The sequence below is a fragment of the Ruegeria sp. YTSA144 genome, from assembly GCF_059610125.1.
This window is the reverse complement of record NZ_JBXWNA010000001.1, coordinates 222,880-445,604: the sequence shown is the minus strand read 5'-3', so window position 1 is coordinate 445,604 and position 222,725 is coordinate 222,880. Positions and strand designations below refer to the sequence as shown.

The following is a 222,725-nucleotide window of genomic DNA, read 5'->3' as shown; positions in this document are numbered from 1 at the left end:
GAACGGTGTCAGTGTGCCGATGCGATCATACAGTTTCCGAGCGGTGTGGTTGAACTCCTGGGTCAGCCAATAGACCGATGGCGCGCCCTGACGATCGGCCTCATCATAGACCGCCTGGATCAAGGCCCGGCCAACGCCTGCCCCCCGTGCCTCGGGTCGCGCGAACAGGTCTTGCAGGTAGCAGACCTTTTCCACCTTCCAGGCGTGGCGATGAAACAGATAATGTGTCAGTCCGACCAGGGCGCCATTCTGCTCGGCAACGAAACAGGAAAAATCCTGTGGGTCGTCGCCCAACAATCTGGAAAAGGTTGTTTCGTATACATCCTCGGGCAGGGCGGTTTCATAAAATGCCAGATAGTCCCGCCACATGTCGGCCCATTGGCTTTTGTCCTCGGCACGCAGGGTGCGGATTGTCAGTGCGTTCGCCACGCGATTCATCCAATTCTGTGGGCGGCGAAGCTCTGTTTCGCCAGATGGGCCGATGCTGGCATTCGGGCCGTCCCAAGGCAAGCCATGATCACCGTCCGGCCACCCTCTGGCTATCGTTTGCCGCGTGCCATGAAGGCCAGACGTTCGAACAAATGCACATCCTGTTCATTCTTCAGCAACGCGCCATGCAGTTTCGGAAGGGCATCTGCGCCGCCGCGCTTGAGGTCTTCGGCACTCAGGTCCTCGGCCAGCAGCAGTTTCAGCCAATCCAGCACTTCTGACGTTGACGGCTTTTTCTTGAGCCCCTGCGTCTCGCGGATTTCATAGAACTGGGTCAGGGCGGTGGTCAGCAGCGCATCCTTGATGCCGGGGTGATGTACTTCGACGATGCGGCGCATAGTGGCCTCATCCGGGAAGCGGATGTAGTGAAAGAAACAGCGGCGCAGGAACGCGTCCGGCAGTTCCTTTTCATTGTTCGAAGTGATGATGACGATCGGGCGGTTCTTGGCCCGGATCGTCTCGCCTGTCTCGTAGACATGGAACTCCATCTTGTCGAGTTCCTGCAAAAGGTCGTTGGGAAACTCGATATCCGCCTTGTCGATCTCATCGATCAGCAGAACGACCTTTTCGTCGGCCTCGAAGGCCTGCCACAGCTTGCCCTTGCGGATATAGTTCGACACGTCATGCACACGTTCCTCACCCAACTGGCTGTCCCGCAGGCGGCTGACCGCATCATATTCATACAGGCCCTGCTGCGCGCGGGTGGTGGATTTCACGTTCCACTCAATCATCCTCAGCCCCAGCGCGCCGGCCACCTGTTTGGCCAGTTCTGTCTTGCCGGTGCCGGGTTCGCCCTTGACCAGCAATGGGCGTTCAAGTGTGACGGCGGCGTTCACGGCAATCGTCAGATCGTCAGTGGCGACATATTCGGCTGTACCTTGAAAGCGTGCGGTCATGGGCCTCTCGTGTGGTTTTTCGTGATCCGTGGGCAGGTTGTGTTGTCCGGGTTACAGACGGTCAATGATTTTGACAACCCGCGTCCCTGCGTCGGTTGAGGCGATTTTTGCAGGAACTCCAAGCCCTTTTGGTTGATTCGTGCGCGCGATTGTGCCCTGCCAATTGACACCTGCCTCAAAAAGGCCCGCTAAATTTCATAGAAAAACAGGGTTTTGTTGTTGTTTGTCTCATGTTTAGACAAAACAGCACGAGGGCGTGCTGAAGCAACGTTTGTGTAGTGACAATCCCACGCCCGTCGGCTAAACGCTGCGCAGAAGGGGGTGCCAAATGTCAGGTGAAACATCAGCGACCGACGTTTCTGGCCATACCGAGGGAGCAAATATGAAACAGGAAGTTTTTCTGCCGGAGGATTACCGCCCGGCCGAAGATGAACCTTTCATGAATGACCGTCAGCTTGAATATTTCCGCCGCAAGCTGTTGGATTGGAAGAACGAGCTTTTGGCGGGCAGCCGCGATACGATCGAAGGGCTACAGGACAACACCCGAAACATTCCGGATGTCGCAGACCGCGCGAGCGAGGAGACCGATCGCGCTCTGGAACTGCGAACACGTGATCGTCAGCGCAAGCTGGTTGCCAAAATCGACGCAGCCCTGCGCAGGATCGAAGAAGGTGAATACGGGTATTGCGAAAAGACCGGCGATCCGATTTCGCTGAAACGTCTGGATGCACGTCCGATTGCAACCATGACGCTGGAGGCGCAAGAGCGCCACGAGCGCCGCGAAAAGGTCCACCGCGACGATTGATCGCCGGGTGAAACTGGAAAATTTCGAACGCCGGGGCCTGTGGCTCCGGCGTTTTTGCGTTATGCGGGGGGCATGAAGATCAATCGGTTGAATTTCTGTGTAATTGGCGGCGGCATCGGCGGTTTGGCGGCTGCGTTGGCGCTGCGGCAACACGGGGCGCAGGTCACCCTGCTGGAGCAAGCCCCGGCATTGACCGAGGTTGGCGCAGGTCTTCAGATCAGTGAAAACGGGATGTGCGTGTTGCGTGCGCTTGGGGTGGCGGATCTGTCTGCGGGCCAGAAATCGCATGGTACGATCTTGCGCGATTACCGCAAAGGGCGCGTTGTCAGCCGGCTGCCAGGGCCTTCGGCTGGCCCGACATATTTTTTTCACCGTGCCGATTTGTTGAATCTGCTGCATTCTGCGGCCCGCAAGGCCGGTGTGGATGTTCGTCTGGGGGCCAAGGTTTCCAACGTGCAAAAACACCCCAACGAAGCCGAAATTCTGTTGGCGGGCGGCGAACGGCTGCGCGCCGAATGCGTCATCGCCGCCGACGGTGGCCGCAGCACGATTCGCCCGGCTCTGAACGGGCCCGAGACACCCGATTTCACGCACCAGGTCGCCTGGCGCGCCACCATTCCCTGGCGACCGGATTCAGACGTGGTGACGGCATCCCTGACCATGGGGCCGGGTCGGCATGTCGTAACCTATCCATTGCGCGATCAAAGCATGATGAACATCGTTGCGGTCGAGGAACGCTCGGACTGGCGGGAAGAGGGATGGAAGCTGAACGGTGACCCGGACGAGCTGCGCGCACGTTTTTCAGGGTTCGGCGGTCCGGTAGGTGAGATTCTGTCAAAGGTCTCGGATGTGAATCTGTGGGCCCTGTTCCTGCGCCCGGTTGCAGAAAAATGGCAGAACGGTCGTCTGGCATTGCTGGGGGACGCGGCGCATCCGACCTTGCCGTTCATGGCGCAAGGCGCTTGCCTGGCGCTGGAAGATGCCTGGACGCTTGCACGATCTTTCGACGAACACTCGGGTGTCACCAGCGCGCTTGCCGCCTACGAGAAAACGCGTCGGCCAAGGGCAGAAAGCGTGGTTGCCGCTGCCGGGTCGAACGCACGAAATTTCCACCTGTCAGGCCCCGCACGTCTGGCGGCCCAATGTGCGCTTATGGCCATCGGAGGGAAACTGTCGCGCCGTTACGAATGGATCTACAGCTACGACGTCACGGCCTGAAACGCTAGATATCCAGATCGACCCAGACAGGCACGTGATCCGAAGGTTTTTCATGCCCGCGCACGGCTGCATCAATCTGGCAATCCCGCATTAGATCCGCCGCTTGTGGGGTCAGCAGAAAGTGATCGATCCGAATTCCGTCGTTCCGGTTCCAGGCCCCGGCCTGGTAGTCCCAGAATGAATAGTGCCCCGCGCTTTGGGTGGTGGCCCGGAACGCTTCGGTGAAGCCCAGATTCAGGATCTTGCGAAATGCGGCGCGGCTTTCGGGGCGGAACAATGCATCGTCGCGCCATGCTTCGGGGCGTTTGGCATCCTCCGCCTGCGGGATGATGTTGTAGTCCCCCGCCATCAACGCGGGTTCTTCGGTTGCCAGCAAATCACGGGCACGGTCATATAGCCGTTCCATCCATGCCAGTTTGTAATCGTATTTCGGACCGGGTGCGGGATTGCCATTGGGCAGGTACAATCCACAGATCCGAAGAGCCTTTTTGCCAACGACGGTGGCTTCTATCCAGCGGGCCTGTTCATCCGCGTCATCGCCGGGAAGGCCGCGGGATACATCCTCGAGGGGAAGCTTGGACAAGATTGCAACGCCGTTGAAGCTTTTTTGCCCGTGAGTTTCCACGTTGAATCCACGCTCTTCGAATATCTCGCGCGGGAAGTTTTCATCGACCGACTTGATCTCTTGCAACAGCACAACGTCCGGCTGCGCTTCGTCCAGCCATCGGGGCAGGGCTTCGGCCCGCGCCTTGATGCCGTTGATGTTGAACGTGGCGATTTTCATGCGCGATCCTCCGAAGGCTTGGTGCAACCTATCGCGCAGAACGGGCCCAACGGCAAGGCGGAGATCGGATTTGCGAGGCTCTGCCTCGCGCTCCGGGATATTTTTGGCCAGATGAAGAAACGGATTATTAACCGAATTTCTTCAAGCTGAAGTGGCGGTACAGGCGGGGACGCCGATGACCGCGCCAGGTGAAGCCCTCTGGTCTTACGGTCAGAGGGCGGACTCCTGCTTCATCTGGCTGAAAATATCCTGGGGGTGTGGGGGCAAAGCCCCCACGGTTACATCGAAAAAGATGTGCCACAACCGCAGGAAGAGGTGGCGTTGGGGTTGTCGATCACAAATCGCGCACCGATCAGTTCCTGGGTGAAGTCGATGACCGCGTTTTCCAGGAAGGGCAGCGAAATCGCGTCAACAATGACTTTTTGCCCTTTACCTTCAAGGACCAGATCATCTTCTTTTGGCGTGTCCAAAGCGATTTCGTATTGAAACCCCGAGCAACCGCCGCCTTCCACTGCGACGCGCAATGCCTGACCCTGATCCGCCGCGCCGATTTCAGCAAGGCGTTCGAAAGCGCGTTCCGTGACTGTTGGGGGCAGATTCATGCCGGTCTCCAATGGTTTCCTTCCATTACGCCATACAATATAGAAAGCGCAAGGACAGGCGACAAGGACAGGCCATTTGGACAGAGCTAGATTTGCCTCGGACCCGGACCGCACCAGGGGGCGGCATGTGCCCGAGGAGGAAAGCAGTTTCCGATCATGCTTTCAACGCGACCGGGACAGGATCATTCATGCCAGTGCCTTTCGGCGCCTCAAGCACAAGACGCAAGTGTTCGTTGAACATGAGGGCGATAGCTACCGCACCCGCCTGACCCACTCCATCGAGGTGGCGCAGGTGGCCCGGACCATTGCCGGTGCCTTGGGCCTGAACCCAGAGCTGACCGAAGCCGTGGCCCTGGCGCATGATCTGGGGCACACGCCCTTTGGACATACCGGCGAAGACGCGTTGCACGCGTTGATGAAGCCCTTTGGTGGTTTTGATCACAACGCACAGGCCATTCGGATCGTCACAAAGCTGGAGCGCCACTATGCGGAATTCGACGGGTGCAACCTGACTTGGGAATGCCTGGAAGGGATTGCCAAGCACAACGGGCCGGTTGAGGGGGATCTGCCCTGGGCATTGGCCGAGTGCAATCAGGATTTCGATCTTGAACTGCACACCCACGCCAGCGCGGAAGCCCAGGTTGCGGCCCTTTCCGATGACATAGCATATAACAATCACGATCTTCTGGACGGGTTGCGCGCGGGGTTGTTCTCGGATGACGATTTGCAGGACCTGCCGATTGTCGGGGTCTGTTACGCCGAGGTGGATGCCAGATACCCCGGGCTGGATTCCTATCGCCGGCGTCACGAAGCGCTCAGGCGGGTTTTCGGGGTCATGGTGGCGGATGTCATCAACACCTCGCGCGATCTCATTGCCGTGTCTGGCGCGCAGTCCGTCGAAGAAATCCGACATCTTGGGTATCCTGTCATCCAGTTCTCGGATGAGGTTTGGGCGCAACTGCGCGAAATCCGGGCGTTTCTGTTCACCCGGATGTATCGCGCGCCCAGGGTGATGTCAGTGCGGGCAGAGGTGGCAAAGATCGTGGAAGATCTGTTTCCGATTTACATGAACGATCCCAGGCAAATGCCTGTGCGCTGGCACGATGACATTGAAGCTGCCAGGGACGACACCGCGTTGGCCCGCATCGTTTCCGATTACATCGCGGGCATGACCGACCGATTTGCCTTGCAGGACCACGCGCGGCTGACCGGCTGATCACTCCACGGCGATATAGGCGATGGCCCAGACTTGCTGAGCCGCTTGTTTTGCCGACTGACCGGCGTTCTCTGTCGGTGGGAACACGATCATCGTCGGGCCATAACCTCCGATCCCCATCGGTGCGCCATCAGCATGCGTTGCAACGATCGGTCTGTGCGTGACGATGCTGTCCCACTCGATTTCGGCCTGATACCCATCCAGCGCCATGGGAAGAGCGGTTTTCCCCTCGGCCCCTGCCAATGTCATGACCTCTGCCAAAAGCGGGCCTGAAAACCTGTAATCCCGCTCATTGCCCGGAGGACCATAGGGGATAGTGATCTCGAACTGCTCCAGCCCGTCCAGCATGGCAGCATCAAACCCAGCCGCGCCGCCATGCGTGACCTCCAGATAGCCCAGCAGACCGCCGTCATTCTCCCCGCGCGCGGGCAGGTTTGTTTCGCTGACCGCGCCACCCAGCGTCAGCAGCACATGGCCTTGCGGCTGTGGCAGGTCGGCCAGCGCAGGCAGGGCGGCGGACAAAAGCAAGGCAAAAGACAAGGTGCGGTGCATCAACGGTCTCCGGTGGCTGTGTACAGGCCCGAGATTAGCGAGATGTTTCGCCAAACCAAGCTTAAACATTAGGCGTCCATTGACCTTGCCGCATTGCGTGGTAAACCCCGCGACAAGCAAAAGGACATCCGAAATGAACCTGTTTTCCGAGATCCGCGGCCTTGTACTGGACGCGCTGGCGCAGATGCAGTCCGAAGGCGCATTGCCCGAAGGGCTGAGCTTTGACAACGTTGCGGTCGAACCTCCGCGTGATGCGGCGCATGGGGACATGGCGACCAACGCCGCGATGGTGCTTGCGAAACCGGCCGGGATGAAGCCGCGCGACATTGCGGATGTGCTGGCCGGGAAACTGGCGGCGGATGACCGGATCACAAGCGCCGAAGTGGCGGGGCCCGGTTTCCTGAACCTGCGTCTTGCGCCGTCCGTCTGGCAAGGCGTGTTGGCGGCGGTGCTGGAAAAAGGCACCGATTTCGGGCGCTCGACCATGGGGCAGGGGCAGAAGGTCAATGTCGAGTATGTCTCGGCCAACCCGACCGGTCCGCTGCATGTGGGCCATACGCGGGGCGCGGTGTTCGGGGACGCATTGGCAAGCCTGCTGGCCTATTCCGGCCATGATGTGACCCGCGAGTATTATATCAACGACGGTGGCGCGCAGGTGGATGTGCTGGCGCGTTCGGCCTATGAGCGCTATCGCGAGGCCAACGGCCTCAGCCCCGAGATTGCCGAGGGGCTGTATCCCGGTGACTATCTGATCCCGATTGGCGAGGCGCTGAAAGAGAAGTATGGCGACAGCCTCATCGACAAACCGGAAAGCGAATGGCTGGAAGAGCTGCGCGAGTTTTCGACCGATGCGATGATGGACCTGATCCGCGCCGACCTGAAGGCGCTGGGCGTCGAGATGGATGTGTTCTTCTCGGAGAAATCGCTCTATGGCACGGGCCGGATCGAGGCCGCGCTGCAATCGCTGACCGAAAAGGGCCTGATCTATGAAGGCGTGCTGGAGCCGCCCAAGGGCAAAAAGCCAGAAGATTGGGAGCCGCGCGAACAGACCTTGTTCAAATCCACCGAACATGGCGATGACGTCGACCGCCCGGTCAAGAAGTCGGACGGCAGCTGGACCTATTTTGCCCCCGATATCGCCTATCACTATGACAAGGTGAGCCGTGGCTTTGACGCGTTGATCGACGTGTTTGGTGCCGATCATGGCGGCTATGTCAAGCGGATGAAGGCGGCCGTGTCGGCCCTGTCCGATGGCAAGGTGCCGCTGGATATCAAGCTGACGCAGTTGGTGAAGCTTTGGAAAAACGGCGAGCCGTTCAAGATGTCGAAACGGGCCGGGAACTTTGTCACCCTGCGCGATGTGGTCGATCAGGTTGGTCCCGACGTGACCCGTTTCGTGATGCTGACCCGCAAAAACGATGCGCCACTGGATTTCGATTTCGACAAGGTACTGGAACAGAGCCGCGAGAACCCCGTGTTCTACGTTCAATACGCCCATGCCCGGGTGATGAGCGTGCTGCGCCGTGCCGCCGAGGCGGGGATCGACGTCTCCGACGAAACCCTGCGCGGGGCCGATCTGGCGTCGCTGGACCACCCCGCCGAACTGACGGTTGCCAAGAAGCTGGCCGAATGGCCACGCCTGGTCGAGATCGCTGCGCGGACCAACGAACCGCACCGCGTCGCCTTCTATCTATATGAACTTGCAGGGGATTTTCATGCGCTCTGGAACAGGGGCAATGACGAAACCCAGTTGCGTTTCATTCAGGATGGCGATGTTGCCACAAGCCAGTCGAAAATCGCATTGGCCCGTGCCGTTTCTGTTGTGATTTCAGCGGGCTTGGGTATTCTTGGCGTTACCCCGGCGCAGGAGATGCGGTAACAAATATCGCCCGAACCGCCGGTACGAGGTAGGCAAGAAATGACCCGCGCGCCTTGTTTTCGGGCGCGAAACGGGCAGTGAGGCGGACATGGCGAGTTACGATTACTCGGGGCACCAAAGCCCCGAGCAGATTCATTACCCGAATCAAACGCATTCCGAGGATGCGTATAACTATCCCGACGATATGCAGGATTACGACGCGCCGCGCGGCGCGTTCGGACTGGGGCGGGCCGTCAATTTCCTGGGGGCTGCCGCATCGCTGGCACTGGTCGCCGGCGTCGCTGTCTGGGGATACAAGCTTGTCATGCGCGATGTCAGCGGCGTGCCGGTCGTGCGTGCTGCCGAAGGGCCGATGCGGGTGCAGCCCGAAAACCCGGGCGGAACACCCGCCGATCATCAGGGCTTGGCCGTCAATGCAGTGGCCGCCAAAGGCAGTGCTGCCGCTCCGGCGGATCGCCTGATCCTTGCGCCGCGGCCGGTCTCGTTGACGGATGAAGACGTCCCCGCCGCCGATCTGAAGCCGACACCGGCGCTGCATGTGGTGGAAAAGCCGATCTCAACCCGGGAAGCCGCTCGATTGCGGCAGAACGCAGTGGACGCGCTGGTTGCGGAACTGGCGGGTGAGGCGACCAAAACGCAGCAAAACTCTGAGGATGGCGTACAGGTGGCATCGCTGACCACCCCCGAGGAAGAACCCGCAATTGACCCGGCCGATTTCGCAGCCGCCTTGCCGGACCCGGCCATTGCCGAATTGCCGGGCGTGCGCCGGTCCTTGCGCCCGTTGACCCGCCCGGCGCGTGCCTCTCGCAGCCAGATGTCGCCGAGCGAGAATTCCGAAGACGCGATCAATGCCGCGGTGAAGGCTGCGGTTGGGTTGGATGTTGATCCTGATACGCTGGCGAAAGGCACGCGTCTGGCGCAGCTTGGGGCTTATGACAGTGTTCAGGTGGCGCAAACGGAATGGGATCGCCTGAACGGAAAGTTCGGCGAATATATGGCAGGAAAACAGCGTGTTATTCAGAAAACTTCAAGCGGCGGGCGCACCTTTTACCGCCTGCGTGTACTGGGCTTTGAAGACCTGAGCGACTCGCGTCAATTCTGTGCCGCGCTTGTCGCTCAGGGGGCTGATTGTATCCCGGTGGCCGTTCGGTGAAGTACGGTGCCACGATCACCGATGCTCAGGGCCTGCGCCTGACGCAACAGGAAAAAGACTTGTTTCGCCAGATGAACCCGTTCGGGTTCATTCTGTTCGCCCGCAACATCGAAAACGCGGATCAGGTGCGCGCCTTGTGTGATGATTTCCGCGAGGCCGTCGGGCGCAATTGCCTGATCACAATCGATCAGGAAGGCGGGCGCGTGCAGCGCCTGCGGGCGCCATTGGCCCGCGAATGGCTGCCTCCGTTGGATCATGTGGCCAATGCCGGAGAACAGGTCGAGCGCGCCATGTATCTGAGGTACCGCCTGATTGCCGATGAATTGTTTGGTCTGGGCATCGACAGCAACTGTGCGCCCATGGTCGATGTCGCGCGCCCCGAGACGCACAAGTTCCTGAAAAACCGGTGCTATGACACTGATCCTGAACGCGTTTCCAGAATTGGCAAGGCCGTGGCGCAGGGCCATTTGGATGGCGGTGTGCTGCCGGTGCTCAAACATATTCCGGGCCATGGACGTGCCACGTTGGACAGCCACCATGACTTGCCGCATGTGGATCTGCCCTTGGAGGAGCTTGAGCGCAGCGATTTCGGGCCGTTCCGGGCCTTGAACGATCTGCCGATGGGGATGACCGCGCATTTGGTCTATGACCGGATTGACCCGCGGCCTGCCACCATCTCGGCAACCATGATGGATGTGATCCGCGACAGGATTGGCTTTGAGGGGCTGATCATGACCGATGACATCGGAATGAAAGCGCTCAGCGGAATGCCCGCTGACGTGTCGCGGCAAGCCATAAGTGCGGGCTGTGACGTCGTTCTGCACTGCAACGGAACCTTTGCCGAGCGCGCCCAGGTGATGGAAGCGGCCGGAGAAATGTCGGATGTGGCACAGGCCCGCGCAGAACGGGCGCTGGCGATGCGCAAACGCCCGCTGGAACTTGACATCCCTGCCGTCGAAGCGGAACTATCTGCCCTAATGGGCGGGCAGGTATATGAACGATAATCTTTTCAGCGAAGACCCTGTCTCGGTCGCGGATCGTCTTGCGGCCGAAGCGCTGATTGTTGATGTCGATGGGTTCGAAGGCCCGCTGGACGTTCTGCTGACCCTGTCGCGCACGCAAAAAGTTGATCTGAGGAAAATTTCCGTACTCGCGCTGGCGCAGCAATACCTGGCCTTTGTGGAAAAGGCGCGTGCGTTGCGCATTGAACTGGCCGCCGACTATCTGGTGATGGCGGCCTGGCTGGCGTTTCTCAAGTCCCGCTTGCTGCTGCCGCCAGACCCGGATGACGAGGGCCCCTCGGGCGAGGAACTGGCCGCACATCTGGCGTTTCAGTTGGAACGCTTGCAGGCGATGCGCGACGCCGCCGCACGGTTGATGGCGCGCGATCAGCTGGGGCGCGATTTCTTCAAACGCGGGCAGGGCGAAGATATCACCCGCATCCGCACCGTGACCTATTCCGCCACGCTGCTGGATCTGATGCAGGGCTATGCCCGCATCCGCACCCGTGATGAATTCCGCCCGTTTGTGATGGACCGCGATTCGGTATTCACCATGGAACAGGCGCTGGAACGGATGCGCCCGCTGATCGGGTTTGCCGGGACATGGACCGATATGGAAACTTACCTGCCCGATGGCTGGGATTCCGACCCGGTACGGCGCAGGTCAGCGACGGCGGCGACCTTTGCGGCCTCGCTGGAGCTGGTGAAAGAGGGACATATGGAAATCAAGCAGAGCGAGACATTCGCTCCGATCCATTTGCGCAAGAGGACCGAGACACGTGACTGATGCCCCTGAAGAGACCGGTACGCTGTTCGAGGCCCCTCCACTGGCTGAACAGGAACGCATGGTCGAAGCCGTTCTGTTCGCCAGCGCCGAGCCGGTGACGATTGCGGATCTTGAGGCGCGGATGCCCCATGGTAGCGACGCGGCGCAAGCGGTTGAATTGCTTCAGAAACGCTACGAGGGGCGTGGCGTTCGCGTGGTGCGCGTGGGGGATGCCTGGGCCATCCGCACGGCCCCTGATCTGGGTTTTCTGATGCAGAAGGAAACGGTCGAGACCCGCAAGCTCAGCCGCGCCGCGATCGAAACTCTGGCCATCGTGGCCTATCATCAGCCCTGTACGCGGGCCGAGATCGAGGAAATCCGGGGTGTGTCGGTTTCACGCGGGACCATCGATCAGTTGCTTGAGATGGAGTGGATCAAGCTGGGCCGCCGCCGCATGACGCCGGGTCGTCCGGTGACGTTTGTGGTGACGCCTGAGTTTCTGGATCATTTTGGGCTGGAAAACGCGCGCGACCTGCCGGGCCTGAAAGAACTGCGCGCGGCGGGATTGTTGGAGAATCGTCCTCCTCCGGGTGCCATCCCCTTGGGAGAGGGGCGCGAGGACGAAGTTGACGAAGACCAGACCGAACTGTTCGAGGAAGAGTGATCGAACAGCCCTTTTGTTGCCGCATAAAGCGTCTATCTTTGTGCGTGAGGACACGGAGTTCAGCGATGAATGCAAACCGGATCATCGATATGATTGTGCGTCAGGTCATGCGCCGTCTGGTCAACAAGGGTGTGAACAAAGGCATCGATCTGGCCAGCCGAAAAGGCAGCGGACCCGGCACGTCGAATGGGCCCGGAAAAGCCAGCGCACCGCGACATGCGCAGAACCTGCGGCAGGCACAACGCCTGACCCGCCAGATGCGCCGGTTCATGAAATTCTAGGGGTCAGCTTACGGCTTTGAAGTGCTTTGACAGTTTCAGGCCCTGTCCCTGATAGTTCGAGGCAATGCCTGCACCATATAGTTGCGTCGGCATTTCAGCCATTTTCTCATAAACCAGACGTCCGACGACCTGTCCGTGCTCCAGCACGAAGGGCGCTTCGTGGCAGCGCACCTCAAGCACGCCACGCGAACCGGCACCCCCTGCGGCGGCATGGCCAAAACCGGGGTCGAAGAACCCGGCGTAGTGGACCCGAAATTCACCGACCATCGCCAGATAGGGCGCCATTTCAGCGGCGTACATCGGCGGAATATGCACCGCCTCGCGGCTGACCAGGATATAGAACGCGCCGGGGTCCAGGATGATGCAACCATCTTTGGTCCGCACCTCTTCCCAATAGTCCTGCGGGTCGTATTCACCGATTCGATCCAGATCGATCACCCCGGTATGCGGTTTGGCGCGATAGCCGACAAGATCGGTATCAGGCACTTGCAGGTCGACCGAAAAGCCCAGACCGTCCTGAATAACCGCAGGTCCATCCACCAGCGGAGATTCGGCATGCAAGGACCTCAGTTCAGCATCTGACAACACGGCCTGACCCTGGCGAAAACGAATTTGATTCAGGCGCATCCCGGGACGAACCAGCACCGAGAACGAGCGCGGGCAGATTTCGGCATAAAGCGGCCCTGTGTAACCTGCGGGCACCCGGTCGAACTCGGTACCGCCATCGGTAATGGCCCGCGTCAGAAGATCCAGCCGCCCGGTCGAGCTTTTGGCGTTGGCCACGGCGCTCATGCTGTCGGGCAGGGCAAGCGATTCCATCAGGGGCACCAGATAGACGCAGCCCTTTTCCAGAACCGCGCCATCCGAGATATCGATGCGGTGCATCTCAAACTCTGCCAACCGGTCCGTGACAGTCCGGCCTTCCCCCGCAAGGAACGAGGCACGTACACGGTAAGCCACTGTTCCCAGACGTAAATCAAGGCTGGCAGGTTGAATCTGCGCCGGCAGAACCTCGGGGTCGGCGGTGATTTCACCGCGCGCGATCATCGCCTCAAGCTGTTGGTTCGGGCAAACACCTGTCATCTCGATCCCCCCTGGTGCCAGAGCGGGATCTGGCCTTTGTGCCATAAACGTCGCTGTAATTTGGTCGGGCTAGCAGGACTCGAACCTGCGACCTTCCGTCCCCCAGACGGACGCGCTACCAGGCTGCGCCATAGCCCGACGTTGGGGTGTTCATAAAGATTTTCCCGGCAGGGGCAAGAGGAAATCAATGCCTTTTGTCCTAACCCGTCGCCTGTGTTTCGACACGGTCCAGCCAGCGGCGCAGATCTTTTGCAATCGGAGCGATGCGCCGCAACAGGTCGTCATCAAAATCTGTCTGATTCCACGCAAGCGACGCTATTCCCCCCATCAAGGGCGCGGCATCCAGTTCGGGCTCTGGCTCCGGCTCTGACGCAGAAGATGTACGCGCGTTAGCCAGCGCGCCTTCCTTGACGGATTGCTTTGACGGTTCGCCCAGATCCATTCGAATCTGTTCCGTTGCGGTTGCAGGCTTAGGTTCAAACGGTACTACGGTGTCCTGAACGGCCTCAATCGGGGCGGGGCCAGGGTCATCCAGGGAAGGGGACAGCGCCGCGACATGTGCGACGCCCTGTTCGCGCAGGATACGCTGGACACCTTTTATCGTGATACCGTCTTCGTGGAGCAGTTTCTTGATTCCTCCCAACAGACGCATGTCGTTGGGCCGATAATACCTGCGTCCACCTGCGCGTTTGACGGGTTTTACCTGAGTGAATCGACTTTCCCAGAATCGCAGAACATGAGCCTGAACACCGAGCCAGTCCGCAACTTCGCTTATGGTGCGAAAGGCATCGGGGGACTTACTCATAACCTGGACGTCCTGAACTTACTTGCGGTTCCCTGCGGCGACGCGATCTTTCATCAGATGCGACGGGCGGAAAGTCAGTACACGGCGCGGCTGAATCGGGACTTCTTCGCCGGTTTTGGGGTTGCGACCGACACGGGCGGTCTTGTCGCGAACACTGAATGTACCGAAAGACGAGATCTTCACCTGTTCACCACGCACCAAGGCGTCGGACATGTGGTTCAGAACGCTTTCAACCAGCTGCGCACTTTCGTTTCGTGACAGACCTACCTCACGAAAGACAGCTTCGCTCAGGTCCATTCGAGTCAGTGTTTTGTCGCCCATGCTAATTCCCCTGTTGCTGTTGAAGCATATGGGTATGGCAAATTCGCTGTCAATATCAATGAATTGCGGGCGGCTGTGTAAGCCGGTTTGCGCCGGTCACCAGCGCAGAACGACTGCGCCCCAGGCCAGACCGCCGCCAATGGCTTCGGTCACGATCAGATCACCCGGTTTGATCTGTCCGCGTTGCTTGCCCACGGACAGGGCCAGTGGAATGGATGCGGCCGACGTGTTTCCGTGATCCTGAACGGTCACAACCACGTTTTCCATTGGCAAGTTCATTTTCTTGGCGGTGCCCTGAATGATCCGGATGTTGGCCTGGTGCGGCACGATCCAATCCACGTCCGAGCTGCTCAGCCCCGCTCGTTCCAAGGCTGTTTCTGCTGTTTTCGTAAGCTTTTCAACGGCATGTCGGAAAACCTGATTGCCCTGCATGCGCAGATGCCCGGTGGATTGGGTCGAAACGCCGCCATCGACATAGAGCAGGTCCTTGTAGCGCCCGTCCGAATTCAGGTCGGTTGCCAGAATACCGCGGTCCTCGGCGGTGCCCGTGCCCTCTTGGGCCTCCAGCACAACCGCACCGGCGCCATCGCCGAAAAGAACGCAGGTGGACCGATCGGTCCAGTCCATGATCCGTGAGAAAGTCTCGGCCCCGATCACCAGCACACGCCTGGCCTGACCGGAAACAATCAGCGCATTTGCGTTGGACAGTGCAAAAACGAATCCGGCGCAAACAGCTTGAACATCGAAAGCAAAGCCTTTGGTCATGCCCAACCGAGCCTGAACCATGGTGGCGGCCGAAGGAAAAGTCAGATCCGCCGTTGAAGTCGCCAGAACGATTGCATCAATGTCATCCGCCGTCAGACCTGCGTCGGCCAGCGCGGCTTCGGCGGCCTTGGTGGCCAGATCGGATGTCGTCTCGTCTTCGGCAGCAAAGTGGCGGCGTTCGATCCCCGAGCGGGTCTTGATCCATTCGTCGGTCGTGTCCAGGGTTTTCTCAAACTCGGAATTGGGAACAACGCGTTCGGGCAAATAATGCCCGACACCTGCTACAACTGAACGGCCTGCCATTTTCCGGTACTGCCTTTTTTGTTATTTATCTGTCTGCGGCACTGATTGCGCGGCATCTTGTGCAAGCTGGGCAGTGGATGCAACCCGCGCAGCCAATTTTTCGGAAAAGCCGGACTGCGCCAGGGTGAAGGCCAGTTTGATTGCAGCTGACACGCCTGTCGCGTCAGCGCCGCCGTGGGATTTCACCACGGTGCCGTTCAGCCCCAGAAACACGCCACCATTCACGCGCCGCGGGTCGATCCGCTTCTTCAAACGGTTCAGCGACGTGATGGCCAGAATCGAGGCCAATCGGGATAGCGGAGAGTATTTGAAGGCCTGCCGCAGCAGGTCGCCGATCAGGCTTGCCGTTCCTTCGCCGGTTTTGATCGCGACGTTGCCGGTAAAGCCATCGGTTACAATGACATCCGCCTTGTCACCCGGGATGTCACTGCCTTCGACGAAGCCCACGAAATCGAAATTCGCCTGCTCTGCGAATCCCGCGATCATCGAGTGCGCTTCTTTCAGTTCGGCACGCCCTTTGTGTTCTTCGGTGCCGACATTCAGCAGTCCGATCCGGGGGCGGCTCAGGGCCAAACCGTTGCGCGCGTAAGAGGCGCCCATCAGCGCGTATTGCAGCAAGTCCTTGGCGTCGGCGCGCACATCGGCGCCGACATCCAGCATCACGTTGAACCCCTGAGGGTTGCGCGAGGGCCACAGTATCGCGATGGCCGGCCGGTTCACGCCCGGCAGTTTGCGCAGGCGCATCATCGACAGGGCCATCAGCGCACCGGTATTGCCGCAGGAAACCGCGCCATGGGCTTCGCCCTGGCGTACCGCTTCCAGCGTGGACCACATCGAGGTCTCTTTGCCGTTGCGCACAACCTGACTGGGTTTGTCTTCCATCGTGACCACACCGGGGCAATCACGAAAAACGACGCGCCCCTCAAGGACACGCCGTTTGGCGACAAGCTTGCGCAATACCTGTTCGGGCCCGTGTAACAAGAACCTGATATCCGGGTTCTTGTCGGCCGATTTCGCAAGACCGGCAACAACGACCGAGGGACCCGCGTCCCCACCCATAGCGTCGACCGAGATGGTGATCCGTCCGGCGTGCGTGGGCTGTTCAGTCATGCCTTGGTCTGCACTCGATCAGGCTTAGGCTGCGTCTTCGTCCAGATCGATTTCGTCGGCCTGTGCGACGACTTCGCGATCATCATAGTGGCCGCAGGATGCGCAAACGTGGTGCGGGCGCTTCAGCTCGCCGCAGTTCGGGCATTCGTTCGGGTTTGCAGCAACCAGAGCGTCGTGTGCGCGGCGGTTGTTGCGACGCGACTTGGAAACTTTGTTCTGTTGGACGGCCATGGTCTCAACCTTTGTCTGACTAGGGGTCGCAGATTCGCTGCCGACCCGGGTTTCGTAGTTCGTTTATCGTGGTTTGACGCGCGTTTAGGCGACGGGCCCCGCAATGTCCAACCCAAAATCCGATGAGCGCGCGAAAATACTGCGATTCTCGGTATGTTCAAGCGATTTTTCTGACCGCCTGCTATGACAGGAAATCTGCGCTCTGTCACTCGTCTTTTTTGAGCGCATCGCGCAATCCCGCCAATCCGGCAAAAGGTTTGGTGTCTTCGTCGGTCATCGCCTGTTTTCCGGGTTCGGTATAGTCTGCCTGACCCAGTTCCGCACCCTCTTTGCGCGGGTATTGCGGCAGGGCCAGCGACAGCGCCTCGATCATCACCGGTGCGGGGTCGATTTCCGGGCCCAAAGGTTCGGATTCGTCATCCTGGGGAATTTCGAACTCGGGTTCATCCGGGTCGGTCCAATCGGCCAGAAAGGTGCGATGCACAGGGATGTCGATCCGTGTCGTGACCGGCTCGAGCGTCACGATGCAGGGTTGGATCACGGTTGCGCCGAGTTTGCCGTTTAGAACCCAGTCACGCTTGCCCTGTGCGCGAAGCTCGCCGGAAAAGCTGAGTTTGCGCAGCCCCAGCAGCCCCAGATCCTGCCTGATCTCATCCAATGCGGCGCTTGCGGGGCGCAGTTCAAAGGGTGTCGGGGCGTTCTGGGGCAGGTCAGCCACCCGAAATGATGTAACGTTGCCCATTCGTGAGCCTTTCTATGTGTTGAACCGTGGCAGCGGTTTCTGTAATCGGATAGAAGCCGCAAGAGGCCAAGGCAAGAGGGTGTGCATGTTGAAGGTACTGAACCGGTTGAAACCAGCGACGAAATCGCTTGTGTTTGTTGCCTGTCTGGCTGCGGCCGGGGCCTGTACGCCGATCTACAAGAATCACGGCTATGTGCCTCCGGCCGAGGAACTGGCCGAAATCAAAGTGGGCGTGGATACGCGTGACAGTGTGGAAGAGGCCATCGGCGCACCGGGTGCGTCCGGTGTCGTGCGGGATTCGGGCTATTACTATGTCCGCTCGCGGGTGCGCCATTACGGCCCGAAACGGCCCGAGGTGGTGGCGCGCGAACTGGTCGCCATAAGCTTTGATCAGCGTGGAGTCGTCAGAAACATCGAGCGTTTTGGCTTGGAAGACGGCATCGTGATTCCGCTGGAACGCCGCGTGACCGACTCCAACGTTCAGGACAAAGGCTTCCTGCGGCAGCTGTTGGGCAATATCGGCAACTTCAACCCGGCCAATATTCCTGGCGCCAACTGATCGCGCCGGAACCTTGCGATGGTCACAAGGCAGTCACATGTCTTGTGCTAAAGGTGTCGTGCCGACGCCCGTGGGTCGGCACCCGTGGAGGACGCGACCGTGGCGACGGCAGTTTTGTTGAGCAAAGGGCGCTATAAAGCCCGTCTGGCGGATTCGGCCGAGGATGTCAGGGCCGCGCAAAACCTGCGGACATTGGCATTTGGCACCCGGAAACCGGACATTGACACTTTTGACGGGCAATGCAGTCATGTCCTGGTTGAAGATATGCGATCCGCCGGGCGGCTGGTCTGCTGCTTTCGGATGCTGACAATGGAGCACGGCGGTGAAATCGGACGCAGCTATTCAGCGCAGTTCTACGACCTGAGCTCGTTGGCGGGGTTCAGTGGCCGCATGGTCGAGATGGGCAGGTTTTGCGTTCATCCGGAACTGAACGATCCCGACATTCTGCGCGTCGCCTGGGGGGCAATGACGTCCTATGTCGATCAACACAATGTCGAGATGCTGTTTGGATGTTCGTCCTTTGCCGGGACCGAAACCGGGCGATACCTTGATGCCTTTGCAATGCTCAAGCATCGCCACCTGGCCCCGAAACGATGGTTGCCGCGGGTCAAGGCTCCGGACGTGTTCCGCTTTGCCGCGCGTCTGCGGCGCCGACCGGACGCGAAAAAGGCAATGTCGCGCATGCCGCCCCTGTTGCGAACCTATCTGATGATGGGTGGTTGGGTGAGTGATCACGCCGTTGTGGATCGCCACATGAACACGTTGCATGTGTTCACCGGGCTTGAAATCGGGGCGATTCCTCCGGCCCGAAAACGCCTGCTGCGGGCATTGGCCGGTTAAGATGAGTATTTCCGAAAAGGTGAAGACAGGGCGTTGACGCAGTGTGGCCGTCGGTTTAGCTGGCGGGCATGGCGAGAATTCCTTTGTTGCAGATGTCCGGCATATCCCTGACTTTCGGGGGCGAACCGGTGTTTTCCGAACTGGATCTGGTGGTGCAGCCCGGTGACCGCGTGGCGCTGGTTGGGCGCAACGGGTCGGGCAAATCCACGCTGATGAAAGTGATGGCTGGCCTGGTCGAGGCCGACCGCGGCGAAATTGTCGTGCCGCCCGGAAAATCCGTGGGCTATATGGAGCAGGACCCGACGATGGAGGGCTTTGCCACCCTGGGCGACTATGCGTCCAGCGGGTTGGAGCCCGGCGAACTCTACAAGGTTGAACGGGCAGGCGAGGGGCTGAAATTCGACCCTTCACGCGCAGTTGATACGGCTTCGGGTGGAGAGCGGCGGCGCGCGGCATTGGCCAAGCTGATGGCCGAGGCGCCGGACCTGATGCTGCTGGACGAACCCACCAACCATCTGGATATCGAAGCCATCGCGTGGCTGGAGCGCGAGCTTGGGTCGACACGGGCGGCTTTTGTGCTGATCTCGCACGACCGGGCCTTCTTGCGCGCACTGACGCGGGCGACTCTGTGGATTGATCGGGGAATGGTCCGAAGGCAGGAACAGGGTTTTGGCGCGTTCGAAGCCTGGCGGGACAAGATCTGGGAAGAAGAAGATCAGCAGCGCCACAAGCTGAACCGTCTGATCAAGTCCGAGGCCAAATGGGCGGTCGAGGGTATCAGCGCACGGCGCAAACGCAATCAGGGCCGGGTGCGGGCCCTACAGGCGCTGCGGGCCGAAAAGGCGGCACAGATCAAGCGTCAGGGTTCCGCTGCGATGACGCTGGAGGCGGGGCCAAAATCAGGCCGCAAGGTGATCGAGGCCAAAGGGCTGGCCAAAGGGTTCGGTGACAAGCAGATCGTTCGGAATTTTGATCTGCTGGTGCAGCGCGGTGATCGTGTGGCCTTTGTCGGGCCGAACGGGGTCGGCAAGACGACCTTGCTGAAGATGCTTCTGGGGCAGGTGGAGCCGGACGAAGGTTCGGTGTCGCTGGGTACCAATCTTGAGGTCGCGGTGTTCGATCAGACCCGTGCGCAACTGGACCCCGAGATGAGCTTGTGGGACAGCCTGACCGGCGACCCGGATATGCGGGTTTCCGGCAAGGCCGATCAGGTGATGGTTGGCGGGCAGCCCAAACATGTCGTGGGATATCTCAAGGAATTCCTGTTCGACGAGCGGCAGGCAAGAGCGGCTGTCAAATCCTTGTCGGGTGGCGAAAAGGCCCGGTTGCTGCTGGCCAAGTTGATGGCGAAACCTTCGAACCTTCTGGTGTTGGACGAACCGACCAACGATCTGGATGTCGAAACGCTGGACCTGTTGCAGGAGCTGCTTGACGACTACGACGGTACGGTTCTGCTGGTCAGCCACGACCGGGATTTTCTGGACCGTGTTGCAACGACGACCATCGCGATGGAAGGCAACGGGCGGGCGACCGTCTATGCCGGCGGCTGGTCGGATTATATTGCGCAGCGTGGGGAAGTGGTCGCTAAAAAAGAAGAAAAAGCAAAAGCTTCAAAGCCAAAAGCAAAGCAGGAGACGCAGCAGAAACCCGGTCTGTCATTCTCGGAAAAACACCGGCTTGAAAAGCTGCCAGCCGAGATCGCGCGCCTCGAGGCCGAGATCGCAAAGCTGGAAGAGCTGATGTCGGATCCCGAATTGTTCACTCGCGAACCGGTCAAGTTCCAGAAAGCGACCGAGGCGCTGGTGGAACGGCAGGAGAAACTGTCGGCGGTTGAAGAGGAGTGGCTGACCCTGGAAGAAAAGGCCGAAGCAGGGTAAACGCAAACTGCGCGGCCCCAAATGGACGGCATTGTATGAGTTGCACAAAACCGGAGCCCTGTAACTGCCCCGGTTTTGAAAAACCTTGATCAGCCGATCCGTGTCATTTCGTTCAGCGTAAATTCAGCCACAGCACCGTCGGTTGCCTCCATGTAAGCCGCGAGATGAGGCGCGTTCATATGCGTCTGCCACTGTTCGCGACTTTCCCAGTTTTCATAGAACGCGAAAACACCGGGGTTGGTTGTGTCCACATGCAGGTCGTATTGGATGCAACCTTGTTCGGCACGGGTGATGGGGATGAGCTTTTCCAGCTCGGCGCGGACAAGATCTTCCTTGCCCGGATGGGCGGTGATTTGGGCGAGAATGGTCAAGGCCATGGTGTCTCCTCAAAGGGTTCAGTTGCGATGAACCGGGATATGTGACACACTAGCAAAACTCGCAAGTACGCACTATTCATGCATATAGGCTCCATTTACGCAGATAGATACCATTTGTATACTGTAAGACGCAGGAGGTCGGGGTGGATCGGTTTGAAAGATATGATTGCAGCGGAGGCTGCCCGGTTGAGGCCGGTCTGGAGCAGATATCGGGCAAGTGGAAGGGGCTCGTGATTTATCATCTCCTTGGGGGCACGATGCGATTCAACGAGTTGTCCCGGGCGTTGGGTACAGTTACTCAGCGCAGCCTGACCAAGCAACTGCGCGAACTTGAGGCAGATGGAATCGTGAACCGCAAAGTCTATGCCGAGGTGCCGCCCAGGGTAGAGTACTGTCTGACCGAAAAGGGGCTGGCGCTGCGCCCGGTGATTGAGGCCCTGGCGGACTGGGGACAGAACAGGGTTATGGGCGGGGCCGGATAGGCCGGGCGGGGTTTCCGACGACTGTCTCGCCGGGCGGAACGTCTTTTGTCACCACACTACCGGCTCCGATGATGGCGTTGTCGCCGATCGCAACGCCCGGCATGATGATCGCGGCCCCGCCGATCCAGACGTTTTCGCCGATCCTGACAGGGTGGGCGGTTTCAAGGCCCCGAGCGCGCAAGGCCGGGTCTTTCGCGTGTTCGGCGCAATAGATCTGCACCGCAGGTCCAAGCATCGTGTCGTTGCCAATTGTCACCGGCGCGGTGTCGAGCACGACGCAGCCTGCGTTGAAAAACACGCGATCCCCCAAAGACAGGTTTATTCCGTAGGCACAGTGAAATGGGGCCTCAAGAAAGCAATCCTCACCAACACCTGCAAACAGCGCTGCCAGTTCAGGCGCGATGGCCCCACGTTCATCCGGCGGGCATGTGTTATGGGCATGAACGGCACGGCGCGCTTCGGCGCGAAGCGCATCCAGTTCCGGGTCAAGGCAGCAATACCACTCGCCCGCTTCCATTTTCTGTCGCTCGGTCATGAGCCCCGGTCTAGCGCATCCGCAGGGCACCGTCGATGCGGATGACCTCACCGTTCAGATAGCCCATCTCGACGATGAAGCCGGCCAGTCGTCCGTATTCATGCGGATCGCCAAGGCGGGCAGGGTTCGGGACGTCGGCGGCAAGCTGTTGTTGCACTTCTTCGGGCAGGCCCGCCAGCATCGGGGTCATGAAAATGCCCGGCGCGATGGTCATGACCCGAATGCCGGTCGAGGCCAGGTCGCGGGCCATCGGCAGCGTCATGCCCACGACGCCGCCTTTCGAGGCCGCATAGGCCGCCTGACCCTTTTGCCCGTCAAACGCAGCGATCGAAGCGGTGTTGATGATCACCCCACGTGCCCCATCTGGTTCGGGGTCATTCTTTGCCATCTCGGCAGCGGCCAGCCGGGACACGTTGAAGGTGCCAACCAGATTGATGTCGATCGTGCGCTGGAACGCATCCAAAGGGTGGGGGCCATCCTTGCCGACAGTCTTGATACCATAGGCGATACCTGCGCAATTCACCGTGGCCGTGATCTTGCCCATCTTGTTCATGCCGTGGCGCACAGCAGCTGCCACCGACTCTTCGTCGGTCACATCCGTCTGCGCGAAATGACCGCCAATCTCGGCGGCGACCTGCGCGCCGCGATCCGCATCGCGATCCAGAATGGTGACCTGTGCGCCTTCCGAGGCGAAGTGGCGTGCCGTGGCTTCGCCCAGACCGGACGCGCCGCCGGTGATGAGGGCGGTAGTGGTGGACAGGTGCATGGTGATCTCCTCCCATGGATATGAACAGTTGTTCAATAACTGCATTTTGGGGCCAGTGTCCATATATTAGAGAAAGAGGGATCTTGGTCGGCGGACCAGATCATTCGCCCCGATGCGCTGGCAGATCCTCAAGACATCTTAATCCCAACTTCACGAAAACGCGCCTGTTCGTGAACGAAGAACTCTGAGCCGTCGTGTGTTTTTTCACCAGGAGGATCTGTTATGGTAAAGAGTACGAAACACGTGCTGGGCGCAGTTATTGCTGTCCCTGTTTTTGGAATGGTGATGATCGGCAGTGCTGCGGCCGCACCGGAAACCTGCAACTGGAAAACGGCCCGAAATCTTGCCAGCGCGGGGGACTATGCCGGGTTGTGCGACTGTGTGCAGGTAACCCCGAGTTTTCTGGACAGGCTTCAAAAGCGGTCCGACTTTGAAACAGCATTGACTGTGACCGGGGCGCAATGCCCGGGACTGGCCGCGTTGCTGACGGATTTGCCGACGGCAAGCCTGTCTGGTTCGGCGGAAAATCGTGGTGAAAGCCGTGGCTCAGAGCCCGGTGGGTCTGGATTTGCCGATGCTGGTAGCGCACCCGGTGGCGGAGGTGAATCCGGCGGTGGCGGTGGCGAATCCGGCGGTGGCGGCGGTGAATCCGGTGGCGGCGGCGGTGCGTCCGGCGGCGGCGGCGGCGGTGAATCCGGCGGTGGCGGTGCGTCCGGCGGTGGCGGAGGTGAGTCCGGTGGCGGCGGCGGTGAGTCCGGCGGTGGTGAAGGCAAAGGCGGAAAAGGCAAAGGCGAAGGCAAGGGCGGCAAAGGTAAAGGCGGTGGCAAGGGCAACAACGGCCATGGCAATGGCGGTGAAGGCAGCAGCCCGGGCCGCGGAAACAACGCCAACGATGATGAAAGAGGCGACCGGCCCGGTCGCGGCGGTGGAAAAAAACGCTGACAAGCGTTCCTTTTCGAAAACAAAACGGCCACCCCATCCGGTGGCCGTTTCGATTCCGTGTCTTTCAGCCTTGCCGGGTCAGCCCAGTTGAACCAGCGCGTGGCGCTTTTTGCCGGCGCTCAGCTTGATGGGCGAGGACAATGCACCTGCGTCGATCATCAGCCCGGCATCGGTCAGCGGCGCGTCGTCCAGCTTGGCACCGTTTTCGGCGATCAGGCGCTTGGCCTCTTTGCCTGATTTGGCCAGTCCCGATTTCACGATGATCTGCACGATGGACATGCCGTCACCCAGTTCGGCCTCGCTGAGGGTCAGAGTCGGAAGATCCCCGCCCACGCCCCCCTTTTCGAACACTTCGCGCGCGGTGGCTTCGGCGTTCGCCGCGGCCTGCGCACCATGGGCCAGAGTTGTCACCTCGTTGGCAAGACGGATCTTGGCCTCGTTGATCTCGGACCCTTGCAGCGCGCCCAGACGATCGCATTCATCCACCGGCATTTCGGTGTAAAGCTTCAGGAACCGCCCGACATCAGCGTCGGTCGTGTTGCGCCAGAACTGCCAGAACTCGTAGGGCGAGCGCATGTCTGCGTTCAGCCAAACCGCGCCGTCCTGAGATTTCCCCATTTTCTTGCCGTCGCTGGTGGTCAGCAGGGGCGAGGTCAGGCCGTATATCTCGTGATCCAGCACGCGGCGGGTCAGGTCGATCCCGTTGACGATATTGCCCCACTGGTCGCTGCCGCCCATCTGAAGCAAGCAGCCATAGCGGCGGTTCAGCTCCAGGAAGTCATAGGCCTGAAGGATCATGTAGTTGAATTCGAGAAAGGACAGGGATTGTTCACGGTCCAGTCGGGATTTCACCGATTCAAAGCTCAGCATCCGGTTGACCGAGAAATGACGCCCGATGTCGCGCAGGAAATCGAGGTAGTTCAGGTCGTCCAGCCACTCGGCATTGTTCAGCATCAACGCTTTGTTCTCGGCCTCTGTGTCATAGTCGATATAGGCTGAGAACACCTTTTTGATGCCCGCGATGTTTTCGTCGATCTGTTCGGGACCAAGCAGCGGGCGTTCATCCGAGCGGAATGACGGGTCGCCGACCTTGGTGGTTCCGCCGCCCATCAGGGTGATCGGCTGGTGGCCGGTTTTCTGGAACCAGCGCAGCATCATGATCTGGATCAGGCTGCCCACATGCAACGACTTGGCCGTGGCATCAAAGCCGATATAGGCCGGTTTGCACCCACTGATCAGCGCGTCGTCAAGGCCCTGATAATCGGTGCAGTCGGCGAGAAAGCCGCGCTCGATCATCGTGGCGATGAAATCCGATTTGGGGTGGTAGGTCATATCGTGCCCTTTGGGTTAATGTTGCGGGGCACTGTATAGGCGGCAGCGCGTGGGAGGAAAAGCCACCTTTTCACCTCGGGGGCGGGGTGTGGTCTAGGGTGTCGATCCAGACACGCGCCCTGAGAAAAAAAATGCCGGGCCGGTCCGGAACGCTTGCCTTTGCGCCCCAACAGAAGGCACGTTGACCGGGCTGCAACCCAAAGGTGAAATCCCGGACCCGGACGCGGCGAAAGACACAGCCAATTCAGGAGGCAGGCTTGGGCCAGACCATCGCGAAACACGGAAAGCTCCGGGCTTTGGGCGCAATGTCCGGCACATCGATGGACGGGGTTGATGCCGCGGTGGTGGAAACCGACGGGCATTCGATTTACGGGTTTGGGGAAAGCGGATACCGCGCCTATTCGGATGCCGAACGCGACGTGTTGCGGGCAGCACTGGGGCAGTGGCACGGACCCCAGGTCGATGCGGCGGCCGAGATGGTGACAATTGCCCATGCCGAAGCTCTGTCCGAGTTCGAGGATGTGGATCTGATCGGCTTTCACGGACAGACGCTGGCGCATGAGCCGCGCGGGCGCGGTACGTTTCAGGTCGGTGACGGGCTGGGGCTGGCGCAGGCCCTTGGGCGTCCGGTGGTCTGGGATTTCCGCAGCGATGATGTGGCGATGGGGGGCGAGGGGGCTCCGCTTGCGCCATTCTTTCACTTTGCCTGTGCCAAATGGTTCGGTGCGGACCGGCCATTGTGTTTCCTGAACCTGGGTGGGGTCGGCAACCTGACCTATGTGGACCCGACGTTCGAAGGCCCCGAAGCGCCCGGTGCGCTGCTGGCCTTTGATACAGGCCCGGCCAATGCGCCGGTCGATGATCTGATGCAGGCCCGTTTGGGGCTTCCAATGGACCGGGACGGGGCATTAGCCCGCGATGGCACAGTCGAGATGGGCGCGCTGGAGCTGTTTCTGGCCGAGCCGTATTTTTCCCGCATGCCTCCGAAGTCTTTGGACCGGAACGATTTTTCTGAAATGATCGGTCTGGTCAAGGAACTCAATGACGCTGACGCGGTGGCCACTCTGACCGGTATGTGCGCCGCAGCTGTGGTGCAGGGGATGGAGCACTGTCCGAAACCCCCGTCCTGTGTGTTGGTCACAGGGGGCGGCAGGCGCAACCCGGTGCTGATGGAGATGTTGCGCGTGTCGCTGGATTGCCCGGTCGAAACGGTTGAGGCGGTGGGGCTGGACGGCGACATGCTTGAGGCGCAGGCGTTTGCCTATCTGGCGGTGCGCGTTGCGCGGGGGTTGCCGACCTCTTGCCCCGGAACCACGGGCGTTCAGGCGCTTGTCGGTGGCGGGGTCGTCAGTACGGTGTCGATGGACCCGGTCGGATAGCGCGATCCGGAAAACAGTTCAAAAAAACAACTCTTTGTGCGACGATTGCCCGGACCGATGGATCAGGGGCATGGCAGTATGGCGACCAAGGCAGAGCTCGAGGCCGAGTTGGAGAAGTTGCGAAAGCGGAATGCGACCTTGGAGGCGCAGGCCGAAAAGGAAGCGGGTTCCGAAGATCCGCCTGAGGGCACCAAATCGTCGGATGAAATCCGGCAGCTGCTGGAAGACCACGGAATCGACCTGAGCCAGGTTCAGTCCTTGGGACATGACGTTGTCGAGGAGTTCGGCCGGCTTCAGAAAGACTATCCGATCACGGCGTTGCTGATTGCGTTTTCGCTGGGGTACGTCGTCGGGCGCGCGCAGGGTTAGGAGGCGGCTTATGAGCAGACTGAGCAGGAACCTGGTTACGATCTATCGGACCGAACGTCTGATTGCACGCCGCCGCCTTGGAGTGGTTCAGCAGCAGACCATACTGATGGGCATTGCGGGCATCGCGGCATTGTCGGCGGTGGTGCTTTTGAATGTTTCCTTGTTCTTGGCACTTCAAAGCTCGATGTCACCAGCCTCGGCGGCGGCGCTGTTGGCCTTTGGAAACCTTCTATTCGCAGGGCTTATGGTGCTGATTGCAAGGCGCCGCAATATCGACGACGAAGTCGCCCCGGCCGTCGAGGTGCGCGATATGGCCATAGCGGATATTGAAGACGAATTGGAGGAGATGACCGCAGAGGCCAAAGAGGTCGTGCAGGCGGTCAAGAGCATTGGATCGAACCCTTTGGGATCGGCCGCGACGCTGCTGGTGCCTCTGATCAATGTGTTGATCAAAAGCCGAAGCGACAAATAGAGGCGCAACCCGAAGGTTCATCGACACACCGGAGCGCCCTTGCGGCGGGCCGTGTCAAAATGGAAATGCCCGACGTGATAACGGTCGGCGTCCGGGCCCAGCACGGTTCCGAACACGCCGCAGGCGCCATCGTGCAACTTTCGCAATACAGCGCCTTGCGCGTTGTTCCACCCGTCCCGGACCGTGATCTGTGTTCCGTCCTTTAAAACGAAGGTCGATATGTCGATCGCCTTTCCGCGCGCATGTTCCGAGATGCGTGCACGCGGCTGGTTGTTCTGGGTCTTGCAGGCATAGTGGCCAACGATCCGCATCCCCTTCAGCCCGCCGCCCATATCGGCAAAGGCTGGCTTGGCCGTGTTTTCGATCCACGTTTTCAGCGTGACCGCTGTCTGGCAATCCATCAATGAGAATTGGCTGAGTGCGATGTCAGAGATCCTGTAAACCCGAACCGGGTTCGTGATCCCGCATCCGCGGGCCTTTCCGGCGACGGGCTTGCGTGTTTCGCCCAGAATGGTCCAGTCACCACACACGGCGCCCCGCGCCTGCATTCGTTCACGGCCGACTTCGAATTGCCGAAACTTGCAGGGCCGCAGGGCGGGGCGCTTGGAAACCAGCACCGCGGGTTCGACTGTCACGGTCGCGTCAGCATCTTCAACCGTTTCTTCCCCGATCAGCTCTGGCGCAGTCAGATCGGATGCAAGACGGGCCTCGGCGCAAGCGGGCTCTGCGCTGGCAAATGCTGCGCTTTGACACAAGAACAAGACAGTCAGCAGGACCTGCTTCATTCTCACTCGTTACTCCGTCGCCTGTGGCTGTGTGTACAGAATGATCAATGGGAAACTGTCTGTAAACTCACCTTTTCAGAGATCGTTATGTGAGCGGTCATGCCTTGGGGATATCGAAGCCCGGCGCGGCCAGTTCGAACCCTTCGAACTGGAAACCGGGTGAGACGGTGCAACTGACCAGCGTGTAATCGACCGTGCTGCGGGCGGCTTGCCAATGGCCTTCCGGGACGATCAACTGCGGGGCACCCTGCGACAGATCGGGTGTCAGCACATGATCTGTGGCGGGGCCTTCATCCGTCGCGCTCAGTGACAGGATCAGTGGCGCGCCTGCGTGGTACAGCCAGATCTCGGTCGCATCGACGCGGTGCCAGTGGCTGCTTTCGCCTGCCTGCAACAGGAAGTAGATGCAGGTGCCGGTGGGGCGGCCTTCGTTTTCAGCGCGCCATGTCTCGGCGTACCAACCCCCTTCGGGATGCCGTTGCAGGTTCAGGCGGTCGATAACCTCTTGTGCAGTCATGTGGTCCCTCGTGTTTGGGTGCGATTATGCACGGGCAGGCGTGATCCGCTATGGTATTCATGCGTCCGAGGGATATGTTTACGACATGACCCTGAAAATCCCCTTCGATAACTCTTATGCCCGTCTGCCGGATGCGTTCTTTGCGCGGCAGTCACCGGTTCCCGTGCGCGCGCCAAGGATGATTGCGTTCAACGATGATCTGGCCAAGTTGCTGCGGATTTCGCCCGGAGACGTTGAGGACATGACCGAAGCCTTTGCGGGAAACAGTATTCCCGAAGGTGCCGAACCCATCGCACAGCTTTATTCCGGGCATCAGTTCGGGCAGTACAACCCGCAGCTGGGCGATGGGCGTGCGGTGCTGCTGGGCGAGACTGTCGGAACGGACGGGATACGCCGGGATATTCAACTGAAAGGCTCGGGTCCCACACCGTTTTCCCGCCGGGGCGATGGCCGGGCCTGGCTGGGGCCGGTGCTGCGGGAATATGTGGTGTCCGAGGCGATGCATGCGCTGGGCATTCCGACCACACGTGCCTTGGCAGCCGTGGAAACGGGCGAGACCGTCTTTCGCGAAGGTCCGATGCCCGGAGCGGTCCTGACCCGGGTTGCATCCAGCCATCTGCGGGTGGGGACCTTTCAGGTTTTTGCAGCGCGTGGGCAGATGGACAGCCTGAAGCGCCTGACGGACTATGCCATCGCGCGGCATTATCCCAAGGCAGAAGGTCCCATGGGCCTGTTGCGTTCGGTGCGGGATGCTCAGGCCAGTTTGATTCCGAAATGGATGAGCGTGGGGTTCATCCATGGGGTGATGAATACCGACAACTGCTCGATCGCGGGCGAGACAATTGATTACGGCCCATGTGCGTTCATGGATACGTATCACCCCAACACCGTCTACAGCTCGATCGACCGGATGGGTCGTTATGCCTATTCGAACCAGCCCGATATCGCGGTGTGGAACCTCGCGCAGTTGGCAACGTCCTTGATCCAGCAGATGGACGACAAAGAGGCTGCCGTGGAAGAGGCGACCGAGATCGTCCACGCGATGCCGGACCTGCTGCAACAGAATTGGTTGTGTCGGTTCCGGGCGAAGATCGGACTGGCAACCGCGGACGAGGGCGATCAGGAACTGATCACCGACCTTCTGAAGCGTATGGCCGAGGGGCAGGCGGATTTCACCAATACCTTCCGGGCGCTGGGCGGTGGCATGGCGCGGGATCAGTTCCTTGCCCCGGAAGCGTTTGACACTTGGGAAGCGGGTTGGCGCGCACGTTTGGCGCGCGAAGCAGCGCCGCTGGATGTGATGACCGCTGCAAACCCTGCATTCATTCCGCGCAATCACCGGGTCGAACAGATGATCCAGGCAGCCGTACAAGGAGATTACGCACCGTTCGACCGGTTGAACGCCGTCCTGGCGCGGCCTTACGAGGATCAGGGTGATGCGGAAGACCTGAGGCGTCCTCCGGCCGAAAATGAGGTGGTCCATGCGACGTTTTGCGGGACGTGACGCGTAGACCGCGTCTATTTCCGCAGGATTTCCAACACCGCGGCGCTGACGATCAGGGTGGCGCCCAGAAACTCCCGCAGGCCAAATGGTTCGCCGGACAGCGCCGCGGCCGAGGCGATGCCGACGACAACCTCGCTCATCAACAGCAGGCCGACCTTTGCGGGGGACAGCTTGGTTGCCGGCCAGATGGTCATGTAGATCATGGGCAGGACATAAAAGGCCGACAGCAATGCATATCCCGCGATGCGGATCGCGTTTTCGCTTGTGACGTTCGGCAGCGCCTGGCCCCCAAGCGCCGACAGGCTGACAAGCGACAGCAAAAGCGCACCAAGGACAAAGGCAAAGACCTGACCCGAGATGGTCATGCTGCCAGTCTTGTATAGGCCCAGTGTGCCCAGTGCCCAGCATATGCCCGACGCCAGCGCCAGCCAGTCGCCCAGGTTTTGCGGCCATGGCACAAACCCGGCGCCTCCAAGCACGACAAACAGTCCGCCAAGCCCGCAGATCAGGCCCGCAAGGCGCATCAGGCTCAGGCGTTCTCCAAGAAACAGGACGCCCAGAAGCGTGCCCCAGATCGGAGTGAGATAGAACAGCAGGATCGAGCGGACGACGTCGGTGTAGACAAGACTGATTGAATACAGGCTGAATGCAGCCCCTGTGAACATACCGCTGAGCATCAGATCACGCCACCGCCGGGCCAGCATGTGCCTGTCGGCCCAGATAAAGGGGATCAACGCAATCAGGGCCGCGCAGTACATGACGATCCCGGACCATGGGCCTGTCAGGCCCTGATCGAAGAAAAACCGCACCGGAATCCAGTAAAGGCCCCACAGCGCGCCGCCCATCACCAGTATGATACTGGCCCGGGTGCTGTTGTCGGGTTGACTCAGGCTCATCTTGGCCTCGCTTTCGCTGCGCTTCGATGTCGTCACCGGATCGGGATAGAGGGTTGCGGGGCCGGGGATCAAGCGGAACCTTTGCTTTGACGCGAAGCAGGGTTCATTCGACGAAACAACAGGCAGATTGCCGGGGGCGGGTGTCGTATTGGAATTGCCGCAGCAGGAAACCGAGCTGAGGGGTTGCGCCTCGCGTCAGGCATGGCACTTTAGGGCCAATTCACTTGGTCATGGCCTCATGCAAACTTCGTCCACGCTGCGTATCGCAAGCTACAACATTCAGAAATGCGTCGGGCTGGATTTCCGGCGTCAGCCGCAACGCATTTTGCAGGTCATCGAAAACACGAAAGCGGATATCGTTGTGTTGCAGGAGGCCGACAAACGCCTGCCGCCCCGCCCGGCGGCATTGCCGCATTTCATGTTGGACGAGGCGGGGTGGAAGATCGTCGATCTGGGCGGTGCAGGCAGTCTGGGCTGGCACGGCAACGCGGTGATCTGGCGGGGCGAGGGCATCTCGGTGCGCCGAAAAGGGCATCACGAACTGCCGGGGCTGGAGCCGCGCGGGGCGGTTCGGGTCGAGTTCGACACCCATATCGGGCCACTGCGCGTGATGGGTATGCATCTGGGGCTTTTGCCAGCGTCACGGCGGCAACAGATTTTGCACATTCGGCGGAATGATTGGGATATGGACCAGATGCCGACAGTTTGGGCCGGTGACTTCAACGAATGGTCACGCCAGCCCGTTCTGGATCACCTGGCGCCCGAAATGCGGTTTCTGCCCGCCAGACCCAGTTTTCCCGCCGCGCAGCCTTTGGGTGCGCTGGATCGGATCGCGCTGGGCAGCGGAATACAGGCCGTGGCGCACGGTGTTCACGACACCCGTCCGGCACATATCGCATCCGATCACCTGCCGGTCTGGGCCGATCTGACGCGCGCTAGATCAGAAGGTCGCAAAAGGTGAAATCTCTGTAGCGAAACGCGCGCAGACATATTAAGACAGACATCCGAGCAAGTCTGAGGGGCATCATGTCGGAAACGATTGTTGGGCGTTGTGAAGCCAAGGGGCTGCGCATGACCGGTCAACGAAGGGTCATTGCGCAGGTACTGGAACAGAGCGACGACCACCCGGATGTCGAGGAGCTCTATGCGCGGGCTTCCGCCGTGGACAAAGGCATTTCCATTGCAACGGTCTATCGCACGGTCAAACTGTTCGAAGAGGCAGGCATTCTGGAACGTCTCGAGTTCGGGGACGGACGGGCCCGGTACGAGGACGCCGAGCGCGATCACCACGACCACCTGATCGACATGCAGTCAGGAGAGGTTATCGAATTCGTCGACCCCGAGATCGAAGCCTTGCAGGAAAGAATCGCCGCCAAGCTTGGATACAAGCTCAAGGGGCACCGGTTGGAGCTGTATGGCGTCCCGCTGGAAAAGGACTGACCCATCACGAAACGCGATTGATCCCCTCACTTTAATTCATCAGGCGTGACGGGAATTGTCTTGCCAGATGCCGTTGGTTGAGGTTGTTGTGCATGTACAGGCACCTGACATGCCCTTTTCCTGTGGACGCGCATATGAACAACGTAAACGGCATCCTGCTGCTCATCGGGTCGATGGCGGCCTTTGCACTTGAGGACATGTTCATCAAGCTCCTGTCCGGCTCTGTGCCGACAGGGCAGATCATGGTGCTTCTGGGCGTGTTCTGCGGGCTTGTGTTTGCCACGATGTCAGTGGTCACGCGCAAACGGATCCTTGACCCCGTGGCATGGAAAACCCTGCCATTGATCCGCGCCGCGACCGAAGGCTTTGGTGCAGTAGCGTTCGTGACGGCGTTGTCGCTGATCGACCTGTCCACCGTGGCGGCCGTGTTTCAGGCCATGCCGCTGGTCGTCACCATGGGGGCGGCCCTGTTTCTTGGAGAGCAGGTCGGGTGGCGCCGCTGGAGCGCGATCGGCGTCGGCTTTGTCGGTGTTCTGATGATCATCCGCCCGGGGATGGAGGGCTTTCGGCCGGAATCCCTGTTTGTGGTGTTGTCCGTGGTCGCAATTGCCGCGCGCGATCTGATCACCCGCAAGCTGGACCCACGCGTGCCCTCATCCGTTGTTGCGATGCAGGCCTATATTGCGGTTGCTGTCGCCGGCCTGGTTCTGATGGTCATGTCCGGGGCATCCTTCGTGCCGGTTCAAGCCGGTCAAACGGGCCCTTATGCGGGGGCGATCGGATTTGGCGTTCTGGGGTATTACGGCATTGTCACTGCGATGAGAGTGGGCGAAGCCTCGGCCCTGATGCCGTTCCGGTACACGCGTCTGGTGTTTTCGATCCTCGCTGGAATGCTGGTTTTCGGTGAACGTCCTGATGTACTGACACTGGCGGGGGCGACCCTGATCATCGGTTCGGGCCTTTATACCTTTGTCCGCGAACGGCGTCTGGCGCGCGAATTGGCCCCTGCCTGACCCTGTTGGCGCAAACAGCGGACTGTTAGCCCTAAATGTCCGGCAATATGCGTGTTAGCGTTAACGGAACCGGTTTACTTTTGGCCGGTTGCTGTTATGACGCGTGCAACCGACCGCAGTCACAGGAACAGGCTTCATGAGCACCATCATCGACATCCACGCACGCGAAATTCTGGACAGCCGGGGCAACCCGACGGTCGAAGTTGACGTGATTCTGGAAGACGGCACCATGGGCCGCGCGGCCGTGCCCTCGGGCGCGTCCACCGGTGCCTATGAGGCGGTGGAAAAGCGCGATGGCGACAAGGCACGCTATATGGGCAAGGGCGTTCTGGAAGCCGTCGCCGCCGTGAACGGCGAGATTGCCGAAGAACTGGTGGGCTTTGACGCGACCGAGCAGGTGGCCATTGACCAGGCCATGATCGAGTTGGACGGCACCGAGAACAAAGGCCGTCTGGGCGCAAACGCGATTCTGGGTGTCTCGCTGGCCACGGCGAAGGCAGCGGCGGATTTCACCACCCAGCCGCTTTATCGTTATGTGGGCGGCACCTCGGCGCGGGTTCTGCCGGTTCCGATGATGAACATCATCAACGGCGGCGAGCATGCCGACAACCCGATCGACATTCAGGAATTCATGATCATGCCGACCGCCGCCGCGAACATTCGCGAAGCGGTGCGCATGGGGTCCGAGGTGTTCCACACGCTGAAAAAGGAACTGTCAGGCGCGGGTTTGGCGACCGGTGTGGGTGACGAGGGCGGTTTCGCCCCCAACATCGCCTCGACCCGCGAAGCATTGGATTTCATTCTGAAATCCATCGAAAAAGCAGGTTACAAGCCGGGTGAGGAAATCCACCTGGCGCTGGATTGCGCGGCAACCGAGTATTACAAAGACGGCAAATACGTTCTTTCGGGTGAGGGCACGAGCCTGACCTCGGACGAGAACGCGGCTTATCTGGCGGCGCTGGTCAATGACTATCCGATCATCTCGATCGAAGACGGTATGTCCGAAGATGACTGGGAGGGTTGGAAGGCGCTGACCGACGCCATCGGTGACAAGGTGCAACTGGTGGGTGATGACCTGTTCGTGACCAACCCTGTGCGTCTGGCCGAAGGGATCGAGCGCGGCTGTGCGAACTCGATGCTGGTCAAGGTGAACCAGATCGGCTCGCTGACGGAAACCCTGCGCGCCGTCGATATGGCGCATCGCGCGCGCTACACCAACGTGATGTCGCACCGTTCGGGCGAGACCGAGGACGCCACCATTGCCGATCTGGCGGTCGCCACCAATTGTGGTCAGATCAAAACCGGCTCGCTTGCGCGATCGGACCGGTTGGCGAAATACAACCAGCTGATCCGGATCGAGGAGTCGCTGGGGGAAGTGGCCGAATACGCCGGCGCGTCGATCCTGAAATAAGCATGGAATGGGGGCCAACGGCCCCCTTTTTTCAAAGTGCGGGTCTCTGATCCGTCAAGCGGTCGTTCCGCTGCCCGTGCCGCAATCCGCGTGACGGATCAATTGGTGCTGTTGACCCTTCGGAACTCTTGGATCCAAGCGTTTCTTGGACCCTGAACCGGCGTCTTCCGGACGATCGCGGTAAAGGTTGCGGCGGGAAACACGGCTTCAGGTGATATCCACCCTTGATTGAACCTTTCTGGTTCGATCCTTCTCTGGGTGTACGATTGCCGTACCTGCCTGCACTTGAAGTTGAAAACTTTTGAAAAATCTTCGCACTTTTCGCAAGAGAGGCGAGATCCGGATTACGCAATCATTTCAGTGGTCTCTGCTTCGCAGGCGTATTGAATCAGCCTTTTTGTATCTAAAAAGAATGCAAAAATCTCATTATGTGTGAACTTGTTACTAAGTAAAGCACGGCCACGTGATCTAATCTGAATGCATTGCAGAAAGGAGACCACGATGTCTGTATCCAAATTCCTTCTGATAGTCGCAGCAACGTCCATCACAGTTCTTTCCGCCTGCGCGGGTCCGGGAACCTACCCAATTACCGGAGACCAGGTCTCGGCGAGTGACCCGGTACAGGACATGAACCCGGCCAATATCTTCCGTGGCGAGTCTCGTTAAAGTAACTTGCTCATCAGCATATATCTGTCGCGTGGTTTGAACCCGGTGCGCAGATAGATTTTCTGAGCGGCCTCATTGTTTCGGTCGACTTCCAGATGAAGGGCAGTCAGCCCCGCTTCGGACAAAGCTTTGGGAAGTGCCAGCAGAACTTCGGTCGCAATGCCACGACCGCGAACAGCGGGTCGGATATAGATTTCGTCCACGAAACCGTCCATGCCGCCGAATTCGACGGACCAGCCGAAGGTCAGGATGATGTAGCCCAACGGCGCCCGTCCGGGGCCGATCAGATAGACACAGCCATGGGGAATACCCTCGAGCAGGGGTGTCAGAGCATTTCGGGTCTGGTCCGGGTCTTGCGTCAATCCGGCCTCGGTATGGAAGGCGGTGACCAGCGCCATCAGGCGGTCCAGGTCTTCGGGGCGCGCAAGGCGCATTGCGGCGCTCATAATCTGGCCAGCCTTTCTGTCAGCAGGTCAAAGAAGCCGTCAGCGTCGATGTCCCCCATGAACAGCGCATTGGGCGCGCGGTCGGTCACGCCCCACCAATCTGCGACGGTCATGCCCATGGTCAGTTCGGACCCGGTTTCAATTTCGACATTCACATGACGGCCTGAAAACAGCTCGGGCCGGATCAGATAGGCGGTCACGCAGGGGTCGTGCAAAGGCGCACCCGCGCTGCCGTATTTTTCCTTGTCAAACCTCTCAAAGAAATCGGTCATCTCGGCCACAGCGAGTCCAACTTTGTTTCCCAGAGCACGGAACGCATCGTTGCGGGGTTTGGTGACCAGCGCCTTATGCGTGACATCCAACGGCATGACCACAATCGGCCTTCCTGATTTGAATACGATATCAGCTGCTTCCGGGTCGACATGAATGTTGAACTCTGCTGTTGGAGTGATGTTCCCAACCTCGAAATACGCCCCGCCCATCAGAACGATTTCCTGCACCCGATCAACAATATCAGGGGCTTTGTTGAATGCGGTCGCGATATTCGTCAGAGGCCCCAGCGGACAAAGGGTCACGGTGCCCGGTTCTTCGGCGCGCAGGGTGTCGATGATGAAATCCACCGCGTGGCCCTCGGTCAGCGGCACCTGCGGATCGGGCAGGTCCGGGCCATCCAGCCCTGTCTTGCCATGCACATGCTCGGCCGTGACCAACGCGCGGTTCAACGGTCTGTCGCAGCCCGCGTAAACGGGTATGTCAGTCCGCCCCGCCAGTTCGCACACGATCCGAGCGTTCTTGGCGGTCAATTCCAGGGGCACGTTGCCTGCGACCGCCGTGATGCCAAGAACCTCGATGTCCTCCGGGCTGGCCAGCGCCAGCAGGATGGCGACGGCATCGTCCTGTCCGGGATCGGTGTCGATGATGATCTTGCGAGGGGGCATGGGCGTCTCCGGTGGTCTTGAAGGTGGGACACTCGCAAGTGTCGGATGGCTTGTCTACCCGTTTCTGGGGGCTGCCATGGCGTCCACCGGCGGGAGTTTGCCGTTGGCGCGGTGCTCTTCGGTTTTGACCTCGTCCCAGAGCGCGTCCATCTCGGCCAGATCGCTTTGCGAGGGGGTCTTTCCCCGCTCGGCCAGCCGGGCTTCGACCTGTTCAAAGCGACGGGTGAACTTGGCATTGGTGCGGCGCAGGGCGGCTTCGGGTTCGATACCCAGGTGGCGGCCCAGATTGACCATCACGAACAGCAGATCACCGAATTCATCCTCAAGCGCATCCGCGTCCATCTTGTCACGCGCCTCTTCCAACTCGGCGGCTTCTTCGGTGATCTTGGCCAGCACGTGGCTTGCATCGGGCCAGTCGAACCCCACGCGTGCGGCCCGTTTTTGCAACTTATGGGCCCGCAGCAGGGCAGGCAGGTTGGCGGCCACCCCGTCCAGCGCGCCTTTCTGTTCCTTGCCCGCACGTTCGGCCGCCTTGATCGTTTCCCAATCCCGGGTCTGCTGATCGGCGGACTTGTCGCGGGATTCGTCGCCAAAAACATGCGGGTGGCGGTTGACCATCTTGTCTGACATGGTGCGCACCACGTCCTGAAAGGTGAAATGCCCGGCCTCTTCAGCCATTTGTGCGTGAAAGACCGACTGGAACAGCAGATCGCCCAGCTCTCCCTTCAGCTCGTCCCAGGCCTCGCGCTCGATCGCGTCGGCGACCTCATAAGCCTCTTCTATCGTATAGGGAGCGATGGTTGCGAAATCCTGTTCGATATCCCACGGGCAGCCGGTTTGCGGATCACGCAGGCGGCGCATGATTTCCAGCAGACGCTCGACACCAGCGTCGCTGTCATGGATCAGAGGATTTTCGGCCATTGCGAACCCTTTCATTCCGGTGTCAGATGCATCCATCCCGCAGTCCCGATCAGGAGTCCAGCCCAGATGCCCGTCGTCAACCGAATTGCCGATTTCTCTGCCGATATGACCAGATGGCGTCAGTATCTGCATACGATACCCGAGTTGGAATTCGAGTGCTTTGAGACTGCCGCGTTTGTGGCCGAGCGTCTGCGTGAATTCGGGGTCGATGAATTGCATGAAGGGATCGCAAAGACCGGGATGGTCGCGATCATCAACGGGCAGGGTGACGGGCCGACGATCGGGCTGCGTGCCGATATGGATGCGCTGCCGATTACCGAGGAAACAGGCGTCGGGTATTCATCGAAGAACCCCGGAAAGATGCATGCCTGCGGGCATGACGGGCACACCACAATGCTGCTGGGTGCGGCGCGGTATCTGGCCGAAACGCGAAATTTCCGCGGCCGTGTGGCCCTGATCTTTCAACCGGCCGAGGAAGAAGGCGGTGGCGCGGGCGTGATGGTCGAAGAAGGCATCATGGAGCGGTTCGATATCTCTGAGGTCTATGGAATACACAATGATCCGGGAAACCCGGAAGGTACGTTCCATACCACGCCGGGACCGATCATGGCGGCGGTGGATACGTTCGAGATTCATATTCAAGGGGTCGGCGGCCATGGCGCCATGCCGCATCAGACCCGCGACCCGGTCATGGCGGCCTGCGGCATTGCGCAGGCAATCCAGACCATTGTCAGCCGCAACCACTATGCGGTGGAAGACCTGGTTGTTTCGGTCACTCAGATCCATGCCGGAACGGTGAACAACGTGATCCCTGATACTGCCTATTTGAACGGAACCGTGCGGACCTTTGATCCCGCTGTACAGAAGATGGTGATGGAGCGGATGGAGCAGATCGTTCAGGGGCAGGCCGCGTCTTACGGTGTCGAGGCACGGCTGGAATATCAGGAGGGATACCCGGCCACGATCAACGATGCTGAAAAGGCAGCCTTTGCCGCCACCGTCGCGCGCGAAGTGTCGGGGCCTGAGCGGGTGGTCGACACAATGGGGCGCGACATGGGGGCCGAGGATTTTTCATACATGTTGCAGTCGCGACCAGGGGCCTATCTGTTTCTGGGGCAGGGGGATGGTGCCGGGCTGCATCATCCGAAATACAACTTCAATGATGATATCGCGCCTGTGGGGGCATCGTTCTTCGCACGGATCGTGGAAAAGGCGCAGCCCTTGGGCTGATGGGGTAATGAAATGGCACTGGAAGACGCAAAAAACCAGGTGGATGAGGCATTCACCAACCCGGACCTCAAAGGCCTGTCCTATGAAAACACCTTTGGCGGGGCGACCTCGTTTCTGCGGCGTCTCTACACCAAGGATCTGACGGGCGCCGACATCGCCGTGACCGGTGTGCCGTTCGATCAGGCGGTGACCAACCGCCCGGGCACCCGTCTGGGCCCACGTGCGATCCGCGAGGCGAGCGCCCTGCAATCGCCCGATGCGCCCTATGGCTGGCCCTTCGATGCGCTCAGCGAGCTGGCAATCATCGATTACGGCGACATGGCCTATGACTATGCCAACATCCCCGCCTTTCCCGATACGCTGACCGACCATATCCGCACCATTCTGGCGGCGGATGTGGCCTCGGTCACGCTGGGGGGCGACCACTATATCAGCTTTCCGATCCTCAAGGCCTATGCCGAGAAATACGGGCCGATGTCGCTGTTGCAGTTCGATGCCCATACCGACACCTGGGCCGATGACGACATGAGCCGGGTGGACCACGGCACCATGTTCTACAAGGCGGTGAAGTCGGGGATCGTGGATCCGAAACGCTCGGTTCAGGTGGGGATCCGTACCACCAACGAGGACACGCTGGGCGTCAACATCATCGACGCCCGCGAGGTCTATGAATCCGGCCCCGCTGCCGTGGCGCAGAAGATCAAGGGTATTCTGGGCGACAGCCCGGTCTATCTGAGTTTCGACATCGACGGTCTGGACCCGGCCTTTGCCCCCGGCACCGGCACGCCGGTTTGGGGTGGTTTGAGTTCCATTCAGGCGCAGATCATCCTGCGCGACATCGCCGGGATCAACATCAAGGGCGGCGACGTGGTCGAGGTGTCTCCGCCGTTCGATACATCCGGCGCCACGGCGATTGCGGGTGCCCATGTGGCAACGCAGATCGTCTGCCTGTTGGGTTGGAACAAGCTGGCAAAAACATAACCGTTTGGATGCGTATTAACCATTGGTTAGCCATACTTCCGGTATGTGCTGGGTAAAGAAAGTTGAAGGGATGGGGATAAAACGCGCATGAATGAATTCAATCAACCGGTCAGCGGCAATGATCTGGCGCGGTTCTCGGGGCCGAATACGTTTATGCGCCTGCCGCAGGCGGCCTCGCTGGCGGGGCTGGATGTGGCGGTTCTGGGAATTCCGATGGATATCGGCACGTCGTGGCGGTCGGGCACCCGGTTCGGACCAAAACAGATCCGCAGCGAAAGCGCGATGATAAGGCCCTACAACATGGCCACCTCGGCGGCTCCGTTCGACAGCTTGCAAATCGCCGACATCGGGGATCTGGCGATCAACACCTTCTCGCTTGCGGACAGCCTGAGGATCATCAGGGAAAGCTATGATGCGATCCTGGCAAAGAACGTGACCCCGGTGGCGATGGGGGGCGATCATTCGATCACCCTCCCGATCCTGCGGGCCATTGCGGCAAAACATGGGCCGGTGGCCCTGGTGCATGTGGATGCCCATGCAGATGTGAATGACGAGATGTTCGGCGAGAAAGAGACCCACGGAACCGTCTTCCGCCGCGCCTATGAAGAGGGGCTGATCGTCCCCGACAAGACCTTTCAGATCGGCATTCGCGGATCGGGTTATGCGGCTTCGGATTTCACCGAGGCCAGGGATTGGGGCTTCCGCCAGTTCCCGGCCTGGGAGTTGTGGCAGCAGAACCTGACGCAGATCGGCTCTCAGATCCGCAAGATCATCGGGGATCATCCGGTTTACGTCACCTATGACATCGACAGCCTGGATCCGGCCTTTGCACCGGGCACGGGTACGCCAGAAATTGCCGGGCTGACCACGCCGCAGGCGCTGCAACTGATCCACGCATTGCAGGGCGTGAATATGGTGGGGTGTGACCTGGTCGAGGTTTCACCTCCGTATGACCCATCCGGCAACACGGCCCTGACGGCAGCCAACCTGATCTATGAAATGCTGTGCATCCTGCCGGGTGTGACGTCACGGTAAACCGGCCCGGAACGGCTTGCCCCGGCGCCTGATCCGCTTACAGTTTCTGCGAAAGGGTAACGCGGGATGAGAAATATGGTTCTGTGGGCAGTGATCGCGCTGGTGCTCGGGCTGGGCGCATATATCCGGCTGGCCCCGTCTGCTCCGGCCCAATGGCATATCGCGCCTGTGGCCGCGGATGATCAGGACTTGCCAGATGGTGTTCTGCGCGTTGTCGAAACCGGCCCGGACGGGTTGCAACGCCTTGACCAGATCGCCCGCGCCACGCCGCGTACCTCGGTACTGGCGGGTTCAGTCGATGAGGGGATGATCACCTATGTCACCCGCACGAAATGGTTCGGCTTTCCCGACTATACTACTGTTCATCAGGACGGCGACACGCTGCGCATCCATGGCCGTTTGCGGTTCGGTCGCAGGGATTTCGGGGTGAACAAGGCACGGGTTGATGGGTGGTTGGAGCAGATGTAACCGTTCTGCCGGCGCTCAGGACGCCTCATCCTGGTCAAAGTGGTCAACAGGATCGCTCTGCAACCCGGACGATAAACACCCTTCCTGCACCTCGCGCCACATGGGCACGTTCAGGGACATCTGACATTGCGCCGTGAACATTCGGCCGTCGACTTGCAGGCAGATCATCTCACCCAATTCGATGCGGGACCCGGACGTGTCGGTGCAATAGCAATCGCGGGTCTTGCCGTCGGGGCCGATGTAATCGGCGAAAACCGGCGTGGACGTCAGCAAAAGGGCAAGCAAAATCCGTTTCATGACAGCAAGCTTAGCATGACGTGGCCCTTGACCAAAGCCCCCGGATGATAGACACCGCCGGGATGATCCCCGAAGAACGACTTGAACAGATCACCCAGCGTTTCCAATACCTCGAAGCAGCCATGGCGGATGGCGCATCGGGCGGCGATATTGCAGCGTTGGCCAAGGAGTATTCCGACCTCAAACCCGTGGTCGATCAGATCATGGCCTGGCGCCAGCTGGTGGCAGATCTGGCTGAGGCCGAGGCGATGCTGGCCGACCCGGATATGAAAGAGTTGGCCGAAGAGGAAATTCCGGACCTGCAATCACGCATCCCCGAAGCGGAACACGCGCTGCAACTGGCGCTGCTGCCAAAGGATGCGGCAGATGCGCGGCCGGCGATGCTGGAAATTCGCCCCGGTACCGGCGGGGACGAGGCCGCTTTGTTCGCGGGCGATCTGTTGCGTATGTATCAACGCTATGCCGAGGCCCACGGGTGGCAGTTCGAGATCATCGAAGAACAGGCTTCTGATCTGGGCGGGATCAAAGAGGTGGTGGCCCATATCAAGGGCGACAACGTCTTTGCCCGGCTGAAATACGAATCCGGTGTGCACCGTGTGCAGCGCGTACCCGAAACCGAAAGCGGCGGGCGGATTCATACCTCGGCGGCGACCGTGGCGGTTTTGCCCGAGGCCGAGGATGTCGACATCCAGATAGACGCCAATGACATCCGTATCGACACGATGCGCAGTTCCGGCGCAGGCGGGCAGCACGTGAACACCACCGACTCGGCGGTGCGGATCACGCATATTCCGACGGGCTTGGTGGTAACAAGCTCCGAGAAGTCCCAGCATCGCAACCGCGAGATCGCCATGCAGGTGCTGAAAACGCGGCTTTATGACCTCGAGCGGCAGCGGATCGACAGCGAACGCTCAGCGGATCGCGCCAGCCAGGTGGGATCGGGGGATCGTTCGGAACGCATTCGCACCTACAATTTCCCACAGGGGCGGATGACGGATCACCGGATCAACCTGACGCTTTATAAACTGGATCAGGTGATGCAGGGGGATCTGGACGAAGTGATTGACGCCCTGACGGCGGATGATCAGGCCCGGTTGCTGGCCGAGATGGCGCAATGACGGGGGTGCAGACGGCTGCGCAGGCCATGGTGGCCGCTACAGCGCGCTTGAGGGCCGCGGGCGTGGATGACCCGGCGCGGGACGCGCGCCTGTTGTTGGCCCATGCCGCACGGATAGAAGCCAGCCGGGTGACACTGATAGCCCCGGAAGAATTGCAGCCCGAAATCGCGGAACGCTATGACCAGTTGGTTTCCCTGCGCGCCATTCGGGTGCCGGTGTCTCATCTGCTGGGCGAGCGCGAGTTCTATGGGCGCAGGTTTCGCGTCAGTTCGGATGTTCTGGATCCGCGCCCCGAGACGGAAACCCTGATCGAGGCCGCACTGAGCGAACCCTTTGACCATGTTTTGGACCTCGGCGTCGGGTCGGGCTGCATTCTGGTTACACTGCTTGCGGAACGCACCAGCGCTTCGGGCCTTGGGGCCGACCTGAGCGAAGCCGCCTGTCTTCAGGCCAGCGCCAATGCTGTGCTCCACCAGGTACAGGGGCGGGTAGAGATCGTGCAGTCAAACTGGTTTGAAAACATTGAAGGTCAGTTTGACCTGATTGTTTCCAATCCGCCGTATATTTCCGTAACCGAAATGGAGAATCTTTCGCCCGAAGTGCGGGAGCACGAGCCGCGCATGGCGCTGACCGATGAAGGGGACGGGCTGGGCGCGTACCGGCAGATCGCGGCCTCGGCCCCGGATTTCATGCTGCCGGGCGGGCGAATACTTGTGGAAATCGGCCCGACACAGGCAAATCTGGTGTCTGCCTTGTTTGATGCGGCGGGATTGGCGGATATTTGCGTAATCCCCGATCTGGACGGGCGTGACCGCGTTGTCGGCGCAAGGTTGCCGGGTTGATACTGTTGTCTGAGGCCAAAAAACGCTGCCCCGAGTAAAAAAGCGTGTGAAAATTCGAGATTCCTCTTGTCTGCACGGTCAGGACATGTTTACTCAGGATTAGTCGGCGAGGTTGACGCTGTTGCAGCGCACCCCTGACGCCAAGCCCAAAAAGTCGACGTCCCGTCACAGCAAACGCCTCAGAGCAGTGCAAAAAGCGGGTTGAGCGACAGCGCATTGATAAGGCTGACGTAAAGTAAGATGAGATCTTCCAAATCCCGCTCGCGGGCCAAGAACAACCGCAATCGTCCTTCCGGCGGTAACGTCGTAAACCGGGTTTTTGACAGCTCGGGTCCTGAAGGCAAAGTGCGTGGCACGCCACAGCAGATCATTGATAAATATAATCAGCTGGCGCGTGACGCTCAGTTGGCAAACGACCGCGTCGCTGCGGAAAACTTCCAGCAGCATGCGGAACATTATCTGCGCATGCTGAGTGAGGCGCAGCGCGAGATTGAAGCGCGCCGCGAAGAGCAGGAGCGCCAGAACCGCGAACGCCAGGCCGAGCGTGATCGTGAGCGCGCTGAACGACAGGAACGCGAAGCGGCCCGACAGGCCGATCCCGCCGAAGCGCCTCAGCCGGACGTGATGGATTTCGCCGCACCGGATGCTGCTCCGGAAAGCGGGCTGGTCGAGACACCGGAAAGCAAGGGCGCCGAAGCTCCTGCGCCGGAAAAGAAGGAAAAGCCTGCGCGCAAACCACGGGCGCGCAAGCCCAAACCGGCGCCCGCGGCCGAAGACGCACCCAAAACGGATGGTGACGCACCGGAAGCAGCTGAATAAAGCCGGCATCAGAAATTGCAAAGCCCCGAGGTCAAGCCTCGGGGCTTTTTTTGTGATCAGGGGTTCTGGACTTCGCGCGCCAGGGCACAGAACGCTTCAAGCGGAACCTGCTCGGCCCGTTCAGTGGGCTGGATACCTGCGGCCCGCAAGCGATCCTCGATATCAGGGGCGATGCCTTTCAGAGACGCTCGCAGCATTTTGCGGCGTTGATTGAAGGCAGAGGCCACCACACGCGACAGGGTCGCGGCGTCAGCAGGGTAGCGCGGTTCGGGCAGGGCGGTCAGGTGGACCACCGCGCTGGAGACTTTGGGCGGCGGGGTGAAGGCGCCGGGGGGCAGGGACATGGCGATGCGCGCCTCGGCCCGCCATTGGGCAAGGATGGCGAGGCGGCCATACGCCTTGCTGCCCGGCTGGGCCACGATGCGTTCGGCCACTTCGCGTTGGAACATCAGCGTCAGGCTCTGCCAGAAAGGGGGCCATTCCGGGGGCGTCAGCCAGCGCACCAGCAGTTCGGTGCCGACGTTGTATGGAAGGTTGGCCGCGATGCGGATTGGCGGGGTCAGATGTTCGAGCGGGTTGATCTCGAGCGCGTCACCGTTGATGACCTCCAGCCTTCCGGGATAGGCGGCGGCGATATCGTTCAGGGCGGCGATGCAACGGGTATCTTTTTCGACTGCCACGACCTTGCGCGCGCCTTCGGACAGAAGCCCTCGGGTGAGGCCGCCAGGACCAGGGCCGATTTCCAGTACGTCGCAGTTTGCAAGATCGCCGGCCTGACGGGCGATTTTGGCGGTCAGGTTGAGGTCCAGAAGGAAGTTCTGACCCAAGGATTTGCGCGCCGAGAGTTGATGTGTGGCGATGACCTCGCGCAGAGGGGGAAGATTGTCGATTGCACTCATGATCCGATTACCGTGACGCAGGCCGTAGGGGCAGTGCCAGAAATTTTTTGCCTCCGGCGGGGATATTTTCAGCCAGGTGAAGGATCAAGAGCCTTGTACCATGCGTTGGGCAAGCTTCAGAGCTTCGATCAGGCTGGTTGGATTGGCGATGCCTTTCCCGGCGATATCCAGTGCAGTGCCGTGATCTGGCGACGTGCGGATGAAGGGCAGGCCAAGGGTGACGTTCACGCCCCGGTCGAAATCCAGTGTCTTGATCGGGATCAGGGCCTGATCATGATACATTGCGATTGCCGCGTCATAGCGGGCACGTGCAGCAGCATGAAACAACGTATCCGCAGGGTGCGGGCCTGTCAGGGTCGCATCTTTCAGTTTCAGATCGGCCAGCATTGGGGCGATCCAGTCAAGCTCTTCGCGGCCCATTTTGCCGCCTTCGCCGGCATGGGGGTTCAGGCCGGCTATGGCGATGCGGGGGTGCTGTATGCCAAACTGGTCGCGCAGGCCGCGCGCGGTGATTTCGATCGTCTCGCGCAGCAGGTCCGGCGTCAGTGCGGCGGGAACCTGCGCCAGGGGAATGTGGATTGTTGCCGGGACAACCCGCAACTGGTCGCTGGCCAGCATCATGACAACCCGGCGGGTGCCCGACAGCGCAGCCAGAAACTCGGTATGGCCGGGATAGGTAAACCCGGCGCCGTCTATCAGCGCCTTTTTGTGAATGGGTGCGGTGCACAGAGCGGCCGCTGCCCCCCCTTTTACAAGGTCTACGCCGGTTTCGATGGCATCGATCACCGATGGGGCATTGGCTGGGTCCGGCTGGCCGGGCATGTTTGCGGCAGGGAAGTTCAGGTGCAGCACGGGCAAGGCCTGATCACAGACTGCAACAGCATCCGAAGGGGTTTCGATTATCGCAACGGGGGTGCCAGCAGGCAGGTGGCTGGCATCGCCGATAAAGAAAAACGGGCAGGTTTGGCGCAGCTCGGCCCACGCTTTGGCCGCGATTTCAGGGCCGATCCCGGCCGGTTCACCGCAACTGAGCGCAATCGGGCGAGTCATTCCTGAACAATGGTGGCGTCAGCCCGCAGTTGCTCTACCAGGCTGGCCGCAAAGGCTTGTAGCCGCTGTTGCGCCAGTGCGTTCGCTACGTCTGCCCGCGAGGTGTTTTCGCCCAGATCGCGGGTGCGGTTGCACAGCATCAAGAACACCAGCGTCTGTCCGTTGTTGCGGGTCAGGTTTGTTGACACCTCGTTGCGATCCAGCTTTGCCAGCTCTACGGCGATGTCACGCGGTACTTCAGACGGGCTGGCTTCGATACGGTCCAGAACTTCGACGGGTTGATCCTTGGCGATGCCATACAAGTCATCGCAGGTGTCGATCTCTTCCCGCAGGGCGGCAGCCCGCGACAGGGTGTTGGCGCTGCGGCCGCCCGGCAGGTAATAGGCCGCATAGTCAAGTTTGGAGATAGGCGGCGCAGCGGTCGCCACCTCGCGCAGCCCGCGCAGCTGAAACAGGGCAACGGCGTTTGGCAGGCTGATGGGATCGGTGATTTCACCGTTCTGGAGCCCAAGAATAACCGGCTGCAATGCAGGAGGCAGGTTGGAGATATTCAGCCAGTCCAGTCGCCCGCCTTCGTTGCGGGTTGCCGCTCCGGAATATTGCGCCGCTGCGGCTGAAAACGCTTCGATAGTTTCAAGTCGCGAGATTTCTTCCGCAAGCAATTCGGTCTGTGCCACGGTTTGCGGGTTCACCGGGATGATGATCTCGGACAGCAAGACCTGAAGGCCGCCGCCACCGGTCTGTCCCAGTGCGCGATCAATCTCGTCTTCGGTCGGGCGGGCCTGTGACAGGTAGCGCGAGCTTATGTAATCGCGCCAGGCCAGCTGATCCGCAACATAATCACGGACAGTTTCCGGGTCGACGCCCGCCTCACCCAAAAGTTGCAGGAACTGTTCGGTGGACAATTGCCCGCGCGAGGCGAACTCGTCGATACCCAGTTGAACAGCTTCCGGTGCTGCTTCGACGCCTGCTTCGCGCATGGCCTGTTTGCGCAGTTTTTCTTCGATCAGGGCTTCCCTGACGTCAGCTTCACTGCCGCCGGGCAGACCCAGAACATTCAGGAATTGCAGGCGTTGTTCCAGCTCGTACCAGGTGACGATGTCCTGATTCACGCGGATCGCTGGCGAGAACAAACTCTGGGCGCTGACCTGCGGCGCTGAAAAAGCGAGGAAAACGGCGGCCAGCGCCGGCGCGACCGGTTTGTGCCAACCGGAACGAAGAAACCTGGAGAAACCTGATATCAACTGCATTTTCTCTTGTATGTGTTACCACCGCCTTCAAGGGCGTATCCTGTCAGCGATAGGGTAAAGCCGAATTCTGTCGAAGGCTCAATAGTGGATGTTGAAGTAAAGCGTCTGCTTACGGACATGTTAACCTGAACACATTCATTCTGGTAGGTTACGCCAAGACCCAGCCGGATTGGTTCTGATTGGTTCAGATCATAGCGTGCCTCGGCATTCGTAAGCCAGTTCTGGTCGACCTGGTAGCGGCCCAGAAGCCAGATTTCCGAGATTTCATCCGCAATGTTTTCCGCCGGATCCGGTTCCTGCCAGATATAGCTTCCGGACAGGCCGGCAAATTCCGAGGCCCAGGCCCCGCGCAACTCAGCTTTGACGAAGCTGAAATCGCTGTCGATCAGACCGCGCCCGCCAAGCGACCAACCGTTGGCCGTGGTGACTTGTCCCGCCACCAGCAAGTCGGACGTGGTGCCCTGCAAGCCGGATGTCAGGGTGAAATTCGGGTCGGCATCCGCCCGAAACACCTGACCCACTGTCACCAGCGCCTGCTGTCCGCCTGTACCATAACGTGCCCAGTTCAAGCCGATGACCCCGGTGGCACCGTCTTCGCGCTGATCTTCGGCAGGGAATCGGGACAGGGCCAGCAGATTGCCCTGATCGAATTCCTGAAACGTGCTTTCATCATCTGGCACATTGGTGTCCGAGACATGGGTCCATCCGATCTGCGCGATCGGTTCCAGAAGCTGAACGGCGCCGGTCTTTTCGCGACGGGTCATCGGATAGCGAAGCGTCAATGCCGCGCGCGGGGTCGAGCGGGTCACATTGCTGGGAAAGTTGCTGTCATGACGGATGTTGAATGTATCCACCGATGCGCCCAGCGTCGCGTCGGCACGCAGGCCCGATGCAAACGTCCAGCTTCGAAGCCATTCGGCGTCAAAAGTGGCCCGTGCCAGGTCGCGGCCGACGATATCAGCGTCGCTGGTGCGCTCATGAGCGTGGCCGACAAAGGCCAGCCGCACCTCGCCACCAAGTGCGCCGGGAAAGAACCGCTTTTCATAGTTCAGATCGAAGACGCGGGATGGGATTTCGTCCTGATTTTCACTGTCACGCAGAGTTTTGTAGTGGATCAGGCTTGTTTTGAACGCGGTGTCGCGTTTGATCCGTTCCAGCGCGACTTCACTGCGCAAACGGTCCAGGTCCGGTAGCCCATAGTCGGCCAGATAGGCGTCGTCCGAGGTGGTTTGCAGATCGAATGTCAGCCGGAAATCGTTCTTCAGGTTGAACCAACCGCCGGCGAACAGATAGCCGCGATCCTGGTCGGGCTGGACGTCATCACGGGTATAGGCGCCTTCAAGCTGAATGCGCCCATTCACGAACGCCTGACGATACCGATATCCCAGCGTTGTGGTCTTGGCCGACAGATACGGCGTCAAGGTCAGATCCTTGTGGTCCCCCAGCTTGAAGAAATAGGGAACCTGGACCCCCGTTCCCAGTTGCGAGGTGCTGCGGATCGACGGCACCAGAAAGCCGGTCGCGCGATCCAAAGTCGGGTCCGGCAAGCGCAGATAGGGGAAATAGAATACCGGATAATCTAGCACCCGAAGCTGCGCGCCCTCAAAGTACAATTGCCGTTCCAACTGGTCATGAGTGACCTTGCGGGCGCGGATCTGCCAGAGCGGTGGCTTACCATTGGTGCAGACATGGCAGGAAGTGGCCGAGACCTTGCTGAATTGCGTATAGCGGCCCGCGGCCCGTTTCGCCTGAACCGAGGCAATCTGGATTTGCTGATCGAAAACCATCCGAGCACCGATCAGCAGGCCGTTCTGGATGCCGCTGTCCAGCTGGCCGGAATCGGCCAGAAGGGTCGACTGGCCCCCCTGATCAATACGAATGGGGCCCACCAGTGTCAGCTCGCCCGTTTCCCGGTCATAGGTGATGCGTTGGGCCGACAGCTTGGTATCGCCCTGAAAGGCTTCGACATGACCTTCGGCCACCAGTTTCCTGTCGGGTGTGATAAAGACCTTGTCGGCAACCAAAAGGGCGGGTTCGGCCTGTGACTGCGCCGCTTGCGGGTCAGGCTCAGCCGACGTGGTTTGCGCCGCCAGAACCGTCGGTGCCGACAACGCGATCGCGCTGGTCAGCAGCAGGGGAATCATGCTCCGCATCAGCCGTCCTCCGCGTGTAGAAGCAGGCCAAGGGACAGCAGGATGGCGGCGAAGGGTGGCGCCCAGGCAGCGATATAGGTGGGCAATTGTCCGTTTTCCCCGAGGATTTGCGCAAAATTGCGGACGAAGTAGATGGCAAAGCCAAGCAGAACGGCAGTCAGCACGGCAATTCCGGTGCCGCCGAACCGAACGTGGCGCATGGTGAAAGCGGCCCCGATCAGGACCATCGAGACCAGAAAGAAGGGCCGGGCCAGTTGCACCTGCAACCACACTTCATACTGCTTGGTTGAAAACCCGGCTTCGCGCAGGTCTTTGATCAGTTGCGGCAGATCATAAACAGATACCGAATCCTGTTGCCCCAGCGTGTCCAGAATCCGCTGCCGGGTCAGCGAGGTCGGCAACTCCAGCCGTTCATGCTCCACCGAACTGGTTTCGGGGTTCTGCCCATCCCGCAAATTCCAGATCTTGGCCTGCGACAGGACCCAGTTTCCGTCCTCCAGCACGGCCCTGTCGGCGACGATCTGCTGGGTGGGTTTGCCGTCGCGCGCAAAGGTGATGATGGTTACGTCGTCCAGGCCAAGCGTATCCCCGTTCGAGGTGCCCCGGGCGTGGATGACGGCCTGACCGTTTTCCGCGGATTGACGTAGCCAAAGGCCTTCGCTGCTGATCGAAAGCGCTGAACTGCCGTTGTTGCGATAGGAATTAGACAGGCGTTGGAATTCCTGGGACGTGGCCGCGGCGATGGGGTTCAGCAATGCCACTGCAAGCGCGCCGATGATCAGGGCCAGCGCCGCCGGCGCAACCAGCGCGCGGATACCCGAGCGACCCGTGGCGCGGGTCACCACGAGTTCAGACGTCCGTGCCAGCCCGACGAACAGGGCAATGGTGGACAGAATTACCAGCAGAGGCAGCATTTCACTGATGGCGGCCGGCGTGTTCAGAAGCGTCAGGTGCAGCAATTGGCCGAAGGACAGGTCGACTTCGTCAAATCGGCGGATCTGTTCGATCAGATCGATGAGAATCATCAAGGTCAGAAAAATACCGCCGATGACAAGAAAGCTCTGCACAAAGCGGCGGGCGAAATAGCGGTCGAGGATCACAAGAGTGCCCCCGCCAAGCCTTTTGCGCCGGAAAACGGGCCGAAATCGCGCATGCATGTCCTCCTGCGCGACGGCGTATGCCTGCCCTCTCGTGTCACGTCTTTCTCCCCCGAGCCTGCCGGTTATTTTTGCGGGACCTTACTGCAATTGAAACGCGGGGAAAACTGCTATCTGGTCAAGTCGGGCGGCGCGGGCTAGGTCTTGGGGAACAGAATTCGAGGAGTTTGCAATGAGCAGTCTGATACCGGTCCGTTTTCAGGAGTTTGATCTGGATGCGATGGCGCAGGCCGAAGGGCGGGTGGCCATCATCATTCCGCCGGACGGGAAAATGAACCCTGCGGCGCGCCGGGCCAATCGCCTGACGAAAGGCGCCGTGGCGCGGCTTGTCGAAAGTGAGAAATTCGGAAAGTCCAAGACTGGCGATGTCATCTCGATGGCCTGGCCGGCCGGGATGGCGGCCGAGGCGCTGGACGTCGTGGTGCTGCCGCGCCGCCCGGAAGCCGATGAGGCCCGCAAAGCCGGTGCCGCTTTGGCCAAATGCGCGGGTGGCCAGGACATGCTGGTGTTGGTCGGCAATCAGGCGCAGACCGAAAACCTGGCCCTTGGCTTGGTGCTGCGCAGTTATGATTTCAACGCGCACAAAACCAAGGACAGCGAAGGCAGCGGATCGATTACGATTGGCCATTCGAAACCCAAGGAAGCCGAAGCAGAGTTTGCACCGCTATATGCGATTGCCGACGGCGTGCGGATGACGCGTGATCTGACCAATGAACCTGCAAATGTTCTGACGACCTCGGAATTTGCCGATCGTCTTGTCGAGATGCAGGAGCTGGGCCTTGAGGTCGAAGTTCTGGAAGAGGACAAGCTGGCAGAACTGGGCATGCGTACATTGCTGAGCGTCGGGCAGGGCTCTGCCAGCCCGTCCAAAGTCGTCGTGATGCACTGGAATGGCGGCGACAAGGACGATGCGCCCTTGGCCCTGGTGGGCAAGGGTGTGGTTTTCGACACAGGTGGCATTTCGCTGAAACCGGCCGGTGGCATGGAAGACATGACCATGGACATGGGCGGTGCCGGTGTTGTTGCTGGCACGATGCGCGCGTTGGCCAAGCGCAAGGCCAAGGCCAATGTGGTGGGCCTTGTCGGTCTGGTCGAGAACATGCCTTCGGGCAATGCCACCCGTCCGGGCGATGTGGTCAAGTCGATGAAAGGCGATACGGTCGAGATCATCAACACCGATGCCGAAGGCCGTTTGGTTCTGTGCGACGTGATGTGGTACGCGCAGGAGCGGCTCAAACCGGTGGGCATGATCGATCTGGCAACGCTGACCGGTGCGGTCATCATCGGGCTGGGGCATGAGAATGCGGGTGTGTTCTCGAACAATGACACATTCTGTGACGCCTTCCTGAAATCGGCGAAGGCCGAGGACGAAGGCGCGTGGCGGCTGCCTTTGGGCGATGGCTATGACAAGCTGCTCAAATCGCGCATCGCCGACATGAAGAACGTCGGTGGCCGTCCGGCGGGCTCGATCACGGCGGCGCAGTTTCTGCAACGTTTCGTGAAAGAGGATACGCCGTGGATTCATCTGGATATCGCGGGTGTGGCCTCGGTGTCGTCCGAGACATCCTATGCGCCCAAAGGTGCCACGGGCTGGGGTGTGCGCGCGCTGAGCCGGTTCGTGCAGGACAATTTCGAGTAAGCATATGGGTGCTGTCTATTTCTACCATCTGACCCGCCAGCCGCTGGAGCACACCTTGCCTGTGCTGCTGGACAAGGCGCGGCAGGCTGGGTGGAAGATTGCCGTGCGGGGCACCGATCCCGCGCGGATGGACTGGCTGGATGAAAAGCTGTGGCTGGGCCCCGAGGACGGGTTCCTGCCGCACGGTCGCGAAGGTGGGCCGCATGACGCCGAGCAGCCGATCCTGCTGACCACCAGCGCCGAGGCCACAAACGGCGCGGTGTGTGTCATGGCGGTGGACGGCGCGCCGATCGAACCCGAAGAGGTGTCGGCGCTGGAACGGGTTTGCATTCTGTTCGACGGCAATGACGACATGGCCGTACAGCACGCACGCGGGCAGTGGAAGACGCTGACCGGCGCCGGATGCGCCGCGCAATACTGGTCGGAAGAATCCGGGCGGTGGGAAAAGAAGGCCGAAGCCTGACGGGCCGTGCCATTTATCAGGAGATTTGAGGATGCAGATGAAGCCTCTGGGCCGCACCGGGATTGTCGTGAGCGATCTTTGCCTCGGGACGATGACGTTCGGATCGCAGACCTCGGAACCGGATGCGCACCGGCAGATGGACATGGCGCTGGATGCGGGGATCAACTTTGTGGATGCCGCCGAGATGTATCCGGTGAATCCTGTCGCCAAAGAGACAATTGGTCGGACCGAAGAAATTCTTGGAAACTGGAATGCTGCCAACAGGGCACGCCGGGCGGATTTCGTACTGGCAACCAAGCATTCGGGTGAGGGATTGTCATATGTTCGCGACGGTGCGCCGATCACGGGAAAAACCATTCCCGAGGCCATCGAAGGGTCCTTGCGGCGGTTGCAGACGGATTACATCGATCTCTACCAGTTCCACTGGCCCAATCGCGGCAGCTATATGTTCCGTCAAAACTGGGATTATGCGCCTTCGGGGCACAATACCGCGGACGTTCTGGATAACATGCAGGAGTGTCTGGAGGCCTTGCAGGTTCAGGTGGACAAAGGCAACATCTGTGCTTTTGGTCTGTCGAATGAAAGCGCGTGGGGTACGGCGCAGTGGCTGAGACTGGCCGAACAGACGGGCACACCGCGTGTGGCGTCCGTGCAAAACGAATATTCGTTGCTGTGTCGCCTGTTCGATACCGACATGGCCGAGCTGAGCGTACATGAAGATGTCGGCCTGATGGCGTTCTCACCCCTGGGGACCGGGTTGCTGACCGGAAAATACCAGGGTGGGGCCGTGCCGGGCGGCTCGCGTATGTCGCTTTCGCCAGAATTGGGCGGGCGCAAGTCTGACCGGGTGTTTGATGCGGTCGCGGCCTATCTGGATGTTGCCGCGCGGCATGACCTGGATCCGACCCATATGGCGCTGGCCTGGTGCCGCTCGCGGCCGTTCATGATGTCGGCGATTTTTGGCGCGACCACGGTCGCGCAGCTTGAACACGTTTTGGCCGGTGCGGATTTGACGTTGTCACAGGACGTGCTGGCCCAGCTGGACGCTGTCCACAAGGCGCACCCGATGCCGTACTGAGGCGAGGGGGCTCTGCCCCCGGCACGCTGCGCGTGCCTCCCCCGGGATATTTCTGGCCAGATGAAGTTGGATCGGGTCAGTGATGGGTGGGGTGCGCGCGCTCTTGCCGGAGGTCGCGGGCAGATTGACCATGCGCGGTGCGGAAAGCGCGGGCGAAGCTGGATTGCGAGGCAAAACCGGTGGCCAGCGCGACATCCATCAGTGGAAGGTCGGTGTCGGTGACCAGACGGCGGGCCTCGGCCAGGCGCAGTTGCAGATAGTGATCCTGCGGCGTGGTGTTCAGGCGCAGGCGGAACTGTTGTTGCAGAGTGCGCGGGCTGGTGCCCAGCTGGTCTGCGATATGGGCCAGTGGCAGGGGATCATCCAGGGATGCCTGCATCAACGAATTCGCCTTTGCCGTCAGCGCAGTGTGGCGATGTGGAACGCCGGTGCGGCTTTGCGGTGTGCCGGGGTCCGGCGCGCCATCATACAGAAACAGGCCCGAGACACGGGAGGCGAAACCCGCGCCATGACGGGCGGCGATGATGTGCAGCATCATCTCGACAGCGGGAATCGCGCCGCCCGAGGTCAGGCGACCGTCCGACACAGTAAAGCGGTCAGGGCGCACGTCGACGTTGGGGAAGCGGGTGGCGAAGTTTTCCAGGTCTTCCCAGTGGGTCGTCGCGGGGTGACCGTCCAGCAGCCCGGCCTCGGCCAGCAGCCAGGGGCCGCCGTCAATCCCGGCCATCGTCGCCCCGGTACCGGCAATGCGGCGCAGCCCGGCCAGCAGGCTTGGTGTGGCGTGGCGGGCCAGTTGGAAGCCCGCGACAACAATCATCAGGTCGCAGCCTTGCAGGCGAGCAAGCGGGATGCCGGGCACTTGCAACGCGCTGGTCAGCATCGCGGGGTTCGCCGTGGCGGTCACATAATCCCAGTCAAAGGCGGGCCGGTCCGCCAGGCGGTTGGCAGCGCGCATCGGATCGACCGCCGAGGCGAAGCTGAGCGTGTTGCATTCGTCCAGCACCAGCACAGCCGTTTTCAGGGCCCGATGTTCGGGTTGCAGTATGTTTTTTGCGGATTGCATCAAGTTCGATTCGCATTCTGCCAAGTGGTTTTCCCAAGGCTGCGCCAGAGTCGGGTCAGAACGCAAATCGGAATCCGGGGAGAAGCCTGGGGAAAACCCAAGGTAAAACCGGGTATAACTTGGGGAAAACGCCATGCCTCTGGAAATGAACCGCGAAGTCTTTATCACCTGCGCCGTGACCGGCTCGGGCGGGACGCAGGATCGCAGCCCTCATGTGCCACGTTCGCCGAAGCAAATTGCCGACAGTGCGATTGCCGCCGCAAAGGCGGGCGCGGCCGTGGTGCACTGCCATGTGCGCGACCCTGAAACAGGTGCGCCGTCGCGCGATCTGGCGCTGTATCGTGAAGTGACCGATCGCATTCGGGATGCCGAGGTTGACGCGGTGCTGAACCTTACGGCCGGCATGGGTGGAGACATGGTGTTCGGCGGTATCGAAAACCCGCTGCCATTGGCCGAGGCCGGAACCGATCTGGTTGGTGCGACCGAACGTGTGGCCCATGTGGCCGAGTGCCTTCCCGAGATCTGCACACTGGACTGCGGCACGATGAACTTTGCCGAGGCCGATTACGTCATGACCAACACGCCCGGCGCGTTGCGCGCGATGGGGCAGATGATGACCGATCTCGGCGTTAAGCCCGAGATCGAGGCCTTTGACACCGGCCATCTGTGGTTTGCCAAGCAGCTGGTGAAAGAGGGAATTCTGGAACCCAACGCCCTGGTTCAACTGTGCATGGGTGTGCCGTGGGGCGCTCCGGATGATCTGAACACCTTCATGGCGATGGTGAACAACGTGCCCGATGACTGGACGTTCAGCGCGTTTTCGCTGGGGCGGAATGAGATGGCGTATGTGGCGGCCTCGGTTTTGGCAGGCGGCAATGTGCGGGTCGGGCTGGAGGACAATCTGTGGCTGGAGAAAGGCGTTCTGGCCGAGAACTGGCAACTGGTGGAACGTGCAGGCACCATCATCGAGAACATGGGCGCGCGGGTGATCGGCCCGGCCGAGGTGCGCGAAAAGCTGGGCCTGGTCAAACGGGCGCCCAAAGGTTGACCTGCTTGCGCCCCTTGCCATGACCGGAAAGCGCAGGTGTGCCAGCAAAAGGAAGAGAGCAATGCGATCGGCGGTTGTAATCTGCGCGACGGTTCTGGCTGTATGTCTGCCCCGGGTCGGGGTGGCACAGACCGCGGAAGACCCTTTGGCCCGCAAGGACTGCGAAGCCAAAGGGGGAAGCTATGAGATGGGCGGGCGGATACGGCAGTTTATCTGCTTTGAACCTTTGCCCGACGCTGGAAACTCCTGCGAAAAAGCCTCTGACTGCGCAGGGTTCTGCCTGTCGGAAACCAAACAATGCAGCGCGGTGACACCGCAATTCGGGTGCATTCCGCATCTGGATGAGGCGGGGCGCGCGCAGGTAATCTGTATCGATTAGAGGACAGCATGACAAAGACGGCAGCAATCATCGGGGGCGGTGTCATCGGCGGCGGATGGGCCGCACGGTTCCTGCTCAATGGCTGGGACGTTCGGGTGTTCGACCCGGACCCCGAAGCAGAACGCAAAATAGGCGAAGTGCTGGATAACGCCCGGCGATCCCTGCCGGGGTTGAGCGATGTGCCTCTGCCGGCCGAGGGCGCGCTGAGCTTTCATGACGACATGGCCGATGCCGTACAGGGTGCCATCTGGATTCAGGAAAGCGTGCCAGAGCGGCTGGACCTGAAGCTGAAGGTTTACAAGGGCTTGCAGGAGACTTGTGATCCAGACGCGATCATCGGATCCTCGACCAGCGGGTTCAAACCATCGGAACTTCAGGACGGTGCGTCGCGCCCCGAACAGATCGTGGTGACGCACCCATTCAATCCGGTCTATCTGCTGCCTCTGATCGAGCTGGTGCCGACCGACAAAAACCCACCGGAGATGATTGAACGGGCCAAGGAACTGTTGACCTCGGTTGGTTTCTTCCCGCTGCATGTCAGGAAAGAGATCGACGCGCATATCGCCGACCGGTTCCTTGAGGCGGTCTGGCGCGAGGCGCTGTGGCTGGTCAAGGATGGCATCGCCACGACCGAAGAGATCGACGAGGCGATCCGGATGGGCTTTGGCATCCGCTGGGCGCAGATGGGATTGTTCGAAACCTATCGCGTGGCCGGAGGTGAAGCGGGAATGCGACATTTCATGGCTCAGTTCGGGCCAGCCTTGAAATGGCCCTGGACCAAGCTGATGGACGTGCCGGAATTCACCGATGAACTGGTCGACCTGATCGCCGATCAGTCAGACGCGCAATCAGGGATGCATTCGATCCGTGAACTGGAGCGCATTCGCGACAACAACCTTGTTGGCATGATGCGTGCCCTCAAGGCGCAGAACTATGGTGCGGGGGCGGTGCTGAACCAGCATGATGCGCTGTTGAAACCGGGCGCCCTGCCGACGCTGGACCAGGCGGATCTGAGCCAGCCGATTCTGACCCTGTCCCGCGCCGTGCCGCTGGACTGGACGGATTACAACGGCCATATGAACGAGGCCAAGTATCTGGAAGCTTTTGCCGCCGCCACGGACCGCTTCATGGAGATCATCGGCTGCGATATGGAATACATCGCGTCGGGTGGCAGTTATTTCACCGCTGAAAACCACATCCGTTACATCGACGAGGTCCATGCAGGTGCGAAGATCGATGTGCGCACGCAGATGCTGCTGGGGCAGGGCAAGAAGCTGCATGTCTTTCACAGCATGTATGATGGCGACAAGCTGTTGGCCACGGGCGAGAGTTTCCTGCTGCATGTCAGTCTTGAAACCCGCCGCCCCAGCCCGCCGTCGCCCAGGATTGAAGCAGCGATGGCGCGGATTGCCGAGGCACAGGCCGGTTTGCCTTACCCTGAAGGGGCGGGTGCTGGCATTCGCAAGCCCTCATGACCCGGCGCGTTTTGGTAACAGCCGGGGCATCTGGCGTCGGTCGGGCCATGGCCGCGGCGTTTGGCGCCGCCGGTTATGATGTCTGGGTGACGGATATCGACCCGTCAGCTCTGGATACATTGCCCGACCATTGGGAGACGCACAGGGCTGATGTGACCAATGAGGCCGACATGAGCGCGGTGTTTCAGGCCGTCGAGTCAGCCGGCGGGCTGGATGTGCTGTGCGCAAATGCCGGAATCGCCGGGCCGACCAACGCGATCGAGGATATCGATCTTGATGCATGGCGCGCCTGTGTCGCGGTCAATCTGGACGGGGCCTTTCTGGCCGCCAAATACGCGGCGCCGATGATGAAGTCGGCGCGGGCGGGCAGCATCATTCTGACCTCTTCGACCGCCGGTCAGTACGGCTATCCGTTCCGAGCGCCTTACGCCTCGGCCAAATGGGCGGTCATAGGGTTGATGAAAACGCTGGCGATGGAACTGGGGCCGCTGGGCATTCGCGCAAACGCCATTTGCCCGGGTGCCGTGGAAGGCCCGCGCATGGAAGGTGTCTTGGCCCGAGAGGCAGCCGCGAAAGGCATGACCCGCGATGAGGTCTATCAGGGCTATGCCTCGGGCACTTCAATGGGGCGCTTTGTGGAAGCGCAGGATATCGCCCATATGGCCGTCTTTCTTGCTTCAGACGCAGCGCGGCTGGTGTCTGGGCAGGTGATCGCGGTGGATGGGCACACCGTCAATCCCGACCCGAAACTGTAACTCAGCCCTGATTTGGTCCCCGGATCTGGCGGATGGTCTGACGGACCGCCTGCCAATCCTGCGCCTCTTTCTGGTTTCCGGCAGCTTCGCATTCGCGCATCTTTTGCGCGGCTTCCGCCTCGGCCCGGTCTCCGTGCGCAGCATACAGGGCGCGTGCGTATTGAGCGGTTTGAATTGCGTCCATTCCTGTGGTCCTCCGTTTGTGGTCGGAATGCCCGATGGTTCGCGCCAAGGGACGATAGCACAGGTTTTGCGCCGCTGCATCAACTCTTGCCGGATACATCCGCTCTGAGTTGTCGCAAGTGGTCCGGAAAATCGCGGGCGGCCACATCGGCCTCGCGCACCAGAGTGTCGAAATGGCGTGAAAATGTCTTGATCCGATCCCGGTCGCGAAACGCCAAATAGTGACTTCCGGCGTAAAAAACGCAAAGAAGCGGCCCGAAAATCGTTACCGGGGCGGAATACAGCCTTTTGGCATCAAACAGATAGATCCGCATCCGGGGATAGAGTTGTTCACACAAGGCCAGCAAGTGATCGATCTGTTCCAGCCGAATTTCCGGGCAAAGGCCATGGTAGTACCCCGTGCCGCTTGCAAAGCTCTCGATCTCGTACAACGGCATGGAAATTTCGTAATCTGACTGCGCACTGCGCATCCAGGTCAGCCTGTCTTCGGACGCTCCGATGGCCTGATCCGCCGTGCGCCCCAGATGGGGGGCATATTCCCATTCCAGTACCGCACGCGTCTTGAGCATGTCGGGCAGGGCGGCCGGGACATGACGGATCTTGTACCCGGCGGCTTCTTTGTGCCAGTCGAAAATCCGCTCATCGACCAAGGCGCGGGGCGCTTCGGTAATGGACAGGGTACTGGCCAGTAATTCTGCCGCGCTTTCCGGTCTGTCGGACAGGCTCAGCAACCAGTCGGCCGAAACGCCCAGTGCCGCGGCACAACCACCCACAACATGCGCGTTGGGAAGACGCGCACCATGATCGGTCAACAACTGAGATACGGTTGATCGGTCCACGCCGATATGGCGCGCAAGCGCGCTTTGGCTGACGTGGCGGTCCTCCATCGCGCGGGCAAGGCGAAGGCGGAATTGAGCGGCGCGGTCGCGCTTGTCGATATTTTCCTGCATAAGTTCAAAAATATCACAGTTGTTGAGTTTTGTTAATCATATTCAGAATTTTCAGCGTGAGAAATGAAATGTAAACCCTTTGTAAAAGCAAAAAGAATGGGGTTTGGAATGGAAACACGGCGAAGATCTGTCGTGAAAGCAATCGTGTGGAATGCCATGGGTCTGGCCACCATGACGCTGGTGGGTCTGATCGCCACGGGTTCGGCTGCTGTCGGCGGGGCATTGGCGCTGGTGAATACCGCCATCGGCCTGACGCTATACATTGTCTATGAAAGAATTTGGGCCGGAATTTCGTGGGGGCGCAATGGCTGAACCCTCGACGCCCAAATCGCCCGAATGGGGTACATTTGCCCTGATCCTCGGCTGTTATGCCGCATGGCTGGTCGGGCTGTTCTGGCTGGCGGATGATTCGGTGTGGTTGGCGGTGCCGGTATTGGGCTTTGTTGCAGCCCTGCATTCGTCTTTGACGCACGAAGCCCTGCATGGGCACCCGTTCCGAGCCAAATGGCTGAATGAGGCGCTGATGGCGTTGCCGCTGACCCTGGCCATTCCGTACAACCGTTTTCGCGATCTGCATTTGGCGCATCATCAGGATGCCACCTTGACCGACCCGTATGACGACCCCGAGTCCAACTATATGGATCCCAAGGTTTGGGCGGATCTGCCGCGTGGCGTGCAGGCTGTGCTGGCCCTGAACAACACGCTTCTGGGGCGGATGGTTCTGGGTCCGGCTGTAGGGCAGGTTCTGTTTCTGAGCGACGAATGGCGGGGGCTGCGGCGCGGCGACAGGGCGATCCTGCTGGCATGGGCTTTGCATATCCCCGGCGCGGTTGCGGTGCTGTGGATCGTTGCACAATCGGCCATGCCGATCTGGGCTTATCTGATTTCAGCCTATGTCGGGCTGGCGTTGCTGAAAATCCGTACCTTTCTGGAACACCGCGCGCACGAGAAATCCCGCGCGCGGACCGTGATTATCGAAGACAACGGGCCGCTGGCATTTCTGTTTCTGAACAACAACCTGCATGTTGTACATCACATGAATCCCGCCGCGCCATGGTATCGGCTGCCGTCGTTGTATCGGGATGGCAAAGACAGGTATCTGGCCTGCAATGAGGCGTATGTTTACCGCTCCTATGCACAGATTTTCCGGCAGTATCTGCTGCGCGCCAAGGACCCGGTTCCGCATCCGCTCTGGCCAAAGCACTGATTTGGCGACACAACGGGTGACATGAGTCTCTGGATCCCTGTCACCATCGCCGCCGCCAGCTTCCAGACCGTACGGTTCATGCTGCAAAAATCCTTGAGCCGCGTGAAGCTGTCTGCCGCGGGCGCGACCTTTGCGCGGTTTGCGTATTCCATGCCGCTGGCCGTTGCCGGGTTGTTTGTGGCGTTACAGATAACCGGGGCCAGTCTGCCACCACTTAACGAAGTATTCTGGCTTTACGCTGTCATCGGAGGTACGGCTCAAATCCTGGCTACGATCTGTGTTGTGGCGTTGTTCAAACAAAGAAATTTTGCGGTTGGAATCACCTTCAAGAAAACAGAAGTCATTCAGACCGCGATTGTCGGATTTCTGGTTTTGGGCGACAGCGTTTCCGGCGGCGCTCTGGTTGCGATCCTGTTGGGGTTGATGGCGGTGCTGTTGCTGTCGAAAACCCCCGGTGGAGGCGGTGCCTGGTGGCGGCATCTGACCAACCGCGCGTCCCAATTGGGGCTTGGATCAGGGGTTTTGTTTGCGTTTTCCGCGGTCAGCTATCGCGGGGCGTCGTTGCAATTGGGTGATGCCGACGCCTGGTTCCGCGCACTGATCACCCTGGCCGCCGTCGTGACGTTCCAGTTTGTCAGCATGGGGCTGTGGCTGTTGTGGCGCGACCGGGCCGAGCTGCGTGCGGTGTGGCAGACCCGATCCACCGGTGTCTTTGTCGGCCTGACCAGTCTGGGCGGGTCGTTTTGTTGGTTCTGGGCCTTCACCTTGCAAAACGCAGCCTATGTCAAAGCGTTGGGGCAGGTAGAGCTGATTTTCAGCCTGATGGCGTCGATCCTGTTTTTCCGCGAGACGATCACCCGGCGAGAAATCGCCGGGATGTTGCTGTTGGGTGTTTCGATACTGGCGCTGGTGTTGGCGATTTAGCCGGCGCGACGTTCGTCAAAGCTCAGGGCAATGAAGCTGGGCAGGTGATCGCCCATACCCACCACGGGCCGGCCATTGTCTTCCTTGCGCCCGCGGCCACGCGCTTTGGGCTCTCGCTCTTTCCGGGCGTCTTTCTTGACTTCGGAGTCCCGGGCTTTTTTCTCGAGCTTCGGCTTTTCAGGCCTGGGCTCTTCCTTGACCGGATTGTCGAGGCGCGGGATGTCTTTCTGGATCAGCTTTTCGATCGCAGCCAGGGCTTTTTCATCGCGGGCTGAGCAGATCGTGATGGCCTTGCCTTCGCGCCCGGCGCGACCGGTGCGGCCGATCCGGTGTACGTAATCTTCGGGGTGGCCGGGGACGTCGAAATTGAACACGTGGCTGACGGCCGGAACGTCCAGACCGCGCGCTGCGACGTCCGATGCAACCAGAAGACGCAATGATCCGTCGCGGAACCCGTCCAGTGTCTTCATCCGCTGCGATTGGTCCAGATCGCCATGGATCGCGGCAGCGTCATAGCCGTATTTCTTCAGCGATTTCGCGCAGATATCGACATCCGTCTTGCGATTGCAGAAGATGATTGCGTTGGTGCACTTTTCACCTTCGGCGTCGATCAAAGCACGCAGCACGTTGCGTTTCTGGCTTGCTTCACGGTCCCGACGGCCGCCTTTGAACATGACAACGCCCTGTTCGATCGTCTCGGATGCGGTCGCTTGGCGGGCGACTTCAACCCGGGCAGGGGCCGACAGGAATGTATCCGTGATTCGTTCGATCTCGGATGCCATGGTCGCCGAGAAGAACAGCGTTTGCCGTGTGAAAGGCGTCAGCGAGAAGATGCGCTCGATGTCAGGAATAAAGCCCATATCCAGCATCCGGTCGGCTTCGTCCACCACCATGATCTGCACGCCGGTCAGCAGCAGCTTGCCACGTTCGAAATGGTCCAGCAGGCGGCCCGGAGTGGCGATCAGAACGTCGACGCCACGGTCGATCAGGGCCTCTTGCTCTTTGAAGCTGACGCCGCCGATCAACAGCGCCTTGGTCAGTTTCAGGTGTTTGGTATAGGTGTCGAAATTCTCGGCCACCTGGGCGGCCAGTTCCCGCGTCGGACACAGGACCAGCGAGCGCGGCATGCGCGCACGGGCGCGGCCACGGGCCAGCAAGGTGATCATCGGCAGTGTAAAGCTGGCGGTTTTGCCGGTGCCGGTCTGGGCGATTCCCAAGACATCGCGACCTTCCAGAGCGGGAGGAATCGCGCCTTCCTGAATTGGGGTCGGGGTTTCGTATCCGGCTTCCTCAATGGCTTTGAGGACCTTCGGGTTCAGGTTCAGTTCGTTGAATTTTGTCATGTAAGTCCGGTTTTTGCGGACACTTGACCTGGCCCGCGCGTCAAAGATGTGCCGGGCCCGGATGGCCATACGCGTGATGCGACATTTCGGCTTGTACGCGGACATAACAAAAACGTTGGCCGGGGTCAAATGAAGAGAATTTCACCTGTGCCTGCCTGTCGCCTGCGGTGAATTTCAGCAACAATTCAGCAACTTCCGGGAAAGTGTTTCTCCAGCTTTTCGTCCAGGTTCAAAGGGCGGTGGCGCAGCAGGCCGTGGCGTTCCAGGTTGGCGCGCACCTGTGCGTCCGCGCCGCTCATTTCATTGTAGAACGCACGCAGCCCGTCCATGCCGTGTTCGGCCTCGATCCAGTTGAGCAGTTCATTCTTGCTCAGCCCTCCCTGTTCGCGCGGAACATTCGGAGCCATGCCGGCCTGATACGAGCCACGATCCATGCGGAACTGGTAATGCGCTATCCAGTGATTCCAGTCCGGGGCATGACGATGGCACAGATCGATCTGGGGAAGCTCGTATTTGCACGGCAGCAGCGCCTTGTTCTGAAACAGGTTGTGGATGCGGATGCTCAGGTTTTTCAAGCCGGTGCGCACGAACAGCTTTCCCTGCACGTGACTCAGGAAACCGCCCATGACGAAGGCGCCGTAATTCGGGTAAATGGTCTCGACCAGCGCTTCGCGGTTCGGGCCATGCGGGATATGAGCTTTGTACAGGTCATCGCCCCCGGCCAAGGCTTCTAACGGGCGGACACGCACCGCGGGAACCGTGTCTGGAACATCGCGCAGAATATCGGAAATGGGGGCCGCCGGCCAAAGAAACTCATCCACATCGATATGTGTCAACCAATCCAGCCGAGTGTTTCGATAGGCAAAAGTGGCATGAACCGACTGGCGCACCTGATGCTTTTCCGGTCGTGCGCGTCCGCGTTTTTCCCAAAAGGCGTCATCACAGTTACGAACCCGAACCTTGGGGTGCATTCTCAGTGCTCTGAACGTGCGGCGGTTGGGTTCGTCCATGTAGATATACATGGAATCCGCCCCCAGTTCGAGGTGATGGGCCACGAACCGAAGGACGTCTTCGGTTGGCCCCCGGACCATGGAGACAATGCCCCAGGTGGTCATTTGCGCGGTGCGCGGGCGTCGCGCATGCGTTTCAGGCGTCGAAAAATTCCGCCTGGGTCCTTGTTCAATTGGATCATCAGGTGATCCACCAGCGGCGCAATCGTGGGATCATTCATCGCCCTGGTCCAGATCGGAGCGATGAGATTGACGTCAAGCCCGCCCTTTTCGAAGGAAAAGCCTTTCATCTGATAGGGCAGCGGCACGTGGTTCCTGTCCTTGAACTGAAACGGCGTTTCCGGGGCCAGCCCCGAGAAGAGCCGCTCGAACTCATACAGCTTCATCATGCTGAAGAACACGCGCAAAGCATGTCCGACCTCGCGCTGTGTCGGGGTCTGACCGTGATCTGCAAAGGTCTGAACAGAAGACACCAGCCAACGAAGGTCGAGGACGGAAAGAAGATGGTCGGATTGTTCGTCCCACAACCGGCAGAACAGCGCAGGGGCCTGACGCGGAAAGGAGCGTTTTCTGAGGTTCGAGATCAGCTGGGCGTTCAGGAAGGCAAGCTCTGATTTCCCGACGAATTCCCGCGCGATCTGAACGTGTTTGCGATCCCAGGTGGTGTTGCGCCCGGGCGGCAATTCGGTGGCGCTGTCGGGCACGATGCGTTTGGCCAGATCATCCAGATCGACGTCAGGCCCGGGCAGGGTCAGGGTGCCGAACTGAAACGGGCTGCGCCGGTTCTCATAGCTGTCCAGCATGTCGGGCAGGCCACCGGGATAGGTCAGTTCGTCGTCACTCATGCGGGCAGGATTGCACAGCCAAACCTGCCTGTGCAATCAGACAGTTGCCTCAGGTCATCATCTCTTTTGTCGCAGTCAGGTTCAGCGCGGGATAGTCACGGATCACCCGGTCGATATCCCATTGCAGGCGGGTCAGATAGACAATGTCGCCGTCATGGTCATGGGCGATGTGCTGTTTGTTGGCATTCACGAATTTTTCGACTTCTGCCTTGTCACCGCTGACCCAACGCGCCGAGGTGAACTGCGAGGCCTCGAACCGCACCGGCAGGCCATATTCCATCTCGATCCGGCTGGCGAGCACTTCGAACTGCAACGCGCCCACGACCCCCACGATAAAGCCCGAACCGATCGAAGGCTTGAACACCTTGGCCGCACCTTCTTCGGCGAACTGCATCAGGGCTTTTTCCAGATGCTTGGCCTTCATCGGATCGCCGGCGCGGACGCCTTGCAGCAGTTCCGGCGCAAACGACGGGATGCCGGTCACCCGCAGCGCTTCGCCTTCGGTCAGCGTGTCGCCGATGCGCAGTTGCCCGTGGTTGGGAATGCCGATGATATCTCCGGCCCAGGCCTCTTCCGCCAGTTCGCGGTCAGAGGCCAGGAACAGAACCGGGTTCGAGATCGCCATCGGTTTCTTGCTGCGCACATGAGTCAGCTTCATGCCACGCTTGAAGTGACCGCTGGCCATGCGGACAAACGCCACCCGGTCGCGGTGCTTGGGGTCCATGTTGGCCTGAACCTTGAAAACAAACCCTGCGACTTTCTTTTCATCCGGGGATATCTGGCGCGGTTCGGCGGATTGAACCTGTGGCTGCGGGCCATAGGCGCCGATGCCTTCCATCAATTCCTTGACGCCGAACGAGTTGATGGCCGAACCGAACCAGATCGGTGTCATGTGGCCTTCCAGCACCGCCTGCGGGTCAAGTGCGGGCAGCAGCTCGCGGGCCATCTCGACCTCTTCCAGCAGTTTGTCCAGCAAATGCTCGGGCACGTGTTCCGCCAGTTTGGGGTCGTCCAGCCCGTTGATTTCGATGCTTTCGGCCACCTTGTTGCGGTCGGCGCGATCCATCAGTTCAAGCCGGTCGCGCAGCATGTCATAGCAGCCGATGAAATCGCGCCCCACGCCGATGGGCCAGGCGGCGGGCGTGACGTCGATGGCCAGCATTTCCTGGATTTCGTCGATGATCTCGAACGTGTCGCGGCTTTCGCGGTCCATTTTGTTGCAGAAGGTCAGGATCGGCAGATCGCGCAGGCGGCAGACCTCGAACAGTTTCTGCGTCTGGCTTTCCACACCTTTAGCGCCGTCGATCACCATGACGGCCGCGTCTACGGCTGTCAGCGTGCGATAGGTGTCTTCCGAGAAATCGCTGTGGCCGGGTGTATCCACCAGGTTGAACCGGAAGTTCCCATAGTCGAACGACATCGCAGAAGCCGAGACCGAGATACCGCGATCCTTCTCCATCTGCATGAAGTCCGACCGGGTCCGCCGCGCCTCGCCCTTGGCACGGACCTGACCGGCCATCTGGATTGCACCCCCGTACAGCAGGAACTTTTCCGTCAGCGTCGTCTTGCCCGCATCCGGGTGAGAGATGATGGCGAATGTCCGGCGCCGGGCGATCTCGGGCGGCAGGGTGGGTTGGTTCGAGGTATCAAGCATGAGCGCGCGTATATGCGGGGAATCCTGCCGAAGCAAGACAAAGGGGCTGGTTCGAATCATACGGCTGTGGCAATAAGAACATATAGTGAACAAAAGATGGAGTGGATCAATGAATTTGAAAGAGATTGCAGATGAACTGGTGGCCGGTTGCCGGGAAGACCGGGCCAAGGAAAACCTGTCCAAGCTGTATGCGCCGGATGCCGTTTCGGTCGAAGGGCAGGATTTTCAGGGAATGGGTCGGGAAACCAAAGGGGTCGAAGCCATCCGTGGCAAGCACGAGTGGTGGGAAAGCGCCCATGAGGTTTCTGCTGCGTCTGTCAGCGACCCGTTTCCCCATGGCGAAGACCGTTTTGCCGTGATTTTCGAAGTGCAGGGCAAGGTGAAAGAAACCGGCGAGGCGTTCGATATGCGCGAAGTGGGTGTCTATCACGTCGCTGACGGCAAGATCGTCCGGGAGGAGTTCTTCTATTGATCGACGATCCGTTTCTGGTCTTCCCTGTCTGGCCGGTGCTAGACATGCGGCAATGACTGACAGGGAGGACCCGATGGATCTGGGAATTCAAGGAAAGCGCGCGCTGGTCTGTGCCAGCAGCAAGGGATTGGGTCTTGGGTGCGCCGAGGCGCTGGCCGCGGCTGGCGTGAATCTGGTGATGAACGCACGCGGCCCCGAGGCGTTGGAGGCTGAGGCCGCGCGCCTGCGGTCAGAACACGGCGTCGAGGTGCAGATCGTGGCCTGCGACGTGACCACGCCAGAAGGCCAGGCACAGGTGATCGAGGCCGCGCAGGGCGTTGATATTCTTGTGACAAATGCCGGTGGACCGCCGCCGGGCCTGTGGTCGGACTGGGAGCGCGATGATTTCATCAAGGCGCTGGATGCCAACATGCTGACGCCGATTGCGTTCATGAAGGCGCTGTTGCCGTCGATGATGGAAAAGGGGTGGGGCCGGGTGGTGAATATCACCTCGCAATCCGTGCGTGCGCCGATTGCGGTTCTGGGCCTGTCGAATGCGGCGCGTACAGGTCTGACGGGCTATGTGGCCGGAACCTCGCGTCAGGTGGCGCCACACGGGGTGACCATCAACAACCTGCTTCCGGGTATTCATGCCACGGACCGGGCGGATTCTCTGGACAGCGGTGTGGCGGCGCAACAGGGTATTTCGATCGACGAAGCACGCGCCAACCGTGCGGCGACGATCCCGGTCCGACGCTATGGGTCGCGGCAGGAGTTTGGTGCCACCTGCGCGTTTCTGTGTTCGCAACATGCGGGCTTCATCGTCGGCCAGAACATCCTGCTGGACGGCGGTGCGACCAACCTGACGATGTGATCATGGCGCAGGGGTTTTCGTTGAAAGATCAGTTGTTCAATGCTGAGAAAGTCCGCTTTCTCAGCGACTTGTTCTTGGACGCTGAACCGGGTTTCGACGCCTCTGCGTTTCAGGCACAGGTCATGTCGCGCTTGCCTGAACTGGAACTGAAAGAGCGTATGGCCTGGATCGCGACATGTCTGCAACAGGCCCTGCCGGGTGACTTGCCAACAGTCGCCCCGGTGATTTTGCGAGCTTTGCCACCGCCGCTGGACCCAGCCAGATCGGATGATGACTTCGGCGATTTCATTTTCGCGCCGCTGGGCGAATGGGTCGCGTCCATCGGGCTGGATCACGTTGATCTGTCTCTGGATGTGTTGGAGGAGCTGACGCAGAGGTTTTCGATGGAATGGGCCATTCGGCCTTTTCTGAACCAGGCCCCTGACGGGGTGCTTGAGCGGATGCACGACTGGTGCACCCACGGCAGCTATCACGTGCGCCGATTGGTCAGCGAGGGAACGCGGCCCCGTCTGCCATGGGGGCAGGGCATCGGTCTGGGTTTGACGGACCCGTTGCCGCTGTTGGACCGATTGCACGGGGATTCCACCCGGTATGTCACGCGGTCAGTGGCCAACCATCTGAATGACATCACCAAGAAAGACCCCGGCCTGGTGCTGGGACGTCTGGACAAGTGGCGCACCGAAGCGCGACAGACCACGGCAGAGCTGGATTGGATGACTTCCCATGCGCTGCGCGGACTGGTCAAGGCGGGGCATCCAGAGGCAATGAAAATGCTGGGATTTAACCCGGATGCCGATGTTGCAGTAACGATTGACCTGAAATCCCAAGCCCGCATTGGCGGCGCATTGGAGTTTTCAGTCGGTTTGAGAGGAGAAGATGAACAGCTCGTCCTGGTGGATTATATCATTCACTTTCAACGCCCTGGAGGGAAAACCTCGGCCAAGGTGCATAAGTTGAAACAGGCGACCCTGACAGGCGGCAAGCTCAATCTCGACAAGCGTCACAAGCTGAAAGGCGATGCCACGACTTTCAAACTGGTGCCCGGAGCGCATCGGCTTGAAGTTCAGGTGAATGGCAATATCCGCGCCGGTGTGGATTTCGAGCTGCTGGCGTGAAGCCCCGCCAGAAGGCTCACACTTTTGTCAGAAGCGCCTTACCCGGATTGCGAACCGCGGATCTCTGGATTAGCTGCGATGCAGCCACTTGCAAGGGGAAGACCGCGATGAAGCATGAATCGGTGCAGAATTATTATGGTGAAGTCCTGCAAAGCAGTGCGGATTTGCAGACCAACGCCTGCTGCACGCCTGACGACATGCCGGATCATCTCAAGCGGATATTGTCCAGGATCCATGACGATGTGCTGACCCGGTATTACGGCTGCGGTCTGATCGCGCCGCTGGATCTCGAGGGCATGTCGGTTCTCGATCTTGGCTGCGGGGCGGGGCGCGACGTCTATGCGTTGTCTGCCATGGTCGGCGAAAAGGGCCGGGTGGTTGGGGTCGACATGACGCCCGAACAACTGGATGTTGCCCGCGCGCATCAGGACTATCACGCCAAGGCGTTTGGGCACGCCAAAAGCAATGTGGAATTCCATCACGGCTATATCGAGAAGCTGGAGGACCTGGATCTGGAGCCCGGATCGTTTGACATCATCGTGTCGAATTGCGTCATCAACCTGGCGACCGACAAGGAAGCCGTGCTGCGCGGCGCGCATCGGTTGCTGAAAGAAGGTGGCGAGATGTATTTCTCGGACGTCTATGCCGACCGCCGCGTCCCGCAGGCGATGGCCGAGGATGAGGTTCTGTATGGCGAGTGCCTGTCGGGTGCATTGTACTGGAACGACTTCCTGTCGATGGCGCGCAAAGCGGGTTTCGGCGATCCGCGCCGGGTGACGCACCGCCCGCTGATCATCGAGAACCCTGCGCTGGAAGAACGTGTAGCCCCGCTCAGATTCCTGTCGGCGACCTATCGTCTGTTCAAGCTGCCGGCGCTGGAACCGGCCTGTGAGGATTACGGTCAGGCGGTGATCTACAAAGGCACTGTTCCCAACGCCCCGCATGCGTTTGTTCTGGATGATCACCACGTTATCGAAACCGGCAAGGTCTTTCCGGTCTGCGGCAATACCTGGATGATGCTGCGGGACACGCGGTTTGGCCGCCATTTCGACTTTATCGGCGATTTCTCTACCCACTTCGGTGTTTTCGAGGGCTGCGGCGGTGAAAGCCCGTTCGAGGCCACAGGCGAAACGATATCATCCGGCGGTTGCTGCTGATCCCTTGCACCTGAGGGGCGGGGTTGCTATCCCCGCCCAAGCCCGATGGATTTGATCGGGAAAGGCAATGGGGTCCATCGGTGACAGGTAACGCAACTCCTCCGCGTCTGGAAATTCGCAACATTGTTCGCCGGTTCGAAGGGCGGGTCGTCGTGGATGACGTGTCATTGACCGTGCAGGCCGGCAAAGTGACCTGTTTGCTGGGGCCGTCAGGTTGCGGGAAATCCACCACCCTTCGCATGATTGCCGGGGTCGAGATGCAGGACTCGGGCGAGATCTACGTCGATGGCAAGCTGATCTGCGACACCGTGTTTCGGGTGCCGCCAGAGCGGCGCGAGATCGGGTTGATGTTTCAGGACTTTGCGCTGTTTCCTCATCTGAGCGTGGCCAACAACGTGGCCTTTGGCCTGAAGGGCAGCAAGGACGAGAAACGTGCCCGGGTCGAGGAACTGCTGCGCAAAGTGGACCTGATGCGGTTCATCGACGGTTTCCCACATCAGTTGTCGGGCGGCGAGCAGCAACGCGTGGCCCTGGCCCGCGCTTTGGCGCCACGGCCCCGGATCATGCTGATGGACGAGCCCTTTTCGGGCCTCGACAACCGTCTGCGCGACGGTATTCGGGACGAGACGCTGTCCATTCTCAAGGAAGAGGATGCGGCTGTCCTGCTGGTCACGCACGAGCCGGAAGAGGCAATGCGGATGGCGGACGAGATCGCGCTGATGCGGCGCGGCAAGATCGTCCAGCAGGGCGCGCCCTACAACGTCTACACCCGGCCAGCGGACAAGGCGGCCGTGGCGTTTTTCAGTGATATCAATGTGCTGCAAGCGCAGGTAAACGGAGCGCTGGCCGACACGCCGTTCGGCCAGTTTCTGGCGCCGGGTATTCCGGATGGAACGGATGTCGAGATCGTCTTCCGCCCCCAGCACGTCAAACTGGATTTCGATCGCAACGGCAAAGGCCCATTGCCGACCGCGACTGATGGCGTTGCGGCGCGGGGCGTGGTCGAACGCGCGCGTTTTCTGGGAAATGAAAGCCTGGTCGAGTTTCGCATGGATTACGACGGCTCGGTCCTCAGGGCGACGGTTCCGAATGTCTTTGTGCCCAATCCGGGCCGTGTCATGTGGCTGACCATTCGTCGTGACAAGTGTTTCGTTTTCCCCGGGGCGCAGAGTTGACCTCTCGATTTCCGTGCAAGTGGTGCGCGAAAGCCTCAGATTGCAGGTCCACGTCGCTTGCCGCATCGCGGGGCTGGGTCTATCAAGGGCCAAACGCGGGGGTAAATCGGGCAAATGCGTATTCTTCTGACCAATGACGACGGGATCAACGCTCCGGGCTTGATCACGCTGGAGGCAATCGCTGCCGAACTGGCAGGGCCTGATGGCGAGGTTTGGGTTGTCGCACCTGCCTTCGAACAATCCGGCGTCGGGCATTGCATCAGTTACACCCACCCCACGATGATCGCCAAGCTGAGCGAACGGCGATATGCGGCGGAAGGGTCGCCCGCGGATTGCGTATTGGCGGGGTTGCATGACGTGATGTCGGACTGCCCACCGGATCTGGTCCTGTCCGGCGTGAACCGGGGCAACAACTCGGCCGAGAACACGCTTTATTCGGGCACTATTGGCGGCGCGATGGAAGCGGCGCTGCAAGGTATTCCAGCGATTGCCTTGTCACAGTATTTCGGCCCGCGAAATCTGGGGTTGGACGACCCGTTCGAAGCTGCCGCTCGGTTCGGGGCCGATCTGGTCCGGCGCATTCTAGATGCAAATCCGGCGGAGCAGGGTGATTACCGCCTGTTTTACAACGTGAATTTTCCACCTGTTCCGGCAGATGAGGTACTGGGTACGCGCGTCGCCGCGCAGGGATTCCGGCGCGACACGCATTTTTCGGTCGAGCCGCACAGCTCGCCCTCGGGGCGGCGCTTCCTGTGGATCAAGGGTGGCTATCAGCATAACCCGACAGCGCCGGGAACGGATGCTGCGGTCAATCTGGAAGGCTATATCTCGGTCACACCGATGCGCGCCGACTTGACCGCATATGACATGCTGGAGGCATTGAAGGCGGTCGAATGAGCGGACTGGACCCGGAAACCGTGATGCAGTTCCTGTTTGCCCTGCGCAAACGGGGGGTCACGGATGCGCGCGTTCTGGAGGCAATGGAACAGGTTGACCGGGGCCGCTTTGTCACCGGCCTGTTCGCGGATCGCGCTTACGAGGACATGCCATTGCCGATCTCCTGCGGTCAGACGATCAGTCAGCCATCGGTCGTCGGCCTCATGACGCAGGCGCTGGACGTGCGGCCCCGTGACACCGTGCTCGAGATCGGAACAGGGTCAGGCTACCAGGCCGCAATCCTGTCGAAACTGGCGCGCCGGGTCTATACGGTAGAACGCCATCGGCGGCTGGTCAGCGAGACAGGAAAGCTGTTTGCCGATCTGGGGCTTACGAATATCACGGCCATGTTGTCGGATGGATCCTTTGGCTTGCCGGAACAGGCTCCGTTTGATCGGATCATTGTGACGGCAGCCGCCGAAGACCCTCCGGGACCGCTCTTGGCGCAGCTGAAAATCGGGGGTATCATGGTTTTACCCGTGGGTCAGTCGGACACGGTGCAGCAGTTGATCAAAGTAACGCGCACCGAGGCCGGTCTGGACTATGAAGAATTGACGTCGGTCCGTTTCGTGCCCCTGCTTGAGGGGCTTGGCAAGGACGAGGCGTAGCAGGCTTTGTAAATTGGTCGCCGGAACCCCGGACAACAGGGGCAGGCGTTGAGGACAGAATTATGAGTGCAGTATCCAAATCAGCTATGCGTCGCTGCGCGACCGGAGTGGCCGCTCTGGCCATTCTGGCCGGGTGTGAAGGGCCACTGGATTATGACCTGCGCGGTCAGGTCGGCGGATTTTCGACCACTGATGCAGTGCAGTCGTCAACAACGTCGCGCCCGTCGCCCGACAGCCGCGGGGTGATAACCTATCCGAACTACCAGGTTGTCGTGGCCCGACGGGGCGACACGGTGCGCGATGTGGCCGCGCGTGTCGGCCTGCCCGAGGGTGAGCTGTCGCGGTTCAACGGCCTTCAGACGACCGATACCCTGCGAGAGGGCGAAGTTCTCGCCTTGCCGCGTTCGGTGGGTGCAGGCAGCGGCGTGGATATCGCATCAGTTGCCGGAGCCGCCATTGATCAGGCCCCTGAAACGGGGGGCGTCCGGACAACGACGCTGGAGCCTGCCAAGCCAGCCCCGGCGCCGGTCGCAAGCGGGCCGGAACCAGTCCGCCACAAGGTTAAGCGCGGCGAAACCGCGTATACGATTTCACGCCTCTACCAGGTGCCGGTGGAATCGCTGGCGGAATGGAACGGCCTTGGGTCTGACTTCACCGTGCGCGAAGGACAGTTTCTTTTGATCCCCGTTAAAAACCAGCCCGCCCCACGTCAAAGCGCTGCTGTGGCACCGGTTGCGGCCACCGAGGTAACCGAGCCGGGGCAGGGATCGCCGACGCCGACGCCTCCAAGTGCCACGCAGCCCTTGCCCGACGAAAAGGTCGCGCCGCTGGTTGAAGCCCCTGATGTGACGGCCGAAGCCCCGACGAACACGCGATCTTCGGCCATGTCGCTGCCGGTCAGCGGCACCATCATCCGCGGCTATAAAAAGGGCAAGAACGAAGGTATCGACATTGCTGCGGCCCCTGGCACAGCCGTCAACGCGGCTGAGGCCGGAACCGTTGCGGCGATTACCGCGGACGCGGATCAGGTGCCGATCATCGTTCTCAAACACAAAAACGATCTGCTGACGGTCTATGCCAATGTCGATGACATCACCGTCAAGAAAGGGGATCGTGTGCGCCGTGGACAAAAGCTGGCGCAGTTGAGGGGCGGGGATGATGCCTATGTGCATTTCGAGGTACGCAAAGGGTTTGAATCGGTGGATCCGGATCCCTACCTGAAATGAGGGCGTATGGCCCGTTTCGGGCCATGCCTTCGGCGGGAGTATTTTTGAAAAGATGAAGTGCGTCAGGCGTTTGGGTCGTAGTCGCTCAGGCGCTTGCCAGGTTCGTCTGCGAAGATCTCTGGCAGCGGCGAGACGGATTCGATCAGGTCGATACGGAAGACGCGGAAACCGTTGCGCAGTTCGCACCATGCGGTAAGTGTCCAGACGCGGCCCCAATACTCCATGTGAAGCGGACGGATGGTGCGTTCGGTAAGAACGCCGTCAATGCGGCGGTAGGACAGCCGAAGTTTCTGGCGTGATTTGATGGCGGCGCGGATCGGAGCCATATGCGCAAGCCCGCGGGCTGCATCGGCAAAAGGGTAGACCGCGAATTTCCAGCTGTCGGCTTCGGCCACAACCTGTGTGGGCAGAACGGCATCGATCTTGTCTGCCAGAGAGTTCGCGGCGGCTTTCAGCTCTGGATCCGCGGCCTCGGCCACGATGGCCATGCCGAGGTTCAGGGCTTCAAGCTCGGCCGGGGTCAGATTCAGCGGTGGCAGGGTGATCTGCTCGCGCACCATGTAACCCACGCCGCGCTCACCTTCGACCGGGACGCCCGAGGCGACCAGTGTGTCCATGTCGCGATAGATGGTACGGACCGACACTTCCAGCCGGTCCGCGATGTCCTGCGCGCGGTGCAGTTTGCCATCGCGCAGGATCTGGATGATATCGAACAGGCGGTCAGTTCGGCGCATGACACGCCGTCCGGACCGCGCCTAGGCAGTCATGTTCCATAATACAGCCTCGTGGCGCATCTGAACGCTTTCAGGGTCAATGGCCGCCATCATGCCTGCCGCGCATTCCTGTTGCGGGAACTGCGCAGCAGCGTCCTGCGCGGCCTTCATGTCCGTCCAGACGACATAGTCGGTCCAGCGCCCGTCTGCGCCCTGACTAAGCTGCCGGTGGGCAAAGCCAGGCGCGCTGCGAACAAAGGCTTCGGATGCCTGGCTGAGCTTCACGAACTCTTCAGGGGTGGTGCCGTTGGCAAGAGTGAAGGTGACGATTTCTGCAACATGGGTCATTTGGTTCTCCGTTGACCAGGTTTCGATACCGTCGTTCTAGCCACTTCCAACTGACATAAACCTGTCAGTTGGAAAATGCGAGCCCTTAGTTTTTTGCAGATGAGGTCAATTTTCGCCCTCAATCTGTGCCGTATCCCTTTTGGGACAGGGCCTGGAGGCGTAAACACGGTCCCAGTTCATATTCCCGGCGCGCATACGCGTCGATGAAAAAGGAGAAGAGACATGCTCAACAATATCGGCCTTCCCGGTCTTCTGCTGATCGCCGTCGTGGTTCTGGTTCTGTTTGGCCGCGGCAAGATCAGCTCGCTGATGGGCGAAGTCGGCAAAGGCATCACCGCGTTCAAGAAGGGCGTCAAAGACGGTTCGGAAGAACTGGAGCAGGACGCGTCGGAACTGGCCAAGGACGTCACGCCTGAAACCGAGAAAGACAAGGCGTAAGCGCGGATGTTTGACTTGGGCTGGACCGAACTTCTGGTCATCGGCATTGTCGCCCTGATCGTCGTCGGGCCGAAGGACCTGCCGGTTTTGTTCCGCAATGTGGGGCGATTTGTCGGCAAGGCCCGTGGCATGGCACGCGAATTCAGCAGCGCCATGAACGAGGCGGCCGATCAGGCCGGTGTGAACGAGATCAAGAAAGGTCTCAACGCCGCCGCGAATCCGGTTGGCTCGGCCATGGATGGCGTGAAACAAGCCGCGCAGGATATGGCGAAAAGCATGGATCCCACCAAGTTCGATCCTGACAGCGAAACCGGTAAACTGGCAGCCGAGCGAGCCGAACAGGCCAAGAAAATTCAGGCCTCAACGGCCCGCGCCGCCGCCGAGCGCAAAGCCAAGGAAGCTGCCGAGGCCCTGGCCAAGGCCGAAGAAGCCGAAGCGGCGCTGAAGACTGAAAGCGAAACATGACCAAGACCGACGAGATCGAAGATACCTCGGCCCCATTGATCGAGCATCTGGCCGAGCTGCGTACGCGGTTGATCCACTGCGTCGTGGCCTTTCTGGTCGGGATGATCATCTGCTTTACGGTGGCCACGCCGCTCTTCAACTTTCTGACCAATCCCCTGTGTGAGGTTCTGAATGAGCGTGGACAGGATTGCGGCCTGATCTTCATATCGCCACAGGAAGGGTTCTTTGTCGCGATCAAGGTCTCGCTGCTTGGCGGGTTCATTCTGGCGTTTCCCTATATCGGGATGCAGATGTGGCGCTTTGTGGCTCCGGGCCTCTACAAGTCGGAAAAGAATGCGTTTCTGCCTTTCATGCTGGCCTCGCCCTTCATGTTCCTTCTGGGCGCAAGCTTTGCTTTCTACGTCGTCACGCCGTTGGCCTATGACTTCTTCCTTGGGTTCCAGCAGTTCGGGGCTGAAGGTGAAGCCGTGGCCGATGGAGTAACTACAGCGCCGCTGAGCGTGGTGTTTCAGGGCTCGGCGCAGGAATACCTGAACCTGACGATCAAGTTCATCGTGGCCTTTGGGCTGTGCTTCCAATTGCCGGTTCTTCTGACCCTGATGGGCAAGGCAGGGCTGGTCAGCGCCGAAGGTCTGGGGGCCATGCGCAAATATGCGGTGGTTGGCATTCTGGTGCTGGCGGCGATCGTGACGCCTCCGGACGTGATCACGCAGATTATTCTCTTTGTTGTGGTCTATGGCCTCTACGAGATCTCGATCTTCCTGGTGGCCCGGGTTGAAAGGAAACGGGAAGAGCAGTTGCGTGCCGACGGCTACTATGACGATGAAGAAGCCGAAGCAGACGAAGATCTGATGCGGGAATTCGAAGACGACAAGTAATCTGCTGAAACAACAACCGAGGCGCGCCCCGACCGGGCGCGCCTTTTTCGTTCGCGGGCCTTGTTGCGCCAATCAGAACATGCTTTGAACCGATCCGTATCTGACCGGAGGAGCCGATGGACGACCAAGCCCTGAACCGTATTGCTGCCGCGTTGGAGCGCATGGCGCCGGCGCCTTTGGCCACACCGGATTTCAATGCGGCCCCGGCCTTTGTCTGGCATGTGGAACCGGAACGCCTGGAACCGGTTGAACAGGTCAATCGCGTCGATCTGGATCTGCTGGTCGGCATCAATCGGTCGCGCGACACGTTGCTTGACAACACCCGCCGCTTCGCGGCCGGCTACAAGGCAAATAATGCGTTGTTGTGGGGCGCGCGCGGGATGGGCAAGTCCAGCCTCGTGAAGGCCGTCCACGGCACGCTGAGCGCGGACCACCCTAGCCTGAAGCTTGTGGAGCTACAGCGCGAGGATATGGGCTCGGTCGCGCGTCTGCTGAACCACCTGCGCACGGCGCCTTATCGGTTCATCCTGTTTTGCGACGACCTCTCGTTCAGTCACGATGACCAGCATTACAAATCGCTCAAGGCCGTTCTGGATGGCGGTATTGAAGGTCGCCCGGAAAACGTGGTGTTCTACGCGACCTCGAACCGCCGCCACCTGATGCCGCGGGACATGATTGAAAACGAACGCTCCAGCGCCATCAACCCGTCAGAGGCGGTCGAGGAAAAGGTATCACTGTCCGACCGCTTCGGATTGTGGCTGGGATTCCATCCCTGCGATCAGGACGAATACCTTGCCATGATCGACCGCTATTGCGCGGCCTATGGCGTTTCGGTCGACGCCGAAATCCTACGTGCCGAAGCAATTGAATGGCAGGCCACGCGCGGATCGCGTTCGGGCCGTGTCGCCTGGCAGTTCTTCGTCGATCTGGCCGGGCGCAGCGGCGTTCATATCGCCTGATCCCGGCTTCATCTGGCCAAAAATATCCCCGCCGGAGGCATGGCCCGTCAGGGCCATTTCCTAAAGCAGCGCCAGAATCCGGGCGGCCTCATCTGCGGTGCTCGTCAGCGCGTCGCGATCTTCGCCCGGGTGGAACCGGGCACGCACGGCGGTGGGCATCGGCGCTGGTTCCACGATCGAGACGCGCGGACCGGTACGTTCGGTCTCGGCCGCCCAACTGCGGGCCAGGGCCATTTGCGCGGCCTTGGTGGCGCCGTAGATGCCATAGAATTTCTCACCGGCCTTCGGGTCATCGAAAAACACAGCGTGGCCGTTTTCACCCAGCAGGGGCGAGACATATGGGATCAGAACCGAAGTTGCGTTTGCATTCGTGTTGACTGCCTTGGTCCATTCCTTGGGGTCGACGAAATGTACCGGCGTCAGCGCCGAGGTGTGAATGGCCGTGTGCAGCCACAGATCCACCTTGCCCCAACGGTCATGGATCCCACGGCACAGGGTTGCCATCGCGTTGGGATCGGTGATGTCCATCGGTGCCAGCGTGGCCGAGCCACCCTTGGCCTTGATGCGATCGTCCAGTTCTTCCAGCCCGCCAGTGGTCCGGGCGACTGCGACGATGTGGTATTCGGGCGCCAGGGCTTCGGCCAGCGCAGCGCCCAGCCCGCGAGAGGCCCCGGTTATCAGGGCGATTTTGGTCGTATCGGTCATGCCTGCGGTTTGAACCCCCGCGCGCGGGGCGTCAAGATGTGATCAGCCGCCGGGGATGGCGATACGCCTGGTCTGGCCGCTTTGTCGCAGCATGATGCCATGCTCATCAATCGCGACCACTGTGCCCGAGGCAACACGGCTTCCGGGTTTGACCTCTTTTACACGGCCTGATGACAGGCGCATCAGGGCGCGCATGTCTGCTTTCGGCCCGAATACGCCCAGAACCGAGACGGAATTCTTCTTCAGTGCGCCCCGCTGCGTGGCCGCGCTTTTGACTGTGGCGTTTGACATGATCCGTGGTCCGGGACATGGCCCGGAACCCCTTGTTGAGTGAGTGGTGGCCGCCGGATAACAAAACGCTCAAGCGAACAAAAGCGCTGCGCGGACAGGTGTCATCACGATTTGGCGCCCTTGAAAAAAGCCCTTGTGAATGCGTGGAATTCGCCGTTTGGTTGTGGCAAATTTCCACTCATCCACATCACGTGACAGCAACCGGACCGACCGACAGCCATCGACTGCCCGGAACGATCCGCCGTTCTGATTCGCTTTTCAGAATGGAAAACCGACTATGTCAGTTCCGTATCGTCCGCTCAGCCCGAGGCCAGTTTTGCCGCATTCCAGGACCCGCCCGGGACCTGCATGTCAGCGCGTTTCTGGCTGACACGGCTGCTGTTTTCCAGATTGTCCAGATAGCCTTCGCTGACGCTGCCCGTGATGTATTTGCCGTCAAAACAGGAACAGTCGAAGGCTTCGATCTCGGGATTGCCTTCCTTGGCGGCCCAGATCAGGTCTTCCAGGTGCTGATAGAACAGGGCGTCCGCCCCCAGTTCTTCGCGGATCTCTTCGATGTCCTTGCCGTTCGCGATCAGCTCGGCCTTGGTGGGCATGTCTATACCGTAGACATTGGGGTATTTGACCGGCGGCGAGGCGCTGGCGACATAGACCTTCTTGGCCCCGGCATCGCGGCACATCTGAACGATCTTCTTGATGGTGTTGCCCCGTACGATGGAATCGTCGATCAGCAGAACACTGTGGCCGTCGAATTCCAGCGGCACGGCATTCAACTTGCGGCGGACGGATTTCTGCCGCTCGGCCTGACCGGGCATGATGAACGTACGCCCGACATACCGGTTTTTCACCAGCCCTTCGCGATAGGGGATGCCGGTGATCTTCGCGGCTTCCAGAGCCACGGGGCGGGCGCTGTCGGGCACCGGGATGATCCGGTCGATTTCCAGCCCCGACTCCTGAATCTGCTTGGCCAGCGTCTGGCCCATGCGCATCTGAGTCTTGTAAACCGAAACACCGTCCAGCAAAGAATCCGGACGGGCCAGGTAGACATACTCGAATATGCAGGGCGTCAGTTTGCCCTCGACCGCCTGAAACTCGTGCATGTTGCCGTCCAGATCGATCAGAATTGCCTCACCCGGGCGAAGGTCACGCAGCTTTTCAAAGCCGTTGATGCCAAAGGCCACGTCTTCCGAGGCAAAGGCATAATCATCACCGTCCCCGTCCACTTCGCGTTTGGCGACCGACAGTGGGCGAATGCCAAACGGATCGCGGAAAGCCAGCATGCCGACGCCTGCGACCAGACAGATCACGGAATAGGCGCCCTGAACGCGTTCCATCGTCATCTTCACACCGGCAAACAGATTGCGGATGGGTTCGCGATTGCCATTCACCTTGATCGCATCCGCCACTTTGTCGGCCAGCACGTTCAGCAGGATTTCAGAATCCGACGTGGTGCGCAGGTGACGGCTGTATTTGCCGGTAACCTTTTCGCGCTGTTCAGCGGTATTGGTGATGTTGCCGTTGTGAACCAGATAGATGCCGTAGGGGGCGTTCACGAAAAAGGGCTGCGCCTCGGCCGCGCTGAGGGACCCCGCCGTCGGATAGCGCACATGACCCATGCCCACACGACCCAACAGGCTTTCGGCATCCTGGGCATTGAACACGTCCTTGACCAGGCCGTTGGCCTTCTTTTCGCGGAAGAATTCGCCGTTGTAGGTCACGATCCCAGAGGCATCCTGACCCCTGTGCTGCAACATCAGCAGCCCGTCATAGATTTCGGCAAACACATCATGTGTCCGGCTTGCGATTCCCAAAATCCCACACATTTACGGGGCTCCAACTTCTATGACGATTTGACCTGAGGATTGACCGCAGTTCGGCATCGGATCCTCTGCAAGGCGCGTGCAGTCGGTTTGGTGGCAGGCGACAACGACGCCAATAGGGCGACCATCACAACGACCAGCGCGCATTCGTACAGAAAGAACAAGATCGGTGGCTCCGATTCCGTGGCGGGTTGGCCTCCACATAATGCCTAATGGCGTGGCTGTCATCAAAGGATCCACTCACCTATTGCCGCAGGTCGGGATTTCAGGGATCGGGGCAGGGTCAGGAACAAGATGACATGTGCAATCATATGTGCTGTCATGCCAGTCAATAAGTGCAAGTCAGGATGGGTGAAGCACGCAAAGGGCCGGAATGTGGCAACATAAACCTCAACAGAACAAGCAGGAGCGGATCAAGCAACGGTGCCACAGGTGCCGGGGAATGGGGCGGGCACCCTGTCAGATCTGCAACGGCGCGGGCGAAGTTGTCAAAAGCCGCGATATTCTTGGCAAACCGATTTCCAGCCGGTGTGACGGGTGTTTCGGGCTGAAAACGATCCGCTGCACGGTTTGTGGCGGGGAAGGGTATATGTGAATCGAAAAAGCCCGGACGATGCCGGGCTTTCCTCACGCAATGCACCCCAAGATTACCCGTCAGCTGGTGCCGTGGTTTCGGGTTGTTCGTTTCCTGCCGTGCAGCTGGCGACCAACTCTTCATATTGTGCAGTCACCCAACCCAGAGCCGCTTCGGGGTTTTGTTCTTCAATCTGGCTGCTGAACTGCTCGAACACCTTGGCCGAGCGGCTTTCGTCCACGATTGTATAGGACTGGCCGGTCATGACCGTGTCATAGACAAAGAAGGCGATCGCAACCAGCAGAATGCCGCGTGCGATGCCGAAGAACAGCCCCAGCGCCTGATCCAGGCCGCCCAAAGCCGAGCGCTGGACCAGCGATGAAAACAGCGGCGTGAAGATGCTGACCACGATCAGCGCCACGGCGAAGACTGCTGCAAAGCCGGTGATCACCGACAGTTCACAGCTGTCGCGCAGGAAATCTCCGACCACCGGGATTTCCTTGACCAGCGGTACGGCCTGCGGGGCAAAGATGAATGCCAGAACGGCCGCTGCGACCCAGCCTGCAATGGCCAGAACCTCGCGCATGAATCCGCGTGAGTAGGCCAGCAAGCCCGACAGCACGATGATCAGGGCGACCACCCCGTCAATTATTGTAAAACCTTCCATGGCCCTCGCCTGTTCTTTTTCTGCCCCTCGGGGCGCGACTTTAACCTGCTCCGAAGGTTTCGCCAACAAACCCCACCAAATCAGAGGGTCGGGTGAGTGTCAGACCTGCCACAGTGCCGGTTTTGCCACCTGCCGGAGCAATTGCCGCTGTGAAACCAAGTTTTTGCGCTTCTTTCAACCTGTTTTCGGTCTGTGGGGCCGGTCTAAGTGCCCCTGACAGCGAGATTTCTCCGAAAACGACCGTATCCGTGGGAAGGGCCGTGTCTTCGCGTGCGCTCAGTAACGCAGCGGCAACGGCCAGATCGGCAGCGGGTTCGCTGATTTTCAATCCTCCGGCGACGTTCAGATAGACATCAAGACCCGCGAAGGGGATGCCGCAGCGCGCTTCGAGCACTGCGAGGATCATTGCCAGCCTTCCGCTGTCCCATCCAACGACGGTTCGGCGCGCTTGCGAATGAGGTGAGGGTGCGACGAGCGCCTGCAATTCGACCAGCACGGGGCGGGTACCCTCAATTCCGGCGAAAACAGCAGAGCCGGGGCTTGGTTTGCCGCGTTCGGACAGGAACAGGGCCGAGGGGTTGGTGACTTGTGCCAACCCCTTGCCGGTCATTTCGAATACACCGATTTCGTCCGCCGGGCCAAAGCGGTTCTTGACTGCGCGCAGGATGCGAAACTGGTGGCCGCGCTCGCCCTCGAAATAAAGCACCGTGTCAACCATGTGTTCGACCACGCGAGGGCCGGCGATCTGGCCCTCTTTGGTGACGTGGCCAACCATGATGATCGAAACACCGTGCCGTTTCGCAAACGTGGTCAATTCATGTGCCGCAGCCCGGACTTGTGAAACAGAGCCGGGTGCGCTGTCGACATTGTCTGCCCACATGGTCTGAATCGAGTCGATGATGGCCAGACCGGGTTTTTCCGCTTCAAGCGTTGTGAGGATGTCGCGCAGATTGGTTTCGGCGGCGAGTTGAACGGGGGCGTCCTCAAGCCCCAGACGGCGGGCCCGCATGCGAACCTGTGCGCTGGCTTCTTCGCCCGAGACATAGATGGTTTTCACGCCCGCACGTGCAAAACGCGCTGCGGCTTGCAGCAGCAGGGTGGATTTCCCGATGCCGGGGTCTCCGCCCACCAAAAGGGCCGAGGCCGGGACCAGCCCGCCGCCCAGAACACGATCGAGCTCCTCAACCCCGCAGAGGGTGCGGGGCGGCGGTGTTTCCTCGGTCGACAAATCCGTGAGTGCAATGGACTGGCCGCGTTTTCCGCCAAGGGATTTTTTGGCCGGGCCAGCCGAAAGGGGCGCGTCCTGAACTATGGTGTTCCATTCGCCACACCCATCGCAGCGCCCGGACCATCGTGTATGCGTCGTGCCGCAGGCCGAGCAGGAGAAGGATGTCGTCTTTGCCATGACGCTCTTCGTGCCCGAGGTTGGGCGGTTCTTCAAGCCCTTGTCGGCTTTCGTCACCGCCGGTGGCGCGCTGCGGCCTCAGGCCCCGATGGGCCATCGCCCGCACCGGGCGCGGTCGCGCCTATTCCGCTGGTCGAAGGGGCGACATTGCTATCACGCTGGCCGCCTTGGAAGAACTCTCATTGCGTGGAGCCTGTAGTTGGGTGGACAATTCGGGCAGAAGCTCGAACAGCTCATCCCGCAGACGGGTAAGTTGCGACCTGGCGATCGTCTCTTCCATTTCCACATCCCGCGTCCACTGGCGCAATTCGTTCTGGATGACCTGCGCTTCTTCCAGACGCTGCTGAAACAGCTCGATCTCTTCCTGCCGCTGTTGCAGGAACATCCGCGCGCGTTCGACCTGCGCATCGCCATAGGTTCGGGCCAGTTCCTGACTGATCTGGCTCATCTGTGCGGCCAGTTCCAGAATCTCTGGCTCAAGCGATTGCAGATCAGGGTGCTGGCGCAGAAAACCCAAACGTTCCTTTACGGCGTCAAACTCGGACGACATCATGAACAGCCCGCCGCGATCGGCGGCATGGGCCATTTGATACGCTTGCGCGATGTCATGCATGTTGAGCGCGAATTTGCGGTGGCTGTTTTCCAGCGCCATCATTCGGGCATTGGCTGGCAGGTAAAACGCCAGCATGAGAATTAGCGCTGTCAGGCCGATCTGGATGAACATGCCGGCATCCGTTGGTGGTGCCTCGCCGAATCCGGCCTGCATCGAGAGCCAGGGCAATACGCCAAAAGCGGACAACAACGTGGCTGAAACGGCCGACAAGGCCGCCAGGCAGATCAGGAAAAATGTCAGTCTTAAAAAGGCATTCTGAAATTGCATTGTAATACTGTGGAGGGCGGCCATGATCGTCGAACTCCTTCTTGAAACCGGAACACACCGGGCCAAAGCGGAAGGTGATCTGACGACTTAGTGCGATCCGCTGCGGACCCGAAAACTACAAAACACTGCTGCTCGAAATATAAAGATGATACTTAGATTTGTGTTTTCAATCAATTAGGTCTGAGCTTTTCGTGATGTGGATGTCATCTCTGTAATATGGCCAAGCGCGATGGAGGCCAGAATGCAGGCTGTAAACAGGTAGAGACCCCATGCGGTCTCAACGGTCGCGTAAGAGATGCCTTTGGCCAAAGTGATGTAGAGCGCGATCAGGAAGATGTCGGCCATGGCCAGCTTGCCGAGGGTGTTGAGCGCCGGCTGGACGCGGGCATCCAGCAGATTCCATTGGATCAGCGCGGTGCCGATGGTTTTGATGTAAGGCGCAAACAGGGCGAAGATGGTGACGATCAGCGCAAGGAAGACATCGGATTTCCACAGGGATTGCAGCCCGGTGATGACGCTGATTTCGCTGAGGCCGAAGATCGGCAGGAACCCTGCACGCATCAGCGGGGCGAACCACGCGATGGGGTAGAGGATCAGCAGCGAGAGGGTGGCGAGGCGGAGGGTCATGGCGGCCAGTTCTGTTACGTTTGACCGCCTAACAGTACGTCGTTGGATCGTCTGTGCAAGGATGCTTGTTTGGGAGGTTACTCTGCCCGCCTCATACGGGCCATCAAATTGGTTTTCAGGACGAACTGATGGAACAGGGCGGCCAAAATATGCAGAAGAACCAGAACAAGCATCAGTGTTTTCAAGACTTCATGCACTTCGGCGGATGCTTCTATCCCTCCGAACCAAGCCAGAGCACCGGTCACCGGCAAAAGCACCATCAAGGCATATAGCGAGAAATGGGTCGCATGAGCCGCGAGTTTCATCGCAGCAGTTTCCTTTTCCGGAAGGGAGGGCGCGCCGCGGCGAAGGCGCAATGCAATCCGCCAAAGCGCGAGTGCCAGAATAAGGAAACCCCCGAAAACATGCAAAGCAACCGGGGCTTGAAATGCGACCGGCAACCCACGTTCAATTTGATCCCATGCTTCTGAAATCGGCTCGTGAAAGAGGAACTGAACTGCGATCAGTAAGAAAATGGCCCAATGAAGGGCGATTTGCGCGCGGGAATAAGAAGTGGGCATGGGGAAGCTCCAAGAAATACAAGGGTTACATTGGTGTAACGCGTGGCTTCCGGAATTCCGTCGATGAGTTTTGAGTTTTTTCGTCGCGCGCGGGAACATTCAGCGCGGTGCCGATGGTATTGATGTAAGGCGCGAAGATGGTGACGATCAGCGCGAGGAAGACATCGGATTTCCACAAGGATTGCAGCCCGGTGATAACGCTGATCTCTGAGAGGCCGAAGATCGGCAGGAACCCTGCGCGCATCAGCGGGGCGAACCATGCGATGGGGTAGAGGATCAGAAGAGAGAGGGTGGCGAGGCGGAGGGTCATTATGAATCTCGGACAATACAGTGAATATCTATGAAGCAGCGGAAAAAGCTGCAAGTTTTTCGTTGCAAGTTCGGGAGTACGAGTTAGCTTGACCGAAACTTATTCTATTCCTCTTTGAGTTGAAATGACCAAGCCAATCGTGAAAGTTGTCAAAGGACCTTCCGCTACTCAAACTGGTGTTAAGGAAGCAACGACAATAGGCCTCATGGGCGCTCTTTCGGCGGGAAGTATAGCCGCAGATATCACGCCATTTGATCGAGAAGAGCTTTTTCGAGCGCTTCACTTGCGCCTTTACGAAGCAAAGCGAGCCCAAGGTCGGGCAAAATGGTTCGGAGGGAGGTTGTATAATCGCCTAACAGGGCAGGATCCTGATTATGTTCTTTTTTCAGGAACCCATCTTGGGCAGACCCTTGATTTGGTTCGAATTGAAACGCCCGACATTGTTGTTCCGCGCGGAAAGTACCTCCTACGCTTCGATCACGTTGACCAAGCCTATGAGAAATTAAAACACGAACTGGCAATAGGAGAGGCCTAGCGCACCGCCTCAATCGGCCCCTCGGCACTTCCGCTGATGAACTGCGCTACGTATGGATCACCCGACGCATCCATCTGCCCGACCGGACCTGTCCACTGAATGACGCCTCCGTGCAGCATGGCCACATTGTCGGCAATCGCGCGGACCGAGCTCATGTCGTGGGTGATGGTCATCGCGGTAGCGCCCATTTCGGTCACGATCTCGCGGATCAGGTCATTGATGACGCCGGACATGATCGGGTCAAGGCCGGTGGTCGGCTCGTCGAAAAAGATGATCTCGGGCTCGGCGGCGATGGCGCGGGCAAGGCCCACGCGTTTTTGCATGCCGCCTGACAATTCCGCTGGGAACCGGTCGGCGACGTCGGATTTCAGGCCCACGCGGCGGAGCTTCTCGATGGCGATTTCGCGGGCTTCCTCGGTCGGGCGCTTCAGGGAACCGCGCAGCAGGCGAAAGGCGACGTTTTGCCAGACGGTCAGCGAGTCAAACAGGGCCGCGCCCTGAAACAGCATCCCGAACCGGGCCAGAAACGCGTCACGGTCGCCTTTGCTCGCGTCTTTGCCGTCGACATAGATCATGCCGCTGTCGGGCTTGATCAGGCCCAGAATGCATTTCAGGGCGACCGATTTTCCGGTGCCCGAACCGCCGATGATGACCATCGAGGTACCCTTGGGGATCTCAAGGTTCATGCCTTGCAACACGTGGTTGTCACCAAAGGCTTTATGTACGTTCTCCATCCGGATCATAGCGAGAAGAATACCCCCGTGAGAACGAAGTTTGCAGCCAGGATCAACACGGCGGCGGCCTCGACCGAGCCCTTGGTGGCGCGGCCCACGCCCTGCGCGCCACGGCCGGAATTCATGCCGTAGTAGCAGCCCATCGTGGCTGCGATCAGGCCGAAGGCCGCGCCTTTGACCAATGATGAGACGATGTCGCGGGTTTCCAGGAAATCCACGGTGTTTTTAAGATAGGCCGCCGGGTTGAAGCCCAGGTTCTGCGTGGCCACGGTGTAGCCGCCGGCAATTCCGATGATGTCACCCACGGCCACCAAAGCAGGCACTGTGATCAGGGCGGCCAGAACGCGCGGGACGGTGAGGTATTTCATCGGATGCGTGGACAGCGTGACCAGCGCGTCGATCTGTTCGGTCACTTTCATCGTGGCGATCTCGGCCGCGATCGAGGATGTCACGCGCGCCGCGATCATCAACCCGACCAGAACCGGGCCAAGTTCGCGCACCATGCCGATGGCCACGATCTGCGGCACCACGGCTTCGGCGTTGAAACGCGCGCCGCCGGCGTAGATCTGCAATGCCAGCGCACCGCCGGTGAAAATCGCGGTTAGGCCGACGACGGGCAAAGACAGCCAGCCGATGTTCAGAAGGGCCATGCCAAATTCGCGCGGATAGAAGGGGGGACGCAGGATATGCGAGATCGCATCAAGCGCGAACAGTGCCACCCGGCCAAAGGCCGCAAGCAGGCTCAGAACCGTGCGGCCCAGACCTCCGAGCGCGGTGAGAGGGTTCATTCCACATAGCCCCGCGAATAGCGATTGCCCATTGATGTGAGGATCTCATAGCCAATTGTCCCGGCAGCTTCGGCCAGATCATCGACGGTCTGATGGCCATTCAGGATACGCAGGCGTTCCGGGTCTTTCGGCAGGTCCGTGACGTCCACCGTGATCAGATCCATCGAGATACGGCCGACGACCGGGCAGGGCTGATTGCCGGCGAAGGTGTCTATGCCGCCGCCGATGGCGCGATGCAGGCCGTCTGCATACCCCGCCGCGACTGTGGCGATACGAGAGGGTCGGCGCGCAACCCAGCTGTTGCCGTAACCAACAGTTTCGCCCACGGCCACCTTGCGCACCTGGATGACAGGCAGATCGACCGTGACAACGGGTTTGGCGTCCGCAAAGGGCAGGCCGCCGTACAGACCGATGCCCGGGCGGCAGAAATCGAAATGGAACTCGGGACCCAAAAGCATGCCGCCGGTCGCAGCCAGAGAACGCGGCGCGGCGACACCTTCGGTCATCTCTCGGAAGGTTCTAAGCTGCTGCTGGTTCATCGGATGGTCCGGCTCGTCCGCGCAGGCCAGATGGGACATGATGACAACCGGTGACATCGCCTCGGCCTTTGGGCGCAATTCGGCCCAGTCGGCGGGTTCAAGGCCCAGCCGGTTCATGCCACTGTCCAGTTGAATGCCAAACGGATGGTTGGGCAGGGCGTGTTGGTGGAGTTGGAACTGCTCTGGCGAATTGATCAATGGTGTCAGATCGTTGGCGAGCAGCAATTGGGTATCGCCTTCCATATGCCCTGAAAAGACACAGATCATCGGGCCTGGACCGACCGCCTGGCGGACAGCGGCGCCTTCTTCTGCGGCAGCCACAAAAAACTTGCGAACGCCCTCTTCGGCCAGCGTGTCGCTGACGGGCCCGGCACCCAGCCCGTAGGCATCGGCCTTGACCACGGCACCGGTTTCGACCCCGGTTTTCGCGTCGAGCGCCCGCCAATTGCTGGCGAGCGCCTGAAGATTGATCGTTAAACGTGCAGTACTCATGGCACTGTTCATGACATTGCGCCGTCCAAGGTCAAGAGGGAATGGCGCATTTACCTGGCGGTTTATGACGGTGTTTCGTCTGTTGTGGCGGAAAACACCAAAAAATCGGAAGATTCGGCAACCTGCCGCTGTAATTGCCCGGTTCGGGGATTGTCTTCACATCCAAGTTAAAGCGATCCTGTGAACAGGATCGTTCTGTCCCGGCGAAGGCGAGGGCGCACCGTCAACCAATGAGGAAGTCATGGATTTTTCTAGCGGATTGGCCGTAGACCCATCACAGATCACAAGTTTTTTTGCAGACGTTTTTTCCGCATCGGAAGGGCCGGAAGAGGGCGCAGCAATTGGTACGTTCGTACGTGAATTGGTCAACAGCACGCCGCCTGAAGACATTCTGGTGTGCACGGCGCATCACGATCACGAGCTGCTTGGCTGTGCCATCTTCTCCCGGATGACGTTTTCGCAGGATACGCGCAATGTGTTCATCCTCTCACCGATGGCGGTGCAAACTGGTTCGCAAAAAACAGGTATTGGACAGGCGCTGATTTCTTATGGTCTGGATCGCTTGCGGGCATCAGGTGTGGATGTGGCACTGACCTATGGCGACCCGGCCTATTATTGCAAAACGGGATTTGTGCAGATCACCGAGGATACTGCCCAGCCACCGCTGAAACTCAGCGATCCGCATGGCTGGTTGGGTCAGGCGTTGGATGGTCACGAACTGAAGCCTTTGAAGGGCCCGTCGCAATGCGTTTCCGCACTGAACAACCCGGCGCTGTGGTGAGTGGGATTGGTTTTTCGCTTTGGTCGATGGCCTTGGTTCCACAGCCTAGAACAGGGCCTGATCTATGATCGCCTTGCTGTTCCGGACATGTCGGGCCACCAGCTTTTTCTGCCGCCTGCCACTGGGGATATAGAAGGCAGGGTCCATATCTTTATCGTAGCTGAGACCCGGAAAAATCTGCAACAGCTCGTGCAACGCTTCGGGCGGAAGGGATTTGAGAGCTTCGGGGCCGGTAAACAGGCTTTCACTTGGCGCGCCTTCGGCAAAAAGAACCACGTGACGGTCACAGACTACGTGATGGTAAACCACCTGCGTCGCGTCCCGATCCACGTAAACGCCCGGTAGGTCTGTCAGCCGGATGGCCGAGACCAGAACCTCCCTTGTGTCGAACATGCGCTGTGCGATGTCCGAACGGACCAGCATTCTGTGCTGTCGTGAAACCGTCAGGTCCCGGCGGGGCAGGCCGTGCCCCAGGGCGCCGGCCGTGATGCGGACTGGGCGCAGTTCGGGTGTTTTTAACAGATCGGCCTGGCGCAGGTGCCGGGACAGAACAAGCCGAACGGTTGCCGAGCTGTCTCCGGTCGTCATCACCCTGTCACCCGGGCAGATATCCTGAACCCTGATTTCGCCACGGTCCATCAGGACCAGGGTGTCCGAAGCAAAACAGGGGGCGCCGGGGCTGGGATTGGGATCCTCGACAAAGTTGACCCCGTCCTTCGATGACAGCGACGCGGTATCGTCCGTGCCGTTGCTGCCGATCTGGGTCGAGGTCTGGCCAATGGCCGGCCCCTGGGTCGCTGTCACCTGAGAGTCAAAGGATACAAAGCTGAGAACCGAACCATTGTCAGAAAGAGAGACCGCCCCTAATCGGTTGATGCGCGCCGAAATCACGTAATAGTCGAACCCGCCCACGGTGGTCATCGTTCCGGTGTCGACATCCGTCGAACTGCGTACCGAGCCGTTGGCGTTGTAAACATCGACCTGCAACCCGGTGACATCGGTTCCGGTGGGGACACGGATTTCAATGTAATCTCCGTCCGGAGCAAAGTTCGGGCCGTTGCGATATCTTATTTCCGATATGATCGCGGGCAAATCTGTGGGTCTCCGGGCGGAAATGGCACGTTTTGGTTGAACGACACCGTCACGTTAACACCGGGCAGGGAAAACACCAAAGCGCTTGGCGTGTCCAGCACGGGGCGGGCGTTCTTTACGCGATCAATAACCCTCGATTTCACCGCCCTGTTGCCAGGGCTTGACCAGATTGCCAAAGCGGGTGAATTGTGCCTCGAACGACAATTCGACCGTACCGATGGGCCCGTGACGTTGCTTGCCGACGATGACTTCGGCCTTGCCGTGCAGACGTTCCATCGCCTGCTTCCACTCTTCCATCTTTTCCAGTTCGTGATCGCCGGGCTTTTCCCGTTCCTTGTAATATTCCTCGCGGAACACGAACATCACCACGTCGGCGTCCTGCTCGATCGAGCCGGATTCGCGCAGGTCGGACAGTTGCGGGCGCTTGTCGTCGCGGCTTTCGACCTGACGGGACAGCTGTGAAAGCGCAACGACCGGGATGTTCAGTTCTTTGGCGATGGCTTTCATGCCCATCGAGATCTCGGCGATTTCGTTCACCCGGTTGTCGGACATGCCGCGGCACAGCTGTAGATAGTCGATGACCAGCAGGTCCAGCCCGTGGGTCCGTTTCAACCGTCGTGCCCGGGCGGCAAGTTGCGAGATCGGCAAGGCAGGGGTGTCGTCAATAAACAAAGGGCAGGCTTCCAGTTCCTTGGCCGCATCGACGAAACGGCGGAATTCGGCCTCGGTCATGTCGCCCTGACGGATTTTGTGGCTCGAGATCTCCGAGGCTTCCGCCAGAACCCGGCCTGCAAGCTGTTCCGCACTCATCTCGAGTGAGAAGAAGCCAACAACGCCGCCATCGATCGCGCCTTCGCTGCCGTCGGGCTTAGTCCCGCGCTTGTAGGCCTTGGCAACGTTAAAGGCGATGTTGGTGGCCAGCGAGGTTTTACCCATGGATGGACGCCCGGCCAGAATGATCAGGTCGGACGGGTGCAACCCACCCAATTGCTTGTCCAGATCGGCCAGACCGGTGGAAATCCCGGCCATGCCGCCGCCACGCTGGTAGGCCTCGTTGGTGACGTTGACGGCTTCGGTGACGGCCTTGAGGAAGGATTGAAAGCCTTGTTCGGTCTGGCCCTGCTCGGACAGCTGATAAAGCTGCTGCTCGGCCTCGACGATCTGTTCTTTCGGCTCGCTCGAGACATCGACCCGCGCCGCCTTGTCCGAGATGTCGCGGCCGAGCCGGATCAGCTCGCGCCGGATGGCAAGGTCATAGATCATCTGGGCATAGTCGTGCACCGCGAATGCGCTGATCGAAGCGCCGGCCAGTTTGACCAGATAGGCGGGACCGCCCAGTTCCTTCAGACCCTCATCCTCGGCCATGAACGATTTGAGCGTCACGGGCGAGGCGAGCGCATTCTTTGCAATACGGGCCGAGGCCACTTCGTAAATCCGGGCATGGACCGGATCATAGAAATGTTCAGCCCCGATGATCGAGGCGACCCGGTCATACAGGTCGTTGTTGGTCAGGATCGCACCCAGAAGCTGTTGTTCGGCCTCAATGGAATGCGGCATGGTTTCGGCGTTCTGAATCTGTGCCGCTGCCTGCTCGATACTGCTGATCTCGTTCATTTTGTCCCCGCTGCCCGTCCCGAGGTTCTACACATGAAACACCACCGCAAGCTATCTGGAAATACCTGTGGCTAACTTGGGGTAAAGCCTTGGGATAACTTTCCAGACCGCTTGGGTGCCGGCGTCTGCATCCCTTATTATGTAGGAATTGTGGGGAAAGTCACCATATATCGTGGCGAGCCGTCCGATTCTTCCGGGTTTATCCCCATTCCGTCCACAACAGGTTTACGCTGGTTTATTGGCCTCTTGCCAGCCGCGCGGATCGTTCAGAAAGGCCTCGACTTCGCTAAGGGTCTCGTCGTCAAAGGCTTTCTGAGCCTTGGCCTCGGCCAGAACATCCCACCATGTGCAGAGCGAGTGCAGCTTGACGCCATGATCACCCAGCGTTTTCTCGGTCTCGGGGAAGATGCCGTAGTAGAAAATGACGGCGGTGTGCCCGCAGGTGGCGCCGGTTTCGCGGATCGCATCGACAAAGGACAGTTTCGAGCCGCCGTCGGTTGTCAGGTCTTCGACCAGCAACACACGTTCACCTTCGCTCATCGCACCTTCGATTCGGGCGTTGCGGCCATAACCTTTGGGTTTCTTGCGAACGTAAGTCATGGGCAGGGCCATGCGCTCGGCGACCATGGCGGCAAAGGGGATGCCCGCCGTTTCCCCGCCTGCGATGTTGTCGAATGCCTCAAAGCCAGCGTCCCGCATCACCGTGACGGTCAGGAAATCCATAAGGGTCGAGCGGATGCGCGGATACGAGATCAGCTTGCGGCAGTCGATATAGGTCGGGCTGGGCAGACCGCTGGCCAGCGTGAACGGTTCCCGCGAGTTGAAATGCACGGCTTTGATCTCCAGCAACATCCGTGCGGTCAGGCGGGCGATTTCGGTGCTGTCGGGAAAGGAACTGGGGATCATGGTGCAAACCTCGGGGCTGAAAACACGTTGCGGGCTGATAGCCCGACCCTTGGGCCGGAGTCGAGAGGGATTGGACAAAAGAAAAGCGGACCCCCAAGAGGTCCGCTTTTGCCCTTGCGGGCGATGGGCAGCCAAGGTGGGCTTAACTGCTCATGTCATAGGCCCGCTCGCCATGTACCGAGAGGTCGAGGCCATTTGTCTCGGTCTCGGCGTCTACGCGAAGTGGCGTGATCTGTGCAACCAGTTTGACCAACACAAACGTGACAACTGCCGTAAAGACACCCACGATAATCAGCCCACCCAACTGCGCGGTCCAGGTTCCAAGGCCAAACAGGGCGATCATGAGCGTGCCGAAGATACCGCCGACGCCATGCACGGCGAAGACATCCAGCGTGTCGTCGATATTCAGCTTGTTGCGCACCACGCTGACGGCTTCCTGACACAGAACGCCGGCCACGGCGCCAATGATCAGGGCCTGAACCGGACCGACGAAGCCCGAAGCCGGCGTGATCGAGGCCAGACCCGCGATTGTGCCCGTGACAAGACCGACCATCGAGGCCTTGCCAAAACGGATACGTTCCCACAGGGCCCAGCTCAGCGAAGCGGTGGCTGCGGACAGGTGCGTGACGGTCAGGGCCATCGCCGCTCCGCCATCAGCGGCCAGTTGCGAACCACCGTTGAAACCGAACCAGCCGACCCACAGCATTGCGGCACCGATCATGACATAACCGGGGTTGTGCGGTGGTGTCGTGCGGTTGCGGCGCGGCCCGAGGATGACCGCGATGATCAAGGCTGCCAGACCAGCGGTTTCGTGCACCACGATACCGCCCGCAAAGTCGCGCACGCCGATCTCGCCCAGAATGCCGCCATCAGCCAGCATCCCGCCGCCCCAGATCCAGTGCACCACGGGCGCATAGCACAGCAGCATCCACAGCGCCGAGAAGGTCAGGACAAAGCCAAAGCCCACACGTTCGACATAGGCGCCCACGATCAACGCCGGGGTGATGATGGCGAAGGTCATCTGAAAGGCAAAGAACAGGATCTCGGGCAGGGTTCCCGCAAGGCTGTCCACGTCGACGCCGTTTAGGAAGGCCTTGCCCAAACCACCCCAAAGCCCGCTTTCACCGGGGCCGAACGCGATGGAATACCCAGCGACCAGCCAAAGAACGCTCATCAAACAGGCAATTGAAAAGCAATGCATGAACACGCTGAGGACATTTCGGGCACGCACGAGGCCGCCATAGAACAGGGCGAGGCCCGGCAATGTCATGAATAGGACCAACGCGGTTGCAACGATGATCCAGGCTGTATCGGCTCCGTTCATGGGCCATTCTCCCTTCCGAATGAGTGCGCCGGGCCGTCGAAATTCGGCACGGATCGGCGCTGTGTGAGCGGTGTGGGCTGTTTCAAGCCACCGTCGGTTGGAGAAAAAAGAGGCAAGGCGAAAAAAAGCGCCTGTTTTGGCGGCCTTTTTTCAACTGACTTCAAAAGAAGCGGTTTCAGGGGTCTTGTGCTGAAAGTTTAGGCGCCTGCGGAAAGGGCCGTATACAGCAGGGCCAAGGCGTGGTCACGCGCCGCGCGACGCACGGCATCGCGACCGGGTGCGCCGAATTCGACGGTTTCGACATGCGTCGGCCGCCCCTCGGCGGCCAACCCGAAACACACACGCCCTTCGGGTTTGAATTCGGACCCGCCCGGCCCGGCAATACCAGTGATCGAGACGGCAAGTTGCGCCAGTGAATTGCTCAGCGCACCTTCGGCCATTTCGCGGGCAACCTCTTCGGAAACCGCACCGTGCGCGTTCAGCGTTTCGGCCTGAACGCCCAGCATGTCCTGTTTGGCTTCGTTGGTGTAGGTGACGAAACCCCGATCCACGACGGCAGAGCTGCCGGGAATGTCAGTCAGCGCCACGGCGACCATGCCACCGGTGCAGCTTTCGGCGGTGGCGATCATCACGCACTGCGCTTTGGCGCGGTCCAGCAGGCCTGTGACGTTCATAGCCCCAGAACTCCGTGTGCGATACCGGCCAGAACCATCACTCCGATGGCTGCGAAAATGCCTGCAATCACGTCGTCCAGCATCACGCCCATCGGATCTCCGCGGCGATCAGCCCAACCAATGGGCCCCGGTTTGGTGATGTCGAACAAACGGAACAGGATGAACCCGGCAACCCAGCCGGGCCAGAGCGCGGCAATGTCGATTCCATGTGCCCAGGACGGATAGGAAATCGCCCAAAGCGCGATGAACTGGCCTGCGACTTCGTCAATGACGATTTCGGACGGGTCGTGGTCATCCTGACCCCTGGTCATCACCCGCGTGGCCCAAAGGCCGCCGAAAAAAACTGCAACCGTTGCGATCGCCAGCAACGGGAAACCACCCAGCGTGTGCAATACCCAGGCCATCGGCAGGGCCACCAGTGATCCCCAGGTGCCGGGGGCGGGGCGCAAATAGCCAACGCCGCCAACCGTACCGATCATCTGTGCGATATTCATGCCTTCACCAGACAGGCTGTGGCGAGCGAGGCGATGCCCTCGCTGCGGCCGGTAAAGCCCAGTCGCTCGGACGTTGTCGCCTTGACCGAAACCTGATCTGCGCGCAGGCCCATGATCTCAGACATCTTTTCCCGCATGGTTTCTGAATGCGGGCCAATTTTCGGATATTCGCAGACCAACGTGCAATCGACGTTCGAGATACGGTATCCCATCCGTTCCGCCAACTCGACCGCGTGGCGCAGGAAAACCTCGCTGGCTGCGCCTTTCCATTGTGGATCCGAAGGTGGGAAATGCTGTCCGATATCCCCCTGTGCCAGTGCGCCATAGATCGCATCGGTGACTGCGTGCATCCCGACATCGGCATCCGAATGGCCTTGCAGCCCGCGGTCATGTGGCACCTTCACACCGCAAAGGATCACATGATCCCCATCGCCAAAACGGTGCACGTCGTACCCGTTGCCCAGCCTTACATCCATGTCCGTTCCCATTACGCGTTCCGCCCGGGCAAAATCCTCGGGGCGGGTGATTTTCAGATTGTCGGCATCGCCCGGTACGATGCAGACATCGAGCCCGGCGGCTCGGGCAACCTCGACATCATCTGCCGCGCCGCCCGGATGGGCAGCGTGAGCGGCGGTGATGGCGTCATAGTGAAACCCTTGCGGAGTTTGCGCGGCGAACAGGTTGCTGCGATCCTGCGTGCCGGTCACAACCTGTTCACGCCCGATCCACAGCGCATCTGTCACCGCCAGCCCGGGCGCCGCCGCCGGACATGTTTCCAGGGCGTTCAGAACGTCGGTGATGATGCGGCGCGTGACGCAAGGCCGTGCAACGTCGTGGATCAAAACGCGCTGCACGTTCCGGTCGGCCAGAGCAGCCAATCCGTTGCGCACCGATCCCGCGCGATCCGTTCCGCCCGAAGCCAGGATCAGGTCGGTTTCACGGAAGTCTTCCCATGCGGCGCTATCTTCGTCGGACAGCACCAGAACTATGTGATCCACCTGTCCGCGAAAGCGCTCGATCGTCCAATCGGCCACCCGCCGGCCCGCAAGGCTGCGCCATTGCTTTGGCACGCCCCCCCCGGCGCGCGACCCGCGACCGGCGGCGACTATGATGGCGGCTGTTGTCATATGTGTGCGCTCTCCTCGTGATGGGCATTGTTTAGGCGGCGGTGAATGCAGAGGCAATCACCCATGGTCATGTGCTCAAAAAATGGGCAGATGATAGTTTTGCGGGCTTGTTGCGCGCCGTTTTGTTGTTCATATGCGCAGAAAACGATATCAAAACCACAACTGCCCAAGGATTAAGCGCGTTGACATTGCACCTTGCCGACAAGGAAATAGCACCGCCTGTTTTGCTGGCCCCCATGGCCGGAATCACCGACCGCCCGTTTCGCGATCTGGTGATGCGGTTTGGTGCGGGCATGGTGGTCAGTGAAATGGTCGCCAGTCAGGAGATGGTGCAGGCCAAACCCGGCGTGCGGGAGCGGGCGGAACTGTCCGCGGATGTGGAAAACACCGCCGTACAACTGGCAGGGCGCGAGGCCCATTGGATGGCCGAGGCGGCCCGTCAGGTGGCCGATCGTGGCGCGCGCGTGATCGACATCAACATGGGATGCCCCGCCAAGAAGGTGACAAACGGTTATTCCGGCTCGGCCCTTCTGAAAACGCCGGATCACGCGCTGGCACTGATCGAGGCCGTTGTGGGTGCGGTCGATCTGCCGGTGACGCTGAAAACCCGGCTGGGATGGGACGATAGTCTGTTGAACGCGCCCGACGTGGCGCGCCGCGCGCAGGACGCAGGTATTCAGATGGTCACGATCCATGGCCGCACACGCTGTCAGTTCTACAAGGGTCACGCTGATTGGCGGGCGATCCGGGCGGTGAAAGAGGCCGTATCGATCCCGGTCATCGCGAACGGAGATATCGTGGACACTGACGCCGCGCGAACCGCGTTGCGCCAGTCCGGCGCGGATGGGGTGATGGTGGGTCGTGGTGCTCAGGGCAAGCCCTGGCTGTTGGCGCAAATCTGTCACGACCTGTACGGGGCCGAGACACCTGACATTCCGACCGGTCATGATCTGATTGATATGGTTTGTGCGCATTATCAGTCGATGCTGGATTTCTACGGCACCGATCTGGGTCTGCGTGTCGCCCGCAAGCATCTGGGGTGGTACATGGACGAAGCCGCAACACCTGCGCCTCTGCGCCGGGCGGTCCTGACGTCACGCGATCCGGGGGAAGTGCTGCGCCTGTTGGCGGATGCGCTCAGCGTCACGGACGAGGTGGCGGCATGAATTCTGACACCAGCATCTGGAACTCGCTGCCGGTTCCGGCGTTCATTATTGATGAACAGGACCGGATATCCGATGTGAATGCTGCCGGTGAGGGGTTTCTGAACGCATCGCGCAAATCGGTGATCGGCCATCCGGTGTGGGATCAGATCGCCGTGGACGCGCCGTTGGAAGAGGCGTTCGAGCGCGCCCGCTGGCAGGGCACACCTTTGTTCGTGAATGATGTGGATGTGGGGTCGGGCAGCCGGGCGCCGCTGCAATGCGCGTTGCAGATTGCGCCTTTGGTCGGGCATCCGGGGTCCATGATCATGATCATCTCGCCTCGTGAACTGGCAGGTCGGATGACGCGGGGGAATACGGTCAAATCCGCGGCACAATCCGCCATCGGCATGGCGGAAATGCTGGCGCACGAGATCAAGAACCCGCTGGCCGGGATCACCGGTGCGGCGCAGTTGCTCAGCATGAATATACCGCCGCAAGATCTTGAACTGACTGACCTTATTGTCGCCGAAAGCCGCCGGATCGTAAAACTGCTGGAACAGGTCGAGCAATTCGGGAACCTTCAGAAACCTGACTTCAAGCCGGTCAACATCCACGATGTGCTGGATCGCGCAAGACGGTCCGCTTTGCTGGGATTTGGTGCGGATATGACGATCATCGAAGACTATGACCCGTCGCTGCCGCTGGCCTATGGAGACCCGGACCAGTTTCTGCAAGTGGTCCTGAACCTGCTTAAGAATGCGTCCGAGGCGGCGGGGCCGCAGGGCGGAACGATCCGCCTGCGCACCTATTTCGAACATTCCTTCCGGCTGCGTCGCAGTGACGGGTCGGGGCACTCGCTGCCCTTGCAGATCGAGATCATCGACGATGGTCCGGGGCTGCCTGAAGACATCCGTGGCGACATTTTCGATCCGTTCGTATCCGGCAGGGAAAACGGCACCGGCCTGGGGTTGGCGCTGGTCAGCAAGATCATCTCGGACCATGACGGCTGGATTTCGGCCGAATCCGTGCCCGGGCGAACGGTATTCAAACTGTCACTGCGCCGCGCGCCGCGAGACGCAATCGAGGACAAGAAGGAGAGCACCTGATGGATGGCACCGTACTGGTCGCGGACGACGATCGCACGATCCGCACTGTTCTGACGCAGGCCCTGACGCGTGCCGGGTGCAAGGTGCACGCGACCTCGTCGCTGACCACGTTGATGCGCTGGGTCGGCGAGGGAAAAGGGGACGTGGTGATTTCCGACGTGGTCATGCCCGATGGAAACGGGCTTGAGATGCTGCCGAAGATTGCCGAAGACCGCCCCGGTTTGCCGGTGATCGTGATTTCCGCACAAAACACCATCATGACGGCGATTCAGGCGACAGAGGCGGATGCCTATGACTATCTGCCAAAACCCTTCGACCTGCCGGATCTGATGAAACGGACGGCGCGGGCGCTGGATCAGAAACAACGTGCCCAGCCAGTACCAACCGAAGGCACAAGCGAGCGCCCCGAAGAACTGCCTCTGGTCGGGCGTACACCGGTGATGCAGGCCCTGTACCGGTTGGTTGCGCGGGTGATGAACACGGATCTCTCGGTCATGATCTCCGGCGAAAGCGGCGCGGGCAAGTCATTGATTGCGCGGGCCATTCACGATTTCTCCGACCGTCGAACCTTGCCCTTTGTCACTGTCACCGCTGCCGAATTGCGCGATCTGGAGGGCCCGGCGCGCGTGATGGCGCGGGTTCGCGGCGGCACATTGTTGATAGACGAAATCGCAGATATCGATGATGAGCTTCAGGCGCGTATCGTCCGCATGATGGACACACCGGGCGATCACGTTCCCCGTTTCATGGCCACCAGCCAGTCGGACCTGACCGAAGGGATGGAGAACGGACGTATCCGCCAGGACCTGTATTATCGTCTGTGCGGGGCCACGATCCACGTACCGTCATTGCGAGAAAGGGTGGACGACATTCCGTTGCTGGCCGAGCATTTCCTAATGCGGGAAGAGCGGGAGAACGGCACCAAGCGCTGGCTCAGCCCCGAGGCGGTGGAGCTGGTGCGGCGCTATTCGTGGCCCGGGAACGTACGGCAACTGGAAAATGCCGTGCGCCGGCTGGGTCTGACCAGCCGCGCTGACGAAATCACGAAAACCGAAGTGGAAATGGTGCTGGGCAGCCAACCAGAGGCAGAACCGGTCCTGAGCGGTGGCGAACGCGAAAAGCTGTCGACTTCGGTCGAGCGGCATTTGCGGAGGTATTTTGACTTGCACGGCAACATTCTGCCGCCCCCGGGTCTGTATCAGCGCATATTGCGTGAAGTTGAGGCCCCACTGATCGAAATCGCACTGGATGCAACCGGCGGAAATCAGGCGAAATGTGCCGATCTGTTGGGAATCAACCGAAATACGCTGCGAAAAAAGATTACGGATCTCGATATTCAGGTGACACGTCGACGCAAACTGATGTAATATCGCCACACAAACCGTGGCATCCCGGCATCTGTTGGGAAAAGATCACGATATATGGCGGTAAGCCGCGCAAGCGGCACATCAGGATGAGGGCAGACAGTGGCAACCCGAGCACAGAGCGGGATGATCCCATCGATCAGTCGATGGCGTAAATCACGGAAACTGCGCAATTTTGGCACTTTGGGGCTGGTCCTCATGGGCCCCGTTCTGGCGCTGGCCACTTACCTTGTCATCGGTCCTTTCGATCTTGGTGCGACGGCACCGACCTTGCGACTGATTCTGTTGGCCGACCTTGTTTACGTTCTGGTTGTTGCAGCACTTGTGCTTGGACAGGTTGGCAGTTTGATTGCCGCACGACGGGCCAAGTCGGCGGGTTCGCGCCTGCATTTGCGCCTGATCGGGGCGTTTACTCTGCTGGCGCTGGTACCAACCGTGACCGTGGCGATTTTTGCCGGATTGACCGTCAATATCGGCCTTGAGGGCTGGTTTTCCGACCGCGTGCGTCAGGTTGTGGGATCTTCGCTGACGGCAGCAGAAGCCTATGAACAGGAACACCGCCAGGGATTGATACAAGACGCGTCTGTTCTTGCGCGATATCTGGATAATGCACGATCGCTGGATTTCTATATCTCCGACGCTGAACTGCGTGAAGTTCTGGCGCAGGGGCAGGCTCAGATTCAACGGGGGCTGCGCGAAGCCTATGTCATCGACGGTGGTGGCGAAATCAAATCGCGCGGGGACCGGTCCTACCTGTTCAACTACGAAGCCCCAACCCCCGAACAGATTGCTGAAGCCACCGACAAGGGCTTGCTGATCATCGCCGACTGGCCCAACAACGAGTTCCGTGCGCTGGTTCCTCTGAAGGCTTATCTGGATCGCTATCTCTATGTCAGCCGCGAGGTGGACGGACAGTTGTTGACGCTGCTGGACGATACCAAGGAAACGGCACAGTTCTACCAACAGCTTGAAAGTGAACGGGGCCGGGTGCTGTTCGAGTTCGGCCTGTTGTATCTGGGCTTTGCCTTGATCCTGATCCTTGCGGCAATGTCCCTGGGCATGTGGTTTGCCGAACGGCTGTCGCGTCCCGTGGGGCGGTTGACCACTGCGGCACAGAGGGTTGGGGCCGGTGACCTGAGCGTTCAGGTGATTGAAGAAGCCAGCGACGACGAAATCGCGATGCTGGGCCGGTATTTCAACCAGATGACCCGGCAGTTGAAAGGACAGCGGGATACGCTGTTGGAGAACACGCGGCAGATTGAAAGCCGGCGCCGTCTGTTCGACTCGGTGCTCAGCTCGGTCACGTCCGGTGTCGTTGGCGTAGATCCGGAAGGATGCATCACCTTCGTGAACCGCTCGGCCGAGCGGTTGCTGGATTGGACCAGGGGCGAGCAGCATCTTGCCATCGGCATTGCAGTGCCGGAATTTCTGCCCCTGTTCGAAAGTCTGAAGGACAGCGGGCAAGAGGCCGTTCAGGGAGAAATCAAGGTGACCCGCAAGGGGCGGCTTGAGAACCTTTTGGTCCGTATGGCCATCCGGCGCGGAGAAGACGGGGGCCTGGAAGGATATGTGGTTGCCTTCGATGACGTCACCGATCTGGTCAGCGCCCAACGGATGGCGGCCTGGGGTGACGTGGCCCGCCGCATCGCGCATGAGATCAAGAACCCTCTGACCCCGATCCAGCTGAGCGCGGAACGGATCAAGCGCAAGTTCTCACGCAAGCTGGACGAGGAAGACAGCAGCAGCCTGGATTCGATGACCAACGTGATTGTGCGGCAGACCAACGACCTGCGTCGCATCGTGGATGAATTCTCGAAGTTTGCACGGATGCCTGAACCCGAGCGCAGGGAAGAGAACCTTGTTGATCTGGTGCATGAGGCGGTCCTGCTGCAACAGGCCGGGCAGCCGGATGTGCAGATCGATGCCGATCTGCCGCAACAGCCTATCATGGCGGATGTGGATGCAACCATGCTGAATCAGGCGCTGACCAACCTCATCAAGAATGCCGGGGAAGCCATTGCAACCCTTAAAGAAAAAGGGGGGCCCGACAACCTCCTGCCACAGATCAAAGTGGCGGTTACCAGTGATGACGCGGGTACGGTTATCACCATTGCAGATAACGGGATAGGTCTGCCCGAGGATCGGGCACGGCTGTTTGAACCCTATGTAACGACACGTGACGAAGGGACCGGGCTGGGCCTGCCCATCGTCAAGAAGATCATAGAAGAGCATGGCGGCGCGCTGACCCTCGAGGATGCGCCCGTATTTGACGGACAGGACCATTTTGGCGCGATGGCCGTGATCCGATTGCCGGGGGTTACAGTGTCCCCAACGGCAGCGCCACAGAAGCAGGCAATTAGAACCAACAAACTGAAAGCAGGCCAAAGATGAGTGACATTCTGATCGTAGATGATGAACGCGATATTCGCGAGCTGGTGTCCGACATTCTGGAGGACGAAGGCTATTCAACCCGGCTGGCGGCCAACTCGGACGAGTGCATGGCGTCAATCAACTCGGAACCGCCGGGGTTGTTGATCCTGGATATCTGGCTGAAGGACAGCCGCATGGATGGCATCGACATCCTGAAAGCGGTGAAACGTGACAACCCGGATGTGCCGGTGGTGATCATTTCTGGCCACGGCAACATTGAAATTGCCGTCGCCGCAATCAAGCAGGGCGCGTATGATTTTATCGAAAAGCCGTTCAACATAGACCAGTTGATGGTGGTGATCCGCCGCGCGATGGAGACCTCTCGCCTGCGTCGCGAGAATGCGTCTCTGAAGCGGAAAGAAGTCAACAATTCCGACATGATCGGCAAATCCGCCGCGTTCCGCGCCATGCAGGCGCAGTTGGACAAGGTGACCAAGTCGAATGGCCGCGTGATGCTCAGCGGCCCTGCGGGGTCCGGCAAGGAGATTGCAGCGCGATATATCCATGCCCATTCCAATCGCGCCAATGCGCCATTTGTCACGGTAAACTGTGCCGGGATCGAACCCGAGCGTGTGGAAGAGGTGCTGTTTGGCCGGGAATCGGCAGAACGCGGCGTGGAATCGGGTTTGCTGGAAGAGGCGCATGGCGGCGTGGTCTATTTTGACGAAGTTGCCGACATGCCCCTTGGGACGCAATCAAAAATCCTGCGGGTGCTGGTGGATCAGCAGTTCCAGCGTGTCGGTGGCAGTGACAAGGTGCGCGTTGACCTTCGCGTAATCTCGTCAACAAGCAAGGATCTTGACGAGGAAATCGCGGCTGAACGGTTCCGGGAAGAGCTGTACCACCGTCTGAACGTCGTCCCGATTGCCGTTCCGTCACTGGAAGATCGGCGCGAAGATATCCCGGTTCTGGCGCAGCACTTTATTGAGATGTGCAACGAAACTCAGGGTTTGCCGATCAGGGAATTGTCGGAAGAGGCCGTTGCCCTGTTGCAGACGATGACCTGGCCCGGCAACGTGCGCCAGCTCAAGAACCTGATCGAGCGGGTTCTGATCCTTGGCGATGGTTCCGGCCCGATCGAGGCGCGTGAGTTGCCCAACGAGGAAGAAAAGGCAGAAGATTCAGGTCGTGTCGTGTTGTCTGGCGCGCTGGCCACCTTGCCGTTGCGCGAAGCCCGCGAGGCGTTCGAGCGAGAGTATCTGCTGACACAGATCAACCGGTTTGGCGGCAATATCAGCCGAACGGCCAGCTTTGTAGGCATGGAACGCAGTGCCCTGCATCGGAAACTGAAATCGCTGGGCGTGGTGACTTCGAACAAATCCGGCGCGCGCGTGGCGCAAATCGATGAACCCGAACCGGCAGAATAACCTGCCGGTCGCAGGGCCTCAGCCGGCCTGACCGGGCGTTATGATCTGAAACGAGCCGTCATCGAATTTCACAAAGCACGACGCGCTGTTGAGCGGTGGCAATGTTGTCGTTCGCGTTGCGGGCACGCGTGATTTCACGTTCTGCTTGCACGGCGGCAGGCTGACGGGTCGAAACCCTTTCTGGGCCATGCATTGCGCTTCGACCGTGTTGCGCAAGCCTTGGTTCACATCCACGGTATAGACCCTGCCAGGCTGCCACCAGCCGGGCGATTGATAGCAACGACCACTGCCGTCGCAATAGGTACGCCCCGGCCAATAGGTTGGCGGGCTTTGGCGGATCTGATTGGCTACCGGCACCTCTTTGACCGCCTTCAGCTGGCACTGGGTGGTCTCTTTTTGCAGGCGCGACACGGTTTCACCTTCGCGGTAGTAAAGCGAAAGAGGTCCGCATGAGGACAACACCATCAGAGGTAGCAGTATAGGAAACAGCGTTTTCATGCGCTTATCTTGCCGCAGCCGGGCTGCGATGACAATTCAATTGACCGCTCTGGGGGCATCTGTCATTCAATCCTTTCAGGCAGAAGGGCCAGAAGCATGAAGGTCATTATTTGCGGTGCGGGGCAGGTCGGCTGGCAGATCGCGCGGCATCTTTCGGGCGAGCTGAACGATGTCACCGTCGTGGACAACAACCCCGACCTTGTACGGCGGGCGACGGAAACGCTGGATGTGCAGGGGATCGCCGGGTTTGCAAGTTACCCGGACGTGCTGGAACGGGCAGGGGCCCGTGACGCTGACATGATCATCGCCGCCACCCATTCGGATGAGGTGAACATGGTCACCTGCCAGATGGCGCACTCGGTCTTTTCGATCCAGCGCAAGATCGCGCGCCTGCGGTCGAAATCCTATCTCGAGGCGATCCACTCGGATCTGTACCGTCGTGATCATCTGCCGATTGATGTGGTGATCAGTCCCGAACGCGAAGTTGCCGCCGCTGCCATGCGCCGCCTGTCTGCCCCATCCGCCTTTGACACCGAGATTTTCATGGACGGCAAGGCGCAGCTGCTTGGGGTGCGGGTGGAAGAGGATTGCCCGATCGTGAATACACCGTTGCGGCAGCTGACGGATCTGTTCTCGACCCTCAGTTCCATCGTGGTTGGGGTGCGGCGCGAAGGCACGCTGTTTGCCCCCGAATCCGATGATCAGCTGTTTGTGGGCGACGAATGCTATGTCTTTACCAACGTCAAGGACGTGGATCGCACCATGGAAGTGTTCGGTAAGGCGCAGAAGCGGCAGGATCGCGTGGTGATCGTGGGCGGCGGAAATGTCGGGCTGGAAGTGGCCAGAACGCTGGAAGAACGCGAAAGCCGTGTGCGGGCCAAGATCATCGAGCGCGACCGCCATCGCGCTGAGCTTGCCGCCGAAGCTCTGGAACGGACGATCGTGCTGCATGGTGACGGGATGGATGCCGGGTTGCTGAGCGAGGCGGGGATCGAGCGGGCCGATGCGATGCTGGCGGTTACGGATGACGACCGTACGAACATGCTGGCCGCGGTGCGTGCCAAGGCCGAAGGCTGTGCTCTGGCGATTGCGTTGATCAACGACCCCAGCATGGTGGCCCTGATGGGGCCTCTGGGGATCGATGCCTATATCAATCCGCGGGCGACAACCGTCAGCTCGATCCTGCGACACATCCGTCATGGGCGGGTGCGTCAGGTCTATTCCATCGGGGATGCCGAGGCCGAGGTGATCGAGGCCGAGGTTCTGTCGACCTCGCCCATGGCCGGGCAACGTCTGCGCGATATCGACTTCCCCGAGGGTGTGCTTGTGGGCGCAGTCCGCAAGGGAGACGACGTTCTGCGACCGACCGGCAGCCTGCGGATCGATGAAAAAGATGTGGTCGCAATCTTTGCCATGGCCAAGGACGTGCCAGAGGTTGAACGCCTGATGCAGGTCTCAATCGATTTCTTCTGATGGCGCATGCAAGGACACAACGGGTTGGATTGTTGCGGCGGTTGCCGTTGTTCCTGCTGATCTGGGGCATTGCATCCCTGACCATGTGGATTCCGGCGATCTATGCGCTGGCACTGGATGATCACGACACGTCACGATCCTTTCTGTATTCCGGGATACTGGGCTTGTTTCTGGTGGCTACGATCGCGATGGCGTCCTCCAACCGCATACCCCGGCGCGGCACGTTGGGGCAGTTGGCGGTGATGCTGGGCTGTTTCACGCTGCTGCCCATCTTTCTTGCGATCCCGTTTCACGACGCGCTTGGAACCACCACCTTTCTGAACGCCTATTTCGATATGGTCAGTTCTCTGACGACCACGGGGGCGGACCTGTTTCCGGATCCGGCCCGTCTGACGGCCCCGTTGCATTTGTGGCGCGCCATGGTCGGTTGGATGGGGGGCCTGCTGATGTGGATCGCCGCGGCGGCGATCCTTGCGCCGCTGTCGCTTGGCGGGTTCGAAGTCACCACCAGAGGCCAGCCGGGGCGCCCGGTGTCAGGGGTGGCACAGAGCGAACGCGTGGACCCGCGTGGCCGTCTGATCCGTGTGGCCAGGACCCTGACGCCAGTCTATGTCGGGCTGACGACCGTGATCTGGGTTCTTCTGTTGATCTCGGGTGAAGTCGGTCTGACGGCCGTGTGCCATGCGATGGCAGTAATGGCCACGTCCGGCATCTCTCCGGTCGGGGGCATGGAAGGGGCGCAGGCCGGGTTTACGGGCGAAGCCATTCTGTTTCTGTTCCTGTTCTTTGCGCTCTCGCGCCTGACATTTTCGAAGGATACCGCGACAACGGGCTATTCCCGTCTGGATAAGGATCCGGAGTTTCGTATCGGTCTGATGATTGTCTTGGCTGTCGCAATCCTGTTGTTTTTCCGGGTTGTTGCGGGCGTGACGGAAATCGGTGGTCAAATGGAACCAATGCAGGCTTTGCAGGTCATTTGGGGGATGCTGTTCACCGTTCTGGCTTTCCTGACGACGGCCGGCTTTGAAAGCGCGAACTGGAACGACGCACAGCAACTGTCGGGTTTGGGAACGCCCGGTTTGCTGTTGATGGGGCTGGCATTGATCGGCGGAGGCGTCGCGACGACGGCCGGGGGGGTCAAACTGTTGCGGGTCTTCGCCCTGTATCTGAACGGCGCGCGTGAGATTGATCGCCTGATCTATCCTTCGTCCATCAGCAGTGCAGGGGGTGGCAATCGCCGCATTCAAAGCGATGGGGCGTTCATCGCCTGGATCTTTCTGATGCTCTTTGCGCTGACTCTTGCGGTGTTCAACCTTCTGCTGGCGGCGATGGGGTCCGGGTTCGAACAGGCCATGGTGCTTAGCGTGGCCACGCTCAGCACGACGGGGCCGTTGATCGAGTTGGCCACGGACGTTCCAATTCGCCTGATCGACCTCTCCGCGGGTGCCAAACTGACGTTGTGCGCGGCGATGGTCGTAGGTCGCCTGGAAACGCTGGCGATCATCGCCCTGATCACCCCGTCGCTTTGGCGGGATTGAGCCGGGTGTAACTTGCGGTGGCTAACGCCTGATTTTTCATCTGGAATATCTGTGCGTAGCACTCCATACTCTGCCGGAGGGAGCGCGTTGGTCCGCAGCGCGTAGCAAGAACAATGGCGAGATTATAAAAATATGGCTTCGGACAGACAGAATCTTCAGGATGCCTTCCTGAACAATGTACGGAAAGCTAAGGTTCCGGTCACGATTTTCCTGATCAACGGCGTGAAATTGCAGGGTGTTATCACCTGGTTCGACAATTTCTGCGTATTGTTGCGCCGCGACGGACAGTCGCAGTTGGTATACAAGCACGCGATTTCGACCATCATGCCGTCACAGCCGATCAACCTGTATGAGGGCGAAGACGCCTCTTGATGGAACATGACCGGATGCGCACCCGGGCTTGGGTGCTGCATCCCGAAATCAAATCAGATGAACAGCGCCGTGTCCCTGAACCGGCGCTGGAAGAGGCGGTGGCACTGGCCGCCGCATTGCCCGATCTGGATGTGATCGGATCCGAAATCGTGCGCCTTCAACGCGCGCAGGCCGGGTATTTGTTCGGCAGCGGCAAGATTGAAGAACTTGGTGAGCGTTTTCACGACAACGAAGTTGAACTGGTTCTGATCGACGGGCCGGTGACACCGGTGCAGCAACGCAATCTGGAAAAGGCGTGGAAGGTCAAGATCCTCGACAGGACCGGGTTGATCCTTGAGATTTTCAGCGATCGCGCCCGTACGCGGGAAGGCGTGTTGCAGGTCGAGATGGCGGCGCTCAGCTATCAGCGGACGCGGCTGGTACGGGCGTGGACCCACCTTGAACGCCAGCGCGGTGGTTTGGGATTTGTCGGCGGACCCGGCGAAACCCAGATCGAAGCCGACCGCCGCGCCATTGACGAACAACTGGTGCGCTTGCGGCGGCAGTTGCAGAAGGTGGTCAAGACCCGGACACTGCACCGTGCCGCCCGGGCCAAGGTGCCCTATCCAATCGTCGCTCTCGTTGGGTATACGAACGCAGGGAAATCCACGCTGTTCAATCACTTGACCGGGGCCGAGGTGATGGCCAAGGACATGCTGTTCGCCACGCTGGACCCGACCATGCGTCGCGTGCAACTGCCTGATGGCCCCGAAGTGATCCTGTCGGACACGGTGGGCTTTATCTCGAACCTTCCGACCGAGCTTGTGGCAGCCTTCCGGGCGACGCTGGAAGAGGTCTTGGGTGCCGATCTGATCGTCCATGTGCGTGATATCAGCCACGAGGAAACAGAGGCGCAGGCGCAGGATGTCGAGGCGATCCTGACCTCGCTGGGCGTCGACGACGAGCGGCCCCGGCTTGAGGTTTGGAACAAGATTGACCTGCTGAGCGCCGATGAGCGCGAGGCGACGCTGGCGCGCGCGGACCGAGATCCCGAGATTTTTGCGATTTCAGCGGTCACCGGCGAAGGCATCGCACCTTTGCTGTCCGAGATCGCGATGCGTCTGCAAGGTGCACGGCGTGAGGCGGTATTGGATCTGTCTTTCTCTGACGGGGACAAGCGGGCCTGGCTGTTCCGCCAGGATGTCGTAAGCAGCGAAGAACAGACCGAGGACGGGTTTCGCATCACCGTTCTGTGGACCGAGAAACAAGCGGCTCAGTTCGAGGCGCTGAAGAATTAGCGTTGGGGATGGATATGTCTGACAAGCCGGACCAAAGAGTGTTCCTGAACGGCCATATAGATGTGCCTGCGGACCGGCTGGAGGAGGTGCGCGCAGCGTTGCCGGACCATGTGAAACTGACCCGCGCGGAACAGGGCTGTATATCTTTCGACGTGATCGAGGATCAGACCTGTCCGGGTCGGTTCAACGTGTCAGAAGTGTTTGCGGATCAGCAGGCTTTCGATGCACATCAGGCCCGGACACGGGCATCTGACTGGGCTCGGGTCACTCAGGGGATACCGCGAGACTACAGGATAGAACGCGCATCCAACGGACGTTGAGTCAGGCCCCGTCTATCTGCCGTTGGTGGTCACCCGCGTCGAACCAGCCCAACGAGGACTGTACAAGGTAATCTGGCGTCAGTTCCCATTCCTCCCATCCACGTGTGACAACGTGATTGCCGGTTACGGAATGGTGCCCTTCGCGGGTCCAGACGAATATGGCATGCGTTCCGGCCCATCGCATCATGTCACAGCGCACTTCCAGATCTGGAAAGCTGGCGTAGGATTCGCGTACCAGGTTGGCGATTGCTTCGCGTCCTTTGGCTGGTTCGCTATCGTTGAAGGTGATCTGCCCGTTATGTGCAAAGAAACCGGCAACTGCGTCAGCGTCGCCAGAACTCCATGCGATTGCGTAGTCGCGCGCAAGATTATTTAGGACATCCCGAATACTGGCCATACTCGCCCCCCTTTGGTCCCACATAATCGGTCCGATAATGTTAGGCGAATTTGACCTTGGGCGCCACGAGGGCCGAAAAATCGGGGCGGGGACTTGCCGAATAGGCGGATTATCGCGGGATCAGATTGGTTGTTCCGACAGCCGCGGCACGGGCCAGATCAAGGTCCAGTGACATGGGGATGTATTCGCCGCGCCGCCACAGCTGCGCCTGATCGTCATAGTAGCGCGACAGGAAGTGACCCGATTGCCCGGTCGCCGTTATGAAAACCGAGCTGTTGGGGTCAGCAAAGTCATAAACACCGCGATACCCGGCGCCGTGCACGTTCTGGAACGGATCAGGCCCTTCGCCTGACGTGCGGCCTCGCAGCAATGTGTTGTCGCCGCCGCTGGTCGATTGGCGAATGTTCACAAAAAACCGCAATATCGGGACAGAGCCCAGCACGGGATGATCATGAGTTGCCTGATGCGCGTCGCCCCAACGCAGGGATTCAAGCGCGCTGCCATATCGTTCAGAGATCCAGATCAGCGCGTCGTCCAGCGCAAGCCGCGCCATCTCGGTGCATGTCTCGACCGGTGCGCTTTGAACCACGTCGCACCAGACACCCGCCCCGTCAATGTCGCGATAGACCCGTTCGATGAACAGCGGTTCGACATGTTTGTATTCGCTGGCCAGAGGCCCAAGCTCGTCCGAGATCAGCCGGATTTGCAGCGCACGCAGCCAGGCCGCATAGATCAACGGCTCGGGCAGGTGTTCGTTCATCTCACCGTTCCACTCCGCCAGCAGCGACAGCGCGATCTGACGCTGGCGTTCCGGCGTTCCTTCGGGGGCCGAAGCCCCGGTGAACCACAGATCGGCACCGATCAGCGGCAACAGGGACCGCGCGGTAAAGCTGACCGTGTCCAGCTGTGCCTCGATAAAGCTGTCGCGGGTATGCACCTCGCGCGATTGCATCAGGCGTTCCCAGCGATGCACGCGCTGCGTATCGCCCCATTCATACGAGACGTGATCCGGGAACGGGCGATCGATGATCTTGTTGTTCGTGTTGCCCAGAACACCGCCGACGGGGGCCACGAATTCCGGGTTGTCGGCATAGGGCAGGCGGCCTTGCCAGCGATTGGCCTCGATCCAGCCGGGCGAGGGGATACGCCCACGGCTTTGGTTTTGCGGATCACGCCGAGGCATGGCGCCGATCAGCTTCATCCCAATGGTCGTCTTGTCGACCAGCGACAGGTTCTGAGACGGCGCGATGAACTGTTCGCCGACCGCGATGGCCTGTTCGACGTTGTCGGCGTTCATCAGCGCCATGGACGCCGACATCGACGTGTCCTGCGGGCTGAGTGCCGTCCAGGACAGCGATGCCACATGTCCCGGCGGGGTGATGGTTTCCAGCTTGTAGTCCGTGCCCGGCAGCACCGGCCCGTTCTCGGTCCAGCGCAGGGTCAGCGTAACCGGAGCTTCCCCCTTGATCTCGATGATCGAAGGGCGGGTCCGGAATTTCTTGAAGCCGGTCGGGGTCAGGTATTCCTCGGGGTTGTCGGGATTAAGCTGCTCGATATGAACGTCCTGATCGTCAAGATACGAGGATGTAAGCCCCCATCCCAACCGGTCGCTGCGTCCGGTCATGATGGCGGGCACACCCGGGATCGAGGCCCCGATGACACCGCCTTTTTCCAGGCCGAGATGTGCCAGGTACCAAATCCCGGGCGCAGTGAAACCCAAATGAGGGTCGTTGGCCAACAGGGTTCCGCCACTTGCAGAACGTGACGGCGCGGCGGTCCAGGCGTTAGAAGCTCCGGCAAGACCACGTTTGGGAAGGGGTGAAAGAGGTGTTTCGGGAATGTCCGTTCCCGCAGCATAACGCGGAAGTTCTGGGAACAGGGTGGCATATTCGGGCAGCGCGGCAATGCCGGGTCCGGGAACGTCGGGCAGGATGTCGGCCAGACGTTCTGGGTTGTTCAGCATCAAGGACGTGCGCGCGCGCAGAACTTCATCGGTCAGGTGGCCTGACAGTTGCAGCGCCATCAGCTTGATTATTGCGATACTGTCACCCGGTTGCCAGGGCGAGACCGGGGCGTTGAACAGGAACATCTCGGGTGCGCCGCGACCCAGCGCCTCTTCGTTGATCTCGGTCAGGCGGGCATTGACCCCGGCAGAGTAGGCGCGCAAGGCGGCCTTGGTATAATCGTCCTGCACCTCGACCGAGCGGTGGGCCAGCCCATAAAGGTCCAACCTGCGCAGCAGCTTGTCGATGTGAAGCGTGCGCGGGCCAAAGACCTCGGACAGTCGGCCTTGCGCGGTACGGCGCATGACAGTCATCTGCCACAGTCGATCCTGTGCATGGGCATATCCCAACCCAAAGAACACATCGGGATCGGTCTGGCCCAGAATATGCGGTACGTTGGCGGTGTCGCGTACGATCTCGACCGGGGCGGTCAGACCTTCGACCTCAAGCGTTTGGTCATAGTCCGGCAGGGATTGGCTGGCCAGAAAATAGACAAGGCCCATTGCGGCGAGGATCAAAATGATCAGACCCGACGCGATGCGCACCAGCCAGCGGAAAACAAGACCCATTACTGCCTCAATTCTTGTTCAGACGAATGTTGCGCAGAGACTAGAGGATGGTCGGTCCGACCGAAAGAGGAACGCGGCAAGAACCTGCGCGGGAAGGGTTGAAATCAAATGCCCCGCCGCAGTGTTGTGCTGCGACGGGGCCATGTGTGGGGGAAGTGGTAATCCGGGTTATGGAATGATGCGGGTATATTTCGTACCTTCGACGGTCGCGCCGAATTTAAGACCGGCCTGGCCGAAGACCACCGCCAGCACCGGCGAACGCAGTGTTGTCGTGTCCGTGGACAAGGAATTCCCTGTTGCGTCAACCACATATCCAATATCGGCACCGGCTGTCCATCCGCTGGAACGGCGGAAATCGTTCAGCGCATCCTCGGTCATGAAGAACAGGATATGCGCATATTGCTGCGCACCGATTTGCAGACCTGCGGTTCCGGAAATTGCAGAATAGTAATCGACCGTAGCGCCGTTGATGCGCAGCGCGCCTTGGCCGTAGGCACCGCCAAAGAAGATCAATCCGGCGTCGGTGATCAGGGGCATAACCAACATGCCGTTGGCTTTGTTCGCGATTTCCACGGTGTTGGGATACCGGCTGTACATTTCGGTCAGCGTGGCATCGACGCGGGCGTCGATCATGGACGAGTTTGAATTGCCGACGCCGTTGCCGCAGGCGGCGGTCAGGGACAGGCCTGCCATGCCCAAGGCAAAGCCGCGACGGTTCAGTCGGGGGGAGTTGGAACTGCTCATGGTTTTTTTCTCTGTAACTGTGCCTGATGTGTCGGGTCATCCCGATCTTGCCGGCAAGGATACGCCGATTAGGGCGATGTGTCACGGGAAAGCTGCCCGCTCAAGGGGGCTTGTCGGCGAAAAATTGCGACTCTTCGGGGTTTTAGCCTTGCAGGATGCGGGCAACCTGAGGCGAAAAATAGGTCAGAATACCGTCGCACCCGGCGCGCTTGAAGGCCAGCAGGCTTTCCAGCATCGCCTTTTCTGCGTCGATCCAGCCATTCTGGGCGGCCGCCTGGATCATCGCGTATTCGCCCGAGACCTGGTAGGCATAGGTGGGTGCGCCAAAGCTGTCTTTCACACGGCGACAGATATCCAGATAGGGCATCCCCGGTTTGATCATCACCATGTCCGCGCCCTCGGTCAGATCGCGTTCGATCAGCCGCAGGGCTTCGTTCGAGTTGGCCGGGTCCATCTGATAGGTTTTCTTGTCACCGGTCAGCGCGCCCGAGGCGCCGACGGCGTCGCGGAAGGGGCCGTAAAAAGCGCTGGCGTATTTCGCGGCATAGCTGAGGATCATCACGTTGTGATGCCCGGCGCCTTCCAAAGCGCGGCGCATTTCCCCGATCCGGCCGTCCATCATGTCCGAAGGTCCGATGATGTCGGCTCCGGCGTCGGCCTGGGCAAGGGTCATCTTGACCAGCGCTTCGATGGTCTGATCATTCACGATCTCGCCGTCGACGACGTAACCGTCATGACCGTTGATATTGTAAGGGTCCAGCGCCACGTCCGTCATCACCGCGATGTCAGGGGCTGCCGCCTTGATCGCCCGGATGGCCCGGTTCGACAGGTTGTCGGGGTTCCAGGCCTCGGCGCAGTCTTCTGTTTTCAGCGCAGAATCCGTGTAGGGAAAGATGCAGATCGCCGGGATTCCAAGCGCCTGCGCTTCGACGGCCGCTTTTGCAATCAGATCCACCGACCGGCGGACCACGCCCGGCATCGAGGGTACGGGCTCTTCAACCCCTTCGCCGTCGCGTACGAAAACGGGCCAGATCAGGTCATCCGTGGTCAAGGTGTTCTCGCGCACAAGCCCGCGAATTGCCCGGGATTGACGGGCACGCCGAAAGCGGGTCATGGGATAGGGTGCAATGGTCGGTTTCATGGCGCGTTCTCCTTGAACATTCGTGCATTGGGTGGCATGAATTCACAAAGGTCTCAAGGGTATCAATGGACGCGGCAGCGTGGCCGAACCTCTCTGAGTGGTTTGAATAAAGGGTTGGGTTTGGACTGGTACTCTTCGATCTTTGAAGTCATCGACATGCGCAGCTTCTCGAATCTCTGGTTCTGGATCGTGCTGGCGGTTGTCTGGTCATCAGCCAGTCACTGGGTGATGGGCATTCCCTACGATCTGGTGGTGCGTGCACGGCGCATTGGCGGGCAGGTCGAGATCGACCTTCTCGACATCGTTCGCATACACACCAACCGGATACTTTTGATCGTCGACATGTCAGGAACCATCCTGTTGGCGTTCGGGAGTTTTTTGTTCACCGGACTGGCCACGCTGGGGTTCTATTACGGCGTCGAGTTCGCGCAGGCCGTGTTCCTTCTTCTGTTTCCATTGACGCTTGTTCTGCTGGTGAACATCGTGCATGCACGACGGTTGCGGCGGCAGGAACTGACGCTCGACTCGGTTTCGAAAACCATTGCGCGCTGTCGGCTCTATACCCAGATCATAGGCATGATCTCGATACTGGTCACTTCGTTCTGGGGCATGTATCAGAACATCTCGATTGGCGTTCTGGGATAGCAAAATCTGAAAGGCGAGGCGATGAAGGCTCCGAACCACGTGACAGTTGGCGGCGCCCCCGAAGGGTTTGACGCGCAGCTTGTGCTGAACGAAATCGCCCGCAGCAACGGGCCGGTGGCCCATGTCGCGCGAGATGACAAGCGGATGGAGGCGATGCGCGCCGCGCTGGCTTTCTTTGCCCCCGACATGCCGGTCTTCGTGTTTCCGGGCTGGGATTGTCTGCCCTATGACCGGGTGTCCCCCAATGCGGATATCTCGGCGGCCCGCGTTGCCACGCTGGCGGCGCTGGTTCACCAGATGCCGCAGAAATTCGTGTTGTTGACAACATTGAATGCGGCTACCCAACGCGTCCCGGCGCGAGACGTGTTGCGCGAGGCGGCGTTTACCGCCCGCGTCGATCAGCGCATTGACGAGACCGCGCTGCGCAACTTCCTGGTGCGCATGGGCTTCACGCAAAGCCCCACCGTGATGGAGCCGGGCGATTATGCCATTCGCGGCGGTATCATCGACATCTTCCCTCCGGGTGAATCGGGCCCCGTCCGTCTGGACCTGTTCGGAGATGTACTGGACGGCGCGCGCCGTTTTGATCCCGTGTCTCAGCGCACGACCGAAAAGCTGGACGTGGTCGAACTTGCTCCGGTGTCCGAGGTCATTCTGGATGATGCGGCTATCACGCGGTTCCGACAGAACTATCGGATCGAATTCGGCGCTGCCGGAACCGATGATCCGCTTTACGAGGCGGTAAGCGCCGGTCGCAAACACCAGGGCGTCGAACATTGGCTGCCCTTCTTCCACGAGAAGCTTGAAACGTTGTTTGATTATCTGCCGGATGCCACGATCACTGTCGATGATCAGGTTACACCGGCCAGACTGGCCCGATGGGAGACGATTGCCGATCAATATGAGACCCGGCGTCTGGCGCTGGAAAACCGATCCCGTATGGATACGGTCTACAAACCCACTCCTCCGGGGCTGCTGTATCTGGATGATGCCGCGTGGGAGGCGGCCGTCGGGGATCGGCGTGTCATGCAGTTCAGCCCCTTGCCGCAGGCGTCGGGCCCGGGTGTCATCGATGCGGGCGGGCGGATCGGGCGCAACTTTGCCCCCGAACGCCAGCAGGAAAGCATCAGCCTGTTCGGTGCTTTGGCCAGCCACATCACCGCCAGGCTCGACAAAGGTCCGGTGCTGATCGCCTCCTATTCGGAAGGTGCGCGCGAACGTCTGACCGGCCTGATCGAGGATGAAGGTCTGGCCGAAGCGATTCCGATAACAAATGGCACGCGTATCGGAAAGCGCGGCCTGCATCTTGCCGTCTGGGCGCTGGAGCACGGTTTTGAGACCCCCGACCTGACGGTGATCGCCGAACAGGATGTTCTGGGCGACAGGCTGATCCGCCAACCCAAGAAGCGCCGCAAGGCCGAGAATTTCCTGACCGAGACCCAATCCCTCAGCCCCGGTGATCTGGTGGTGCATGTGGATCACGGGATCGGTCGTTACATGGGAATGGAGGTCGTCACGGCCGCCGGAGCCGCCCATGAATGCCTGCTGCTGGAATATGCCGAGCAGGCAAAGCTGTACCTGCCGGTCGAAAACATCGAACTGCTGTCGAAATACGGCCATGACGAAGGGCTTTTGGATCGACTTGGCGGCGGCGCCTGGCAGGCCAAGAAGGCCAAGCTGAAAGAACGCATCCGCGAGATGGCCGACAAGCTGATCCGCATCGCGGCGGAACGTGCCTTGCGTAAAGCTCCCGTGATGGACCCTCCGCCGCACGCGTGGGAGGAGTTCAGCGCCCGTTTCCCTTATCAGGAAACCGACGACCAGTTGAGGGCGATCTCGGATGTAATGGAGGATATGCACTCGGGCGCGCCGATGGACCGGCTGATCTGTGGTGACGTCGGCTTTGGCAAGACCGAGGTGGCGATGCGCGCCGCCTTTGTCGCTGCCATGTCCGGCGTGCAGGTTGCGGTCGTGGCTCCGACAACATTGCTGGCCCGCCAGCATGCCGCAAGCTTCAGGGAACGGTTCCGCGGTTTTCCTCTGGAGGTTCGGCAATTGTCGCGCTTTGTCTCGGCGAAAGAGGCCCAGAAAACCCGCGAAGGTTTGGCCCGCGGTACGGTGGATATCGTGATCGGGACCCATGCGCTGCTGGCCAAGAACATAAGGTTTCACAATCTGGGTCTGCTGGTCATCGACGAAGAACAGCATTTCGGTGTGGGGCATAAGGAACGGCTGAAGCAACTGCGCTCGGACATCCATGTTCTTACCCTGACCGCAACCCCGATTCCGCGAACCTTGCAATTGTCGCTGACCGGAGTGCGCGATCTGTCGATCATTGGCACCCCGCCTATCGACCGTCTGGCGATCAGAACCTATGTCAGCGAATTCGACGCGGTCACGATCCGAGAAGCGCTGCTGCGTGAACACTATCGCGGCGGGCAGAGTTTCTACGTCGTCCCTCGCATCTCGGACCTGCCCGAGATTGAGGAGTTCCTGAAAAGCCAACTGCCGGAACTGTCCTATGTGGTCGCACATGGCCAGATGGCGGCGGGTGAACTCGATGACCGTATGAACGCGTTTTATGACGGTAAGTATGATGTGTTGCTGGCCACGACCATTGTGGAAAGCGGATTGGACATTCCAACGGCGAACACGATGGTCGTGCACCGCGCCGATATGTTCGGTCTTGCGCAGCTCTACCAGATCCGGGGCCGGGTGGGGCGGTCCAAAACCCGCGCCTATGCCTACCTGACCACCAGACCACGGCAGAAGCTGACCGCCACTGCCGAGAAACGCCTGCGGGTTCTGGGCTCTCTGGACACGTTGGGCGCCGGGTTCACTTTGGCCTCGCAGGATTTGGACATCCGAGGCGCGGGCAATCTACTGGGCGAAGAACAGTCCGGTCAGATGCGCGATGTAGGCTATGAACTCTACCAGTCCATGCTGGAAGAGGCGATCGCCAAGATCAAAGCGGGTGAGATGGAGGGGCTGTCGGATGCTGATGACCAGTGGGCCCCGCAGATCAATCTGGGCGTGCCGGTTCTGATTCCCGAGGACTACGTGCCCGATCTGGATGTTCGTCTGGGCCTCTATCGGCGCCTGTCATCGCTGTCGACCAAGGTGGAACTGGAAGGTTTTGCCGCAGAGTTGATCGACCGTTTCGGCAAACTGCCGAAAGAGGTTAACACTCTGATGCTGGTCGTGCGCATCAAGGCCATGTGTAAACGGGCGGGCATTGCCAAGCTGGACGGAGGCCCGAAAGGCGCGACGATCCAGTTCCACAATGACAAGTTCGCATCCCCTCAGGGGTTGGTCGAGTTCATTCAGAACCAGCGCGGCATGGCCAAGGTCAAGGATAACAAGATCGTCGTGCGCCGGGATTGGAAGAAAGACAGCGACAAGATCAAAGGGGCCTTTGCGATTGCCCGTGACCTTGCTGAAAAGGTGGTCGCGGAAAAGAAGAAGACCAAGGCTGGCTGATAGGCAAGATGGGGCTCTGCCCCCGCCGCGCGTTCCGCGCATCTCCCCCGGGATATTTGCGGCCAGATGAAGTAACGGACCCCGGCTTCATCTGGCCAAAAATATCCCCGCCGGAGGCATCGCGCGGCAGCGCGATTCTTCGCACATTATTCACGCATTGCAGCCTGCGCACAGAAACAGGACGCCGCAACCGCCCGATCTGCCCGGGCCAGAGCCAGATCCAGGCGTTGTTTGACCTGTAGGATTTCAACATCTTCCCCGCGGGCTTTGAGGCAATCGTACAGCCCCTTCAGGCTCCACACGTTGTCGGGATGGATCGAAGCGCGGCTGAGCGAACCGCCAAGGCCAAGATCTTCGCGATAGACAGCCTCTGCTTCTGCCGCATGACCTTGTTCGAACAGCAATGCGCCAAGCGCGTGGCGGGTGGGCTGCATCCAGCCCCAGGGCTCGTCATAGGGCAGGGTGTCGTCCAGTTCGACCGAGCGGCGCAGATGGGCAAAAGCGATCTCGAAATTGCCCTTTCGGTACTCGATCTCACCGCGCAGCATCTCCCGCGCGATTTCCAGCAGGTCGATCACACGATTGTTGTGCAGCCTGCGCGTTTCCGGAACGCATTCCCTGGCTGCGAGAAACAGGTTCTCTTCCGCTTCGGCATGGACAACATCACCGGTTGCGGCATGTGCGATGGCGCGGGCGTAGTGGGTCGTGGCCGTCAGGGTGCGGTAGAGATCCGGATCGGAGGGCAGCTCCAGCGCCTTGGCCTCTTCCCAGCGGCCAAAGCGGATCAGGATGTGCGGCCCCATGGACATGTAGCTTTCGAAGTAATCCGCCATGGGGGGGCTTTCGATGCGAAGCATTTCTTCGGGCGTCGTTTCCCACAAACCCTGATTGGCGCGCAGGGCAGGTTCGATCTGCCCCAGAAACAGCGCGCCGTAGATGGCGAAGTGATAGTTGTGTTGGCGGTAGCCGGTGTAGATATTGAACGCGCCTTCGCGTTCGTAATACTTCAGATCCGCATCCGAGGCTTTTTCGTTCCAATGCACCACGTTGTGGTAGTGGCCGCACAGCACGTCGATATGCGTCGGCATATGCACCAGGTGCCCCGCATCGGGCACCAATGTGCGCAGGACATCACCGGCTTTCAGGGCTTTTTCCGGCGTGGGCGACATCTCCATCAGGTGAACATAAAGGTGCAGCAGGCCGGGATGAGACATGGCGGCCGGATCGTTGGACAGGGCCCATTCCAACGCCCCTTGCGCTTCAAGCGTCGCAGCGCCATCTGCCGGTTGGCCTGTTTGCAGGTCCCACATTTTCCAGGGCGTCAGGTTCAAAAGCGCCTCGACGTAGATGGTGCGCAGGTCCGCATGATCGGGGTGCGCGGCGAACGCCGCGCGCATTGCTTCGGCAAACTCGTGATCCCACCGGTGCATGTCCTCTGCCGGATCCCGCTGCGGGTATCGCGCTGGAAGGGCTCGGATCAGAGCTTGCTCGACAGGCGTACAGCGGTCCGCCAATCGAAGGGCGTTTTGCATGGCATCATAAGCCAGCGCCAGCGCCTTGCTGCGTCCCTGCTTGTCCTGCAAGTCCCATGGCAGGTTGTAATTTGGCCCGGCTGCATAGGCGACGCCCCAGTATGCCATGGCGCATTGGGGGTCATGTTCGACTGCGCGCTGGAAACAAACCACGGCTTCTTCGTGATTGTACCCATAGGTCCAGTTCAGGCCGCGGTCGAACCACAGTTGAGCCTCGGGAACGGAGGTCGTTACCGGACAGGAATAGCTGCCCAGATCATAGTATTCACGCATCAGAAGCCCTCCGCTCGGTTCAGGTCGAGAGTAGCGCGTTTCTGACGAGTCGCACAGATCAGGCTGGCAGGCGTTCTTCAACGCGGCCCATATGCAGCATAAGCCCGAAGGCCAGAATGCACATGCTCAGGATGCCGAAGGTCAAAGGCGTGATCGAACCGTCGAACAACAGCCCGATCGGTGCGGCGATGGCGGCGGCCAGCACCGTCGAAATCGATCCGATGACCGAGGCTGCCATTCCGGCAATATGCCCCATCGGCTCCATCGCGATGGCGTTCAGGTTGCCCATCGTCACGCCGGCCATGAAAAACACCATGGTTTGCCAGAACACGAACAGCGCAAATGAAGCGTCCGGCGAAAGGTGCATGGTGTTGAGCGTCATGACAAAAGCGGTGATCAGGATTTGCCCCCCCAGCGCCCATGTCACCATCCGGCGCATGCCCACACGCACCACTAGTGCCGCGTTCAGCAAACTGGCCGACCCGGACATCAGCGCCACGAACCCGAACCAGAACGGAAAACTTTCGGCGCGGTCATGGATTACGTCATATACGGGCTGAACCATTGTCAGCATGGTGAACAGCACCCCCATGCACAGGGTCTGAACCATGATCGAAAGGCGCACGGTCGGATGGGAAAACATTTCCTTCGCGGCCGAGAACATCAGCGGAATGCGGAAGGGACGGCGGTTTTCCCGGGCCAGAGATTCCGGCAAGCGAACACCCATCCAGGAAATGATGACCAACGCAAACAGAATGAAAGACACGAAGATCCCGCGCCAGCCAAACAGGGCGATCACACCGGCGCCCAACATCGGTGCCGCTGCGGGTACCAACGTGAAAATCATCATCGCAATCGAGATGATTCGCGCCATTTCGCGGCCCGAATACAGGTCGCGAATGATCGCCATGGCCACCACGCGCGGACCTGCGGCGCCCAGGCCCTGAACCACACGCGCAATCAAGACCAGTTCCAGTGAAGAACTGGCCCACGCAACCGCTGAGGCTGCAATGTATAGGGCCGCGCCGCCGTAAATGACCGGCTTGCGTCCCAGCGCATCCGAAAGAGGGCCGGTGAAAAACGTGCCGATCCCCATGCCCAATACAAATGACGTCAGGATCAGTTGGGCACGGTTAACGTCATCGGGGCTGAGCTGCGCGCCGATCTCGGGCAGCGCAGGCAGCATTGAATCGATCGAAAAGGCGATGGTGGCGAACATCATTGCAATCAGTGCGATGAATTCCGCCTTCGACATGCGATTGGCCATGAAGCACTCCTAACCCGTTCGCGCTATCACGGCGGGTCGGCATAGGCCAGACTGGAAAATTGCACAGACCTCTGTGCTATTCTGCAGGGGAAGCCTCAAGTTGAGACATGATTTCAGCGATCACTTTCTCCCACATTTCAGGAGGTTGGGCGCCGGGAACTGCGTGTTGATTGGCGACGATGAAGGTCGGGACCGAACTGACGCCCATTTTGCGGGAATGAGCATCGCGGTTGCGGATTTCCTCGCGGTCGGCGTCTGATTTCAGCAGCTTCATGACCACGGCTGCGTCCATTCCGGTGCTGTCTGCGATGTCGGCCAGCACCTCGTGGTCGCCGATGTCGCGACCCTGTACGAAATAGGCGTCGAACAGCGCATCCACCACCTCGTTCTGCTTGCCTTCGATGCCAGCCCAATGGATCAGGCGATGGGCGTCCAGCGTGTTGGGGGTACGTTCCATGGCCTCGAAGTTGATGTTCAGACCTGCCTTTTCGGCCTGTTCCACCACCGGCGCATAGGCGCGAACCGCGCCGTCCTTGCCGCCGAACTTGCGCTCGAGATACTCGCGCCGATCCATTCCCGCATCCGGCATGTCAGGGTTCAACTGGAACGGATGCCATTCAATGACAAAGGGGTGGTCGGGCGCGTTGGCCAGTGCCTTGTCCAGTTGAGTCTTGCCGATATAGCACCACGGGCAGATCGGATCGGACAGGATGTCGAGCTTGACGGTCTGGGTCATTATGTTGGTGCCTCGAAATAGGCCGGCAGCGCCCGGCGCAGGAGTTTGCCGTTTCCGCCGATCGGCAGGGCAGGCAGATGGATGAAGGCGCGGGGTTGTTTGTACCGCGCCAGGTTGGCTTCGACATAGGCGCGCAAGGCCGCATCGTCCAGCTTTTCCGGGCCTGTGTAGAAGGCCGCAATCACAAATGTGTCCGGTTTGACCTCGACTGCCGCTGCGCCGACTTGGGTGATGCCCGGAAAGCGGGACAGGGCGGCTTCGACCTCGACCGGGGACACGCGATAGCCACCCGCGTTCATCATGTCGTCGTCGCGGCCCAGATAGCTGATCTGGCCATCCACTGCCATGGCCCCCTGATCGCCAGTCAGAAACCATTCACCCTGCATCCGCGTTTCAACGTCCTCGGGTGCGTTAAGATAGGTCAACATCAACCCGGGGTCAGACCGGTGAATGGCGATGGTGCCTTCCTGCCCCTGTGGAACCGGACCGTCCGGACCAAGGATCGCTACACGACGCCCGGGTTGCGGCTGTCCCAATGCGTCGCCGCGCGCAGGATGATCCGGGCTGGAGGAAATGAAGGTAGAGCATTCGGACATGCCGTAGGCTTCGAACAGCTCGGTGCGGGTGGCGTTCAGCCACTGTTCGTGCAGGGCGCGCGACAGTTTCTCACCCGCGCACAATCCGTGGCGCAGGTCTGGCAGTTCCAACCGATTGCGCCCTTGCACCAACTTGCGAAAGACCCCCGGGGCCGCAGCAAAGATCGTTGCGCTATGCTGGCGCAGCAAGGCAGGCAAAGCAGTGATTTCGGTGCCGGGTTCCGGGATCAGGGCGGTTGCCCCCATGGTCCATGGATCCATCAGGCCGGTGCCCAGCGTATAGGTCCAGTTGAAAGCCCCCGCGTGACACAGCCGGTCGGTCTCGCGCAGACCATACCAGCCATCGACCATCATCTGCCGCGCCCAGATTGCCCGATGGGCATGGGCCACGGCCCGAGGCTTGCCCGAAGTTCCAGAGGTGTAGACGACATAGGCCATACGTTCCGGATCGCCCATGTCAAAATCTGCCGGGGGCAGGTTTCGCATCGCTTTCAACGCGTCCAGCCCGATCTGCCTGGAATGCAAGGCGCAGGCAACGCCCGGATCACGCAGAATGGCCGCCGGAGAAAGCTCGTCGATCATTTTGGCGGTTTCGGGTTCCGTCAGCTGCGACGATGTCGGCACCGGTACGATACCCACGGCAATTGCCGCCAGATAGGCAATCGGGAAATCCACCGTGTTTCCCAACCGCATCAGGGCAATATCACCGGGTTTCAACCCGGCCCGCAGCAACCCCGCGCCGGTGCCCAGCACGGCTGCTTTCAGATCGCGATAGGTCCAGTCCTGCCCGCCATTCGGGCGCAATACCGACAAGGCCACTTTGTCCGGCGCGTGATCGGCGCGGCCAAGAACATGAGCCGCCAGATTGAATGGCGCGGGGCAGGGTGCGGGCGACCCCTGATCGAAGATTGACAACATGGCCTCTGGCTATCGCGCCGCCTGTCGCGTTGCAAGCGTGGCTGGCCGGGCCTATAGAAGGGTCATGAGCACTCAAGATCCCAAATCTCTGATCCGAATTGCCCGCGACTCTGGCGCCCATACCGAAGTCGAACCGTTGGACCTTGGCGCACGTGTGCGAGAGCTGCGCAAAGCGCGGGAATGGACATTGGAACAGGCGGCCAGTCAGGCCGGATTGGCACGTTCGACCCTCAGCAAGATTGAAAACGGGCAGATGTCGCCGACCTACGACGCGCTCAAGAAGCTTGCGACCGGGCTGGAGATTTCTGTGCCGCAACTGTTCACGCCGCCCCAGCGCGATCAGGTGATCGGACGCATGGCGATCACCCGTGTGGGCGACGGCACGGCCCATGCCACCACAACCTATGAACACGAGCTGCTGGCCGAAACCCTGACCAAGAAACAAATGCTGCCCTATCGTGCGCGGGTCCGTGCAAGATCAATGGATGAATTTGACGGCTGGGTGCGCCATGACGGTGAAGAATTCATGTATGTGCTGACCGGTGTCGTCAAGCTTTACACCGAGTTTTACGAGCCGGTTGAGATGCGCAGAGGGGACAGTGCGTATTACGACGGCAGCATGGGCCACAACGTGATTTCCGTCAGTGACGAAGACGCGACGATCCTTTGGGTCACATCACTTGCCTAAAGCGGTTCGGCTGAATTCCCGGTTCAGCCCTTCGGTGAACAGGAAATCTTCGACCTCTTCATGCGCCTCGTTCATCGTAAGTTGGTGACGTTCGGCCAAATAGGCTTCAAACCCTTTTCGATCCTTCAACACGCGCATCATGTCCTTGTCACGCAGGTTCGGGAACCGCCGCTTTGCGCGTTCGCATGCCGCATTCCAGTCGTTCGTAAGATCGGTCCAGTTCATCATCAATGAGCTTCCCTTAGCAACGATTAGGACTGCTCTCCCCCGATACCAGAGTACGGATAGGGTGCCGCAGGGTAAGACATGACAAAATGTCGCAGCGCTGGACCACGCTTTTTCGAGGGGGATTTGTGCCCGCTGCGAAGTTTCCGCAACGGGCCGACGGGCCTACATTTGGTGTGAGTGGTGGCGGGCCCGTTTGTTCTTTGGTTTCCAGCGTCAGATTGTCCGGGCAGTCCGGGATCTTGGGCTGTCTCCGGCTGTTTCTGACGGCTAAATATGCCGTTTATATACAGATTTTTATGGATGAGTAAAACTGTTCGAGGGCGTTTCCTGCGGGATCACCCGGTGATGATGGTGTTGGCAGCACTTTATGGCGGTTTGTGTGCGATCAAACGATATCTTGAATGACGTGGCAATGTGCTGAATTTTGCCGACTGATGGAAACTTTCTGACCGGAGATTGTACGGAACAGGTGGAGCTTCGAGCCTCCGACGTTCGGAATGCCCGCTTGGAAGGACCAGCCGGGATCACATATCCATCGGCTGGCCTGTGGATCACGCCTCTATCGGGCGTCGTACCACCACACTTCTGGCATGTATTGCGGACCGTCGCCATAGATGGGCAGGGTTTTCGGGTGCTTCAGTTCTTTGACATGCGCAATGCGTCCGATGTCAAAGCTCCAGATCGGGATGACATAGCGGCCTGCTGTCAGTACCCGGTCCAGCGCATGGGTGGCGGCGGTAAAGTCCTCGCGGGTTTTTGAGGCCAGCATGGCATCGATCATGGCATCAACTGCGGGCGAGGATACGCCCATCAGGTTGCGTGTGCCGGGGGCATCAGCAGTTTCGCTGCCCCAATAAAGACGCTGTTCGTTGCCAGGAGACAGAGAAAGCGCCCGGCGGAACGTCGTGACGTCAAAGTCCAGTTCAGACGTGCGCCCGACATATTGGGCATTGTCGACCTGTTCCGTCGTGACCTGGATGCCAAGACGTTCCAGCGCGCGGGAATAGATCTCGACCACGGTTGCCATCTCGCTGTCGCCCTGTTGCAGCAGGAAAGTCACCTGAAAGGCATCACCATTTCCGTTGCGCAGTACGCCGTCCTGAACGGTCCAGCCTGCCTCGCTCAAAAGCTTGGTGGCCTTGCGAAGGTTTGCCCTGTTCCGGGCCGATCCGTCCCCCTTCGGCAGTTCATACCCTTCCAGCGTGCCGGGCAACAGGATGTCAGCGTAAGGAAGCAACAGGTCTTTTACCTGCCCCCGGGCCGGGCCGGGCTGCATGGCAAGGTCGGACCCCGAGAAATAAGACGTGATCCTTGGTTGGGCGCCACCGGTTATCGTGTCGTTGATGAACTCGAAGTTGAAGGCAAGCATCAGCGCTTCGCGCACGCGCCAGTCGTCGAACGGAGCCTTTCGTGTGTTCATCACGAACCCGGTCATTCCCGACGGTTTTCCATGCGGAATTTCAGTCTTGATGACGTCGCCGCGCTGCACGGCGGGAAAGTTGTATTGCGTGTCCCATTTGTCGGCATTGAATTCACGAACGGCCGACAACTCTCCGGCTTTGAAAGCTTCGAACAAGACGCTGCCGTCGCCGTAGAATTCGATCCGCAACTCATCAAGGTTCATGGTGCCGCGGCGAAACGGAATGTCGGTCCCCCAATAGTCCGAATTGCGTCGCAGATTCACAAAGCGCCCCGCTTCGTAGCTTTCGATCACATAGGGGCCGGTTCCAATCGGCACATCATGCAGTTGTGCATCCGCGAAATCCTTGCCCTCCCATTGCGCCTTTTTCAGGATCGGGCGCATCCCGGCCAGCAGCGCAAGCTCTCGGTCGGGTTCATTGAACGTGATCCGTACCGAACGCGGGCCGGTTTGTTCGATACTGTCGATCTTGCCCCAAAGCCCGCGATAGCGCAGATGCCCCTGGGTGCCCAAAGTCTCGTAAGACCAGATCACATCATCGACCGTGACCGGGCTGCCGTCGGAAAAACGCGCCTCCTCCCGCAGGGTGAATTCGACCCACGACCGGTCTGGATCGGTCTCAACTGATTCGGCTAACAGCCCGTAAAGTGTGAAAGGTTCGTCCCAGGATCGCCCCATCAGGCTTTCATGGGTCCAGAAAGGCAACTGCCATGGCGCGGTGCCTTTTTGCAAAAACGGGTTCAGGCTGTTAAAGCCGCCCGTGTTTCCGAACACGGCTTTGCCGCCTTTGGGCGCATCCGGGTTGGCGTATGGGAGAGACACAAAATCCGGTGGTAGGGCCGGGTCCCCATACATAGCTATGCCATGAGACGATTCTGCATGGGCGACGGAGATCACGAAAATGCTGGCGATTCCCGCCAAAAGGGATCGAAACGGACGGAGAAAATCCGGGCTCATTTTGGAAACAATCCTGCTCTGGCCTTATTTTGTTGGTGTTCACCGTAGTGATGATTTTTCTTATTATCAAACTTTTAGCTTGGACCAAGGCGCAGAATTGCTTATAAAGGTTGCACTGCTCGATAGGTTTCTTGCCTGTATGAAACCTGCCTCAATAACTTAACGCCCGCTTCGTGCGGGCGTTTTTTTGTGCGTCGCGAAGTCTCAGGCCGGGATTCCAATCTGAAGTGTTTCCCCGTTTTCTTTGCAGGTGCAGCATGGCATGGTGCGCCTGATCAACGCTTGAGGGAGAATGGACATGAGCCTGTCCGGCAAAACGGCAATCATCACGGGATCAAATTCGGGCATCGGGCTGGGCGTCGCGCGCGAGCTGGCCAAGGCCGGTGCCGATGTGGTTCTGAATTCCTTTACCGATCGCGATGAAGATCACGCGCTGGCCGCCGAAATTGCGAAAGAGACCGGAACCAATGCGCGCTACATCAAGGCCGACATGTCCAAGGGCGAGGAGTGCCGATCCTTGATCGAACAGGCGGGGTCTTGTGACATTCTGGTGAACAATGCCGGGATTCAGCATGTCGCACCGATCGACAAATTCCCGGTAGACAAATGGGACGCGATTATCGCAATCAACATGAACTCGGCCTTTCACACCACGGCGGCCGCGTTGCCGATGATGCGCAAGGCGGGTTGGGGACGGGTGGTGAACATCGCCTCGGCCCACGGTCTGACGGCATCCCCTTACAAGGCGGCATATGTTGCGGCCAAACACGGCGTGGTGGGAATGACCAAGACCGTAGCGCTGGAAACCGCGCAGGAGCCGATCACCTGCAACGCCATCTGCCCGGGATATGTGCTGACGCCGCTGGTCGAGTCGCAGATCCCCGATACGATGAAAGAATACAACATGAGCCGTGAGGACGTTGTGAAGAACATTCTATTGGAACGGCAACCGTCCAAGGAGTTCGCCACCGTCGAGCAACTGGGTGGAACGACTGTCTTTCTGTGCTCGGACGCGGCGGCTCAGATCACCGGAACCACGATTTCCGTCGATGGCGGCTGGACAGCGCTTTGAGGTTTCGTGGGGGCGCTGCCCCCACACCCCCGGAGTATTTTGAAAAAGATGAAGGGGTTGCGGTATGAAGCGGATCAATCTGGCTTTGCAGGGAGGTGGGGCGCATGGGGCGTTCACCTGGGGTGTGCTTGATCGTCTTTTGGACGAGGAAGACATCGAGGTCGCTGCCATCACAGGAACTTCCGCAGGGGCGCTGAACGGTGCGGCCTACAAATCTGGTATGGTTCATTCCGGGCGCGAAGGCGCGCGGGCGCGCCTGGATGGGTTGTGGACGCGCATGGGCGCTATTGGCGACATGCGTTTTGCCAACTGGTTTCGCGGCCTGGAACCGGCGGCCATCGCGCAGGCGGTGGAATATTCTGTGCCGTTTTCGATCGGGGATGCGTGGTCGCGGATGGTGTCGCCCTATGCGTACGGACCGTTCTACAGCAACCCCTTGAAGCCGGTGGTGGACAGGTTCAATTTTGACGAGATATGCGCGGAAGAAGGCCCGCGCCTGTTTGTGTGCGCCACTTGCGTACGCAGCGGCAAGATCCGCGTCTTTACCGGAGACGAGATCAGCACGGATGCTATTCTGGCCTCGGCCTGTTTGCCGACCCTGTTCAAGGCGGTCGAGATTTTTGACCCGAAGACAAACCGGACCGAAGCTTATTGGGACGGCGGGTATACCGGCAATCCGGCTCTCTATCCTCTGTTCAACGATGATTTGCCGGATGACGTGGTGATCGTGAACATCAATCCGCTGGAGCGCGACGAAGTTCCGGTCACACCGCAGCAAATCCAGAATCGGATCAACGAGATCAGCTTCAACTCATCCCTGTTTCGCGAGTTGCGGGCGATCAGCTTTGTCCAACGGTTGCTGAAAGAGGGCAAGCTGACCTCCGGAGAGATGAGCCGCGTTCTGGTCCACATGATTGCAGATAACGAGTTGATGAACAGCCTGTCTGTTGCAACCAAGACCGTGCCCAATCCGGTCATTCTGCATAAGCTGAAACAGGCCGGACGGGACGCCACGGACGGTTTTCTTGCCAAACACAAGGATGATTTGGGGCAGACCAGCACAATTGATCTGCCTGCGATGTTCAGCTGATCACTCGGGCGGCTGGGTCGGATCTTTTCCATTCGGATAGACAAGCCCCGCCGAAATCACCAGTTTTGCTGCGTCTTCGATGCTCATATCCAGCAAGATCACGTCTTCCGCGGGGAAGAACAACAGAAACCCCGACGTCGGGTTGGGCGTCGTGGGTACGAATACGCTCAGCAGCTCTCCGCCGGTTTCGGCACGTTCGCTTACCTCACCCTTGGCGCTGGTTGAGACAAAGCCGATGGCCCAGATCCCGCGACGCGGGTACTGGATCAGGCAGGCTTTTTCAAAAGAACGCTCAGTCTGGGCAAACACCGTTTCCGAAATCTGTTTGATCCCGGAATAGACAGAGCGCACGACGGGCATCCGGTCAACAACGCTTTCGGCGAAGTGGATCAGGGATCGGCCCAGAATACCCTTGGCGATCCAGCCGACCAGAATGGTGAAGATCAGGAAGATGACCACGCCCACACCGCGCAGGTTGATGCCCACGTACTGTTCTGGCTGGAACTGGTGTGGCACCAGTGGAAGAACCGCGCTATCGATCCAGCCGACCACCGACCAGATCAGCCAGACCGTCAACCAGACAGGCGCAATGACCACGACGCCCGTCAGAAAGGACGCGCGCAGCCGTGAAAGCATGCCTGGGCGGCGGTGAGGTTCTTCGTCGAACGGTGTATTCATGGTGGTTCCGAATGGTTCACGGAATTAGGTAGTCAATCCACGGCCTTGGTACAATAGGTTAACGTCACCTCTGTTTGACCAGCGCTTGCGCGATCTTTGCCGCCAACCGCGCATTGTTTCGAACAAGGGCGATGTTGGCGACCAAGGACCGGCCTTCGGTCTTTTCAAAGATCCGTTGCAGCAGATAGGGGGTCACGGCTTTGCCGGTGATACGATGGGCGTCCGCATCTGACTGAGCCTCGGCGATGATAGGGGCCAGTTCCTCGGACGGGATCTGGTCAGCGGCCGGGATCGGATTTGCCACCAACTGCCCGCCGGGCAGACCCAGCGCGCGGCGGGTGGAGTGGGCTTTGGCGATGGCGTCGGCACTGTCCATGCGAAGGGGTGCGACTAAGGGCGACTTTGCCGACCAGAACGCAGGAAACTCGTCCTGACCATGTGCGATCACAGGCACGCCCAGCGTTTCCAGAACCTCAAGCGTTTTGGCGAGGTCCAGGATGGCTTTCGCCCCGGCTGCGACGACAGTCACCGGAGTATGCCCAAGCTCGTGCAGATCGGCAGAGATGTCGAAGGTGGTCTCGGCCCCCTGATGCACGCCGCCGATACCGCCGGTGGCAAAAACCTCGATCCCGGCATAATGGGCGGCGATCATCGTGGCCGCAACGGTGGTGGCCCCGGTGCCCCCGGTCGAGATGCACGCTGCCATGTCCGCGCGCGAGATCTTGGCGACACCCTGGGCCTGGCCCAGCCATTGCAGCTGATCCTGCTCCAGCCCCACATGCAATCTGCCTTCAATCACGGCCATGGTCGCCGGAACCGCACCCGCATCGCGGATGTCCTGTTCGACCTGTGCCGCGACTTCGATGTTCTGCGGGTAGGGCATCCCATGGGTGATGATGGTGCTTTCCAGCGCAACGATGGGCAGGCCCGCGTCCTTGGCGGCGCTGACCTCGTCTGAGTATTGAATGTCGATCACAGTGGGGTTTCTCCGGAAACGTAGGTTGCAGCGGCGTGCAGGGCGCGGGCCAGAGCCTCGTCACTGGATGCACCGCGGGATTCTGAGGCGATATGGGCCGCCATGAAGGTATCCCCGGCACCGGTCACGCGGGTGACCAGAACGGCAGGGGGTTTTTGCGTCAGGATTTCTGTCGCGCTGCCGATGGTTGCCGAATTGCCGCCATCGGTGACCAGAACGCGCAGCGCGCCGCGATCCAGAAGGCCTTTCGCGGCGGATTCGGAATCAGGGAATTCGCGCTGGCACAGGATGCCAGCCTCTTCGAGGTTCACATAGAGCGTGGCACGGGCGTGTTTCAGGAAGGGCAGCAGACGTTCGGCCTTGCCGGGCGAGGCCGGGGCCACGCGCAGATCAGCACGGGCAAAAGCAGGGCTTTGGGCAATTTCTTCCAGCAGGTCCAGTGTCAGATTGCCATCCAGTGCGATCGGGCCCTCAAACGGTGCGTTCTCATAGCCCAAAGGCCCGTGCATCAAGGGGCGCAGTATCTTTGCGCCTGCGGCCTCCAGCGAATGCGCGTCGGCAATCGCCGCGATCAACCCGTTCGCACCTTCGACGGCCATATAGCGGTCAGTCGGCAAATCCTGCGACCGATAGATGTGATCCGTCACCATGCCGAGGCGCGAACAGGCATGGACAAGCTCGTCGCCTTCGGGATCGCGGCCAATGGCGGTCAGCAGGGTGGGTGTCATGCCGAACCGAACCAGTGTCATGGCGATGTTCATCGCAACGCCGCCGGGCAGGCGGGTGATCCGGCCCGGCACGTCCGAGCCCTGTCGCATGGCGCTGGCCGATCGGCCGATCACGTCCCAAAGGACCGAGCCGATGCACAGGATATTGGTGTTCTGAGTCATAGGGGACGTCATGCCGCAGCAGTGTTGCCCGTGCAAGCCGGAACGTCTTCGCAACAAGAGATTCCCGACCGGCCTGGGCCGAAATCGCCTTTGGGCTTGCGATCCGAGGCCTTCGCGGGAACAATCAAATGCAATGATTGGTGATTTTGTTTTCCTGTTGGAGCGTTTCGTATGAATGGCCCTGTCTTCCGTGCCATCCGCCGAGCCCTCAATACCTGCGCCCTGAGTTTTTTCGTTCTTCTGACCTTGCATCCGGGATCCGTAAAGGCGCAAACGGCCCCGCCGACGGTCATTGATTTCTGGGTCAAGGATGACACTCTGTTTCTTGAGGTGAAACTGAACGCCGAGGCTATGCTGGCCGGTGCCGATCCGACACAACCCGACGCTTATTCCGGCAATTCACAGTATCGATCTCTGCGACGATTGGTGTCGTCGGAACTGGAACCTCAGATCAGGAATTTTGTTCAGGTCTGGAAGCAGAACTTTGTTGTCGAAGCACCTGATCGCCTGGACCTGTCTTATGAAGGTGTGCGTATTCCCGTGGTGGGAGATGTGGAAAAAGTGCGTGTTTCCAAATTGTTGTTGACCGCTCATTTGTCGGATCAGGCATCGAACCTGCGCCTGACCTGGCCGCTGCACAGCGGGTCGGTCGTGCTTCGTCAGCAAAACGTTGTGGCCCCGTATACAGGGTTTCTGACGGCCGGAGAAATCAGCCCGTTGATCCCGTTGCAGGGCGGGGCGTCGCTGACGACCGAGCAGACATTGCAGACGTATTTCGCAAAGGGGATCAGCCGATTTGTTCAAAGCCCCCTCAAGCCATCCATCCTTGTTCTGACACTCGTGATGCTGACGCTGAGCCTGCGGCCTGTGATGTCTCAGGTGGCGTTTTTGGCAGCAGGAGTTTTTATCGGGCTCGGGTTGGGCATGTACGGCGTGCTGGACGTACCAGAAAACATGCAGGATCAGGCCTTGGTGGCTGCGATCATCATTCTGGCGCTATGGAACCTGGTGGCCCGGCACTTGCAGGTCTGGCGCCTGTTGGCTGTGCTTGCCGCAGGCAGTCTTCACGGGGTGATATTGGCTACGGCTCTGACTGGGATCGGGGTGCCGCCCGATCATCTGGCCCCGGCTGTTTTTGGGTTTGGCGTCGGAAATATAATGCCGATTGTCTTCGTGGCTGTTCTGGCCTTTGCCTGCGCGCTTTTGGTTGCAGGCGGGTCACACAGAACACGAGGCCGGATTTCGGTTCTGGCCTCGATTCTGATCGCCGGGATCGGCGTGTATTGGATGGCTGAACCCTGGTTGCTGGCTTAAGAGATCGCCGCCAGCAGCCTGTTCAGCGCACCCAGCGGGTCGTCACCGCCCCAGATCTCGTCGCCGATACCAAAGAAATCGGTGCAGGGGGCCAGATCACCGATCAGTTCAGGCGTCAGGCCGCCTTCGGCCACGACCGGAACTTCGATCATCTCGGACCACCATTGGAACAGATCCTTTTCGGCGCGGGTTCCGTCGCCCAACGTGGCAGTGCCTACGGGGCCGAAGGCCACATAATCCGCGCCGTGTTCGCCCGCCGTCATGCCGTCATGGCTGGACGCGCCGCAGAAGCTTCCGACGATCGCGTCCGCGCCCAGTTCCTTGCGCGCGGCACGGACCGAGCGCGCGCCGTCATCCAGATGCACCCCGTCCAGCCCCAGACGTTGCGCCAGCAGCACGTGGTTCGAGATAACGATGGCCACGTCGCGGGCGTGGGCCACCTCGCGGCAGGCATCAGCAGCACGGGCGATGGTATCTTCGTCGTTGCCAGCCAGCGCCAGGCGGATGCAGGCGATCTCGGCCCCGTCCAGAACCGAGGCCAGTTTGGAGGGGAACGTGCTCAGCTCGATCGTCGGAGGCGTGATCAGGTAAATCTGCGGCTGCTCGGGGGTGTCCATGGGCGCGTCCTTCGGGTTTCAGTCTTTGGCGCGGTTTAGCGGATTGCGGCGGGGAAGCAAACTTTTATGGCTGAGGCCGCGCAAATAACACCCCCAACGCCTTGCCCTGCAAGTGCCTGCCGATTACAGCAGGCCAAGTTTTCATAAGGTGAACCATGCCCAGCGACAAATCCCAGCCTTCCTTCGTGCTTGTTCGCCCGCAGATGGGTGAGAATATCGGTGCCGCAGCCCGGGCGATGTGGAATTTTGGGCTGGACCGGATGCGCATCGTGGCGCCCCGTGACGGCTGGCCGAACCCCAAGGCGGTGGCGATGTCCAGCGGTGCGGGCCGGTTGCTGGACGAAGCGCAGCTGTTTGACGATCTGGCCGGATCGCTGGCCGACAGCACTTTTGTCTTCGCCACCACTGCACGGCAGCGCGGGCTGACAAAACCCGTCTACAGCCCCGAGCGCGCCATGCAGATCGCCGCTGAAAAGGTCGCGGCGGGCGAAAAGGTTGCGGTTCTGTTCGGCCCCGAACGCGCGGGGTTGGAGAACGAAGACATCGCCAAGGCAAACGCAATCATCTCGGTGCCTGTGAACCCGGAATACGCGTCGCTGAACCTGGGCCAATGCGTCTTGCTGACCGCTTACGAGTGGATGCGCCAGACCGGCGACGTGGTGCATGAATCCACCGATCTGGGCAAGGGCGACTGGGCCACGGGGATCGAAGTCGAAAAACTGGTCGAGCACTACGAGGACCGGCTGGAAGAGGCCGGGTTCTTCTACCCCCCAGAAAAGGCCGAGGGCATGAAGATCAACCTGCGCAACCTGTGGTCGCGGATGCGGATGACGCGGGCCGACGTGCAGATGCTGCACGGGATCATGCGGCAGATGGTCCGCTGGAAAGACAAAGGCTGAGGCTGGACCTATCTTCCACCACACCCTAGCTTGCGACGAAATCAGGACATGAGGACAGCATGAGCGGTAAGCGCAGCATCTTCGAAGAGGTCTCGGACACGGAAAAACAACAGGCGGTTCAACCCGGTATGATCGACCGGGGGCGTGGCGGCGCGCGCAAGGCAATCCGTGCCTGGCTGATGATACTGTTTGCGCTGGTCGTCGTGATGATCGCAGTCGGCGGCCTGACGCGTCTGACTGACAGCGGTCTTTCGATCACCGAATGGCGCCCGATCACCGGAGCGGTTCCACCGATGTCCGAGGCCGACTGGCAGGCCGAGTTCGACAAGTACAAGCAGATCGACCAGTGGCGCATTCAGAACCAGTGGATGCAGCTGAGCGACTTCAAAACCATCTACTGGTGGGAATGGGGGCATCGCCAACTGGGCCGCTTGATCGGGCTGGTCTGGGCCGCCGGTTTTCTGGGTTTTCTCGTGGCCCGCAAGATACCCACGGGTTGGACAGGCAAGCTGCTGATCCCCGGCCTTATGGGCGGTGTGCAGGGTGCTGTCGGCTGGTGGATGGTCGCTTCGGGCGTGACGCAGGGCGAGGGGATGACCGCCGTCGCCAGCTATCGCCTGGCCACCCATCTGGGACTGGCCTTCGTAATTCTCGGGTTCCTCGCTTGGTATATTTTCGAGCTCGGCCGGGAAGAACGTGACCTGATGCAGGCGCGTCGCATGAAGGAAGCGAAACTGTTCTCGCTGTCCACGGGCCTGATGCATTTCGCCTTTTTGCAAATACTCATTGGCGCGCTTGTCGCCGGGATCGACGCCGGACGGTCTTATACCGACTGGCCGCTGATCGGCGGGCAGCTGCTGCCGCCGGACGCCACCGCACTTGAACCGATGTGGCGCAATTTCTTCGAAAGCCCGGGGCTGGTACAGTTCATCCACCGCTGCGTGGGCTATGCCTTGTTCGCCTTTGGCATCTTCGTCTGGCGCCGCGGCAGCAGCAGCGCGCATCCTCAGACGCGCTTCGCCGTCAATGCGGCTTTTGCGGCCCTGTCGGTGCAGGTTGTCGTCGGTATCGTAACCGTCGTCTACGGAGCGCCCTGGCAGATCGCCATCTTCCACCAGTTCATGGCCGTCGTTGTCTGGACCCTGATCCTGCGCGCGCGGTTCCTGACTGCATATCCAATCGCAACATCTGTGCGCGGAGCAAAATAACATGACCGCTTTCGATGAACTGATGGCTTTTCAGCGTGACACCTCGGCATTGGGCCAGATTGCCGGTCGGCTTGGCTGGGATCAGGAAACCGTCATGCCGCGCGGGTCCGCACCTCAACGTGCCGAAGAAATGGCCGCTATCGAGGCGGTCCTTCATGCGCGTCGTGCAGATCCACGCGTGGCAGAGTGGCTGGATCAGGCCGCCCCACAGGATGAAGTCGGTAAGGCGCAGCTTCGGGAAATCCGGCGCGCCTATGATCGGGCGGTCAAGGTGCCTGCCGATCTGGCTACGGCGATTGCCCGAATTACGTCCGCCGCACAGGGAACATGGGCTCAGGCGCGCGCGGATGAAGATGTCTCGGCGTTCCTTCCGGTGCTGGAAGAGGTCGTATCGCTGAAGCGTCAGGAAGGTGAGGCGCTGGCACAGGGCGGAGACGTCTATGACGCCATGGTCGAGGATTATGAACCCTATACGACCGGCGCTCAGATCGCGGCCATTTTCGATGAGATGCGTCCACGTCTGGTGGCCTTGCGCGCGGCTGTTCTGGACCGCCCGGAACCTGCCGCGCTGAGCGGCAGCTTTGATGAGCTGATCCAGATGCAGCTTGCGCAAAAACTGGCGATTACCTTCGGCTATGACCTGAACAACGGCCGTGTGGACAAGGCGGTTCATCCGTTCAGCTCGGGTTCGGGTCTGGATGTGCGCATCACCACGCGAACCAGCGAAACGGACCCGTTCAACTGCTTTTATTCCACCATTCACGAGGTCGGCCACGCCGCTTACGAACAGGGGATCGACCGCGACTACCTGCTGACGCCACTGGGGCGTGGCGTATCCATGGGTGTGCATGAAAGCCAAAGTCGGATCTATGAAAACCAGCTTGGCCGTTCGCGTGCGTTTACGGGCTGGTTGTTCGATCAGATGAAAGACGCATTCGGCGATTTCGGAATTGCCGATGCAGACGCGTTCTATGCCACCGTCAACCGGGTTCACAACGGCTATATCCGCACCGAAGCCGATGAAGTGCAATACAATCTGCACATCATGCTTCGCTTCGATCTTGAGTGCGCTTTGATGGCCGGAGACTTGCAGGTCAACGAACTTGAGGCGGCCTGGAATGACCGCTTCAAGGCTGACTTCGGTTATGCGGTCGACAAACCGTCGAACGGCTGCTTGCAGGATGTGCACTGGTCGGTCGGGCTGTTCGGGTACTTCCCGACCTATTCGCTGGGCAATGTCTATGCAGGATGTCTGTATCAGGCCCTGCGAGCGGCGGTGCCGGGGCTGGATGCCCAACTGGCAGACGGCGACACATCCGGCGCAACTGCTTGGCTGCGCGAACACGTCCAGCAGCACGGCGGGCTTTATGCCCCGCGCGAGATTATCCGACGGGCAAGCGGCATTGAGCCGGGTCCCGAACCTTTGCTGGGATATCTGGAACAGAAATTCAGCGCGATATATGGGCTGTGAAAGCACGGAGCGGCAACTGAACGGTAAGGCTCATTGCTCTTTGCATTGCAGCAATGGCTTTGGTTTTGGCACTCAAACCAGCGCGACCTGCGGAGAGCTTTTCACATCTGTACCGAGCACAGGAATGTGGCGGCGTGGGTGCCCCATGTATGGTTTCCGGACGGCAATACAGTGTATTGATTCCGAAGGGCGAAGGACCATTTCCGGCCGTGATCTTTCTTCATGGATCGCGCGGAACGGGGCAGCGGGTGATTCAGAGTGCATTTCTTGTCAAGCCGATACTGGAGCGCGGGTATGCCATCGTCGCTCCGACCGCGCTGGAAATTGAATACCAAAACGGCCCGGGCACAGGGTGGGTTTGGAACGACGCATATTATGGCCGGGATGATTTTGAGTTCATTGCCAATATGCTTGAGGACGTGTTAGCTCGATTCCCCGTTGATCCGGCGCAGATCGTAACCACTGGCCATTCCCGAGGCGGATCGTTCGCTTGGTATCTTGCCTGTGCAGATATTGACCCACGTTTAAAAGCCTTCGCCCCTATTGCTGGAACACCGGTGCGTGGCCAGCCTGGGGATTGTGCTTCAGCGGACTTCGATTTCGATATGTTCTATAGCCATGGTCATGACGACACGGTTATTCCTTTCGCCGGTTCCGGGTCTTCGTGGTCCGATCCGGGATATATGGGTGCAGTTGAGGCTACGTTAAGGCTCGCATCTTCAGCAGGCTGCCAAAAGGGTGAAGTTGTTGAGACAGATAGCCATGATCAGCGCGTTCTGAGCGATTGTGATAGCGGTTCGACCATTTCGGTTATCGGCTATGAGGCCGGGCATGGCGTTCCAAGTGGCTGGAGCGATCTGATGCTTGACTGGTTTGAGACGGTGAATGCTTTGGAATAGGGGGCTTCCAACGCAAAACTGGTCTGGTGGATATGGAGAGGTGGACGCGGGACATGCCGCGCAATTTGTCTTCGGCTTCACGCGGAACCCTTTATTGGGCGACGCCAATTTTCGTTTTGCGCAAACTTTTTCCCTGACAAAAACGAACAGGTTATCCTAAACGACCTGAACCAGTTCGATTCGGGCCGCGACCGCCGCAAAGAACAATACGCTGCCCAGCAGCACAAATACGTGCCAGATCGTGTTGTGGAACGGCAGCCAGTCCAGCAGGTAGAAGGCGACCCCGGCCGTGTACACGAGCCCTCCGGCAATCATCAGCGTGACGATTGTGGGGGACAGGTCAGCCAACATGGATTGCCCGGCCCAGACCACCGCCCAACCCATCAATAGGTATAACGCAAGCCCGAACCAACGGAACCGGTTTGGGTCCAGCATCTTGAGAACCGACCCAAGCGTCGCCGAAGACCACAATCCGAGTAGCAGCCCCGGGGGCTGAGCACCGGACAACAGAAGAAACGGCGTATAGGTCCCAGCGATCTTGACGTAGATGCCAGAATGATCGAGGCGCTGCAGAAACCCGCGCCATTCCTCGTTTTCGACCATGTTGTACAAGGCGGAAAACGTGAGCATGAGTATCAGCGTCACCCCGTAAACCGAGGCACCCAGAACCGCAGATTGATCATACCGGTAATAGATGGTCATTGTGATCAGCAGGGGTACGGCAACCAACGCACTTGAGACACCGAGCACATGGACCACACCGTCGCTGATCCGTTCCGTGCGACTGTAAGCTGGTCGGATATGCGCAAAAGACCACATATGAAAAGGCTAGGCGGCAGAATGGCTTCGGGCAAGCAGATCATCCCGAGAGTTGTCGATATCGTGATCCAGAATGACAAAACGCCCGCAGGGCGAGCGTTTTGTTTCAGATCCGTAATTGAGCGTGAGGGCTATTCTTCGGTTTCCTCATCACCCTGATCGGCGATCCGGGCGACGCTGACGACCTCTTCGCCCTTGCCGGTGTTGAACACCTTGACCCCGCCGGCACTGCGGGACCGGAACGAGATGCCGTCGACCGGAACCCGGATCGACTGACCCTTGGAGGTGGCCAGCATGATCTGGTCGTCGATTTCGACCGGGAACGAGGCCACCAGCGGGCCGCCCCGCATCGCCTTGTCCATCGCCATCACGCCCATGCCGCCACGACCACGCACCGGATAGTCATGCGACGAGCTGAGCTTGCCCGATCCTTTGGCCGTGATGGTCAGGATCAGGTTCTCGGCCGCCGACATCTCGGCATAGCGTTCCTGCGGCAGGATGCTGTCGGCATTGCCGCCATCCTCGTCGGTTTCGGTGTCATCGGTCACGCCGGCCATCAGGCGACGCATCTTCAGATAGGCGGCGCGCTCGTCCGGGGTGGCCTCGAAATGGCGGATCACCGACATCGAGACCACGCGGTCGCCCGCGTTCAACCGGATGCCGCGCACGCCGGTCGATTTGCGCCCCTTGAACACCCGCACGTCGGTTGTGGAGAAACGGATCGCCCGGCCGGAATTGGTGACCAGCATCACGTCGTCATCGTTCGAGCAGATGCGCGCGTTGACCAGTTCCACGCCCTCGGGCAGGTCCATCGCGATCTTGCCGTTGCGCTTGACGTTGGTGAAGTCGCTCAGCGCGTTGCGGCGCACGTCGCCGGCGCTGGTGGCGAAGACGATCTGAAGGTTTTCCCATTCCTCATCCGGCACATCGACCGGCATGATCGCCGCAATCGAAACACCCGTGGGTATCGGCAGGATGTTGACGATCGCCTTGCCCTTGCCGGTGCGCCCCGATTGGGGCAGGCGCCAGGTCTTGAGCTTGTAGACCATCCCGTCGGTGGTGAAGAACAGAAGCTGAGTGTGCGTGTTGGCCACGAAGAGGGTGGTGACCACGTCCTCTTCCTTGGTCTGCATGCCCGACAGCCCCTTGCCGCCGCGCTTTTGCGCGCGGAAATCGGCCAGCGGGGTTCGTTTGATATAGCCGCCGGAAGTGACGGTCACGACCATGTCTTCGCGCTCGATCAGATCCTCGTCTTCCATGTCGCCGGACCAGTCGACGATCTCGGTGCGGCGCGGTACCGCGAACTGTTCGCGGACGCTGCGCAGTTCATCAGCGATGATGCCCATGATGCGTTCGCGCGAGGACAGGATATCCAGGTATTCCTTGATCTTGGCGGCCAGCTCTTCCAACTCGTCCGTGACCTCTTTGACGCCCAGTTGCGTCAGGCGTTGCAGGCGCAGGTCAAGGATGGCACGGGCCTGAACCTCGGTCAGGTTGTAGGTGCCGTCGTCGTTCATCTTGGACAGCGGGTCGTCGATCAGGCGCAGATAGCTTTCGATCTCGGCCGCGGGCCAGCGGCGGGTCATCAGCTTTTCGCGCGCCTCGGCGGCGTCGGCCGAGGACCGGATCGTGGCCACGACCTCGTCCACGTTCGAGACCGCAACGGCCAGACCGCACAGGACATGGCTGCGTTCCCGCGCCTTGCGCAGGTCGTATGCGGTGCGGCGGGCAACGACATCTTCGCGGAAGTCGATGAAGCTGGTCAGGAAGCGGCGCAGGGTCAGCTGCTCGGGGCGGCCGCCGTTCAACGCCAGCATGTTGCAGCCGAACGAGGTCTGCATCGGCGTGAAGCGGTACAGCTGATTCAGCACCACCTCGGGTGTCGCGTCGCGCTTCAGCTCGACCACCACCCGTACGCCGTTGCGGTCGGATTCGTCCTGAACATGGCTGACACCTTCGATGCGCTTTTCACGCACCGCTTCGGCGATCTTCTCGATCATCGAGGCCTTGTTCACCTGATAGGGGATCTCGTCCACGACGATGGCATAGCGGTCCTTGCGCAACTCCTCGACGCGGGTCTTGGCACGGATGATGACGCTGCCGCGGCCTTCCAGATAGGCCTTGCGCGCGCCGGATCGGCCCAGCATCACGCCGCCTGTGGGGAAATCGGGGCCGGGGACGTATTCGATCAGCTGTTCGCTGGTCAGGTCCGGATCGTCGATCAGCGCCAGCGTCGCGTCGACCACTTCGCCCAGGTTGTGCGGCGGGATGTTGGTGGCCATGCCGACCGCGATACCGCCGGCGCCGTTGACCAGCATGTTGGGGAACCGCGCGGGCAGGACGGTAGGTTCCTTGTCCTTGCCGTCATAATTGTCCTGGAAATCGACCGTCTCTTTCTCGATATCCGCCAGCAGGGCGGCGGCGGGCTTGTCCATGCGGACCTCGGTGTAACGCATGGCCGCCGGGTTGTCGCCGTCCATCGAGCCGAAGTTGCCCTGACCATCCAGCAGCGGCAGCGACATCGAGAAATCCTGAGCCATCCGCACCAGCGCGTCATAGATCGCGCTGTCGCCGTGCGGGTGATACTTACCCATCACGTCACCCACCGGACGGGCCGATTTTCGATAGGGTTTGTCATGGGTGTTTCCGGTCTCGTGCATCGCATAGAGGATGCGCCGATGTACCGGTTTCAAACCATCGCGCAGATCGGGGATCGCGCGGGACACGATGACCGACATCGCATAGTCCAGATAGGACGTGCGCATCTCGGATTCGATCGAGACCGTCGGGCCGTCATAGACAGGGCGCTCGGGCGGGGTTTCATCCATGTTTTCTGGGATTTCTGGCGTATCGCTCACGTAAACTGCCCGTATTTTGTGCTGGGTCTATATCTTGTGGATGCACCTTATCAGACCCGGCACATAAGGTGCAAGCAAGCAGCGCTTCCCGAGGTCCGAATCCTTGGTAACACCTAAGTAACATATTGTTATCTAAGTATTAGGGGGTTTTCGTGCTAGCCTGAGAATACCGTGCAACAAACCGGAGGTCTGTATGAAGACAAGTGAAACCGAATTGATGCTCAAGGGCTATGGCCTGACAACGGCCGAGTTTTTCTATCACATGCCCGATTACGTCCACGTCCTGAATACCTTCATCTGGCAGGAATATGACCTTGCGCCGGATCATCCCAAACTGTTCGAATTCATCGAGTTTTGGCAACGAGAAATCGAAGGGCCGCTGCATTCCGTGAAATTCACGCACCGCAAGATGATCGCACCGGGCGAGTGGCGCAACATGGTTGGCGAGTTTCGCGTGAACTGAGTGACCGGCCAGGTCCGACTGCGTGTCGGAATTCCTGTTCCCATTTGAGGCAAGTCGCGTATGGTGACTGCCAATCGGATGGTATCACAGGAAAAACCATGACCAGAGCCATTCTCTTTGTTGCCGCGCTTTGCATAAGCAGCCCTGTTTTGGCCGAGGGTGTTCTGGACAAGATCAAGAAAGGTGCCGAGAGCGTCGGGAAGACGATCGACAAAGGCGCCGAGGCGGTTGACGATACGATCACGTCCACCTCCGAGCTGCTGTCCAACGAGGCAACGCCCGAAGAGACGCGCGCAAAGCTTGACGCGATGGCAGGCGAGATTTTGGATCAGCTTTTGGCGGAAAACCCCGATGCGCGGCCACTCTATGACGTCAGTGCCGGATATGCGGTGTTCGACTCTCGTAAGGTTACAGTATTCCCTGTGTCGGCGGGCTATGGCCGGGGTGTGGCGGTGTCGAAAGACACCGGGCAACACACATACATGAACATGGGAACAGGCGGTGTTGGCGGTGCCATCGGCATCGGCGGTTTCGAGACCAAATTCGTGATCCTGTTCGAAACCCCTGCTGATCTGGATAAGTTCATAAACCAGGGCTATGACGCGACCGCAGAAACAGGGGCCATGTATGGCGAGGACAAAACGGGCGAAACCCTGCGTTTTACGGACGGACGCTCGTTCTTCGTTCTCAACAAAAAAGGCTGGCGCGTATCGGCTGGCGCGTCGGGCACCAAGTTCTGGAAATCGCCCGAGTTGAACTGATCAGCCAGAACAGCTGGCCCCGCCCAAAACGCAGAACTTGGCGCAATGAGGGTGGTTCAGATGCACGTCCGCCTCGGCCTCGGCCAGGGTATGGCCCATCTCGAACTCGGGCTCGTAGGGCAGCAGGGTGCAGGCCAGGACAGCAGGTTTTTCGGACCCCTTGCGTTTGACCACCATCCGGGCGCTGGCGCACATGACGTCGTTGGGGGATTTGTCCAGAATTCCCCAGCAAGCAGAGGTGATTTCGGGAACCTCGACAGTTTCGTCCATTTCGGGGAACAGAACGGTCCGAGCCGGGTTCTGCGGGTCAATGTCAAATCCGTGCTCGGCAAAGAACCTGGCATAGCCCGCACGGCTTTCCGCATCTGAATCCCCCCAGACCGTGCGCCCGGCGATGGCCATGTTGAATCCGTGGTCGCGCAACCATTCCATCCCGGCCAGGGTTTTGTCGAAACTGCCGTCGCCGCGTTCTTCGTCGTGCAGGGCCGGGCGGAAGTGATCGACCGAAATGCGCAGAGTCAACATGTGGTTGAATTCCTTTTGCAACCCCAGCAACCCTTCGCGCATTTTGCGGCGCATCATCGGTGCCATTGCGTTGGTCAGGATCAGAACCTTGTACCCGCGTTCCAGCGCGGCGTGTGTCATGTCGATCATGTCAGGGTTCATGAACGGCTCACCGCCCGTGAACCCGATTTCGTGCACGGGCCAGTTGCGGTCTTCGATCTGATCCAGGTAGTTCCGGACCTCGTCAGCCGTGATGTAAACCAAGGCGTCATTGGTCGGGCTGCTGGCGATATAGCAGTTCACGCATTCGATATTGCACAAAGTGCCCGTATTGAACCAAAGGGTTTCGGGCCGTGTCAGGGAAACCTTTGCGCGGGCCTGGCCGTCAGCTGTCACCGATTTGTTTTGAAACTTGCCGATATTGGCAAGCTGAGGGGCGTTGTCTTTCATTCCCGCATCCGGTTCTTTGAGGTCGTCGATCTGATCTAGCCCTTTGTCGCGGATTTGGTAAGGGTGACGCAGCGGTTCTGACAGAGTTTTGAACAGAGTGATTTCTTGCCGAATGGTTGCGCTAACATTGGACATGCCGGAAGGGGCGAGGTAAGGACAACTCATGGTTTCACGCGTCATACCAGTTGATCCCTTTGATCTGATCATTTTCGGCGGCACCGGCGATCTGGCGCAGCGCAAGATCCTGCCTGCGCTTTACCGTCGCTTTTGCGCCGGGCAATGGCATGAGGATGCAAGGATTATCGCCGCCGCGCGCGCGGGCCATTCCGCGGAAGATTTCCGACGGATGGTCGCAGAATCGCTTTGCAGGCATGCTGCGGTCTGCGCTTCGGAGTCCCAGGGGGTGTCGCGTTTTCTACAGCGGGTCGACTATGTCCCGCTGGATGCAGTATCAACCGAAGGATGGGATCTGCTGGGTGAAAAACTGTCACCCAACCGCGTGCGCGCGTTCTATTTCTCGGTCGGCCCCAGTCTGTTTGGCCCCCTGGCCGAGCGGGTCCGGGCCTATGATCCGGCAACCGAAGATACGCGCATCGTGGTGGAAAAGCCGTTCGGGCATGACCTGAACAGCGCGCGAGAGCTGAATGCCACACTGGCTGCGCATTTTGATGAAAGCCAGATTTACCGGATCGATCATTACCTGGGCAAGGAAACCGTCCAGAACCTGATGGCTGTGCGGTTTGGCAATATGCTGTTCGAACCGCTATGGAACAGCCAGTATGTCGACCACATCCAGATCACGGTTGCGGAAACCGTCGGCATCGAAGGGCGCGAAGAATACTATGAGCGCGCCGGTGCGATGCGTGACATGGTGCAAAACCACCTGATGCAACTGCTGTGCCTGATTGCAATGGAACCCCCGGCAAAGTTCGATCCGGACGCGGTGCGGGATGAAAAGCTCAAGGTGATCCGGGCGCTTGATCCGGTGGAACCGCATCACATCGTGCGCGGCCAGTTTTCAGAGGGGCCGGACGGGCCGGGATACCGCGAATGTGTCGGCAATCCACGCTCGACCACTGAAAGCTACGTGGCGCTGAAGGCGCATGTCAGCAATTGGCGATGGGCGGGTACGCCGTTTTATCTGCGTACGGGCAAACGGCTGGTGGCGCGATCTTCGATTATCAATGTGATGTTCAAGGACGCACCGCATTCGATTTTCGGAGAGGAGGCCGGGCGTCACGCCAATGCACTGTCGATCCGGTTGCAACCCAATGAGGGGATCACACTGAAAGTGACGATCAAGGAACCGGGGCCGGGCGGGATGCGGTTGATCGACGTGCCTTTGGACATGAGTTTTGCCGAAGCGCTGGGGCCGGAAAACCAGGACCCGCCAGATGCTTACGAACGCCTCGTCATGGACGTGATCCGGGGCAACCAGACGCTGTTCATGCGTGGTGACGAGGTCGAGGCCGCATGGGCCTGGACTGATCCGATCATCGCCGGATGGCTGGCGCGTGGGGACGTGCCCAAACCTTATGACAGCGGCAGCACCGGACCGGGCGACGCCGAGCTGCTGATGAAACGCGATGGTCGCCGCTGGCAAGGAATAAAGCCATGAACATTCAGGAATATGCCGATCGGGAAATGCTTGCCATCGATGTGGCAAACGCGTTGGCGGGTGAGCTTGAGACCGCTTTGTTGCACAACGACACGGTTGCGTTGGCTGTCCCCGGCGGGACAACACCGGGGCCGATTTTTGACAGTCTGTGCGCCGCTGATCTCGAGTGGGACCGCGTGCGCGTTCTGCCTACGGATGAGCGCTGCGTACCGGCTGATCACGAACGTTCGAACGAACGGCTGATCCGGGAGAGACTGCTGACCAACCGGGCATCCGTGGCGCAGTACATTCCACTTTATGTACCGGGCGCAGAGCCTGAAGCGGCTTTGCCAGAGGTTGAATCGCTGATCGCGCCGGTACTGCCATTGTCGGTTCTGGTCCTCGGGATGGGCGAAGACATGCACACGGCCTCATTGTTCCCCGGAATGGACGGGCTGGATAAGGCCCTCGACAGCCAGGCGCCGACCCTGATCGTTGCCCGGACCGATGTTCAGCCAGAGCCCCGGATTTCTTTGACGGCCTCTGTTCTGGACGGGGCTTTGTCGAAACACTTGGTCATCTACGGGCAGGCAAAACGAGACGTTTTGGAAAAGGCCATGTCGATGCCGCCGGAAGAAGCACCGATCGCCGCCGTTCTCAGTGGCATGACGGTTCATTGGGCGGAGTGAGGCAATGCAGTTGAATGCTTTGAAGGCGCTTGCAGCGGCTGACCGCCGTATCGTCGATTTGTTCGCAGAGGATGCAAGCCGGGCCGGGTCGTTTTCAGCGTCAACCGGGGATATGCTGTTCGATTATTCGAAAACGCAGATCGATGAAGACGTGCGTGCGGCGCTGCTGCAATTGTGCGAAGATGCCGGGCTAGCGACGCGGCGCGACGCCATGTTTGCCGGGAAAAAGATCAACGAAACCGAAGGGCGCGCGGTGCTGCACACCGCCCTGCGCAACCTGGATGGCGGGCCCGTCGAGGTGGACGGTCAGGATGTCATGCCCGGGGTTCTGGACACGCTGCAACGGATGCGCGTCTTTGCCGAGGAGGTGCGTGGCGGCGCCATTGTAGGGGCAGGGGGCAGTTTCACCGACGTGGTGAATATCGGCATCGGGGGATCCGACCTTGGCCCGGTGATGGCCACGCACGCACTGGCCCCTTATCACGATGGTCCGCGGGTGCACTACGTCTCGAACGTGGATGGGGCCCATATCGCTGATACGTTGCGCCAGCTGGACCCGACACGGACGCTGGTGATTGTCGCGTCGAAGACATTCACCACGATCGAAACGATGACCAATGCGCGCACGGCCCGCGCCTGGATGTCCGAAGGCGGAGGTGATCCGTCCCGCCAGTTTGCGGCCGTATCCAGCGCGCTGGACAAGACGCAGGCCTTCGGCATTCCCGAGGCGCATGTTTTTGGTTTCGCCGATTGGGTGGGCGGGCGCTATTCGGTCTGGGGGCCGGTCGGATTGCCGATCATGATTGCCGTCGGTTCGAATGCATTTGATGCGTTTCTGCGGGGCGGGCAGGCGATGGATCTGCATTTTCGCTCGGCGGATTGGGTTGAAAACATGCCTGTGATGCTGGCGCTCGTCGGTATATGGCACCGTCAGGTTCTGGGTTGCACCAGCCGGGCCGTGCTGCCCTATGATCAGCGTCTGTTGCGTCTGCCCGCATATCTCCAGCAGTTGGAAATGGAATCGAACGGCAAATCCGTAGCGATGGACGGATCTTCGCTGGCCGTCCCTTCGGGGCCGGTGGTCTGGGGTGAGCCGGGCACCAACGGTCAGCATGCATTTTATCAGCTGATCCATCAGGGCACGGATGTCATTCCCTGCGAATTCATGGTCGCCGCCGAAGGGCACGAACCCGAGTTGACCCACCATCACCGCCTGCTTTTGGCCAACTGTCTGGCCCAGTCAGAGGCTTTGATGCGTGGTCGCTCTTTGGATGAAGCCCGTGAGCGTATGGCGGAGAAAGGCCTTGATGGCGACGAACTTGATCGGCAGGCGCGACACCGGGTGTTCCCGGGCAACCGCCCCTCTACAACGCTGATGTATCCGAAACTTACACCGTTCGTTCTGGGGCAGATTATCGCGCTGTACGAGCATCGCGTGTTTGTCGAAGGCGTTCTGCTTGGCATCAATTCCTTTGATCAGTGGGGGGTGGAGTTGGGCAAAGAGCTTGCCAACTCGCTTGGTCCTGTCGTGGAAGGTGTTGCGAGCGCTGAAGGTAAAGACGGATCAACAGCCGCATTGGTCGCCTATGCGCTGAAACACTGAAACTAAGAGCGAAAAAATGCCGCCCACGGCCGTGTTGGGCTGCATTCTTTTATTGTCAGACAATTAAATGATTGGCAGGGTTCTTCCGTAGGAAACGACTGTATTGACGCGTCGGGTCACACCCCAAGCCGTCAATGCAAGATGGATAAGGCAGAGGCCATCCAAGGTCTCGCCAAGGACGGGAGGATGTCCATGCTAGGACAGATGATGACGCAGCCCTTGCTGGTTTCGTCGCTGATCGATCACGCAGAGCGCTGTCACGGCCAGACCGAGATTGTCTCGGTCGAAACGGACGGAACGGTCACTGACACCAACTGGTCCGAGATTGCCGTGAATGCCCGACGAATGGCGTCGGCCTTGACGAATCTGGGGCTGGAACCGCAGGACAGGATCGGGACACTGGCCTGGAACAATCGGCGGCATCTTGAGATCTATTTTGCCACCTCCGGTGCGGGCTTTGTCTGTCATACGGTCAATCCCCGCCTGTTCCCCGAGCAGCTGACCTTTATCATCAACCATGCCCAGGACAGGGTGTTGTTCTTTGATGCGACGTTCATTCCGCTGGTCGCCGCGCTGCATGACGCTTTGACCGAGGTGCAGCATTTTGTCCTCATGGGGCCTCGCAATGAAGAGGCTGCGGCTCAGATTCCCGGCCTGAAATTCTATGACGAGTTGCTGGAGACCGGGGATGCAGGTTTCCAATGGCCCGATCTGGATGAAAAGACGGCCTGCGGTCTGTGCTATACGTCGGGAACCACGGGCAATCCAAAGGGCGTGTTGTATTCCCATCGGTCAACACTGCTGCACAGTTTCGCATCGAACACACGGGATGTGATCGGGTATTCAGCGATGGATGTTGTCATGCCGGTTGTGCCGATGTTCCACGTCAACGCCTGGGGGTCGCCCTACGCCTGTGCCATGTCCGGATCGCGGCTTGTGTTGCCTGGACCGGATTTACATGGTGAAGCGCTGGTCAACCTGATCGATACCTATGGCGTGACATTGGCCATGGGCGTGCCGACCATCTGGCAAGGCTTGCTGGCCCATGCCGCGGCATGCGGAACCGAACTCAAAAGCCTTGAACGCACGGTTATTGGCGGCGCTGCGTGCCCTCCGTCGATGATCGAAACGTTCCGCGAAACCTATGGCGTTGACACGGTCCACGCCTGGGGCATGAGCGAGATGAGCCCGCTGGGCACGACGAATTACCCATTGGCCAAACACCTGAAGCTGCCACCGGAAGAACAGCACAAGATTCGCCTGAGTCAGGGAAGACCGCCCTTTGGGGTCGAGTTGAAAATCGTGGACGAAGATGGGAATGATCTGCCGCATGACGGTGAAACCCAGGGTGACTTGCTGGTGCGGGGCCACTGGGTTCTGGACAGCTACTTCCAGTTGCAGGATCAGAATCTGTTGCAGGATGGCTGGTTCGCCACCGGGGATGTGGCCACTTTGGACCCGGATGGCTACATGACCATTCGCGACAGATCCAAGGACATCATCAAATCCGGTGGGGAATGGATCAGTTCGGTCGAGCTGGAAAACATCGCCGTGGCCCACCCCCAGCTTGCGACGGCCGCCGTGGTCGGTGTTCCGCATCCGAAATGGGATGAACGCCCCTTGCTGGTTGCAGTGAAAGCCGACGGTGAAGAGCCCGGCGAAGAGGATTTGCTTGCCTTTTTCGAAGGCAAAATCGCCAAGTGGCAGATCCCGGACAAGGTTGTCTTTGTCGATGCGCTGCCACTGAGCGCGACCGGAAAGGTATTGAAACGCGAGCTTCGGGCAGAGTTCGGAGACGCCCTGACAGGGTAGCGCGTGCGGATCTTGGAAAAATGGCTCCGGCGGTAGGGATCGAACCTACGACCAATTGATTAACAGTCAACTGCTCTACCGCTGAGCTACGCCGGAACGGTTCGCGCCGTATAGCAATCCGGTTTCCCAACGTCCAGAGGGTGCGTGTGTTTTTCAACGAAAAAATCCGGCAGAAACCGATGCGATTTTGAACGGCAATGCGGGTTTGGACGAAAGGGGAATTTGGCTCCGGCGGTAGGGATCGAACCTACGACCAATTGATTAACAGGCACCGCCGGATGCGCCTGCGCTCAAGCGGTTAGTGGAGGGTTCCGGGTTGCTTTGACCGCTATGTGACCGGCCTGAAATCGTCAAACAATGCCCTTCTGCCCGCATTCCCGCCCACCGTTTAAACGATCAGGCACCTTTGGGCGCGAAGGCGATACCCTTGATTCCCTTGCCAACTTGCCTGCCAGGTGAGAAGGTTCGCCTATGAGGAACACGAACGTACCAAGCAACAATCCTGAGTATAGGAAGCGCAAGCGGGTTCAGAAGGAGTTCAAGGCTCTGCTTGAGGCCGAGGGGCACGGGGTGCTTTTCAGCCCCGCAACAAGCGCGCTGCCTGAAAAGGCGAGGGCAAAGCAGAATCTCAAGCGAACCAAGCTGATCCTCGATGCCATCAAGTATGGCCTACAGGTTCCGCAGAGTATGCGGGATGAGGTCAACCAACCGCCCGACGAGAATCCGAAGGTGCCGGTCGAAAACGACGACGGCAAGGCGCCCTTCGGGCAGGACGACGACGATGGTTCGGAAGGAATCCCGGTTTAACCTCGATTGTCGCGGTGCTCGTTGTCGATGCCCCTGCGATCACCCAGGCAGCACCGCGAGAGACGCGCAGAGCGCGGCGCTAAGGCGGTGTTCTGCGTTGCGCCCCTGTGCATGTAGGGCAGCGCGCGATAACCGAGTTATACGCCCAAGCCACGCGCTCTGGGATCGACAAGACCGTGGGCCGTCTTGGCCCAGTGCGACGGCGCGACCACCAACTCGACCACGGCGATGCCGAGAGCGATAGCGTGCAGGAAGGAATAGGCGGGTAGCGCGAGCGCGTCACGCACGGGGCGACCGGCACGGCGTGCCGCAACGGCGAAGACAGCGACGCTCAGGGCGTATCCCGAGAACAGCATGACGGCGAGCGGCCCGTGAGGATCGTTCGCGGCGACGGCCACGCCCACCGGGTGGGACGCGATGCAGATCAATTGAACGGGCAACTGGACAGCGAGGGCGATCCGATCACGCAGGCGCGGCGCGCGAGGCAGGATGCCGTGAACCAACGTCGTCTGGCAGAACCCCTTCATCCACCTGGATCGTTGTTTCACCCATGCGGTGATTGATACCGGCGCTTCCTCGCCCGTGACGGACAGGACGACCGACGAGGTGTAACCGGCACCGGCCAGCCTAACTGCAAGATCCGCGTCCTCGGTGACGTTGTGGGCATCGAACGCACCGACCTCCATGAGCGCTTCGCGGCGCAGATACTGCGTCGTGCCGCCAAGCAAAAATGGCATCCGCATCCCGGACAGAAACGGCAGCACACCCCGGAACAAGACGGCATACTCGAGCGCCCATAGCCGCGTGACCAGAGGCCCGGCGTGATCACATGCAAGCACGCCCTGGACGACGGCGCAACGAGGGTCAGCCAGAAGCCGGGCAACGGCGCGCTTCGGCTGGTCAGGAGCTGGACGGTCCTCCGCATCGAACACCACGACAACCTCGCCCCTGGTATGCAGGAGGCCGTAGTTCACGGCGCGCGGCTTCGTGCGCGGCTTGCCATCCGGGACGACGAGGATGCGATACGGCCAGAAGTCGAGCGCCGCGCGTGTCTCCTGGTCGTCTTCCTCGACAAGCAGCACGATCTCGGGCGATGGGTAGTCGAGCGCGCGCATCGCGCGGGCGAGTTCTGCAATCACCGACGGCTCGCGGTAGACGGGCAGCAGGATCGTCAGGGACGGCCAGCGGTCAGGTTCTGGGTCGTCGCGATCCCTCCACCCAACGAGGGCGGCTGCGCGTAACATGAGGACCGCTAGGAAGCAGGGCACGAGTGCCCAAGCAAGGGGCGGATAGATCAGGGGCGACGCCGCCACGATGAACAGCGGCGCGGCAACCCAAGGTTCTTTGATCGACCGGGCAGACAGGTGCTCTGGAACGGAAGAAGCCGCCCAGTGGGCGGCTTCGTCGATCTGTTCGAAGGTCTGGTGTTTCATCCTGTCCACACCTCGCCAAGGTCGGACACGTCGCGGATGGTGCGCTGATCGCCGGGACGCATCCGGCGTGGGCGGGATGACACGGCAACGCGCTTCATCTCTGACCGCGTGCGCGCCCGTGCGGCGATCTGGAGGGCCTGAGAGTAGGAGGTGCAACGGATGCAGTAGAGGGCGCGACCGTTTCTCGCCTCGCCCCAGCCGGACAGGAACGTGTCCTGCATGTTGACGAACCAGGTCATGCGGCGACCCTCCAGCGGCTGGCGGTGCGTCGAGCGACGCCCACCTGCCATTAGACGCCTGCGGGCGTCGCGACGGCGCGCCCAATGTAGAAGGCAGGCGTGCAATCGCGCCGGAGCGCATCGCGCATGGGCGTGCCGATGCGGTAGACCCTGACGGTGACAGGCTGGTCGGTCTCGCGTGCGAGTGTCGATGCTTCGGACAGGGCGAGTTTCGTTGCCGCCGCAAGGCAGTCGCGAGTGTCAAAGATGGCGTCAGAAATCAGGATGCGAAAAGTCATGTGGGTTCTCCGTTGCTAGAATCAGAAGGCCCGCCGAGTGGCGGGCCTTGGGTCTGGTTGAATGAGGGGTAGTCAGGTTGCCGCGAGCAGGAGGAGCGTCAGCCACCCGACGCCTTCGACGATGCCTCGGAACACGCGCCAGAGGCGGCGCAGCCATGACAGGTGCGCAGGCGTCTGCTTGTCTCGACCGAGAGCGGCGACGGCTGCGGGCACGGACACGCGGAACCACTCGCGCTGATCGCTGACACGGTAGCGGGCAAGTGCCGCGTGAGCGTCGCGCTCTGCCGCCCGCACGTCGTCAACCGGCCACGCCGCCGCAACAGCGTAGGGCGCTGGCGACCCCGTGTCGTGCAACTCGGCTGCGCGTTCCTCTGGCGTCCTCGTCGTTATGCCGATCTTGCAGAGACCGGGCATCGCCGGGTTGGTCAGGACATACAGCCAACCCGGTTCGATCACGTTCAGCGCCATCCGAGGGCACTCGCAACGGCACCGGGCAGATAGCCGATCTGGCTGCCTTCGCTCAGATAGATGACGACGCGGGACTGCGCGTCGAGTTCGGCCAGCCGAAGTCGCGCCTCCACCACGTCGTCGGTGTCCTCCACCGCCTCGGCCAGAAACTCGTCGATCTCCTCGCGCTCGTCGGCGTGCATGTCGAGTGCGACGATCTCGGAAAGGCCATATTCGAACGGCCAGGACGGCTGCTGCGCAAGGCGCACCTCCGCATCCTCACCGTGCAGTTCGCGCAGTTCCTCAAAGGCAGTGATCAGGTCAGAAATGGTCATGGTCATGTCTCCGTTGATGATGGGGCGCGGCCTCCGGGCCGCGCGGGTTCGATCACTTGCAGGCGGCGACGAGCGCGTCCGCGCGGGTGGTGTCCGCGTCATGCGCCGGGATGCGCTTCACGCCCTTGGGCATCAGCAGGAAGTATTTGCCCGCCTTGCGCTCGACGCCCAGCCCAAGCGCGCCCATGTCGGTGCGCAGCGCGGACGAAACGGTGTCCTTGTTCCAGCCGAGCGTTTCCATCAGTTCCTCGATGGTCGCGCCCTTCGCCAGCGCCTCAGCCATAAGGTGCCGCTTGCTGCCTGCCTTCGTGGCTTTGACGTCTTCCGGCTTGCCGGGTTCGAGCATCACGCGGTCGGGCAGTTCGCGCGGCTTCCGGGCCTTGGGTTCCACTTTTGCCTCGATGCCTTCGGCCATCAGATCGAACGCAACGCGGATGCCGTCGTCGGCCAGCACCTGTTGCACCGGGCCTTCGCCGTTGACGCCTTCGTCCGTGATCACGAGCAGCGCCTTCTTCGAGAGGGACGCGACGACGCCTTGCACCTGCTTCTGGGTCAGGCCCGTGCGCTGCGCGATCTCGGGCACGTCGCCCCACGTCATGTTGTCGGCCAGCATTGCGTTCAGGGTCTCTGCACCATTCGCGTCGATCCCGCCGTCCAGGTAGGCGACGAGGACGCGCTTCTCCATCGCGGTCAGCTTCGGCGGCTGCGCCTCGATCATCGCGACGAGGTCGGCTTTGGCGACCTTTTTGAGCGCGGAAGCGGTCAGCGGCTTTGCCAGCATGTCGTTGAGGGCAGGCTTGGTCAGGGTGTTGAGGTCGGTCATGTCTGTCACTCCGTTGATGCGTTCCCGAAACGTTCCGGGCATAACTGAGTTATCGGACCTGTCCCCGGCGCTGCTCAACCGGAGATTGAGGCGCTTCCTGTTGTTTGTTTGAGACACCAGACTTGCCAATCGACTCCTGAGCAGGCGCGCAGTAGGGTGCCCTAAAACGAATTGTTGAGGGGAAACAGGCGGATGGCACTACTGCATGACAAGGTGGCGCAACTACGAGCCAAGCGGGGGCCGATGCCCGATGCGCTGCAAGGCGTGACGAAGGACCGGATTCGCGCAGTCCTGCAATACCTCGACCTTGGGTCGAACGCCGACTTGGTCGATTGCACCTTCGCCATGCTCGACGATCAGACGGCAAGCTGGTTCACGAAGGCCCCCAAGGGGGCAACCATCGCTGACGGGGCATCGACGGCGCACCTCGCCTGCCACATTGGCATCCTGCAACGGGACAGCGGCAAGCTGGATCGTGAGGGGCGCGACTACTGGATCAAGCCGCTTCGCGAGTTGGGCGGGTTCGAGGCGATCACGCTTGAGAATGGCGAGTTCATCCCCGGACACGTCAAGGCGAAGTCGCCCAACTCCTGCTACCGCCTAGACGAGGCGCTGAAGGCGGTCCTGAAGGCCCCTGACGATGCGTGGCGGGACATGCTGGCCGAGTGGGCGCGGGACGACGTGTCGCGCGAACGGCGAGCGTTCCAAGCTGAGATGGCAGAAGCCGCGCGCAAGCTGGTCGACTCCGGGCACGCCCACCTGATCAAGGCGAGCGTCGAGAATTACGCGCCGCGCTTCCTACCTGGCTACCAACTGCTCTACGTCGATGATGCGGACTGCGACCGCATATCGGACGCCGAGCGCGCCAAGATGGCCGAGGCAGGCGTCGCGCTGACCTTAGAGGACGCGATGCCCGACGCGCTGCTCTGGAACCCGGAAACGGATCACCTGTGGGTGATCGAGGCGGTGACGAGCGACGGCGAAGTTGATGCCCACAAGGTCGCGCAGATGAACCGACTGGCCGAGCGTTGCGGCAAGGCGGGCGTCGGGTTCACGACGACCTACCGGACATGGAAAGAGGCAGCAGCGCGCCAAGGCAAGCACCAGAACATCGCCTACGACACTTTCATCTGGATTCAGGGCGACCCGGCAAAGCAGTTCAAGGTGACTGGCTAGAGCAGGTCGTCCATTGTCGTGTCACCGCGCCCAAGCGCCTCCAGCTGGTCGCGGCTCGGGTAGTGCAAGTTGCGCAGGTCGGTAGCGTTGACCTGCGTATGCCCCGAAAAGATGCGGAAATACTGATCCACGGCGTCCGAGTTCAGGAAGGCCGCAAGTCCCTTGGCAAGGTCGAGCGGCAGTCCTTCGCCGTTCTCGTGGAAGTAGTTCAGGTGGTTCTCGAATCCGGCGCGTTCGCCATCGTAGATCGTCGCTACAAGGCGGCGCTTCTCTTCCTTGGCCGTGAACCGTTTCGTCAGGACGAAGATACCCGCAGGGGTGATCAGCTTCGCCGTGTCGTCGTTGTCGGCCAGTGCGTTGTGCTTGCGGAAGTTTGGGATCGGCCATTGGATGCCCCCATCGTGGAAGTGCTGGGGGTAGATCAGCGGCACGGTATCGGCACCCGGCTCCTTGCGCAGGTTGTCGCGCGTTCGGAAATCGACGACGCGCCCGGTCGAGACCTTGATACCCAGATCAGCCAGCACGCAGGGGAGCGCCTGAACGCTGTCGGCAAGATCGTTGCCCGACACAGGCAGGCGGATGAAGGCATGGCGATCAGACGGGCGCACAATGTCCGAGAAGGGCACGTTGCGCGCCTCTGTCTCGTCCGTCGATAGGGCAACGTCACCTTGTTCAGCGCCCTTGCGCACGCGGAAGATCATGTTCTCCTGCAACACGTCGTCGTCCTTGAACGAGGATCGCCGGGACTCGAAGACATGCAGGTTGGCGATTGCGGACCCCGAAAGCAGGATGCGGCGGAACGGCTCGTAGTAGGACCCGTTGCAGAAGGAGCGCGGCGTGATGGCGACAATCTCGCCACCATCTTCCATCTGTCCGAGGGCAACGGCGACGAAGGCGGTGTAGAGGTTAACCGTTTCAATCCCAAGGGAGCGCAGGCCTAGCCGCCATTCCGAGGTCTGGTTGATCTTGCCGTAGGGCGGGTTGAGGATGGCGCAGTTATAGGCGCGCTGCTCGCGTAGCAGCGGCTCTGCGGAATGCAGGATATAGTCGTCTCGGATGACCCGGCTCGTGAAAGCGACGCCTGCGCTCGCGCATTGATCCGCGCACGCGGCGAGTGTGCCGTCGAGGATCGAAGCAAGTTGCTCGTCCACCTCGTAGCAGGTCACGTCAATCGACGCAGGGCGCACGTCGCGCCCAAGTGCCTCAGCGACAAAGGCGGCTGTCAGCGCCCCCATTCCTGCACCTGCATCGAGGAGCCGAACGTCCGGCGGCAGCGTATCGAACATTCCAGCCATGAAGGACGCGATGCGACCGGGCGTCATGAACTGGCCGAGTTTCGACCGCCGCTTGGGGTCGAGGGTGGGCGATACTTCGAGGCGGGTCTGGTCGATGGATTCGAGGAGCAACTGTTCTTCCTTTGTTTTTGCCCATCATCGCATCAACGCGCGACTCTGCCAACCGTCCACGTCGCTGGCCAGCACCTTGAATATTCCAGGTTCCACCTTGTTCTCGCGCTGACAGAACCGGTGGTTGTCCAATAACGTCGCAACGAAGGCGATTGCGAAAGGAGAACACGATGCCTGAATGGCCGGAATGGATGAGTCCCGAGGTGGCCGCTTGCTACCTCGACACGTCGGCAAGCACCCTCGCTGACTGGCGTTTCAAGGGAAAAGGGCCTACGTTTAAACGCGTGGGCAAGCGGATGGTGCGCTATCGGAAAGCGGACCTCGACGATTGGATGGAGGCGCAGGCGTGAGCGAGAAATCAGAATTCGCTGATGGCGAGAACCTGCGCCAATTCCTCGTCCAGGTGAAACGGGTTGTCGAATGGCTGCACGAGAACGGCGAGAAATACGGCCTGACCGAAAAGGTGAATGACGGCACAGTTTCTCGGGCATTGCGGGGCGAGCAATTCGATCACCGATTGACCGATGCTCTGGACGGCCTGCATTCCGAGGCGATGCGCGATCCGTGGAAATGGTGTGCGCCGCCTGAGACGGTCGAGGAATTGACGGGGTTGCCGTGGTGGCATGAAACGCTCAAGCCGGACGTGCCGCTCAACACCTGGAACCTGATGCGGAAGCGGCCATTGTCCGAGGATCGCCGCGCGAAGGCGCAAGGCCTGCTCGACGAGTATCGCGCGCGGCTCAAGGCCGTCTGCGACATGCACGCGGCGGACGCCCGTCTCAAGATGGCGTGGGCGGCGGACGTCGTGCATCCTGGCTATGACGATTGGGTGGAGGTTGATGGCTTGCCGCTGAACTACACCCAAAACCCCTGGGCCTTGCTCGACCTCGACGAGGAATGGGTTCTGCACGGTCGGGCGACCGCGACCAAGAAGATCGAGAAGACCAAACGACGCCGCGCGCCAGAGGGGATGCACACTGTTCTCCGGGACTTCGCCGCGACCAACAAAACCTCAGATGAACTCATCGAACTCACGGCGCGGGCGAGCGCATTGCAGGACGTGGACATGCTCCTGCCTGACGTTCAGGAGTGCAAGCTGTCCTACGAGGTCAACCCGGACGAGGACGACTATGAGGCGGCGCAGGCGATAGTCGATCAGGCGCTTCTTTCCGGGTTCGTCGATGCGATGGCACCCAAGTTTGCCCAAGGCGACACCTGGGATGTTCCGGTGTTCTCGATGTATCACCACCCGCTGTGTAATCCTGGGCTGAAACCGAACGTCGTGCGGCACACCTGGAACGGCCAGAACTACACGTCGGAGGTGGTAGAAAGTCATCGACCCAACTCGCCCAAGAGCGAAGCCGAAAAGGTGCTGGATCGCGAAGTGCAGCGAAAATTGGAAGGTTACGAGTGGAAAGTTGCGCTCCTGGACAAGATCGAGCGCAATAAATCCTAGAGACCGGCGACGTTGAAGATCAGGCGATGCGGGAACCGCTCCTGCCTCGCCTCGAACACTGTCGCGAAGAAATCAGAGAATTGCTTCTGCGTCATCCGCAGGCCCGCGTCACAACAGGCGCGGGTTGTGCGTTGCAGGATCGTCGCGGCGGTGTCGTCTGCCGTCAGTGATGCAACAACCTCCCGGCGGATGCGCGGGAGGTGGCGAGCTTGCTCTCTGAGGGCGCGACGCACCTCCTGCTCGATGACCGGGGTCATGCGTGATCCCAGGGGTTCTGGCCGGGGAACAGGGCGCTCATGGCAATGCGGCGCTGCTCGTCGTCCACGGCGGTCATGAACCAGCGGTTCGCTTTGGCGCGGTCGTTCAGTGCCCCCATGCGGTGCAGGCATCCGAGCGCCCATTCCACGAAGGACGGTTCAGACGGCGCGCCGGTCAGGCGGGCCTTGGGTGCGAAAGCAGCGGGCGAGGCAACGGCAAGTTGGGTCATGGTCGGGTCTCCGTTGGGTGGTTTCGATCAACATACGATCCGCCACCGGGTTGGCTCGACCGGGAAAGGAGGTGGATTCTGATAACTTGGTTATGCGGAAGGCGGTGCCCTGCGCCGGTATTCGTGCGCGCCTGCGTGCGCGCGCGTACGCAGAATAATCATCAACCCTGTATCGGTGATCTCGATGATTATCCTGCGGCGCGATGTGGGAGGTTGCCTTGCAGGGTGCAGGGCGTGCAGGGTGGTCAATGAAACCAGTGGTTTCGTCGGAAATCCTGTGCAGGGCGCGTGCAGGGAACCGGCAGTCCTGTATGATCTACCAGAAACGATCACCACGGTTCGCGCGCGTGCGCGCACGTAAAACGCGCCTCACTCTGGTTCACCCGCTTCCTGGGCAAGCGCACGCGTAACACCGTCTTTGCCCCTGGCACACGCGGTTCTCTGTGCAGAGGGCGACCGCCTATCGAAACCGACCCCTAGTCATCCTCGCAGAGCGCGGGCGTGAAGGCAGTTTCGGTCGCACCCCTACCACGACGCCTAAAAACGCGAGACGCCGCCTTGCGCCCAAGCAGCGCCGCGCTCTGACGGCATTGCTCGCCCATGCCCGCCGTCGTCCGTCGTCGATCCCAGCCAAACCGCCGGAGGTAGCAATCAAGATTCGGTCAAAACGGCGTCCGCGTTTGCCCAACTGCTTGAGCGGAAACGCGTCTCGGGGTGATGGCGCATCACTTCGCGGTTCGCCACCTGCTTTCGCGGTGTAACCGCGCCGGGGCGAGGTCTTATCGTCATGGCGACGATAGCACGGAGCAACCCCATGACGACACGACCCCGCAACCACGGGCGGCCAGCCTACAACGAGAACGATTCCACGGACGCCGTGACCGTCACCGACGACGAGGCGACGGCGATCCTGCAAGGTGCAGGCCTTGGCATCAAGCGCGTGACCCGGAACCCAAGCGGACAACTGACCGCGCAGTGGCGCAATGAGCCGACAGACGCGGACATCCTCCTGTCCGGGACGTTGGTCGAAGGTGCCGCCCATGCTTTCTGAGCGCGCGGTCAAGCGCCACGTCAAGACCTTTCAGGACCGCCCCGTCGCCCATGTGATCGAGAGCGAAACCGTCGATTACGACAACCGGTCCTTTTCCTTCTCGGTGTTCGGTCACGAAGATCCGAACGTCGTCACTTTGATCCTGGGCGGCAACGAGTTCACCCGGTCCCGCGCCTGCCTGACCGAGAGCATGGAGCGCGTCCTGCAAGCCATCAAGGAGGTGCCACCCGCATGAAGCATCCGAAGCCCTACGCCGACTTCTTCCTCGCCAACACCCATGCTTGGGAGGTCGATCCCGGTCATGAGGCGCACATCTATTCCTCCGGCGAGGACAGCTTGACCCCCTGGATCGCCGACGACGGCACGCTGCTGCTGGTCTACGCCTCGACCCGGAACGAACTCGTCGCCTTGCACAACGCCTCCGTAGGCGGCAACGACCCCCTGCGCGCCTGTGACCTTCCCGGCTGGCCGTGGCGCATCCTTCTGGACGATCTGCCCGCCGCCGCATCCTCGAACCGGGTGGCGTTCACGTTCCTCGGTCAAGAAGCCATCAAAACCGACCGGCCAGCGGCATAACCGAGTTATAGCGAGGGGCATTCCGGCATGATGATCAATCACCAAGACCCGCAATCCTGGTCGCGTGTAGGCCCTGACCGTGCGATGATGGGCAAGTCCCATCGGGATACTCCTTGTGCATCGTCAGTGGGCCTTCTCGATACGTCGGGGAGGCCTATCTGATGCCTGTCACCCCGTATTCCTCCCGCCTCGGCAAACCGCACAAGAACAAGAAGGAGCTGGCCGAACGCATCGACCGCAAGCTGCGCGCGATGCACCTTCACGCGGGGCACGCAGAATTCGATCCGGTCGAGATGATGGCGCTGATTGGTGCTGAGGCCTACGACGAGGGCGACAAGCACCTTGCGCTCGTCGCGTTCAAGGAGGTTTCGCAGTACGTCCGTCCGAAGCTGGCCGCGACGACCATCGAGCACAAGGAAGTGCCGCAGCCGCACAGCCGAACGCGCATCCTGGGCGCATTCTCCCGCATGGGGGTCAAGGTCGAGGCAAGCGACGCGTCCCACCTCGTGCAGGAGGTCATGGAGCGCGACGGCATCACCTACGAAGAAGCCGCCCTGGTCGTCGAGCAGGAAACAGGCGTTGAGGTTCTGCCGAACGTCGTCGCCATCCCGGCCATCGCAGGCCCGGAGGACAACGATTGACCTGGGTCGAACTTGCGATGGTCGCCGCAACCGTGGGCGTCGGTGCCCTGATCCTGTTTCGCTGACGCCCAGAGCGAGGCGCTGCGTGCGGTTCTCCGACCACGCCCCCACCCTGATAGGGCACGCCCCAACAACCGCCTTCGCTGACGCGCTCTGCGAGTTTCGGGGGCAACTGATTTTCTATCAGGCCCGGACGCCTGCGATCCTGGGCGGTTAGCAATTCGGGCGCGTCGTTTTGATGGCGCTTTGACCGGCAGTTTCAGGTCCAGCACCTCAGCACCTGATTATCCATCTTCAACCGCCCCCGGAGAAGGGTCCAACGTCGCGACGACCCGACCAACGGCGGGCGCGTGATCCTGGGCATGGTAGCGCGCCCGCCACCTGCACGAAGGAACCCCAATGGCAGAACCCATCTACATCGACGCGAAGGAGGCCCAAGCCAACTCGCGCGCATTCCAAGAAGCCGTCCGAAAGGCAGATGAACTCGGCGTGGACCTGAAACACGTCAAACCCGAGGATGCCGTCGTCGGTCTCGACAAGCGGCGCGATCCCGCCGCATACCGCGAGGCGAAACGCTGCGCCGAGGTGCTGGGCACCACCGTCACGTTCGCAGACCCCGAGGGCGACGCGAACGAACCGCCGGTGGCGCTGACCGGTGCGAACCATCTCGAAACGGACGATGCGCTTTACATCATCTCGGGCAAGGTCAGTCCGCGCGACTACCAGCGCCTGACGACCAACGCGCGGCAGGCCCTGAAACGGGTCGTGCCGCTGCGCTCCTGGGATGATGCGCCGGAACCCGTGATCCACGCGCTCAAGGCCCACTCCGCCGCATGAACGCGCTTGCCACCATCGAAGACGAGGCCTGGGACGACGAGCAGTTCGTTCCAGGCTCCCGCGCCGCCCTGGTCAATGCCGTGATCCTCAAGGCAGTCACAGACCTGTTCTCGGCCAATGTCCCGGAAACGGATCGTGCGGACGCCTTCGTCTTTCTAACCGCCGACACGGGTTCTTGGGCAGAAAGTCGGGCACACCTCTGCTGGCTCGTCGATCTCGACCCCGACCTGATGCGCGCCCGTATCTGGGACATCCTGAACGGCAATCGCGATGTGTCCAGCTTGACGCGGCGCGGCATCCCCACGCTGGACGCGGAACATGGGCGGAAGAATCTGGCCGTTGTGCGGCAGCAGGAAGAAGCGGCAAGGGCAGCAGCGCGCGTTCAGGCCGAACGCGCCCGCGAACGTCGAGAACGGGAAGCAGTGATACAGGAAGCGATGGACAGACAGGCGCGCGAAGAACTGGAAGAGGAGCGGCGCATCTTCGAGCAACGCTTGAAGGCGGCTGAAACCGAGGCAGGCCTACGCCCGCAGCAGCGGCGCAAGGTGGCGAAGGCAGAATACGTCGAGAGGGAAGGAATACCGCTCGGGCACCTGCTGCGCATCGACGATCCCTGGGAACCCGGCACCTATTGCACTTTCCTTGGGACGTTGCTGCCGAGCAAGTCGAACTCGATGGGCAGGGCGGTTGCCGCTGCGTGCTCGGAACACGGTTTCGTCCTGGCACACCACACCCGTTACAACCTGGATTCTCTGCGGCAGGCGGCGTCGATGTTGAACGTGGACCTTCTCTATCTCGACGCGGACGGCAACCCGGTCAGCTACTCGTCCGACGCCGTGACGGCACGGCTCAGGTTGCGGCACCCTCAACTCGCCGCATGATCTCGTCCGCGACCTGCTGAACCGTCGAGCGCAGGTCGGGGGTGACGACGTAATGACCATCCGTCCCGCCAAGGCCTTTGCCGACCTGAGTCAGGCGCTGCGTGTCGCTCACGCCCAATTCGACGGCGACGGTTTGCCACTCCTTCCGGCATTGCTTCGGGGTCCAGCGATCCGCGCCGCGCGTGATCGTCGGCAGCGTCGTCAGACGCCCGCCGGTCGGGCCGGTGAAGACAAACTCGTGCCGTCCGGTCATCGACTCCAGGCGCTTCAACTGCGCCACGGACCAAGACGACAAGGCAACCTCGCGGTAGTCGGTGGTCTTGGTCATCCCGAACCAAACCTTGCCCGCGTCGAGGTCTACTTGGTCCCAGCGCATCGCGAGCACCTCGCTCGGGCGCATCCCGGTCAACAGCGCGACCTTGAGCGCCGACTTCGGGATCACGGTTAGCTTGTCCACCTGCCGCCACCATGCCCGAATGTCGGAAATGCGCTCGACGGCGTTCTGCGCGCGCAGGCTCTGCCATCCCTTCGGCAATCCGATCCCGTCGCCTGCGGCGTCGATCACCATCGGGTGCGCCGTGACGGGCACCTCCTTCTTGGCAACCGCGTAGTTGAACAGCACCTGGACGGCCATGAAGAACATCTGCGCTGTGCGCCGCCCGCGCGTGCGGGTCAGGTTGCGCCATGTCTGCGAACACAGTTCCGGGGTGATGCTCGTGATCGGACGATTCCACCAGCCGCCCGGCCACTCGCGGGTGGCCGCATATGGACCATCTTTGCCGTAGGATTCCGCACCGCCGAGGTAGCGGCATTGCTGGACAATGTGCTGCTCCGCGCGACGCGCCTTCTCCGGGCCTTTCTCTTCCAGGATCGACGCGCGCTTGTGCTCTTCATACATTTTCCAAACCTGACCGACGGTCAGTTCATCGGCGCGGCGCTTCGCCTTGCCCTTGATGATCCGGCGCGCGGCTTGGTCGGAGAGGTCATCGGGACGCGCCTCGCGGATGCCTGCCATGATACGGGTATAGGTGCGGTCATCGTCTCCGAGTTGCTTCGCGCGGGGATCAACACCGCGACGGATTTCGGGCAGCAGAATGTCGCGCGCAACGGCGCGGGCCTCGTTCGCCTTGGTCACGTCGGCGCGCCCGATCTTCACGCGGATGAAGCGCCCGCCTGCTTCGCCAGCGGCATAGTATGTCTTGGTGCGTCGCCCGACTGACAGGTTGAACCCTGCAAGGTCGGTGTCGTGGACCCAGTGCGTCCCGGAATCCTGAAAGGGCAGGCCGTCAACGAGGGCCTGGGTGATCTTCTGGTGCGGCATGGCCGTCTCCATCGCTTTGACCGAATTTTGACCGGCTGGTCAGCGATGTTGTCGGTCGTTGTCGGTAGACAACTCAACCGGAAGTATCAGGTAGTGTTTTGATTTTATGAGGATATAACCAACATCTTGCCCATTGCGATGGTGACAGGGGCAAGATGTTTGGCTCCGGCGGTAGGGATCGAACCTACGACCAATTGATTAACAGTCAACTGCTCTACCGCTGAGCTACGCCGGAACTGAGGCGCATATAGCAACCCCGATTCCGGACGTCCAGTGGTTAAGTACGAGAACCATCAAAATTTTTTGCTGTTTTAGCAAACCCGTCGAAAAACAGATGAAACTGACAGTGGGCCAATGGGCGCCACTTTGTTTTTTCCTGTCAGATCAACGAGATGAGCGAAAACATTCCGCTCGGCCGCAGGCAGCAATGCCGATGGCGTATCCGTATAGATGCGCTCAGCCAGATGCCGTGCCGTGCCGTCTGCATCTTCCAGTGCGCTCAGGATCTGGGCCTCGCGGGTCTGGCGATGTGCAATCAGCCAGTCCAAACGTTCTGCAGGGCTGGTGATCGGTGCGCCATGGCCGGCGTGGAAAACCGACCAGTCTCGCGCACGCAGCCGATGGCAGGCAGCCATGAAGTCGGTCAGATCACCATCCGGAGGAGACACCAACGAGCTGGCCCAACCCATGACATGATCCGCCGTGAAACAGATGTTCTGCCAGGCCAGAGCAATGTGATTGCCCAGATGGCCCGGAGTGTGAATGACCTCAAGCTTCCACCCGTCGCCATTGATAAACTCACCATCCACCACTTCGACATCAGGGCGAAACGTGGTGTCGATGCCTTCGCCGCCGTCGGTCAGCCCCTGCGCGGCAAGATCGGTCATGACGGCGCTGCGCCCCGCCTCAGGCCCACCATAAGCATAAATCGTTGCCCCTGTGCGCGCCGCCAGCGGAGCCGCCAAAGGTGAATGGTCCACATGCGTATGCGTGACAATGATATGGCTGATCCTTTGATCCGGCGCCAACGACTCCAGAATTGCGTTCAGATGTGCCTCGCTTGCGGGGCCTGGATCGATGACGGCAAGGTCGTGATCACCCAGCAGGTACGTGTTGGTGCCACGATAGGTCATCGGAGAGGGATTCGGAGCCAGAATACGCCGCAAACCCGGATGCAGTTCCTCTGGCTTGCCGACGGGCGGATCGAAATCATCTGATGCCTGCATTCTGTGCTCTTTCTCTTGTCCGGGCAGCCCGTTAGGTTTAGCGCATGTCTTCGCACTGGCTCAAACCTTATATGCCTCGCAGTCTCTACGCCCGGGCAGCGCTGATCCTGGTTTTACCTGTGATCGTGCTGTTGCTGGTCGTGGGAAACGCTTTCCTTCAAAGGCATCTTGAGGATGTCACCGGCCAAATGACGCGCGCGGCATCCCGCGAGGTGATGCTGATCACGACAATGATCGAGGACGCGGAAACGCAACAACAGGCGCTGGCGTCGATTCGTCCGGATTTGCAGGCCCTTGAAATAAAGGCCAGGTTTCTGGGCGTCAACGAACGGCCCGAGATCGGCGCGCGGCGATGGTATGATTTCATCGCGCCGCAGGTCGAATCCGAATTGTATGCCAGATTGCCCAATCTTGACGCCGTGGCTTTGCCCAGCAGCAAAGAGGCGCGGGTCTATCTGAAGACGCATCTGGGGCTGCTGCAATTGACGTTCGATCGGCGCAGGTTGTCGCCCGCGGCCCCGCATCAATTGATCGTCACCATGGTGTTCTTTGCGGTCATCATGACGACGATCTCGTTTCTTTACATGCGGAATCAATTGCGCCCCATCACGCGCCTTGCTGATGCGGCCCAGGCATTCGGGCGGGGACGAATCGTTCCGTATTCACCCGGTGGAGCCATCGAGGTGCGCGCGGCGGGAAATGCGTTTCTGGACATGCGGTCCCGGATCGAACGCCAGATCGAGCAGCGGACGTTGATGCTGTCGGGTGTCAGCCACGATCTGCGCACCCCGCTGACGCGTCTGAAGCTTGGGCTGTCGATGTTGCCGGAAGACGAGGCCGCACCGTTGCAAAAGGATGTCACGGAAATGCAGTCCTTGCTGGATGCGTTTCTGGATTTTTCGCGTGGGGCTGCCGAAGGATCGGCGGAAGAGGTCCAGCCGGATGAATTTCTCCGCCAGATCGTGGATGACGCAAAACGGGCCGGTCATCAGGCAGAGCTGATCGCGGTCGAGGGGCAGGGGACGGTCATGATACGCCCCATGGCTGTACGCCGGGCGGTGGAAAACCTGATTGGTAATGCCATGCGCTATGGCAGCCGGGCCGAGCTGAGCCTGTTTCTGAACGCGAAATCGATGCGCATCCGCGTTGAGGATGACGGCCCCGGAATACCTGTCGACCAACGCGCCGAGGCGGTAAAGCCTTTCACGCGACTCGACCCGGCACGCAATCAGAACAAGGGCAGTGGCGTGGGCTTGGGCCTTGCGATCGTGGCGGATGTCGCGCGCGCGCATGGCGGTACTTTGCGTCTGGGCAAAAGCGAACGTCTCGGCGGGCTCTGCGCGGACATTATTATCGGACGATAGACCCCCTGTTATGTCTGCGCATTGGGTTCAATTTTGTTAATTTGTCTGACCATGGCATCCTGTCCCCATAGTTTTTTGCTTTTTGGGGGGCGCATAGGATGGTTATCGCAGGATTCGTGAAATTGGCCGAAAGGGGGTTTGTCGGGTGCGCGACACTTGCGGCCCTTCTGCCTCTTTGGCAGTGGTATGACGAAACCGATGAAAGACGGGTGGAGCGTCTGACCGGTTTTATCGGGGCAGGCGATACATGTCTGAAATGGTTGCGGTCCGACCTGATCGAGTCGTTGGCATCCGAGTTGTGGCATGCGTCGCAGCAAGACGTGGTGGATGGCGACGAGGATCTGGCACCTCTTCCGGTTCAGGTGCGTGCCAATATGGCGATATTTTGCGCTGAAATGCTGGACTATTTGCAGAATGACTTCGGCAAGTTCGATGAGCCTCTCGCCTATGATTATTACATGATGATCATGGATGCTTCGTTCTGGGTCGATCCTGCTGAATTCGAGACGTATTTGGAGGCGGTGCATCAAGATCCGGGCCTGTCCGGCAGTTACGAGGATTACAGCTTTGGTGGGCGCGACGGCTATTCCTATGAATGGCAAGTAACCCAAGAGGAGCTCGACGCCTATTTTGGGTTGGAAGATTCGGACGGATAAGCCAGCGCATCAACGTCCAGACGGCAACAACCCACCCGGATGTTTCGGCGAAATGGTAGGCCCGGAGGGACTCGAACCCCCAACCAAAGCGTTATGAGCGCTCTGCTCTAACCAATTGAGCTACAGGCCCGCCTCGGCGCCTTGGGTATCACGGTGAACAGCCGCGTCAAGCCTGACCGTTGCAACAAACGCCACAATCGACTAACCCGCCCGCAAAGCTTTCTTGAGGGATCGAACATGACAGCGGGTAAAAACGGAATCACCTATGCCGATGCAGGTGTGGATATCGACGCGGGCAACGCCCTGGTCGATCGGATCAAACCCGCCGCCAAGCGGACCAACCGCCCCGGTGTGATGAGCGGCCTGGGTGGATTCGGCGCGCTGTTCGATCTGAAGGCTGCCGGGTACCAGGACCCGATCCTGGTCGGTGCGACGGATGGTGTAGGCACCAAGCTGCGGATCGCGATTGATACCGGTGTCGTGGACGGAGTCGGGGTCGATCTGGTGGCCATGTGCGTCAATGACCTGATCTGCCAGGGGGCCGAGCCGCTGTTCTTCCTCGACTATTTCGCGACCGGCAGGCTGGATACCGATACGGCGGCACGGATCATCGAAGGGATTGCCGAAGGCTGTGCGCAGTCTGGCTGCGCCCTGATCGGTGGTGAAACCGCCGAGATGCCGGGAATGTATCCCGATGGCGATTTTGATCTGGCCGGTTTTGCGGTCGGTGCGATGGAACGCGGCGCAGAACTGCCCGCGGGCGTTCAAGGCGGCGACGTCCTTTTGGGTCTGGCCTCGAACGGGGTGCATTCCAACGGCTATTCGCTTGTGCGCAAGCTGGTCGAACTGTCCGGTCTGGGCTGGGACGCGCCATCACCCTTTGGTGAGAGCAACCTGGGTGAGGCGTTGCTGACGCCCACACGCCTCTACGTGAAACCGGCTTTGGCAGCGGTTCGTGCGGGTGGTGTGCACGCGCTGGCGCATATCACCGGTGGTGGGTTGACCGAAAATCTTCCGCGCGTGCTGCCCCAAGGGCTGGGGGCCCGGATCGATCTGGACAGCTGGAAGCTGCCCCCTGTCTTTGGCTGGATGGCGAAGACCGGCAGTATCGTTGAGGCGGAAATGCTCAAGACCTTCAATTGCGGAATCGGCCTTATCGTCGTGTGCGCCGCAGACAAGGCGGATGACCTGTCGGCCCTGCTGGCGGATGCCGGTGAAACCGTCGCTCGGATCGGTACCGTCACGGAAACGCCCGGCGTTGCTTATTCGGGCAAACTGCTGTGAGTCACAAGCGCGTCGCGATCCTGATCTCCGGGGGCGGATCGAACATGGTGTCGCTGGTTGACAGCATGACCAAAGATCATCCGGCGCGGCCCTGTTTGGTGCTGTCCAATGATGCGCAGGCAGGCGGGCTGAAAAAAGCTGCGGACCGTGGCATTCCGACCGCAGTGGTTGATCATCGCCCCTTCAAGGGGGACCGCGCCGCCTTTGAGGCCGAGCTTTTGAAGCCCCTGCAAGAGGCGCAACCCGACATTGTCTGTCTGGCTGGTTTCATGCGGGTGCTGACAGCGGATTTCGTGTCTCGGTTTCAAGGTCGGATGCTGAATATCCATCCTTCATTATTGCCAAAATACAAAGGGTTACACACTCATGCTCGCGCGATTGAGGCCGGAGATTCCGAACACGGCTGCTCGGTGCACGAAGTGACGGCGGCACTGGATGACGGCCCGATTCTGGGCCAGGCACGGGTTCCGATCCAAGCCGATGATACACCGGAATCGCTGGCTGCGCGGGTGCTGGTGTGGGAACACAAACTCTACCCCGAGGTGCTGCGGCGCTTTGCAGAAGGCAACAGGTCGCCCGTCCTGTTGCCGTGAACGCTCGGTGGGTGATTTACACCCGTGCAATAATCGGCCTATGGTCGTCGACAACGCTCGGGACGAGGACAAAAACGGGCAGGCACAAAAACAAGAGCGATACTAGTACGGCGCATGAAAACCCTGACGACGACGCAAGAGCTGGCCGATTTCTGCAAGGCCGCCGAAGGCTATCCCTATATTACGGTCGACACCGAATTCCTGCGCGAGCGGACGTATTACTCCAAGCTGTGCCTGGTGCAGCTGGCGGTTCCGTCCGAGGATGAAGACAGCGCTGTTCTGGTTGATCCGCTTGCCGATGGCTTGTCGCTTGACCCGCTTTACGATCTTTTCCGGAATGAAAGCGTGGTCAAGGTGTTCCATGCCGCCCGCCAGGACCTTGAGATTTTCTGGGTCGAGGCCGGCGTCTTTCCCAAGCCGCTGTTTGACACACAGGTCGCAGCGATGGTGTGCGGGTTTGGCGAACAGGTTGGCTATGAAACTCTGGTCCGGAAAATCTGCAAACAAGGCGTTGATAAGACTTCTCGGTTCACCGACTGGTCCCGTCGTCCTCTCACCGATGCTCAAAAAAACTATGCTCTGGCAGACGTGACGCATCTGCGCGGGATCTATGAATACCTGGCCGCAGAACTTGAAAAGACGCAGCGCAGCCATTGGGTTGCCGAAGAATTGCGGACGCTGACACAGCCTGCCACATATGACATCCGCCCTGAGGACGCATGGAAGCGGGTAAAGACGCGTACGAACTCAGCCAAGTTTCTGGCCGTAGTGCGGGAATTGGCGCAGTTTCGCGAAGCCTATGCGCAGGAAAACAACGTGCCACGGAACCGCGTATTCAAAGACGACGCGCTGATCGAGCTGGCATCGACCAAACCCAAAACACATTCGGATTTGGGCGGATCCCGCCTGTTGTTGCGCGAAGCCCGCAAAGGGGCGATCGCCGAAGGTATTCTGGCCGCAGTCCAGCGTGGCGTGAATTGCCCGCCCGACAAATTGCCCAAGGTCGACACTTCGCGCGACAAGCTCAAGGTCAATCCGGCGCTGGCTGACCTGCTGAGGGTTCTGCTGAAGTCCAAGACCGAAAGTTCAGGTGTGGCGGCGAAATTGATCGCCACAAGCTCGGACCTGGATCAGATTGCGGCCGGCGAGCGGGATGTTCCAGCCTTGTCGGGATGGCGGTTCGAGGTCTTTGGCGAGGATGCTCTCAAACTGTGCGAAGGAAAGATTGCCCTGGCGGCCAAAGGACAGTCGGTCAAGGTCGTGTCCCTGTAACGGCGCTTACCGGCGCCGTGATTCCAGTGCGTTTTGCTGTCCGACCACGCGGACCAGCCGAATACCTTGCAGTTCCTGATTCGAGATATTGATGGCGTCCGATACCATCCGAGTACGTTCCGACCCTTGCGGTGTCTCATAGCTGGGGTAGTTCACGCGGAACACAAATTCCAAAGTTCCGTTCTTCTGGTTTTCTTCCTTTTCAACAGGAACCAGACGCGCATTGTACGCCCCCTGTCGGACAGCCGTGCCGGACGCATAGATGATCGCGCCGGAGGGGGTCGGGTCGATGCGCAATTCGTCGATCTGACCAATTGGAATGCTGGTGTCTTCGGCATCGGGGCGTGAAAACAGACCGGTACCTTCGCTTTGCTTCGGAACCAGCGCGTCGGCGGCATTTGGGTCGGGCGGTGTTTCGGCTTCGACAGATCTGCTGGATCCGAACCAGTTTGACGGGTTCACCCGAGAGTCACGCCAGCTGCTGCATGCAGTCAGAGTCAGCGTGGCGATGATGAGAACGGACAGAGGTTTTTGCATGGACCCACAGACTTTCACACGAGTTCAGGCAATGGGTTAGCGCAATTTCTTCGCGTTGAAAAGCCACCGCGGGGGCTGGACAGTGGCCAGCGACCGGCTTAGGTCACAATTGTGAATGCAACCAAAGGATCACCGCATCATGGCCACGCCCGCCTTTGAAGAGATTGTCGAGGATTTCGAGTTTCTCGAGGATTGGGAAGACCGGTATCGCCATGTCATCGAGCAGGGCAAGGCGATGGAGCCGCTGGACGATGCATTCAAGGTTCCGGCGACAAAAGTGCATGGATGCGCCAGTCAGGTCTGGCTGCATCCGATGATTGAATCCGGCGTCTTCAAGTTCGATGGTGACAGCGATGCACTGATCGTGCGTGGCCTGATCGCTGTTCTTCGGTCCTTGTACAACGGTTTGCCCGTGGCCGAAGTTCCCAAAGTCGATGCGGGGGCTGAACTGGCACGCCTTGGGCTGAACGATCACCTGTCCGCTCAGCGCTCAAACGGCCTGCGGTCGATGATCGAACGCATCCGACAGGTCGCACAGGAGAACGCCTGACCTCATTTTGGGCGGTTTGCCCAGTCCGACAGCGTGTTTTCCAGATCGCCGTAACCGGTGAACCGGCGTTCGAATTCAAGCCCCATTCGGTCTGCGCATTCGCGCGCGCGTTCCGTAAGCTCTGGGCTGTCGATCTGGGCCTGATAGACAAGTTTGGTGTAATTGCCGAAATACATGTCACGCAGTTCCGGGTGGCGGTCCAGGCCAAGGGGCTTCCAGACAAAAGCGTCGAATTGCCGGGCCAGGAAATCTGTCAGATAGAACGCGGTTGTTTCGTCTTCTCTGCGGTCCTCAAAGGCCTGGTTTCCTTCGAAGAAGGAATAGCAATGGGGGCCCTTCACCATTTCGACCCCAAGTTTTTCGCAGGCGGCCTGAAGCAGCCCCCCGGTCCCGCAATCGGCGTAAACGATGTAGATCTTGTCAAAATTGCCCTGATGCCTGGCCACTGCGTCTTCCACGGCCTGGGTGATCCGTTCCGGGTGAACGTGCAGGATCGCCGGCAGGCAGGTCAGAGCCATGTGATCCCAGCCATTCCGTGTTTTGATGTCCAGTATTTCGCGCGCAAGAGCGCCGCAGGCAATCAACAGGATGCTTCCCTTGCCTGTATCGTCATAACCATTCGTGGTCAGGCTTGCATCATCTGGCAGGGATTCGTTTGACATCACTTGGTATCCTACGGGGCTGTTCCCATAGGAGGATGATTGCGGCCATTGGGCAAGCCCCGATCCGACATCTCATGTCAGGCTGCCGACGCATGCGCTTCGAACACGGTCAACAGGGGCCGGGCCAGCGGGCCGTACGCGGCAAGCCCATTCAACGTCAGTTCCGGAAACAGCGACTGGATTTCCTGCCGTGCGGCAGAACCGAGACTGTCCCAGATTTGCGCGCCGGGATGAAAGCTCTCGCTCAGGCAATCTTCGGCCCAGAGCAGCTCGTGGCGGTCGAACAGCAGGTGGATGTAGGTCACCACCCCTCCGGGCCGCAGCATGATGTCGGACCCGTTCACGAGATGTTTGGCAGGCGCCAGGGCTTCGCTATGTCCGGTGTGCAGCTCGAGACGCCAATCCCCAATCAGCATGCGGTGCTGTTGTGACACCATAAGGTCGCGCGTGTTTCCGATGGCGCCCGCTTTGAAAAGAACAGGCGCATGCGGACCCGTTGCCTTGACGGTTCGTCGCCCCATCCAACGCAGGGTTTGCAGCCCATGATCATGGGTTTCGATCCGGTCGCCAACGGACAGGGTATCAATCGGTCGTGCGCCTTGCTCGGTGCGGATCATCGTTCCGGGGGTAAAGCAGGGCACCAGATCCCAATCCTCACGACGGGATGTCAGGCCTGAATACCGGTTTCCGGCAAGGTTGTTGAGTGTGATCGAGCGGACAGGGCCAGCCTCCAAAGCGGCTTGGTCCGAATTGTCCGAGAATTCCGGCATCAGATAGGTGTTGCCATCCACATCCTGCGCCACAACTGCGGTAATCCTGGCAGTTGATCCGTCAAAATAGGTGATCGTGGCGTTGTAGACCGAAGTGCCATCGAATGTCTGAGGCGGCCCGCCATCGATCGAAAACCGATCATTGGCCGACATGTTGTTCATGTTGTAGTACGAACCCGGATTGCCGACTGCGCTCCAGGTGACGCTGTTGTGAGCCAGCGGATCGTCGGACCCGCCAAAGGTTTTCCCCACAAGCGCCGAAGCGTTTTCAGCTGTGTTGTTGCCTTCGAAACTGTCGATATCGGCTAGCTTGCCGAGCGAGATGGCTGTGAACGTAGTCGGCACGAGACCCCCTTGCCATGTGGATGCCTCGTTCTTTTAGACCTGCTTTGGTTTACAATTGGATAATCCGGATCTTCCGGTGACAAAGCGTTTCAGAATCGAAAAGGCCGCCCGGATTGGACGGCCTTTCTATCAGTATTTTCCGGGTCCTAGCCAGCCAGTTGATTGTGCTTGCGGCCCACGAATTCCTTGGCGGTTTCCACTGCAACAGCTGCGTCGCGGCAATAAGCATCCGCGCCGATGGCCTTGCCGAACTCTTCATTCAGGGGCGCGCCGCCGACCAGAACGATGTAATCGTCGCGGACGCCCTGTTCGACCATCGTGTCGATGACCACTTTCATGTAAGGCATCGTAGTGGTCAGCAGGGCCGACATGCCCAAAATGTCGGGTTGTTCGTTTTCCAGCGCTTCCAGATAGTTTTCGACCGGGTTGTTGATGCCCAGATCGACAACTTCGAAGCCAGCGCCTTCCATCATCATCGAAACAAGGTTCTTGCCGATGTCGTGGATGTCGCCCTTCACGGTGCCGATGACCATCTTGCCGACGCGCGGTGCACCGGTTTCGGCCAGCAGTGGCTTGAGAATGGACATGCCGCCCTTCATCGCGTTTGCGGCCAGCAGAACTTCGGGGACGAACAGGATGCCGTCGCGGAAGTCATGGCCCACGATGGTCATACCGCCAACCAGAGCCTTGGTCAGGATGTCATAAGGTGTCCATCCGCGTTCCAGCAGGATGTTGGTGCCTTCTTCGATCTCTTCCTTCAGGCCATCGTAGAGATCGTCGAACATCTGCTCGACCAGTTCGTCATCATTCAGTTCGGACAGGACGATGTCTTCTTCGTCGGACATGGGGTGTTCCCTGTGCTGGGCGGGCAATCGGCCCGTGGTGGCATTTTTTCCGTTTTGGCCAAAACGTCGCATCCTGACTGTGACGATTGCGACGTCGGTCGTTTCGGGACCGACCTATAAGACAAAAAAAGCGGGGGCTCGATAGAAAAGTCTGCAAGATCATCCTGCGGAGTTTTCAACTCGGTTCAATCCGTTGGTGATTTGGCGGGGCTTGCGCCAAATTGGCGCCCCCTCTATGTTCGGGAGGGAACAAAAGAAGAACAAGCTAACATGAACATCGCGCGGACGATCAAGGCAAGAGGAACAACGACGAACGAAGCTGGTCGGTTTGAACGTTTTGTCACCACGGCAACCGAAGACGGGTGGGACATTGAAGAAGAATTGCCGCCGCTGCGTACCGAGACACGTGAAGAGGTTGCGCGCAGCGCTATTGCTTACAACCGATCCCCTGACTTGCCCTTCGATCGGTCGATCAACCCGTACCGGGGATGTGAACATGGCTGCGTTTACTGTTTTGCGCGGCCCAGCCACGCGTATCTTGGGTTATCGGCAGGGTTGGATTTCGAAACCCGCCTGATCGCACGACCCAACATGGGACATGTTCTGCGCAAGGAATTGTCCGCCAGATCCTACAAAGTCGCGCCGATTGCAATGGGCACGAATACGGACCCGTATCAGCCGATTGAGAAAAAGCACATGATTACAAAGTCATGCCTTGAGGTTTTGAGTGCATTCAATCACCCGGTCGCAATCGTCACCAAGGGTACTCTGATAGAGCGGGATCTGGAGTTGCTTGCCGACATGGCAGGCCGGGGGCTGGTACGGGTTGGCATTTCGCTGACCACGCTGGATGCGGATTTGTCCCGCCGGATGGAACCAAGGGCACCGTCGCCACTTCGGCGGCTGCGCGTGATCCGAGCGCTGACGGAAGCGGGCATTCCGGTGCGCGTTATGACGTCACCCATCGTGCCGGGGCTGACGGATCATGAACTTGAAAGCCTGCTGGAAGCCGGGAAAGAGGCTGGCGCGGATGCCGCTAGCTGGATCATGTTGCGCCTGCCGCGCGAGGTTTCGCAGCTTTGGCAGGGCTGGCTTGCCGATCATGAGCCTTCGCGGGCGGAAAAGGTCATGTCCAAACTGCGGGAAATGCATGGGGGGCGGGATTACGATCCGCGTTGGGGGCACAGAATGCGGGGCGAGGGTGAGTATGCCGGGATCATCGCTCAAAGGTTTTTGAAGTCCTGCAAACGTCTGGGGCTGTCCGTAAGATCGGCCCCGTTGCGTTGCGACTTGTTTGCGGTGCCGCCGCAGCCCGGAGACCAACTGAGCCTGTTCTGAGGTCATGCGCCCCGGCATGTCCGCTGCTGTCTTGCGCGGGAAAATACCGGGTCTTCGCGCTCTCATTGCTTGAGCCCAAACAAAAAGACCCCGGCAGTACCGGGGCCTTCGGAACAGATCTTCGTGAGGCGCGTATCAGCGATTTTCGATATCCACGTAATCGCGCAGCGTTTCGCCCAAGTACAGCTGACGCGGGCGGCCGATTTTGTTTTGCGGATCGGCGATCATCTCTTTCCACTGGCTGACCCAGCCAACGGTGCGCGACAGGGCGAAGATCGGCGTGAACATCGAAGTCGGGAAACCCATCGCTTCGAGGATGATGCCCGAGTAGAAGTCGACATTCGGGAACAACTTCTTTTCGGCGAAATACGGGTCTTCCAGCGCTTCGCGTTCCAGTTCCTTGGCAACCTGCAATTTCGGGTTGTCCTCAACGCCCAGCAGATCAAGAACTTCGTCTGCCGATTGCTTCATCACTTTGGCGCGCGGATCGAAATTCTTGTAAACGCGGTGACCAAAGCCCATCAGGCGGAACGGATCGTTCTTGTCTTTGGCGCGGGCAATAAACTCGGGAATGCGATCAACGGTGCCGATTTCTTCCAGCATTTCCAGGCAGGCCTGATTTGCGCCGCCATGAGCCGGACCCCAAAGGCAGGCGATGCCGGCGGCGATACAGGCAAACGGGTTTGCCCCCGAGGATGACGCCAGACGCACGGTCGATGTCGAGGCATTCTGTTCGTGATCCGCATGCAGCGTAAAGATACGGTCCATGGCGCGGCTGAGGATCGGGTTGACCTCATATTCCTCGGCAGGGACGCTGAAACACATGCGCAGGAAGTTCGACGCATAGTCCAGATCGTTGCGCGGATACACGAAGGGCTGACCGGTGTGGTACTTGTAGGCCCATGCAGCAATTGTCGGCATCTTGGCGATCAGGCGATGCGATGCGATTTCACGCTGCTGCGGGTCCGAGATATCCGTTGAATCGTGATAGAAGGCCGACATCGCGCCGACAACGCCGACCATGATGGCCATCGGGTGCGCGTCACGGCGGAAACCGCGATAGAAATACTGCATCTGCTCGTGCAGCATGGTGTGGCGTGTGATCGTGGTCTCGAACTTCTCAAGATCCTTTGCCGCCGGCAGTTCTCCGTACAGCAGAAGATAGCAAACCTCGAGGAAATGCGATTTTTCGGCCAGTTGGTCGATCGGATAGCCCCGGTGCAGCAGCTCGCCTTTTTCGCCGTCAATATAGGTGATGGTGCTGTCGCAGCTTGCGGTCGAAGTGAATCCGGGATCGTAGGTGAAGACGCCGGCCTGACCATAAAGCTTGCGGATATCAATGACATCCGGACCAGCGGTCGGAGAATGAACAGGCAACTCGTACTCTTTGCCGTGAACGGTCAGAGTGGCTGTTTTGTTGCTTTCAGTCATGGTTGTCCCTTCTTCATTCATGCGCACGCCAGAGATACCTCCGGTGATACGGGCAATGACTGCGCGTGAACGCGCAGTCCGGGTGTTAGCGGAGCAGCGTTACCCGTTTATGAAGCTTGGGTTATTTCGCTGCTTCAGAAAGCCGCGCCAGGGTTTCTTCCCGTCCCAGCACAAGCATCATGTCAAAAACCGAAGGCGTAACGGCACGACCCGCCAGAGCGGCCCTCAGCGGACCGGCCAGCTTGCCGAACTTGAGCTCCTTTGACTCGGCAAAGGAATTCAGTGCCTCCTCCAGTTCGTTCCGCGACCAGCTAACATTTTGCAGATGCGGCGTCAATTCCGTCAGTATACCATCGGATACAGTTGCCAGCGCCTTTGCGGCTTTTTCATCCGGAGCGATCGGGCGGCTTGTCAGTGCAAAATGAGCCTTTTCAAGTAGTTCAGGGAAGGTGCGCGCCCGGTCCTTGAGGCAATACATCGCACGTTCCAGATCACTGGATTGTGTCTCAGTAAGGGGCGGAAGGTCTGCTGCGGCCAGATATGCTTCGATCTCTTGCCGCAGCGCAGCATCGTCCGAGATTGCGATATGCTGTCCACACAGGTTTTCAAGCTTCTTCAGATCAAACCGCGCAGGGCTTTTGCCGATCCCATCCAGATCGAACCAGTCCTTTGCCTGCGCGTCCGTGAAAAACTCATCGTCGCCATGGCTCCAGCCCAGCCGGGCCAGGTAATTGCGCATCCCGGCTGCGGGATAGCCCATGGCCTGATACTCCTGCGCTCCAAGCGCACCATGGCGCTTGGACAGCTTCTTGCCATCAGGCCCGTGAATCAGCGGGATATGCGCCCAGACCGGAACGTCCCAGCCCATGGCTTCGTAGATCATCATTTGCCGCGCGGCATTGTTGAGGTGATCGTCGCCGCGGATGACATGGGTGACGCCCATGTCGTGATCGTCGACGACGACCGCCAGCATGTAGACGGGTGTTCCGTCCGAGCGCAGAAGAATCATGTCGTCCAACTGGTCGTTGCGGATGCTCACATCGCCCTGAACCTGATCGTGGATCACGGTCACCCCGTCCTGAGGTGCCTTGATGCGTATGGCAAAAGGTGTGTCCGGATGTGTCGAGGGATCGGCGTCCCGCCATGGGCTGCGGAACAGGGTTGATTTCCCTTCGCTGCGCGCCTGGTCCCGGAAAGCCGCGATTTCTTCCTGAGACGAGAAACATTTGTATGCTTTGCCCTCGGCCAGCAACTGATGCGCGACTTCGGCGTGACGGGCGGCCCCTTCGAACTGGCTGATCACATCACCGTCGTGATCAAGGCCAAGCCAGGCCATGCCCTGAAGGATCGCGGCGGTCGCCTCGGGTGTCGAACGTTCGCGATCGGTGTCTTCGATCCGCAGCAGGAATTTGCCACCCCGACCACGCGCATACAGCCAATTGAACAATGCAGTGCGCGCGCCGCCGATATGCAGGAAACCGGTGGGCGAGGGGGCAAAACGAGTGACGACCTGTTCAGTCATGGTGAGGATTAACCTTTTGGTAACCGTATCTGGCATAGTTTGACGCCTGTCTAACGAGCCCGAAGGACGGGGGCAACCATGCGTGTTCTTGCACGGGTCGAGGCCGCGCTGCTGCACCAGACAGGCTACCTTTTCCCCTGGACGCCGGTTTTGCTGGCGACGGGGATTGGTCTGTATTTCGGCGTCCGCGTCGAGCCGGATCGGTCAGTTTATGCCGGTCTTGTCTGTCTTGGAATTGCTCTGGTCGCCTTGCGCCGCCGGCTGCCACCGGGGGTGGGAACGTTGGCAATCGGGGGGGCGCTGATCGCTGCCGGTTTCATTCTGGTAGGCGTTCGCGCCCATATGGTGGCGGAACCGGTTCTGTCGTGGCGATATTATGGCCCTGTCGAGGGGAGGGTCGTCGCCATGGATCGGTCTGCCTCGGATGCGTTGCGGTTGACGCTTGATCAGGTACGCATAGGGGATGTGCCTCAGGAGCGCAGGCCGCAGCGCATCCGTCTTTCCGTTCATGGTCCGGCGGGCACTATCGCACCGGGGCAGCGCATTATGACCACCGGTCATCTTTCGCCGCCGCAAGGCCCGGTCGAGCCCGGAGGGTTCGACTTTCGCCGCCATGCCTGGTTTCAACGATTGGGCGCGGTCGGTTATACCCGCGTCCCGGTCATGACCATCGCACCCGCGACAGAGGGGATTGCCGGCATTCGGGTCACTGCGATCCGCATGGCCATTTCGCAGCGGGTCAGGCAGATCCTGCCCGGAGAAATCGGTGGATTTGCCGCGGCCGTCACCACCGGAGATCGCAGCGGGATGGGGCAGGAGACGCTTTCATCCTTGCGGGCGTCCAACCTTGCGCATCTGTTGGCCATTTCCGGGCTTCACATGGGGCTTCTGACCGGTTTCGTGTTCGTGGCTTGCCGATTGGGTCTGTCGCTGTGCCCTCCTGTGGCGTTGCGACTTCCGGTTCGGAAAGTGGCCGCTGTGCTCGCGCTTTGTGCCGCAACCCTTTATCTGTTGTTGTCCGGGGGGAACGTTGCAACCGAACGAGCCTTTGTCATGGTCAGCGTCATGTTGGGGGCCGTGTTGATCGACCGACGCGCGATTTCGCTGCGTGCGGTTGCTGTTGCCGCCGTGATCGTTCTGGTTCTTCGACCCGAGTCGCTGCTGAGCCCCGGATTTCAAATGTCGTTCGCCGCAACCACAGCCTTGGTCGCCGTCTTCGGAGCGTTGCGAGAGGTAGGCCCGTTACCCGGCCCAAACTGGTTGAAACCGGTCGTTGGCGTGGTGATGTCATCGGCAATTGCAGGTCTTGCGACAGCCCCCATTGGTGCAGCGCATTTCAATACGATGTCCCATTACGGTCTGCTGGCAAACCTGCTTTCCGTTCCCGTCATGGGGCTTCTCGTCGTACCCTCTGCCGTCGTCGCTGCATTTCTTGCCCCGTTTGGACTGGAGGCACTTGCCCTGACCGTCATGGGGTGGGCATTGCATTGGATCCTTACGGTTTCCGACTGGGTGTCGCACCTTGAGGGGGCGCAGGGTTTTGTGGTCAGCCCGCCATGGTACATCCTGCCACTGGTCGCATTCGGCGCCTTGTGGATGGCCTTGTGGCAGGGACAAGCACGATGGGCCGGAGCAGTACCTGTTGCCCTGGCATTTATGCTTTGGAACTCGGGTCACAGACCGGATGTTCTGATCGCTGAAAACGGCGGGTTGGTCGGCGTGATGACCGACAAGGGCAGGGCTCTCAGCAAAAGCAAAGGCAGTGGGTTTGTCGCCGGTGTCTGGCTTGAAAATGACGGAGACGGCGTTGATCAGATCGAGGCGGCGCTCAGATGGCCGGACGGCAGCATCGTTCAACGTTACCCGCTGAAGGACTATGAGATCATCCATATCACCGGAAAAAGGGCGGCGCGCGCGTTTGACGAATGTCGGGACAACCAGATCATCATCTCGGCTGTTGCGCTTGCCCTGCAAGGTCCGTGCGGGGTGTTCGATCCGGAACGGTTGTACGAAACCGGCAGCCTGTCGGTTTCGAACGGAAAGCTGACCTCAAGCGCAGACATGACCGGTCATCGGCTTTGGTCCCCGAAACCTGCCGGGGACCGTCATTCCAAGCAGGCTCAATAGGTGCGGATCAGTCCGACCAACCGGCCCTGAACCTTGACCTTCTCTTCGGGCAGGACGCGCGTTTCATAAGCCGGGTTTGCAGCCTCCAGCGCGATTGCATTGCCGCGACGGAAGTACCGCTTGAGGGTCGCTTCCTGATCTTCGACCAGAGCAACCACGATGTCGCCGTTATCCGCGGTCGAGGTTTCCCGGATGACGACCACATCACCGTCATTGATGCCGGCATCGATCATCGAGTCTCCGCGAACTTCCAATGCATAATGCTGACCCTGTCCCGAAACCATGGGGCCGGGGACGGCCACGTGATGCGAAACATGGCTGATTGCTTCGATGGGAACACCGGCTGCGATCCGGCCCATGACTGGCAGCTCCAGCGCGTCCACCGATACAGGCTCCACGTTCGCAGGGCGGGGACCCTTGGGCCTGTCACCTTCGATAACGCGGGGTGTAAAGCCGGCCGTTGGCTCGCCGCCAAGGCTTTCGGGCAGTTTCACAATCTCAATGGCCCGAGCGCGATGGGCAAGGCGGCGGATAAACCCGCGTTCCTCCAATGCGGTGATCAACCTGTGAATGCCGGATTTCGACCGCAGGTCGAGAGCAGCCTTCATTTCATCAAAACTGGGCGGAACACCGTCCGCCTGCACGCGTTTGTGGATGAATTCCAGCAAATCCAATTGCTTCTTGGTCAGCATCGCTCACACCTCGTCGCTCATGCGTTTTCTTTTGTTCTACGCATGTTCACGTTTTGTGTCAACGAATTTGAGGGCAGGTCAGATCGGCAGGTATTCGACCATCTCCCCGATGTCGCGCGCCGGATCGTGTGGGGCGCGGACCAACAGCGCGTTGGACTGGGCCAGTACACTGAGAAGCGAACTGTCCTGATCTGCGCAAGCCTCGATACCGGCATCCGTCACCACGGCGCGCATATAGTGTTCGCGCGGGCCATTCTCGGGCAAAGGACCACTCAGCCGGGCCGTGCGGAAGGGGGGCAGCACCTGTTCAAGCCCCAGCATCCGGCGCACCATCGGAGCCAGAAACAGATAGCCGCAGACCATGGCGCTGACCGGATTGCCCGGTAACCCGACCATGGCCGCGTTGCCGAGACGACCGGCCATCAGGGGTTTTCCGGGGCGCATTCGGATCTTGTAGAAGGATTGTTTCATTCCCAACCCCTGCGAGACGTCCGACACGAGGTCATAATCGCCAACCGACGCCCCGCCGATCGTCACGACCAGATCCGCCCCCTGCGCAAGGCCAAAGGCCGTTTCGAGCGACGAAACAGTGTCCCGCGCGATCGGAAGCACGCGCACCACAGCCCCCAATCCTTCGAGCATTGCCTTCAGGCCAAACGTGTTCGAGGCAATGATCTGATCCGGGCCGGGTTCTTCCCCGGGCATGACCAACTCGTCTCCTGTCGAGATGAGGGCGATCACGGGTTTGCGCGAAACCGGGACGCGGGGGATGTTCATAGCGGCCATCAAGGCCACATCTTCCGCGCGGATCAAACGCGGGGCCGATATGGACGTGCCAGCCTTGAAATCCACGCCAGCGGGCCGAATGTTGGTTTTGGCGCCGGGTGTGTCCGTGATTGTCAGAAGATCGCCGCGGCGGTCCGTATCTTCTTGAATCACAACGAAATCCGCACCCTCGGGTACAGGGGCGCCGGTATAGATGCGAACGGCCTGCCCGGGGCCTACAGCGCCCTCAAAACGACGCCCGGCCGCTGACTCGCCCACGATTTTGAACATGGCGTGCAGTTCGACCTCGTCAGATTTGACCGCATAGCCATCCATGGAAGAGGCGGCAAAAGGCGGTTGATCCCGCGTGGCCGTGACGTCCCGCGACAGAACGCGCCCTGCGGACTGGGCCAGTGGAACCTCTTCCGCCGGCAATGGCCCCACAAGATCGAACAACAGGGCGCGCGCCTCTTCGACAGTAATCATTTCGCCTCGTAACGCCCTGATTTTCCGCCATCTTTAAGCAGAACGCGAATGCCGCCTATCTCCATCGCCTTATCTACGGCCTTGGTCATGTCGTATACCGTCAACGCGGCTGTCGATACGGCGGTCAGCGCTTCCATCTCGACCCCGGTCTGGCCCGAGGTCTTGACGGTGGCCTGGATCCGAACACCCGGCAGGTCGGGGTCAAGTGTAAGCTCGACCGCCACTTTGGTCACCGGCAAAGGATGACACAGCGGAATGAGGTCCGGCGTTTTCTTTGCACCCATGATGCCGGCCAAACGGGCAATACCCAGAACATCGCCCTTCTTGGCGCGACCTTCGGAAATGATTTCAAAGGTTTCGGGCGCCATCCTGATGTGACCTTCGGCAACGGCAACGCGATCTGTTACCTCCTTGCCCGAGACATCGACCATATGTGCCTGACCTTGGGCATCGAAATGGGTCAGTGGCATCACATCACTCCGGGGATCAGCGGGTTGGACAGGATATGGCGCGTTGCGGCTTCGACATCGTCCTGGCGCATCAGGCTTTCTCCGATCAAGAAGCAGCGGGCCCCATACCGCGCTATGTCCCTCAGATCGTCTGGCGTGCCCAATCCGCTTTCGCAAATGATGGTGCGATCGGCAGGCACCAGCTTGGACAGGCGGCGCGTCGTGTCGAGCGTTGTCTCGAAGGTCTTCAGATTGCGGTTGTTGATACCGATCAGCGGGCTTTTCAGCTGTGCCGCGCGTTCAAGCTCTGCTTCGTCGTGGACTTCGATCAGAACGTCCATCTCCCAATCGAATGCAGTGTTTTCCAGTTCAGCCGCCTGATCATCACTGACCGAGGCCATGATGATCAGAATACAGTCCGCCCCCAGGGCGCGAGCTTCGACCACCTGATACGGGTCGTACATGAAATCCTTGCGCAAAGCGGGCAGGGATGTCGCCTCGCGTGCTTGCGTCAAATACTCTTTCTTGCCCTGAAAACTGGGGGTGTCGGTCAGGACGGACAAACATGTCGCGCCACCATCTTCATAAGCCTTTGCAAGAACGGGCGGGTCGAAATCCGGCCGGATCAGCCCCTTGGACGGGCTGGCTTTCTTGATCTCGGCGATCAGGCCATAGCCTTGCCGCGAGGCGTGTTGCAGCGCATCGGCAAAGCCACGGGGCTCCGAGGCGGCCCGTGCCTCACCTTCCAGAGTTTCCAAAGATTTCCGGGCCTTGTCGGCCGCGACCTCTTCCAGTTTGTAGGCTTTGATTCTGTCCAGAACGGTTTCGGTCATGCGGCTTCCTGTGTCTTGGCGGCCAAGGCCGTGATTTTGTTTTTGGCATTGCCACTGTCGATGCTTTCAGCAGCCATGGCCACGCCTTCGCGCAGATCATTTGCCGCTTCGGCGACGACCAGAGCGGCGGCCGAATTCAGCAGCACCGCGTCACGATACGCTGACGGGGCACCGTCCAGCAAAGCCCGGAACGCAACGGCGTTTTCCTCGGGCGTGCCTCCGATGATGTCCTCGAAAGGATGCACGGGAAGACCAGCGTCTTCTGGGTGCAGTTCGACCTCTTTCACCATCTCGTCTTCCAGAGCGGCGACCCAGCTGATGCCGGTAATCGTGAGCTCGTCCGTCCCGTCCGAGCCATGCACCAGCCAGGCCCGGTCCGAGCCCAGCAGGCCAAGCGTTTCGGCCATCGGGCGGATCAGGTCGCGGCTGAAGGCACCGGTCAATTGCCGTTTGACGCCAGCAGGGTTGGTCAGGGGGCCGAGAATATTGAAGATCGTGCGCGTTCCCAGTTCTTGCCGGGACGGCATCACATGGGCGATGGCAGGGTGGTGCATTGGCGCCATCATGAAGCCGATTCCAACGTCTTTCAGCGCATTTTCAACGACTTGCGGGCCAACCATGACGTTGATGCCCATCTGGCCCAATGCATCCGCCGCGCCGGATTTGGAGCTCAGGTTGCGATTGCCGTGTTTCGCGACCGTGACTCCGGCACCGGCCACGACAAAAGCGGTCGCGGTCGAAATATTCAGGGTGCCTTTGCCATCGCCACCGGTGCCGACGATATCCATCGCCCCCTCGGGTGCGTTCACGGCATTGCATTTCGCGCGCATCACGGCCGCCGCCGCGGCGTATTCATCGACCGTCTCGCCGCGTGTCCGCATGGCCATGAGCAAACCGCCGATCTGGCTGGGCGTGGCTTCACCATCGAACAATATGGCAAAGGCCTTTTCGGCCTCGGCACGTGTCAAAGGACGATCGGCAGCAGCTCCGATCAGCGGTTTAAGCGCGTCGCTCATGCCGGGACTTTCAGTTCTTGCAGGAAGTTCTTGAGAAGGGCGTGGCCGTGCTCGGATGCGATGGATTCCGGATGGAACTGCACACCGTGGATCGGCAATTCCTTGTGTTGCAGCCCCATGATGGTGCCGTCGTCCAGCTCGGCCGTGATCTCGAGGCAATCGGGCAGGGTCTCGCGCTCGACCACCAGCGAATGGTATCGGGTTGCTTCAAAGGGTGAGGGCAGTCCGGCAAACAGGCCTTTGCCGGTGTGCTTCACCGTGCCCATCTTGCCATGAACGATCTCATGGCATCGAACCACCTTGCCGCCAAACACCTGACCTATGGTCTGATGGCCCAGGCAAACCCCCAAAAGCGGCGTTTTGGTTTCGGCCGCAGCTTGTGTCAGTGCCAGGCAAATCCCCGCCTGATCCGGATCGCAGGGGCCAGGGCTCAGCAGGATGCCGGCAGGGTTCATGGCCATCGCTTCCTGCACATCCAGCGCATCATTTCGGCGAATGACCATTTCGGCACCAAGTTCGCCTAAATAATGTACCAAATTGTAGGTAAACGAGTCGTAGTTGTCGATCAGCAGCAGCATTTGGGCACTTATCTTCGCTTGGGCATTTCGGGCTGGCGATGCAGCCCCGGGCCACGGTATAATGTCCGCACATACATGCTCAGGCTTGAGCGGCAGCGTCAAGAGGACATACCGTTTCTGACGCGTTCAATTGGCCGAGCGACACACCAGATGGCGCAGAGCTGGACGAGGCAGAGGAAAGAGGCGAAAGGCAGGAAAATGGGCGGATTTTTCGGAGGAATGGTCGCGGGCGCGATCGTTGTTTTGATCTTGGGCGCGGTCGTGTCTCTCAAGACGCCGATGGTGAATACCCCGGTTGTCGCAACCGAAGCACCGGCACCGACGATTTCTGAAACGCCCGAAGCTCCGGCTGAAGTGGCTGAGGCCGGTTCTGACGCCGATCTGGTGGAACTGGCCCCGCGTGCGCCAGAAGCCGCCGATGACGCCAGCGAGGATCTTGCCGATCTGTCGGGTCTGGAAACATCAGTCGATTCCCAGCCAGTTGTCGGCGCCGCAACGGACGAATTGATCCAACCGGAATCAGCAGATGCAAATGAAGTGTCATTCGTGATCGAAGCACCCGCCGCCCTGCCAGAGCCAAGTCAGGTTCCCGCGATTCAGCCAGACGATGTGCTGCCTGCGGTCATTGATGAAACACCGGCCCCGCCAGCCGAGCCCGAAAACACCGAGATGGCCGCGCTTGCGCCCGAACCGGACCCTCTGCCACAGGCAGCGCCAGAACCGGAGGCAGAGTCGACAGAGGCCGAAGAACAGAACCCCTTTGAAAACAGCCCGATTGCGGTGGAAGGCGATGAAGACACCATGCCACGTGAACTGCCGCGCATCGCTGCGCTGCCCCAGATCGGGGGCGAGCAGAAAGCAAGTGCCAGCTCGATCATCGGGAAACGCGTCGTACCGTTGACGGAACGCGATGATGAACCCGTCGTGGAACAGGCCTCGGCTGAACAGCCGAAATCGGCCAAGCCGATCGAACGTTTTGCGGCAAATTTCGAAAACCCCGAATCCAAACCGCTGATGTCGATCATTCTGATTGATGACGAGGGTTCATTCGGGTCCGAAGCGTTGCAGGACTTTCCGTATCCGATCAGCTTCGCCGTGAACCCATCGGACCCTGATGCGGCAGAAAAGATGGCACGCCATCGCAAGGCCGGGTTCGAGGTGCTGGCACTGGCGGATCTGCCCGAGGCGGCAAGTGCACAGGACGCCGAGGTGTCGCTGTCGGTTTGGCTGGATACCCTGCCGGAAACGGTTGGTATTCTGGAAGGTGTGAACAGCGGGATTCAGGGCAATCGCAAACTGGCCGATCAGGTCGCCGCGATTGCTGCGGGAACCGGTCGTGGGCTGATTACGCAGGACAATGGGCTCAACACCGTACAGAAACTGGCGGCGCGAAACGGAATTCCGTCCAGTGTCGTTTTCCGCGATATAGACGGCGCACGGCAGGACCCCAAAATCATGCGCAGGTTCCTGGATCAGGCCGCTTTCCGTGCCGGTCAGGAAGGGACAGTGGTCATGCTGGGGCGCGTGCGTCCCGAGACAATTTCAGCCCTGTTGCTGTGGGGGCTGGAAGACCGGGGCAACCGCGTGGCAATGGCTCCGATCTCGGCAGTCATGATGAAAAACGTGCAGTGACCAGTGCAGAAAGCAACGAAAAGGGGCGGTGATCATCTGATCGGCCGCCCCTGTTTTTTTAGCCGTTTCCGTTCCCGGTGAACCGGGCGGCGTCAGCTGCTGCGCGCCGTATGGCGTTGGATTTATGAACGGTTTCCATAAACTCGGCTTCGGGATCGCTGTCATAGACGACGCCACCGCCGGCTTGGATATAGAGTTTCTGATCTTTCACGATGGCCGTGCGCAGGGCGATACACATGTCCATGTCGCCGCCCGCGCTGAAATAGCCGACGCCGCCGCCATAAACGCCGCGTTTTTCAGGCTCCAACTCGTCGATGATCTCCATCGCGCGCACTTTGGGCGCGCCCGAGACGGTGCCCGCAGGCATCCCGGCAAAGAAAGCGTCCAGCGCGTCTTTGTCTTCGGCCAGTTCGCCCACCACGTTCGACACAATGTGCATCACGTGGCTGTAGCGTTCGATGATGAACTCTTCGGTCGGGCGTACTGTTCCGATCTTTGATACGCGACCGGTATCGTTGCGACCCAGATCCAGCAGCATCAGATGCTCGGCCAGTTCTTTCTTGTCGGCCAGCAGATCAAGCTCATTCGCCTTGTCTTCTTCTGGCGTCGCGCCACGGGGGCGGGTGCCTGCGATGGGACGAATGGTGACTTCATTGCCGAACACACGCACCAAAATCTCGGGGCTTGCGCCCACGACCTGGAAACCGCCGAAGTTGAAATAGAACATGAAGGGTGACGGATTCGTGCGCCGCAAGGACCGGTAGAGAGCAAATGGCGGCAGCGGAAAATCCTGCGTCCAGCGCTGAGCCGGAACAACTTGGAAAATGTCACCCGCGCGGATGTATTCCTTGGCCTTTTCAACCGCCTTCATATAGCCGGACTTGGTGAAGTTCGACACCGGTGCGGCGACTTCGCGCGCGTCACCCAGATCGCGGGTTTCTGCGGGCATGGCACGTTCCAGATCGCGGACCGCATCCATTACACGCTCAGCCGCCTGCGCATACGCGGCTTTGGCCGATTGACCGTCACTGGCCCAGGCGGGTGACACCACCGTTACCTCACCCTTGACCCCATCCAGCACCGCGATGACAGACGGGCGCAGCATGATCGCATCGGGCAGACCCAGGGGATCGGGGTTCACATTCGGAAGGTGTTCCACCAGCCGAACCATGTCATATCCCAGATACCCGAACAGCCCGGCAGCGGCCTGCGGCAAGTCATCGGGCAATTCTATACGGCTTTCGGCCAGAAGCGCCCGCAGGTTGTCCATCGGGTTACCATCCTGAGGCGAGAACGCCTCGGAATCGAAACGGGCCGAGCGGTTCAGCTCAGATGTTTCGCCGCGACAGCGCCAGACCAGATCAGGTTTCATACCGATGATCGAATAGCGGCCACGCACCTCACCGCCCGTCACCGATTCCAGCATGAACGCGTCTTTCTGCGCGCCCGTCAGCTTGAGCATCAATGACACAGGTGTGTCCAGATCGGCGGCCAGACGTGTGTAAACAACCTGGTTTTCGCCCGCTTCATAGGCGCGCGCGAAGGTTTCGAAATCGGGTGTCAGGGCCATATCGGTCTCGTTTAAAAGCTCGCCTGCACGGCGTTCAGAGCCTGCTGATCCACGACGGGGCGCGCCCGGGTCTGGGCATCACGTACGTAGGCGTTGAAAATATTCTGTGCCAGAGCCTGATCCATCTGTGTGCTCAGGGCATCATGCAACTGGCGCAGTTCATCCGTATCCGCCGGCGGCAGGATTTCGTCCAGACGCACAATCCAGGCCGCACCATTGCCGCCAATAACGCGCAACTCGCCCGGTTCCATGGCGAATACTTCGGTCATGAAATCGGCGGGAACGTCATCCAGAAACGCGGTGCGGGTCAGGGCGTTTTCGACGCGGAAGGGCAGGCCGGTCGCGGCAAAATCACCGTCAGTGGCCAGTTGGTTCAGAATGGCATCCGCCTTTTCCCGCAGGGCTTTGTTGGTCTCGGCCTGTTGCCAGGCCGCGGCGACACGGTCGCGCGCGCTCTCCAGCGGTTCCGGGCGGCGCGGCAGAACCTCGTCCAGGCGCAGGGCAAAAATTGACCCGTCTTCGAGGAAGGCGATTTCAGGGAAATCCCCTTCCTGCACGGCTTCTGCGGCCGCTCGGAACCCGTCATAGGCCGCAACGCCTTCGTCGCTGTCACGGGTCCAGTCGATCTGACCCAGTTCCATTTCGGTTTCTTCCGCCAGTTCTTCCAGAGTGGCACCGCCCGCCAGCATGTCGTTGATATCTTCGGATTGCGCCTCGATCAGGCGGCGGGCGCGTTCAGTCGCCAACTCTTCCCGAAGTGCCGGCTCGGCCTCGTCATATGGAACACTGTTCGCGGCCAGTGATCCGTTGACACGGAACAGGGCCGGACCGAACACCGAAGGCAACGGGCCCACGACAGCGTCAAGCTCGGCCGCAAAAACGGCGTCCGCAGCTTCGCCCAGATCCTCACGCGTCACGTCGCCCAGATCGATGTCGTTCAGTTCCAGATCGCGATCCCGAACCAACTGTTCAAAGGTCGTGCCGCCAACCTCGAGCTGCGCCAAAGCGTCCTTGGCGGCCTGTTCGCTTGGGAAGTTCAGACGTTCAACCAGACGGCGTTCGGGTTGGTTGTATTCGTCGGACCGTTCTTCATAAAGCTTCCGCAACGCGTCTTCGTCGATTTCGACCGTGTCCACCAACATTGCAGGCGACAGAACCGCATAAGTCAGCTGCTTGGTGCGGGGCAGGGTAAACTGATCTCCATTGTCATCGTAGAATGCCTGGATCTGCGCGTCCGTTGGTTCGGCCACAGGTGTGTCCAGTGCTTCCGCCCCGACAGTTGCGACCGTAAAGCTGCGCCGCGCGCCGATGTAGTCGACCATCGTGTCCGTCATCGTTGCGGGCATTTTCACGCCGCCCATGATAGCGCCCTGCACGATGGTTCGGGCGGATTCCTTGCGCAGATCGGATTCGAATTCGGAATCGGTCATGCCGACCTGTTCCAGCTGAAAGCGATAGGATTCTCGGTCAAAAGTTCCGTTGACACCCTGAAATGCCGGGATCGAGATGATCTCTTGCTGAAGGTTCTCATCGCCGATGGAAATCCCAAGCTGACGGACCTCGTTGTCCAGCGCTGCCAAAGCGGTCAGGCGGGCAAGGGCGTTTCGATCCAGACCCAGCTCGCGCGCTTGCGACATCTGCAAAGGCTGCCCGGATTGTGCTTCGACCGCTCGGATTTCGCGCTGCAATTCGCGCACATAGTCATCGACCGAGATGCTTTCGTCGCCGACTTGCGCAACTGTGCGGATCGTCCCGCTGAGGTTGACCGCGCCAAATCCCGCAAGGCCCAGCATCAGCAGGCCCATCAGAATCCAGACAAAGGTTTTCGAAAGACTTTTAGCGCCTGCGGCCATGATGCCCTCTTGTTTTTTTGGCAGAGTTCTGCCCTGTCGGTTGCGGCCCTGAATACGACGCACACCGCCGAGGGGCAAGCTTAGAAGGACAGGTCCTGCAACCGGTCGAACAATTGGCCCAGCCCGGCCCGATCCAGATTGGCAAAAGCAATGCGTACCTGCCGTTTTCCAGCCGGGTCATGATCGGGCATGAACATGGTTCCGGGCAACAGCAGCACACCGGCTTCGCTGACCAGACGGCGCGCAAGCTCGTCTGACGACAGGTCGAACGGATGTTCGAGATAGGCAAAATAGGCGCCAAGTCCCAAAAGCCGCCAACCCCGGGTTTCAAGCGCCGGCATCCCTTCTGCAATGGCTGCGCGGCGGTCAAGAATTTCATCGCGCTCGCCTGCCAGCCATTGCGACAGGTTTTGCATACCCCACAACGCAGCGAACTGGCCGATCTGGCCGGGGCAAATGGCGACCGTATCCAGAAATTTCTCGACCTCGGACAACAGCTCCGGGCTTGTCGCGATGGCGCCAACCCTGTGGCCCGTCAGACGATAAGCCTTGGAAAAAGAGTACAGGTGGACAAGCGTTTCGTCCCATCCGGGTTGTTGAAACAGATCATGCGGAGGGCCGCTGCGTCTGTCGAAATCGCGATAGGTTTCATCGACGATCAGGCGAATCCCGGTTTCACGGGCCAGGTTGTAAAAGGCCCTGACAAGTTCGGCAGGGTATTCGATGCCGCCCGGATTGTTGGGCGTGACCAGCGCAATGGCGCGGGTCTTGTCCGTAATCAAACCGCGCGCACGCTCTGGATCGGGTAGAAGGTCATCGCCGGTCGGCAGGTCCACGGCCAGTACTCCTGCCATGTCCAGCCACATTTTATGGTTGAAATACCAAGGGGTTGGCAGAATGACCTCATCGGCTTCGCCGGTGATCGCCGATATCACGGCCGAAAACGCCTGATTGCAGCCTGAAGTGATGGCGATCCGGGGTGAATCTACCTGCGCTGCATAGTGAGAACTGATCTGCGCCGCCAGTTCAGCGCGCAGATCGTCATTGCCCAAAACCGGGCCATAAAGATGTGCGCTGTCTTCGCGAACGGCGAACTCGGCCATGGCCTGCCGCAAGGCCAGCGGCGGCGGATCGACCGGGGCCGCCTGGCTTACGTTGATCAACGGGCGGTCGGATGGGAAGGAAACGCCCTCGACCCATCGGCGCGCCTCCATCACCGGAGGTGCGAACGTTGCGGCGGTACGGCTGAGCGTCATGTGCGGTCTACTGTTCTGGAATCAATCGGTGCCGCGATACGGCTCGACATATTGAAGGGCCATATCCCATGGGAAGAAGATCCATGTGTCCTGGCTGACCTCGGTGATGAAGGTATCCACCATCGGACGGCCCTTGGGTTTGGCGTAAACCGTTGCGAAATGCGCGTTCGGGTACATTTCCCGCACCAGTTCCAGCGTCTTTCCACTGTCGACCAGATCGTCGATGATCAGAATACCGGTTCCGTCGCCCATCAGGTCGGCGTCCGGAGATTTCAACACCTCTGCTTCACCCTGTTCCTGATGGTGGTACGAACGCACGCTGATCGTATCCACCGTACGGATGTCCAGTTCGCGGCTGACGATCATCGCAGGCGCCATGCCGCCGCGGGTGATCGCGACAACACCCCGCCAGTTGCCATCATCGGGCCCTTGCCCGTCAAGACGCCAGGCCAGTGCACGCGAATCGCGATGAATCTGGTCCCAGCTGATGTGAAAGCCTTTTTCGTGGGGCAGGCGGTCCTTGGCGCTCATGTTCTTAACCTTTTTCCATGTCCGGGGCGTCAACGGCCTTCATGCCGACGATATGATACCCGGAATCCACATGCAGGTTTTCACCGGTTACGCCGCTGGACAGATCCGACAGAAGATACAGCGCCGAGTTTCCGACATCGTCAATGGTCACGTTCCGACGCAGTGGCGAGTTATATTCGTTCCACTTCATGATATAGCGGAAATCGCCGATGCCGCTGGCGGCCAGGGTTTTGATCGGACCGGCCGAGATCGAGTTCACGCGGATGCCATCCTTGCCCAGATCCTCAGCCAGGTATTTGACCGAGGCCTCGAGCGCGGCCTTGGCGACGCCCATGACATTGTAATGCGGCATGACCTGTTCAGCGCCGTAATAGGTCAGGGTTACAGCGCTGCCGCCCTCGGACATCATCTTTTCAGCACGCTGCATCACGGCCGTGAAAGAATAGACCGACACATCCATCGTCAGTTTGAAATTCGCGCGACTGGTGTCGACATAGCGACCGCGCAGCTCGTTCTTGTCGGAAAAGCCGATGGCGTGGACGATGAAGTCCAGCTTGCCCCATTTCTCTTCCAGCGCTGCAAAGAGCGCGTCGATGGATGCTTCGTCACTGACGTCGCAGGGCAGAACGATTTCGCTGCCCAATTGCGCCGCCAGCGGGTCGACACGCTTTTTCAAAGCCTCGCCCTGATAGGAAAAGGCCAGCTCGGCCCCGGCATTCGACAAGGCGCGGGCGATTCCCCATGCGATTGATTTGTCATTGGCCAGTCCCATGATGAGGCCGCGTTTGCCGGCCATCAACTGATTTGACATGTTCGGTTCTCCGCCTGTCTTCGCGTTATGTTGAGTTGGTTTATGCCATTGGTTGCGTTGCATCAAGGCCGTGCGCTCTTGCCCGCAGCGGGTTCTCGCCTTAGGTTCGTCGTTAATACTTTCCAGGGGATGGAAATGACCGAGCGTGATGGCATCTTTGCTGGCTCCGATCCGTTTGAAATAGCGGCCCGGTGGTTGGCTGAGGCTGAAGAAACCGAAATGAACGACCCGAACGCGATTGCGCTTGCAACCGTTGACCCGGATGGCTTGCCCAATGCACGCATGGTGTTGCTAAAGGAAATCGAAGCGGACTCGTTTGTTTTCTATACAAACTACGAAAGCGCCAAGGCCAGAGAACTGGACACCGCCGGAAAAGCTGCATTTGTGATGCATTGGAAATCTTTGCGGCGTCAACTTCGTGTTCGTGGTACAATAAGTCGTGAAAACGGGCCCCAGGCAGATGAGTATTATGCATCAAGGTCATTGAAAAGCCGGCTGGGCGCGTGGGCTTCAAAGCAGTCGCAACCGCTTTCGAGCCGGACAGCTTTGATGGCAGAAGTCGCGAAAGTGACGGCGAAACTAGGGCCAAATCCGCCGCGTCCGCCATTTTGGGGCGGGTACAGATTGACGCCCACCGAGATTGAGTTCTGGGCCGATGGAGCGTTCCGCTTGCATGATCGGTTCAGATGGCAACGAATTGAGCCGGGATCGGCATGGCATGTTGAAAGGTTGAATCCATGACGTTCACGTGTCGTGAAATGCAACAAGCAGAAAACAAACGATTTTTTCAGCTTGAATTTGCCTGCCATTCCCCTAAACAACAAACCCTTAACGAACTGTTGATATTCGCGATGGGAAAACCGTGCCAGAAGACCTGAACAACATGTACCGCGTCCGTGGACACGTAAAATGGTTCGACCCTGCCAAGGGGTACGGCTTTGTTGTGTCCGAAGAGGGCGGCCCGGATATTCTGTTGCATGTGAATGTTCTGCGCAACTACGGCCAGAGCTCGGTCGCAGACGGTGCCAGCATTGAAATCATGACGCACCGCACGGACCGGGGGGTTCAGGCGGTCGAGGTCATCGCGATTGATCCGCCGGCGCGGACCGACTCGATGATGCTTGCTGATTTCGCCGAGCTGGATCCGGAGGTCATCGCAGAAGCGCCGCTGGAAGCCGCACGGGTGAAATGGTTCGACAAGGGCAAAGGTTTCGGATTTGCAAATGTCTTCGGGCGCGGCGAAGACGTATTCCTTCATATCGAGGTGTTGCGCCGTTCGGGGCTTGCCGATCTGCAACCAGGTGAAGCACTGGCCATGAGGGTGATCGACGGCAAGCGGGGTCGGATGGCCGCGCAGGTTCTGGCCTGGGAAGCGGCTTTGGACAGCTGAACCGGATGAAACGGCTTCGGATACTCTTGACCATATTCTTGACGTTGTGGGCAGGAGTTGCCGCTGCCGCATGCAGATCCGACCGTGTCACGCTCAGAAATGACAGTGCGACGGTGCAATTTGACGTGGAAATCGCCGTTACACCGCAAGAGCGATCCCGCGGTTTGATGTTTCGCGAATCGTTGCCGACCCGATCCGGCATGCTGTTCGTGTTTGACCCGCCGCAGCCTGTTGCCTTCTGGATGAAGAACACCCTGATCCCGCTGGATATGATTTTTCTGGATCGCACCGGTTTGGTGACTCGTGTGCATGAAGGGGCGATTCCGGGTGATCTTACGGCGATTGAAGGGGGCGATTCCGTATTTGCGGTGCTGGAAATCAATGCAGGATTGTCCGCGCGCTACTCCATCGGGCCCGGGACACAGATGAAGCACGAAATTTTTTCGCAAGGACCTGCAATTTGGCCCTGTTAGGGCTTTTCAAATCAGAACGGCATCGTTAGGAAGGCGCACGGTCCGGGGCGTGGCGCAGTCTGGTAGCGCACCTGTTTTGGGTACAGGGGGTCGTAGGTTCGAATCCTGCCGCCCCGACCATTTCCATCAAGCTAATTCGGCGAGCCACCCATTGACTGGTAGAGCTCGCTGATGGCTTGGTTCAGAAGCTTGCTTTCAACCGGAACTTCGACGGCCGCACCGGTTTTTTGCGGGACGTGGAAGAAAACACGCGCGTCCACGCGATACCCTGCGCTTGTCTTCGTCGACGTCAGGCGCATGACGCTTTGGGGCAGGTCCTGCGGATGACCGTCATAGTTCAGAATCAAATAAGCTGTGGCCTTTGGGGGCAGGAACTCACTGCATTCAAAGATTTGGTTCCCGGTTTTCCTGAAAGACTCGCCTGGGCCCGAGCAGCTGGTCTCGAACGTATCGAACAGTCGTTGAGGGAAGGAGTCGAACTGTGCGCTGCGTGACGGGATGGGCACATCCTGTGGTGCGCACGCCACGATGAAGGCTGTGGCCGGGACAAAATGAAACAACTTCATTCGCTTGAGCTCCCTCGCTCGTCGGTAGACCGTTCGGCACACGGTGCGGGACAGTTTGCCTGGGCGGTATTGATTCCCCTTCAGGGTAACCAGCATGTCATTGGTTGATCAAATACCGATAACTATGCTGGTAAAAACGGGAATTCATTTTGAGAATTCAAAACATCGGCGGAAATACGCCGTGGATGAAGCTGTGGAGGAATCGCGGCCTGCGCGCAGAAGACTTTACGCAACCATCAGGTCAACAAAAAAGATTTGGAAAATGACCGAAAAAGGGCGTTGACCTTCTATGGGAACATACGTCAAATTGTATGGGCCAACGAGATTGCCACAATATCTGGTGTATAATCCGGAAAAGGCAGCGGGCGAGGGTCGGAAAAGCACAATCGTTTTACGTGCGGTCGCATTTGCGGCTTTGCGCTGTCTCAGACAGCGAACAGTACCTTTTTGCGCGCGTCTCAGGGCGTTGTGGGCGACACCCCGCAACACAAGATTTGGTGTCGGGAATCGGAAATTGAGCTGTATTAACCAGGGCTGCGGACATGAAGATTGAAAGAAAATTCACCAAACCGGATCAGGACGCCTATGCGGAACTGAATTTTGTGTCTGCAACGTCTGAAATCAGAAATCCGGACGGCACAATCGTTTTTCGTCTGGATGACATCGAAGTCCCCTCCAGCTGGTCGCAGGTCGCAAGTGATGTGATTGCGCAGAAATACTTTCGCAAGGCGGGCGTGCCCACCAAGCTCAAGAAAGTGAAGGAAAAAGATGTTCCCGAGTTTCTGTGGCGCTCGGTTCCCGCAGAAGGCGCCGAGTTCGTAGGAGAAACATCGTCGAAGCAAGTGTTCGACCGTCTGGCCGGAGCCTGGGCCTATTGGGGCTGGAAGGGCGGCTATTTCTCGACCGAGGAAGATGCGCGCGCCTATTTCGACGAGATGCGCTTTATGCTGGCGACCCAGCGCGCGGCGCCGAACTCACCGCAGTGGTTCAACACGGGCCTGCACTGGGCTTATGGAATCGATGGCCCGGCGCAGGGGCACCACTATGTCGATTACAAGACCGGCAAGCTGACCAAATCCAAATCGGCCTACGAACATCCGCAACCGCATGCCTGCTTCATCCAGTCGGTCGATGATGATCTGGTGAACGAAGGCGGCATCATGGATCTGTGGGTGCGCGAGGCGCGCCTGTTCAAATACGGCTCGGGAACCGGGACCAATTTCAGCCATCTGCGCGCAGAGGGCGAGGCGCTGTCGGGCGGCGGCAAGTCCTCGGGCCTCATGGGCTTTCTCAAGATCGGCGACCGCGCCGCCGGCGCGATCAAATCAGGCGGAACGACCCGTCGGGCAGCAAAGATGGTCATCGTCGATGCGGATCACCCGGACATCGAGCAATTCATCCAATGGAAGGTGATCGAAGAACAGAAGGTGGCCTCGATCGTTGCCGGATCGAAGATGCACGAGAAGATGCTGAACGGCATTTTCGAGGCCATCCGATCTTGGGATGGATCTGCCGATGACGCCTATGATCCGAACAAGAACGACGCGCTGAAGAAGGCGGTTCGTGAAGCGAAAAAGGTCGCGATCCCAGAAACTTACATCAAGCGCGTCTTGGATTATGCCAAGCAGGGCCACGACAGCATCGAGTTCCCGACCTATGATACAGACTGGGATTCAGAGGCGTACAGCTCGGTTTCGGGCCAGAACTCGAACAACTCGATCCGCGTGACCAATGCGTTCCTCAAGGCGGTTGAAAAGGATGCCGATTGGGAGTTGATCAACCGCACCGACGGCAAGGTGGCCAAGGTGGTCAAGGCGCGTGATCTGTGGGAAAAGGTCGGTCATGCGGCATGGGCCTGCGCCGATCCGGGCATCCAGTTCCATGATACGGTCAACGAGTGGCACACATGCCCCGAAGATGGCGAGATCCGCGGCTCGAACCCGTGCTCGGAATACATGTTCCTGGATGACACGGCCTGTAACCTGGCCTCGATGAACCTGCTGACCTTCCTCAAGGATGGTGAGTTCCAGGCGGCGGATTACATGCATGCCTCGCGCCTGTGGACCCTGACGCTGGAAATCTCGGTAACGATGGCGCAATTCCCATCGAAGGAAATCGCGCAGTTGTCCTATGACTTCCGCACCCTGGGACTGGGTTATGCCAATATCGGCGGTCTGCTGATGAACATGGGATACAGCTATGACTCGGACGAAGGCCGGGCGATCTGTGGCGCGCTGACCGCGATCATGACCGGCGTGGCCTATGCGACATCGGCTGAGATTGCCGGAGAGCTTGGCCCGTTCAAAGGCTATGAACGCAACGACGAGCATATGCTGCGCGTCATCCGCAACCACCGCCGTGCGGCGCAGGGCGTGACTGACGGCTACGAGAAACTGGCGGTCAAGCCGGTGCCGCTGGATCACGGCAACTGCCCGGACAAGCGTCTGGTCGATCTGGCCATGTCGGCCTGGGATGAGGCGCTGAGCCTTGGTGAGAAAAACGGCTATCGCAACGCGCAGGCCACCGTGATCGCGCCAACCGGCACCATCGGTCTGGTGATGGATTGCGACACCACCGGGATCGAGCCTGACTTTGCGCTGGTAAAGTTCAAGAAGCTGGCCGGTGGCGGTTACTTCAAGATCATCAACCGCTCGGTGCCATCGGCGCTGGAAAAGCTGGGCTATTCCTCGTCGCAGATCGAAGAGATCGTGTCCTATGCCGTTGGTCACGGCACCATCGGCAACGCGCCGGGGATCAACCACACCTCGCTGACCGGTCACGGCTTTGGCCCGAATGAACTGGCAAAGGTGGACGCGGCGCTGGAAAGCGCCTTCGATATCCGGTTCGTCTTCAACCAGTGGACGCTGGGCGAGGATTTCTGCACCGGCGTTCTTGGCATCCCGGCGACCAAGCTGAATGACCCGACATTCGACCTGCTGCGCCATCTGGGCTTTACCAAGGCGGATATCGACGCGGCCAACGATCACGTCTGTGGAACCATGACACTGGAAGGTGCGCCGCATCTGAAGGAAGAGCATTATTCGATCTTTGATTGCGCCAACCCGTGCGGAAAAAAAGGCAAGCGTTTCCTTGGTGTTGACAGTCATATCACCATGATGGCGGCGGCACAGAGCTTCATTTCGGGTGCGATCTCGAAGACGATCAACATGCCGAATGACGCGACCATCGAAGACTGTCAGAAAGCCTATGAACTCAGCTGGTCGCTGGGTGTGAAGGCCAACGCGCTTTATCGTGACGGTTCGAAACTGTCGCAACCCCTGGCGGCAGCACTGGTCGAGGATGACGACGAGGCGGCAGAGGTGCTGGAAAGCGGCTCGGCGCAGGAAAAGGCCGTCGTTCTGGCCGAGAAGGTGATCGAGAAGGTTGTGGTCAAAGAGATCATCCGCAGCCATCGCGAGAAACTGCCGCATCGCCGCAAGGGCTATACCCAGAAGGCAATCGTCGGTGGCCACAAGGTCTATCTGCGCACCGGTGAGTTCGAAGACGGCCAGTTGGGCGAGATTTTCATCGACATGCACAAGGAAGGCGCTGGCTTCCGGGCGATGATGAACAACTTTGCCATCGCCGTGTCGGTTGGTCTGCAATACGGCGTGCCGCTGGAAGAATTCGTGGACGCCTTCACCTTCACCAAGTTCGAACCCGCGGGGATGGTGCAGGGCAACGACTCGATCAAGAACGCGACGTCGATCCTGGATTACATCTTCCGCGAATTGGCCGTGTCTTATCTGGATCGTACCGATCTGGCCCATGTGAAACCCGAAGGCGCAACCTTCGATGATCTGGGCCGGGGCGAAGACGAGAGTGTCTCGAACGTTTCGGAAATCAGCGAAACAGCCGCGTCCAGGTCGTTGGAAGTGCTGAAACAAATCAGCTCCACCGGTTATCTGCGCAAGCGCTTGCCGCAAGATCTGGCGGTGTTCAACGCCGGTCAGGTCGAGGTGAACGGCATGGCTGAACCGGCAGCTTCCTTCGAAGCACCGGCAGCCGAAACGGCGGTGGCCACCGGCATGGACGCCCGCACGAAGGCCAAGATGCAGGGGTACGAGGGCGATCCCTGCGGCGAATGCGGAAACTACACGCTGGTGCGCAACGGCACCTGCATGAAATGCAACACCTGTGGCGCGACAAGCGGGTGTAGCTAAGGACAGCGCCCCGGCACCCCGGGGCGTAGGGGTCGGACGCTGCCCTAGGTAACCGACCCCGACGAATACGAAGAAAGGACACAAGACTTACCGGATGTCCTTTCTTCACTCGGCCGACATGCCCGTGTTGGCCGGGAACAGGGTGGGGCGGAATATTTGCTCCCTCCCACTCTTTCACGGAACGGGTGCGCTCGTTCCATGCGACGTCCAGGCCGCAGGCAAAAAAACACCGGGCGGTCAACGAAATGAGCCTGGATGGCGAAACTGACAGGGGGCTTCGGCCCCCTTTCTTTTTTCGCGTGGTTGCCCGGATAAGCGCAGTCTTGCCGGATCAGACAAGGCCTTTCGGGCATGTCCCGCCGAAATGGGTCTGGCAAGGTTTTGCCCGGCGGCGCTTCGCGACTCCGACTCGGTCAAACACGCAAGGATTGGCGCGATTTCCTCCCGATCGCGCAAAACGGGTGACGCCTGCGGCTGTTGCGGTGTTTCTGGGGCCTGTCCGGACGAAGACATAATCAACCTATCCAGGAGGCACCAAAATGAAACCGCAGTACTTGATTGGGATTTCCATCGCTGCTCTGACCCTGCCGGGAGTGCTCTCGGCGCAGTCCTCAACCGATGCCAATGGCGATGGCGTTCTGACCATCGAAGAAATCCAGGCCGTGTTGCCCGACGTCGACGCCGACACTTTCTCGGCGATGGACGCAAACGGCGACGGGGCGCTGGATGCTGATGAAGTGGCCGTTGCACAAGAGGCAGGTTTGCTTCCACCCAGCAACGGGTAAACAAGAAAGGGCGGCCCGACACTCATCGGGCCGCTTTTTCAGATGCTATAACGGCAAGTGAATGTTGAATTTTTCCCGAATCTCTGCGTCCAGAAGCGGGTCGAACCGGGCCGCCGACGGGGTGGACAGGATTTCATTCTTTCGGGCCACTGCCTTTTCAACCAGATCCGGTTTGCCAAGCTCCACCCACTCCTTGGGGGACGAGCGGTCACCAAAGGTCGGATAGACATAGTCGGCCTGCATCCGGCTGAGGGTCGCATCGGTGCCCAGATAATGACCGGGGCCGCCCATGCATACGGATGCGATCTGATCCAATGCCAGGGTTTCATCGGTCACTTCGATCCCGCGCACACAGCGCAGTGCCTGACCGATCAGGTCGTCGCTGAGGATGAGGCTTTCAAAGCAGAAACCCAGCAGCGAGGCGTGCATGCCAGCGGCTTCATAAACCATGTTCAACCCGGACAGCCCCGCCATCACGTTCGAGCACATCTGTTCCCACCCGGCCTGCATGTCGGGCAGCTTCGAATCTGAAGCACCGGCCGCCGCACCCCCAGGCAAGTCGTAGAAACGGTGCATCTGGGCGCAGCCTGCCGTCAGCAGGGCTTGTTCTCCGGAACCGATGGACATTGCGCCGGTCCGCAGATCAAGACCAAAAGGCCAGGTGCCGAAAACTGCGGGTGCGCCGGGACTTACGGCGTTTACATAAACCAATCCCGCAAGGCATTCCGCCGTGGCTTGGGTGATTGCTCCGGCGGTTGTCGATGGCGCGGTGGCACCGGCCATCCCGGCTGACAGCAACAGCACCGGCATCCCGGCCTTGATGCACTCCTCCATCACTTCGCAGCTTTCTGTGGCGAATTTCATCGGAGGGACGACGAAGCAGTTCGAGTTCGACACGAAAGGTCGCGCGCGATATTTGTCCTCGCCGCCCGCGATCATGTAGATCATCTCCATTGCGGGGGCGACGTGGCTGGGTTCCGTGAAGGACGTGCCGATATGTTTGAACGTTCCCGAACAACTTGCGTAGATCGTGTTCAGGTCCATTTCCAGGTTGTCGGCGATATCGCGACAGACCATGGGGCGTTGAACAAAGTGAATATTGTCAAGCTGTTGGCAGATGCGTGCGGCATCGTGCAAATCCTGAACGGTTGAATCGCGATACTCGCGACCATGCACGTCGACCATGGAAACGGCGGCACCAGCCGTGCCGTAATGTACTTTGGTACCGGTCAGGTCCAGATCGGTTTTTCCATCGCGGCTGTACAATGTGACCTTGCGGTTCGCTTTTGCGATCGTGTCTTCGACAAGGGCACGGGGAAAGCGGATGCGGCCATCGTCGCCCAGTATGCAGCCTGCACCGACCAGATAGTCGATTCCGCTTTGCGGCGCGTCTGCCAGACCAATGGTTTCCAATGCGGTCAGGGCGGCCTCGTGGATACGTTCGATCTGTGCCTGGGTCAGGACATTCAGGACACCGCCTTCCATACCGGGGCGCACGGGGCGCAGATGTTCAGGCAATGCGGTTGCACGGGCAGCGCGACGCGCAGCGCGACCGCCGCTGCGCGATGTGTTGCGGGATTGGTCGTTCATTTGTCTTTCCGATCTGTGAGAGATGTTTGGGGAACTGGCAAATGGCCGCTTACGGCCGCCCTCTCGCTGCACGCCCCCGGTCCGCACCAATGGTGCGGCTGATCAGGCTGATTTTCCAGTCGTGGTCAGTCATTCCGCCTCTCAACCTTTGGCGCAAGAGTTCCAAAACACGGCGACGCAATCTGTTCTGTTTGCGACCTCAACGGAATTAACTTCAGCAAATATCTGCCCAACGGTCCACTGACGGAATTCTGAGGCAGATTTTCTCCCGCGGTGACAGAAATCTGTTATACTGCATTCACTTACTCTTGAGCTTTGCGTGCAAGGAATTGAACTCTGACAAAAGCGATCCCAGTTGAATTCAAAGCTAGACATGATCTGAATCCCGAGTGAAATCGCGTTGAAACAGACTTTTGAACTTTTTTCTGTCCTGATTGTCGTGGCTCTGACGGCCAGCGCCAGTCCGGTTATGGCAGAGGATTGGACAGGGGGTTACGTTGGGCTCAGCTTTGGGTACGCGGATGCGGATGGACCGGGTGGATCAAGCGGGGACGACACCGCCTTTGGTGCGCATGTAGGCTATGACCAGGATTTCGGGGCTTTCGTTCTGGGCGGTGAACTTGAATACAACCGCCTGTCCCTGAACCTCAGCCAATCTCAGGGAAGCTTGGACAGCATGACGCGTTTGAAACTGCGTGGCGGGTACGATTTCGGCAGTGCGCTGGGGTATGTCGTCGTTGGCGCGGCACGGGCCGAAACATCCGTCGACAGCGATACCGCCGCCGTTTACGGAATCGGCATCGCTTATCCGATTGGCGAGAATTTTGTCATCAGCGGTGAAGCGCTGCGGCAAGACTTCGATGATGTGACCCGATCCACCGGTGGTCTGGAATCCAACGTATTCAACCTGCGTACAACGTTCCGTTTCTGACAACAGGCTTATTCAGCTGCGTGCTTCCTCGCAAGTTGCGACGCGAATTTGCACAGAGTTTTCAGCGCATCCGCAAAGCGTTCATCCGCCACGGTCATGGCCACCCGTACGTGCCCGGCAGCGGCCTTGCCGAAGCTTTCGCCGGGCATGACGGCTATTCTGTGTGCGTCCAGCAGCGCGTTGGCAAATTCGTCCCCCGACAACCCGGTCGCGCGGATATCCAGCATCAGATACATGGCACCCTGCGCGGGGACGAGGCCGACGATGTTTTGCGAGGCCAGAATGACCATTGCCAGGGCACGCCGGCGGCGGAACGGGGCGGCGATTTTTTCTTCCAGTTCAACACCCGCGGTCAGCGCAAAGCTGGAGGCGTCCTGTACGAACCCGGGAACGCCGTAGGTGGTGTGGGTCGCCAGATTGATCAGATGGGCGATGACATCCTCGGGGCCGACGACCCATCCACACCGAGACCCGGTCATGGCGTGGGACTTGGACATGGATCCAACCACAAGCGTTCGCTCTGCCATGTCGGGCAGCGTACGCGGCGAAATGTGCTCGCCGTCCCAGACTTGGGTGTCGTACACCTCATCCGAGATCAGCCAGAGATCACGCCGCTGGCAAACATCAGCGACCGCCTCGAGCGATTGACGGGAATAGACCACGCCGGTCGGATTGTTCGGCGTGTTGATCAACAGCGAAACCGCGCCTTCAGCGGCGGCATCGATCCGCTCGGCCTGGGGCTGGAAAGCGCCTTCAGCGGTGGTTTGAACCGCGCGGGCCACGGCGCCAACGCCCCGAATCGTGCCGGGATAGGTGGCGTAGTAGGGGTCGAGATACAATCCCACATCACCGGGGTCGCACACGGCCATATGTGCCGCGAACAGGGCAGCTTGCCCGCCGGGGGTGATCAGAACATTGTTCCGAGAGGTCGGAACGCCAGTGCGGGTCTGAACCCGAGCGGCGACCGTGTCGCGCAGCAGGTCCGTGCCGGGCACCATCGCGTACCCTGTGTGGCCGTTGCGGGCCGACAGCTCCATCGCCTGAAGAATCGAAGGGTCGGTTCGGGTGTCATGTTCACCGATCGTCAATTCGGTTACGGCTTGTCCTGCGCTCTGCATCCGGCGCGCGCGATAGAACACGTCCCAGCCATCGCTGCCGCCGCCGGTGATCTGCGTGATGCGTTCAGACAGTTTCATCCCATCGCCCCTGCTTGCCTTGCGCTGAATGGGGCAGAGCGGAAACGGTTTGTCAATCAGCTTCGCGGTGGCAGCGTCGCCTGAAGCTTTTTAGTCAACGAAGCGCGAACGAGATCATAGGAAACCGTCAAACGATGGCGCAGCTCCTCGGTCTCGGCATCAAACGGCAGGCGGACCCAGCTGCGGTGAAAATAGGGGGCTTTCACCGCGACACCGGCATCAATCACCATCGGAGCCGTTTCCACGTCGGGTGTTTTGACCGACACGCCGTCATTTGCAGTTCCGATACAGGCAAACATCTTGCCGCCAACCTTCCACGCGTCATGATCGCCGCCCCACGGGTCTGACAGCTCGGCTCCGGGAAATTCCTTGCAGATGGAATTGATGAAGTCTCGATCCATGACTGGCACTCTGCCGGACCGGGTGAGCAAACTCAACGCTTGGCTTGGCGGGGTTCCCGTGCTAACCGAGAGGCATGAACCCGGTGACCTGCATCATTATCTGCTGCATTACCTGCTGATTTATCAAGCGGGCCGGTTTCTTTCGTTTTCATCCCTGAGACAAGTTGCTAAGCCCGCGCCAACGCGCAAGCCTTTGCTGTTTTCTAGGAGCCCGACCGATGACGACGATCAAGCTGCACAACACGCGGACGCGGACGAAGGAAGATTTCGTACCGATCGACCCTGATAACGTGCGGATGTATGTCTGTGGTCCGACGGTCTATGACCGCGCGCATCTGGGCAACGCACGGCCGGTGGTGGTGTTCGATGTGCTGTATCGTCTGTTGCGCCATGTCTATGGCGCAGAGCACGTGACCTATGTGCGCAACTTCACCGACGTAGACGACAAGATCAACGCCACGGCGCTGGCCCGCAAACAGGCGGGTGCGGAAGGTACGCTGGAACAATTGGTGCAGGAACGGTCGGATGAAACCATCGGCTGGTACCTGCATGATATGGGTGCTTTGGGCACGTTGGAGCCGAACGAGATGCCGCGTGCGACCCAGTATATCGCTCAGATGATCGCAATGATCGAGGATCTGATCGCCAAGGGCCATGCCTATGCCGCCGAAGGCCATGTTCTGTTTGCGGTGGACAGCTGGAAACAGAGCTACGGCAAGCTGTCGGGGCGCTCGGTCGATGACATGATCGCGGGCGCGAGGGTCGAGGTGGCGCCCTACAAGAAGAACCCGATGGATTTCGTCTTGTGGAAGCCTTCAACCGATGAACTGCCGGGCTGGGACAGCCCATGGGGGCGGGGACGTCCGGGCTGGCACATCGAATGCTCGGCTATGAGCTATGAATTGCTGGGTGAGAGTTTTGATATCCACGGTGGCGGCAACGACCTGATGTTCCCGCACCACGAAAACGAGATCGCCCAGAGCAAATGCGCGCACCCGCAGGGTGAATTCGCGCGGGTCTGGCTGCATAACGAGATGTTGCAGGTCGAAGGCAAGAAGATGTCCAAATCGCTGGGCAATTTCTTTACCGTGCATGATCTGCTGGAACAGGGCGTTCCGGGCGAAGTGATCCGCTTTGTCTTCTTGCAGACGCATTATCGCAAGCCGATGGACTGGACCGAGAAGAAGGCCCGTGAGGCAGAGGCGACGCTGCGAAAGTGGCGGGCGCTGACAGCGGGCATCGAGCCCGCCGCCAGCGCGGCACCTGAGGTGATCGCGGCGCTGAGCGACGACCTGAACACGGCAGGTGCCATGGCCGAGCTTTACCGCCTGGCGTCAGATGGAGACGCTGCGGGATTGCTGGCAAGCGCGCAACTGCTGGGTTTGCTGCTGCCCCAGATGGGAGGGTGGGCGGACACCGCGTCCGTAGACCTGAGCGCCCATGAAGATCGCTTGGCGAAGGCGCGCGTAGCTGCAATGCAAAACAAGGATTTCTCGGAGGTCGATCGACTCAAGGCTGCGTATGTAGCGGCAGGGCTTGAGGTTCGAATGAGCAAGGAAGGTGTCGAACTGGTGCCGGGCGCGGGGTTTGATGCCGCCAAGCTGGAGGAGGTTTGATGACCAGGGAACGCCTCTACCTTTATGACACGACGCTGCGTGACGGGCAGCAGACGCAGGGCGTGCAGTTCTCGACCGCTGAAAAGGTGCAGATCGCACAGGCGCTGGACGCATTGGGGGTGGATTACATCGAAGGCGGTTGGCCCGGCGCCAACCCCACCGACAGCGCGTTCTTTGACGCCGCCCCAAAGACCGCGGCCCGGTTGACGGCCTTTGGCATGACCAAGCGGGCGGGGCGCTCGGCCGAGAATGACGATGTGCTGGCTGCGGTGATGAATGCGGGAACGCAGGCCGTTTGTCTGGTTGGCAAGTCTCATGATTATCACGTGACCGATGCGCTTGGTATTTCGCTTGAAGAGAACACGGAAAACGTTCGTGCTTCGGTGGCACATATCGTTGCGCAAGGGCGCGAGGCGCTGTTCGATGCGGAACATTTCTTTGACGGGTACAAGGACAACCCGGAATACGCGACCGAAGTTTGCCGTGCGGCACTGGAGGCGGGTGCGAGATGGGTTGTGCTATGCGATACCAACGGTGGCGCGTTGCCGTCCGAGGTCGGGCGGATCGTGTCCGAAGTGATCGCGGCAGGCCTGCCGGGTGAACGGTTGGGTATCCACACCCATAACGACACCGAGAACGCAGTGGCCTGTTCTCTGGCGGCTGTCGAAGCAGGTGCGCGGCAAATTCAGGGAACGCTGAATGGTCTGGGTGAACGTTGTGGCAACGCAAACCTGACGGCGCTGATCCCGACATTGCTGCTGAAAGAACCCTACGCCTCGCAGTTTGCAACAGGCGTCAGCCTTGATGCGTTGGCCGGGCTGACCCGAACCAGCCGCATGTTGGATGATGTTCTGAACCGGGTGCCCAGCAAGCAGGCGGCTTATGTAGGCGCATCGGCCTTCGCGCATAAGGCTGGGTTGCACGCCAGCGCGATCCTCAAGGACCCGTCGACTTATGAACACGTGGACCCGGCGAGCGTTGGCAATGAACGCATCATTCCGATGTCGAACCAGGCTGGCCAGTCGAACCTGCGCAAACGTCTGACCGAAGCAGGGCTGAGCGTTGAATCCGGCGATCCCGCATTGGGCCGCATCCTTGAACGGATCAAGCTCCGTGAAGCTGAAGGGTATTCCTATGACACCGCACAGGCCAGTTTCGAACTGTTGGCGCGGGATGAACTGGGGCAACTGCCAGAATTCTTCGAGGTCAAGCGCTACAAGGTCACTGTTGAGCGTCGGAAGAACAAATACAACAAGATGGTCAGCCTGTCCGAGGCTGTCGTCGTGGTGAAAGTGGACGGTGAAAAGAAACTGTCGGTCAGCGAATCCATGGACGAGTCCGGCAACGACAGGGGGCCTGTGAACGCGCTGGCCAAAGCGTTGGCGAAGGATCTGGGTCAATATTCGCAGGTCCTGTCGGACATGCGCCTTGTCGATTTCAAGGTCCGTATCACCCAGGGCGGGACCGAGGCGGTGACCCGCGTCATCATCGACAGCGAAGACGGTCAGGGGCGGCGCTGGTCGACCGTTGGCGTGAGCGCGAACATAGTTGATGCGTCCTTTGAGGCGCTGCTGGATGCGATCCAGTGGAAACTGGTCCGTGATTGTGATCCGCAAAAGGCAGCGGCCGAGTGAGCGTGGTTTTTGATGACGATGTCAAAGCCTGCGCCGCGCTGGTGCAGCGGGCTGATCCTGACCGATTCCGCGCGACGATGGCGGCTCCGGTGTCGGCTCGGTCGGTGTTGTTTCCGGTCTATGCGCTGAATGTTGAAGTCGCCCGCGCTCCGTGGGTGACGCAAGAGCCCATGATTGCTGAAATGCGGCTGCAATGGTGGCGCGACGCGTTGCAGGAGATTGCAGAAGGCGCCCCTGTTCGGCGGCATGAGGTGGTGACGCCTCTGTCTCGGGTCCTGTCGCCGCATCTGGCAGGTATTCTGGATGAATTTGTCGCCGTAAGGCGTTGGGATATATATAAGGACCCGTTTGAGGATCAGGAGCATTTTGACGCCTATATCCAACACAGTTCCGGGTCGCTTTTCGTGGCCTCAGCGCAGGCGTTGGGTGCGGCGGAGGAAAGCGTGCTGCGCGATTTCGGGTACGGAGTCGGTGTGGCAAATTGGTTCCGCGCCATTCCCGAACTGGAAAAGCGGGGTCGTGTACCTTTGCTTGATGGCACGACGGGTGGCGTTCAGCAATTGGCACAAACCGCCTTGGATCGATTGCGCAACGCACGATCAAACCGAGGCGAGATAGCGCCTGAGGCGCGTCCCGCGCTGTATGCGGGCTGGCTGGCGGAACGGGCTCTGAAGCAGGCCATCGCCCAGCCCCAGCGGGTGGCGGCAGGAACGCTTGACCCAGGCGAAATGCGTCAGCGACTGTCCCTGATGTGGACCGTCGGCAGCGGGCGCTGGTGATCAGACGCTTTCGGGATCGGCCGGGCGCAGAACCAGCCACAGCAATGCGCCACCTGCCAGTGTCAGCAAGGGGATCATGGCAAGGTTAACGGCATTCCACCCCTCGATCGCGGATCCGCCCGAGCAGTTCATCAACCCGCCCGAGGCCAGCGATGCAAGTGTCACACCGCCAAACACCAGCAGGTCATTTAGGCCCTGCATCCGACCACGCTCTTGCGGTTCATGAGATGCGGCCAGCATTGTGGTCGCGCCGATGAAGCCGAAATTCCAACCAATGCCCAGAAGGACGAGGGCAACAAAAAAGTTCCCCAATTCAACGCCTTGCAGCGCAACCACTCCTGATGCGGCAAGTATGGCCAGGCCCAGAGCGACGATCTTTTCAACGCCAAACCGGGCGATCAGGTGCCCGGTGAAGAAGCTGGGAACATACATTGCCAGCACGTGACTTGTCACGATATCCGCCGCGTCATTGGCCGAAAACCCACATCCGACAACCGCAAGCGGTGTCGAGGTCATGACAAGATTCATCAGCGCATAAGACACCATGGCACAGATGATCGCGACGGCAATGCGGGGCGTTTTCAACAGCTCGATCCGTGACCGCCCCTTGGGTTCATCAGCCGCAGGTTTCGCAGGCGTCGGAATGTCGAGAAAGAAGAACAGCACCGAACCCAGAACGTTGATGCCGATTACGGCCATATATGTACCCAGAAAAGGGATGACGTAAGCTTCAGACGTCAGCTTCACGATCTGAGGCCCAATGATGGCGGCCGCCAATCCGCCCGCCATGACATAAGAAATCGCCTTGGGACGGAAATCGTCTGAAGCGGTGTCTGCTGCTGCAAAGCGATAGAACCCGTGTGCGCTCATATAGATGCCGGTCAGCAGGCTGCCCACTAGAAAGATGGGGAAGGAACCAAGGAACAGGCCATAAGCTCCGATCAATCCGCCCAAAGCGCCGGCGGTTGCCCCGACAAGAAACCCCACGCGTCGGCCCCATTTTTGCATGATGGCCGAGATCGGCGTGGCCGCCAGCATCGATCCCAGAACGATCAGGGATATCGGCAGGGTCGCCAAACAGGGGTTCGAGGCCAGCGACTGACCTGCAAGTCCGCCAACGATGAACATCATCGGCATCTGCGCGCCCAGAATGGCTTGGGCAGCCACCAGCACGGCCACATTGCGTTTGGCCCGTCGGTCGTCCGGAAGGGTTGAAATCATGGTCATGGGCGAATGGTTATCGGCTAAGTGTTTGAGGCACAACCGGGTTGCATCTGCGTCACATGCGCCTAACGTGCCCGAGATAGCAGAGCAGGGAGGCCGCATGTCCGCAGGCCGCATCATCGAAACACCGGACTGTGTTGCCGAAGGGGCCGAATGGCTGGCCCAAACCTGTCCACGCATGGCGTATGCGATGGATCAGACCGGCCCCTTGCCGCTGCGCCGCCGCCCCGATGGGTTTGCGCAATTATTGAGTGCAATTGTCAGCCAGCAGGTGAGCGTGGCTTCGGCCAATGCGATCTGGAAACGGCTTCAGGATGCCAGGTTGACCGGTCCGCGCAAGATCCTGTGGGCAACGGATGATGATCTTCGGGCCGTTGGCCTGAGCCGTCAGAAGATCCGATATGCGCGGGCTCTGGCCGAGGCACGCATCGACTATAAGGCGTTGCGCGATGCAACTGACGCAGATGTCGTCGCTACTTTGACGCAAGTATCGGGAATCGGTGTCTGGACAGCCGAAATCTATGCCATGTTCTCGCTGGGTCGCGCAGATGTCATCGCACCCGGTGATCTGGCCCTGCAAGAGGCGGCGCGCATCCTCTATGACCTGCCTGAACGTCCGACAGACAAGGAACTGCGCAAAATGGCCGAGGCCTGGTCGCCCTGGCGTTCGGTTGCGGCGCGGGTTCTGTGGGCCTATTACCGGGTTGCAAAGCAAAGAGAAGGGATCAGATGACACGGGTTTTGAATGCGCTCCGGAAAGAGCCTGTTTCGGGCGACACGCGCTCGGTCGTGGTGTTCGTGCATGGCTATGGCGCAAACGGTGCCGATCTGCTGGGATTGGCCGATCCGCTGGGCGAACACCTGCCTGACACGTTGTTCGTGGCCCCCGACGCCCCCGAGCAGATCCCCGGAATGCCCAACGGGTATCAGTGGTTCCCGATTCCGTGGATCGATGGATCTTCCGAGGAAGAGGCCCGCCGGGGCATGGAAATGGCGGTTGAGGACTTCAACGCCTTTCTGGACGCGCTGATGGTGGACGAAGATGTCCTGCCCGAACAGGTTGTTCTGTTTGGTTTCAGCCAGGGCACGATGATGAGCCTGCATGTCGCACCACGCCGGGAAGATCCCGTGGCCGGGATCGTAGCCTTTTCAGGCCGTTTGCTGGAACCCGATCTGCTGGTGGATGAAACCGTCAGCCGGATGCCTGTCTTGCTGGTGCATGGCGACGCTGATGACGTTGTCCCGCCACAATCCCTGCCGGAAGCGGCCGAAGCCTTGCAAGCTGCCGGTTTCAAAGAGGTCTATGCCCATGTCATGAAAGGCACGGGGCACGGTATCGCCCCGGATGGGCTGAGCGTTGCGCTGGCCTTCATGCGCGACAAGCTGAGTCTTTAGTGTTTGGAACCTGCGGAGCGCCCATGCGTTCCGCACCGGTTCAATCCCACAAGTGACCTTCGGCGAACTCGACCGAGTTTCCGGCCGGGTCGCGCACATACAAAGACCGAGCGCCTCCGGGCCAGTCAAACTCGGCATCTACCGGAATATTCCAGTCCAGAAGGTGTTTGCGCATCGCCGCGATGTCCTCTCGTGACAGCACAAGACACACATGTCCGGGGCCGCGCGCACCATGAGGCGGAACCGGCATGTCGGGGTCAAGCGACGGTTGTTCGGTCTGGTCGGGATTGAAAATCAGCAGGACCGATCCGCCGATGCGATAGAAAACATGGCGGTCAGCGACACGTTGTATCCGTTCGAGCCCAAGAACTTCGCCGTAAAACTGTTCTGCCGCGTCCAGGTCATCAACATAGAGCGCCGCTTCCAGAATGGCCGAAGGGGCCGGGATGTCAGGCGTTTTCTTCATGACGCCAGTTTAGCAGATCGGGGCAGGGTCTGTCACCGTCGCGGGCGACGGTCGCGCTTGCGTTGGGGGGACGCGTTCAGTGTCGGCATTGGCAGACTGTCCCAGTGCCCGGGCTCCAGATCATCCAGGGTCCAGTCTCCGATGCGGTACCGGATCAGGCGCAGCGTCGGCAGGCCCACGGCAGCAGTCATCCGGCGCACCTGTCGGTTTTTGCCTTCACGTATGGTCAGTTCAAGCCAACTGTCCGGGACTGACTTGCGTTCGCGGATCGGTGGGGTTCGGGGCCAGAGCGCCTCGGGCTCGTCGATCTGGCGGGCCTTGGCGGGGCGGGTCAGACCATCCTTCAATTCGACCCCGTTGCGAAGCGTTTTCAGGGCAGCCTCGTCGGGGGTGCCTTCGACTTGAACCCAATAGGTTTTGGCCATCTTGTGCTTTGGGTCAGAGATCTGGGATTGCAGCTTTCCATGATCCGTCAGCAGCATCAAACCTTCACTGTCACGGTCCAGCCTGCCCGCCGGATAGACGCCGGGCAGATCAATGAAATCAGACAGCGTGTTGCGTGGGCTGTCCGCGTTGGCGCGGTCGGTGAACTGCGGCAGAACATCATAAGGTTTGTTGAAGCGGATGAACCAGGACATGACCTGCGCATAGCCCGAACGGCGCCCCCGGTGCAAGCTGTGGATAACTGTCACGTGCCTGTTACCGATTCGCGTTACCCCGTCTGCGACATATTGTGGAAACTCAGGGCTTGTCAGAGTTTTAACACGATATATAGTTATCAAAAGACCGGGGCGGGTGCTCCCCGCTCTGGTGTCACAAACGGGCAGCTGAGAGCGAGGAGCGATTCTGTGATGGACGGAGACTTCAGGACCGAATTTGTAAGGGAGCCGGGTGCGCTCAAACAACACCCGGCCCTGGTTTTGAACGCCGATTATCGCCCCTTGTCCTATTACCCGCTGTCACTGTGGCCCTGGCAAGAAGCGATCAAGGCCGCCTGGCTGGATCGGGTCGATATCGTGGCTGAATATGACGAGGTCGTCCGCAGCCCGAGCACCGAGATCCGAATACCTTCGGTCGTTGTTTTGAAAGACTATGTAAAACCCAGAAAGCGCGTGGCCTTCACGCGCTTTAATTTATTTCTGCGGGATGAATTCCGCTGCCAGTACTGCGGCAGCCGGGACAACCTGACCTTTGATCATGTGGTGCCGCGGGCCGCCGGTGGCGTGACCAGTTGGCAGAACGTGGTGGCGGCGTGCAGCCCGTGCAATTTGCGCAAAGGTTCAAAATCGCTGCGCCAGGCTCGGATGACCTTGCGCAAGCCGCCGCGCCAACCCGATGCCGAAGCGTTGCGCAATATCGGTCGGAAATTCCCGCCGAACCACCTGCATGAAAGCTGGATCGATTTCCTGTACTGGGATGCAGAGCTGGATCAGTTCTAAGCCGCGCGGGATTTCCACGCGGCCAGCCAGATCAGTACCAGAATGGCAGAAGCAATAGCGTTCCAGCCAGCCATCGAGATGCCGAACATCTCCCAGGGGATATCATCGCACCGCACCAAAGGCGCGGACATGATTTGATCGAACAGATCGTCAGCGGACAGACCGCTGATGCTGCCGGATGTGCAACTGCTTGGGCCTTCCCACCAGCCTTGTTCAACGCCGGCGTGAAATGCACCCACAGCCGAAGTCGCCGCCGCAGCTGCCGCACCCAGCAACGGCAGGAAGCGCAGTTTGGGCAGCGCCAGCGCCACGGCGCCAATCGCGATGGCCACTGCATGTGGATAGCGCTGCCAGATGCACATCTTGCATGGGGCAAGCCCGCCGAGATGCTGAAAGCCAAAAGCGGCCAGAAGAAGGGCCAATGATCCTAGACTTGCCACCGCGACAAGTTGCGAACGTCTCGTCATAAGTATTTCACCACCAGGAATCCGCCAAACAGGAGGATGATGAACAAAGTGAACATTAGCCCCAGGCGCTTTTCGATGAAGTCGCGTATTGGCTCACCGAATCCCCAGAGCAGGCCGGCAACCAGGAAGAACCTCAGCGCGCGGGCCAGAATCGAGGTCGCGATGAAAGTTCCAAGCGGCATGCCGGTCCAGCCGGACATAATGGTGATGACCTTGTAGGGGAAGGGGGTCACACCTGCGGCCAGAACGGCCCAGAACCCGAAGTCGTTGAACCGGGTATTGAATTCTTCCATGGCATGGGCTTTCCCCATGGATTCCAGAATGGGCTGTCCGATGCTTTCATAGAAAAACGCGCCGATCGCATAGCCCAGCATGCCACCCAGAACCGACGCCACCAGCGCCACGGTTGCGATCAGCCATGCCCGGGACGGGCGAGCCAGAATCATCGGAATCATCAACACATCCGGGGGAATCGGAAAAAACGAACTCTCGATGAAAGCCACGATGGCCAGCGCCCACAGCGCGTGAGGGTGTTCGGCCAGACGAATGGTCCAGTCATAAAGCGATCGTAACATAAAGCACTCAAATCCAGTTCCCGGTCTGAAGCCAAGCCAAACCATGCGCCTGACGGACCGTCAACAGTCGAGGGCGAAACAAATGGATTATTGGATGGTTTTTGCCTCTGGACCTTCGCTCGGATGGGCGCTAATCCAGTGTTCGTGGCCCAAGTGGCGGAATGGTAGACGCAGGGGATTCAAAATCCCCCGCCTTCACGGGCGTGAGAGTTCGAGTCTCTCCTTGGGCACCACATTCCCGACGAATTCAGAATTCCGTCCGTCCTTATGGCGGGGTTCCGTGCTGGTGCCGTGATCAAGGTGCTGACCCGCAACCTTGGTCTTCATGTCTTGTTCGAGGCCTTCTGTAGCGGGCCGCAAATGCCACAACGTTCCGGGCCTGCATCAGCAGTCAGGTCATCAGGTCCCCGGCGGTGTGAATCGTGAACCGGGTTGGTATTGAAGGGCCTTTGTCAGATTCGCCCGAACGCACAAACGTGACATGACCTGCGTCCATGTTCGAAAACGCGGATCGCTCTTTTTCCCGCCGACTCGTGCCGGTTCATTGCATCGAGGATGAAACGGAGTGTTGGGCTTCGATTGATCGTGTGACCCCAGACTGTTCGCTGTGAACTGATGGGGAAAGTTCGTGATTTGTGCTCATATATGCGAATTGGCGCAGGTCCGACCGGTGCCGGCCTTGACATTGTGGGTATCTGAATGAAACCTCGAAAGGGTTGGGAGAAATTGGGAAATTCAAAGATTTGTAGCCGTTGCGATGCGGGCCGGTTTGTATTATCGGCACGCTTCCCTGAGCAGGTGATCAAACTTGATTTCCAACTGCCAGACAAAAAAAGTGGGAGTTAACAGATGAAAAACAGCAGCAAACTGAGCGTCGGCGCCTTCGTCACCGCAGCCCTTCTGGCTCCGGCGGCATATGCCGAAGAGTTCATTACAATCGGTACCGGCGGTGTCACCGGCGTTTACTATCCGACCGGCGGCGCGATCTGTCGTCTGGTCAACAAAGGCCGGAAAGAGCACGGCGTGCGCTGCTCGGTCGAATCGACCGGTGGTTCGGTTTACAACATCAACACCATCCGCGAAGGCGAACTGGAGTTTGGTGTGGCCCAGTCCGACTGGCAGTACCACGCCTATAACGGCACCTCGAAATTCGAAGAAGCGGGCCCGTTCGAAGGCCTGCGCGCAGTGTTCTCGGTGCACCCCGAACCCTTCACCGTCGTGGCCCGCGCCGATTCCGGCATCACCAACTTTGAAGACCTGAAGGGCAAGCGCGTCAACATCGGCAACCCCGGTTCCGGTCAGCGCGGCACCATGGAAGTCCTGCTGGGCGAAATGGGCTGGACCACCGACGATTTCGAACTGGCAACCGAGCTGAAAGCGGCTGAACAGTCGGCAGCCTTGTGCGACAACCAGATCGACGCGATGGTATACACCGTTGGCCACCCCTCGGGTTCGATTCAGGAAGCCACCACCGCATGTGACTCGGTTCTGGTGAACGTCAGCGGTGAGGCCGTGGACAAGCTGGTCAACGAAAACTCGTTCTACCGCAAGGCAACCATTCCCGGTGGCATGTACCGTGGATCCGACGAAGACACCGCGACCTTTGGTGTGGGCGCGACCTTCGTGACCTCGGCCGATGTATCGGAAGATGCGGTTTACGCGGTCGTCAGCTCGGTCTTTGAAAACTTCGATGATTTCAAAAAGCTGCACCCGGCATTTGCAAACCTGAAGCCGGAAGAGATGATTGCGGACGGCCTGTCGGCTCCGCTGCATCCGGGTGCCGAGAAGTACTACAAAGAAAAAGGCTGGATTCAGTAAACCAGACCTGACGCAGGGTGCCCAAGGGCGCCCTGCACAAAACCCGTAAGAAACGGGGTTCAGATGGCCGAAAAATGGCCGCGACGGGGAGACATTTGATGAATTCCGACACTCAATCCAATCGTCCGCTTTCCGAAGAAGAGCTTCAGGATCTGGTTGCGTCTTCTGACGCAGGAGGGCGCAACCCGGTCGGGAACGTGGGCGTTTTCCTGGCGGTCGTGGCCGCGATCTGGTCGATATTTCAAGTTGTTCTGGCTTCGCCCCTGGCGAATTATGTCTTGCCCGGAAGCGTCGTGAACAATGCACGGCAATTCCACCTGGCTTTTGCCCTGTTTCTGGCTTTTGCAGCCTATCCCGCGCTGAAATCCAGCCCGCGGGATTTCATCCCGGTTCAGGATTGGATCATGGGATTGGTGGGCGCGTTCGTCGCGCTGTACGGCTATTTCTTCTATGACAAGATCGTCAATGCGGGCGGTTTGGCCGACGACACCGACAAATGGGTTGCGTTGCTTGGCTTGATCCTGCTGTTCGAGGCCGCGCGCCGCGCGCTTGGCCCGGCCATGGCAATCATTGCGACGATATTTTTGGCCTATGTCTTCTTCGGCGCCTCGGAATGGGTGCCTGAAGTTATCCGCTGGAAGGGCGCGAGCCTGAAAAAGGCGATGAGCCACATGTGGATCACGTCAGAAGGCGTGTTTGGTATCGCACTGGGTGTTTCCACGAAATTCGTCTTCCTGTTCGTGCTGTTCGGCGCATTGCTGGATAAAGCCGGTGCAGGGAACTATTTCATCAAGATGGCCTTTGGGGCGCTTGGCCACCTGCGCGGTGGTCCGGCCAAGGCGGCTGTTGTGGGCTCGGCTGCGACCGGCCTGATCTCGGGCTCGTCGATTGCCAATGTTGTCACCACGGGTACATTCACCATCCCGCTGATGAAGCGCGTCGGATTCAGCAGCGAACAAGCCGGCTCGGTCGAGGTCGCCAGTTCCGTGAACGGGCAGATCATGCCGCCGGTGATGGGGGCCGCTGCCTTCCTGATGGTGGAATATGTGGGCATTTCTTACGTTGAGGTGATCACCCACGCCTTCCTGCCAGCCGCGATTTCCTACATCGCGCTGGTCTATATCGTGCACCTTGAGGCGGTGAAGCGGAACATGCCCACGCTGGGCGACCGCGATGTGCATCTGGCGCGGACCGTGGTGGGGATGCTTGCATTCTTCCTGGTGTTTGCAGGTCTTTGCTATGGGTCACAATTCCCGGTGGATGCCGTGACAAGCTGGGTGCCGTCGGCGGCCGGTCTGGTGCTGAGCCTGATTATCTGCGCGGTATATGTTGCCCTGCTGTATCTGGCGGCCCAGGTGCCTGATTTGGAACCGGATGACCCGAACGCAAAAGAGGTTACGCTGCCGGTCATCGCCGATATCTACAAGGCAGGTCTGCATTACCTGCTGCCGATCATCGTTCTGGTCTATTTCCTGATGATTGAACAGAAGTCACCGGGCCTGTCCGCGTTCTGGGCGACATCGCTGCTGTTTGTCATCCTGCTGACGCAGAAGCCGCTGAAGGCGATGTTCCGGGGGCAGAGCAACCTGTACAACACTTTCATCGATGGTGTTGCCGACCTGTGGCAAGGGCTGATCGACGGGGCACGCAACATGATCGGCATTGCGCTTGCCACGGCAACCGCGGGCGTGATCGTGGGAACTGTCACGTTGACGGGTGTTGGTCAGGTGATGGCCGATCTGGTCGAGTTCCTGTCGGGCGGCAATCTGATCCTGATGCTGGTCATGGTCGGGCTGCTCAGCCTGATCCTGGGCATGGGCTTGCCGACAACCGCGAACTATATCGTTGTCAGCTCGTTGATGGCCGGGGTGGTTGTTGAACTGGGTGCGCAAAGCGGGCTGATCGTTCCCTTGATCGCCGTCCATCTGTTCGTTTTCTACTTCGGGATCATGGCCGACGTGACACCTCCGGTCGGGCTTGCCAGCTTTGCCGCCGCGGCTGTGTCGGGCGGTGATGCGATCAAAACCGGTTTCACGGCCTTCTTCTACAGCCTGCGCACCGTGGCGCTGCCCTTCGTGTTCATTTTCAACACCGATCTTCTGCTGATCGATGTGACATGGGTCGAAGGGATCACAGTGGCGATTTTCGCGACCATAGCGATCCTTGTCTTCACGGCAGGCACCATGGGGTATTTCCTGACCCGCAGCCGGATCTATGAAAGCATCGCGCTGATCGCCGTGGCATTCGCGCTGTTCAGGCCGGATTTCTTCATGGATCGCATCGCACCTCCATACACTTCGGTCGAGCCTGCGGCGTTTGTCGAAACCATCGGCCAAACTTCACCCGGAACCGAGGTTCGCATGGTGATCAGCGGGCCGGATTTTGATACCGGCAAGATGGTGGACACCACGGTTGTCGTGCCAGTCGGATCAGAAGAGGGCGGTGACGCGCGCGTCGATGCCATGGGGCTGCTGTTGCTCGAAGAGGATGGTCTTGTGAAACTAGATGAGCCGATGTTTGGTTCACCGGTTGCCGATGATCTGGCCAACTTTGACTATTACGGTGACGAGGCTGTGCGCCTGAGCTCGGTCAGCCTGCCGTCCAGCCAGCCTCCGAAGCAACTGGTCTATATCCCGGCGATGATCCTTCTCGGCCTTATCGCTTTCCTGCAACGCGGTCGTGCCGCAAGACAAGGAGTGCCCGCATGACACGCTCTGTTCTGTGTGCCGTTGATATCAGCAACGGCGAGATTGATGCACCGGTTCTGAAAAAAGCAGCCGCGCTGGCGGATATGGAAGGGGCGCAACTTGACGTGGTGACGGTGCTGCCCGATTTCGGGGAAAGCTGGGTGTCGGGGTTTTTTGAATCCGGTTTTCACGACAAGGCGTTGGAGGAAGCGCAGGCCAAGCTGACGGCGCTGTGCGTATCGACCCTGGGGGCCGAGCGCAATGAAACCATCCGCCATGTGGTTGCGACAGGAACAGCTTATCAGGAGATTTTGAAGACGGCCGAAAGTGCCGGCTCTGATTTGATCGTAATCGGAGCCCACAAGCCGGATTTGAAGGATTACCTGCTGGGCCCGAATGCGGCACGTGTGGTGCGACATTCCAACGTCTCGGTCTACGTGGTGCGCTGACGCGAAAAGCAGATCCAGTACGCAAATGTGTTGAAACGCCGACGGCAGTCCGCTGCCGTCGGATAGTTCAGGAAGCATCTGTGCGGCAGCTGTTTCAGTAGCCTGTCATTTCCAGATAACCAACGCCTTCGTGGCTGCCAGTGACTGTAACCGGGCCTTCCCAGTATTCGAAACGCGTCCCCATCCAGGCATCTGGCGTCAGGGCGGATACCTTGACGTCGATGCCTCGGTCCGCAAGCACGACGCGCCATTGCGTCGGGACGTCGCGGCCTGCCACCTGATCGGTCGCAAGCGGCTCTAGCCTGACGGATCCGTCGGGGATGGCATCGGTGCTGCCGTCTGAATTGATCCATGTGGCCGACGTGAAATCGCCGCGACCACCGCGCAGGCGAAAGGCCATCAGTTTGTCTCCGCCTTCGAAGCTGAGCGAAAACCAGTCCCAGCCGGTTTGATCCTCGGCCAGGGGTTGCGATGACCATTCCCGGTCCAGCCAGCCCTGACCAGTGACGCGCATATCGCCGTCCGGCAGGTGCAGTATGCCTTCAACTGAATAGAAGGGTTGCGAATAGTAATAGCTGGCTTGCCCGTCGGCGGATTTGACGGAATAGCCCGCTTGGCCATGAAACACCAACGGGCCTTGTGCCGTCAGCGCAAGATCATACCCGAAATCAGCCCCGTTTGCCGTCAGGGTCAGGGTGTCCATGTCCGGTCCGGCCATGCGCCATTCGTCGATCCAGGCTTCGAACGGTTGCGCCGCAACACCTGCCTGTCCGATCCCCCCACGCGACAGGCGTTCGGCAAAATAGTGGGTGTCAGGCGTGGTGGTAGCCGCATGGCCCATCCAGATCTGCGGGCTTTGCCATCCATCTGTTTCAAATGGCTTCAGGGCCGACCGGAAAAGGGTCCATTGTATACCATAGTCACGCCCGTCCTCGCCTTTGAGGTTGGCCGTCAGATACCACCATTCGATCCGATAGGCGGGATGTGGCCCGTGGTCTTTGGGAAAGTCGAACGCGATCCCCGCCTGCGGAATCTTGAATCCTTCGGCTGATCCTCCAAGGCCAGCATAGCCCTGCGCCCACAGCGGCGATGGGCACAAAAACACGAGAACGGCCAAAAGGGCTTTAACGTTCATTGGCGAACACCTTCAGCAAATCGGCAGGGGGCAGACGCACCATGCGCAGCGCGGGCAGGGCCGCGGCAACCAGGGCGGCCAGCAGGGTCAACAGGAACAGCCACAACCAATCCCAGGGAAACACGAACATCGGCAATCGCCAGCCAAAGGCCTGTACGTTGATCACTGCCAACAGAACCCAGGCGAGGATCAGACCAAGCGGCAACGCCAGACACGCGGTCAGAGCCGCGAGCAGCACGCTGCGCAGCAGTTCCAGCCGCGCCAGTTGCGCCCGGTTCAGCCCCAGTGCCCAAACCGGAGCAATCTGAGGCAAGCGCTGGGTCCACAGGGTCAGCAGGCTGGTAAGTATGGCAAATCCCGCCACGCCGAGGGTCAGAACATTGAGTGCCGAGGTCACGACAAAGGTCTTTTCGAAGATTGCCAATGATTGCGCCTTCATGGCGGCCTGCTGAACCACGGCCTGACGCGGCAGGGCGAACCGCTCGCGCAAGGTTTGCGCCATTTCAGTCGCCTGTTCGGGGTTCAAACGGATGCCAAACCGTCGGGTCTCTGCCCCCGGCGCGATGCGGTCAAGCTGGGCCATCGAGACAATGGCTTGCCCGGTCGGGTTTCCGTAATCCGAATACACCCCGGCTATGGCCAACGCATGATCCGGGGACAGTGTCAGCGTATCTCCGGGCCAGAGGTTCGCGCGCCGTGCCAGTTGTTCGTTGATCAGAACCGCGTCTCCGGCCATGACGTCGTCCCATACGGTCGCGGTTGCCGATATCAACGGCCAGTGTTGCCGATAGACCGGATCGTCAATGACCCCGTACAGAAACAGGGGGCCCGTTTCATGTGGCAGTTCCATGTTGCGAATTGGAAGGATGGCCTTGACCTGTGGCCGCAGCCAATCCGTGATCTCGCGCCCCTGTTCTTCGTCACGGACGGTCAGATAGAGTTCTGAAGTCAGGCGTTGGTCCAGCCAGCCGACAAAGGTCAGCCGGAAACTTGAAACCATCGTGCCCACACCGATATTTGCCGCAAGCGCAAGCAACAGGGCCATCAGGGCAAGCGACAGCCCGGGCAATTGGGCGCGCATGTCGGCCCAGACCCACTGCGCGACGGCACCACGGGACCTGTTGCCAAAGACGGAAAGCGCAAAGGTCAGAAGCGCCGGCAACAAAAGCGCGGCACCGGTCAGCAATCCGGCCAACAGCACGAAACCGGCAACCAGCCCACCGATGCCGAGATAGGCGATGGTACCGCCGAAGATCAGGGCCAAGCCGAGCAAACCGGTCACAAGGCGTGTCCGAGCATTGCCCTGCCAGGCTTGCACTCCGGGCCCCGCCAGCAGAGGCATACGAGACAATCGCCACAGCGCATGGCCACTGGCAAACAAGGTGCCGCAGACAGCCATTGCCATCCCGGCAAACACCCAATGGGGGTGCAATGTCAGCTGTCCGGTCACGGGCGCACCATACAGGCCGCGAAG

226 protein-coding genes, 6 tRNA genes and 1 pseudogene (2 of these 233 only partly in view) are annotated in these 222,725 nt (G+C 59.8%); 116 read left to right on the top strand and 117 right to left on the bottom strand.

Features of this window, described 5'->3' with window-relative positions; all coding sequences use genetic code 11:
* Together AC2FF8_RS02320 and AC2FF8_RS02315 are read right to left on the bottom strand one after the other, a co-directional pair.
* A protein-coding gene (locus tag AC2FF8_RS02320) for a GNAT family N-acetyltransferase (protein ID WP_480684104.1) crosses the window boundary here: on the bottom strand, positions 1-438 show its 5' portion. 21 nt of this gene lie to the left of the window's left edge; the window shows 438 of its 459 coding nt (coding positions 1-438); it begins with the start codon at positions 436-438; the stop codon falls past the left edge of the window.
* Between the two features lie 101 nt (positions 439-539).
* Positions 540-1,385 (bottom strand): AAA family ATPase, encoded by an 846-nt coding sequence (locus AC2FF8_RS02315; RefSeq protein WP_152458249.1) that lies wholly within the window; start codon positions 1,383-1,385, stop codon positions 540-542.
* A 382-nt stretch (positions 1,386-1,767) separates the two neighbouring features.
* On the opposite strand from AC2FF8_RS02315, the gene dksA reads away from it, so the two are divergent.
* Complete coding sequence (gene dksA, locus AC2FF8_RS02310; RefSeq protein WP_170344000.1) at positions 1,768-2,190, top strand: RNA polymerase-binding protein DksA; 423 nt, start codon at positions 1,768-1,770, stop codon at positions 2,188-2,190.
* 72 nt (positions 2,191-2,262) lie between these two features.
* The gene (locus tag AC2FF8_RS02305) at positions 2,263-3,408 is read left to right on the top strand and encodes an FAD-dependent monooxygenase (RefSeq protein ID WP_496878833.1); all 1,146 of its coding nucleotides are present in this window, start codon (positions 2,263-2,265) and stop codon (positions 3,406-3,408) included.
* Positions 3,409-3,412: 4 nt separating this feature from the next.
* Here AC2FF8_RS02305 and xth read toward each other — a convergent pair whose 3' ends face one another.
* Both xth and AC2FF8_RS02295 read right to left on the bottom strand, forming a co-directional pair.
* Complete coding sequence (gene xth, locus AC2FF8_RS02300; protein WP_171231475.1) at positions 3,413-4,192, bottom strand: exodeoxyribonuclease III; 780 nt, start codon at positions 4,190-4,192, stop codon at positions 3,413-3,415.
* A gap of 278 nt (positions 4,193-4,470) precedes the next feature.
* Entirely contained in the window at positions 4,471-4,794 is a 324-nt protein-coding gene (locus AC2FF8_RS02295) for a HesB/IscA family protein (protein WP_171204913.1), read from the bottom strand.
* A gap of 76 nt (positions 4,795-4,870) precedes the next feature.
* On the opposite strand from AC2FF8_RS02295, the gene AC2FF8_RS02290 reads away from it, so the two are divergent.
* Complete coding sequence (locus AC2FF8_RS02290) at positions 4,871-6,010, top strand: deoxyguanosinetriphosphate triphosphohydrolase (RefSeq protein WP_425078414.1); 1,140 nt, start codon at positions 4,871-4,873, stop codon at positions 6,008-6,010.
* Here AC2FF8_RS02290 and AC2FF8_RS02285 read toward each other — a convergent pair whose 3' ends face one another.
* The gene (locus tag AC2FF8_RS02285; RefSeq protein ID WP_496878832.1) at positions 6,011-6,562 is read right to left on the bottom strand and encodes a hypothetical protein; all 552 of its coding nucleotides are present in this window, start codon (positions 6,560-6,562) and stop codon (positions 6,011-6,013) included.
* A 133-nt stretch (positions 6,563-6,695) separates the two neighbouring features.
* Here AC2FF8_RS02285 and argS point away from each other — a divergent pair, with 133 nt between their 5' ends.
* The 6 genes from argS to AC2FF8_RS02255 all read left to right on the top strand — a co-directional run bounded on the left by argS (position 6,696) and on the right by AC2FF8_RS02255 (position 12,306).
* Positions 6,696-8,441 carry an arginine--tRNA ligase gene (gene argS, locus AC2FF8_RS02280; protein ID WP_257598889.1) on the top strand — a complete coding sequence of 582 codons (1,746 nt, stop codon included), beginning with the start codon at positions 6,696-6,698 and terminating at the stop codon, positions 8,439-8,441.
* Between the two features lie 88 nt (positions 8,442-8,529).
* On the top strand, positions 8,530-9,594 hold the full coding sequence (locus AC2FF8_RS02275) for an SPOR domain-containing protein (RefSeq protein ID WP_496878831.1): 1,065 nt from the start codon (positions 8,530-8,532) through the stop codon (positions 9,592-9,594).
* A complete protein-coding gene (gene nagZ, locus AC2FF8_RS02270) occupies positions 9,591-10,598 on the top strand; it encodes a beta-N-acetylhexosaminidase (RefSeq protein WP_496878830.1) in 1,008 nt (335 codons plus the stop codon). Before AC2FF8_RS02275 ends, nagZ begins: the two co-directional genes overlap by 4 nt.
* The gene (locus AC2FF8_RS02265; protein WP_257598886.1) at positions 10,588-11,382 is read left to right on the top strand and encodes a segregation and condensation protein A; all 795 of its coding nucleotides are present in this window, start codon (positions 10,588-10,590) and stop codon (positions 11,380-11,382) included. Before nagZ ends, AC2FF8_RS02265 begins: the two co-directional genes overlap by 11 nt.
* Positions 11,375-12,025 carry an SMC-Scp complex subunit ScpB gene (scpB, locus tag AC2FF8_RS02260; RefSeq protein WP_170344010.1) on the top strand — a complete coding sequence of 217 codons (651 nt, stop codon included), beginning with the start codon at positions 11,375-11,377 and terminating at the stop codon, positions 12,023-12,025. Before AC2FF8_RS02265 ends, scpB begins: the two co-directional genes overlap by 8 nt.
* A gap of 65 nt (positions 12,026-12,090) precedes the next feature.
* A complete protein-coding gene (locus AC2FF8_RS02255) occupies positions 12,091-12,306 on the top strand; it encodes a hypothetical protein (RefSeq protein WP_257598884.1) in 216 nt (71 codons plus the stop codon).
* Between the two features lie 3 nt (positions 12,307-12,309).
* Here the strand turns inward: AC2FF8_RS02255 and AC2FF8_RS02250 are convergent, their stop codons facing one another.
* From AC2FF8_RS02250 to AC2FF8_RS02215, 8 genes are all read right to left on the bottom strand, one after another.
* Positions 12,310-13,389, bottom strand: a complete 1,080-nt coding sequence (locus tag AC2FF8_RS02250; RefSeq protein WP_496878829.1) for a 2'-deoxycytidine 5'-triphosphate deaminase — start codon at positions 13,387-13,389, stop codon at positions 12,310-12,312.
* A 61-nt stretch (positions 13,390-13,450) separates the two neighbouring features.
* Positions 13,451-13,527: transfer RNA gene (locus AC2FF8_RS02245), tRNA-Pro, on the bottom strand.
* A gap of 61 nt (positions 13,528-13,588) precedes the next feature.
* Entirely contained in the window at positions 13,589-14,194 is a 606-nt protein-coding gene (locus AC2FF8_RS02240; protein ID WP_496878828.1) for a MerR family transcriptional regulator, read from the bottom strand.
* Between the two features lie 18 nt (positions 14,195-14,212).
* Positions 14,213-14,515: an integration host factor subunit alpha gene (ihfA, locus tag AC2FF8_RS02235; RefSeq protein WP_152458234.1), complete on the bottom strand. Its 303-nt coding sequence runs from the start codon at positions 14,513-14,515 to the stop codon at positions 14,213-14,215.
* A 96-nt stretch (positions 14,516-14,611) separates the two neighbouring features.
* The gene (locus tag AC2FF8_RS02230; protein WP_170344014.1) at positions 14,612-15,583 is read right to left on the bottom strand and encodes a beta-ketoacyl-ACP synthase III; all 972 of its coding nucleotides are present in this window, start codon (positions 15,581-15,583) and stop codon (positions 14,612-14,614) included.
* 21 nt (positions 15,584-15,604) lie between these two features.
* Positions 15,605-16,693 carry a phosphate acyltransferase PlsX gene (gene plsX / locus AC2FF8_RS02225; protein WP_170344015.1) on the bottom strand — a complete coding sequence of 363 codons (1,089 nt, stop codon included), beginning with the start codon at positions 16,691-16,693 and terminating at the stop codon, positions 15,605-15,607.
* A 24-nt stretch (positions 16,694-16,717) separates the two neighbouring features.
* Positions 16,718-16,924 (bottom strand): 50S ribosomal protein L32, encoded by a 207-nt coding sequence (rpmF, locus tag AC2FF8_RS02220; RefSeq protein WP_008756996.1) that lies wholly within the window; start codon positions 16,922-16,924, stop codon positions 16,718-16,720.
* A gap of 205 nt (positions 16,925-17,129) precedes the next feature.
* Positions 17,130-17,666 (bottom strand): YceD family protein, encoded by a 537-nt coding sequence (locus AC2FF8_RS02215; RefSeq protein ID WP_496878827.1) that lies wholly within the window; start codon positions 17,664-17,666, stop codon positions 17,130-17,132.
* An 85-nt stretch (positions 17,667-17,751) separates the two neighbouring features.
* Here AC2FF8_RS02215 and AC2FF8_RS02210 point away from each other — a divergent pair, with 85 nt between their 5' ends.
* From AC2FF8_RS02210 to AC2FF8_RS02200, 3 genes are all read left to right on the top strand, one after another.
* Positions 17,752-18,225, top strand: coding sequence for an outer membrane protein assembly factor BamE (locus AC2FF8_RS02210; RefSeq protein WP_170344017.1), 474 nt, complete (start codon positions 17,752-17,754; stop codon positions 18,223-18,225).
* 99 nt (positions 18,226-18,324) lie between these two features.
* A complete protein-coding gene (locus AC2FF8_RS02205; protein WP_425078406.1) occupies positions 18,325-19,065 on the top strand; it encodes a GNAT family N-acetyltransferase in 741 nt (246 codons plus the stop codon).
* Between the two features lie 68 nt (positions 19,066-19,133).
* Positions 19,134-20,942 carry an ABC-F family ATP-binding cassette domain-containing protein gene (locus AC2FF8_RS02200; protein WP_496878826.1) on the top strand — a complete coding sequence of 603 codons (1,809 nt, stop codon included), beginning with the start codon at positions 19,134-19,136 and terminating at the stop codon, positions 20,940-20,942.
* Positions 20,943-21,031: 89 nt separating this feature from the next.
* Here the strand turns inward: AC2FF8_RS02200 and AC2FF8_RS02195 are convergent, their stop codons facing one another.
* Complete coding sequence (locus tag AC2FF8_RS02195) at positions 21,032-21,319, bottom strand: putative quinol monooxygenase (RefSeq protein ID WP_170344019.1); 288 nt, start codon at positions 21,317-21,319, stop codon at positions 21,032-21,034.
* Between the two features lie 143 nt (positions 21,320-21,462).
* On the opposite strand from AC2FF8_RS02195, the gene AC2FF8_RS02190 reads away from it, so the two are divergent.
* Positions 21,463-21,801, top strand: a complete 339-nt coding sequence (locus AC2FF8_RS02190; protein ID WP_496878825.1) for a winged helix-turn-helix transcriptional regulator — start codon at positions 21,463-21,465, stop codon at positions 21,799-21,801.
* On the opposite strand, the gene AC2FF8_RS02185 is transcribed toward AC2FF8_RS02190, so the two are convergent.
* Both AC2FF8_RS02185 and AC2FF8_RS02180 read right to left on the bottom strand, forming a co-directional pair.
* Positions 21,782-22,336: a sugar O-acetyltransferase gene (locus tag AC2FF8_RS02185; RefSeq protein WP_425078404.1), complete on the bottom strand. Its 555-nt coding sequence runs from the start codon at positions 22,334-22,336 to the stop codon at positions 21,782-21,784. The genes AC2FF8_RS02190 and AC2FF8_RS02185 overlap by 20 nt on opposite strands.
* A 10-nt stretch (positions 22,337-22,346) precedes the next feature.
* Positions 22,347-23,102, bottom strand: coding sequence for a 3-hydroxyacyl-CoA dehydrogenase (locus tag AC2FF8_RS02180; RefSeq protein ID WP_496878824.1), 756 nt, complete (start codon positions 23,100-23,102; stop codon positions 22,347-22,349).
* A gap of 222 nt (positions 23,103-23,324) precedes the next feature.
* On the opposite strand from AC2FF8_RS02180, the gene AC2FF8_RS02175 reads away from it, so the two are divergent.
* Complete coding sequence (locus AC2FF8_RS02175) at positions 23,325-24,044, top strand: hypothetical protein (RefSeq protein WP_496878823.1); 720 nt, start codon at positions 23,325-23,327, stop codon at positions 24,042-24,044.
* 78 nt (positions 24,045-24,122) lie between these two features.
* Here the strand turns inward: AC2FF8_RS02175 and tyrS are convergent, their stop codons facing one another.
* Positions 24,123-25,376 (bottom strand): tyrosine--tRNA ligase, encoded by a 1,254-nt coding sequence (gene tyrS, locus AC2FF8_RS02170; protein ID WP_496878822.1) that lies wholly within the window; start codon positions 25,374-25,376, stop codon positions 24,123-24,125.
* Positions 25,377-25,681: 305 nt separating this feature from the next.
* On the opposite strand from tyrS, the gene AC2FF8_RS02165 reads away from it, so the two are divergent.
* The 3 genes from AC2FF8_RS02165 (at position 25,682) to AC2FF8_RS02155 (ending at position 27,596) form a co-directional block, all read left to right on the top strand.
* Positions 25,682-26,755 carry an anhydro-N-acetylmuramic acid kinase gene (locus AC2FF8_RS02165; protein ID WP_374041619.1) on the top strand — a complete coding sequence of 358 codons (1,074 nt, stop codon included), beginning with the start codon at positions 25,682-25,684 and terminating at the stop codon, positions 26,753-26,755.
* A 78-nt stretch (positions 26,756-26,833) separates the two neighbouring features.
* Positions 26,834-27,124 carry a hypothetical protein gene (locus AC2FF8_RS02160; RefSeq protein WP_170344026.1) on the top strand — a complete coding sequence of 97 codons (291 nt, stop codon included), beginning with the start codon at positions 26,834-26,836 and terminating at the stop codon, positions 27,122-27,124.
* A gap of 10 nt (positions 27,125-27,134) precedes the next feature.
* A complete protein-coding gene (locus AC2FF8_RS02155; RefSeq protein WP_496878821.1) occupies positions 27,135-27,596 on the top strand; it encodes a hypothetical protein in 462 nt (153 codons plus the stop codon).
* A 17-nt stretch (positions 27,597-27,613) separates the two neighbouring features.
* Here AC2FF8_RS02155 and AC2FF8_RS02150 read toward each other — a convergent pair whose 3' ends face one another.
* Positions 27,614-28,381: an extensin-like domain-containing protein gene (locus tag AC2FF8_RS02150; RefSeq protein WP_496878820.1), complete on the bottom strand. Its 768-nt coding sequence runs from the start codon at positions 28,379-28,381 to the stop codon at positions 27,614-27,616.
* A gap of 97 nt (positions 28,382-28,478) precedes the next feature.
* Complete coding sequence (locus AC2FF8_RS02145) at positions 28,479-28,898, bottom strand: cupin domain-containing protein (RefSeq protein WP_496878819.1); 420 nt, start codon at positions 28,896-28,898, stop codon at positions 28,479-28,481.
* A gap of 85 nt (positions 28,899-28,983) precedes the next feature.
* On the opposite strand from AC2FF8_RS02145, the gene AC2FF8_RS02140 reads away from it, so the two are divergent.
* Positions 28,984-30,402: a protein adenylyltransferase SelO gene (locus AC2FF8_RS02140; protein ID WP_496879267.1), complete on the top strand. Its 1,419-nt coding sequence runs from the start codon at positions 28,984-28,986 to the stop codon at positions 30,400-30,402.
* Positions 30,403-30,416: 14 nt separating this feature from the next.
* On the opposite strand, the gene AC2FF8_RS02135 is transcribed toward AC2FF8_RS02140, so the two are convergent.
* Positions 30,417-31,370, bottom strand: a complete 954-nt coding sequence (locus tag AC2FF8_RS02135) for a DMT family transporter (protein WP_496878818.1) — start codon at positions 31,368-31,370, stop codon at positions 30,417-30,419.
* A gap of 166 nt (positions 31,371-31,536) precedes the next feature.
* Here AC2FF8_RS02135 and AC2FF8_RS02130 point away from each other — a divergent pair, with 166 nt between their 5' ends.
* The 5 genes from AC2FF8_RS02130 (at position 31,537) to AC2FF8_RS02110 (ending at position 35,828) form a co-directional block, all read left to right on the top strand.
* Positions 31,537-32,259 (top strand): endonuclease/exonuclease/phosphatase family protein, encoded by a 723-nt coding sequence (locus AC2FF8_RS02130; protein ID WP_480684126.1) that lies wholly within the window; start codon positions 31,537-31,539, stop codon positions 32,257-32,259.
* Positions 32,260-32,324: 65 nt separating this feature from the next.
* Positions 32,325-32,738 (top strand): Fur family transcriptional regulator, encoded by a 414-nt coding sequence (locus AC2FF8_RS02125; RefSeq protein WP_170344032.1) that lies wholly within the window; start codon positions 32,325-32,327, stop codon positions 32,736-32,738.
* Positions 32,739-32,872: 134 nt separating this feature from the next.
* Positions 32,873-33,751 carry a DMT family transporter gene (locus AC2FF8_RS02120; protein ID WP_425078397.1) on the top strand — a complete coding sequence of 293 codons (879 nt, stop codon included), beginning with the start codon at positions 32,873-32,875 and terminating at the stop codon, positions 33,749-33,751.
* Between the two features lie 136 nt (positions 33,752-33,887).
* A complete protein-coding gene (eno, locus tag AC2FF8_RS02115) occupies positions 33,888-35,162 on the top strand; it encodes a phosphopyruvate hydratase (protein WP_170344034.1) in 1,275 nt (424 codons plus the stop codon).
* Positions 35,163-35,663: 501 nt separating this feature from the next.
* The gene (locus AC2FF8_RS02110; RefSeq protein WP_496878817.1) at positions 35,664-35,828 is read left to right on the top strand and encodes a hypothetical protein; all 165 of its coding nucleotides are present in this window, start codon (positions 35,664-35,666) and stop codon (positions 35,826-35,828) included.
* Here the strand turns inward: AC2FF8_RS02110 and AC2FF8_RS02105 are convergent.
* From AC2FF8_RS02105 to mazG, 3 genes are read right to left on the bottom strand one after another with little or no spacing between them, the layout of a single operon-like run.
* Positions 35,825-36,274 carry a GNAT family N-acetyltransferase gene (locus AC2FF8_RS02105; RefSeq protein ID WP_496878816.1) on the bottom strand — a complete coding sequence of 150 codons (450 nt, stop codon included), beginning with the start codon at positions 36,272-36,274 and terminating at the stop codon, positions 35,825-35,827. The genes AC2FF8_RS02110 and AC2FF8_RS02105 overlap by 4 nt on opposite strands.
* Entirely contained in the window at positions 36,271-37,212 is a 942-nt protein-coding gene (locus AC2FF8_RS02100; protein ID WP_496878815.1) for a nucleoside hydrolase, read from the bottom strand. Before AC2FF8_RS02100 ends, AC2FF8_RS02105 begins: the two co-directional genes overlap by 4 nt.
* A gap of 54 nt (positions 37,213-37,266) precedes the next feature.
* Entirely contained in the window at positions 37,267-38,133 is an 867-nt protein-coding gene (gene mazG, locus AC2FF8_RS02095) for a nucleoside triphosphate pyrophosphohydrolase (protein WP_496879266.1), read from the bottom strand.
* A 66-nt stretch (positions 38,134-38,199) separates the two neighbouring features.
* Here mazG and AC2FF8_RS02090 point away from each other — a divergent pair, with 66 nt between their 5' ends.
* From AC2FF8_RS02090 to AC2FF8_RS02075, 4 genes are all read left to right on the top strand, one after another.
* Complete coding sequence (locus tag AC2FF8_RS02090; protein ID WP_496878814.1) at positions 38,200-39,363, top strand: M20 aminoacylase family protein; 1,164 nt, start codon at positions 38,200-38,202, stop codon at positions 39,361-39,363.
* Positions 39,364-39,375: 12 nt separating this feature from the next.
* The gene (gene speB / locus AC2FF8_RS02085) at positions 39,376-40,344 is read left to right on the top strand and encodes an agmatinase (protein WP_152458210.1); all 969 of its coding nucleotides are present in this window, start codon (positions 39,376-39,378) and stop codon (positions 40,342-40,344) included.
* Positions 40,345-40,431: 87 nt separating this feature from the next.
* Complete coding sequence (speB, locus tag AC2FF8_RS02080; protein WP_496878813.1) at positions 40,432-41,379, top strand: agmatinase; 948 nt, start codon at positions 40,432-40,434, stop codon at positions 41,377-41,379.
* Positions 41,380-41,445: 66 nt separating this feature from the next.
* The gene (locus AC2FF8_RS02075) at positions 41,446-41,847 is read left to right on the top strand and encodes a DUF1499 domain-containing protein (protein ID WP_170344040.1); all 402 of its coding nucleotides are present in this window, start codon (positions 41,446-41,448) and stop codon (positions 41,845-41,847) included.
* A gap of 15 nt (positions 41,848-41,862) precedes the next feature.
* Here the strand turns inward: AC2FF8_RS02075 and AC2FF8_RS02070 are convergent, their stop codons facing one another.
* Positions 41,863-42,144, bottom strand: coding sequence for a hypothetical protein (locus tag AC2FF8_RS02070; RefSeq protein WP_170344041.1), 282 nt, complete (start codon positions 42,142-42,144; stop codon positions 41,863-41,865).
* Between the two features lie 62 nt (positions 42,145-42,206).
* On the opposite strand from AC2FF8_RS02070, the gene prfA reads away from it, so the two are divergent.
* The 3 genes from prfA (at position 42,207) to AC2FF8_RS02055 (ending at position 44,923) form a co-directional block, all read left to right on the top strand.
* On the top strand, positions 42,207-43,262 hold the full coding sequence (prfA, locus tag AC2FF8_RS02065) for a peptide chain release factor 1 (RefSeq protein ID WP_171232029.1): 1,056 nt from the start codon (positions 42,207-42,209) through the stop codon (positions 43,260-43,262).
* Positions 43,259-44,104, top strand: coding sequence for a peptide chain release factor N(5)-glutamine methyltransferase (gene prmC / locus AC2FF8_RS02060; protein WP_496878812.1), 846 nt, complete (start codon positions 43,259-43,261; stop codon positions 44,102-44,104). Before prfA ends, prmC begins: the two co-directional genes overlap by 4 nt.
* A 240-nt stretch (positions 44,105-44,344) precedes the next feature.
* Positions 44,345-44,923 (top strand): DUF4167 domain-containing protein, encoded by a 579-nt coding sequence (locus AC2FF8_RS02055; RefSeq protein ID WP_171167801.1) that lies wholly within the window; start codon positions 44,345-44,347, stop codon positions 44,921-44,923.
* Between the two features lie 56 nt (positions 44,924-44,979).
* Here AC2FF8_RS02055 and rsmA read toward each other — a convergent pair whose 3' ends face one another.
* From rsmA to lptG, 5 genes are all read right to left on the bottom strand, one after another.
* The gene (gene rsmA / locus AC2FF8_RS02050; protein ID WP_496878811.1) at positions 44,980-45,822 is read right to left on the bottom strand and encodes a 16S rRNA (adenine(1518)-N(6)/adenine(1519)-N(6))-dimethyltransferase RsmA; all 843 of its coding nucleotides are present in this window, start codon (positions 45,820-45,822) and stop codon (positions 44,980-44,982) included.
* 84 nt (positions 45,823-45,906) lie between these two features.
* Positions 45,907-46,872 (bottom strand): 4-hydroxythreonine-4-phosphate dehydrogenase PdxA, encoded by a 966-nt coding sequence (gene pdxA / locus AC2FF8_RS02045; protein ID WP_496878810.1) that lies wholly within the window; start codon positions 46,870-46,872, stop codon positions 45,907-45,909.
* The gene (locus AC2FF8_RS02040; RefSeq protein WP_170344046.1) at positions 46,869-48,122 is read right to left on the bottom strand and encodes a peptidylprolyl isomerase; all 1,254 of its coding nucleotides are present in this window, start codon (positions 48,120-48,122) and stop codon (positions 46,869-46,871) included. The genes pdxA and AC2FF8_RS02040 overlap by 4 nt, the downstream gene beginning before the upstream one ends.
* Positions 48,113-50,275 carry an LPS-assembly protein LptD gene (locus AC2FF8_RS02035; protein ID WP_496878809.1) on the bottom strand — a complete coding sequence of 721 codons (2,163 nt, stop codon included), beginning with the start codon at positions 50,273-50,275 and terminating at the stop codon, positions 48,113-48,115. The genes AC2FF8_RS02040 and AC2FF8_RS02035 overlap by 10 nt, the downstream gene beginning before the upstream one ends.
* The gene (lptG, locus tag AC2FF8_RS02030) at positions 50,275-51,375 is read right to left on the bottom strand and encodes an LPS export ABC transporter permease LptG (RefSeq protein WP_496879265.1); all 1,101 of its coding nucleotides are present in this window, start codon (positions 51,373-51,375) and stop codon (positions 50,275-50,277) included. Before lptG ends, AC2FF8_RS02035 begins: the two co-directional genes overlap by 1 nt.
* Positions 51,376-51,604: 229 nt before the next feature.
* Between lptG and AC2FF8_RS02025 the strand changes: the two genes are divergently transcribed.
* The 3 genes from AC2FF8_RS02025 to AC2FF8_RS02015 are packed head-to-tail and all read left to right on the top strand — an operon-like array spanning position 51,605 to position 54,612.
* Positions 51,605-53,071 (top strand): leucyl aminopeptidase, encoded by a 1,467-nt coding sequence (locus AC2FF8_RS02025; protein ID WP_496878808.1) that lies wholly within the window; start codon positions 51,605-51,607, stop codon positions 53,069-53,071.
* Positions 53,072-53,075: 4 nt separating this feature from the next.
* The gene (locus tag AC2FF8_RS02020) at positions 53,076-53,534 is read left to right on the top strand and encodes a DNA polymerase III subunit chi (RefSeq protein ID WP_257598856.1); all 459 of its coding nucleotides are present in this window, start codon (positions 53,076-53,078) and stop codon (positions 53,532-53,534) included.
* 31 nt (positions 53,535-53,565) lie between these two features.
* Entirely contained in the window at positions 53,566-54,612 is a 1,047-nt protein-coding gene (locus AC2FF8_RS02015) for an aldo/keto reductase (RefSeq protein ID WP_496878807.1), read from the top strand.
* 76 nt (positions 54,613-54,688) lie between these two features.
* Here AC2FF8_RS02015 and AC2FF8_RS02010 read toward each other — a convergent pair whose 3' ends face one another.
* The gene (locus AC2FF8_RS02010; protein WP_170344051.1) at positions 54,689-55,675 is read right to left on the bottom strand and encodes a GlxA family transcriptional regulator; all 987 of its coding nucleotides are present in this window, start codon (positions 55,673-55,675) and stop codon (positions 54,689-54,691) included.
* A gap of 133 nt (positions 55,676-55,808) precedes the next feature.
* Here AC2FF8_RS02010 and bcoG point away from each other — a divergent pair, with 133 nt between their 5' ends.
* From bcoG to AC2FF8_RS01990, 4 genes are all read left to right on the top strand, one after another.
* Positions 55,809-56,723 (top strand): 3-dehydrocarnitine:acetyl-CoA trimethylamine transferase BcoG, encoded by a 915-nt coding sequence (gene bcoG, locus AC2FF8_RS02005; RefSeq protein WP_170344052.1) that lies wholly within the window; start codon positions 55,809-55,811, stop codon positions 56,721-56,723.
* 61 nt (positions 56,724-56,784) lie between these two features.
* The gene (locus AC2FF8_RS02000; RefSeq protein ID WP_496878806.1) at positions 56,785-57,102 is read left to right on the top strand and encodes a hypothetical protein; all 318 of its coding nucleotides are present in this window, start codon (positions 56,785-56,787) and stop codon (positions 57,100-57,102) included.
* A gap of 8 nt (positions 57,103-57,110) precedes the next feature.
* Positions 57,111-58,577 carry a carnitine 3-dehydrogenase gene (locus tag AC2FF8_RS01995; protein ID WP_496878805.1) on the top strand — a complete coding sequence of 489 codons (1,467 nt, stop codon included), beginning with the start codon at positions 57,111-57,113 and terminating at the stop codon, positions 58,575-58,577.
* Positions 58,574-59,332 (top strand): SDR family oxidoreductase, encoded by a 759-nt coding sequence (locus AC2FF8_RS01990; RefSeq protein ID WP_496878804.1) that lies wholly within the window; start codon positions 58,574-58,576, stop codon positions 59,330-59,332. Before AC2FF8_RS01995 ends, AC2FF8_RS01990 begins: the two co-directional genes overlap by 4 nt.
* 1 nt (position 59,333) lies before the next feature.
* Here the strand turns inward: AC2FF8_RS01990 and AC2FF8_RS01985 are convergent, their stop codons facing one another.
* Both AC2FF8_RS01985 and AC2FF8_RS01980 read right to left on the bottom strand, forming a co-directional pair.
* On the bottom strand, positions 59,334-59,516 hold the full coding sequence (locus tag AC2FF8_RS01985) for a hypothetical protein (RefSeq protein WP_117868740.1): 183 nt from the start codon (positions 59,514-59,516) through the stop codon (positions 59,334-59,336).
* Positions 59,517-59,595: 79 nt separating this feature from the next.
* Positions 59,596-60,465 (bottom strand): helix-turn-helix domain-containing protein, encoded by an 870-nt coding sequence (locus tag AC2FF8_RS01980; RefSeq protein WP_496878803.1) that lies wholly within the window; start codon positions 60,463-60,465, stop codon positions 59,596-59,598.
* A gap of 108 nt (positions 60,466-60,573) precedes the next feature.
* Between AC2FF8_RS01980 and AC2FF8_RS01975 the strand changes: the two genes are divergently transcribed.
* Genes AC2FF8_RS01975 through AC2FF8_RS01965 form a run of 3 tightly spaced genes read left to right on the top strand, consistent with a single transcriptional unit; the run spans position 60,574 to position 62,596 of the window.
* Positions 60,574-60,777, top strand: a complete 204-nt coding sequence (locus AC2FF8_RS01975; RefSeq protein ID WP_170344057.1) for a DUF2061 domain-containing protein — start codon at positions 60,574-60,576, stop codon at positions 60,775-60,777.
* The gene (locus AC2FF8_RS01970) at positions 60,770-61,672 is read left to right on the top strand and encodes a fatty acid desaturase (RefSeq protein WP_496878802.1); all 903 of its coding nucleotides are present in this window, start codon (positions 60,770-60,772) and stop codon (positions 61,670-61,672) included. Before AC2FF8_RS01975 ends, AC2FF8_RS01970 begins: the two co-directional genes overlap by 8 nt.
* 21 nt (positions 61,673-61,693) lie before the next feature.
* Complete coding sequence (locus AC2FF8_RS01965; RefSeq protein ID WP_496878801.1) at positions 61,694-62,596, top strand: EamA family transporter; 903 nt, start codon at positions 61,694-61,696, stop codon at positions 62,594-62,596.
* Here the strand turns inward: AC2FF8_RS01965 and AC2FF8_RS01960 are convergent.
* From AC2FF8_RS01960 to AC2FF8_RS01945, 4 genes are all read right to left on the bottom strand, one after another.
* On the bottom strand, positions 62,593-63,939 hold the full coding sequence (locus AC2FF8_RS01960) for a DEAD/DEAH box helicase (RefSeq protein WP_496878800.1): 1,347 nt from the start codon (positions 63,937-63,939) through the stop codon (positions 62,593-62,595). The genes AC2FF8_RS01965 and AC2FF8_RS01960 overlap by 4 nt on opposite strands.
* Before the next feature lie 185 nt (positions 63,940-64,124).
* Positions 64,125-65,054, bottom strand: a complete 930-nt coding sequence (locus AC2FF8_RS01955) for a glycosyltransferase family 2 protein (RefSeq protein ID WP_496878799.1) — start codon at positions 65,052-65,054, stop codon at positions 64,125-64,127.
* Positions 65,051-65,794 (bottom strand): hypothetical protein, encoded by a 744-nt coding sequence (locus AC2FF8_RS01950; RefSeq protein WP_257598846.1) that lies wholly within the window; start codon positions 65,792-65,794, stop codon positions 65,051-65,053. The genes AC2FF8_RS01955 and AC2FF8_RS01950 overlap by 4 nt, the downstream gene beginning before the upstream one ends.
* Positions 65,795-65,843: 49 nt before the next feature.
* Complete coding sequence (locus AC2FF8_RS01945; RefSeq protein WP_257598845.1) at positions 65,844-67,448, bottom strand: peptide chain release factor 3; 1,605 nt, start codon at positions 67,446-67,448, stop codon at positions 65,844-65,846.
* A 109-nt stretch (positions 67,449-67,557) separates the two neighbouring features.
* Between AC2FF8_RS01945 and AC2FF8_RS01940 the strand changes: the two genes are divergently transcribed.
* From AC2FF8_RS01940 to AC2FF8_RS01905, 8 genes are all read left to right on the top strand, one after another.
* Positions 67,558-67,920: a nuclear transport factor 2 family protein gene (locus AC2FF8_RS01940; protein WP_170344063.1), complete on the top strand. Its 363-nt coding sequence runs from the start codon at positions 67,558-67,560 to the stop codon at positions 67,918-67,920.
* Positions 67,921-67,993: 73 nt separating this feature from the next.
* The gene (locus AC2FF8_RS01935) at positions 67,994-68,773 is read left to right on the top strand and encodes an SDR family oxidoreductase (protein ID WP_496879264.1); all 780 of its coding nucleotides are present in this window, start codon (positions 67,994-67,996) and stop codon (positions 68,771-68,773) included.
* Positions 68,774-68,775: 2 nt separating this feature from the next.
* On the top strand, positions 68,776-69,888 hold the full coding sequence (locus AC2FF8_RS01930) for a YhaZ family DNA alkylation repair protein (protein ID WP_496878798.1): 1,113 nt from the start codon (positions 68,776-68,778) through the stop codon (positions 69,886-69,888).
* 107 nt (positions 69,889-69,995) lie between these two features.
* On the top strand, positions 69,996-71,045 hold the full coding sequence (locus AC2FF8_RS01925; RefSeq protein WP_496878797.1) for a methyltransferase domain-containing protein: 1,050 nt from the start codon (positions 69,996-69,998) through the stop codon (positions 71,043-71,045).
* Positions 71,046-71,125: 80 nt separating this feature from the next.
* Positions 71,126-72,220 carry an ABC transporter ATP-binding protein gene (locus AC2FF8_RS01920; RefSeq protein ID WP_170344066.1) on the top strand — a complete coding sequence of 365 codons (1,095 nt, stop codon included), beginning with the start codon at positions 71,126-71,128 and terminating at the stop codon, positions 72,218-72,220.
* Positions 72,221-72,334: 114 nt separating this feature from the next.
* Positions 72,335-73,117, top strand: a complete 783-nt coding sequence (surE, locus tag AC2FF8_RS01915) for a 5'/3'-nucleotidase SurE (protein ID WP_496878796.1) — start codon at positions 72,335-72,337, stop codon at positions 73,115-73,117.
* Positions 73,114-73,764 carry a protein-L-isoaspartate(D-aspartate) O-methyltransferase gene (locus tag AC2FF8_RS01910; RefSeq protein WP_152458180.1) on the top strand — a complete coding sequence of 217 codons (651 nt, stop codon included), beginning with the start codon at positions 73,114-73,116 and terminating at the stop codon, positions 73,762-73,764. The genes surE and AC2FF8_RS01910 overlap by 4 nt, the downstream gene beginning before the upstream one ends.
* A gap of 62 nt (positions 73,765-73,826) precedes the next feature.
* Complete coding sequence (locus tag AC2FF8_RS01905) at positions 73,827-74,990, top strand: LysM peptidoglycan-binding domain-containing protein (RefSeq protein WP_257598841.1); 1,164 nt, start codon at positions 73,827-73,829, stop codon at positions 74,988-74,990.
* A 62-nt stretch (positions 74,991-75,052) separates the two neighbouring features.
* Here the strand turns inward: AC2FF8_RS01905 and AC2FF8_RS01900 are convergent, their stop codons facing one another.
* Positions 75,053-75,724: a helix-turn-helix transcriptional regulator gene (locus AC2FF8_RS01900; protein ID WP_170344069.1), complete on the bottom strand. Its 672-nt coding sequence runs from the start codon at positions 75,722-75,724 to the stop codon at positions 75,053-75,055.
* A gap of 21 nt (positions 75,725-75,745) precedes the next feature.
* Entirely contained in the window at positions 75,746-76,051 is a 306-nt protein-coding gene (locus AC2FF8_RS01895) for a hypothetical protein (RefSeq protein WP_496878795.1), read from the bottom strand.
* Positions 76,052-76,273: 222 nt separating this feature from the next.
* On the opposite strand from AC2FF8_RS01895, the gene AC2FF8_RS01890 reads away from it, so the two are divergent.
* The 4 genes from AC2FF8_RS01890 (at position 76,274) to AC2FF8_RS01875 (ending at position 78,791) form a co-directional block, all read left to right on the top strand.
* Positions 76,274-76,489, top strand: coding sequence for a twin-arginine translocase TatA/TatE family subunit (locus tag AC2FF8_RS01890; RefSeq protein WP_152458176.1), 216 nt, complete (start codon positions 76,274-76,276; stop codon positions 76,487-76,489).
* A gap of 6 nt (positions 76,490-76,495) precedes the next feature.
* Positions 76,496-76,954, top strand: a complete 459-nt coding sequence (gene tatB, locus AC2FF8_RS01885; protein ID WP_496878794.1) for a Sec-independent protein translocase protein TatB — start codon at positions 76,496-76,498, stop codon at positions 76,952-76,954.
* The gene (gene tatC, locus AC2FF8_RS01880; protein WP_170344071.1) at positions 76,951-77,832 is read left to right on the top strand and encodes a twin-arginine translocase subunit TatC; all 882 of its coding nucleotides are present in this window, start codon (positions 76,951-76,953) and stop codon (positions 77,830-77,832) included. The genes tatB and tatC overlap by 4 nt, the downstream gene beginning before the upstream one ends.
* A gap of 116 nt (positions 77,833-77,948) precedes the next feature.
* A complete protein-coding gene (locus AC2FF8_RS01875) occupies positions 77,949-78,791 on the top strand; it encodes an ATP-binding protein (RefSeq protein ID WP_496878793.1) in 843 nt (280 codons plus the stop codon).
* 60 nt (positions 78,792-78,851) lie between these two features.
* Here AC2FF8_RS01875 and AC2FF8_RS01870 read toward each other — a convergent pair whose 3' ends face one another.
* The 9 genes and pseudogenes from AC2FF8_RS01870 to AC2FF8_RS01830 all read right to left on the bottom strand — a co-directional run.
* Positions 78,852-79,496 carry an SDR family NAD(P)-dependent oxidoreductase gene (locus AC2FF8_RS01870; RefSeq protein WP_170344073.1) on the bottom strand — a complete coding sequence of 215 codons (645 nt, stop codon included), beginning with the start codon at positions 79,494-79,496 and terminating at the stop codon, positions 78,852-78,854.
* Positions 79,497-79,538: 42 nt separating this feature from the next.
* Positions 79,539-79,787 carry a hypothetical protein gene (locus tag AC2FF8_RS01865; protein WP_170344074.1) on the bottom strand — a complete coding sequence of 83 codons (249 nt, stop codon included), beginning with the start codon at positions 79,785-79,787 and terminating at the stop codon, positions 79,539-79,541.
* Between the two features lie 299 nt (positions 79,788-80,086).
* Entirely contained in the window at positions 80,087-81,610 is a 1,524-nt protein-coding gene (gene purF / locus AC2FF8_RS01860) for an amidophosphoribosyltransferase (protein WP_257598839.1), read from the bottom strand.
* Between the two features lie 644 nt (positions 81,611-82,254).
* Positions 82,255-82,848 carry a CvpA family protein gene (locus AC2FF8_RS01855; protein WP_170344077.1) on the bottom strand — a complete coding sequence of 198 codons (594 nt, stop codon included), beginning with the start codon at positions 82,846-82,848 and terminating at the stop codon, positions 82,255-82,257.
* Between the two features lie 40 nt (positions 82,849-82,888).
* On the bottom strand, positions 82,889-84,253 hold the full coding sequence (gene radA, locus AC2FF8_RS01850) for a DNA repair protein RadA (protein ID WP_480684156.1): 1,365 nt from the start codon (positions 84,251-84,253) through the stop codon (positions 82,889-82,891).
* A gap of 121 nt (positions 84,254-84,374) precedes the next feature.
* Positions 84,375-85,157 (bottom strand): DNA repair protein, encoded by a 783-nt coding sequence (locus tag AC2FF8_RS01845; RefSeq protein WP_496878792.1) that lies wholly within the window; start codon positions 85,155-85,157, stop codon positions 84,375-84,377.
* Positions 85,158-85,307: 150 nt separating this feature from the next.
* Positions 85,308-85,760, bottom strand: a complete 453-nt coding sequence (locus tag AC2FF8_RS01840) for a paraquat-inducible protein A (protein WP_496878791.1) — start codon at positions 85,758-85,760, stop codon at positions 85,308-85,310.
* Positions 85,761-85,837: 77 nt separating this feature from the next.
* Positions 85,838-86,419 (bottom strand): cytochrome b, encoded by a 582-nt coding sequence (locus tag AC2FF8_RS01835; protein WP_496878790.1) that lies wholly within the window; start codon positions 86,417-86,419, stop codon positions 85,838-85,840.
* Position 86,420: 1 nt separating this feature from the next.
* Positions 86,421-86,630: pseudogene (locus tag AC2FF8_RS01830) on the bottom strand (paraquat-inducible protein A); the annotation flags it as partial.
* A gap of 124 nt (positions 86,631-86,754) precedes the next feature.
* Here AC2FF8_RS01830 and AC2FF8_RS01825 point away from each other — a divergent pair.
* Positions 86,755-87,165: a hypothetical protein gene (locus tag AC2FF8_RS01825; RefSeq protein ID WP_496878789.1), complete on the top strand. Its 411-nt coding sequence runs from the start codon at positions 86,755-86,757 to the stop codon at positions 87,163-87,165.
* Here AC2FF8_RS01825 and AC2FF8_RS01820 read toward each other — a convergent pair.
* The 3 genes from AC2FF8_RS01820 to alr are packed head-to-tail and all read right to left on the bottom strand — an operon-like array spanning position 87,162 to position 89,718.
* Positions 87,162-87,908 carry an ABC transporter ATP-binding protein gene (locus AC2FF8_RS01820; protein WP_425078370.1) on the bottom strand — a complete coding sequence of 249 codons (747 nt, stop codon included), beginning with the start codon at positions 87,906-87,908 and terminating at the stop codon, positions 87,162-87,164. The two genes, AC2FF8_RS01825 and AC2FF8_RS01820, sit on opposite strands and share 4 nt — an antisense overlap.
* Positions 87,905-88,687: an MlaE family ABC transporter permease gene (locus AC2FF8_RS01815; RefSeq protein WP_170344083.1), complete on the bottom strand. Its 783-nt coding sequence runs from the start codon at positions 88,685-88,687 to the stop codon at positions 87,905-87,907. The genes AC2FF8_RS01820 and AC2FF8_RS01815 overlap by 4 nt, the downstream gene beginning before the upstream one ends.
* Positions 88,684-89,718 carry an alanine racemase gene (gene alr, locus AC2FF8_RS01810; protein ID WP_170344084.1) on the bottom strand — a complete coding sequence of 345 codons (1,035 nt, stop codon included), beginning with the start codon at positions 89,716-89,718 and terminating at the stop codon, positions 88,684-88,686. Before alr ends, AC2FF8_RS01815 begins: the two co-directional genes overlap by 4 nt.
* Positions 89,719-89,959: 241 nt before the next feature.
* On the opposite strand from alr, the gene AC2FF8_RS01805 reads away from it, so the two are divergent.
* Positions 89,960-90,499, top strand: coding sequence for a GNAT family N-acetyltransferase (locus AC2FF8_RS01805; RefSeq protein ID WP_496878788.1), 540 nt, complete (start codon positions 89,960-89,962; stop codon positions 90,497-90,499).
* 45 nt (positions 90,500-90,544) lie between these two features.
* On the opposite strand, the gene AC2FF8_RS01800 is transcribed toward AC2FF8_RS01805, so the two are convergent.
* From AC2FF8_RS01800 to AC2FF8_RS01770, 7 genes are all read right to left on the bottom strand, one after another.
* Complete coding sequence (locus tag AC2FF8_RS01800; RefSeq protein WP_496878787.1) at positions 90,545-91,591, bottom strand: Hint domain-containing protein; 1,047 nt, start codon at positions 91,589-91,591, stop codon at positions 90,545-90,547.
* A 123-nt stretch (positions 91,592-91,714) separates the two neighbouring features.
* Positions 91,715-93,205: a replicative DNA helicase gene (locus AC2FF8_RS01795; RefSeq protein ID WP_170344087.1), complete on the bottom strand. Its 1,491-nt coding sequence runs from the start codon at positions 93,203-93,205 to the stop codon at positions 91,715-91,717.
* A 225-nt stretch (positions 93,206-93,430) separates the two neighbouring features.
* The gene (locus AC2FF8_RS01790; RefSeq protein WP_170344088.1) at positions 93,431-94,111 is read right to left on the bottom strand and encodes an orotate phosphoribosyltransferase; all 681 of its coding nucleotides are present in this window, start codon (positions 94,109-94,111) and stop codon (positions 93,431-93,433) included.
* 142 nt (positions 94,112-94,253) lie between these two features.
* Complete coding sequence (locus AC2FF8_RS01785; RefSeq protein ID WP_425078366.1) at positions 94,254-95,435, bottom strand: ammonium transporter; 1,182 nt, start codon at positions 95,433-95,435, stop codon at positions 94,254-94,256.
* 197 nt (positions 95,436-95,632) lie between these two features.
* Entirely contained in the window at positions 95,633-96,109 is a 477-nt protein-coding gene (locus tag AC2FF8_RS01780; protein ID WP_496878786.1) for a CinA family protein, read from the bottom strand.
* Complete coding sequence (locus AC2FF8_RS01775; protein ID WP_496878785.1) at positions 96,106-96,603, bottom strand: phosphatidylglycerophosphatase A family protein; 498 nt, start codon at positions 96,601-96,603, stop codon at positions 96,106-96,108. Before AC2FF8_RS01775 ends, AC2FF8_RS01780 begins: the two co-directional genes overlap by 4 nt.
* On the bottom strand, positions 96,600-97,730 hold the full coding sequence (locus AC2FF8_RS01770; RefSeq protein WP_496878784.1) for a bifunctional 2-C-methyl-D-erythritol 4-phosphate cytidylyltransferase/2-C-methyl-D-erythritol 2,4-cyclodiphosphate synthase: 1,131 nt from the start codon (positions 97,728-97,730) through the stop codon (positions 96,600-96,602). Before AC2FF8_RS01770 ends, AC2FF8_RS01775 begins: the two co-directional genes overlap by 4 nt.
* Positions 97,731-97,912: 182 nt before the next feature.
* On the opposite strand from AC2FF8_RS01770, the gene dusB reads away from it, so the two are divergent.
* From dusB to ntrX, 5 genes are all read left to right on the top strand, one after another.
* Positions 97,913-98,896, top strand: coding sequence for a tRNA dihydrouridine synthase DusB (gene dusB / locus AC2FF8_RS01765; RefSeq protein WP_496872194.1), 984 nt, complete (start codon positions 97,913-97,915; stop codon positions 98,894-98,896).
* Positions 98,893-99,981 carry a two-component system sensor histidine kinase NtrB gene (locus AC2FF8_RS01760; protein WP_257598829.1) on the top strand — a complete coding sequence of 363 codons (1,089 nt, stop codon included), beginning with the start codon at positions 98,893-98,895 and terminating at the stop codon, positions 99,979-99,981. The genes dusB and AC2FF8_RS01760 overlap by 4 nt, the downstream gene beginning before the upstream one ends.
* On the top strand, positions 99,981-101,348 hold the full coding sequence (locus tag AC2FF8_RS01755; RefSeq protein WP_496878783.1) for a response regulator: 1,368 nt from the start codon (positions 99,981-99,983) through the stop codon (positions 101,346-101,348). The genes AC2FF8_RS01760 and AC2FF8_RS01755 overlap by 1 nt, the downstream gene beginning before the upstream one ends.
* Before the next feature lie 123 nt (positions 101,349-101,471).
* A complete protein-coding gene (locus tag AC2FF8_RS01750; protein ID WP_496879263.1) occupies positions 101,472-103,736 on the top strand; it encodes a sensor histidine kinase NtrY-like in 2,265 nt (754 codons plus the stop codon).
* On the top strand, positions 103,733-105,142 hold the full coding sequence (gene ntrX / locus AC2FF8_RS01745; protein WP_257598827.1) for a nitrogen assimilation response regulator NtrX: 1,410 nt from the start codon (positions 103,733-103,735) through the stop codon (positions 105,140-105,142). Before AC2FF8_RS01750 ends, ntrX begins: the two co-directional genes overlap by 4 nt.
* Positions 105,143-105,160: 18 nt before the next feature.
* Here ntrX and AC2FF8_RS01740 read toward each other — a convergent pair whose 3' ends face one another.
* Entirely contained in the window at positions 105,161-105,640 is a 480-nt protein-coding gene (locus AC2FF8_RS01740) for a hypothetical protein (protein ID WP_425078362.1), read from the bottom strand.
* 96 nt (positions 105,641-105,736) lie between these two features.
* Between AC2FF8_RS01740 and trkA the strand changes: the two genes are divergently transcribed.
* The 5 genes from trkA to AC2FF8_RS01715 all read left to right on the top strand — a co-directional run bounded on the left by trkA (position 105,737) and on the right by AC2FF8_RS01715 (position 110,620).
* Entirely contained in the window at positions 105,737-107,113 is a 1,377-nt protein-coding gene (gene trkA / locus AC2FF8_RS01735) for a Trk system potassium transporter TrkA (protein WP_496878782.1), read from the top strand.
* A complete protein-coding gene (locus AC2FF8_RS01730) occupies positions 107,113-108,651 on the top strand; it encodes a TrkH family potassium uptake protein (protein ID WP_170344097.1) in 1,539 nt (512 codons plus the stop codon). The genes trkA and AC2FF8_RS01730 overlap by 1 nt, the downstream gene beginning before the upstream one ends.
* A 132-nt stretch (positions 108,652-108,783) precedes the next feature.
* Complete coding sequence (gene hfq, locus AC2FF8_RS01725) at positions 108,784-109,023, top strand: RNA chaperone Hfq (RefSeq protein WP_005982826.1); 240 nt, start codon at positions 108,784-108,786, stop codon at positions 109,021-109,023.
* Positions 109,023-110,300 carry a GTPase HflX gene (gene hflX, locus AC2FF8_RS01720; protein ID WP_257598824.1) on the top strand — a complete coding sequence of 426 codons (1,278 nt, stop codon included), beginning with the start codon at positions 109,023-109,025 and terminating at the stop codon, positions 110,298-110,300. Before hfq ends, hflX begins: the two co-directional genes overlap by 1 nt.
* Before the next feature lie 14 nt (positions 110,301-110,314).
* Entirely contained in the window at positions 110,315-110,620 is a 306-nt protein-coding gene (locus tag AC2FF8_RS01715; protein ID WP_496878781.1) for a putative quinol monooxygenase, read from the top strand.
* Between the two features lies 1 nt (position 110,621).
* On the opposite strand, the gene AC2FF8_RS01710 is transcribed toward AC2FF8_RS01715, so the two are convergent.
* From AC2FF8_RS01710 to hemB, 4 genes are all read right to left on the bottom strand, one after another.
* Positions 110,622-111,017, bottom strand: a complete 396-nt coding sequence (locus AC2FF8_RS01710; protein ID WP_496878780.1) for an SgcJ/EcaC family oxidoreductase — start codon at positions 111,015-111,017, stop codon at positions 110,622-110,624.
* Between the two features lie 109 nt (positions 111,018-111,126).
* A complete protein-coding gene (locus AC2FF8_RS01705) occupies positions 111,127-113,589 on the bottom strand; it encodes a penicillin acylase family protein (RefSeq protein WP_496878779.1) in 2,463 nt (820 codons plus the stop codon).
* A 168-nt stretch (positions 113,590-113,757) separates the two neighbouring features.
* Positions 113,758-114,333: a lipid-binding SYLF domain-containing protein gene (locus tag AC2FF8_RS01700; RefSeq protein WP_170344102.1), complete on the bottom strand. Its 576-nt coding sequence runs from the start codon at positions 114,331-114,333 to the stop codon at positions 113,758-113,760.
* Positions 114,334-114,475: 142 nt separating this feature from the next.
* Positions 114,476-115,474, bottom strand: coding sequence for a porphobilinogen synthase (gene hemB, locus AC2FF8_RS01695; protein WP_496878778.1), 999 nt, complete (start codon positions 115,472-115,474; stop codon positions 114,476-114,478).
* 120 nt (positions 115,475-115,594) lie between these two features.
* Here hemB and AC2FF8_RS01690 point away from each other — a divergent pair, with 120 nt between their 5' ends.
* On the top strand, positions 115,595-116,119 hold the full coding sequence (locus AC2FF8_RS01690; protein WP_170344104.1) for a component of SufBCD complex: 525 nt from the start codon (positions 115,595-115,597) through the stop codon (positions 116,117-116,119).
* Positions 116,120-116,140: 21 nt separating this feature from the next.
* Entirely contained in the window at positions 116,141-119,599 is a 3,459-nt protein-coding gene (gene mfd, locus AC2FF8_RS01685) for a transcription-repair coupling factor (protein WP_496878777.1), read from the top strand.
* A gap of 146 nt (positions 119,600-119,745) precedes the next feature.
* On the opposite strand, the gene AC2FF8_RS01680 is transcribed toward mfd, so the two are convergent.
* The 4 genes from AC2FF8_RS01680 to AC2FF8_RS01665 all read right to left on the bottom strand — a co-directional run bounded on the left by AC2FF8_RS01680 (position 119,746) and on the right by AC2FF8_RS01665 (position 124,921).
* Positions 119,746-121,404: a tetratricopeptide repeat protein gene (locus tag AC2FF8_RS01680; RefSeq protein ID WP_496878776.1), complete on the bottom strand. Its 1,659-nt coding sequence runs from the start codon at positions 121,402-121,404 to the stop codon at positions 119,746-119,748.
* A gap of 58 nt (positions 121,405-121,462) precedes the next feature.
* Entirely contained in the window at positions 121,463-122,671 is a 1,209-nt protein-coding gene (locus AC2FF8_RS01675) for a multidrug effflux MFS transporter (RefSeq protein ID WP_257598817.1), read from the bottom strand.
* 76 nt (positions 122,672-122,747) lie between these two features.
* Positions 122,748-123,407, bottom strand: coding sequence for a DsbA family oxidoreductase (locus AC2FF8_RS01670; protein ID WP_257598816.1), 660 nt, complete (start codon positions 123,405-123,407; stop codon positions 122,748-122,750).
* Entirely contained in the window at positions 123,407-124,921 is a 1,515-nt protein-coding gene (locus tag AC2FF8_RS01665) for a class I adenylate-forming enzyme family protein (protein WP_496878775.1), read from the bottom strand. The genes AC2FF8_RS01670 and AC2FF8_RS01665 overlap by 1 nt, the downstream gene beginning before the upstream one ends.
* 64 nt (positions 124,922-124,985) lie before the next feature.
* On the opposite strand from AC2FF8_RS01665, the gene AC2FF8_RS01660 reads away from it, so the two are divergent.
* A complete protein-coding gene (locus AC2FF8_RS01660; RefSeq protein ID WP_170344110.1) occupies positions 124,986-125,609 on the top strand; it encodes a helix-turn-helix domain-containing protein in 624 nt (207 codons plus the stop codon).
* Here AC2FF8_RS01660 and AC2FF8_RS01655 read toward each other — a convergent pair.
* Both AC2FF8_RS01655 and AC2FF8_RS01650 read right to left on the bottom strand, forming a co-directional pair.
* Complete coding sequence (locus AC2FF8_RS01655) at positions 125,598-125,837, bottom strand: hypothetical protein (RefSeq protein ID WP_170344111.1); 240 nt, start codon at positions 125,835-125,837, stop codon at positions 125,598-125,600. The genes AC2FF8_RS01660 and AC2FF8_RS01655 overlap by 12 nt on opposite strands.
* A gap of 559 nt (positions 125,838-126,396) precedes the next feature.
* Positions 126,397-128,214 carry an extracellular solute-binding protein gene (locus AC2FF8_RS01650; protein ID WP_496878774.1) on the bottom strand — a complete coding sequence of 606 codons (1,818 nt, stop codon included), beginning with the start codon at positions 128,212-128,214 and terminating at the stop codon, positions 126,397-126,399.
* Positions 128,215-128,512: 298 nt separating this feature from the next.
* On the opposite strand from AC2FF8_RS01650, the gene AC2FF8_RS01645 reads away from it, so the two are divergent.
* Both AC2FF8_RS01645 and AC2FF8_RS01640 read left to right on the top strand, forming a co-directional pair.
* Positions 128,513-129,286, top strand: a complete 774-nt coding sequence (locus tag AC2FF8_RS01645) for a 3-hydroxybutyrate dehydrogenase (RefSeq protein ID WP_496878773.1) — start codon at positions 128,513-128,515, stop codon at positions 129,284-129,286.
* A gap of 64 nt (positions 129,287-129,350) precedes the next feature.
* Positions 129,351-130,376, top strand: a complete 1,026-nt coding sequence (locus AC2FF8_RS01640; protein ID WP_496878772.1) for a patatin-like phospholipase family protein — start codon at positions 129,351-129,353, stop codon at positions 130,374-130,376.
* On the opposite strand, the gene AC2FF8_RS01635 is transcribed toward AC2FF8_RS01640, so the two are convergent.
* The 3 genes from AC2FF8_RS01635 to AC2FF8_RS01625 form a co-directional block, all read right to left on the bottom strand.
* Complete coding sequence (locus tag AC2FF8_RS01635; protein ID WP_117868800.1) at positions 130,377-131,054, bottom strand: DUF502 domain-containing protein; 678 nt, start codon at positions 131,052-131,054, stop codon at positions 130,377-130,379.
* Positions 131,055-131,118: 64 nt separating this feature from the next.
* A complete protein-coding gene (locus tag AC2FF8_RS01630) occupies positions 131,119-132,030 on the bottom strand; it encodes a pseudouridine-5'-phosphate glycosidase (protein ID WP_496878771.1) in 912 nt (303 codons plus the stop codon).
* The gene (locus tag AC2FF8_RS01625) at positions 132,027-132,920 is read right to left on the bottom strand and encodes a PfkB family carbohydrate kinase (protein ID WP_496878770.1); all 894 of its coding nucleotides are present in this window, start codon (positions 132,918-132,920) and stop codon (positions 132,027-132,029) included. The genes AC2FF8_RS01630 and AC2FF8_RS01625 overlap by 4 nt, the downstream gene beginning before the upstream one ends.
* Before the next feature lie 171 nt (positions 132,921-133,091).
* On the opposite strand from AC2FF8_RS01625, the gene AC2FF8_RS01620 reads away from it, so the two are divergent.
* The gene (locus tag AC2FF8_RS01620) at positions 133,092-134,234 is read left to right on the top strand and encodes a HupE/UreJ family protein (protein ID WP_496878769.1); all 1,143 of its coding nucleotides are present in this window, start codon (positions 133,092-133,094) and stop codon (positions 134,232-134,234) included.
* Here AC2FF8_RS01620 and AC2FF8_RS01615 read toward each other — a convergent pair.
* A complete protein-coding gene (locus AC2FF8_RS01615) occupies positions 134,231-134,851 on the bottom strand; it encodes a thiamine phosphate synthase (protein ID WP_480684188.1) in 621 nt (206 codons plus the stop codon). The two genes, AC2FF8_RS01620 and AC2FF8_RS01615, sit on opposite strands and share 4 nt — an antisense overlap.
* A 155-nt stretch (positions 134,852-135,006) precedes the next feature.
* Here AC2FF8_RS01615 and AC2FF8_RS01610 point away from each other — a divergent pair, with 155 nt between their 5' ends.
* The 4 genes from AC2FF8_RS01610 to AC2FF8_RS01595 are packed head-to-tail and all read left to right on the top strand — an operon-like array spanning position 135,007 to position 139,328.
* The gene (locus AC2FF8_RS01610) at positions 135,007-135,750 is read left to right on the top strand and encodes an RNA methyltransferase (protein ID WP_170344120.1); all 744 of its coding nucleotides are present in this window, start codon (positions 135,007-135,009) and stop codon (positions 135,748-135,750) included.
* 59 nt (positions 135,751-135,809) lie between these two features.
* Complete coding sequence (ctaA, locus tag AC2FF8_RS01605) at positions 135,810-136,958, top strand: heme A synthase (protein ID WP_496878768.1); 1,149 nt, start codon at positions 135,810-135,812, stop codon at positions 136,956-136,958.
* Between the two features lies 1 nt (position 136,959).
* Positions 136,960-138,429: a carboxypeptidase M32 gene (locus tag AC2FF8_RS01600; protein ID WP_496878767.1), complete on the top strand. Its 1,470-nt coding sequence runs from the start codon at positions 136,960-136,962 to the stop codon at positions 138,427-138,429.
* Positions 138,430-138,482: 53 nt separating this feature from the next.
* The gene (locus AC2FF8_RS01595; protein WP_496878766.1) at positions 138,483-139,328 is read left to right on the top strand and encodes a CE1 family esterase; all 846 of its coding nucleotides are present in this window, start codon (positions 138,483-138,485) and stop codon (positions 139,326-139,328) included.
* Between the two features lie 156 nt (positions 139,329-139,484).
* On the opposite strand, the gene trhA is transcribed toward AC2FF8_RS01595, so the two are convergent.
* On the bottom strand, positions 139,485-140,147 hold the full coding sequence (trhA, locus tag AC2FF8_RS01590; RefSeq protein ID WP_257598804.1) for a PAQR family membrane homeostasis protein TrhA: 663 nt from the start codon (positions 140,145-140,147) through the stop codon (positions 139,485-139,487).
* Between the two features lie 131 nt (positions 140,148-140,278).
* Positions 140,279-143,005, bottom strand: a complete 2,727-nt coding sequence (gyrA, locus tag AC2FF8_RS01585; protein ID WP_496878765.1) for a DNA gyrase subunit A — start codon at positions 143,003-143,005, stop codon at positions 140,279-140,281.
* A 193-nt stretch (positions 143,006-143,198) separates the two neighbouring features.
* Here gyrA and AC2FF8_RS01580 point away from each other — a divergent pair, with 193 nt between their 5' ends.
* The gene (locus tag AC2FF8_RS01580) at positions 143,199-143,468 is read left to right on the top strand and encodes an usg protein (RefSeq protein WP_152458119.1); all 270 of its coding nucleotides are present in this window, start codon (positions 143,199-143,201) and stop codon (positions 143,466-143,468) included.
* Between the two features lie 98 nt (positions 143,469-143,566).
* Complete coding sequence (locus AC2FF8_RS01575; RefSeq protein ID WP_480684197.1) at positions 143,567-144,229, top strand: lipid-binding SYLF domain-containing protein; 663 nt, start codon at positions 143,567-143,569, stop codon at positions 144,227-144,229.
* Here AC2FF8_RS01575 and AC2FF8_RS01570 read toward each other — a convergent pair whose 3' ends face one another.
* Complete coding sequence (locus tag AC2FF8_RS01570) at positions 144,230-145,183, bottom strand: radical SAM protein (RefSeq protein WP_496878764.1); 954 nt, start codon at positions 145,181-145,183, stop codon at positions 144,230-144,232.
* Between the two features lie 163 nt (positions 145,184-145,346).
* Here AC2FF8_RS01570 and zwf point away from each other — a divergent pair, with 163 nt between their 5' ends.
* The 4 genes from zwf (at position 145,347) to AC2FF8_RS01550 (ending at position 150,884) form a co-directional block, all read left to right on the top strand.
* On the top strand, positions 145,347-146,801 hold the full coding sequence (gene zwf / locus AC2FF8_RS01565) for a glucose-6-phosphate dehydrogenase (protein ID WP_496878763.1): 1,455 nt from the start codon (positions 145,347-145,349) through the stop codon (positions 146,799-146,801).
* Entirely contained in the window at positions 146,798-147,469 is a 672-nt protein-coding gene (gene pgl / locus AC2FF8_RS01560; protein ID WP_496878762.1) for a 6-phosphogluconolactonase, read from the top strand. Before zwf ends, pgl begins: the two co-directional genes overlap by 4 nt.
* 4 nt (positions 147,470-147,473) lie before the next feature.
* Entirely contained in the window at positions 147,474-149,072 is a 1,599-nt protein-coding gene (pgi, locus tag AC2FF8_RS01555) for a glucose-6-phosphate isomerase (protein WP_496878761.1), read from the top strand.
* A 192-nt stretch (positions 149,073-149,264) separates the two neighbouring features.
* Positions 149,265-150,884, top strand: a complete 1,620-nt coding sequence (locus AC2FF8_RS01550; RefSeq protein WP_496879262.1) for a long-chain-fatty-acid--CoA ligase — start codon at positions 149,265-149,267, stop codon at positions 150,882-150,884.
* A 21-nt stretch (positions 150,885-150,905) separates the two neighbouring features.
* Here AC2FF8_RS01550 and AC2FF8_RS01545 read toward each other — a convergent pair.
* Positions 150,906-150,980 (bottom strand) — tRNA-Asn (locus AC2FF8_RS01545).
* A 375-nt stretch (positions 150,981-151,355) separates the two neighbouring features.
* Between AC2FF8_RS01545 and AC2FF8_RS01540 the strand changes: the two genes are divergently transcribed.
* Positions 151,356-151,691, top strand: coding sequence for a hypothetical protein (locus AC2FF8_RS01540; RefSeq protein ID WP_496878760.1), 336 nt, complete (start codon positions 151,356-151,358; stop codon positions 151,689-151,691).
* A 137-nt stretch (positions 151,692-151,828) separates the two neighbouring features.
* Here the strand turns inward: AC2FF8_RS01540 and AC2FF8_RS01535 are convergent, their stop codons facing one another.
* From AC2FF8_RS01535 to AC2FF8_RS01510, 6 genes are all read right to left on the bottom strand, one after another.
* Positions 151,829-153,124 (bottom strand): glycosyltransferase, encoded by a 1,296-nt coding sequence (locus tag AC2FF8_RS01535; RefSeq protein WP_496878759.1) that lies wholly within the window; start codon positions 153,122-153,124, stop codon positions 151,829-151,831.
* Complete coding sequence (locus AC2FF8_RS01530) at positions 153,121-153,363, bottom strand: hypothetical protein (protein WP_301653688.1); 243 nt, start codon at positions 153,361-153,363, stop codon at positions 153,121-153,123. The genes AC2FF8_RS01535 and AC2FF8_RS01530 overlap by 4 nt, the downstream gene beginning before the upstream one ends.
* Before the next feature lie 50 nt (positions 153,364-153,413).
* Entirely contained in the window at positions 153,414-153,641 is a 228-nt protein-coding gene (locus AC2FF8_RS01525; protein ID WP_496878758.1) for a hypothetical protein, read from the bottom strand.
* A gap of 72 nt (positions 153,642-153,713) precedes the next feature.
* Positions 153,714-154,109 carry a GIY-YIG nuclease family protein gene (locus tag AC2FF8_RS01520; RefSeq protein ID WP_496878757.1) on the bottom strand — a complete coding sequence of 132 codons (396 nt, stop codon included), beginning with the start codon at positions 154,107-154,109 and terminating at the stop codon, positions 153,714-153,716.
* Complete coding sequence (locus AC2FF8_RS01515) at positions 154,100-154,423, bottom strand: hypothetical protein (RefSeq protein ID WP_496878756.1); 324 nt, start codon at positions 154,421-154,423, stop codon at positions 154,100-154,102. Before AC2FF8_RS01515 ends, AC2FF8_RS01520 begins: the two co-directional genes overlap by 10 nt.
* Positions 154,424-154,475: 52 nt before the next feature.
* Complete coding sequence (locus AC2FF8_RS01510; RefSeq protein WP_496878755.1) at positions 154,476-155,246, bottom strand: hypothetical protein; 771 nt, start codon at positions 155,244-155,246, stop codon at positions 154,476-154,478.
* Between the two features lie 192 nt (positions 155,247-155,438).
* Between AC2FF8_RS01510 and AC2FF8_RS01505 the strand changes: the two genes are divergently transcribed.
* Entirely contained in the window at positions 155,439-156,422 is a 984-nt protein-coding gene (locus AC2FF8_RS01505; protein ID WP_496878754.1) for a BsuBI/PstI family type II restriction endonuclease, read from the top strand.
* On the opposite strand, the gene AC2FF8_RS01500 is transcribed toward AC2FF8_RS01505, so the two are convergent.
* The gene (locus AC2FF8_RS01500; protein WP_496878753.1) at positions 156,419-157,828 is read right to left on the bottom strand and encodes an Eco57I restriction-modification methylase domain-containing protein; all 1,410 of its coding nucleotides are present in this window, start codon (positions 157,826-157,828) and stop codon (positions 156,419-156,421) included. The genes AC2FF8_RS01505 and AC2FF8_RS01500 overlap by 4 nt on opposite strands.
* A 170-nt stretch (positions 157,829-157,998) precedes the next feature.
* Between AC2FF8_RS01500 and AC2FF8_RS01495 the strand changes: the two genes are divergently transcribed.
* Entirely contained in the window at positions 157,999-158,178 is a 180-nt protein-coding gene (locus tag AC2FF8_RS01495) for a helix-turn-helix transcriptional regulator (protein WP_217361175.1), read from the top strand.
* Complete coding sequence (locus tag AC2FF8_RS01490) at positions 158,175-159,284, top strand: hypothetical protein (RefSeq protein WP_496878752.1); 1,110 nt, start codon at positions 158,175-158,177, stop codon at positions 159,282-159,284. Before AC2FF8_RS01495 ends, AC2FF8_RS01490 begins: the two co-directional genes overlap by 4 nt.
* On the opposite strand, the gene AC2FF8_RS01485 is transcribed toward AC2FF8_RS01490, so the two are convergent.
* Both AC2FF8_RS01485 and AC2FF8_RS01480 read right to left on the bottom strand, forming a co-directional pair.
* The gene (locus AC2FF8_RS01485) at positions 159,281-159,541 is read right to left on the bottom strand and encodes a hypothetical protein (RefSeq protein WP_496878751.1); all 261 of its coding nucleotides are present in this window, start codon (positions 159,539-159,541) and stop codon (positions 159,281-159,283) included. The two genes, AC2FF8_RS01490 and AC2FF8_RS01485, sit on opposite strands and share 4 nt — an antisense overlap.
* A complete protein-coding gene (locus AC2FF8_RS01480; RefSeq protein WP_170436864.1) occupies positions 159,538-159,771 on the bottom strand; it encodes a hypothetical protein in 234 nt (77 codons plus the stop codon). The genes AC2FF8_RS01485 and AC2FF8_RS01480 overlap by 4 nt, the downstream gene beginning before the upstream one ends.
* An 814-nt stretch (positions 159,772-160,585) precedes the next feature.
* Here AC2FF8_RS01480 and AC2FF8_RS01475 point away from each other — a divergent pair.
* The 6 genes from AC2FF8_RS01475 (at position 160,586) to AC2FF8_RS01450 (ending at position 163,757) form a co-directional block, all read left to right on the top strand.
* The gene (locus AC2FF8_RS01475; protein ID WP_496878750.1) at positions 160,586-160,822 is read left to right on the top strand and encodes a hypothetical protein; all 237 of its coding nucleotides are present in this window, start codon (positions 160,586-160,588) and stop codon (positions 160,820-160,822) included.
* Positions 160,812-161,057 carry a hypothetical protein gene (locus AC2FF8_RS01470; RefSeq protein WP_301653678.1) on the top strand — a complete coding sequence of 82 codons (246 nt, stop codon included), beginning with the start codon at positions 160,812-160,814 and terminating at the stop codon, positions 161,055-161,057. The genes AC2FF8_RS01475 and AC2FF8_RS01470 overlap by 11 nt, the downstream gene beginning before the upstream one ends.
* Positions 161,054-161,398, top strand: a complete 345-nt coding sequence (locus tag AC2FF8_RS01465; protein ID WP_496878749.1) for a hypothetical protein — start codon at positions 161,054-161,056, stop codon at positions 161,396-161,398. The genes AC2FF8_RS01470 and AC2FF8_RS01465 overlap by 4 nt, the downstream gene beginning before the upstream one ends.
* A gap of 161 nt (positions 161,399-161,559) precedes the next feature.
* Complete coding sequence (locus AC2FF8_RS01460; protein WP_496878748.1) at positions 161,560-162,039, top strand: hypothetical protein; 480 nt, start codon at positions 161,560-161,562, stop codon at positions 162,037-162,039.
* Positions 162,040-162,438: 399 nt separating this feature from the next.
* Positions 162,439-162,876, top strand: a complete 438-nt coding sequence (locus AC2FF8_RS01455; RefSeq protein ID WP_301653675.1) for a hypothetical protein — start codon at positions 162,439-162,441, stop codon at positions 162,874-162,876.
* Positions 162,873-163,757 (top strand): hypothetical protein, encoded by an 885-nt coding sequence (locus AC2FF8_RS01450; protein ID WP_496878747.1) that lies wholly within the window; start codon positions 162,873-162,875, stop codon positions 163,755-163,757. The genes AC2FF8_RS01455 and AC2FF8_RS01450 overlap by 4 nt, the downstream gene beginning before the upstream one ends.
* On the opposite strand, the gene AC2FF8_RS01445 is transcribed toward AC2FF8_RS01450, so the two are convergent.
* The 3 genes from AC2FF8_RS01445 to AC2FF8_RS01435 all read right to left on the bottom strand — a co-directional run bounded on the left by AC2FF8_RS01445 (position 163,726) and on the right by AC2FF8_RS01435 (position 166,304).
* The gene (locus AC2FF8_RS01445) at positions 163,726-165,078 is read right to left on the bottom strand and encodes a tyrosine-type recombinase/integrase (protein ID WP_496878746.1); all 1,353 of its coding nucleotides are present in this window, start codon (positions 165,076-165,078) and stop codon (positions 163,726-163,728) included. The two genes, AC2FF8_RS01450 and AC2FF8_RS01445, sit on opposite strands and share 32 nt — an antisense overlap.
* Before the next feature lie 160 nt (positions 165,079-165,238).
* Positions 165,239-165,313 (bottom strand) — tRNA-Asn (locus AC2FF8_RS01440).
* A gap of 76 nt (positions 165,314-165,389) precedes the next feature.
* Positions 165,390-166,304, bottom strand: a complete 915-nt coding sequence (locus AC2FF8_RS01435; RefSeq protein WP_496878745.1) for an MBL fold metallo-hydrolase — start codon at positions 166,302-166,304, stop codon at positions 165,390-165,392.
* A 44-nt stretch (positions 166,305-166,348) separates the two neighbouring features.
* Here AC2FF8_RS01435 and AC2FF8_RS01430 point away from each other — a divergent pair, with 44 nt between their 5' ends.
* Positions 166,349-167,668: an ATP-binding protein gene (locus tag AC2FF8_RS01430; RefSeq protein WP_496878744.1), complete on the top strand. Its 1,320-nt coding sequence runs from the start codon at positions 166,349-166,351 to the stop codon at positions 167,666-167,668.
* 98 nt (positions 167,669-167,766) lie between these two features.
* Positions 167,767-168,324, top strand: coding sequence for a hypothetical protein (locus AC2FF8_RS01425; protein WP_170344133.1), 558 nt, complete (start codon positions 167,767-167,769; stop codon positions 168,322-168,324).
* Between the two features lie 53 nt (positions 168,325-168,377).
* Here the strand turns inward: AC2FF8_RS01425 and AC2FF8_RS01420 are convergent.
* Positions 168,378-168,454, bottom strand: a tRNA-Ile gene (locus AC2FF8_RS01420).
* A gap of 107 nt (positions 168,455-168,561) precedes the next feature.
* On the opposite strand from AC2FF8_RS01420, the gene purM reads away from it, so the two are divergent.
* From purM to rnd, 3 genes are all read left to right on the top strand, one after another.
* Positions 168,562-169,608, top strand: a complete 1,047-nt coding sequence (purM, locus tag AC2FF8_RS01415) for a phosphoribosylformylglycinamidine cyclo-ligase (protein ID WP_496878743.1) — start codon at positions 168,562-168,564, stop codon at positions 169,606-169,608.
* On the top strand, positions 169,605-170,201 hold the full coding sequence (gene purN, locus AC2FF8_RS01410; protein WP_170344135.1) for a phosphoribosylglycinamide formyltransferase: 597 nt from the start codon (positions 169,605-169,607) through the stop codon (positions 170,199-170,201). Before purM ends, purN begins: the two co-directional genes overlap by 4 nt.
* Before the next feature lie 114 nt (positions 170,202-170,315).
* Positions 170,316-171,473, top strand: a complete 1,158-nt coding sequence (gene rnd / locus AC2FF8_RS01405; RefSeq protein WP_257598793.1) for a ribonuclease D — start codon at positions 170,316-170,318, stop codon at positions 171,471-171,473.
* Between the two features lie 6 nt (positions 171,474-171,479).
* On the opposite strand, the gene AC2FF8_RS01400 is transcribed toward rnd, so the two are convergent.
* Positions 171,480-172,010, bottom strand: a complete 531-nt coding sequence (locus AC2FF8_RS01400) for a hypothetical protein (protein ID WP_170344137.1) — start codon at positions 172,008-172,010, stop codon at positions 171,480-171,482.
* Positions 172,011-172,149: 139 nt separating this feature from the next.
* Between AC2FF8_RS01400 and AC2FF8_RS01395 the strand changes: the two genes are divergently transcribed.
* Positions 172,150-172,560 (top strand): SufE family protein, encoded by a 411-nt coding sequence (locus tag AC2FF8_RS01395; protein ID WP_117868838.1) that lies wholly within the window; start codon positions 172,150-172,152, stop codon positions 172,558-172,560.
* Positions 172,561-172,562: 2 nt separating this feature from the next.
* Here AC2FF8_RS01395 and AC2FF8_RS01390 read toward each other — a convergent pair whose 3' ends face one another.
* The 3 genes from AC2FF8_RS01390 to AC2FF8_RS01380 all read right to left on the bottom strand — a co-directional run bounded on the left by AC2FF8_RS01390 (position 172,563) and on the right by AC2FF8_RS01380 (position 175,182).
* Entirely contained in the window at positions 172,563-173,222 is a 660-nt protein-coding gene (locus AC2FF8_RS01390) for a DUF1638 domain-containing protein (RefSeq protein WP_496878742.1), read from the bottom strand.
* 77 nt (positions 173,223-173,299) lie between these two features.
* A complete protein-coding gene (locus AC2FF8_RS01385) occupies positions 173,300-174,337 on the bottom strand; it encodes a Hint domain-containing protein (RefSeq protein WP_496878741.1) in 1,038 nt (345 codons plus the stop codon).
* A 146-nt stretch (positions 174,338-174,483) separates the two neighbouring features.
* The gene (locus AC2FF8_RS01380; protein WP_152458104.1) at positions 174,484-175,182 is read right to left on the bottom strand and encodes a corrinoid protein; all 699 of its coding nucleotides are present in this window, start codon (positions 175,180-175,182) and stop codon (positions 174,484-174,486) included.
* 270 nt (positions 175,183-175,452) lie between these two features.
* Here AC2FF8_RS01380 and AC2FF8_RS01375 point away from each other — a divergent pair, with 270 nt between their 5' ends.
* The gene (locus AC2FF8_RS01375) at positions 175,453-176,520 is read left to right on the top strand and encodes a PA0069 family radical SAM protein (RefSeq protein ID WP_425078329.1); all 1,068 of its coding nucleotides are present in this window, start codon (positions 175,453-175,455) and stop codon (positions 176,518-176,520) included.
* 135 nt (positions 176,521-176,655) lie between these two features.
* Here AC2FF8_RS01375 and gltA read toward each other — a convergent pair whose 3' ends face one another.
* Both gltA and gltX read right to left on the bottom strand, forming a co-directional pair.
* Positions 176,656-177,951 (bottom strand): citrate synthase, encoded by a 1,296-nt coding sequence (gene gltA, locus AC2FF8_RS01370; protein ID WP_425078328.1) that lies wholly within the window; start codon positions 177,949-177,951, stop codon positions 176,656-176,658.
* Positions 177,952-178,072: 121 nt separating this feature from the next.
* On the bottom strand, positions 178,073-179,473 hold the full coding sequence (gene gltX, locus AC2FF8_RS01365; RefSeq protein ID WP_425078327.1) for a glutamate--tRNA ligase: 1,401 nt from the start codon (positions 179,471-179,473) through the stop codon (positions 178,073-178,075).
* Positions 179,474-179,551: 78 nt separating this feature from the next.
* Between gltX and AC2FF8_RS01360 the strand changes: the two genes are divergently transcribed.
* The gene (locus tag AC2FF8_RS01360) at positions 179,552-181,600 is read left to right on the top strand and encodes a ComEC/Rec2 family competence protein (RefSeq protein WP_496878740.1); all 2,049 of its coding nucleotides are present in this window, start codon (positions 179,552-179,554) and stop codon (positions 181,598-181,600) included.
* Here AC2FF8_RS01360 and lexA read toward each other — a convergent pair.
* The 6 genes from lexA to AC2FF8_RS01330 all read right to left on the bottom strand — a co-directional run bounded on the left by lexA (position 181,594) and on the right by AC2FF8_RS01330 (position 186,419).
* Positions 181,594-182,292 carry a transcriptional repressor LexA gene (gene lexA / locus AC2FF8_RS01355; RefSeq protein WP_152458099.1) on the bottom strand — a complete coding sequence of 233 codons (699 nt, stop codon included), beginning with the start codon at positions 182,290-182,292 and terminating at the stop codon, positions 181,594-181,596. The two genes, AC2FF8_RS01360 and lexA, sit on opposite strands and share 7 nt — an antisense overlap.
* Positions 182,293-182,370: 78 nt before the next feature.
* On the bottom strand, positions 182,371-183,543 hold the full coding sequence (locus tag AC2FF8_RS01350; protein ID WP_496878739.1) for a molybdopterin molybdotransferase MoeA: 1,173 nt from the start codon (positions 183,541-183,543) through the stop codon (positions 182,371-182,373).
* On the bottom strand, positions 183,540-184,013 hold the full coding sequence (moaC, locus tag AC2FF8_RS01345; protein ID WP_171725424.1) for a cyclic pyranopterin monophosphate synthase MoaC: 474 nt from the start codon (positions 184,011-184,013) through the stop codon (positions 183,540-183,542). The genes AC2FF8_RS01350 and moaC overlap by 4 nt, the downstream gene beginning before the upstream one ends.
* Positions 184,013-184,825 carry an indole-3-glycerol phosphate synthase TrpC gene (gene trpC, locus AC2FF8_RS01340; protein ID WP_496878738.1) on the bottom strand — a complete coding sequence of 271 codons (813 nt, stop codon included), beginning with the start codon at positions 184,823-184,825 and terminating at the stop codon, positions 184,013-184,015. The genes moaC and trpC overlap by 1 nt, the downstream gene beginning before the upstream one ends.
* Entirely contained in the window at positions 184,822-185,841 is a 1,020-nt protein-coding gene (gene trpD / locus AC2FF8_RS01335; protein WP_170344149.1) for an anthranilate phosphoribosyltransferase, read from the bottom strand. Before trpD ends, trpC begins: the two co-directional genes overlap by 4 nt.
* The gene (locus AC2FF8_RS01330) at positions 185,838-186,419 is read right to left on the bottom strand and encodes an anthranilate synthase component II (protein ID WP_257600807.1); all 582 of its coding nucleotides are present in this window, start codon (positions 186,417-186,419) and stop codon (positions 185,838-185,840) included. Before AC2FF8_RS01330 ends, trpD begins: the two co-directional genes overlap by 4 nt.
* 198 nt (positions 186,420-186,617) lie before the next feature.
* On the opposite strand from AC2FF8_RS01330, the gene AC2FF8_RS01325 reads away from it, so the two are divergent.
* Positions 186,618-188,051 carry a divergent polysaccharide deacetylase family protein gene (locus AC2FF8_RS01325; protein ID WP_496878737.1) on the top strand — a complete coding sequence of 478 codons (1,434 nt, stop codon included), beginning with the start codon at positions 186,618-186,620 and terminating at the stop codon, positions 188,049-188,051.
* Between the two features lie 58 nt (positions 188,052-188,109).
* On the opposite strand, the gene trpE is transcribed toward AC2FF8_RS01325, so the two are convergent.
* From trpE to fabI, 5 genes are all read right to left on the bottom strand, one after another.
* Positions 188,110-189,621: an anthranilate synthase component I gene (gene trpE, locus AC2FF8_RS01320; protein ID WP_496878736.1), complete on the bottom strand. Its 1,512-nt coding sequence runs from the start codon at positions 189,619-189,621 to the stop codon at positions 188,110-188,112.
* 11 nt (positions 189,622-189,632) lie between these two features.
* Positions 189,633-191,474, bottom strand: coding sequence for a peptidylprolyl isomerase (locus tag AC2FF8_RS01315; RefSeq protein WP_496878735.1), 1,842 nt, complete (start codon positions 191,472-191,474; stop codon positions 189,633-189,635).
* Positions 191,475-191,554: 80 nt separating this feature from the next.
* Positions 191,555-192,730 (bottom strand): aminotransferase, encoded by a 1,176-nt coding sequence (locus AC2FF8_RS01310; protein WP_496878734.1) that lies wholly within the window; start codon positions 192,728-192,730, stop codon positions 191,555-191,557.
* A 21-nt stretch (positions 192,731-192,751) separates the two neighbouring features.
* Positions 192,752-193,261, bottom strand: a complete 510-nt coding sequence (gene gpt, locus AC2FF8_RS01305) for a xanthine phosphoribosyltransferase (RefSeq protein ID WP_170344155.1) — start codon at positions 193,259-193,261, stop codon at positions 192,752-192,754.
* Between the two features lie 4 nt (positions 193,262-193,265).
* Positions 193,266-194,072: an enoyl-ACP reductase FabI gene (fabI, locus tag AC2FF8_RS01300; RefSeq protein WP_170344156.1), complete on the bottom strand. Its 807-nt coding sequence runs from the start codon at positions 194,070-194,072 to the stop codon at positions 193,266-193,268.
* A gap of 135 nt (positions 194,073-194,207) precedes the next feature.
* On the opposite strand from fabI, the gene pdxH reads away from it, so the two are divergent.
* From pdxH to AC2FF8_RS01280, 4 genes are all read left to right on the top strand, one after another.
* The gene (gene pdxH, locus AC2FF8_RS01295; protein WP_170344157.1) at positions 194,208-194,813 is read left to right on the top strand and encodes a pyridoxamine 5'-phosphate oxidase; all 606 of its coding nucleotides are present in this window, start codon (positions 194,208-194,210) and stop codon (positions 194,811-194,813) included.
* A 142-nt stretch (positions 194,814-194,955) separates the two neighbouring features.
* Positions 194,956-195,462: a cold-shock protein gene (locus tag AC2FF8_RS01290; RefSeq protein ID WP_174818371.1), complete on the top strand. Its 507-nt coding sequence runs from the start codon at positions 194,956-194,958 to the stop codon at positions 195,460-195,462.
* A 5-nt stretch (positions 195,463-195,467) separates the two neighbouring features.
* On the top strand, positions 195,468-195,935 hold the full coding sequence (locus AC2FF8_RS01285) for a DUF192 domain-containing protein (RefSeq protein ID WP_496878733.1): 468 nt from the start codon (positions 195,468-195,470) through the stop codon (positions 195,933-195,935).
* Positions 195,936-195,978: 43 nt separating this feature from the next.
* Positions 195,979-196,055 (top strand) — tRNA-Pro (locus AC2FF8_RS01280).
* 11 nt (positions 196,056-196,066) lie between these two features.
* Here AC2FF8_RS01280 and AC2FF8_RS01275 read toward each other — a convergent pair.
* The gene (locus AC2FF8_RS01275; RefSeq protein WP_496878732.1) at positions 196,067-196,501 is read right to left on the bottom strand and encodes a hypothetical protein; all 435 of its coding nucleotides are present in this window, start codon (positions 196,499-196,501) and stop codon (positions 196,067-196,069) included.
* Positions 196,502-197,043: 542 nt separating this feature from the next.
* Between AC2FF8_RS01275 and AC2FF8_RS01270 the strand changes: the two genes are divergently transcribed.
* Together AC2FF8_RS01270 and AC2FF8_RS01265 are read left to right on the top strand one after the other, a co-directional pair.
* Positions 197,044-200,664 (top strand): vitamin B12-dependent ribonucleotide reductase, encoded by a 3,621-nt coding sequence (locus tag AC2FF8_RS01270; RefSeq protein ID WP_496878731.1) that lies wholly within the window; start codon positions 197,044-197,046, stop codon positions 200,662-200,664.
* A gap of 539 nt (positions 200,665-201,203) precedes the next feature.
* Entirely contained in the window at positions 201,204-201,449 is a 246-nt protein-coding gene (locus AC2FF8_RS01265; RefSeq protein ID WP_117868858.1) for an EF-hand domain-containing protein, read from the top strand.
* A 45-nt stretch (positions 201,450-201,494) separates the two neighbouring features.
* Here the strand turns inward: AC2FF8_RS01265 and AC2FF8_RS01260 are convergent, their stop codons facing one another.
* Positions 201,495-203,039 carry a trimethylamine methyltransferase family protein gene (locus AC2FF8_RS01260; protein WP_496878730.1) on the bottom strand — a complete coding sequence of 515 codons (1,545 nt, stop codon included), beginning with the start codon at positions 203,037-203,039 and terminating at the stop codon, positions 201,495-201,497.
* A gap of 400 nt (positions 203,040-203,439) precedes the next feature.
* On the opposite strand from AC2FF8_RS01260, the gene AC2FF8_RS01255 reads away from it, so the two are divergent.
* Complete coding sequence (locus tag AC2FF8_RS01255; RefSeq protein WP_257600797.1) at positions 203,440-203,970, top strand: outer membrane protein; 531 nt, start codon at positions 203,440-203,442, stop codon at positions 203,968-203,970.
* Between the two features lie 8 nt (positions 203,971-203,978).
* Here the strand turns inward: AC2FF8_RS01255 and AC2FF8_RS01250 are convergent, their stop codons facing one another.
* Both AC2FF8_RS01250 and AC2FF8_RS01245 read right to left on the bottom strand, forming a co-directional pair.
* Entirely contained in the window at positions 203,979-205,166 is a 1,188-nt protein-coding gene (locus AC2FF8_RS01250) for a pyridoxal phosphate-dependent aminotransferase (protein ID WP_496878729.1), read from the bottom strand.
* A gap of 56 nt (positions 205,167-205,222) precedes the next feature.
* Entirely contained in the window at positions 205,223-205,567 is a 345-nt protein-coding gene (locus tag AC2FF8_RS01245; protein ID WP_496878728.1) for an MmcQ/YjbR family DNA-binding protein, read from the bottom strand.
* Positions 205,568-205,785: 218 nt separating this feature from the next.
* Here AC2FF8_RS01245 and cysS point away from each other — a divergent pair, with 218 nt between their 5' ends.
* Genes cysS through AC2FF8_RS01230 form a run of 3 tightly spaced genes read left to right on the top strand, consistent with a single transcriptional unit; the run spans position 205,786 to position 209,596 of the window.
* Positions 205,786-207,183, top strand: a complete 1,398-nt coding sequence (gene cysS / locus AC2FF8_RS01240; protein WP_496878727.1) for a cysteine--tRNA ligase — start codon at positions 205,786-205,788, stop codon at positions 207,181-207,183.
* Positions 207,183-208,817 (top strand): citramalate synthase, encoded by a 1,635-nt coding sequence (gene cimA, locus AC2FF8_RS01235; RefSeq protein WP_170344166.1) that lies wholly within the window; start codon positions 207,183-207,185, stop codon positions 208,815-208,817. The genes cysS and cimA overlap by 1 nt, the downstream gene beginning before the upstream one ends.
* Before the next feature lie 2 nt (positions 208,818-208,819).
* On the top strand, positions 208,820-209,596 hold the full coding sequence (locus tag AC2FF8_RS01230; RefSeq protein WP_496879261.1) for a squalene/phytoene synthase family protein: 777 nt from the start codon (positions 208,820-208,822) through the stop codon (positions 209,594-209,596).
* Here the strand turns inward: AC2FF8_RS01230 and AC2FF8_RS01225 are convergent, their stop codons facing one another.
* Positions 209,597-210,823 carry an MFS transporter gene (locus AC2FF8_RS01225; protein ID WP_480684242.1) on the bottom strand — a complete coding sequence of 409 codons (1,227 nt, stop codon included), beginning with the start codon at positions 210,821-210,823 and terminating at the stop codon, positions 209,597-209,599. It lies immediately after the preceding gene.
* Positions 210,824-210,920: 97 nt separating this feature from the next.
* Here AC2FF8_RS01225 and AC2FF8_RS01220 point away from each other — a divergent pair, with 97 nt between their 5' ends.
* Both AC2FF8_RS01220 and AC2FF8_RS01215 read left to right on the top strand, forming a co-directional pair.
* A complete protein-coding gene (locus AC2FF8_RS01220; protein ID WP_170344168.1) occupies positions 210,921-211,553 on the top strand; it encodes a DNA-3-methyladenine glycosylase family protein in 633 nt (210 codons plus the stop codon).
* Positions 211,550-212,215 carry an alpha/beta hydrolase gene (locus AC2FF8_RS01215; RefSeq protein WP_152458076.1) on the top strand — a complete coding sequence of 222 codons (666 nt, stop codon included), beginning with the start codon at positions 211,550-211,552 and terminating at the stop codon, positions 212,213-212,215. The genes AC2FF8_RS01220 and AC2FF8_RS01215 overlap by 4 nt, the downstream gene beginning before the upstream one ends.
* Before the next feature lie 40 nt (positions 212,216-212,255).
* Here the strand turns inward: AC2FF8_RS01215 and AC2FF8_RS01210 are convergent, their stop codons facing one another.
* Together AC2FF8_RS01210 and AC2FF8_RS01205 are read right to left on the bottom strand one after the other, a co-directional pair.
* On the bottom strand, positions 212,256-212,681 hold the full coding sequence (locus tag AC2FF8_RS01210; RefSeq protein WP_496878726.1) for a VOC family protein: 426 nt from the start codon (positions 212,679-212,681) through the stop codon (positions 212,256-212,258).
* A 32-nt stretch (positions 212,682-212,713) separates the two neighbouring features.
* Entirely contained in the window at positions 212,714-213,319 is a 606-nt protein-coding gene (locus AC2FF8_RS01205; protein ID WP_496879260.1) for an rRNA large subunit pseudouridine synthase E, read from the bottom strand.
* Between the two features lie 213 nt (positions 213,320-213,532).
* Here AC2FF8_RS01205 and AC2FF8_RS01200 point away from each other — a divergent pair, with 213 nt between their 5' ends.
* Positions 213,533-214,120, top strand: coding sequence for an HNH endonuclease (locus tag AC2FF8_RS01200; RefSeq protein ID WP_170344171.1), 588 nt, complete (start codon positions 213,533-213,535; stop codon positions 214,118-214,120).
* Here the strand turns inward: AC2FF8_RS01200 and AC2FF8_RS01195 are convergent.
* Both AC2FF8_RS01195 and AC2FF8_RS01190 read right to left on the bottom strand, forming a co-directional pair.
* On the bottom strand, positions 214,117-214,587 hold the full coding sequence (locus tag AC2FF8_RS01195) for a disulfide bond formation protein B (protein ID WP_496878725.1): 471 nt from the start codon (positions 214,585-214,587) through the stop codon (positions 214,117-214,119). The two genes, AC2FF8_RS01200 and AC2FF8_RS01195, sit on opposite strands and share 4 nt — an antisense overlap.
* A complete protein-coding gene (locus AC2FF8_RS01190) occupies positions 214,584-215,162 on the bottom strand; it encodes a YqaA family protein (protein WP_152458071.1) in 579 nt (192 codons plus the stop codon). Before AC2FF8_RS01190 ends, AC2FF8_RS01195 begins: the two co-directional genes overlap by 4 nt.
* A gap of 147 nt (positions 215,163-215,309) precedes the next feature.
* Here AC2FF8_RS01190 and AC2FF8_RS01185 point away from each other — a divergent pair.
* The 4 genes from AC2FF8_RS01185 to AC2FF8_RS01170 all read left to right on the top strand — a co-directional run bounded on the left by AC2FF8_RS01185 (position 215,310) and on the right by AC2FF8_RS01170 (position 220,116).
* Positions 215,310-215,395: transfer RNA gene (locus AC2FF8_RS01185), tRNA-Leu, on the top strand.
* Between the two features lie 616 nt (positions 215,396-216,011).
* Positions 216,012-216,980: a TAXI family TRAP transporter solute-binding subunit gene (locus AC2FF8_RS01180; RefSeq protein WP_170344173.1), complete on the top strand. Its 969-nt coding sequence runs from the start codon at positions 216,012-216,014 to the stop codon at positions 216,978-216,980.
* Positions 216,981-217,078: 98 nt separating this feature from the next.
* Positions 217,079-219,688, top strand: coding sequence for a TRAP transporter permease (locus AC2FF8_RS01175; RefSeq protein WP_496878724.1), 2,610 nt, complete (start codon positions 217,079-217,081; stop codon positions 219,686-219,688).
* Positions 219,685-220,116: a universal stress protein gene (locus AC2FF8_RS01170; RefSeq protein ID WP_170344175.1), complete on the top strand. Its 432-nt coding sequence runs from the start codon at positions 219,685-219,687 to the stop codon at positions 220,114-220,116. Before AC2FF8_RS01175 ends, AC2FF8_RS01170 begins: the two co-directional genes overlap by 4 nt.
* Positions 220,117-220,210: 94 nt before the next feature.
* Here the strand turns inward: AC2FF8_RS01170 and AC2FF8_RS01165 are convergent, their stop codons facing one another.
* On the bottom strand, positions 220,211-221,251 hold the full coding sequence (locus tag AC2FF8_RS01165) for a lipocalin-like domain-containing protein (RefSeq protein WP_496878723.1): 1,041 nt from the start codon (positions 221,249-221,251) through the stop codon (positions 220,211-220,213).
* Positions 221,241-222,725 carry the 3' portion of an ABC transporter permease gene (locus AC2FF8_RS01160; RefSeq protein ID WP_496878722.1) on the bottom strand. Its footprint extends 930 nt past the window's final position, so 1,485 of the gene's 2,415 nt are visible here — the last part of the coding sequence; the start codon falls outside the window, past its right edge; it ends in the stop codon at positions 221,241-221,243. Before AC2FF8_RS01160 ends, AC2FF8_RS01165 begins: the two co-directional genes overlap by 11 nt.

Coding starts and splice junctions, on each gene's coding strand:
- AC2FF8_RS02285 (WP_496878832.1), bottom strand. CDS start 6,562: ATGCACCGCACCTTGTCTTTTGCCTTGCTTTTGTCCGCCGCCCTGCCT.
- AC2FF8_RS02265 (WP_257598886.1), top strand. CDS start 10,588: ATGAACGATAATCTTTTCAGCGAAGACCCTGTCTCGGTCGCGGATCGT.
- AC2FF8_RS02160 (WP_170344026.1), top strand. CDS start 26,834: ATGGCGACCAAGGCAGAGCTCGAGGCCGAGTTGGAGAAGTTGCGAAAG.
- AC2FF8_RS02155 (WP_496878821.1), top strand. CDS start 27,135: ATGAGCAGACTGAGCAGGAACCTGGTTACGATCTATCGGACCGAACGT.
- rnd (WP_257598793.1), top strand. CDS start 170,316: ATGAAAACCCTGACGACGACGCAAGAGCTGGCCGATTTCTGCAAGGCC.
- radA (WP_480684156.1), bottom strand. CDS start 84,253: ATGGCAAAGACGACATCCTTCTCCTGCTCGGCCTGCGGCACGACGCAT.
- AC2FF8_RS01325 (WP_496878737.1), top strand. CDS start 186,618: ATGGGCGGATTTTTCGGAGGAATGGTCGCGGGCGCGATCGTTGTTTTG.
- AC2FF8_RS02215 (WP_496878827.1), bottom strand. CDS start 17,666: ATGGGCAACGTTACATCATTTCGGGTGGCTGACCTGCCCCAGAACGCC.
- AC2FF8_RS01245 (WP_496878728.1), bottom strand. CDS start 205,567: ATGGATCGAGACTTCATCAATTCCATCTGCAAGGAATTTCCCGGAGCC.
- AC2FF8_RS01625 (WP_496878770.1), bottom strand. CDS start 132,920: ATGACTCAGAACACCAATATCCTGTGCATCGGCTCGGTCCTTTGGGAC.
- gltA (WP_425078328.1), bottom strand. CDS start 177,951: ATGACTGAAAGCAACAAAACAGCCACTCTGACCGTTCACGGCAAAGAG.
- AC2FF8_RS01570 (WP_496878764.1), bottom strand. CDS start 145,183: ATGAAAGACAACGCCCCTCAGCTTGCCAATATCGGCAAGTTTCAAAAC.
- AC2FF8_RS01990 (WP_496878804.1), top strand. CDS start 58,574: ATGACCCGGCGCGTTTTGGTAACAGCCGGGGCATCTGGCGTCGGTCGG.
- speB (WP_152458210.1), top strand. CDS start 39,376: ATGGCACTGGAAGACGCAAAAAACCAGGTGGATGAGGCATTCACCAAC.
- AC2FF8_RS01865 (WP_170344074.1), bottom strand. CDS start 79,787: ATGTCAAACGCCACAGTCAAAAGCGCGGCCACGCAGCGGGGCGCACTG.
- AC2FF8_RS01460 (WP_496878748.1), top strand. CDS start 161,560: ATGCCTGTCACCCCGTATTCCTCCCGCCTCGGCAAACCGCACAAGAAC.
- tyrS (WP_496878822.1), bottom strand. CDS start 25,376: ATGACCTACCACCCCAAATCGGATTTCATCGCCACGATGATCGAGCGC.
- AC2FF8_RS01675 (WP_257598817.1), bottom strand. CDS start 122,671: ATGGCCAATCGCATGTCGAAGGCGGAATTCATCGCACTGATTGCAATG.
- AC2FF8_RS02140 (WP_496879267.1), top strand. CDS start 28,984: ATGACCCTGAAAATCCCCTTCGATAACTCTTATGCCCGTCTGCCGGAT.
- AC2FF8_RS01760 (WP_257598829.1), top strand. CDS start 98,893: ATGAATTCTGACACCAGCATCTGGAACTCGCTGCCGGTTCCGGCGTTC.
- AC2FF8_RS01655 (WP_170344111.1), bottom strand. CDS start 125,837: ATGATGAACTGGACCGATCTTACGAACGACTGGAATGCGGCATGCGAA.
- AC2FF8_RS01170 (WP_170344175.1), top strand. CDS start 219,685: ATGACACGCTCTGTTCTGTGTGCCGTTGATATCAGCAACGGCGAGATT.
- AC2FF8_RS01270 (WP_496878731.1), top strand. CDS start 197,044: ATGAAGATTGAAAGAAAATTCACCAAACCGGATCAGGACGCCTATGCG.
- prmC (WP_496878812.1), top strand. CDS start 43,259: ATGACGGGGGTGCAGACGGCTGCGCAGGCCATGGTGGCCGCTACAGCG.
- rpmF (WP_008756996.1), bottom strand. CDS start 16,924: ATGGCCGTCCAACAGAACAAAGTTTCCAAGTCGCGTCGCAACAACCGC.
- mazG (WP_496879266.1), bottom strand. CDS start 38,133: ATGGCCGAAAATCCTCTGATCCATGACAGCGACGCTGGTGTCGAGCGT.
- AC2FF8_RS01705 (WP_496878779.1), bottom strand. CDS start 113,589: ATGGGTCTTGTTTTCCGCTGGCTGGTGCGCATCGCGTCGGGTCTGATC.
- ihfA (WP_152458234.1), bottom strand. CDS start 14,515: ATGGGCGACAAAACACTGACTCGAATGGACCTGAGCGAAGCTGTCTTT.
- AC2FF8_RS01395 (WP_117868838.1), top strand. CDS start 172,150: ATGGCCACGCCCGCCTTTGAAGAGATTGTCGAGGATTTCGAGTTTCTC.
- AC2FF8_RS01670 (WP_257598816.1), bottom strand. CDS start 123,407: ATGACCCAGACCGTCAAGCTCGACATCCTGTCCGATCCGATCTGCCCG.
- prfA (WP_171232029.1), top strand. CDS start 42,207: ATGATCCCCGAAGAACGACTTGAACAGATCACCCAGCGTTTCCAATAC.
- AC2FF8_RS01175 (WP_496878724.1), top strand. CDS start 217,079: ATGAATTCCGACACTCAATCCAATCGTCCGCTTTCCGAAGAAGAGCTT.
- AC2FF8_RS02175 (WP_496878823.1), top strand. CDS start 23,325: ATGGTAAAGAGTACGAAACACGTGCTGGGCGCAGTTATTGCTGTCCCT.
- AC2FF8_RS02055 (WP_171167801.1), top strand. CDS start 44,345: ATGAGATCTTCCAAATCCCGCTCGCGGGCCAAGAACAACCGCAATCGT.
- AC2FF8_RS02120 (WP_425078397.1), top strand. CDS start 32,873: ATGAACAACGTAAACGGCATCCTGCTGCTCATCGGGTCGATGGCGGCC.
- fabI (WP_170344156.1), bottom strand. CDS start 194,072: ATGTCAAATCAGTTGATGGCCGGCAAACGCGGCCTCATCATGGGACTG.
- AC2FF8_RS01465 (WP_496878749.1), top strand. CDS start 161,054: ATGAAGCATCCGAAGCCCTACGCCGACTTCTTCCTCGCCAACACCCAT.
- AC2FF8_RS01290 (WP_174818371.1), top strand. CDS start 194,956: ATGTACCGCGTCCGTGGACACGTAAAATGGTTCGACCCTGCCAAGGGG.
- AC2FF8_RS01215 (WP_152458076.1), top strand. CDS start 211,550: ATGACACGGGTTTTGAATGCGCTCCGGAAAGAGCCTGTTTCGGGCGAC.
- AC2FF8_RS01940 (WP_170344063.1), top strand. CDS start 67,558: ATGAATTTGAAAGAGATTGCAGATGAACTGGTGGCCGGTTGCCGGGAA.
- AC2FF8_RS01445 (WP_496878746.1), bottom strand. CDS start 165,078: ATGCCGCACCAGAAGATCACCCAGGCCCTCGTTGACGGCCTGCCCTTT.
- AC2FF8_RS01200 (WP_170344171.1), top strand. CDS start 213,533: ATGGACGGAGACTTCAGGACCGAATTTGTAAGGGAGCCGGGTGCGCTC.
- AC2FF8_RS01825 (WP_496878789.1), top strand. CDS start 86,755: ATGACCAAGCCAATCGTGAAAGTTGTCAAAGGACCTTCCGCTACTCAA.
- AC2FF8_RS02230 (WP_170344014.1), bottom strand. CDS start 15,583: ATGGCAGGCCGTTCAGTTGTAGCAGGTGTCGGGCATTATTTGCCCGAA.
- tatB (WP_496878794.1), top strand. CDS start 76,496: ATGTTTGACTTGGGCTGGACCGAACTTCTGGTCATCGGCATTGTCGCC.
- AC2FF8_RS01595 (WP_496878766.1), top strand. CDS start 138,483: ATGGCTTTGGTTTTGGCACTCAAACCAGCGCGACCTGCGGAGAGCTTT.
- AC2FF8_RS02145 (WP_496878819.1), bottom strand. CDS start 28,898: ATGACTGCACAAGAGGTTATCGACCGCCTGAACCTGCAACGGCATCCC.
- ctaA (WP_496878768.1), top strand. CDS start 135,810: ATGAGCGGTAAGCGCAGCATCTTCGAAGAGGTCTCGGACACGGAAAAA.
- AC2FF8_RS01195 (WP_496878725.1), bottom strand. CDS start 214,587: ATGACGAGACGTTCGCAACTTGTCGCGGTGGCAAGTCTAGGATCATTG.
- AC2FF8_RS01475 (WP_496878750.1), top strand. CDS start 160,586: ATGACGACACGACCCCGCAACCACGGGCGGCCAGCCTACAACGAGAAC.
- AC2FF8_RS01750 (WP_496879263.1), top strand. CDS start 101,472: ATGATCCCATCGATCAGTCGATGGCGTAAATCACGGAAACTGCGCAAT.
- purM (WP_496878743.1), top strand. CDS start 168,562: ATGACAGCGGGTAAAAACGGAATCACCTATGCCGATGCAGGTGTGGAT.
- AC2FF8_RS01650 (WP_496878774.1), bottom strand. CDS start 128,214: ATGAGCCCGGATTTTCTCCGTCCGTTTCGATCCCTTTTGGCGGGAATC.
- AC2FF8_RS01970 (WP_496878802.1), top strand. CDS start 60,770: ATGGCTGAACCCTCGACGCCCAAATCGCCCGAATGGGGTACATTTGCC.
- AC2FF8_RS01180 (WP_170344173.1), top strand. CDS start 216,012: ATGAAAAACAGCAGCAAACTGAGCGTCGGCGCCTTCGTCACCGCAGCC.
- hemB (WP_496878778.1), bottom strand. CDS start 115,474: ATGAAACCGACCATTGCACCCTATCCCATGACCCGCTTTCGGCGTGCC.
- AC2FF8_RS01775 (WP_496878785.1), bottom strand. CDS start 96,603: ATGAATATCGCACAGATGATCGGTACGGTTGGCGGCGTTGGCTATTTG.
- AC2FF8_RS02165 (WP_374041619.1), top strand. CDS start 25,682: ATGTCCGGCACATCGATGGACGGGGTTGATGCCGCGGTGGTGGAAACC.
- AC2FF8_RS01450 (WP_496878747.1), top strand. CDS start 162,873: ATGAACGCGCTTGCCACCATCGAAGACGAGGCCTGGGACGACGAGCAG.
- AC2FF8_RS01575 (WP_480684197.1), top strand. CDS start 143,567: ATGACCAGAGCCATTCTCTTTGTTGCCGCGCTTTGCATAAGCAGCCCT.
- AC2FF8_RS01480 (WP_170436864.1), bottom strand. CDS start 159,771: ATGACCCAACTTGCCGTTGCCTCGCCCGCTGCTTTCGCACCCAAGGCC.
- AC2FF8_RS01265 (WP_117868858.1), top strand. CDS start 201,204: ATGAAACCGCAGTACTTGATTGGGATTTCCATCGCTGCTCTGACCCTG.
- AC2FF8_RS02180 (WP_496878824.1), bottom strand. CDS start 23,102: ATGCACCTGTCCACCACTACCGCCCTCATCACCGGCGGCGCGTCCGGT.
- pdxH (WP_170344157.1), top strand. CDS start 194,208: ATGACCGAGCGTGATGGCATCTTTGCTGGCTCCGATCCGTTTGAAATA.
- AC2FF8_RS01610 (WP_170344120.1), top strand. CDS start 135,007: ATGCCCAGCGACAAATCCCAGCCTTCCTTCGTGCTTGTTCGCCCGCAG.
- AC2FF8_RS01710 (WP_496878780.1), bottom strand. CDS start 111,017: ATGGCCAGTATTCGGGATGTCCTAAATAATCTTGCGCGCGACTACGCA.
- AC2FF8_RS02100 (WP_496878815.1), bottom strand. CDS start 37,212: ATGCCCCCTCGCAAGATCATCATCGACACCGATCCCGGACAGGACGAT.
- AC2FF8_RS01895 (WP_496878795.1), bottom strand. CDS start 76,051: ATGACCCATGTTGCAGAAATCGTCACCTTCACTCTTGCCAACGGCACC.
- AC2FF8_RS01700 (WP_170344102.1), bottom strand. CDS start 114,333: ATGAGCAGTTCCAACTCCCCCCGACTGAACCGTCGCGGCTTTGCCTTG.
- AC2FF8_RS01505 (WP_496878754.1), top strand. CDS start 155,439: ATGGCACTACTGCATGACAAGGTGGCGCAACTACGAGCCAAGCGGGGG.
- AC2FF8_RS02130 (WP_480684126.1), top strand. CDS start 31,537: ATGCAAACTTCGTCCACGCTGCGTATCGCAAGCTACAACATTCAGAAA.
- AC2FF8_RS01730 (WP_170344097.1), top strand. CDS start 107,113: ATGGCGCATGCAAGGACACAACGGGTTGGATTGTTGCGGCGGTTGCCG.
- bcoG (WP_170344052.1), top strand. CDS start 55,809: ATGCCTCTGGAAATGAACCGCGAAGTCTTTATCACCTGCGCCGTGACC.
- AC2FF8_RS01360 (WP_496878740.1), top strand. CDS start 179,552: ATGCGTGTTCTTGCACGGGTCGAGGCCGCGCTGCTGCACCAGACAGGC.
- AC2FF8_RS02305 (WP_496878833.1), top strand. CDS start 2,263: ATGAAGATCAATCGGTTGAATTTCTGTGTAATTGGCGGCGGCATCGGC.
- AC2FF8_RS01495 (WP_217361175.1), top strand. CDS start 157,999: ATGCCTGAATGGCCGGAATGGATGAGTCCCGAGGTGGCCGCTTGCTAC.
- gltX (WP_425078327.1), bottom strand. CDS start 179,473: ATGACTGAACAGGTCGTCACTCGTTTTGCCCCCTCGCCCACCGGTTTC.
- AC2FF8_RS01960 (WP_496878800.1), bottom strand. CDS start 63,939: ATGACAAAATTCAACGAACTGAACCTGAACCCGAAGGTCCTCAAAGCC.
- trpE (WP_496878736.1), bottom strand. CDS start 189,621: ATGGCCCTGACACCCGATTTCGAAACCTTCGCGCGCGCCTATGAAGCG.
- AC2FF8_RS01905 (WP_257598841.1), top strand. CDS start 73,827: ATGAGTGCAGTATCCAAATCAGCTATGCGTCGCTGCGCGACCGGAGTG.
- AC2FF8_RS01220 (WP_170344168.1), top strand. CDS start 210,921: ATGTCCGCAGGCCGCATCATCGAAACACCGGACTGTGTTGCCGAAGGG.
- AC2FF8_RS01330 (WP_257600807.1), bottom strand. CDS start 186,419: ATGCTGCTGCTGATCGACAACTACGACTCGTTTACCTACAATTTGGTA.
- AC2FF8_RS02110 (WP_496878817.1), top strand. CDS start 35,664: ATGTCTGTATCCAAATTCCTTCTGATAGTCGCAGCAACGTCCATCACA.
- cimA (WP_170344166.1), top strand. CDS start 207,183: ATGACCAGGGAACGCCTCTACCTTTATGACACGACGCTGCGTGACGGG.
- AC2FF8_RS01975 (WP_170344057.1), top strand. CDS start 60,574: ATGGAAACACGGCGAAGATCTGTCGTGAAAGCAATCGTGTGGAATGCC.
- AC2FF8_RS01635 (WP_117868800.1), bottom strand. CDS start 131,054: ATGAATACACCGTTCGACGAAGAACCTCACCGCCGCCCAGGCATGCTT.
- AC2FF8_RS01645 (WP_496878773.1), top strand. CDS start 128,513: ATGAGCCTGTCCGGCAAAACGGCAATCATCACGGGATCAAATTCGGGC.
- AC2FF8_RS02240 (WP_496878828.1), bottom strand. CDS start 14,194: ATGAGTAAGTCCCCCGATGCCTTTCGCACCATAAGCGAAGTTGCGGAC.
- AC2FF8_RS02015 (WP_496878807.1), top strand. CDS start 53,566: ATGCAGATGAAGCCTCTGGGCCGCACCGGGATTGTCGTGAGCGATCTT.
- surE (WP_496878796.1), top strand. CDS start 72,335: ATGCGTATTCTTCTGACCAATGACGACGGGATCAACGCTCCGGGCTTG.
- tatC (WP_170344071.1), top strand. CDS start 76,951: ATGACCAAGACCGACGAGATCGAAGATACCTCGGCCCCATTGATCGAG.
- hflX (WP_257598824.1), top strand. CDS start 109,023: ATGGAACATGACCGGATGCGCACCCGGGCTTGGGTGCTGCATCCCGAA.
- dksA (WP_170344000.1), top strand. CDS start 1,768: ATGAAACAGGAAGTTTTTCTGCCGGAGGATTACCGCCCGGCCGAAGAT.
- moaC (WP_171725424.1), bottom strand. CDS start 184,013: ATGCCACTGACCCATTTCGATGCCCAAGGTCAGGCACATATGGTCGAT.
- AC2FF8_RS01985 (WP_117868740.1), bottom strand. CDS start 59,516: ATGGACGCAATTCAAACCGCTCAATACGCACGCGCCCTGTATGCTGCG.
- AC2FF8_RS01755 (WP_496878783.1), top strand. CDS start 99,981: ATGGATGGCACCGTACTGGTCGCGGACGACGATCGCACGATCCGCACT.
- AC2FF8_RS02185 (WP_425078404.1), bottom strand. CDS start 22,336: ATGACCGAGCGACAGAAAATGGAAGCGGGCGAGTGGTATTGCTGCCTT.
- plsX (WP_170344015.1), bottom strand. CDS start 16,693: ATGACTGAACAGCCCACGCACGCCGGACGGATCACCATCTCGGTCGAC.
- AC2FF8_RS01165 (WP_496878723.1), bottom strand. CDS start 221,251: ATGAACGTTAAAGCCCTTTTGGCCGTTCTCGTGTTTTTGTGCCCATCG.
- AC2FF8_RS01955 (WP_496878799.1), bottom strand. CDS start 65,054: ATGACCACCTGGGGCATTGTCTCCATGGTCCGGGGGCCAACCGAAGAC.
- AC2FF8_RS01535 (WP_496878759.1), bottom strand. CDS start 153,124: ATGAAACACCAGACCTTCGAACAGATCGACGAAGCCGCCCACTGGGCG.
- AC2FF8_RS01580 (WP_152458119.1), top strand. CDS start 143,199: ATGAAGACAAGTGAAACCGAATTGATGCTCAAGGGCTATGGCCTGACA.
- AC2FF8_RS01210 (WP_496878726.1), bottom strand. CDS start 212,681: ATGAAGAAAACGCCTGACATCCCGGCCCCTTCGGCCATTCTGGAAGCG.
- AC2FF8_RS01540 (WP_496878760.1), top strand. CDS start 151,356: ATGAGGAACACGAACGTACCAAGCAACAATCCTGAGTATAGGAAGCGC.
- AC2FF8_RS02070 (WP_170344041.1), bottom strand. CDS start 42,144: ATGAAACGGATTTTGCTTGCCCTTTTGCTGACGTCCACGCCGGTTTTC.
- AC2FF8_RS02105 (WP_496878816.1), bottom strand. CDS start 36,274: ATGAGCGCCGCAATGCGCCTTGCGCGCCCCGAAGACCTGGACCGCCTG.
- AC2FF8_RS01640 (WP_496878772.1), top strand. CDS start 129,351: ATGAAGCGGATCAATCTGGCTTTGCAGGGAGGTGGGGCGCATGGGGCG.
- AC2FF8_RS01795 (WP_170344087.1), bottom strand. CDS start 93,205: ATGAACGAGATCAGCAGTATCGAGCAGGCAGCGGCACAGATTCAGAAC.
- alr (WP_170344084.1), bottom strand. CDS start 89,718: ATGAGTACTGCACGTTTAACGATCAATCTTCAGGCGCTCGCCAGCAAT.
- AC2FF8_RS01380 (WP_152458104.1), bottom strand. CDS start 175,182: ATGTCCGACGAAGAAGACATCGTCCTGTCCGAACTGAATGATGACGAA.
- zwf (WP_496878763.1), top strand. CDS start 145,347: ATGGTTTCACGCGTCATACCAGTTGATCCCTTTGATCTGATCATTTTC.
- AC2FF8_RS01910 (WP_152458180.1), top strand. CDS start 73,114: ATGAGCGGACTGGACCCGGAAACCGTGATGCAGTTCCTGTTTGCCCTG.
- AC2FF8_RS01805 (WP_496878788.1), top strand. CDS start 89,960: ATGGATTTTTCTAGCGGATTGGCCGTAGACCCATCACAGATCACAAGT.
- AC2FF8_RS01980 (WP_496878803.1), bottom strand. CDS start 60,465: ATGCAGGAAAATATCGACAAGCGCGACCGCGCCGCTCAATTCCGCCTT.
- AC2FF8_RS02040 (WP_170344046.1), bottom strand. CDS start 48,122: ATGCAGTTGATATCAGGTTTCTCCAGGTTTCTTCGTTCCGGTTGGCAC.
- rsmA (WP_496878811.1), bottom strand. CDS start 45,822: ATGAGTGCAATCGACAATCTTCCCCCTCTGCGCGAGGTCATCGCCACA.
- AC2FF8_RS01530 (WP_301653688.1), bottom strand. CDS start 153,363: ATGACCTGGTTCGTCAACATGCAGGACACGTTCCTGTCCGGCTGGGGC.
- AC2FF8_RS02195 (WP_170344019.1), bottom strand. CDS start 21,319: ATGGCCTTGACCATTCTCGCCCAAATCACCGCCCATCCGGGCAAGGAA.
- AC2FF8_RS01715 (WP_496878781.1), top strand. CDS start 110,315: ATGTCTGACAAGCCGGACCAAAGAGTGTTCCTGAACGGCCATATAGAT.
- AC2FF8_RS01680 (WP_496878776.1), bottom strand. CDS start 121,404: ATGCGTGAATACTATGATCTGGGCAGCTATTCCTGTCCGGTAACGACC.
- AC2FF8_RS01520 (WP_496878757.1), bottom strand. CDS start 154,109: ATGGCGCTGAACGTGATCGAACCGGGTTGGCTGTATGTCCTGACCAAC.
- AC2FF8_RS01925 (WP_496878797.1), top strand. CDS start 69,996: ATGAAGCATGAATCGGTGCAGAATTATTATGGTGAAGTCCTGCAAAGC.
- AC2FF8_RS01225 (WP_480684242.1), bottom strand. CDS start 210,823: ATGACCATGATTTCAACCCTTCCGGACGACCGACGGGCCAAACGCAAT.
- AC2FF8_RS01665 (WP_496878775.1), bottom strand. CDS start 124,921: ATGTTGTCAATCTTCGATCAGGGGTCGCCCGCACCCTGCCCCGCGCCA.
- AC2FF8_RS01485 (WP_496878751.1), bottom strand. CDS start 159,541: ATGACCCCGGTCATCGAGCAGGAGGTGCGTCGCGCCCTCAGAGAGCAA.
- xth (WP_171231475.1), bottom strand. CDS start 4,192: ATGAAAATCGCCACGTTCAACATCAACGGCATCAAGGCGCGGGCCGAA.
- AC2FF8_RS02295 (WP_171204913.1), bottom strand. CDS start 4,794: ATGAATCTGCCCCCAACAGTCACGGAACGCGCTTTCGAACGCCTTGCT.
- AC2FF8_RS01250 (WP_496878729.1), bottom strand. CDS start 205,166: ATGAAACTGTCTGAACGCATCACGCAGATCACCGGCGGCGGCAGCGAT.
- AC2FF8_RS01430 (WP_496878744.1), top strand. CDS start 166,349: ATGTCTTCGCACTGGCTCAAACCTTATATGCCTCGCAGTCTCTACGCC.
- AC2FF8_RS02200 (WP_496878826.1), top strand. CDS start 19,134: ATGGCGAGAATTCCTTTGTTGCAGATGTCCGGCATATCCCTGACTTTC.
- AC2FF8_RS01350 (WP_496878739.1), bottom strand. CDS start 183,543: ATGATTACTGTCGAAGAGGCGCGCGCCCTGTTGTTCGATCTTGTGGGG.
- AC2FF8_RS01875 (WP_496878793.1), top strand. CDS start 77,949: ATGGACGACCAAGCCCTGAACCGTATTGCTGCCGCGTTGGAGCGCATG.
- AC2FF8_RS01945 (WP_257598845.1), bottom strand. CDS start 67,448: ATGCTTGATACCTCGAACCAACCCACCCTGCCGCCCGAGATCGCCCGG.
- AC2FF8_RS01375 (WP_425078329.1), top strand. CDS start 175,453: ATGAACATCGCGCGGACGATCAAGGCAAGAGGAACAACGACGAACGAA.
- AC2FF8_RS01550 (WP_496879262.1), top strand. CDS start 149,265: ATGCTAGGACAGATGATGACGCAGCCCTTGCTGGTTTCGTCGCTGATC.
- eno (WP_170344034.1), top strand. CDS start 33,888: ATGAGCACCATCATCGACATCCACGCACGCGAAATTCTGGACAGCCGG.
- AC2FF8_RS01845 (WP_496878792.1), bottom strand. CDS start 85,157: ATGGCCGCCCTCCACAGTATTACAATGCAATTTCAGAATGCCTTTTTA.
- AC2FF8_RS01205 (WP_496879260.1), bottom strand. CDS start 213,319: ATGTCCTGGTTCATCCGCTTCAACAAACCTTATGATGTTCTGCCGCAG.
- AC2FF8_RS01285 (WP_496878733.1), top strand. CDS start 195,468: ATGAAACGGCTTCGGATACTCTTGACCATATTCTTGACGTTGTGGGCA.
- AC2FF8_RS01890 (WP_152458176.1), top strand. CDS start 76,274: ATGCTCAACAATATCGGCCTTCCCGGTCTTCTGCTGATCGCCGTCGTG.
- ntrX (WP_257598827.1), top strand. CDS start 103,733: ATGAGTGACATTCTGATCGTAGATGATGAACGCGATATTCGCGAGCTG.
- AC2FF8_RS01660 (WP_170344110.1), top strand. CDS start 124,986: ATGAGCACTCAAGATCCCAAATCTCTGATCCGAATTGCCCGCGACTCT.
- AC2FF8_RS01620 (WP_496878769.1), top strand. CDS start 133,092: ATGAATGGCCCTGTCTTCCGTGCCATCCGCCGAGCCCTCAATACCTGC.
- AC2FF8_RS01835 (WP_496878790.1), bottom strand. CDS start 86,419: ATGTTCCCGCGCGCGACGAAAAAACTCAAAACTCATCGACGGAATTCC.
- pdxA (WP_496878810.1), bottom strand. CDS start 46,872: ATGACTCGCCCGATTGCGCTCAGTTGCGGTGAACCGGCCGGGATCGGC.
- AC2FF8_RS01930 (WP_496878798.1), top strand. CDS start 68,776: ATGGCGCAGGGGTTTTCGTTGAAAGATCAGTTGTTCAATGCTGAGAAA.
- AC2FF8_RS01790 (WP_170344088.1), bottom strand. CDS start 94,111: ATGATCCCCAGTTCCTTTCCCGACAGCACCGAAATCGCCCGCCTGACC.
- AC2FF8_RS02000 (WP_496878806.1), top strand. CDS start 56,785: ATGCGATCGGCGGTTGTAATCTGCGCGACGGTTCTGGCTGTATGTCTG.
- AC2FF8_RS01770 (WP_496878784.1), bottom strand. CDS start 97,730: ATGACAACAGCCGCCATCATAGTCGCCGCCGGTCGCGGGTCGCGCGCC.
- AC2FF8_RS01950 (WP_257598846.1), bottom strand. CDS start 65,794: ATGAGTGACGACGAACTGACCTATCCCGGTGGCCTGCCCGACATGCTG.
- AC2FF8_RS01900 (WP_170344069.1), bottom strand. CDS start 75,724: ATGCGCCGAACTGACCGCCTGTTCGATATCATCCAGATCCTGCGCGAT.
- lexA (WP_152458099.1), bottom strand. CDS start 182,292: ATGCTGACCAAGAAGCAATTGGATTTGCTGGAATTCATCCACAAACGC.
- AC2FF8_RS01855 (WP_170344077.1), bottom strand. CDS start 82,848: ATGGAAGGTTTTACAATAATTGACGGGGTGGTCGCCCTGATCATCGTG.
- AC2FF8_RS01470 (WP_301653678.1), top strand. CDS start 160,812: ATGCTTTCTGAGCGCGCGGTCAAGCGCCACGTCAAGACCTTTCAGGAC.
- AC2FF8_RS02075 (WP_170344040.1), top strand. CDS start 41,446: ATGAGAAATATGGTTCTGTGGGCAGTGATCGCGCTGGTGCTCGGGCTG.
- AC2FF8_RS01315 (WP_496878735.1), bottom strand. CDS start 191,474: ATGGCCGCAGGCGCTAAAAGTCTTTCGAAAACCTTTGTCTGGATTCTG.
- AC2FF8_RS01275 (WP_496878732.1), bottom strand. CDS start 196,501: ATGAAGTTGTTTCATTTTGTCCCGGCCACAGCCTTCATCGTGGCGTGC.
- AC2FF8_RS01510 (WP_496878755.1), bottom strand. CDS start 155,246: ATGACCGACCTCAACACCCTGACCAAGCCTGCCCTCAACGACATGCTG.
- AC2FF8_RS01435 (WP_496878745.1), bottom strand. CDS start 166,304: ATGCAGGCATCAGATGATTTCGATCCGCCCGTCGGCAAGCCAGAGGAA.
- purF (WP_257598839.1), bottom strand. CDS start 81,610: ATGTGTGGGATTTTGGGAATCGCAAGCCGGACACATGATGTGTTTGCC.
- AC2FF8_RS01455 (WP_301653675.1), top strand. CDS start 162,439: ATGGCAGAACCCATCTACATCGACGCGAAGGAGGCCCAAGCCAACTCG.
- AC2FF8_RS02090 (WP_496878814.1), top strand. CDS start 38,200: ATGCCCGTCGTCAACCGAATTGCCGATTTCTCTGCCGATATGACCAGA.
- AC2FF8_RS01515 (WP_496878756.1), bottom strand. CDS start 154,423: ATGACCATTTCTGACCTGATCACTGCCTTTGAGGAACTGCGCGAACTG.
- trhA (WP_257598804.1), bottom strand. CDS start 140,147: ATGTGGTCTTTTGCGCATATCCGACCAGCTTACAGTCGCACGGAACGG.
- AC2FF8_RS01935 (WP_496879264.1), top strand. CDS start 67,994: ATGGATCTGGGAATTCAAGGAAAGCGCGCGCTGGTCTGTGCCAGCAGC.
- AC2FF8_RS01995 (WP_496878805.1), top strand. CDS start 57,111: ATGACAAAGACGGCAGCAATCATCGGGGGCGGTGTCATCGGCGGCGGA.
- AC2FF8_RS01615 (WP_480684188.1), bottom strand. CDS start 134,851: ATGGACACCCCCGAGCAGCCGCAGATTTACCTGATCACGCCTCCGACG.
- AC2FF8_RS01310 (WP_496878734.1), bottom strand. CDS start 192,730: ATGACGCTCAGCCGTACCGCCGCAACGTTCGCACCTCCGGTGATGGAG.
- AC2FF8_RS02010 (WP_170344051.1), bottom strand. CDS start 55,675: ATGCAATCCGCAAAAAACATACTGCAACCCGAACATCGGGCCCTGAAA.
- AC2FF8_RS02255 (WP_257598884.1), top strand. CDS start 12,091: ATGAATGCAAACCGGATCATCGATATGATTGTGCGTCAGGTCATGCGC.
- AC2FF8_RS02250 (WP_496878829.1), bottom strand. CDS start 13,389: ATGACAGGTGTTTGCCCGAACCAACAGCTTGAGGCGATGATCGCGCGC.
- AC2FF8_RS02150 (WP_496878820.1), bottom strand. CDS start 28,381: ATGAAGCAGGTCCTGCTGACTGTCTTGTTCTTGTGTCAAAGCGCAGCA.
- AC2FF8_RS01780 (WP_496878786.1), bottom strand. CDS start 96,109: ATGAACGTCACAGGCCTGCTGGACCGCGCCAAAGCGCAGTGCGTGATG.
- AC2FF8_RS01965 (WP_496878801.1), top strand. CDS start 61,694: ATGAGTCTCTGGATCCCTGTCACCATCGCCGCCGCCAGCTTCCAGACC.
- AC2FF8_RS01785 (WP_425078366.1), bottom strand. CDS start 95,435: ATGAACGGAGCCGATACAGCCTGGATCATCGTTGCAACCGCGTTGGTC.
- AC2FF8_RS02035 (WP_496878809.1), bottom strand. CDS start 50,275: ATGCGGAGCATGATTCCCCTGCTGCTGACCAGCGCGATCGCGTTGTCG.
- AC2FF8_RS02025 (WP_496878808.1), top strand. CDS start 51,605: ATGAGCAGTCTGATACCGGTCCGTTTTCAGGAGTTTGATCTGGATGCG.
- trkA (WP_496878782.1), top strand. CDS start 105,737: ATGAAGGTCATTATTTGCGGTGCGGGGCAGGTCGGCTGGCAGATCGCG.
- AC2FF8_RS01815 (WP_170344083.1), bottom strand. CDS start 88,687: ATGAACCCTCTCACCGCGCTCGGAGGTCTGGGCCGCACGGTTCTGAGC.
- AC2FF8_RS01390 (WP_496878742.1), bottom strand. CDS start 173,222: ATGTCAAACGAATCCCTGCCAGATGATGCAAGCCTGACCACGAATGGT.
- AC2FF8_RS01870 (WP_170344073.1), bottom strand. CDS start 79,496: ATGACCGATACGACCAAAATCGCCCTGATAACCGGGGCCTCTCGCGGG.
- AC2FF8_RS01740 (WP_425078362.1), bottom strand. CDS start 105,640: ATGAAAACGCTGTTTCCTATACTGCTACCTCTGATGGTGTTGTCCTCA.
- AC2FF8_RS02020 (WP_257598856.1), top strand. CDS start 53,076: ATGGGTGCTGTCTATTTCTACCATCTGACCCGCCAGCCGCTGGAGCAC.
- trpC (WP_496878738.1), bottom strand. CDS start 184,825: ATGACCGAAACCGTTCTGGACAGAATCAAAGCCTACAAACTGGAAGAG.
- argS (WP_257598889.1), top strand. CDS start 6,696: ATGAACCTGTTTTCCGAGATCCGCGGCCTTGTACTGGACGCGCTGGCG.
- AC2FF8_RS02275 (WP_496878831.1), top strand. CDS start 8,530: ATGGCGAGTTACGATTACTCGGGGCACCAAAGCCCCGAGCAGATTCAT.
- AC2FF8_RS02315 (WP_152458249.1), bottom strand. CDS start 1,385: ATGACCGCACGCTTTCAAGGTACAGCCGAATATGTCGCCACTGACGAT.
- AC2FF8_RS01425 (WP_170344133.1), top strand. CDS start 167,767: ATGGTTATCGCAGGATTCGTGAAATTGGCCGAAAGGGGGTTTGTCGGG.
- AC2FF8_RS01525 (WP_496878758.1), bottom strand. CDS start 153,641: ATGACTTTTCGCATCCTGATTTCTGACGCCATCTTTGACACTCGCGAC.
- cysS (WP_496878727.1), top strand. CDS start 205,786: ATGACGACGATCAAGCTGCACAACACGCGGACGCGGACGAAGGAAGAT.
- AC2FF8_RS01600 (WP_496878767.1), top strand. CDS start 136,960: ATGACCGCTTTCGATGAACTGATGGCTTTTCAGCGTGACACCTCGGCA.
- AC2FF8_RS01260 (WP_496878730.1), bottom strand. CDS start 203,039: ATGAACGACCAATCCCGCAACACATCGCGCAGCGGCGGTCGCGCTGCG.
- pgl (WP_496878762.1), top strand. CDS start 146,798: ATGAACATTCAGGAATATGCCGATCGGGAAATGCTTGCCATCGATGTG.
- AC2FF8_RS02125 (WP_170344032.1), top strand. CDS start 32,325: ATGTCGGAAACGATTGTTGGGCGTTGTGAAGCCAAGGGGCTGCGCATG.
- hfq (WP_005982826.1), top strand. CDS start 108,784: ATGGCTTCGGACAGACAGAATCTTCAGGATGCCTTCCTGAACAATGTA.
- pgi (WP_496878761.1), top strand. CDS start 147,474: ATGCAGTTGAATGCTTTGAAGGCGCTTGCAGCGGCTGACCGCCGTATC.
- AC2FF8_RS02210 (WP_170344017.1), top strand. CDS start 17,752: ATGTTGAAGGTACTGAACCGGTTGAAACCAGCGACGAAATCGCTTGTG.
- mfd (WP_496878777.1), top strand. CDS start 116,141: ATGAAGGCTCCGAACCACGTGACAGTTGGCGGCGCCCCCGAAGGGTTT.
- AC2FF8_RS01190 (WP_152458071.1), bottom strand. CDS start 215,162: ATGTTACGATCGCTTTATGACTGGACCATTCGTCTGGCCGAACACCCT.
- AC2FF8_RS01400 (WP_170344137.1), bottom strand. CDS start 172,010: ATGCAAAAACCTCTGTCCGTTCTCATCATCGCCACGCTGACTCTGACT.
- AC2FF8_RS01820 (WP_425078370.1), bottom strand. CDS start 87,908: ATGATCCGGATGGAGAACGTACATAAAGCCTTTGGTGACAACCACGTG.
- gpt (WP_170344155.1), bottom strand. CDS start 193,261: ATGAGCGCCAAGGACCGCCTGCCCCACGAAAAAGGCTTTCACATCAGC.
- speB (WP_496878813.1), top strand. CDS start 40,432: ATGAATGAATTCAATCAACCGGTCAGCGGCAATGATCTGGCGCGGTTC.
- trpD (WP_170344149.1), bottom strand. CDS start 185,841: ATGAGCGACGCGCTTAAACCGCTGATCGGAGCTGCTGCCGATCGTCCT.
- AC2FF8_RS01840 (WP_496878791.1), bottom strand. CDS start 85,760: ATGACCCTCCGCCTCGCCACCCTCTCGCTGCTGATCCTCTACCCCATC.